The 187071-nt window shown below is 38.2% G+C and carries 160 protein-coding genes, 5 tRNA genes, 4 pseudogenes, 2 riboswitches and 2 other annotated features (1 of these 173 cut by a window edge); of the genes and pseudogenes, 47 read left to right on the forward strand and 122 right to left on the reverse strand.

The annotated features are described in order from the left end of the window. The 7 genes from H131_RS15840 to H131_RS15870 all read right to left on the reverse strand — a co-directional run. On the reverse strand, window positions 1–20 hold the 5' portion of the coding sequence (locus H131_RS15840) for a glutaredoxin family protein (protein WP_010860152.1). 259 nt of this gene lie to the left of the window's left edge; 20 of the gene's 279 nt are visible here — the first part of the coding sequence; it begins with the start codon at window positions 18–20; its stop codon lies beyond the left edge, outside the window. Between the two features lie 14 nt (window positions 21–34). Then, window positions 35–1048 carry an LLM class flavin-dependent oxidoreductase gene (locus tag H131_RS15845; RefSeq protein ID WP_010860153.1) on the reverse strand — a complete coding sequence of 338 codons (1014 nt, stop codon included), beginning with the start codon at window positions 1046–1048 and terminating at the stop codon, window positions 35–37. A 46-nt stretch (window positions 1049–1094) separates the two neighbouring features. Then, window positions 1095–2423, reverse strand: coding sequence for an LLM class flavin-dependent oxidoreductase (locus H131_RS15850; RefSeq protein ID WP_036130611.1), 1329 nt, complete (start codon window positions 2421–2423; stop codon window positions 1095–1097). Between the two features lie 199 nt (window positions 2424–2622). Next, complete coding sequence (locus H131_RS15855) at window positions 2623–3519, reverse strand: LysR family transcriptional regulator (RefSeq protein WP_010860155.1); 897 nt, start codon at window positions 3517–3519, stop codon at window positions 2623–2625. A gap of 489 nt (window positions 3520–4008) precedes the next feature. Then, window positions 4009–4974, reverse strand: a complete 966-nt coding sequence (argF, locus tag H131_RS15860; RefSeq protein WP_010860156.1) for an ornithine carbamoyltransferase — start codon at window positions 4972–4974, stop codon at window positions 4009–4011. Window positions 4975–5271: 297 nt separating this feature from the next. Next, the gene (locus tag H131_RS15865) at window positions 5272–6360 is read right to left on the reverse strand and encodes a M42 family metallopeptidase (protein WP_010860157.1); all 1089 of its coding nucleotides are present in this window, start codon (window positions 6358–6360) and stop codon (window positions 5272–5274) included. Between the two features lie 108 nt (window positions 6361–6468). After that, the gene (locus H131_RS15870; RefSeq protein WP_010860158.1) at window positions 6469–6954 is read right to left on the reverse strand and encodes a dUTP diphosphatase; all 486 of its coding nucleotides are present in this window, start codon (window positions 6952–6954) and stop codon (window positions 6469–6471) included. Window positions 6955–7057: 103 nt separating this feature from the next. On the opposite strand from H131_RS15870, the gene H131_RS15875 reads away from it, so the two are divergent. Further along, the gene (locus tag H131_RS15875) at window positions 7058–7453 is read left to right on the forward strand and encodes a hypothetical protein (protein ID WP_036130616.1); all 396 of its coding nucleotides are present in this window, start codon (window positions 7058–7060) and stop codon (window positions 7451–7453) included. A gap of 183 nt (window positions 7454–7636) precedes the next feature. Here H131_RS15875 and H131_RS15880 read toward each other — a convergent pair whose 3' ends face one another. The 23 genes from H131_RS15880 to citZ form a co-directional block, all read right to left on the reverse strand. Further along, complete coding sequence (locus H131_RS15880; protein ID WP_010860159.1) at window positions 7637–7909, reverse strand: DUF1294 domain-containing protein; 273 nt, start codon at window positions 7907–7909, stop codon at window positions 7637–7639. A 247-nt stretch (window positions 7910–8156) separates the two neighbouring features. Then, window positions 8157–8516, reverse strand: a complete 360-nt coding sequence (rplT, locus tag H131_RS15885; RefSeq protein ID WP_010860160.1) for a 50S ribosomal protein L20 — start codon at window positions 8514–8516, stop codon at window positions 8157–8159. A 58-nt stretch (window positions 8517–8574) separates the two neighbouring features. Beyond that, complete coding sequence (gene rpmI / locus H131_RS15890; RefSeq protein WP_010860161.1) at window positions 8575–8775, reverse strand: 50S ribosomal protein L35; 201 nt, start codon at window positions 8773–8775, stop codon at window positions 8575–8577. A 31-nt stretch (window positions 8776–8806) separates the two neighbouring features. Continuing rightward, complete coding sequence (infC, locus tag H131_RS15895; protein WP_010860162.1) at window positions 8807–9310, reverse strand: translation initiation factor IF-3; 504 nt, start codon at window positions 9308–9310, stop codon at window positions 8807–8809. A gap of 428 nt (window positions 9311–9738) precedes the next feature. After that, window positions 9739–11673: a threonine--tRNA ligase gene (gene thrS, locus H131_RS15900; protein WP_036130622.1), complete on the reverse strand. Its 1935-nt coding sequence runs from the start codon at window positions 11671–11673 to the stop codon at window positions 9739–9741. 398 nt (window positions 11674–12071) lie between these two features. Next, window positions 12072–13001 carry a primosomal protein DnaI gene (gene dnaI / locus H131_RS15905; RefSeq protein ID WP_268891045.1) on the reverse strand — a complete coding sequence of 310 codons (930 nt, stop codon included), beginning with the start codon at window positions 12999–13001 and terminating at the stop codon, window positions 12072–12074. Between the two features lie 24 nt (window positions 13002–13025). Further along, window positions 13026–14393, reverse strand: coding sequence for a replication initiation and membrane attachment family protein (locus H131_RS15910; protein WP_036130626.1), 1368 nt, complete (start codon window positions 14391–14393; stop codon window positions 13026–13028). A gap of 18 nt (window positions 14394–14411) precedes the next feature. Further along, window positions 14412–14882, reverse strand: coding sequence for a transcriptional regulator NrdR (gene nrdR / locus H131_RS15915; protein ID WP_010860166.1), 471 nt, complete (start codon window positions 14880–14882; stop codon window positions 14412–14414). 229 nt (window positions 14883–15111) lie between these two features. Then, window positions 15112–16134 (reverse strand): glyceraldehyde-3-phosphate dehydrogenase, encoded by a 1023-nt coding sequence (locus H131_RS15920; protein ID WP_010860167.1) that lies wholly within the window; start codon window positions 16132–16134, stop codon window positions 15112–15114. 296 nt (window positions 16135–16430) lie between these two features. Continuing rightward, on the reverse strand, window positions 16431–17024 hold the full coding sequence (gene coaE / locus H131_RS15925) for a dephospho-CoA kinase (protein ID WP_010860168.1): 594 nt from the start codon (window positions 17022–17024) through the stop codon (window positions 16431–16433). A gap of 13 nt (window positions 17025–17037) precedes the next feature. Beyond that, window positions 17038–17910: a bifunctional DNA-formamidopyrimidine glycosylase/DNA-(apurinic or apyrimidinic site) lyase gene (mutM, locus tag H131_RS15930; RefSeq protein WP_010860169.1), complete on the reverse strand. Its 873-nt coding sequence runs from the start codon at window positions 17908–17910 to the stop codon at window positions 17038–17040. A gap of 11 nt (window positions 17911–17921) precedes the next feature. Then, complete coding sequence (polA, locus tag H131_RS15935; RefSeq protein ID WP_010860170.1) at window positions 17922–20549, reverse strand: DNA polymerase I; 2628 nt, start codon at window positions 20547–20549, stop codon at window positions 17922–17924. Between the two features lie 212 nt (window positions 20550–20761). Beyond that, window positions 20762–21193: a hypothetical protein gene (locus H131_RS15940; protein ID WP_036130631.1), complete on the reverse strand. Its 432-nt coding sequence runs from the start codon at window positions 21191–21193 to the stop codon at window positions 20762–20764. 163 nt (window positions 21194–21356) lie between these two features. Then, window positions 21357–22367: a protease modulator HflC gene (gene hflC / locus H131_RS15945; protein ID WP_010860171.1), complete on the reverse strand. Its 1011-nt coding sequence runs from the start codon at window positions 22365–22367 to the stop codon at window positions 21357–21359. Next, complete coding sequence (hflK, locus tag H131_RS15950; protein WP_036130632.1) at window positions 22367–23344, reverse strand: FtsH protease activity modulator HflK; 978 nt, start codon at window positions 23342–23344, stop codon at window positions 22367–22369. Before hflK ends, hflC begins: the two co-directional genes overlap by 1 nt. Before the next feature lie 119 nt (window positions 23345–23463). Then, window positions 23464–24177, reverse strand: a complete 714-nt coding sequence (locus H131_RS15955) for an LrgB family protein (RefSeq protein WP_010860173.1) — start codon at window positions 24175–24177, stop codon at window positions 23464–23466. Beyond that, complete coding sequence (locus H131_RS15960) at window positions 24174–24542, reverse strand: CidA/LrgA family holin-like protein (RefSeq protein WP_036130635.1); 369 nt, start codon at window positions 24540–24542, stop codon at window positions 24174–24176. Before H131_RS15960 ends, H131_RS15955 begins: the two co-directional genes overlap by 4 nt. Window positions 24543–24814: 272 nt before the next feature. Beyond that, a complete protein-coding gene (gene pnpS / locus H131_RS15965) occupies window positions 24815–26368 on the reverse strand; it encodes a two-component system histidine kinase PnpS (RefSeq protein WP_010860175.1) in 1554 nt (517 codons plus the stop codon). Next, the gene (locus H131_RS15970) at window positions 26365–27081 is read right to left on the reverse strand and encodes a response regulator transcription factor (RefSeq protein ID WP_010860176.1); all 717 of its coding nucleotides are present in this window, start codon (window positions 27079–27081) and stop codon (window positions 26365–26367) included. Before H131_RS15970 ends, pnpS begins: the two co-directional genes overlap by 4 nt. A 56-nt stretch (window positions 27082–27137) precedes the next feature. Beyond that, on the reverse strand, window positions 27138–27578 hold the full coding sequence (locus H131_RS15975; protein WP_010860177.1) for a MaoC/PaaZ C-terminal domain-containing protein: 441 nt from the start codon (window positions 27576–27578) through the stop codon (window positions 27138–27140). Window positions 27579–27728: 150 nt separating this feature from the next. After that, window positions 27729–28667, reverse strand: coding sequence for a malate dehydrogenase (mdh, locus tag H131_RS15980; protein ID WP_010860178.1), 939 nt, complete (start codon window positions 28665–28667; stop codon window positions 27729–27731). Between the two features lie 192 nt (window positions 28668–28859). Beyond that, a complete protein-coding gene (gene icd, locus H131_RS15985) occupies window positions 28860–30122 on the reverse strand; it encodes an NADP-dependent isocitrate dehydrogenase (protein WP_010860179.1) in 1263 nt (420 codons plus the stop codon). An 80-nt stretch (window positions 30123–30202) separates the two neighbouring features. After that, window positions 30203–31318 carry a citrate synthase gene (gene citZ / locus H131_RS15990; RefSeq protein WP_010860180.1) on the reverse strand — a complete coding sequence of 372 codons (1116 nt, stop codon included), beginning with the start codon at window positions 31316–31318 and terminating at the stop codon, window positions 30203–30205. Window positions 31319–31570: 252 nt separating this feature from the next. Here citZ and H131_RS15995 point away from each other — a divergent pair, with 252 nt between their 5' ends. Then, window positions 31571–32536, forward strand: a complete 966-nt coding sequence (locus tag H131_RS15995) for an AI-2E family transporter (RefSeq protein WP_230491865.1) — start codon at window positions 31571–31573, stop codon at window positions 32534–32536. Here the strand turns inward: H131_RS15995 and H131_RS16000 are convergent. The 8 genes from H131_RS16000 to H131_RS16035 form a co-directional block, all read right to left on the reverse strand. Further along, complete coding sequence (locus tag H131_RS16000; RefSeq protein ID WP_010860181.1) at window positions 32520–32909, reverse strand: FxsA family protein; 390 nt, start codon at window positions 32907–32909, stop codon at window positions 32520–32522. The two genes, H131_RS15995 and H131_RS16000, sit on opposite strands and share 17 nt — an antisense overlap. Before the next feature lie 226 nt (window positions 32910–33135). Next, window positions 33136–34896 (reverse strand): pyruvate kinase, encoded by a 1761-nt coding sequence (gene pyk / locus H131_RS16005; RefSeq protein WP_010860182.1) that lies wholly within the window; start codon window positions 34894–34896, stop codon window positions 33136–33138. 27 nt (window positions 34897–34923) lie between these two features. Continuing rightward, entirely contained in the window at window positions 34924–35883 is a 960-nt protein-coding gene (gene pfkA / locus H131_RS16010) for a 6-phosphofructokinase (protein WP_010860183.1), read from the reverse strand. Window positions 35884–36110: 227 nt separating this feature from the next. Next, entirely contained in the window at window positions 36111–37067 is a 957-nt protein-coding gene (locus tag H131_RS16015; RefSeq protein WP_010860184.1) for an acetyl-CoA carboxylase carboxyltransferase subunit alpha, read from the reverse strand. Beyond that, entirely contained in the window at window positions 37060–37917 is an 858-nt protein-coding gene (accD, locus tag H131_RS16020) for an acetyl-CoA carboxylase, carboxyltransferase subunit beta (RefSeq protein WP_036130640.1), read from the reverse strand. Before accD ends, H131_RS16015 begins: the two co-directional genes overlap by 8 nt. Before the next feature lie 30 nt (window positions 37918–37947). Then, entirely contained in the window at window positions 37948–38580 is a 633-nt protein-coding gene (locus H131_RS16025; RefSeq protein WP_010860186.1) for a FadR/GntR family transcriptional regulator, read from the reverse strand. Between the two features lie 130 nt (window positions 38581–38710). Next, a complete protein-coding gene (gene dnaE / locus H131_RS16030) occupies window positions 38711–41794 on the reverse strand; it encodes a DNA polymerase III subunit alpha (RefSeq protein ID WP_010860187.1) in 3084 nt (1027 codons plus the stop codon). 26 nt (window positions 41795–41820) lie between these two features. Further along, on the reverse strand, window positions 41821–42765 hold the full coding sequence (locus H131_RS16035; protein ID WP_036130641.1) for a DHH family phosphoesterase: 945 nt from the start codon (window positions 42763–42765) through the stop codon (window positions 41821–41823). Between the two features lie 90 nt (window positions 42766–42855). On the opposite strand from H131_RS16035, the gene H131_RS16040 reads away from it, so the two are divergent. After that, window positions 42856–43161 (forward strand): YtpI family protein, encoded by a 306-nt coding sequence (locus H131_RS16040; protein WP_010860189.1) that lies wholly within the window; start codon window positions 42856–42858, stop codon window positions 43159–43161. Window positions 43162–43301: 140 nt separating this feature from the next. On the opposite strand, the gene H131_RS16045 is transcribed toward H131_RS16040, so the two are convergent. Together H131_RS16045 and H131_RS16050 are read right to left on the reverse strand one after the other, a co-directional pair. After that, window positions 43302–44609 (reverse strand): DRTGG domain-containing protein, encoded by a 1308-nt coding sequence (locus tag H131_RS16045; RefSeq protein WP_010860190.1) that lies wholly within the window; start codon window positions 44607–44609, stop codon window positions 43302–43304. Between the two features lie 153 nt (window positions 44610–44762). Further along, entirely contained in the window at window positions 44763–45446 is a 684-nt protein-coding gene (locus H131_RS16050) for a metal-dependent hydrolase (protein ID WP_010860191.1), read from the reverse strand. A gap of 126 nt (window positions 45447–45572) precedes the next feature. Between H131_RS16050 and H131_RS16055 the strand changes: the two genes are divergently transcribed. After that, window positions 45573–46661 carry a M24 family metallopeptidase gene (locus H131_RS16055; protein WP_010860192.1) on the forward strand — a complete coding sequence of 363 codons (1089 nt, stop codon included), beginning with the start codon at window positions 45573–45575 and terminating at the stop codon, window positions 46659–46661. 220 nt (window positions 46662–46881) lie between these two features. Here H131_RS16055 and ald read toward each other — a convergent pair whose 3' ends face one another. Further along, window positions 46882–48003: an alanine dehydrogenase gene (ald, locus tag H131_RS16060; RefSeq protein ID WP_036130650.1), complete on the reverse strand. Its 1122-nt coding sequence runs from the start codon at window positions 48001–48003 to the stop codon at window positions 46882–46884. Window positions 48004–48303: 300 nt separating this feature from the next. Between ald and H131_RS16065 the strand changes: the two genes are divergently transcribed. After that, on the forward strand, window positions 48304–48765 hold the full coding sequence (locus H131_RS16065) for a universal stress protein (RefSeq protein WP_010860194.1): 462 nt from the start codon (window positions 48304–48306) through the stop codon (window positions 48763–48765). Window positions 48766–48835: 70 nt separating this feature from the next. Here H131_RS16065 and H131_RS16070 read toward each other — a convergent pair whose 3' ends face one another. From H131_RS16070 to mbcS, 5 genes are all read right to left on the reverse strand, one after another. Beyond that, window positions 48836–49765: a class I SAM-dependent methyltransferase gene (locus H131_RS16070; RefSeq protein ID WP_010860195.1), complete on the reverse strand. Its 930-nt coding sequence runs from the start codon at window positions 49763–49765 to the stop codon at window positions 48836–48838. 90 nt (window positions 49766–49855) lie between these two features. Then, on the reverse strand, window positions 49856–50359 hold the full coding sequence (gene tpx, locus H131_RS16075) for a thiol peroxidase (RefSeq protein WP_010860196.1): 504 nt from the start codon (window positions 50357–50359) through the stop codon (window positions 49856–49858). A 281-nt stretch (window positions 50360–50640) separates the two neighbouring features. Then, window positions 50641–51252, reverse strand: coding sequence for an RDD family protein (locus tag H131_RS16080; RefSeq protein ID WP_010860197.1), 612 nt, complete (start codon window positions 51250–51252; stop codon window positions 50641–50643). A gap of 12 nt (window positions 51253–51264) precedes the next feature. Next, a complete protein-coding gene (gene sppA / locus H131_RS16085; RefSeq protein ID WP_010860198.1) occupies window positions 51265–52278 on the reverse strand; it encodes a signal peptide peptidase SppA in 1014 nt (337 codons plus the stop codon). A 166-nt stretch (window positions 52279–52444) separates the two neighbouring features. Then, a complete protein-coding gene (mbcS, locus tag H131_RS16090) occupies window positions 52445–54046 on the reverse strand; it encodes an acyl-CoA synthetase MbcS (RefSeq protein ID WP_010860199.1) in 1602 nt (533 codons plus the stop codon). Between the two features lie 190 nt (window positions 54047–54236). Then, window positions 54237–54335: riboswitch (TPP riboswitch) on the forward strand. Between the two features lie 87 nt (window positions 54336–54422). Here mbcS and thiM point away from each other — a divergent pair. The 3 genes from thiM to thiE are packed head-to-tail and all read left to right on the forward strand — an operon-like array spanning window position 54423 to window position 56636. After that, a complete protein-coding gene (gene thiM / locus H131_RS16095) occupies window positions 54423–55178 on the forward strand; it encodes a hydroxyethylthiazole kinase (RefSeq protein ID WP_010860200.1) in 756 nt (251 codons plus the stop codon). Next, window positions 55178–56002: a bifunctional hydroxymethylpyrimidine kinase/phosphomethylpyrimidine kinase gene (gene thiD / locus H131_RS16100; protein WP_010860201.1), complete on the forward strand. Its 825-nt coding sequence runs from the start codon at window positions 55178–55180 to the stop codon at window positions 56000–56002. The genes thiM and thiD overlap by 1 nt, the downstream gene beginning before the upstream one ends. Beyond that, on the forward strand, window positions 55992–56636 hold the full coding sequence (gene thiE, locus H131_RS16105; RefSeq protein WP_010860202.1) for a thiamine phosphate synthase: 645 nt from the start codon (window positions 55992–55994) through the stop codon (window positions 56634–56636). Before thiD ends, thiE begins: the two co-directional genes overlap by 11 nt. A gap of 78 nt (window positions 56637–56714) precedes the next feature. On the opposite strand, the gene H131_RS16110 is transcribed toward thiE, so the two are convergent. From H131_RS16110 to ezrA, 4 genes are all read right to left on the reverse strand, one after another. After that, window positions 56715–56933 carry an alpha/beta-type small acid-soluble spore protein gene (locus tag H131_RS16110; RefSeq protein ID WP_010860203.1) on the reverse strand — a complete coding sequence of 73 codons (219 nt, stop codon included), beginning with the start codon at window positions 56931–56933 and terminating at the stop codon, window positions 56715–56717. A gap of 198 nt (window positions 56934–57131) precedes the next feature. Beyond that, a complete protein-coding gene (gene thiI, locus H131_RS16115; RefSeq protein ID WP_010860204.1) occupies window positions 57132–58340 on the reverse strand; it encodes a tRNA uracil 4-sulfurtransferase ThiI in 1209 nt (402 codons plus the stop codon). Between the two features lie 5 nt (window positions 58341–58345). Beyond that, on the reverse strand, window positions 58346–59497 hold the full coding sequence (locus H131_RS16120; protein WP_010860205.1) for a cysteine desulfurase family protein: 1152 nt from the start codon (window positions 59495–59497) through the stop codon (window positions 58346–58348). Between the two features lie 555 nt (window positions 59498–60052). After that, entirely contained in the window at window positions 60053–61753 is a 1701-nt protein-coding gene (gene ezrA / locus H131_RS16125) for a septation ring formation regulator EzrA (protein WP_010860206.1), read from the reverse strand. A 198-nt stretch (window positions 61754–61951) separates the two neighbouring features. Here ezrA and hisJ point away from each other — a divergent pair, with 198 nt between their 5' ends. Together hisJ and H131_RS16135 are read left to right on the forward strand one after the other, a co-directional pair. Beyond that, a complete protein-coding gene (gene hisJ / locus H131_RS16130; protein ID WP_010860207.1) occupies window positions 61952–62746 on the forward strand; it encodes a histidinol-phosphatase HisJ in 795 nt (264 codons plus the stop codon). A gap of 24 nt (window positions 62747–62770) precedes the next feature. Further along, the gene (locus tag H131_RS16135; protein WP_010860208.1) at window positions 62771–63250 is read left to right on the forward strand and encodes a GAF domain-containing protein; all 480 of its coding nucleotides are present in this window, start codon (window positions 62771–62773) and stop codon (window positions 63248–63250) included. 94 nt (window positions 63251–63344) lie between these two features. Here H131_RS16135 and H131_RS16140 read toward each other — a convergent pair whose 3' ends face one another. Further along, window positions 63345–65228 carry a sensor domain-containing diguanylate cyclase gene (locus tag H131_RS16140; protein ID WP_036130653.1) on the reverse strand — a complete coding sequence of 628 codons (1884 nt, stop codon included), beginning with the start codon at window positions 65226–65228 and terminating at the stop codon, window positions 63345–63347. Window positions 65229–65698: 470 nt separating this feature from the next. Between H131_RS16140 and rpsD the strand changes: the two genes are divergently transcribed. After that, window positions 65699–66301 (forward strand): 30S ribosomal protein S4, encoded by a 603-nt coding sequence (gene rpsD / locus H131_RS16145; RefSeq protein WP_010860210.1) that lies wholly within the window; start codon window positions 65699–65701, stop codon window positions 66299–66301. 95 nt (window positions 66302–66396) lie between these two features. On the opposite strand, the gene H131_RS16150 is transcribed toward rpsD, so the two are convergent. Both H131_RS16150 and H131_RS16155 read right to left on the reverse strand, forming a co-directional pair. Next, entirely contained in the window at window positions 66397–67593 is a 1197-nt protein-coding gene (locus H131_RS16150; RefSeq protein ID WP_010860211.1) for an MFS transporter, read from the reverse strand. A gap of 90 nt (window positions 67594–67683) precedes the next feature. Next, complete coding sequence (locus tag H131_RS16155; protein WP_010860212.1) at window positions 67684–68232, reverse strand: MarR family winged helix-turn-helix transcriptional regulator; 549 nt, start codon at window positions 68230–68232, stop codon at window positions 67684–67686. A gap of 607 nt (window positions 68233–68839) precedes the next feature. Between H131_RS16155 and H131_RS16160 the strand changes: the two genes are divergently transcribed. Continuing rightward, window positions 68840–70045, forward strand: a complete 1206-nt coding sequence (locus H131_RS16160; RefSeq protein ID WP_036130655.1) for an iron-containing alcohol dehydrogenase — start codon at window positions 68840–68842, stop codon at window positions 70043–70045. A gap of 124 nt (window positions 70046–70169) precedes the next feature. Then, the gene (locus tag H131_RS16165) at window positions 70170–70979 is read left to right on the forward strand and encodes a cobalamin-binding protein (protein ID WP_010860214.1); all 810 of its coding nucleotides are present in this window, start codon (window positions 70170–70172) and stop codon (window positions 70977–70979) included. A 58-nt stretch (window positions 70980–71037) separates the two neighbouring features. Here H131_RS16165 and tyrS read toward each other — a convergent pair whose 3' ends face one another. Beyond that, on the reverse strand, window positions 71038–72306 hold the full coding sequence (gene tyrS / locus H131_RS16170; protein ID WP_010860215.1) for a tyrosine--tRNA ligase: 1269 nt from the start codon (window positions 72304–72306) through the stop codon (window positions 71038–71040). A 70-nt stretch (window positions 72307–72376) separates the two neighbouring features. Next, window positions 72377–72580, reverse strand: a binding site (T-box leader). A gap of 102 nt (window positions 72581–72682) precedes the next feature. On the opposite strand from tyrS, the gene H131_RS16175 reads away from it, so the two are divergent. After that, window positions 72683–75688 carry a transglycosylase domain-containing protein gene (locus tag H131_RS16175; protein WP_036130658.1) on the forward strand — a complete coding sequence of 1002 codons (3006 nt, stop codon included), beginning with the start codon at window positions 72683–72685 and terminating at the stop codon, window positions 75686–75688. A 92-nt stretch (window positions 75689–75780) separates the two neighbouring features. Continuing rightward, window positions 75781–76686 (forward strand): NAD-dependent epimerase/dehydratase family protein, encoded by a 906-nt coding sequence (locus H131_RS16180; protein ID WP_010860217.1) that lies wholly within the window; start codon window positions 75781–75783, stop codon window positions 76684–76686. A 173-nt stretch (window positions 76687–76859) separates the two neighbouring features. On the opposite strand, the gene H131_RS16185 is transcribed toward H131_RS16180, so the two are convergent. From H131_RS16185 to acsA, 5 genes are all read right to left on the reverse strand, one after another. Next, complete coding sequence (locus H131_RS16185) at window positions 76860–77990, reverse strand: acetylornithine transaminase (protein ID WP_010860218.1); 1131 nt, start codon at window positions 77988–77990, stop codon at window positions 76860–76862. A gap of 111 nt (window positions 77991–78101) precedes the next feature. Further along, on the reverse strand, window positions 78102–78893 hold the full coding sequence (gene argB / locus H131_RS16190; protein ID WP_036130660.1) for an acetylglutamate kinase: 792 nt from the start codon (window positions 78891–78893) through the stop codon (window positions 78102–78104). Next, on the reverse strand, window positions 78856–80088 hold the full coding sequence (argJ, locus tag H131_RS16195; protein ID WP_036130662.1) for a bifunctional glutamate N-acetyltransferase/amino-acid acetyltransferase ArgJ: 1233 nt from the start codon (window positions 80086–80088) through the stop codon (window positions 78856–78858). The genes argB and argJ overlap by 38 nt, the downstream gene beginning before the upstream one ends. Before the next feature lie 206 nt (window positions 80089–80294). After that, the gene (gene argC, locus H131_RS16200; RefSeq protein ID WP_036130665.1) at window positions 80295–81329 is read right to left on the reverse strand and encodes an N-acetyl-gamma-glutamyl-phosphate reductase; all 1035 of its coding nucleotides are present in this window, start codon (window positions 81327–81329) and stop codon (window positions 80295–80297) included. A gap of 268 nt (window positions 81330–81597) precedes the next feature. Further along, the gene (gene acsA / locus H131_RS16205) at window positions 81598–83319 is read right to left on the reverse strand and encodes an acetate--CoA ligase (RefSeq protein ID WP_036131602.1); all 1722 of its coding nucleotides are present in this window, start codon (window positions 83317–83319) and stop codon (window positions 81598–81600) included. 349 nt (window positions 83320–83668) lie between these two features. On the opposite strand from acsA, the gene H131_RS16210 reads away from it, so the two are divergent. Genes H131_RS16210 through H131_RS16220 form a run of 3 tightly spaced genes read left to right on the forward strand, consistent with a single transcriptional unit; the run spans window position 83669 to window position 86132 of the window. Beyond that, window positions 83669–84301, forward strand: coding sequence for a GNAT family N-acetyltransferase (locus tag H131_RS16210; protein ID WP_036130667.1), 633 nt, complete (start codon window positions 83669–83671; stop codon window positions 84299–84301). 23 nt (window positions 84302–84324) lie between these two features. Then, window positions 84325–84972 carry an acetoin utilization AcuB family protein gene (locus H131_RS16215; RefSeq protein WP_010860224.1) on the forward strand — a complete coding sequence of 216 codons (648 nt, stop codon included), beginning with the start codon at window positions 84325–84327 and terminating at the stop codon, window positions 84970–84972. Further along, window positions 84972–86132, forward strand: coding sequence for an acetoin utilization protein AcuC (locus tag H131_RS16220; RefSeq protein WP_010860225.1), 1161 nt, complete (start codon window positions 84972–84974; stop codon window positions 86130–86132). Before H131_RS16215 ends, H131_RS16220 begins: the two co-directional genes overlap by 1 nt. An 81-nt stretch (window positions 86133–86213) precedes the next feature. On the opposite strand, the gene H131_RS25035 is transcribed toward H131_RS16220, so the two are convergent. The 3 genes from H131_RS25035 to H131_RS16230 form a co-directional block, all read right to left on the reverse strand. Continuing rightward, a complete protein-coding gene (locus H131_RS25035) occupies window positions 86214–86372 on the reverse strand; it encodes a hypothetical protein (RefSeq protein WP_196228897.1) in 159 nt (52 codons plus the stop codon). Window positions 86373–86435: 63 nt separating this feature from the next. Then, on the reverse strand, window positions 86436–87440 hold the full coding sequence (gene ccpA / locus H131_RS16225; protein ID WP_010860226.1) for a catabolite control protein A: 1005 nt from the start codon (window positions 87438–87440) through the stop codon (window positions 86436–86438). 391 nt (window positions 87441–87831) lie between these two features. Beyond that, window positions 87832–88917, reverse strand: a complete 1086-nt coding sequence (locus H131_RS16230; RefSeq protein WP_010860227.1) for a bifunctional 3-deoxy-7-phosphoheptulonate synthase/chorismate mutase — start codon at window positions 88915–88917, stop codon at window positions 87832–87834. A gap of 171 nt (window positions 88918–89088) precedes the next feature. Between H131_RS16230 and H131_RS16235 the strand changes: the two genes are divergently transcribed. Further along, a complete protein-coding gene (locus H131_RS16235) occupies window positions 89089–91245 on the forward strand; it encodes a cell division protein FtsA (protein WP_010860228.1) in 2157 nt (718 codons plus the stop codon). A gap of 59 nt (window positions 91246–91304) precedes the next feature. On the opposite strand, the gene H131_RS16240 is transcribed toward H131_RS16235, so the two are convergent. From H131_RS16240 to H131_RS16280, 9 genes are all read right to left on the reverse strand, one after another. Further along, window positions 91305–91799: a YtxH domain-containing protein gene (locus H131_RS16240; protein WP_036130671.1), complete on the reverse strand. Its 495-nt coding sequence runs from the start codon at window positions 91797–91799 to the stop codon at window positions 91305–91307. Between the two features lie 132 nt (window positions 91800–91931). Further along, window positions 91932–92438, reverse strand: a complete 507-nt coding sequence (locus H131_RS16245) for a DUF948 domain-containing protein (RefSeq protein WP_010860230.1) — start codon at window positions 92436–92438, stop codon at window positions 91932–91934. A 230-nt stretch (window positions 92439–92668) separates the two neighbouring features. Next, a complete protein-coding gene (gene murC / locus H131_RS16250; protein WP_010860231.1) occupies window positions 92669–93967 on the reverse strand; it encodes a UDP-N-acetylmuramate--L-alanine ligase in 1299 nt (432 codons plus the stop codon). A 232-nt stretch (window positions 93968–94199) separates the two neighbouring features. Further along, a complete protein-coding gene (locus tag H131_RS16255) occupies window positions 94200–97508 on the reverse strand; it encodes a DNA translocase FtsK (RefSeq protein WP_036130674.1) in 3309 nt (1102 codons plus the stop codon). A gap of 210 nt (window positions 97509–97718) precedes the next feature. Next, the gene (gene ytpR / locus H131_RS16260) at window positions 97719–98333 is read right to left on the reverse strand and encodes a YtpR family tRNA-binding protein (protein ID WP_010860233.1); all 615 of its coding nucleotides are present in this window, start codon (window positions 98331–98333) and stop codon (window positions 97719–97721) included. Next, window positions 98330–99154: a DUF1444 domain-containing protein gene (locus H131_RS16265; protein ID WP_010860234.1), complete on the reverse strand. Its 825-nt coding sequence runs from the start codon at window positions 99152–99154 to the stop codon at window positions 98330–98332. The genes ytpR and H131_RS16265 overlap by 4 nt, the downstream gene beginning before the upstream one ends. A 352-nt stretch (window positions 99155–99506) precedes the next feature. Continuing rightward, a complete protein-coding gene (locus tag H131_RS16270) occupies window positions 99507–100025 on the reverse strand; it encodes a hypothetical protein (RefSeq protein ID WP_036130678.1) in 519 nt (172 codons plus the stop codon). Between the two features lie 94 nt (window positions 100026–100119). Beyond that, entirely contained in the window at window positions 100120–100641 is a 522-nt protein-coding gene (locus H131_RS16275) for a DUF84 family protein (protein ID WP_010860235.1), read from the reverse strand. 59 nt (window positions 100642–100700) lie between these two features. Further along, on the reverse strand, window positions 100701–101777 hold the full coding sequence (locus H131_RS16280; RefSeq protein WP_010860236.1) for a M42 family metallopeptidase: 1077 nt from the start codon (window positions 101775–101777) through the stop codon (window positions 100701–100703). A gap of 164 nt (window positions 101778–101941) precedes the next feature. Here H131_RS16280 and H131_RS16285 point away from each other — a divergent pair, with 164 nt between their 5' ends. Then, complete coding sequence (locus H131_RS16285) at window positions 101942–102256, forward strand: hypothetical protein (protein ID WP_010860237.1); 315 nt, start codon at window positions 101942–101944, stop codon at window positions 102254–102256. Between the two features lie 773 nt (window positions 102257–103029). On the opposite strand, the gene H131_RS16290 is transcribed toward H131_RS16285, so the two are convergent. The 7 genes from H131_RS16290 to pepV form a co-directional block, all read right to left on the reverse strand. Beyond that, the gene (locus H131_RS16290) at window positions 103030–104256 is read right to left on the reverse strand and encodes a carboxylate--amine ligase (RefSeq protein ID WP_010860238.1); all 1227 of its coding nucleotides are present in this window, start codon (window positions 104254–104256) and stop codon (window positions 103030–103032) included. A gap of 323 nt (window positions 104257–104579) precedes the next feature. Then, a complete protein-coding gene (locus H131_RS16300; protein ID WP_010860239.1) occupies window positions 104580–105443 on the reverse strand; it encodes a YtnP family quorum-quenching lactonase in 864 nt (287 codons plus the stop codon). Between the two features lie 19 nt (window positions 105444–105462). Further along, on the reverse strand, window positions 105463–106110 hold the full coding sequence (trmB, locus tag H131_RS16305) for a tRNA (guanosine(46)-N7)-methyltransferase TrmB (RefSeq protein WP_010860240.1): 648 nt from the start codon (window positions 106108–106110) through the stop codon (window positions 105463–105465). 75 nt (window positions 106111–106185) lie between these two features. Continuing rightward, window positions 106186–107139, reverse strand: a complete 954-nt coding sequence (locus H131_RS16310; protein WP_010860241.1) for a diacylglycerol/lipid kinase family protein — start codon at window positions 107137–107139, stop codon at window positions 106186–106188. Window positions 107140–107142: 3 nt separating this feature from the next. Further along, window positions 107143–108153: a nuclease-related domain-containing protein gene (locus tag H131_RS16315; RefSeq protein WP_036130684.1), complete on the reverse strand. Its 1011-nt coding sequence runs from the start codon at window positions 108151–108153 to the stop codon at window positions 107143–107145. Between the two features lie 162 nt (window positions 108154–108315). Further along, window positions 108316–109170, reverse strand: coding sequence for a D-amino-acid transaminase (gene dat, locus H131_RS16320; protein ID WP_036130688.1), 855 nt, complete (start codon window positions 109168–109170; stop codon window positions 108316–108318). Between the two features lie 26 nt (window positions 109171–109196). After that, window positions 109197–110603, reverse strand: coding sequence for a dipeptidase PepV (gene pepV / locus H131_RS16325; protein ID WP_010860243.1), 1407 nt, complete (start codon window positions 110601–110603; stop codon window positions 109197–109199). A gap of 355 nt (window positions 110604–110958) precedes the next feature. On the opposite strand from pepV, the gene H131_RS16330 reads away from it, so the two are divergent. Both H131_RS16330 and H131_RS16335 read left to right on the forward strand, forming a co-directional pair. Continuing rightward, the gene (locus tag H131_RS16330) at window positions 110959–111180 is read left to right on the forward strand and encodes a DeoR family transcriptional regulator (protein ID WP_010860244.1); all 222 of its coding nucleotides are present in this window, start codon (window positions 110959–110961) and stop codon (window positions 111178–111180) included. 142 nt (window positions 111181–111322) lie between these two features. Continuing rightward, window positions 111323–112498: an MDR family MFS transporter gene (locus H131_RS16335; protein ID WP_010860245.1), complete on the forward strand. Its 1176-nt coding sequence runs from the start codon at window positions 111323–111325 to the stop codon at window positions 112496–112498. 193 nt (window positions 112499–112691) lie between these two features. On the opposite strand, the gene H131_RS16340 is transcribed toward H131_RS16335, so the two are convergent. The 4 genes from H131_RS16340 to asnB form a co-directional block, all read right to left on the reverse strand. Further along, window positions 112692–114197: a GGDEF domain-containing protein gene (locus H131_RS16340; protein ID WP_010860246.1), complete on the reverse strand. Its 1506-nt coding sequence runs from the start codon at window positions 114195–114197 to the stop codon at window positions 112692–112694. Between the two features lie 169 nt (window positions 114198–114366). Beyond that, on the reverse strand, window positions 114367–115080 hold the full coding sequence (locus H131_RS16345; RefSeq protein WP_010860247.1) for a pseudouridine synthase: 714 nt from the start codon (window positions 115078–115080) through the stop codon (window positions 114367–114369). A gap of 8 nt (window positions 115081–115088) precedes the next feature. Continuing rightward, a complete protein-coding gene (locus tag H131_RS16350; protein ID WP_036130691.1) occupies window positions 115089–116702 on the reverse strand; it encodes a putative polysaccharide biosynthesis protein in 1614 nt (537 codons plus the stop codon). A 260-nt stretch (window positions 116703–116962) separates the two neighbouring features. Beyond that, window positions 116963–118810, reverse strand: a complete 1848-nt coding sequence (asnB, locus tag H131_RS16355; RefSeq protein WP_036130695.1) for an asparagine synthase (glutamine-hydrolyzing) — start codon at window positions 118808–118810, stop codon at window positions 116963–116965. Between the two features lie 317 nt (window positions 118811–119127). Between asnB and H131_RS16360 the strand changes: the two genes are divergently transcribed. Both H131_RS16360 and H131_RS25510 read left to right on the forward strand, forming a co-directional pair. Continuing rightward, a complete protein-coding gene (locus H131_RS16360; RefSeq protein WP_036130698.1) occupies window positions 119128–120378 on the forward strand; it encodes a BaiN/RdsA family NAD(P)/FAD-dependent oxidoreductase in 1251 nt (416 codons plus the stop codon). Between the two features lie 377 nt (window positions 120379–120755). After that, window positions 120756–120994, forward strand: a pseudogene (locus tag H131_RS25510) (transposase); the annotation flags it as partial. 113 nt (window positions 120995–121107) lie between these two features. On the opposite strand, the pseudogene H131_RS24595 reads toward H131_RS25510, so the two are convergent. From H131_RS24595 to H131_RS16370, 3 genes and pseudogenes are all read right to left on the reverse strand, one after another. After that, a pseudogene (locus tag H131_RS24595) lies at window positions 121108–121249 on the reverse strand (transposase); the annotation flags it as partial. A 242-nt stretch (window positions 121250–121491) separates the two neighbouring features. Next, window positions 121492–122184: an AIM24 family protein gene (locus H131_RS16365; RefSeq protein WP_010860251.1), complete on the reverse strand. Its 693-nt coding sequence runs from the start codon at window positions 122182–122184 to the stop codon at window positions 121492–121494. Between the two features lie 424 nt (window positions 122185–122608). Further along, window positions 122609–123880, reverse strand: coding sequence for an L-lactate MFS transporter (locus H131_RS16370; protein WP_010860252.1), 1272 nt, complete (start codon window positions 123878–123880; stop codon window positions 122609–122611). A 972-nt stretch (window positions 123881–124852) separates the two neighbouring features. Here H131_RS16370 and H131_RS16375 point away from each other — a divergent pair. The 7 genes from H131_RS16375 to H131_RS25515 all read left to right on the forward strand — a co-directional run bounded on the left by H131_RS16375 (window position 124853) and on the right by H131_RS25515 (window position 132086). Further along, complete coding sequence (locus tag H131_RS16375; RefSeq protein WP_230491866.1) at window positions 124853–126340, forward strand: ATP-binding protein; 1488 nt, start codon at window positions 124853–124855, stop codon at window positions 126338–126340. Beyond that, window positions 126337–127005 (forward strand): response regulator, encoded by a 669-nt coding sequence (locus H131_RS16380; protein WP_010860254.1) that lies wholly within the window; start codon window positions 126337–126339, stop codon window positions 127003–127005. Before H131_RS16375 ends, H131_RS16380 begins: the two co-directional genes overlap by 4 nt. 281 nt (window positions 127006–127286) lie before the next feature. Continuing rightward, complete coding sequence (locus H131_RS16385; RefSeq protein WP_010860255.1) at window positions 127287–128330, forward strand: DctP family TRAP transporter solute-binding subunit; 1044 nt, start codon at window positions 127287–127289, stop codon at window positions 128328–128330. Window positions 128331–128387: 57 nt separating this feature from the next. Beyond that, window positions 128388–129434, forward strand: a complete 1047-nt coding sequence (locus H131_RS16390; RefSeq protein WP_010860256.1) for a DctP family TRAP transporter solute-binding subunit — start codon at window positions 128388–128390, stop codon at window positions 129432–129434. 157 nt (window positions 129435–129591) lie between these two features. Continuing rightward, window positions 129592–130089 (forward strand): TRAP transporter small permease, encoded by a 498-nt coding sequence (locus tag H131_RS16395; protein WP_010860257.1) that lies wholly within the window; start codon window positions 129592–129594, stop codon window positions 130087–130089. Further along, complete coding sequence (locus tag H131_RS16400; RefSeq protein ID WP_010860258.1) at window positions 130070–131338, forward strand: TRAP transporter large permease; 1269 nt, start codon at window positions 130070–130072, stop codon at window positions 131336–131338. Before H131_RS16395 ends, H131_RS16400 begins: the two co-directional genes overlap by 20 nt. 10 nt (window positions 131339–131348) lie before the next feature. Continuing rightward, complete coding sequence (locus H131_RS25515; protein ID WP_230491867.1) at window positions 131349–132086, forward strand: MFS transporter; 738 nt, start codon at window positions 131349–131351, stop codon at window positions 132084–132086. A 920-nt stretch (window positions 132087–133006) separates the two neighbouring features. On the opposite strand, the gene H131_RS16410 is transcribed toward H131_RS25515, so the two are convergent. The 3 genes from H131_RS16410 to leuS all read right to left on the reverse strand — a co-directional run bounded on the left by H131_RS16410 (window position 133007) and on the right by leuS (window position 137454). After that, complete coding sequence (locus H131_RS16410) at window positions 133007–133942, reverse strand: hypothetical protein (protein WP_036130709.1); 936 nt, start codon at window positions 133940–133942, stop codon at window positions 133007–133009. Beyond that, window positions 133929–134450 carry a sigma-70 family RNA polymerase sigma factor gene (locus tag H131_RS16415; RefSeq protein ID WP_051112156.1) on the reverse strand — a complete coding sequence of 174 codons (522 nt, stop codon included), beginning with the start codon at window positions 134448–134450 and terminating at the stop codon, window positions 133929–133931. Before H131_RS16415 ends, H131_RS16410 begins: the two co-directional genes overlap by 14 nt. A 586-nt stretch (window positions 134451–135036) precedes the next feature. Continuing rightward, window positions 135037–137454, reverse strand: coding sequence for a leucine--tRNA ligase (gene leuS, locus H131_RS16420; protein ID WP_010860260.1), 2418 nt, complete (start codon window positions 137452–137454; stop codon window positions 135037–135039). Between the two features lie 92 nt (window positions 137455–137546). Beyond that, window positions 137547–137760 (reverse strand) — a binding site (T-box leader). 248 nt (window positions 137761–138008) lie between these two features. On the opposite strand from leuS, the gene H131_RS23885 reads away from it, so the two are divergent. Beyond that, window positions 138009–138572, forward strand: coding sequence for a transposase (locus H131_RS23885; protein WP_010860261.1), 564 nt, complete (start codon window positions 138009–138011; stop codon window positions 138570–138572). Between the two features lie 67 nt (window positions 138573–138639). On the opposite strand, the gene H131_RS16425 is transcribed toward H131_RS23885, so the two are convergent. From H131_RS16425 to H131_RS16435, 3 genes are all read right to left on the reverse strand, one after another. Then, window positions 138640–140361, reverse strand: a complete 1722-nt coding sequence (locus tag H131_RS16425) for a SulP family inorganic anion transporter (protein WP_010860262.1) — start codon at window positions 140359–140361, stop codon at window positions 138640–138642. Window positions 140362–140468: 107 nt separating this feature from the next. Continuing rightward, window positions 140469–140816, reverse strand: coding sequence for an ArsR/SmtB family transcription factor (locus H131_RS16430; protein ID WP_010860263.1), 348 nt, complete (start codon window positions 140814–140816; stop codon window positions 140469–140471). Between the two features lie 182 nt (window positions 140817–140998). Further along, window positions 140999–142177 carry an MDR family MFS transporter gene (locus H131_RS16435; protein WP_036130712.1) on the reverse strand — a complete coding sequence of 393 codons (1179 nt, stop codon included), beginning with the start codon at window positions 142175–142177 and terminating at the stop codon, window positions 140999–141001. Window positions 142178–142402: 225 nt separating this feature from the next. Here H131_RS16435 and mnmL point away from each other — a divergent pair, with 225 nt between their 5' ends. The 3 genes and pseudogenes from mnmL to H131_RS24600 form a co-directional block, all read left to right on the forward strand. Beyond that, window positions 142403–143359, forward strand: a complete 957-nt coding sequence (gene mnmL / locus H131_RS16440) for a tRNA modification radical SAM protein MnmL/YtqA (protein WP_010860265.1) — start codon at window positions 142403–142405, stop codon at window positions 143357–143359. Beyond that, window positions 143356–143934 (forward strand): tRNA 5-(aminomethyl)-2-thiouridylate-methyltransferase MnmM, encoded by a 579-nt coding sequence (gene mnmM, locus H131_RS16445; protein ID WP_010860266.1) that lies wholly within the window; start codon window positions 143356–143358, stop codon window positions 143932–143934. Before mnmL ends, mnmM begins: the two co-directional genes overlap by 4 nt. A 231-nt stretch (window positions 143935–144165) precedes the next feature. Further along, window positions 144166–144327: pseudogene (locus H131_RS24600) on the forward strand (transposase); the annotation flags it as partial. Window positions 144328–144432: 105 nt separating this feature from the next. Here the strand turns inward: H131_RS24600 and H131_RS16450 are convergent. Both H131_RS16450 and H131_RS16455 read right to left on the reverse strand, forming a co-directional pair. Further along, a complete protein-coding gene (locus H131_RS16450) occupies window positions 144433–145941 on the reverse strand; it encodes an alanine/glycine:cation symporter family protein (protein WP_036130715.1) in 1509 nt (502 codons plus the stop codon). 128 nt (window positions 145942–146069) lie between these two features. Further along, window positions 146070–146876, reverse strand: coding sequence for an alpha/beta hydrolase (locus tag H131_RS16455; protein WP_010860268.1), 807 nt, complete (start codon window positions 146874–146876; stop codon window positions 146070–146072). 134 nt (window positions 146877–147010) lie between these two features. On the opposite strand from H131_RS16455, the gene H131_RS16460 reads away from it, so the two are divergent. Beyond that, on the forward strand, window positions 147011–147523 hold the full coding sequence (locus H131_RS16460) for a gamma carbonic anhydrase (RefSeq protein ID WP_010860269.1): 513 nt from the start codon (window positions 147011–147013) through the stop codon (window positions 147521–147523). A 102-nt stretch (window positions 147524–147625) separates the two neighbouring features. Here H131_RS16460 and metK read toward each other — a convergent pair whose 3' ends face one another. Continuing rightward, window positions 147626–148822: a methionine adenosyltransferase gene (metK, locus tag H131_RS16465; RefSeq protein ID WP_010860270.1), complete on the reverse strand. Its 1197-nt coding sequence runs from the start codon at window positions 148820–148822 to the stop codon at window positions 147626–147628. Between the two features lie 256 nt (window positions 148823–149078). Further along, a riboswitch (SAM riboswitch) is annotated at window positions 149079–149197 on the reverse strand. Window positions 149198–149399: 202 nt separating this feature from the next. Here metK and pckA point away from each other — a divergent pair. Then, on the forward strand, window positions 149400–150986 hold the full coding sequence (pckA, locus tag H131_RS16470; protein ID WP_010860271.1) for a phosphoenolpyruvate carboxykinase (ATP): 1587 nt from the start codon (window positions 149400–149402) through the stop codon (window positions 150984–150986). 431 nt (window positions 150987–151417) lie between these two features. Here pckA and H131_RS16480 read toward each other — a convergent pair whose 3' ends face one another. The 11 genes from H131_RS16480 to H131_RS16530 form a co-directional block, all read right to left on the reverse strand. Continuing rightward, complete coding sequence (locus H131_RS16480; protein ID WP_036130722.1) at window positions 151418–152248, reverse strand: alpha/beta hydrolase; 831 nt, start codon at window positions 152246–152248, stop codon at window positions 151418–151420. 345 nt (window positions 152249–152593) lie between these two features. Beyond that, window positions 152594–153370 (reverse strand): alpha/beta hydrolase family protein, encoded by a 777-nt coding sequence (locus tag H131_RS16485; protein ID WP_010860273.1) that lies wholly within the window; start codon window positions 153368–153370, stop codon window positions 152594–152596. Then, complete coding sequence (locus H131_RS16490) at window positions 153354–153821, reverse strand: NUDIX domain-containing protein (protein ID WP_010860274.1); 468 nt, start codon at window positions 153819–153821, stop codon at window positions 153354–153356. Before H131_RS16490 ends, H131_RS16485 begins: the two co-directional genes overlap by 17 nt. Window positions 153822–154111: 290 nt before the next feature. Continuing rightward, window positions 154112–155035 carry an aminopeptidase gene (locus H131_RS16495; RefSeq protein ID WP_010860275.1) on the reverse strand — a complete coding sequence of 308 codons (924 nt, stop codon included), beginning with the start codon at window positions 155033–155035 and terminating at the stop codon, window positions 154112–154114. Window positions 155036–155046: 11 nt separating this feature from the next. Further along, window positions 155047–155808 carry an IclR family transcriptional regulator gene (locus H131_RS16500; protein WP_036130725.1) on the reverse strand — a complete coding sequence of 254 codons (762 nt, stop codon included), beginning with the start codon at window positions 155806–155808 and terminating at the stop codon, window positions 155047–155049. 50 nt (window positions 155809–155858) lie between these two features. Next, window positions 155859–157127 (reverse strand): M20 family metallopeptidase, encoded by a 1269-nt coding sequence (locus tag H131_RS16505; protein WP_010860277.1) that lies wholly within the window; start codon window positions 157125–157127, stop codon window positions 155859–155861. Then, window positions 157120–158073, reverse strand: a complete 954-nt coding sequence (locus H131_RS16510) for a DUF1177 domain-containing protein (protein ID WP_010860278.1) — start codon at window positions 158071–158073, stop codon at window positions 157120–157122. The genes H131_RS16505 and H131_RS16510 overlap by 8 nt, the downstream gene beginning before the upstream one ends. Before the next feature lie 170 nt (window positions 158074–158243). After that, window positions 158244–159251: an ABC transporter ATP-binding protein gene (locus H131_RS16515; RefSeq protein ID WP_010860279.1), complete on the reverse strand. Its 1008-nt coding sequence runs from the start codon at window positions 159249–159251 to the stop codon at window positions 158244–158246. Beyond that, on the reverse strand, window positions 159238–160257 hold the full coding sequence (locus H131_RS16520; RefSeq protein WP_036131612.1) for an ABC transporter ATP-binding protein: 1020 nt from the start codon (window positions 160255–160257) through the stop codon (window positions 159238–159240). The genes H131_RS16515 and H131_RS16520 overlap by 14 nt, the downstream gene beginning before the upstream one ends. A gap of 19 nt (window positions 160258–160276) precedes the next feature. Then, complete coding sequence (locus tag H131_RS16525; RefSeq protein WP_010860281.1) at window positions 160277–161143, reverse strand: ABC transporter permease; 867 nt, start codon at window positions 161141–161143, stop codon at window positions 160277–160279. Between the two features lie 5 nt (window positions 161144–161148). Then, on the reverse strand, window positions 161149–162108 hold the full coding sequence (locus H131_RS16530; RefSeq protein ID WP_010860282.1) for an ABC transporter permease: 960 nt from the start codon (window positions 162106–162108) through the stop codon (window positions 161149–161151). A gap of 219 nt (window positions 162109–162327) precedes the next feature. Here H131_RS16530 and H131_RS16535 point away from each other — a divergent pair, with 219 nt between their 5' ends. The 4 genes from H131_RS16535 (at window position 162328) to H131_RS16550 (ending at window position 166992) form a co-directional block, all read left to right on the forward strand. Next, window positions 162328–163935, forward strand: a complete 1608-nt coding sequence (locus H131_RS16535) for an ABC transporter substrate-binding protein (RefSeq protein ID WP_010860283.1) — start codon at window positions 162328–162330, stop codon at window positions 163933–163935. Window positions 163936–164114: 179 nt separating this feature from the next. Then, on the forward strand, window positions 164115–165179 hold the full coding sequence (locus H131_RS16540) for an amidohydrolase family protein (RefSeq protein WP_036130728.1): 1065 nt from the start codon (window positions 164115–164117) through the stop codon (window positions 165177–165179). Beyond that, a complete protein-coding gene (locus tag H131_RS16545) occupies window positions 165176–166318 on the forward strand; it encodes an amidohydrolase family protein (RefSeq protein ID WP_010860285.1) in 1143 nt (380 codons plus the stop codon). Before H131_RS16540 ends, H131_RS16545 begins: the two co-directional genes overlap by 4 nt. A gap of 5 nt (window positions 166319–166323) precedes the next feature. Beyond that, window positions 166324–166992: an AroM family protein gene (locus H131_RS16550; protein ID WP_036130731.1), complete on the forward strand. Its 669-nt coding sequence runs from the start codon at window positions 166324–166326 to the stop codon at window positions 166990–166992. Window positions 166993–167122: 130 nt separating this feature from the next. Here H131_RS16550 and H131_RS16555 read toward each other — a convergent pair whose 3' ends face one another. Next, complete coding sequence (locus tag H131_RS16555) at window positions 167123–167440, reverse strand: hypothetical protein (protein WP_036130735.1); 318 nt, start codon at window positions 167438–167440, stop codon at window positions 167123–167125. A gap of 137 nt (window positions 167441–167577) precedes the next feature. Between H131_RS16555 and ytzI the strand changes: the two genes are divergently transcribed. The 4 genes from ytzI to H131_RS16565 all read left to right on the forward strand — a co-directional run bounded on the left by ytzI (window position 167578) and on the right by H131_RS16565 (window position 169323). After that, on the forward strand, window positions 167578–167724 hold the full coding sequence (ytzI, locus tag H131_RS24605; protein WP_155242468.1) for a YtzI protein: 147 nt from the start codon (window positions 167578–167580) through the stop codon (window positions 167722–167724). 70 nt (window positions 167725–167794) lie between these two features. Further along, window positions 167795–167956, forward strand: a complete 162-nt coding sequence (locus H131_RS25040; protein WP_196228898.1) for a hypothetical protein — start codon at window positions 167795–167797, stop codon at window positions 167954–167956. Beyond that, window positions 167953–168186, forward strand: a complete 234-nt coding sequence (yidD, locus tag H131_RS16560) for a membrane protein insertion efficiency factor YidD (protein ID WP_036130737.1) — start codon at window positions 167953–167955, stop codon at window positions 168184–168186. Before H131_RS25040 ends, yidD begins: the two co-directional genes overlap by 4 nt. 108 nt (window positions 168187–168294) lie before the next feature. After that, the gene (locus H131_RS16565) at window positions 168295–169323 is read left to right on the forward strand and encodes a metal ABC transporter solute-binding protein, Zn/Mn family (RefSeq protein ID WP_010860288.1); all 1029 of its coding nucleotides are present in this window, start codon (window positions 168295–168297) and stop codon (window positions 169321–169323) included. On the opposite strand, the gene H131_RS16570 is transcribed toward H131_RS16565, so the two are convergent. From H131_RS16570 to H131_RS16595, 6 genes are all read right to left on the reverse strand, one after another. Beyond that, window positions 169320–170501, reverse strand: coding sequence for a transglutaminase domain-containing protein (locus H131_RS16570; protein ID WP_051112157.1), 1182 nt, complete (start codon window positions 170499–170501; stop codon window positions 169320–169322). The two genes, H131_RS16565 and H131_RS16570, sit on opposite strands and share 4 nt — an antisense overlap. 586 nt (window positions 170502–171087) lie before the next feature. Beyond that, window positions 171088–172542 (reverse strand): o-succinylbenzoate--CoA ligase, encoded by a 1455-nt coding sequence (locus tag H131_RS16575; RefSeq protein WP_036130740.1) that lies wholly within the window; start codon window positions 172540–172542, stop codon window positions 171088–171090. Window positions 172543–172760: 218 nt separating this feature from the next. Further along, a complete protein-coding gene (menB, locus tag H131_RS16580) occupies window positions 172761–173579 on the reverse strand; it encodes a 1,4-dihydroxy-2-naphthoyl-CoA synthase (protein WP_010860291.1) in 819 nt (272 codons plus the stop codon). Window positions 173580–173640: 61 nt separating this feature from the next. Further along, window positions 173641–174450 (reverse strand): 2-succinyl-6-hydroxy-2,4-cyclohexadiene-1-carboxylate synthase, encoded by an 810-nt coding sequence (gene menH, locus H131_RS16585; protein WP_010860292.1) that lies wholly within the window; start codon window positions 174448–174450, stop codon window positions 173641–173643. Beyond that, window positions 174438–176162 carry a 2-succinyl-5-enolpyruvyl-6-hydroxy-3-cyclohexene-1-carboxylic-acid synthase gene (gene menD, locus H131_RS16590; RefSeq protein ID WP_010860293.1) on the reverse strand — a complete coding sequence of 575 codons (1725 nt, stop codon included), beginning with the start codon at window positions 176160–176162 and terminating at the stop codon, window positions 174438–174440. Before menD ends, menH begins: the two co-directional genes overlap by 13 nt. Beyond that, window positions 176155–177540, reverse strand: a complete 1386-nt coding sequence (locus H131_RS16595) for an isochorismate synthase (protein WP_010860294.1) — start codon at window positions 177538–177540, stop codon at window positions 176155–176157. Before H131_RS16595 ends, menD begins: the two co-directional genes overlap by 8 nt. Window positions 177541–177973: 433 nt before the next feature. Between H131_RS16595 and H131_RS16600 the strand changes: the two genes are divergently transcribed. Continuing rightward, window positions 177974–178894, forward strand: coding sequence for a 1,4-dihydroxy-2-naphthoate polyprenyltransferase (locus H131_RS16600; RefSeq protein ID WP_010860295.1), 921 nt, complete (start codon window positions 177974–177976; stop codon window positions 178892–178894). A 38-nt stretch (window positions 178895–178932) separates the two neighbouring features. Here the strand turns inward: H131_RS16600 and H131_RS16605 are convergent, their stop codons facing one another. The 3 genes from H131_RS16605 to H131_RS16615 form a co-directional block, all read right to left on the reverse strand. Beyond that, entirely contained in the window at window positions 178933–179859 is a 927-nt protein-coding gene (locus tag H131_RS16605; RefSeq protein ID WP_010860296.1) for a dipeptidase, read from the reverse strand. A 51-nt stretch (window positions 179860–179910) separates the two neighbouring features. Continuing rightward, a complete protein-coding gene (locus H131_RS16610; protein ID WP_010860297.1) occupies window positions 179911–180360 on the reverse strand; it encodes a TraR/DksA C4-type zinc finger protein in 450 nt (149 codons plus the stop codon). Between the two features lie 73 nt (window positions 180361–180433). Further along, window positions 180434–181195, reverse strand: coding sequence for a MerR family transcriptional regulator (locus tag H131_RS16615; protein ID WP_036130744.1), 762 nt, complete (start codon window positions 181193–181195; stop codon window positions 180434–180436). A 372-nt stretch (window positions 181196–181567) separates the two neighbouring features. Here H131_RS16615 and H131_RS25520 point away from each other — a divergent pair. Continuing rightward, window positions 181568–181889 (forward strand): annotated as a pseudogene (locus H131_RS25520) (transposase); the annotation flags it as partial. Window positions 181890–181973: 84 nt separating this feature from the next. Here H131_RS25520 and H131_RS16625 read toward each other — a convergent pair. The 7 genes from H131_RS16625 to H131_RS16655 all read right to left on the reverse strand — a co-directional run bounded on the left by H131_RS16625 (window position 181974) and on the right by H131_RS16655 (window position 187058). Continuing rightward, window positions 181974–183182 carry a diaminopropionate ammonia-lyase gene (locus H131_RS16625; protein ID WP_010860299.1) on the reverse strand — a complete coding sequence of 403 codons (1209 nt, stop codon included), beginning with the start codon at window positions 183180–183182 and terminating at the stop codon, window positions 181974–181976. 300 nt (window positions 183183–183482) lie between these two features. Next, window positions 183483–186272 carry an S-layer homology domain-containing protein gene (locus tag H131_RS16630; protein ID WP_036130747.1) on the reverse strand — a complete coding sequence of 930 codons (2790 nt, stop codon included), beginning with the start codon at window positions 186270–186272 and terminating at the stop codon, window positions 183483–183485. Window positions 186273–186645: 373 nt separating this feature from the next. Further along, window positions 186646–186717: transfer RNA gene (locus H131_RS16635), tRNA-Glu, on the reverse strand. Window positions 186718–186719: 2 nt separating this feature from the next. Further along, window positions 186720–186810: transfer RNA gene (locus H131_RS16640), tRNA-Ser, on the reverse strand. Window positions 186811–186823: 13 nt separating this feature from the next. After that, window positions 186824–186900 (reverse strand) — tRNA-Asn (locus H131_RS16645). A 4-nt stretch (window positions 186901–186904) separates the two neighbouring features. Further along, a tRNA-Ile gene (locus H131_RS16650) sits at window positions 186905–186981 on the reverse strand. Between the two features lie 3 nt (window positions 186982–186984). After that, window positions 186985–187058 (reverse strand) — tRNA-Gly (locus H131_RS16655). Window positions 187059–187071 lie beyond the last annotated feature (13 nt).

Consider the following 187071-nt stretch of genomic DNA (forward strand, 5'->3'; position numbering starts at 1 on the left):
ACATTTATCTTTTTTACCATGTTCATAGCCCCCTTTAGCTTACTGCTTCCTGTTGTTGTAAATGTAAATTCACTGGACTTAACAGCTCAAATGACCGTTCACGCTCTAATGCCTTCAATACGGGCGTATGCAGAATAAATTCATCAATCTGATATTGCGCATGATAGGCATCTAATTGTTCTTTTATTTCTTCAGGGGTACCGTATAAAATATCTGCATCATACTGTTTGACAGTGAAGGACTCTCCTGATTCTTGCCCAAATTTTTCAGCTAGCTCCACAGAATTCAATGTTAAGCTTCGACCACTGGCTAAATGCACCTTCGTTATTTTTTGCTCGCCTACTAAATCTTTCGCTTCCTCTTTTGTGGGTGCAGCAAGAGCAGCTACGGCGACAGCAAAATGGCCTTTAGGATAATGCATGCGATATGCCTCTGATGCTTCTTTTAACACATCGTGATCACTATTTATAAAACGCGCAAAGACAAAGGCAATGCCTAATTTCCCTGCTAGTGTGGCACTTTGTGGACTCGCACCAAGTAAAAATAGCCCAGGTTTCACCTTTGGAATAGGCGTTGCCTGTATACCATGCAATTCATGTTCTGCTGGTACTGCATCATCAAGTAATTGTTGTAAAAATGATAGGCGTTCCTCAAAATCTTGCCCTGTATTAATCGTGCCATATTGCAGAGCCTTTGTAGAAAGTGGCAAACCACCGGGTGCTTTTCCAATACCTAGATCTACGCGCCCTGGCTCCAACGATGCGAGCACATGAAAATTTTCTGCAACTTTAAATGGGCTATAGTGCTGTAACATGACGCCACCTGAACCAATATTAATGGATTTTGTCTTTGCCAGTAGATAAGATACTAAAACTTCCGGTGATGTCCCAGCTAATGTATTCGTATTATGATGCTCTGACACCCAAAAACGGCTATAGCCTAACTGCTCTGCTTTTTGTGCTAATGCCACTGTGTTTTGTAAAGTTCGTTCGTTTGTTGCGTCCCCAATAATAGGGCTTTGATCTAGTATGCCTAACGAGTAACTCATACATTGCCTCCTTAATTTCTTTTATTCAAATAAATTTACTAGGTTTTTAGACAGACTGTTTGATATAACGGCTTTCTTTAAATGGTAAACCTAAATTACCACGTAATGTATCCGCCTCGTATTCCTCTTTATAAAGCCCACGTTCCTGTAAAATCGGTACAACTTTGTCAACAAAATCATCAAGTGCTCCTGGAACTGTAACACCTATAATAAAGCCATCCGCCGCTTCTTTTTCAAACCATTCTTGCACTAAATTTGCAATATGCTGAGCTGTACCAAAGAAGGCAGTTTTAGGTGTTGCTTCTCGTAAAGCCACTTGGCGTAGTGTTAGCCCCTCTTCCCTTGCATACTTTTTAATATAGTCTGTCGTGCTTCGGAAACTATTTGCGCCAATATCGCCAAGCTCAGGGAACGGCGCATCAACATCATACTGTGTAAAATCATGATGATCGAAATAGCGACCAAGATAAGCCAGTGCACGTTCAATAGAAACAAGCGCAACGATCTCCTGGTACTTTGCCTCTGCCTCCTCAATTGTGTCGCCAATTATCGGTGATATTCCAGGGAAAATCTTTACCTCCTCAGGGTTACGCCCAAATGCTTTAACCTCTGCCTTGACCTTTTTATAAAATTTCTGTGACTCTTCTATCGACGCACCATGCGTGAATATTGCATCTGCATCCTTTGCCGCTAAACGAATACCTGCATCTGATGAACCTGCTTGAAAAATTACAGGCTGACCTTGTCGAGAACGTGCAATATTTAACGGTCCTTGTACAGAGAAATACTGTCCTTTATGGTTCAATGTATGGAGTTTTTCTCTGTCAAAAAATACATCGTTTTCAACATCTGCCACAAAAGCATTGTCATCCCATGAATCCCAAAGCCCTTTTACTACTTCTAAATACTCCTCTGCAATTTGGTAGCGTTCTGCATGGCTTGGATGTTGCTCAATGGTCTTATTGTAATTTAAAGCTGTGCTCTCAAGTGGTGTCGTTACTACATTCCAGCCTGCGCGACCACCACTAATATGGTCGAGCGATGCAAACTGACGCGCCACTGTAAAGGGCTCACTATAAGACGTTGAAACTGTTCCGACTAAGCCAATATTTTTTGTTGCTACGGCCAATGCCGATAATATTGTCAGTGGCTCAAAGCGGTTTAAAAAATGTGGAATCGACTTTTCATTTATAAATACACCATCTGCGATAAAAGCAACATCAAATTTTCCCTGTTCCGCTTTCTGCGCTTGTTGTGTGTAAAATGATAAGCTTACACTTTGATTGCTCGCTACCTTTGGATGACGCCAACCTGAAATATTTCCGCCCACACCATGAATTATTGCACCAAATCGAATTTTATCCTGTCTCACCATCATTTTCTCCTCCACATTTTCTTATTTTTACTAAACAAAGTGGTTAAGTATGTTTTTAGTTAAAAAATAATATTTCACTTATGATGCGCTCTAAACATTCATAAATAAAATAGGATTGAGGATGATATTACAGTTCATTTACCCTTTATGCAATAGGTCGCTTAATAGAAAAAATTTTAATTCTCAATAAAATATTTTATCAATCAGGCCTTTCTTGTTCTTGAAATTGCACAGCCGTTTCTAGCATTGTATCCCAAAATGCTGGTGCAAGTGTTTTCTTATTTCTATATGTCAAAAAAATATGCTGGTTCATATCGAGTAAATGTTTGACATCAATTTCTATAAATTCACCACTTGCAAGCTCATTTCTCACACATAAATGTGGCAAAAAACTCAGGTATTCTTTCGTGTGAATTAATGCTTTGGCTATTTCTAAATGATCTGTACGCACTTCAATATTGGCTGTAACGCCTTCTACCTCAAACATTTTGTGCACATAATTCCAATCAAACGCACCACACTCAAAAAACACCATTTTCTGCTTTGCAAGCTCCTTCGCTTTAACAAGTGAATTTCCGCTACAAGGATGATCTCGATGCATGACCAATTTAACAGCATTACTCAGCAAGAACTCATTATTAATGCCATCCTTATGCACGTATTGAATAAACCCTATATCAATTTGGTGACTTTGTAATTTTTCTAAAATCACACTTGTTGTACCAGTTATTATTTGAAAGCGCATGTGTGGAAAACTTTTTTTCCATTTAGGCAATGCGTACGCTAAAAAATATTGAGCCGTCACAAGATTTGTGCCTATGCATATTTCGTCCGATTGCTGTGTTTCTTTTAAATGCTTCTTTCCTTGCTGAAACGTTTGCACAATCTGTGTCGCAAATGGTAAGAAATCCTTCCCCTTATCCGATAAGATGACGCTTCGTCCATCCCGGTGAAATAACTCAACATTTAAGTCTCGCTCCAATGATTTAATACGCGCCGTCACTGTTGGCTGTGACAAAAACAATGCATGAGCAGCTTTATGAATGCTCTTGTAATGCACAACATATAAAAACGCTTCGATATGGTCAATATTCAACTGTAGCCCTCCTAAAATTACTTATTTATCCTATTATATAGATTCCCACCTTTATTCTCTATAAAAGATTGGAAAACTAGGTATTTAAATTCTTAATTAGCTCGTCTCTTTTGTGATTTTGATGAACTAGCTCTTGCTAACTCTGAACGGTGAATTTGAAAAACACAAGGATGCAATTTAAACCGTTTGTTAAATTAAGACAAAAAAAGTAACCTAGCGTCTCCCAGGTTACTTTCTCTATGTAACGATGAGGCCATCCATCTTGACAACTTACATCGCGTGCGACACACATCCCTCTGTCTGCTTGTCGCTGTTATTTATTCAAATTGCCACCCTCTGTTGCCAACTTGAACTCTAAATATATCAGCACTTCTCAACCCGAGAAGCATATGTCAACCATTCAACCAAAATGATACAAAGACTGCCTTTTTTGAGGCATATAAACCGTTTTACTGTTGAGCACCTATCTGATTCGCCACAGAAGTTTATTTATCCTAAAATTGATGCAAGCACTGCCTTCTGTGCATGTAGTCTATTTTCTGCTTGCTCAAAGATGTAAGAATTAGGGCCATCTATAACTGATGTTGCCACTTCTTCTTCACGGTGCGCTGGTAAGCAGTGGAGGAACATATAATCAGGTTTCGCATGGACAACAAGCTCGTCATTGATTTGGTAAGCAGCAAAATCTTGTAGACGTTTGGTAGCTTCTTCTTCTTGCCCCATAGATGTCCAAACATCTGCGTAAACAGCGTCAGCATCGTTCACCGCTTCTACTGGATCATTCGTAATAGTAATCGTACTGCCATTTGCTGCTGCGATAGCTTGTGCTTGTGCGATAACCTCTGTATCACATTCATAGCCAACTGGCGTTGCAACTGCTACGTGCATTCCTACGTGTGCAGAAGCGACTACTAATGAGTGCGCCACGTTGTTGCCATCTCCAACATATGCAATTTTAAGTCCTTTTAGTTCACCTTTATTTTCTGCAATTGTTTCTAAATCCGCTAATGCCTGGCATGGGTGATAAATATCTGTTAATCCATTTATAACTGGAATGGCAGCATGCTCTGCAAGTTCTTTTACCATGGCATGTGAGTTTGCACGGATCATAATCCCATCTAAGTAACCTGATAGCACATGTGCTGTATCATAAATTGACTCTCCGCGACCAATTTGTAAATCACGTGCATGCATAAACATACCTTTACCACCCAATTGATTCATGCCAACCTCGAATGAAATACGTGTACGTGTTGAATGTTTTTCGAATATCATACCGAGTGTTTTTCCTTCTAATAGCTTCGGACATTTACCTTCTTTTGTAATAATTTTCAGTTGAGTTGATAGTTCAATTAATCCCTGAACTTCTTCACTTGTATAGTCTAACAAAGTCAGTAGGTCTTTTCCTTTTAAGCTAGACACTAACTTTAACTGTACTTCTTCTAATAGTTTCATAGCCTTCGCTCCTTGCTTTTATTGCTGTTGAATTTAGTATACACATGCATAAATATAAAATCAACTGAATTTTTATGTTTATTTTCAAAACTTAGAATTTAATTGTGGATTGTGTCAGGAATTCGTCAATTCGAATATTTATGCATTATTAACTTTTTTTATTGTACAAATAATTGCTGCAAAAAGTGAATTCTAACTTTTCCACTTGAGAAATGGTAAAGGACAGGACCTTGCTTATGTAGTTTAAAAAGTATAGCCAATTAAAAAGAGCCTGCCCAAGGGCAAGCTCGAATCATCTTAGTCAAATGTAATTTTGTTCACTGCATCACGGTCTAATTTTTTAATCACTTCAACCATAAGTTTTACCGCGTTATCGTAGTCATCACGGTGTAAAATACCCGCATGTGAGTGGATATAGCGTGTGGCAATACCAATTGATAGTGCAGGTACACCATTTGCAGTCAAGTGAATAGAGCCAGCATCTGTACCGCCGCCTGCCATCGCCTCAAATTGATATGGAATATTGTTATCGTCTGCCACGTCTAAAACAAATTCACGTAGGCCACGATGTGATACCATCGAGGCATCGTAGACAACGATTTGCGGGCCAGCACCCATTTTACTGTTTGACTCTTTTGGCGTTACTCCTGGTGTATCTCCAGCTACACCAACATCGACAGCAAAGCCGATATCGGGCTGAATTTTATGCGTTGCTGTTTTCGCACCACGAAGGCCAACTTCCTCTTGTACGTTCCCTACAGAATACAGGATATTTGGATGCTTTTCATCCTTTAATGCTTTCATAACATCAATTGCAATGGCACAGCCGATACGGTTATCCCATGCTTTAGCTAATAAATACTTGTCGTTTTTCATGACATTAAATTCGAAATATGGTGTCACCATATCACCAGGACGTACGCCCCATTCCAGTACCTCTTCTTTTGAAGCTGCACCAACATCGATAAACATATCTTTAATGTCTACTACTTTGTTACGTACATCTGCTGGTAAAATATGAGGCGGTTTAGAACCGATTACCCCGATGATTTCTTCACCTTTGCGCGTTGTAATGGTTACACGCTGGGCAAGCATAACTTGGCTCCACCAGCCACCTACAGTTTGGAATTTAATGAAGCCTTTGTCGTCAATTTGAGTCACCATGAAACCTACTTCATCTAAATGACCTGCGACAACAATTTTAGGACCATTTTCATCGCCCACTTTTTTAGCAATCACACTTCCTAAATTATCTGTTTCTACTGAATCTGCGTACGGTGCGATATATTTTTTCATGACCTCACGAGGTGCACGCTCATTACCTGCAATACCATTCGCATCCGTTAAATCTTTGAACATTTGCAAAGTTGAATCTAGTTGTGTCATCCTTTTGCCTCCTACATCTTATATCTCCTCTATTATACTTCGTTTACCGAAATATTCCTAGCAAATCGTCTGAAAATTGACGATTTTTTTACTTCTTAGAAATTGAAATTAATAGCCATTACGTTGGCGATTATAATTTTCTTCATTTTTTTCAATGTAGGCAGACACAACATCTTCAAAAGTAAAGCCTAGATTATACGCAAGCAATCCATAACATTGCCATATCGCTAAATATTTATCCTCGGTTGGCTGACCAATAAACGCTAAAATATAGTCTTGTGTCATTAAGAAGGTCTCTGTCAAATCTCGTTTTTCCTCTATCACTGGCCACTTTTCGATAGTCGTATAGCCTTTTAATAAACCAAGCGACAATATAAAGTGAATCGAATCCACATATTCCTCTAAAATGACGTCACGTGCGGATGGTCCTTTTGTACTCCAAAACTTAAAGCAACGTGTTTCATTAGCAAGTTCTGCCAGTTCGACCATTAATGCTAATCCTTTTTCCTTAAATACATCGTGTTCAACTTTTTGTGTTTTCTCAATAAATTCATCTAGTTCTTTTTGCATTATAAACAATTGTTGTAAATTCATTTTTTTTCTCCTAAATTCCTAAAAATATTTATAAATAGTGAAACTAATTGTCCCCCCTAATCGTATAGGAAGGAATAACCTTTATTCAAGGGGGAAATTAAAAATGTTACCGTTACTTATTCGACTTGCTGTCATTGCGCTTATTATTTATGTATTTTATAAAGCGATACGTTATATAACTGATCCTAAGCGAAAACTTGATGAAGCCTATGAAAAAGGCCAGTACTACTTTTATGATGACGTCAAAAATGTAAGAAAAAATTTCTTTATTTCTTTTAAGGGTGCACTTTTTGAAGGCGAAAAATACTTAGGCACGACCGAAGATGCATTTGAGGTTGTGACGATTTTCGTTGGTGCTCGAGACGCTGCGACACTGCAAGGGTTTACTAAAAGTGACTTCACGTACCTCCAGCAGGAAATCTTAATGAATTATCCAAACGCCAAAATTAACTGGAAGCAACCCATTGAACAGCTTATGCGCGACACATCCTCTTCATGAGGGTGTGTTTTTATGTCTAACGAATGACTTTTTGTGATTTATCGAGTACATTTTTTGATTTATCACCTAACTTTTTTAATTTATCACCCAACTTTTTTGATTTATCACCTAACTATTTAAATTTATCGCCCAACTTTCCAAATTTATCGATGCCATCATCATGACAATAAAAAAGGACGCCCTCTAGAGAGCGCTCCCCCATAATTGCACGACGATAAAAATTTGAATAGCTGCAAGTAGTGGGAAACCGAAAGCAAAGCTATTGTGGCGCGTTTTGTGACGGAATAAATACATTCCTAGTACGCCTCCAACTGCACCACCAGCGATGGCTAATGTAAATAATGTACGCTCTGCAATGCGCCATTCATGCTTTTTCGCTTTTGATTTATCCATGCCCATCATAATAAGCAGTACCACTGAAACTATTGCCATATAGGCAAGTAATGCTTGTGCCATGAGAAACTCCTTTTGGTGGTTTACCTAACATACCCTTTGCAATATGTAGTTTCACCTGTTTTCTATTCTATCTATTTGTTGAAAATTCAATTGCTACAAGTTGAAGCAAAAATGCCTTTTCTCTTTCTATTTTTTTACTAGTGTAACATAAAAAAAGACTGATGGAAAAATCCATCAATCTTTACGATACTTATTTATTCACACCATTCTACGACTGTCGCAGAAGTAATTTTGACTATGTCAAAAATTATTTAGCAACTGCTTGTTTAGCAGCGTCTGCTAATTGAGTGAATGCTGCTGCATCAGTTACAGCTAGATCAGCTAACATTTTACGGTTAACTTCGATACCAGCAACTTTTAATCCGTGCATTAAACGGCTGTATGAAAGACCATTCATGCGAGCAGCTGCGTTGATACGAGTGATCCATAATTTACGGAAATCACGTTTTTTCTGACGACGGTCACGGTATGCATATTGACCTGATTTCATTACTGCTTGGTTAGCAACTTTATATAATGTATGTTTTGAACCATAGTAACCTTTAGCTAATTTCAATACTTTTTTACGACGTTTGCGCGTCACTGTTCCGCCTTTTACGCGTGGCATATGAATTACCTCCTGCTTTTCATTTAAAAATGAATATTAGTTTATTTTGTGTAGTTAATCATTTCATGTAAACAAGTAATGATTTGATGCGTTTGAAGTCACCAGATGATACTACGTTTGCTTTACGTAGGTGACGTTTTTGTTTCGTAGATTTGTTTGCGAATAAGTGGCTTCCATAAGCACGGTCATATTTTAATTTACCTGTACCCGTTTTTTTGAAACGTTTCGCAGCTCCACGGTGAGTTTTCATTTTTGGCATGTCGAATTCCTCCTAAACTGTTCGTCTAATATTATTTCTCGTTCTTTGGTTGAAGAACTAAGAACATGCTTCGGCCTTCCATCTTCGGTTTTTGTTCAACCGTCGATACTTCAGCACAAGCTTCAGCAAAACGATCTAACACACGTTGACCAATATCTTTATGTGTAATCGCACGACCTTTAAAACGTAGGCTACATTTTACTTTATCACCTTTTTCAAGGAATTTAACGGCATTACGTAGCTTCGTTTGAAAATCATGTTCATCGATAGTTGGGCTCAAACGAACTTCTTTCATCACGATGACTTTTTGATTTTTACGAATTTCACGGTCTTTCTTTTGCTGTTCAAACTTAAATTTACCATAGTCCATGATACGAGCGACTGGCGGCTTGGCTTGAGGGGCCACAAGGACAAGATCCAAGTTTACACGAGCGGCGATTTCTAGCGCTTCATTACGTGTCTTTACACCAAGCTGGTCACCATTGTGATCGATTAATCGAAGTTCACGTGCGCGAATGCCTTCGTTTACATACATGTCTTTGCTAATAGTAATCCACCTCCAAGTAATTGTCGCGAATACATGGTTTGGGCAAAGCCTTGCCCGGTTGAACGGTACATCCTCTCGTCATGTCCATAAAAAAAGGACGGACATTTTTGAAGATGTCCGCCCGCTATATGTGCATGCGCAAGTTTACGCAAAACAATTCAACGTGTCATACCTGTTCACAGCCTAAGCGTTGTATCAGGTGAGAAGCGGGCAGCCTCTACTTCAACCACAAACTTTGTATTCATTAACCTTCATTATATTAGCATGTACTTAACAAGCTGTCAAATAATTATTTTCATTTTGCTCATTTACAATTAGTATAACCTATTAATTTATATTCTATACCTAAAAATATTATATTACCTATAAAAACCTCACTCACCGTTCAACGGGAGGGAGGTTTTTATCTGATTTTATTAGAAGCGTGCTACTTCTGCTTTAATGTTCGCTAGGAAATCCTCAAAGCTAATTGTTTCTGAATCTTTTGAGCCGTAGCGACGAACGTTTACGCCTTTTGCTTCTACTTCTTTATCCCCTATCACAAGCATGTATGGGATTTTTTTCATTTGTGCTTCACGGATTTTATAGCCAAGTTTTTCTTCGCGATCATCCATCTCTACACGTAAGCCTGCAGCTGTTAATTGCTCTTCAATTTGTTTTGCATAGTCGAAGTGCGCTTCGTTTGATACAGGAATCACTTCTACTTGCACTGGTGCTAACCAAGTTGGGAATGCACCTTTGTATTCTTCGATTAAGAAAGCAACAAAACGTTCCATTGTTGACACTACACCACGGTGAATAACAACTGGACGATGCGGTTTACCATCTTCACCAACGTAAGTTAAGTCAAAACGTTCAGGTAATAGGAAGTCCAACTGAACAGTTGATAAAGTTTCTTCTTTTCCGATAGCTGTTTTTACTTGTACGTCAAGTTTTGGACCGTAGAATGCAGCTTCACCCTCAGCTTCGAAGTAGTCTAAGCCAAGTTCATCCATTGCTTCTTTTAACATACTTTGTGCTTTTTCCCACATTGCATCATCATCAAAGTATTTCTCTGTATCTGCTGGATCACGATAAGATAAACGGAACGAGTAATCTTTTAAATCGAAGTCTTTATATACTTCAAGGATTAACTGCACTACTTTTTGGAATTCTACTTTAATTTGGTCTGGACGAACAAAGATATGCGCATCATTTAACGTCATGCCTCGTACACGTTGTAGCCCTGAAACTGCACCTGACATTTCATAACGGTGCATTGTACCAAGTTCTGCAATACGTAATGGTAAATTACGGTATGAGTGCATGCTGTTTTTGTATACCATCATATGGTGCGGGCAATTCATTGGACGCATGATTAATGTTTCGTTGTCCATTTCCATTGGTGGGAAAATTGAATCTTGGTAATGGTCCCAGTGGCCTGAAGTTTGATAAAGCTCTTTTGAACCAAGGACTGGTGTGTACACATGTTTGTATCCAAGAGATAATTCTTTATCCACAATATATCGTTCGATAACACGGCGGATTGTTGCACCATTTGGTAACCACAGTGGTAAACCTTGCCCTACTTTTTGAGAAGTTGTAAACAGCTCTAATTCTTTACCGATTTTACGATGGTCACGTTCTTTTGCTTCTTCAAGCATTTGCAAATGATGTTTTAGCTCTTCTTTTTTAAAGAAAGCCGTACCGTAAATACGTTGCAGCATTTTGTTATCAGAGTTTCCTCGCCAGTAAGCACCAGCTAATGAAAGAAGTTTGAATTCACGTAGTTTACCCGTTGATGGTACGTGAATACCGCGACAAAGGTCGAAAAATTCACCTTGGTAGTAAATAGATACTTGCTCGTCAGCTGGGATAGCCTCAAGAAGTTCTAATTTGTATTCATCATCAATTTCAGTGAAGATTGCTTGAGCTTCATCACGAGAAACGTTTTTACGCTCTACTTCAATATTTTCAGCGATAATTTTTTTCATTTCTTTTTCAATTGTTGGTAGGTCTTCAGCAGTAATTGGTGTTGGTGCATCAATATCGTAGTAGAATCCACCTTCAATTACTGGACCGATGCCAAGCTTTACATCTGGGAATAGACGTTTAATTGCTTGTGCAGTTAAGTGAGCTGTTGAGTGACGAAGAATTTCTAATGCTTCCTGGTCATCTTGTGTAATGATGGCAATCGTTGCATCCTCTTCGATTGGTGTTTTCAAGTCAAGTAATTCACCATTTACTTTACCGGCATAAGCTTTTTTACGAAGTCCTGGGCTAATAGATGCTGCTACGTCGTCAGTCGATGTGCCTTTTGCATATTCCTTTACAGCGCCATCTGGAAACGTTAATTTAATCATGTCTGACATATTGTTTGCACTCCTTATTGTTTTTTTGTTTTGATGCATAATGATGTAGGGTGGAGCAACTTTATTCACTAATTGAGCAAATAATAAACCATAAAAAAACAAAAAAGCCCCGTCCCTAATGAAAGGGACGAAGCGTGTGCTCGTGGTTCCACCCTTCTTCCTTCCGACCATAAAGTCAGACGAAGCTCAAGGCTAGCTAACGGGCTAGGGACCGGCGAAAGATATTCCCTCTCGCTGCTCAGTAGGTAGTAAATAACGTGTTCACACTAGGAAGCTTACAGCCAATGACTCCCCTCTCTTTAAGCTGATACACAAAACTCATGTCCTCATCAATGCATTTTGTTATTTTGTATATGTGAAAGTATACGCTCGATTGTCGTAAATTGCAACTATCAATATTAATCGCGGCGATTTTTGCCACCCATTTGCACAGGCTCCGTAATGGCTTTAATACGCTCCATTATTCGAGCTGCCTTGACCACTTCCAAATCACCTTTTTGCGATTGTGCTAAGTGGTGCTCTAATTCATCATAGTTAAAATTAGACGTAATGAAAGTTGGTAATTGCTCTGCCATTCGATAGTGGAAAATGGTACCTAGTATTTCATCTCGCGTCCAAGCTGACATCGTTTCTGCCCCTAAATCATCTAGCATCAAAACAGGTGCCTTTTTGACGTAGTCAATTTTCTCTTGCAGTGAATTATCACCAATTGCATTTTTCATCTCACGCAAAAACTCAGGGACAAAAACCACGACCGATCTCACTTTAATGGTTGCAAGTTCATTGGCTAATGCACCTAACACAAATGATTTCCCAACACCGAATTGCCCATATAAATAAAAGCCCTTTGTTGGCAATACTCCTGTTTCACGTGTGCGTTGCACAAAATCTGCTGCACGATTTGCAATGTCGACACGCGAATAATCATCAATAAATAAATCCTCAATCGTCGCCTGTAAAACATCCTTCGGCATATGCATGCTTGCAATCATATTGGCAATATCACGACGATCATCCTCACGAACCTTTTGTTCACAACGTACATAATCGATTTCTACTGAATTCCGCACTACTCGCAGTTTTGGAATAAACCCTGTTAAATAGTTTGTACAATGTGCAGTATGGTCGCAACCGCAGCATTCAGTAGATTGACTTATAAATTCATGGAGCTTCGGCAAATTACGTTCTACTGCCTCATAGCTTAATTCCTCTGCATGCTCTGCTAAAAATGTCTGGACACGAGGGTTTTCTAAAATTTCTTTACGCATCGCCTCATAACGTTCTTGAAAGGATGGCATTTTAATCACTCGTTGTAGTGGTCCATTAATTGGTTCGATTGTTTTTCACCTACCTTATTCTTGCTGGTTGCTTAACTTTTCTAGTATTTTTAGTCGTTCCTTTTCAAAATCTGTTGCATCTACAGCCGATTCTGACTGTACCTCTACTTGCTTATCATTTCTCTTGTAAAACCAATCTGGTACTTTTTCCTCGCGGCGATTTTTTGCATAGGTATTCTTTTTCGCTGACGTCTGTGGTTTATTCTTCCACGTTGTATATTTATCATGCTCCTGACGCGCAAGTTCCATTGCTTGCTTCGCTGATTGTATATTTTTACGTACCCAATGGTCAGCAATGGTTTCAACATATTTTTTAGGTAGTTTCATATCGGTCGTTAACATGACATATTCCAGAAGCGCATTGACCACTCCTACTGGCATACCGTGCTGAACGATTAAACTTTCAGCGAGTTGGACAGACGTCTGCAGTGGCTCTTTCCCATTATTAATATCTCGTAACACTTGAATCGGTGCAGTCGTTTCTAAATAGTGTTGTAACTCTTGATCTTTTGTTTTTTGCATGGAATCCTCTACCGCTGCTGGCGCCTCATAAACTCTAGCAAGTTTCGGCGGCTCCTTGGACACAGTCAGTTTATAAAAATCAGCTGCCGCTTTGCGCAGTCGCTCTTGTGATATGCCTAAATCATCATCGAGTGCTAAAATGACAACTTTTTGCATGTCCAATGCAGTTAAGTGATATAAGAAAGCTAGTTTCGCTATGGCTTCACGTACATCAAGCGTTAATAGACTCGCTGGCACTAGTTGATCCGATAACCCGGCTTGCAGCAACTCAAAGTCAAACTGTTCGAAATAGAACGGATACACTTTTTGTGGCTTATTACTTTCCGTACCAACTTGTAACTCCGTAGGAATATTTGTACTAACTGGCTTAAACACATCAATAAAGGCACGTGACACATCCTTAAACTCACTGTCTCTTACAGGTCGAATAAACCGTTGACGCAGTTTCCGATACGCTTGTTCTCCAATCTTACTGAACAAGAACATCGACAAAAGGGGATCTTTCATAAAACTATCTGCATCCAATGGACGCATAAGCTCATATAAAAAACTACGTTGTTCGGCTTCTTCTTTTTTCCACGTGCGTAATAAGCCGATTGCTTCTAGCGCAATACGTGCCTCGAAAACCTTGCCAATGGGTAGCCCCAATACATTCATTAAATAATAATGTGACATTTGCTGCCCTGGCATTTGCTCTGCCTCCGCCCATAACGTTAAATACAGACTGATTGGCTCTGCTCCAGTTAAGGGCTGGTAAAACAAAGTTACTAACTGACGTTCTTGTGTAGAAAGCGCATGAGGTAGACGAATGTCAAAAGTATCAGCTGGTTGTAATTCCCTATACAAATGAATCAACGTCATTCACCCTCTCTGTTTGCTTTATGATTTCTTTTCAGTTTGACGTTGAATGATTTCTTTGATTTCCTCAATAAAGACATTGATGTCCCTAAACTGACGGTAAACCGATGCAAAGCGCACGTAGGCGACCTCATCAATTTTCGCCAAGCGGTCCATCACCATTTCTCCGACATCCTCTGATCGTACCTCTGCATTGCCTATACGACGTAAATCTTTTTCGATAGATAAGACAAGTTCCTCTAGTACTTCAAGAGCAACAGGACGTTTTTCACAAGCACGAATTAGACCACGTAATACTTTTTCGCGGCTAAACTCTTCCCGTGAACCTTCTTTTTTCACAACGACTAATGGTGTCTCTTCAATTTTTTCAAACGTTGTAAAGCGAAAGCTACATGACTCACATTCACGACGTCTACGAATTTCTTTATTATCATCTACAGGCCTCGAATCCACTACACGTGTTCCGTTAAATTGGCAAGATGGACATCTCATATATTTACTCTCCTGATTCCACAACAATTTAATATTTCTATTATAACAAATTTCCCGCTTGTAAAAAATCACTTTCGTTTTTTCTGACAAGATGTAGTATATTTGTCCAGCTAAAAAAGCACATCGAAACCACTAGGATTTCAATGTGCTCATTAAAAAGTAAATTTAAAAGGTTGGTATATGCCCTGTTTATAGCCAATATTGAAGAGCAGTTTTAATGGAATAAAAATTATGCGTTAACTGTTTCTAACGCTCTTGCAACTTTTTTCATAAGATCTACAACACGTGCAGAGTAGCCCCACTCGTTGTCATACCAAGCAAGTACTTTCACTTTACGGTTGCCCATTACCATAGTAGAAAGACCATCTACTGTTGAAGAGTAAGTTGTTGTATTGTAATCGATCGATACAAGTGGCTCGATTGAGAAGTTTAAGATACCTTGCATTGGACCCTCAGTTGCGGCTTTCACAAATGCAGCATTTACAGATTCTACTGTTACATCCGTGTTTAAATCTACAACAAGGTCAACTAAAGATACGTTTGGTGTTGGAACACGAAGTGCCATACCGTGAATTTTACCATCCAACTCTGGTAACACTAATCTTAATGCTTTTGCAGCACCTGTTGATGTCGGAATGATTGATTGTGCGCAACCACGTGCACGACGTAAATCTTTATGTGGATTATCTAGGTTCTTTTGGTCATTTGTATAAGCATGAACTGTTGTCATTAAACCGCTTTCGATACCAAATGTGTCATTCAATACTTTTGCCACTGGTGCTAAGCAGTTTGTTGTACAAGAAGCGTTGGAAATAACGTCATGTTTGTCAACATCAAGTTTTTCATCGTTTACACCTAAAACAATTGTGATATCTTCATTTTTACCTGGTGCTGTTAAGATAACTTTTTTCGCTCCCGCTTCTAAGTGCATTGCTGCTTTCTCACGATCATTGAATTTACCAGTTGCTTCAATAACGATATCCACACCCATTTTCGCCCATGGTAATTGTAATGGATCACGTTCGCTAATAATTTGCACGCGTTTACCATTTACAAGTAAAGCATCGCCTGCAGGTTCAATCGTACCTTCGAATGTTCCGTGATTTGTGTCATACTTAATCAAATGTGCTAACGTTTCAGCTGGATAGCTCGCGTTAATCGCAACGATATTTAAATCTTCTTGTACGATCGCTTGGCGGAAAACCATACGTCCGATACGTCCGAAACCATTAATAGCAATTGATACTGTCATTTATAAAATCCTCCTGTGAGTACGAACTCATATTAATTATACTTTATGCTGATTAGTATAACACAATTTTAAAAAAGATGAACATTATATACTCATAATAAAAAAGTTCTTATTTTCTGAAAAATAAATGACCAATAAGTTCCTCTGATACTAACGGATACTCCACCGTAGCAACCGTTTGCTTCAACTAAAAAATCGAAGAAAACTCCCATCGATGAAAGTTTTTACTTTATTTTTATTATGGCGCTTACACGCAAAAAAATGCGTAGCGATATGTTCTCGCTACGCACTTAATATTAAAGAACGCCCCAATGATGAAGGATTTTCTTTAATTGCTCCTCAGTTTGTTGTAAATCTTCATTATTGTAAATTACCGCGTGAGCACCTTTTTCCTTTACGGACAATGGCAACTGGGAATGAATGCGAGCTAGCGCATCCTCCTTCGTTAAATGATTACGCTCCATTAAGCGGCGAAGTTGTACATCTTCTCTGACGGATACAACGATAATACGCTCTACGAAATGCTGTAATTTACTTTCAAACAACAGTGGAATATCCATGACGATATGTGTTTGCCCAACTTCAACAAAAGCATCGCGTTGACGAAGCATTTCTTGCCGAATGGCAGGATGCATAATATCATTTAAGATTTTACGCTTTGCAGGCTCGTGGAAAATGATATCGCCCAGCTTTGCGCGGTCTAAACTACCATCTGCATGCAATATGGCCTCACCAAAATTTTCAGCAATTATTGTTAACGTCTTTGTACCTGGTTCTACGACATCACGTGCCACAATATCTGCATCTACAATCGGCAAACCAAGCGCTGTCATCATTTTCGCTACAGTACTTTTTCCGCTTGCAATACTTCCTGTTAGTCCGATAATCATAGTAAATTCCCCTTTAATGTTGACAATTTGGGCAAAAGACTGATGTGCGCCCACCAATTGTCATTTGACTCGTTTCGGTCTCACACGCTGGGCATATCTTCTTCCCATACATTTTCAGTCGGTTTTGCATGCTTCCCGCCTCACCGTTTATATTGCGATAATCTGAAATTGTTGAACCACCAGCATCAATACTTTGCCGAAGTATCGCTACAATCGCCTCAAATAATTCACGCTTCCGCTTTTCACTAAGACGGTTCATCTTGCAAGCAGGATGGATTTTTTGAGCAAATAATGCCTCAGTGGCATATATATTGCCACAGCCTGAAACAACTTGTCCATCCATTATCACTTCTTTAACAGCCTTGTTCTCGTATTTAGGTAATAACGTTTTGGCAATAAAATAAGTACTCGCGCACTCATCGAACGGCTCAGGTGCCATTTTTGTTAGTGGTGCATGATCTTCTATCTGTGCTAAAAAACGCAACTCACCAAAGCGACGAATATCTGAGTAAATTAAATACCCACCGTCTGACATGTGAAATGTTGCATGAATATGTTTTTTAAATTTAGCCTCTCCAATATCTTCAGGGGAATTAACAACAAACCATGCACCTGTCATTCCTAAATGACTGACTAATATATAAGGCACATCCTCTTTCAATAGATGGAAAAAGATATATTTTGCACGACGTTCAATCCTGTGAATTGTCATTTGAGTTAGCGCCATTTCAAACGCATCTGGCTCTGATTGTTTAACGATACATTGTTTTCCCTCACTAAAAGAAAAGCGAATGATTTCAGATAGCTGTACCTGTTCAATTGTACGTCCTTCAATTTCAGGTTTTAACGCCTGTACAACACCTTCAACTTCTGGTAATTCAGGCACTTTAACACCTCCTACTTTGCTTCGTACCATGTTGCCCCGTAGTTGAAGTCCACTTTTAATGGTACAGTAAGCTCGATGGCATTCTCCATTACTTCTGGTACGATTTTTTCAAGCAGAGCAATCTCTTCTTTTGGTGCTTCAAAGATTAATTCATCATGCACTTGTAAAAGAAGCTTTGCCTGCATATTTTCTTTTTTCAAACGGGCATCCATATCAATCATCGCTTTTTTTATAATGTCAGCAGCACTACCCTGAATTGGCGTGTTCATTGCTGTACGCTCCGCAAAGCTTCTTAGATTGAAGTTAGAGCTAGTAATATCAGGTAAATAGCGACGACGATTTAATATTGTTGTCACAAAGCCATTAAACTTTGCATCCTGTACAATGTCATCCATATAGCGCTTTACACCCGGGAAGCTCGCAAAATACTTGTCAATAAATAGAGCAGCTTCTTTACGCGTGATATCTAAATTTTGCGATAAGCCATAATCACTAATTCCGTAAACGATACCAAAGTTAACTGCTTTAGCAGCTCGACGCATATTACTATCGACCTCTTCCGCAGATACATGGAAGACATCCATCGCAGTACGCGTATGCACATCCATCCCTTCACGGAAAGCTTCTACTAAGTTTGGATCTTCAGACATATGAGCAAGAACGCGCAGTTCGATTTGTGAATAGTCAGCCGAGAATAAAATCCAATCCTCTTGAGATGGTACAAATGCCTGACGAATTTTACGTCCTTCCTCCAAACGAATTGGAATGTTTTGTAGGTTTGGATCTGTCGAGCTCAGGCGTCCTGTCGCTGTTAATGCCTGTTGGAAGCGCGTATGCACCTTGCTATCTTGTTCACGAATTTCTTTTAGCAGACCCTCAATATAAGTTGATTGTAATTTGCCTAATTGACGATACATTAAAATATGTTCAATAATCGCATGCTCTGGCTTTAATTTTTCTAATACATCTGCAGCTGTCGAATAGCCCGTCTTCGTTTTTTTGATTACAGGAAGTCCAAGCTTATCGAAAAGTATAACCCCTAACTGCTTCGGTGAATTAATATTAAATGCTTCGCCTGCTTCAGCATAAATAGCTTGCTCAAGGACTACTAACTTATCAGTCAGCTCCTGTCCCATTTCTTCTAGCGTCGCACGATTCACCGTAATACCTTCACTTTCCATTTCACTTAAGATGGCTGCAAGTGGCAGTTCTAAATTTTTATAAAGCTCAAACTGTTCGTTTTCACGCAGTAACTCCTCCAGCTTCGGTTGCAATGCCCAAACAGCAAAGGCTTTACGGCTCACATGTTCGGCAAGTATAGCTGTATCTGGTACAGCACGTTTTGCTCCTTTTCCGTAAACCGATTCATTAGCTTGTACATCACGATAGCCAAGCTCCTTTGCAAGAGTTGCCACATCATCACCACTAAGTGCAGGATTGTTAATGTAGGATGCAAGCAGTAAATCAAAGTCAACACCGGCTAAACGAATCCCCTCACGCTTTAAGGCTGCCTGGGATGCCTTTGAATCAGCCATATATTTCACTTTTGTTGCATCCTCTAGCCAACGACGAAGTACATCTGATTTTACCGCAACGTCAAACGGCACATATTTTGTAGCTGTACCGTCTGTAAAAGCAATTCCAAGTTGCTGACATGTATGGTAATGCTCGTCCTCAAGCTCCACATGTACGGCCATTACATCCTTGAGGAACTCAGGTTTTACTTCTTGTACAATATCATAAGCAAATGGTGCACGTTCTTCTTCCTCGATCGTAAAATCACTTTTTTCTAGTAGTGATTTAAAGCCAAGTTCCTGCCACACATCGATTAGCGCTGCCTCATCCGGACCGTTATAGGTAAGCTCTGTCAGTGCTACTTCAATCGGTGCCTCTGTGAAAATTGTTGCAAGCTGTTTACTCATAAGTGCCTGTTCTTCGTTTGCGACAAGCTTTTCTTTCATTTTAGAAGTCTTTACGGTATCCATTGCCTCATAAAGGGCCTCTACTGATCCGTGCTCTTTTAACAATTTAACCGCAGTCTTTTCACCTACACCTGGCACACCTGGAATATTGTCCGAAGCATCCCCCATTAGACCCTTCATATCGATAATTTGCAATGGTGTTAAACCGTATTTTTCCTCAATAAAGGCTGGTGTGTTTTTTTCAATTTCCGTAATACCCTTTTTCGTAATATACACGGTTACCTGTTCTGTTGCGAGCTGTGTTAAGTCACGGTCTCCCGATACGATAATAACGTCTATATCCTGAGTCGCCGCTTCCTTTGCCAATGTCCCAATGATATCGTCCGCTTCGTACATTTCAAGTTCATAGCGTTTAATACCATATGCATCGATCAGCTTGCGTATATATGGAAATTGCTCAGATAATTCTGGTGGGGTCTTTTGACGTCCACCCTTATATTCTGTAAACGTATCATGACGGAAAGTTGTTTTTCCCGCATCAAAGGCAACGAGCATCTTCGTCGGCTGTTCTTCCGCCAAAATCCTTTGTAACATTGTCGTAAAACCGTATACTGCATTCGTATGAATACCACTATCATTCGTTAACAATGGCAACGCAAAAAACGCGCGATACGCTAAACTATTGCCGTCCAGTAATAGCAATTTTTCCTTTGTCATTTAAAATTCCTCCTGCGTTGTCGTCGTCTTTCTATTGTAAAACGAAAACGTATGTTTGAAAATGCCTCTTCCCATTACTTTATCGGGAAAACAAACTTTTTACCAATCATAGAGACGAAAATCCGTTAAAATTTCTAAATAGAACAAAACTGGAGCAATTCTAGCCTAGTCACAAAAAAAGCCAATTGCCTAATGCAATCGACTCTATATCACTATTGGCTTACTTCTGTTGTCTTATCTTTGCGATTGAAAATTTCCTCATATATAACCGTTAAAATAAAGGCATTCATAAAAGCAATCACTAAAAATAAAGGCATACCACCAAGCTCAGGTTGTGTGAGCTTTATACTAAATACCATGACTGTACCAATTTGCGCTAGGAAGAAAATGAATCCAATCCCTACCTGCCAAATAGGTCGCTGTACTTTACGTTTCTCGTACCAGAACATTTTTTTAAATGCCTTACGGACATCTTCCGCAATAACTAAACTTATTAAAAATAAAACCACAAAAAATACCGGTATATAATAAACACTTTTCGTCAGCCATTCAAAATCTGTTAGTCGAAAGAAAAGTGTAAACAACGATGCCATACTACAAGCTATTCCTAAATTTTGGAGCCACGTGCTAATTTGTAATTTCACAGCTATTACCCCCATTTATCATTTCTAAACATCATAATTTTATCAGAAAATAGGATTCTATGAAACACTTAATTATGAATTTGCTATAACAAAAAAGTGGAAATTGCATACTTTGCTAGTACGCAATTTCCACTACTATTAAATCCCTGCAAGGATTACTAAATTATTGTATATAGCCTGATAAAAGTTTTGCATATGGTGAAGTGGATGGCAAAATAATGACTGTATCTTCCCCGACAGTTTTCTTATACGATTCGAGCGTACGATACAAGGAATAAAATTCAGGATCTTTTGAGAATGAGCTGTTATAAATTTTGGCAGCCTCTTCTTCTCCCTCCGCTTGAATTAACGATGCTTCTTTATTTGCTGTTGCTAGCATTTCTTGAACTTGACGATCTGTCTGTGCTTCAATACGACGTTTATCTGCATCACCTTCTGATAGATATAATTGTGCAATCGATTGACGTTCAGACACCATTCTAGTGTAAACAGACTGTTCATTTTCAGACGGTAAATCCGTACGACGAATACGAACATCGACCACTTCAATACCATATTTATCATCTGACAATAGTTTATTTACGCGTTTAGTAACACGGTCATTTAAGCTACCGCGAGAGGAATTTTCATCATTAATAATTTCCTCATACTTCAATTGTCCAAGTTCCGTACGAATAACCGAATAAATAAATTCCTCCATACGAGTCTCTGCTTTACTAAGTGTTCCTGCATTTGAAATAAGCGCCTTCGGATCTGTAATTCGCCATACAGCGTAGTTATCAATAATAATACGTTTTTTATCTTTAGTATTAATTTCTTCCTCTGAAATATCATACGTCATTTGATTTTTTGGTAATCTCGTTACGCTTTGAATGAATGGCACCTTTATTTTCAATCCAGGATCACGTTCAAACTTCACCACTTCTCCAAATTGACGAACGACGGCATACTCAGATTCTTTTACAATATAAACATTAGCAAATAGAATAATAGCAAGTGCAAATACAACCGTTAAAGTGACAGCAAGTGAAAGGAATTTCTTTGGATTTAAGGGACTTTTTTTAGACATTTTTACAACGTTATCGCTCTTGTCTCCATCAGCAGGAGCGGTATTTTTCGTTTTACCTGATAAAAAACTTAGAAATTTATCAAGGTCCTTATTTTTTTGGTCCATTAGTTACCGCTCCCCTCTTTTTTCTCTTTTTTCTCTGTAGTCGTTTGCTGTTCTGTAGGTTGCAACGCTTGTAATGGTAAATACTTCATTGTACTGCCATCATCATTCATAATATAAAGTTGTGCTTTCGGTAGGACGTTTTCAAGTGTTTCTAACACTAAACGTTCACGTGTAATTTGTTGATTGCCTTTATATTGTTCATACATTTTATTGAAGACGGCCACATCCCCTTGTGCCTGCTCAGTACGCGCTTTTTTTGCACCTTCAGCCTTTGAAATAATGGCATCTTTTTCACCTTCAGCTTCGCTGATGCGTTGGTTTTTATACTTTTGTGCTTCATTTGTTTTTGTATTTTTCGTTTCACGTGCATCTGTAACTGCTGTAAAGGCTGCACGTACTTCGGAGTTAGGTAGCTCCACATCTTGTAGTTTTACACCTAAAATACCAACACCTATATCATATTTTTCTACTAAAGATACGAGTAAATCACGCGTATTCGCTTCAATTTCTGCCTTACCATCTGTTAGCGCCGCATCAATCGTTGAGCTCCCAATAATTGAACGAATCGCGCTTGATGTGGCGCTATGTAGAATTTCTTCTGGATTTTGTGAACTGAATAAATACTTTCGTGGATCTGTAATTTTCCACTGAACAACGAGATCTGTTAAAACGATGTTTTCATCCCCCGTAATCATTTTCGTTTCAGCATCATAGTCCTCCAACTCGCCTGACTTGTTTTGCTTATAACCAAACTGTAAACTAAATGTTTCTTTCGATAAAACCTCTACCGACTGAACTGGCCAAGGTAATTTAAAGTGTAAACCAGGATTTGTAACCATATCATCAGCACGACCAAATGTAATGACAACGGCTTGCTCCGATTCATCTACTGTGTACCACGATGTAAATACAGCGATCAGTGCCACAATACCGAAAATTCCAAGTCCCACCATCATTAGTGTCTTTTTCACACTCATGTCTGTTCCTCCCTTTTACTTAGTACTATTGTATACGGGAAAACTTACAAAAAGTTTCAAGAAAATAATATTTATTGGGCGTCTTACACTGTTATATAATCAAAATATCCTGTCACCAATTAAGGCAACAGGATATTCATAACAAGTTGTTCAAATACAGGGAAAAATGTTGTTGATAAGATTATACTAATTAAAGCCGCAACAACCATGGCTAAACTTGCAAAAGTACCTTCCAGCTCACCAAACTCAAATGCTTTAGAAGTACCTGTACCATGCGCCCCCATACCAAGCATTAAACCTTTTGTGGACGGTGTACGAAAACGACTTAATCGAATGATTAGTGGTGCAAGTAGGCTTCCAAGAATACCCGTAGTCATAACGAAAACAGCAGTGAGTGTTGGCGAACCGCCAATCATATTTGAAATATCCATTGCGATGGGTGTTGTGACAGAACGTGGTACTAAGCTGTGCACTAGTTCGTCATTTAATCCAAGCATTAATGCCATGAAAAATGAGGATATAATTGCAACAGCCGACCCAACAGCAATACTAAGAAAAATTTCAAAGGCATGTTTTTTTAGAAGCGAGAAATTTTTATATATCGGTACGGCAAAAGCAATTGTCGCCGGCCCAAGTAAGTTCGTTAAAATATTGGCTCCTGCATTATAGGAATCATAGGATGTTCCTGTTAGCAGTAAAACAGTAATGATGACTAATGGTGTGATAAGCATTGGTGTTAGCCATTCTTTTTTAAACTTTTGATAGAATATTTTACACGTGTAAAAAATGGCGATAGTTCCCAGCAAACTTATTACAGCAATCAACATACTCATGCAGTATCACCCTTCTTTCGTTGCTCTAGCCATTGTGCTGTGTAACCCGTCATTAGCATGACGACAATGGCACTCACGACGATTACAAGGACGACTTTCATGCCTTGAACACCGAACAGTGCATCATAATTGATAACACCAATTGCTGATGGAATGAAAAACAATAATAATTCACTCAGTAATAATCCCGCACCTAGCTCAACCCATTCAAGTTTTATGATATGAAACTGTAGTAGTAAAAACAATAATACTAGCCCTATTATGCTCCCTGGAATCGGCAAGTGAAGTATGCGTGCAATACTATTTCCGACAAATAATAGTATGTAAAGATAGCCAATTTGCACGAGACATTTGGCGATTTTCATGGTCAACCTTCTTTCAATCTTTTATGCTACTATACTTTACACCTATTTTAGGTAAGTGTAAAACACAAAAAGAATCCACCTCCAAAAAACTTTGGAAATAGATTCTTTTTGTGGTGTAGCTACAACCATAAAATGAAACTCCAATCAGTGAAGGTTTTCTTCATCTCCCACTGATGAGCATACGAGTGAATCAAGCTACATTTGGTCTTATCAAACTATTTGGGGGGTTTCTACAAATTAGTATAGTCCCTTAATGTGAATCTTACATCATGTTATTGTAAAGAATTCGTTAATTTTTTAGGAATCATGACAATCATTTTTGTACCGGCGCCGACTTCGCTTTCCACCTGAATACGCCCATGATGTGCCTCCACTAGATGTTTGACAATGGCAAGCCCTAAGCCTGTCCCGCCAGAATTCCGACTTCGTGCACGATCCACACGATAAAACCGTTCAAAGACACGAGCAATTTCATGCTTTTCAATACCGATTCCTTCATCCTCGATTTCAAGAATGCCATACGTTTCATCTTCCTTCAAACGAATGGTCACAGTCGTATTTTCGGGTGAATAGGTGATTGCATTGGTAATTAAATTCATGACAATTTGTATGATGCGATTCGCATCACCCATTACCTCTACATCTCTTGGAATATCAACATTAAAGCTCATATTTTTCTCATCTAGCCGAGGACCTGTCAGCTCTGCTCCTCGTATGAGCACATCTTGCAAGTTCATTGGCATAATATTAACGGTAAAACCATGTTGTTCAATTTTCGATAGTTCTAGTAAATCTTGAATGAGCATTTGTAGGCGATTACTTTCTTTATGAATAATTTCTAAAAAAGACAGTAACATTTTCTCATCTTTATAGGCCCCGTCTAGCAATGTTTCTGAAAAACCTTTAATAGACGTAATAGGTGTACGAAGTTCATGTGATACATTCGCGACAAAGTCTTTTCGAATTTGCTCTAAACGTATAAGCTCAGTAATATCATGCATAACAATTACAACACCAAGCCATCGCCCATGATCTCCAATAACCGGTGCACCATATACTTCTTTATTATATAACTCTTGTTGGACTTCCATCTTAATTTGCTGACGGTAGGGCATTTCTGTTAAAAACACATGATCGATAAATTGCTCCAATGATTTTGGCAAGCCAATTGTACGAAAAACCTTTCCTTGCACGTCTTCAAGTTGCATGCCAAAGCGTTCTAAAAATACACGATTGACAATCGATATATTCCCTTCTCGCCCAATCATCATAAGCGAGCTTCCCATATTTTCGATTAACGTTTTAAGCCTTTCCTCTTCAACCTCACGTATCGTTGTAATATCCTGCAAATTACGTGCCAAAATATTGATAGAATGACTAAGCGGCATCGTCCGTTCCTGCTCATTTTCATGGGCACGTGCACGATAATTCCCTTTTGCAAGCTCAAGTGCCGTTTCTGTCACATTATCAATAGGTGCGGTAAAATTCTGAATCATATAGCGACTTACAATTGCCATTAAAATAATACTGATTAAGAATAATATCGCGAGTACTACAAATAGTCGTGCATGTAAATAAGATAGCAGCGAGTCGTTATTGTCAATTGTTTGGACTGCCAATAACGCCTCTTTGTCGTCCGCAGATAGTGTAATCTGTCGTTCCTCTAATACCTTATCTATCGCTTCTTGAATATGCGGGCTCTCCTGTTCATTGTACTGTTTTATATAAACAGGAAAAAGCTGACCTATGACAATAATTAGGACAGCTAGTATTGTTGCGAGCAATAGCATGAATGTCAAGAATAAGCGGTTGCTCATTGATTTCATGACGATTTCGGCTCCTCAAATTTATAGCCAAGGCCACGAATGGTTTTAATAAAAATGGGCTTACGGCTATTTTCTTCGATTTTATCGCGAAGATGACTTATATGCACATCCACAATACGAGTATCGCCTGCAAAATCATATTTCCATACAGCACTTAATAACTGATCACGTGTTAATACACGGTTTTTGTTTTCAAGTAGATAGATTAAGAGTTCAAATTCCTTCGGTGTAAATTCAAGCGCTTCATCTTGTAAAAAAACCTCAAAACGCTCTGGATATACACGCAGTTGACCAAACTCATACATTTTTTCTAATGGTTCATCCTTATCCTCAACTACGACATTTTGTGTAAAGCGTCGTAATACCGCCTTCACACGTGCCAATACCTCACGTGGGCTAAAAGGTTTCGTCATGTAATCATCTGCTCCGAGTTCCAAACCAAGCACCTTATCGAACTCGTCGTCTTTAGCCGTTAGCATAATGATTGGCGTATTCATGCGCTGCTGTCGAATTTGTTTACATACCTCCATACCATCTAGCTTAGGAAGCATTAAATCTAACAGCATTAAATCAGGCTGTAGCGTGATAGCTTTATCTAGACCTTCTTGTCCATCCGCGGCTGTTTCAACTACATAACCAGCCTGCTCTAAATTATATTTTAATAATGTTGCAATGGATAATTCATCTTCTACAACTAAAATTGTTTTTGTCATGTATAATGCCTCCGATAGTGATTTGAAACCCCCATTTCAAATCTACAAGACGTTTACTATAACGCAAGTGGTGGCGTTACCAGTAATGTACCTTTAATCACAAGTTGCTTTTGCTCATTGTATGAGTTTACTGAAACCGTAATTGTATTTTGTACTTTATTGACTACTGTTACCTCTAATAGTGTATCAAATAATTCATAATGATAGAGTGGTCCTAAGTATTTTATATGCTGTTCAATAATTCGTGCACCTGGTCCAGGTATATACTTCGACACAGCTGACGTAATAATGCCATTTAACATGATGGTTGGTACAATTGGCTTTTTAAATGGTGTCATTGCTGCATAATCATGTTGAATATAGAGCGGATTGCTATCATTTGTAAGCCCTAAATAAAGCATTAAATCTTTATCCTCTATTTTTTCAGTAATATGAATTTTCTCGCCAACCGTAATTTCATCTATAGTGAGACCAAGTTTACTGTTCTTTTGAAGCAAAGATACGCCAACCCCTTTTCTATCATACTACCTTCATAGTATCAATTTTATTCTAAAAGTACAATGAAAAGCAGAATAACCATTTTATCCCGCATTACAATAAAAAAAACCGAGTAGGAATGATTCCCACTCGATTTCATAAACTTTTTATTAAGCTAAAACTTCCATAACTGCTTTTACAGCTTCAGCAGAGTTATCTAATGCTGCTTTTTCTGTATCAGTTAATTCAAGTTCGTAGATTTTTTCAATACCGTCTGCACCTAAAAGTGTTGGTACACCTAAGTAAATATCGTTGTAGCCATATTCGCCTTCAAGAAGAGCGATGGATGGCAGAATACGTTTTTGGTCTTTAAGAATCGCTTCAGCCATTTCAATCATTGCAGCAGCCGGCGCATAGTATGCAGAACCGTTACCCAGTAGGTTTACGATTTCAGCACCACCTTTACGAGTACGGTCAACAATTTCTTCTAAACGCTCAGGAGCGATTAAAGACTCTAGTGGAATACCACCAGCGAAAGAGTAGCGAGTAAGTGGTACCATTGTATCACCATGGCCACCTAGTACGAATCCAGTAATGTCTTTAACAGAAATGTTAAGTTCTTCAGCGACGAATGAACGGAAACGAGCTGTATCAAGTACACCAGATTGACCGATAACTCGGTTTTTAGGGAAACCAGTTTCTTTGTATACTGTGTAAGTCATTGCATCAACCGGGTTTGTAAGTACAATTATTGTTGCGTTTGGTGAGTGAGCGGCAATTTCTTTAGAAACTGTTTTCATAACACCTTGGTTGATTTGAACTAGATCGTCACGACTCATCCCAGGTTTACGAGCAACACCCGCAGTGATGATTACTACATCAGAATCCGCAGTATCTGCATAGTCAGAAGTACCTTTAACATAAGAATCGAAACCTTGAATTGGAGCAGCTTCCCACATATCTAAAGCTTTACCTTTTGTTGGGTTTTCAGCTTGAGGAATGTCTACTAATACTACATCACCAAGTTCTTTTTGAGCTGCTAAAAATGCTGCAGTAGCGCCAGTGAATCCGCCACCGATTACTGAGATTTTTTTACGTTTCAAAGACATTTGAATACGCTCCTTTGATTTGGGTTTTATGTTAAAAAAAAAGGGAGGAGAATAACTCTCTCTCCCTTGATTAAACAAGTTGGAAATACTTCATTTAAATAAAGTCGAAAATAATTTGCTGTTAATCAAACATATCTCGACAGATTTTGCATGCATCACAGCTATAATTTTATGCAACTAAAGTTGGGAAAATTATAGGTTTTTGATTAATTCGTCAGCGAACTCAGAACATTTCACTTCTTTAGCACCATCCATTAGACGTGCAAAGTCATAAGTTACAACTTTAGAAGAGATTGTTTTTTCAACTGATGCTGTAATGCTATCAGCTGCTTCTTGCCATCCTAAGTGTTCAAGCATTAATACGCCTGAAAGTAGTACTGAAGATGGGTTTACTTTATCTAAGCCAGCATATTTTGGAGCTGTACCGTGAGTAGCTTCGAAGATTGCGTGACCAGTTACGTAGTTAATGTTCGCACCTGGAGCAATACCGATACCACCAACTTGTGCAGCTAATGCATCAGAAATATAGTCACCATTTAAGTTCATTGTAGCTACTACATCAAACTCAGTTGGACGAGTTAAAATTTGTTGTAAGAAGATGTCAGCGATTGAATCTTTAACTAAGATTTTACCAGCTGCTAAAGCATCAGCTTGTGCTTTGTTTGCTGCTTCTTCACCTTGTTCAGCTTTGATTGCATCATATTGATTCCAAGTGAAAGTTTTATCAGCAAATTCAGTTTCAGCTAATTCATAACCCCATTTTTTGAATCCACCTTCAGTGAATTTCATAATGTTCCCTTTGTGAACTAATGTTACAGATGGGCGGTTATGTTTAATAGCATATTCAATAGCAGAACGCACTAAACGCTCAGTACCTTCTTTAGATACAGGTTTTACACCGATACCAGAAGTTTCTGGGAAGCGGATTTGGTTAACACCAAATTCAGTTTGTAGGAAGTTGATGATTTTTTGAGCTTGTTCAGAGCCTGATTCGAACTCGATACCAGCGTAGATGTCTTCTGTGTTTTCGCGGAAGATAACCATTTCAACGTCTTCTGGGCGTTTAACTGGAGAAGGTACTCCATCAAAGTGACGTACAGGACGTAAGCAAACATATAGATCAAGTTGTTGACGTAATGCTACGTTTAGTGAGCGGATACCACCACCGATTGGCGTAGTAAGAGGACCTTTGATTGCGATTAGGTATTCGTTAATTTTGTCTAAAGTTTCTTGTGGTAACCATTCACCAGTTTGGTTGAACGCTTTTTCACCAGCTAAAACTTCTAACCATTCGATTTTCTTTTCGCCGTTATAAGCTTTTTCAACAGCTGCGTCGATAACGCGAGATGCTGCAGCCCAAATATCTGGACCGATTCCATCACCTTCGATGAACGGGATTACTGGATTGTTTGGTACATTAAGTACGCCATTTTCAACTACAATTTTGTTTGACATTATTGTTGCCTCCTAAATTCATAATCATAGGACTGTGTTAAAGGTAACACAGTCCCAAATATTCTAGCATATTTTCCAAATTAGCGCTCGCTGATTGGAACATATTTTTGCATGCCTGGTCCAACATACTCCGCACGTGGACGGATTAAGCGGTTGTTAGCATATTGTTCAAGAATATGTGCTACCCAACCAGAAGTACGAGAAACTGCGAAAATTGGTGTGAATAGGTCATGATCAATGCCTAAAGAATCATACACTGACGCAGAGAAGAAGTCTACGTTTGCAGGTAATTTCTTTTGTTCAACAATCATGTCATGGATTTTAACTGACATTTCATAAAGCTCTGGTTTACCAGTTAGTTCAGTTAATTTTTGTGACATTACACGTAGGTGTGGTGCACGTGGATCGCCTTTACGGTATACACGGTGACCGAAGCCCATGATTTTTTCTTTGTTATCTAATTTATTTTGAATATAAGATTCAACTTTTTCAAGTGAACCGATTTCGCTTAGCATTTTCATAACTTGTTCGTTTGCACCACCATGAAGTGGTCCTTTTAATGCGCCGATAGCTGCAGTAACACCAGAATAAACGTCTGATAATGTAGCTACACATACGCGTGCAGTGAATGTAGAAGCATTTAATTCATGATCAGCATGTAATACTAATGCTTTATCGAATGCTTCAACTTCGATTGCTGCTGGTTCTTCACCTTTTAACATGTATAAGAAATTCGCTGCATAACCTAATTCTGGTTTTGGTGCAATTGGCTCTAAGCCTTTACGAACACGTGCGAACGCAGTTACAACTGTAGCAATTTTAGCTTGTAGACGGATAGCTTTACGGTAGTTAGCTTCTGGATTCATTACATCCGCTTCTTCATCGAATACACCAAGTAAAGATACTGCAGTACGTAGTGCAGCCATTGGATGTACAGTTGAAAGTGGGTATGCTTTGAATTGGTCTACAATTGCCTGTGGAATAGACATGTTGTCTGCTAATTGTTGTTTTAACTCAGCAAGCTCGTCCGCTTTTGGTAAACGAGTGTGCCATAGTAGATAAATTACCTCTTCAAATGATGCGTTATCTGCTAAATCATCAATGTTGTAACCAACATATGTAAGTGTGTCATCGATAATTGAGCTGATTTTAGATTCCGCCGCTACGATACCTTCTAAACCTTTTGTTGCTGACATAAATTATCGCTCCCTCATACTTTATATTTTTGTTGTAAATGCTATTCAATCGTTATCATTTACGGTTTTTGCTCATATGAACCATTAAGTAAATCGCTTACATTGCTATTATAATCATTTTTGACAGCTTTGTGAATGAAAAACACCCAAATAAAGAAAAAGGCGCCCGAGCGACTATAAACACGTTCCAAAGAGTTTCTTTTGTATTTTTTGACATTATTTTTTTATTTGAAACGAGGTGAATTTGTAAAAATGAGGAATATTAAGTATTTTTCATACGAAAGAACTACAAATATTCTATTATTTATTTTTTATTTATTAATTCTTTGGTTCGTATTACCTGTATCCCTTGCAATATTTTTATCTTTTTCTACGTATCCTATTATAAAATTTCTCAATTCTTATTGTAAAATCGCCTATTGGCTCGCAGCAATTATCGTAGAAATACTGATACTTACTTGTATTTTTCTCCTCATAATTATATCTATTAACAGCATCATACTTATCTTCCCTGAAATAAGAGATACACTTCAAAACTTCCAGTTATTCACTGAATACGAGTCCATGTTTATACAAGTTTTACAGGAAAAATCGTTGACAATTTTTGATTCTATCCTCGTTTATACAGCAAATTTATTGCAACTATTCATGAAGCATGTAATTGAAGTGTTTATTTTCCTTGTCGCTTACTATTTTGCGTTACTGGAAACACGTAAATCCCGTTACTGGTTTTTCCAGTACGTTCCGAAGAAATTTCGCAACGAGTGGCAATCACATTTTTCAAAAATCATGCAACTCTTTCATTACTTTATATTTGTGGAGTTTCAGTTATTCACCATTACACTCCTCATACTTTGTGCAGGCTTTATGATTTTTCAATTTGAACAAGCCATTATTAAAGCATTTATCGTTGCATTCGCAGATGTGCTTCCATTCTTCGGTATTGGGGTCTTTCTCGTACCCATGAGTATTTACTTTTATTTCAATGGCAATACTTTTTTATGTGTTGCGATTTTACTGTTGTATTTGTTTGTTCAATTAACAAGGCAGCTAGCTGATTCCATGCTGTGGTCCAATACACTTCAATTACGTACATTCCACACTTTTTTCATCAGTGCTGCATCTATTTTATTATTCGGATTTTATGGCATTTTACTCAGCCCTATATTTTTATTCTTGGCTGTTAAACTTAAGGAAAAATCTATTTTTGAACGATGATAAACTGCCCTTTTTTCATTTTTTTACGAATCCAATAAAATACGATTGGTTGAAACAGCTTTTTTGAAAAAGGCATGAGTAGTAATAAGCCGATAAGATCCGTTAAAAAACCTGGTAATGCTAACAGCACACCGCCACTAAAATTCAGCAGCGCATTAATTAAAATAGGTCCCGGCGCTTCTCCTCTAGCCATCGTATCTTTTACCTTTTGTACAGAATTCATACCTTTATTTTTTGCTACATAAACACCGATAACACTCGTTACCACAATGAGCAATAAAGTATTCAACACACCTATATTTTGACCAACAACTATTAATAACGCCAATTCGGCTAATGCATACACAATGAAACCAAGAAAAACTTTTCGCATATTTTTCTCCTTCCTATATGAAAAAGCTATACCATTTATACGTTATTATAGACCAATAAGTTTCATATAAAAAACAATGAGCCTAAATTATAAGTAAAAGCTCAAAATATTGTGTACTTTTAAGGAACAGTAGCGATAGCTGTAAATACTATTTAGCCTCTATATATTGCACTATAAACAAAAAGCTCCAGTACGATGTCACGTACTAGAGCTTTTTCGTTATTAATTAAAGAACACTCGCATGCCCCTTATAAATGACACCTGTTTCAGCATCCATTGTTATTTCTTGACCGTGTCGAATTATTGTCGTTGCTTCTTTAACACCAACAATAACTGGAATTCCAAGGCTTAGCCCAACAACCGCTGCATGGCTTGTCAGTCCACCTTCCTCCGTAATAAGACCGATACAATTTTCTAGTGCTGGCATCATATCACGATCCGAGCCAACTGTTACTAAAATACAACCTTCTGTATCATAAGCAAGTGCTTCTGCTGCGTTTTTTGCAACAACTGTTTTGCCGATTACGGAAGCTTTGCCAATACCTTGTCCACGAGCAAGTAAATCTCCAATAATGTGTACTTTCATTAAGTTTGTTGTACCCGCTTCGCCCACTGGTACACCAGCTGTAATAACAACTGCATCACCGTGTGTTACATAACCATGTTTTAAGCTTTCATCAACAGCAAGCTCTAAAATTTCATCTGTCGTTGTTACACGTTGGCATACTACTGGATATACACCCCAAACAAGAGTTAATGTACTCGCTGTATTGACAGAGCCTGTTACCGCGACAATCGGCACACCTGGTCGATATTTTGCAATCATTCGAGCTGTATTACCACTTTCTGTTGGTGCAAGTACGGCTCTTACGCCTAAGTTAATCGAAGTATAGGCAACTGCCTGTGAAATGGCTTCTGTCATATTTGCTTCTTTTTCACGACTTCTTGTGGATACGATAGCCTTATAATCTAATGAATGTTCTGTACGCTCTGCGATTTTATTCATTGTTTGTACAGATTCAACTGGATAAAGGCCCGCTGCTGTTTCACCCGATAGCATAATCGCATCTGTTCCATCAATAATAGCGTTGGCAACGTCACTTGCCTCAGCACGTGTTGGGCGAGGGTTACGTTGCATTGAATCTAACATTTGCGTTGCAGTAATTACGGGTTTACCTACTTGGTTACATTTTAAAATTAATTTCTTTTGTACAAGAGGAACTTCTTCAGCAGGAATTTCTACCCCAAGGTCTCCACGTGCTACCATTAACCCGTCGGATACTAAGATGATTTCGTCGATATTGTCGACACCTTCTTGATTTTCGATTTTCGGGATAATTTGAATATGGCCACCACCGTTTTGTTCAAGCAACTCACGGATTTCTAGCACATCCTTTGCACGACGTACGAATGAAGCTGCAATGAAATCGACGCCTTGCTTAATGCCGAATAAAATATCTTGTGCATCTTTTTCGGTAATTCCAGGAAGTTGCACAGAAACACCTGGTACGTTGACACCTTTTTTATTTTTTAATACACCGGCATTTTCTACAATTGTGTGGATTAGGCCATTTTCTGTATCTGTAGCTAATACACGTAATTGAATTAAACCATCGTCTAATAAAATAATTGAGTTTTGTTCTACGTCTTCAATTAATTGATGATAAGTGACAGAGAAACTTGCCTCTGTTCCTTCTACTTCAGTCATTGAAATATCAATAACTTGACCTGTTGTTAAATGTAGTTCGCCATTTTGCATGTTATGTGTACGAATTTCAGGTCCTTTTGTATCTAGTAAAATTCCCACAGGTTTGCCTAACTTCTCTGCTACTTCGCGTATTAAATTAATGCGCACTTCATGTTCTTCATGTGTGCCATGCGAAAAATTTAAGCGAGCTACGTTCATACCTGCCTCGATAAGTTTTTCTAAAGTTTCTGGTGATTCACTTGCTGGTCCAATTGTACATACGATTTTTGTTTTTCTCATTTTCTGCCCACTCCGTTTTTATCCAAATTATATTGAAAGTTCTTTCATTAAAGAATATAAACCTACATCTGCCTCATGATTTTTTTCAAAAGCTTCTGGCATATCATAGTCGATTACTTTATGATTGCGAATACCAACCGCTCGACCAAATTTACCTTCTATTAGTAATTCTACTGCGTGTGCTCCAAACTGACTTGCAAGTACACGGTCTCGTGCTGTTGGAGAACCTCCACGTTGAATATGACCAAGTACAGAAACACGTGTCTCTTTCCCAGTTTTTTCTTTTAAAAGTTTTGCCAACTCATTCCCAGACATTACACCTTCAGCAACAATGATAATACTATGCTTTTTACCCCGTGCTTCACCACGCTCTAAACGTGTCACGATGTCCGCTAAATTATAATCTTCTTCAGGAATTAATACTGTTTCCGCACCTGCAGCCAAACCTGCCCATAATGCGATATCCCCAGCGTCTCGCCCCATTACTTCAACAATGAATGAATTTTCATGAGAAGTCGCTGTATCACGAATTTTATCAATGGATTCAACAACTGTATTCAGGGCAGTGTCAAAACCAATTGTATACTCAGTGCCTGGAACATCATTATCTATCGTCCCTGGTACACCAACAACTGGAAATCCTTTTTTCACTAAGTCCATTGCACCACGATAGGACCCGTCACCACCGATAACGACAAGACCATCAATACCAGCTTCCCGCATTTTCTCAATGCCCTGCTGTTGTACAGCATCTTCTTTAAATTCAGGGCAACGTGCTGAAAATAAATTCGTGCCACCTCTTTGAATGATGCCACCTACAGAACCTAAATCAAGTGGCTCATAAGTGCCTTTAATTAGACCTTCATAGCCATGCTTAATCCCAACAACATCAACTCCATGATAAGCTGCCTTACGAACGACTGCACGAATGGCTGCGTTCATGCCTGGCGCATCTCCACCACTTGTTAAAACGGCAATTTTTTTCATTGTCGAACAACCTCCTGCAGTTATCTATTATTATTCACATTAACACGAAAAAACAAACTATGTAAGGGTTCTGGAACGACAAAAACATAACTTTTACATAAAAAATGAAAAGAATGCGCTTTCACACACTCCTTCCATCGAAAAAAATCTAAAATCTACCATTTTTCCAATAATACTATGTATTATTGTCCTTATTTCATCTTTCAATACCTAAAATCTAAATCGAGTTATCCTTCAGTATATTGTCCGATTTTTTTAAACTTCTCATACCGGTCTTCGACCAATTGTTCACCGTTTAAAGAATGTAATGCTTTTAATGTGTCACTGATACATTCTTTTAAATAGAGTGCCTGTTTCGCTACATTGCGATGCGCGCCTCCCGTTACTTCTGGAACAATACCATCTATAACACCAAGTTCTTTTAAATCAGGTGCGGTAATCCGCATTGCTTCAGCAGCTTGCTTCGCCAGGCTCCCATCACGCCATAAAATCGATGCAGCTCCCTCAGGAGAAATTACCGAGTATGTTGAATTTTCTAGCATGAAAACACGGTTTGCTACTCCCAATGCAAGTGCACCTCCGCTGCCTCCTTCTCCGATAACAACGCTGATGACTGGTACTGTTAAGCCAGCCATTTCCACTAAATTACGAGCAATCGCTTCACTTTGACCACGTTCTTCAGCCGCCTTACCAGGATACGCACCTTTCGTATCAATAAAACAAATAATTGGGCGGTTGAACTTCTCTGCCTGTTTCATTAAACGTAATGCTTTACGATAACCTTCTGGATGAGGCATACCAAAGTTACGTCGGATATTCTCCTTCGTAGACTTTCCACGTTGATGTCCGATAATAGTTACTGGCTGTCCTTCGAAAATGGCAATCCCTCCAAGAATTGCCGCATCGTCTCCAAATGTTCGATCTCCATGTAGCTCAATGAAGTTTTCACACATTGCCTCGATGTATTGAAGCGTTGTTGGACGCTCAGGATGACGTGCAACTTGCACACGATCCCACGGTTTCATGTTTGCATATATAGATTGCTCTAACTGTGTTAAGCGTGTTTCAAGCTTTTCAATTTCGCCTGTCATATCTACATCTGCTTCAGCAGCAATTGTTTTTAGTTCATCAATTTTTTCTCGTAATTGTACAACTGGTTCCTCAAAAGCTAATGTTTTAGACATGTTGCATGCCGCCTTTCGTATGCATTTTTACAAGCACTGTCACTTGTTTTCGTAAATCCTTACGATGGAAAATTGCATCAAGTTGTCCATGCTCTAATAAAAATTCTGACGTTTGAAAATCGTTTGGAAGCTTTTCTCTCACTGTTTCTTCAATCACTCGACGACCAGCAAAGCCAATGAGTGCTTGTGGTTCAGCAATATTAATATCACCGACAGAGGCAAAGCTTGCAGAAACGCCGCCAGTTGTTGGATGCGTCAAGATGGAAATAAATAACAGACCTTGTTCACTATGGCGCTTTAATGCCACGCTCGTTTTTGCCATCTGCATTAACGATAATACGCCTTCTTGCATACGTGCACCGCCACTTGCCGTAAAAATAATAAAAGGTAAACGTAATTCCGTTGCTTTTTCAACAGCACGTGTAATTTTTTCTCCAACGACAGAGCCCATTGAACCCATACGGAAATGGGCATCCATAATCGCTACAACAATTTCTACTCCATCAAGTGTACCAAGGCCAGTCAATACAGCCTCATTTAATCCTGTTTTTTGTTGATCGGCCGTAATTTTCTCTACATAGGCTGGGAAACCAAGTGGATTACTTGTTTGTAAATGGTCGTCCATTGACACAAATGAACCTTCATCTAAGAAATACGCTACACGTTCCTGTGCAGTCATTTTAAAATGATGCCCACATTTCGTACAGACTTTATGATGCTTTTCTAATTCTTTCGTAAGCTGGATATGACGGCATTCTGGACACTTTGTCATGAGTCCTTCTGGAAATGCCTTTTCCTGTCCATCCTGTTTCTTTTTTCGGTTTCCACTAAATAAATCGCGTATTGCCATGTCTGACTCCCCCTTTGTTGTCTAAATGCTTTATACAGTACCCATCCACTGTTCGTAAGCTTGTAATGCCTCTTTTTCATAACCAAGCTGCATCGATTTCAACATTGTTTGAATGATTATTTTTTCTTCTTCTGTTGAGTTTCGATTTAAACGGTCACCGTCATAAGCTGCTAATTGAAACCAGATTTTTAGTGCAAGGCGATTGCCTGTCGTAATTAATAACTCTCGTAAAATATCCCGACAATTTACCGACCCTTCTATTTCTAGTTTCACAAAGAAACTGTCCCACACTGGTAATGTTCGCAGAATCTCTGTACAACTTATTACGCGGATAGCTTCCTTTTCATGAATTTGTCGCGTGAATTCGACATCTTTTTTTGATTTTTCATCTTCTAATATAAACATCGACAAGACTTCTACGAGCTGATGCTTATGTGTTGAGGCAAGAAAAGTACCTCCACCATGTCTCGTTTCAATGAGTCCAAGCAATTCTAAACTCCGAAGCGCCTCTCTCACAGAGGAGCGGCCGACCCCTAGACGCTCAGAAAGAACTCGTTCAGAAGGTAGCTTCTCTCCAGCTTGAATTTTCTCCAAGTGAATAAGCTGACGCAACTGCTGAACGATTTCTAAAAACACTTTCTTTTGTTCGGTTTGTTTATCCATACGATTAACTCCCCTATCAAAAAAGTGGTCTGACCACTTTTTAACGTTGACTCTAGCTTACAAAATAACTGTATAAATGTAAAGAAAAAACTGCATAGAGTTTATGCAGTTTCTAAAATCTTGTTTAATTTCATATTTTTTTCGTCGTTTGCGCATGTTTTGCTTTCACTTGAGGCTTGCCAAACCGCAGTTCCAGCGATCCTTCAATGTATAACAATTCATCTTCTAATAACATTTCCTCGACTAACTGAAACACCTGAGGAAATAATGTCACAGAAACCATACCGAATTCATCTTGGAGTTGAACAAAAGCCATTTGCTCACCTTTTTTTGTGCGGATTTTCTTCACTTCTTCAACCAGGCCAATCATTTTTACATACGTGCCCTCACGCATACTTTTCAGCTCACGGCACGTAGCATTCACATCACTCCAAAATACTCTTTCCTCAGAGACAGGGTGTGCTGTTATATAAAAGCCTAGACTTTCTTTCTCATGCTGCAGCTTTTCCTTTTGCGACATGACTTGTGCCTCCATATACTTCGGCTTACCGAATTCAAAAGTTGTAGCTGTTTCAAGATCGATATCCTCTGTTGGGCGTAAGAGTTCTGCCTGCTTCAAAGCTGCCTCTAAAGTTGTCAGCAACACCGCACGATCCTTCCCTAAATAATCCAGTGCTCCAGCGAAAATTAAAGACTCCATCACTTTCGGTTTAAAGTGCTGTGCACTTAAAGCAACAGCCATATCAAATAAATTATGAAAGGCATCTTGATTTGTTTTTCTCAAAGCTACTACCTTCTCTAAAAACGGTTGTGGCACACCTTTAACGCCCGATAAACTATAGCGAATACCATCATTTTCGACAGTAAAGAACTTTGTGCTCCGCTGCAAGGAAGGTGGGTAAAATGGAATGCCTTTTTCCTTCGCTTCAGCGACAAGCTGCTGTATTTTTTCGGCATTACCTGTCGCATTCGATAATAAAGCCGCATAAAAACTTTTCGGGAAATGTGCCTTTAAATAGGCCATATGATAAGAGATTATACTATAGGCTACCGCGTGACTTTTCGGAAAACCATAGTCCGCAAAGCGTACAATTAACGCATACACCTCTTCTGCAATGTTTATAGCAAAACCTTGCTTCATCGCTCCACTGACAAATGCAGCACGTTGCTCCTCTAGTACCTCGCGCTTTTTCTTACTAACCGCACGACGTAGTAAATCAGCCTGCCCCATCGTAAAACCAGCCATGACAGAAGCAATGCGCATAATTTGTTCCTGGTAGACAATAACACCAAACGTCTCTTTCAAAATTGGTTCCAGTGTCGGATGTGGCATAATGACAGGCTCTTTCCCCGCTTTTCGTCGTGCATAGATAGGTATAAAATCCATCGGTCCTGGACGATAAAGTGCGTTAACAGCGACAATATCTAAAAAATGCGTTGGGTGAATATCACGTAATGCTTGCTTCATCCCTTCAGACTCTAATTGGAAAATCCCGACTGTATCGCCACTTTGTAGTACTTGGAATGTCTTTTCATCTTGCAACGGGATAAGTTCGAATTCAATCCATGGCCCTCCCGCTTTATAAATTGACCAACGTATTTGCTCTAATATAGTTAAATTGCGTAAGCCTAAAAAGTCCATTTTCACAAGTCCGCTCGCCTCGACGTCTCCCATTGGCCATTGGGTTAAATAAATATCGTCATGCCCCTTTTCAATCGGTACGGTATTTACTAACGGTGTTGGTGATAACACAATTCCAGCCGCATGTGTAGAAGAATTTCTAGGTAAGCCCTCTAGTTTTAACGACACTTCATACCATTGACGATGGTATTCACTTTCAGCTAGCCAGCCTTGGAAATTTTGTGATTCTGTTATTGCTCTTTGTAACGTCATCCCTGGTTTATTAGGAATCATTTTTGAAATTTTTTCTAATGTTTCTGCCTCAAAACCAAAAACACGAGCGACATCTCTGGCAACAGCTTTTGCAGACAAAGTACCAAAGGTAATGATTTGCGCTACATTTGCCTTACCATATTTTTGTGCAACGTATTGAATAACTGTTTGCCTTTTACTATCGACAAAATCAATATCTATATCAGGTAATGTAACTCGTTCAGGGTTTAAAAAACGTTCAAATAATAAACCATATTCAAGAGGATCAACACGGGTAATGGATAAGCTAAAAGCGACAAGTGAACTTGCCGATGACCCACGCCCTGGTCCTGTTAAAATATGATTTTCTTTTGCAAAGCGCATAAAATCAGCAACAATCAAAAAATAATCCGCATAGCCCATCGAACAAATAATATCTAACTCATAATGAAGTCGTTCACGATAGGCTGTCGGTATTTCCGACTGCTGAAAGCGTGCAGCAAGTCCCGAAAAAGCTTCTTTAATGAGTAGACTTTCAGCTGTGTCATCACCTGATACAGGATATTTCGGCATTTGGACATGTGCCTCTGGGATTTTCGCTATACAGCTAGCGAGCATCAATGCACTTGCTTCAAGCCATTGTGGACGATCGACAAACCATGCACGCCACTCTTCCCTCGTTGGTGCAAAATGCCACTGTAAGTGAGCTGTTAGCATTGTGTCACTGAGCTTTTCCCCCTGTTCAATGGCTCTAGCAACCTCAAAGGCAAAGTGATCTTCAGGGCGTAAAAAATAGCTGTCCTGTGCGGCAACGATCCTTACGTTTTCAGCCTCACACCATAACGAAATAGCCGTTTCCCTTTCCGAAACAACACCTGCTGGTCTTGCAATACCTATAAAAAATCGCTCTGCAAAGACAAGATGGAGGGCACTTGCGACCACAGTCCATTCCTCTAGCTCTGTTGAGTGACCTGAAGAAAACATTGCTAAACAGCCCGCCGAATAGCCTTCAAGCCATTTCCATGGTAAGACCTCGTTTTCTTTAATAGAAACGGCACTACTAATCTTTAATAGATGTTGGTAGCCTTCTTGTGTCTGTGCATACAAAACAACTGGAATTACAGTTTCCTGCCACTGCACATTCACCGTTAGCCCTAATACAGCATGAATATTGGCCTGCTGCATTGCTTTACAAAAAGGCAAAAGCCCGTACAATTTCGAATTGACGATTGCACAGGCCTGTGTATTCTGCTCTTGTAAAAAAGGGATCAATTGCTCAAGTCGAATCGTACTTTTCAATAAATCCGCGCTCGTATGCATTTGTGTATACACGTGTGTCAAAAGAATCCCTTCCTCTCATTCCATTTTTATTGATATGCCTGACAGATTTCCTGTAAACGTTTTGTTACACGGTCCGCCTCTTCCCATGAATACGCAGTTGCGCCTGAAGCGAGCGGATGTCCACCACCATTGAATTCCTTGGCCAATGTATTAATAATAGGTCCTTTTGAACGTAAACGTACTCGAATTTGATCGCCTTCTTCAATAAAGACTACCCATGCACAAATTCCTTTTACACTTCCAAGACAACCTACTAAAAGTGATGCTTCTGATGGCACAACATTAATATCAGCAAGCAATTCCTTCGTAAGCTTCACAAAAGCTGCACCATTATCATCCATTTGGAAATGCTGATAAATATAGCCTTGTAAATTTAATAGTTTACGTTCCATTTCATACATACCATCGAAGATTTGATTTCGATCAAAATCATATGTAATGAGCTCACCAGCAATTTTAAAGGTTTTCACGGTCGTGCTTGGGAATTGGAAACGACCAGTATCACCAACAATTCCACCAAATAATAATCTTGCTGCTGCAGCAGATAGCGTCCAGTTAGCTACTTCTTTGCCTTCCTCAAAAAGTTCATAGATCATTTCACTACATGAACTTGCTGTCGTATCAACCCACAGTAAGTCCCCATATGCATCGTCATTTGGATGATGATCAATTTTAATGACCATTTTACCTTTCGTATAGCGTTGGTCATCTACTCGTTCAGTGTTTGCTGTATCCGTAACAATGACTAGTGCATCTGCATATACATCATCTGCAACTTGATCTGGCATTGCTAAAAATGACAGGGATGCATCATGCTCACCAACTGCGTATACTTTCTTTTCTGGGTAATTTGCTAAAAGTAACTCCTTTAAGCCAATTTGTGACCCATAAGCATCGGGATCAGGGCGCACATGTCGATGGATAACGATTGTTTCATATGAAGCAATTGTGTCGATGATTTGTCTTTTCAAAATGGTTTCCCCCAAAATGATAGTAATAACCGTTAGCAATTTTCTTAAATTATCGTTACAATAATGACTAGTTATGCTAGGAGGTTTACTATGCTCAATTTAATTTTTGTATTTGCGATTATCATAGCGTTTGTATTTTATTTTTATTTTAAAACAAGACAATTCCGTTCTACTTTACCGATCGCTAAAAACTGGTATAAAAGTAAAGCAAACGTAGGTCTAGGCGCGTTTATCTTATTGTTCGCCTTAAACCAGGCGTATTTATTCCCTGGTACGTATACCTTTATTATTGTAGCAATTCTTGTCGTTTTAGGCATCTTTGTTGTAATAGAGAATGTTAAAAAGGTCCGTCACTACGGTCAATACGTTAAAGAAGAATTCCGTATTAACCAATAAGTGATAACTTAATCGGACATTAACCGGAGTCTGATTTGTTCTTTGAGTGATGACAACGGAAGTTTCAGTAACCGTTAAACTGCATAAAGCCATAAAGGGATGACCTAGTATTTGCGCTAGACCATCCCTTTTTTGTACACTTAACGCTCTAGTAGCTGGAACATCATCATTGCCTTACCAACAAGTACTTGATGATTAAATACTTCGAAGTCCATTTTAACGAACTTACGACTCATATCTAGAATTCGAGGTTTAACGGTAAGTGTGCTTTCCATTTGCACGGGCTTAATGAAATAAATCGTCATGTTCTCTGCCACTGCATCTCCACGCTTTCGACGCTTCAATGCAAACGAACCAACCTCTGCAAGTAGCGTTGTAAATGCTCCGTAGGAGATCGCCCCATATTGGTTTGTCATTTGTGGTGTCACTTTAAACTCAACGATTAAATTCTCATCGCCAAGTACCTTCATTTCATTCTTAACTAAATCATCAATTGTCTCTCCATGCTGTGGCTGTCTTTGTGCAAGTTGTAATGCCTTCAGCACATCTTGACGACTAATAACTCCTTGTAAGACGTTATCATCGTTAACAATTGGCAGTAGGTCAATGCCCTCCCAAATCATGCGGTGTCCTGCCGAAGCAACACTCATCTTCATGGATCCAGCAATTGGATTTTTCGTCATGACCTTTTCAATTAGCTCATCTTCTTCCCTACCTATAACGTCTTTTACCGTTACCATGCCAATTAGCTTATTATTCATGGTTACGACAGGGAATGCACCATGCGTCGTACGCTCATTCAGCTTATGGAAATGATGAATCGTTTCATCATTGCGAAGTACTGATGTATCTGTCATCGGTACATAAATATCCTCAATAAATAATATATCTTTTTTGATTAATTGGTCATAAATTGCGCGGTTAATCATTGTCGCTACGGTAAAAGTATCATAGCTCGTTGAAATTATCGGTAAATCTAATGAATCTGCCAGCTGTTTGTTAGCCTCCGTTGTATCAAAACCACCTGTGATTAACACAGCAGCACCTGCTCGCAACGCATTTTCATGTGCTCTTATACGGTTACCTACGATTAGTAAGCTCCCTGCATCTGTATAACGCATCATATCTTCTAATTGCATTGCTCCAATAACAAATTTTGTTAATGTTTTATGTAGACCTGTTTTACCACCTAAAACTTGGCCATCTACAATATTAACAATTTCTGCAAAAGTTAATCGCTCAATGTTTTCCTTCTTTTTCTTTTCAATACGAATCGTTCCGACACGTTCAATGGAGCTCACCAAACGGCGATTTTCGGCTTCCTTAATGGCACGGTATGCCGTTCCTTCACTCACTTGCATTTCTTTTGCAATTTGACGTACTGAAATTTTATCGCCCACGGGTAGTGACTCGATATATTGTAAAATCTTCTCATGTTTTGTAGACAAAATATCACCTATTTCTCAAGCAATCAATTCTGCTCTTAGTGTACCATATTTTTTATAAAAATATTGAGTATAAAGTGGTGAAATTGTTGAACTTTGCCCACCGTTTCAACTACGCACGTGGTGTCAATCTATATAGTACAGCGACGTCACAAATTAGAAACAGTTTACTTTTTCACCGGCTTTTAAAATTTGAACCTCTGCATTTTGAACTAAATCTGCAAAAATTTGAGGATCTTGTTCGATTGGAGGAAATGTATTGTAATGCACCGGTACGACAATTTTCGGCTTTAAAAACGACACGGCACAAGCCGCATCCTCTGGCCCCATTGTAAAATTGTCACCTATTGGTAAAAACGCCACATCAATTGGATGTCTTTCGCCAATCAGTTTCATATCGCTAAATAATGCCGTATCACCTGCATGATAGATCGTTATACCTTCGATAAATAGTAAGATTCCAGCTGGCATACCCATATAAATAATTTCATTATTTTCAGTTGTATAGGAGGAGCCATGGAAAGCTTGTGTAAATTTCACTTTACCGAAATCAAATTCTTTCGCACCGCCAATATGCATTGGATGCGCTTTTACGCCTTGCCATGAAATCCAGTTTGCCAGCTCATTTGGTGCAATGACAAGCGCATCTTTTTTTCGTGCAAGCTCTACCGTATCGCCCACATGGTCATTATGTCCATGTGTAAGTAAAATAATATCCGGTGCTTCCTCAGAAACCTGCAAATCAGTTTGTCCATTTCCATTAATGAAAGGATCAATTAATATCGTCTTACCATTTGATTGAATTTTGACAACAGAATGTCCATGATAACTTATTTCCATTTGTCATTCCTCCTTGCATTACATTTTTTGCTTCATCATATTAATTCGCTACCCATGCGCTTTTTCCCTTTTTTTGATATGCTTGTACAGGATAAAACTATAGAGAAATATGAGGAGGAAATGATAATGTCGAAGGTTGAGGAAATTCAAAATTATTTACAACAAAATCAAATTGATGCTGCTTTTGTAACGACACCAGATAATGTTTTTTACGTTTCAGGTTTTAAAAGCAATCCCCATGAAAGATTACTAGGTGTGATGATTTTTAAAGAGTCGGAGCCCTTTTTAATTTGTCCTCAAATGGAGATGCCAGATGCAAAGGATGCCGGTTGGCCATATGAAGTAATTGGTCACCAAGATACGGAAAATGCTATGGAAATACTTGCTCAAGCTATCAAAGCTCGAAATGGAGATCCATCTACATGTGCAATTGAAAAATCGCAGCTCATAGTAGAACGTTTAGAAGCTTTACAGCATTCATTTCCACAGGCAAGTTTTGTTCGCCTTGACGAGCAAATTAATGCAATGCGCGTTATCAAAGATGAAGATGAGTTAGATAAATTAAGAAAAGCTGCTGAACTAGCAGATTATGCTATTGAAGTTGGCTGCAAAGAGATTGCTGAAGGTAAAACAGAAATGGAGATTTTAACTGCCATTGAAAGTGCGATTCAAGAAAAGGGTTGTAAGATGGCCTTTGAAACAATGGTATTAAGTGGCCCTAAAACTGCTTCCCCTCACGGTAAACCAGGTGCCCGCAAAGTAGAAAAAGGCGATATGGTATTATTCGACCTTGGTGTTATTTACGAGGGGTATTGCTCTGATATTACACGTACTGTTTCTTTTGGCCAACCTACGGATGCACAGAAGGAAATATATAATGCAGTACTAGCAGCTAATAACAATGCGATTGCAGCCGTAAAACCAGGTGTTCGCGCAATGGACTTAGATAAAATTGCACGTGATACCATTACTGACGCTGGCTACGGACAATATTTTACGCATCGTCTAGGTCATGGACTTGGCATTTCTGTACACGAATTCCCTTCTGTTACAGGTGCTAACGATATGACGATGGAGCAAGGTATGGTATTCACTATTGAGCCAGGTATTTACAAGTCTGATGTAACAGGTGTTCGCATCGAAGACGATGTCGTTGTCACAAATGATGGCGTAGAAGTGCTAACAAAATTCCCAAAAGAATTAATTGTTCTGTAGCGTATAATTTTAATGGCAATGTCATAAAGAATAATTGATTTATGAAGCGCGACAGGACGTAGGGCTGTTGATGGGGCTTTACCTTCAACTTAAGTTAATGCCGATAAAACAAATAAAGGAAGCATCCATTTGCCAATGGTGCTTCCCTTTTTATGTTATACAAAAAGTCCACATGTTAAGAGCTGGAGACGCTAGTTCCACCGCTTAACTGCCACTTTAATTAGCTTAATGTCATTAAATCATCGACATGGATGTATGGTAATTCTTGTGCGTCTGCAACTGCTTTATACACAATATGCCCGTCAAATGTATTTAAACCTTTTTTCAGTGCTGGATTATCGATACATGCTTGCTTATAACCTTTATTCGCAATTTGCAATGCATATGGAATTGTATTATTTGTTAAAGCAATTGTTGATGTACGTGGTACAGCGCCTGGCATATTTGCTACTGCATAGTGCACAACGCCATGTTTAATATACGTAGGATCGTCATGTGTAGTTACACGATCAGACGATGCAAAAATTCCCCCTTGATCAATGGCAATATCAACCACTACAGAACCTGGTTGCATTGAAAGAATCATCTCCTCCGAAACAAGCTTTGGTGCCTTTGCTCCAGGAATTAGAACAGCTCCAATAACTAAATCCGAATTTTTCACTGATTCCGCAATATTATAAGGGTTTGACATTAATGTTTGAACTTCACGCCCAAATAAATCTTCTATTTGACGTAGACGCTCTGGACTTAAATCAATTACAGTTACATCTGCACCCATTCCAACAGCTATTTTTGCTGCATTTGTTCCAGCGATACCACCACCAATAACTGTAACTTTTCCACGAGGCACGCCCGATACGCCTCCTAGTAAAATCCCTTTACCACCATGATTTCTTTCTAAAAATTGTGCACCGATTTGTGTCGCCATTTTGCCAGCAACTTCACTCATTGGTGTTAGTAAAGGTAAAGAACCATTTGCTAACTGTACTGTTTCATAGGCAATACCTACAACTTTCTTATCTAAAAGTGCCTGCGTCAGCTCACGCTCCGGCGCTAAATGTAAATAAGTAAATAATATTTGGCCTTCATAAAAATAATCGAATTCCGCTGCTACAGGTTCTTTTACTTTTAAAATCATTTCCTGTGCCCATGCTTCTTTTGCAGTTGCAACAATGTGAGCTCCGGCAGCTAGGTAATCTGCATCTGTGAAGCTTGAGCCAAGACCAGCTCCTGCTTCGATGTACACTTCATGGCCTGCATGTGTTAATGTTACAACTCCTGCTGGTGTCATTGCTACACGATTTTCATTGTTTTTAATTTCTTTTGGAATACCAATCTTCATGTTTCCTGTCCCCTTCCGTAACCTTTGAAATAAGCATTGTTTCATCAATTCTGCATTAGCGTAATTGATACACCCCTTATGCACTTCCATCTTACCAAAAAAGTGCAAAAAATGCTTTAATTAATGCGGTTTCAAGTGAAATTTATAAGATTTTCATAATGCTGAATATTAAGATTTTTAAAAGTATATATAAATTTAGCAGTAAACGCCTTTAGTTTTTCACAATTTTTCCTTCGGAAAGTATTTCCTTTAGGAAATCATTTGGTATAATCAGAATATAAATATAGGGAGGTAATACAAATGGCTAATCATTATAAAAGCATTGTAGTTGCTGTAGACGGTTCAAAAGAAGCTGAATACGCTTTCCGTAAATCGATCGACGTTGCAAAACGTAACGAGGGTGCTGTATTAAATCTAGTAAATGTTATTGACACTCGTTCATTCGCTGCAATCGAAGCATATGACCGTTCAATTGCGGAACGCGCACAAGCATTCTCTGAAGATTTACTAAACGGTTACAAAAAGCAAGCTGAAGAAGAAGGCTTAACAAATGTAAACCTTGTAATCGAATACGGTTCTCCAAAAAATATTATCACAAAAGAGCTTTCTAACATCGTGGATGCAGACTTAATCATCTGTGGTGCTACTGGTCTTAACGCTGTAGAACGTTTCCTAATCGGTTCTGTTTCTGAAGCAATTGTACGTTCAGCTAAATGTGATGTACTTGTAATCCGTACACCAGAACGCTCTCCAGAAGCTTAATGAAGTAATACATAAAAAGGTATCCAAAACACTTGGATACCTTTTTTATTTTAGAATTTACTATATATTATTATTTACCTTCTAGCCACATCTTCACTTTCTCAAAGAACATAGCAAGTGCTTGTTTATTTTGCATATTTGGCACCTTCGCAAGTAACACTTCTTTTGGCGCTTTATAATTCATACCTTGTTTTTGTAAAATAACAATGCTTTTTTCAAGTGCTTTATTGGCAAACATGGTATCTGGTAATTGGATAATAGCCTGGATCCATGCATGTTTTTGAATATACTTATGCAACTGCTTTGATTGCTCAGATTCAAAAAGATGAGTTGGCGCTAGGAAAAATAAATAACCGCCGTCCTTCGTATAGTTAACAGACTGTTCAATGAATAAATGGTGTGCATAGCTCATTCCTTCGGTTGCACACAATTCATAATCCAATGCCACATCATCATTTGGATAGTAACCAACTGGTAAATCACAAACAATCGCATCTACGGGATCTACTAATAAATCTTGCAGTGCATCTTGTCGGAATAGGGATACGGGTTGTTCTATTAAATCTGCCGTTGCTGCCGCTAAACGGATCAGTAACTCATCAACCTCTACCCCAGAAGCCTCTATTTTACCATCCAGTAAGTTCATAACAGTCAATAGTAAATTGCCTGTACCAACAGCTGGATCCATTATAGAGAGTTTTCCTTTTTCGAAACGCTCAGCAAAAATTTGCTCAACAAAATGGCCTACTAATAAGCCCAACGTATCTGGCGTCATTTGATGATTTGGCTGGGAGCCTTTCCGCATTCCCTTTAAGATGGCAATTTGAATTGCTTTCCGCACATCTTCTTTCGTTGTATCTTCCTGTGAGAAATCAACTTCCCCATCTAGCCATGCCTCTAAACCATCCAGCATGCCCTCTAATAGTGTTGTATTTTGTTCTTTTTCTAGCTTTTCAGCATGCTCATTCAGCAATGCAAATAATTTCTCGATCTTTTCCATACAAAACTTCCTTTCACGCAGAAAGGAGCCGTGACAACAAACTTGTCACAGCTCCTTTGTCTAGTATTATCTTAGCCTAAAAGAAGCGGATTACGCTAGTGCTTTTACAGCGGCAATCGCTGCTTCATAGTTAGGATGGTCTGTAGCTTCTGGGACATATTCCACATATGTTACTTTACCAGCTGCATCCACTACAAATACTGCACGTGTTAAAAGTCGTAATTCTTGAATGTACACGCCATATGCTTCACCAAATGAAAGATCACGGTGATCAGAAACTGTTTGAACAGCATCGATGCCTGCAGCACCACACCAGCGTTTTTGCGCAAATGGAAGATCCACGGATACAGTGTAAATAACTACATTATCGCCTAAGTTTGCTGCTGCTTCATTAAAACGACGTGTTTGCGCATCGCATACACCTGTATCTAATGATGGGACAACACTAAATAAACGAATTTTCCCTTCTGAATCCTTTAAAGAAACAGGTGATAAGTCGTTTGCTAATACAGTGAAAGCTGGTGCTTGGTCTCCAACCTTTACTTCGTTCCCTACTAGTGTTACTGGACCATTTTTAAATGTTACTTGTGCCATAATAAACGCCTCCTTCATCATATGTACATAATATTACTAAATGTGGGGAATTAAATGCAACTGAGACAGCTTAAACTGAAAAATGATCTTTCTGGAGACCTCATGTTTTTCTAATAGTTTCATTGCTTATTTATTTCGCAGTAGATATTGAAACGTTTTATCAATTCATACTTGGATACTCACCTACACTCTGCGTCTGTCCATGTCCGCTCGGGTACAACATATCATGTTGACTTAACAAATAGAAAGGCTGTCTCATTTTTTGTGAGACAGCCCAACCATCAATCTTCTATTTTTTCTTCTAGCGTTTGCTCCAGCTTTTCAGGCTCAGTGTCTTTCTTGGGAAGAGGTAAAGCTGTAGGCTCTTCTTTTTTTTCTACATAGATTTTTTCATGGACAACAGTGGTTTCCGCAAAAAAATCATGTAAGCCTTGATTGTCTGGCAAAATAGCTACAAAAATATACAGTGGCATAAAGATATTACTAATAAAACGGCCAATCCAATCTCGGAAAAGGACATCTGACCATGTTAACTTATCATGTTTTAATGATACCACACGCAAACCACAAGCCATTTTCCCTAAAGTTTGCCCGAAAAATTTTGTCATCAATACAAAATAGCCATAATAGATAATGGCTGAAATAATAGAAATGGGCGCATACCATACTGTTTCTGACAACGACCAATCCATTAAGTAAAAAATCGGGTTTACAAGTATTCCCCCAACAGCTGTTATAAGCAGTCCATCCAATAAGAATGCCCAAAAACGTACCCAAAAGCCAGCTGTTTTTAATGCATAGTGTCTAGTTTCTAAAACAGTTTCTGTCTTATTAGAGAGAGATCCTGGTTCAAAAGAGGGTTGCCCTAGTATAACGAATTCATTATTTGTCATGGTACACCCTCCTTAGTATTCGCCGTATAAGTACATCATTTTTGGCGCTTTATAGTCAGCCATAATCTTCATCAGCATTTTTTCCTCAGCAGACGGGCCAAACATTGAACCAATCTTCATGCCAACGTAAGACTGCCAGCCACCCATATCGTATGTGTATTCAAACAGTGCTGCATCCTCTAAACCATAATCAGCACGTAAAGCTGCAATCGTTGCTTCCTCATCGCCAATTTCATCGATTAGGCCAGCTTCAAGTGCCTTTGTTCCTCCAAGAATACGACCATCCGCTACCTTTTTAACATCTGCTTCAGACATATTACGACCTTTTTCAACTATATCAACGAATTCTTCGTAGGTTTCATTAATCATATCTTGCATCATAATACGTTCTTCTTCTGTAACATCGCGCATCGGGCTTAACATGTCTTTATGTTCGCCTGATTTAAATGTCTGAAATTTTACGCCTACTTTTTCAGCTAGCTCTTGGTAATTGATTGACTGCATGATGACACCAATAGAGCCAGTTATCGTATCACGATGTGCGAAAATTTTATCTGCAGGTGCGGCAATATAATAACCGCCTGAAGCTGCCATCGAATCCATAGATACATAAATTGGAATTTGACGTTCTTCTTTAATTTTTAATAGCTTTTTATAAATTTCTGCTGATTCTTTGACACCACCACCTGGTGAATTAACGCTTAAAACAACTGCTTTTACTGTGTCATCATATAAAATATTGTCTAATTGCTCTAAGAAAAACTGGTGATCATATGCCACCGGTTGCCATAATGAGCTAGATCCAATATCTTGAATCGCACCATCGACTTTTAAGTACGCAATCCTTTTATTAAAATCTTCTCCTTCAATCACCGTTTCAAATACCTCTAAATTATTGCCAGCCATTAGGCTGTCAAAGTTACCAAAGAAATCTGCTTTAAATATTGCAAATATGGTATTAATACCTAGTGAAACAAATAATAATACACCTGCAATAACTAAGGCTACCCACCTTTTAACATTCATGTCTTTCCGCCTCCTCAACACGTTATACGTCCCAACGTCTAAAATGTTTCACTTTTTTGCAATATTATGCAAAAATTTTATCTTATAAATTTCCCCATAAATAATATCCTTTACACATTAAAAAAATCAAAGTTCATACTATAAAAATGAACCTTGATTTTCGACATTATTTCCTAGGAAATGATTGCTGAGTATACCGATACTTTTCTTGTTGACGTAGTTCGACACGACGAATTTTACCAGAAGCAGTCTTTGGTAACTCCTCTACAAATTCAATCGCACGTGGATACTTGTAGGGCGCTGTTAACGTTTTTACGTGGTCTTGTAGTTCTTCAATAAGTGATTCATGGGCTATTTGCCCATCATGTAATACAACAAATGCCTTTACAATATTCCCTCTTACTTCATCCGGACTCGCTACCACTGCGACCTCTTTCACCTGTTGATGCTTCATCAAAGCATCTTCCACCTCAAATGGCCCAATTGTGTAGCCTGAAGAAATAATTACGTCATCACCGCGTCCTTCAAACCAATAATAACCATCTTTATCTTTATATGCACGGTCTCCAGTGATATACCAATCACCTCGGAATTGTAAGCTTGTTCGTTCTGGATCTTTAAAATACTTTTTAAATAATGCCGGCGTTTCACGATGGACTGCTATATCACCAACGACACCTTCTGCAACTGGGTTGCCAAAATCATCAATAATAGCTACAGTATTTCCTGGCGTTGGTTTACCCATGGAGCCGACACGTGCTTCCATACCTACCATTGTCCCAACAAGTAATGTATTTTCAGTTTGACCATAGCCATCACGTACTTGTAATTTAAAGTTTTGCAAGAATATTTTCATAACCTCACTATTCAACGGTTCTCCTGCAGATACAGCTTGGCGAATTCCACTCAAATTAAAGTCATGTAAATTTTCAAGTGCCGCCATAAACCGATATTCTGTTGGCGTACAGCACAGCACGTTGATTTCAAATTTTTCAAGTAATGATAAATAAGTTGCTGCATTAAATTTCCCCTTGTATACAAAAGCTGTTGCACCACTTCCTAACGTTGCAAGGAATGGACTCCAAATCCATTTTTGCCATCCTGGTGCTGCAGTAGCCCATACAATATCATTTTCCTGAACACCTAACCAATTTGGTGCTGTTGTCCGTAAATGTGCGTACCCCCAGCTATGCGTATGAACAGCAGCCTTTGGATTACCTGTTGTACCACTTGTATAAGCAAGAAATGCAATATCAGTACTCTTCGTTGGCGTAGAGCTTGTATAAGTAGTTGGCTGATTCTCCATTTGTTCTAGCAGTGGTTGCCACGGAGCATGTGCACGACCTATGACAAACTGCTGTACGTCCTCTAAATTTGCTACCTCATCAAATTGCTCAATATACGGTTCATATGCAATAACAGCCTTTGCATCAGCATGTGTGATTCGATAGTCTATATCCTTTGCACGTAACATCTCAGAGCTTGGAATAATCGTCAAACCAGCCTTTAATGCTGCAATATAAACAATGTATGCCTCAACGGACCTCGGCACCATAACTAACAGTACATCTCCTTTTACTAATCCTTGAGATGTTAATACATGTGCTGCCTGATTTGCCTTTTCAAGTAGACTTTTATATGTAATATATTGTATTTCTTCGTTTTCGTTATAAACTATTAAAGCATTTTTAGTTGGATCCTGTGCATACTTTTCAAGTTCTTCTGCAATGTTATACCACTCTGGTGCGAGTAATTCTTGTCTTTTCATGGCATATGCCCCCTTCGCTATGCTCATTATAAAACTCATTTTTCATGATTTTCAATGGAAGGAGCCTTATTTTTAAAAAGTCATGACAACTATCATGCTTCTATATATGGCATCAGTCACTGCTTTTCCTATAATGAAAACTCGCTATTGTACACCGTGAAAAAGTATGGTACATTTTGGTCAACTAAAATCATGATTGCGGGGGGACTCGTCCTGAGTTGAGAAGGTAAAACCTGACCCTTTGAACCTGTTAGTTAATACTGACGTAGGGAGCAATACATCTTGTTATTGATGAAAAGCTCTTTTCACGTGGATTCCTTGCACGAAAAAGAGTTTTTTTGCATGCTTACGTCCATCCAAAAAAGGAGGACTTACAATGATTTTACAAACAATCCGTAAACAAAAGCCACTCATTCACTGTATAACCAATTATGTTGTGGCAAACTTTCAAGCAAATGGCTTATTGGCAATTGGTGCTTCTCCTGTAATGGCCGATGAAGTCGATGAAGTCGATGAAATGGTAAAGATTGCTTCTGCGCTATTATTAAATACTGGTACGATAAATAACCGTACTAGAGAATCTATGTTACGTGCTGGGAAAATGGCTAATACACTTGACATCCCGGTTGTTTTAGATCCCGTTGGTGCTGGGGCAACTACTTTTCGAAAAAAAACAGTCCATCAACTATTAGCCGAAGTTAATTTTGCTGTTATTCGTTGCAATATGGGCGAGCTTGCAGCTATTGCAAATGTGAGTTGGCAGCAAAAAGGCGTGGACAGTGGCAGCGGATCAATTTGCATTGAAGAGGAAGCAAAGCAAATAGCTCAACGCTATGATTGTATTGTTATTGTGACCGGTGAAAAAGATTTTATAACCGATGGGGAACAGATGCAATGGATTGTAGGTGGCCATTATCAAATGACAGAAGTCACAGGGACAGGCTGCCTATTAAGCGCCATCTGTGCCGCAGCTTATGTTGCACATAACGAGCCATTTACACAATTAGTAGGCACTTTATTGGCTTATAAAAAACTAGCTGAACAGGCTGCCTGCTCGACACAAAATATTGGTGATTTTCAAATAGCGGTCTTAAATGAGTTACATCGTCTGTCAAAGGACGGTGAAAAGTAATGCGTATCGTGACTACAATTGCAGGCTCTGATAGCGGCGGTGGTGCAGGAATTCAAGCAGATTTAAAAACATTTCAAGAATTAAAGGTGTTTGGCACTTCAGTTATTACAGCATTAACTGCACAAAATACATTAGGTGTGTCAGGTGTTTTACCAATTGAAACAAGCTTTATTGAGAAACAATTTTATGCACTATTAGAGGATTTTCCGATTAGCGCTATCAAAACAGGAATGCTTTTTTCCGCTGATATTATTCAAGCAATCGCAAACATGATGACTAACTTAGATATCCCACTTATTATAGATCCTGTAATGATTGCCAAAGGTGGCGAAAGCTTATTGCAACGGGAGGCAATGCAGGCAATGCGATGTTATTTATTGCCATTAGCAACTGTTATTACGCCAAACATACCTGAAGCAGAAGTATTAACGGGAAGAAAAATCGATAATTTTACATCCATTAGCCAAGCTGCTCAAACACTTTTACAACTAGGCACACAATGTGTTGTCATTAAAGGTGGACATTTAGCTGACATAAATTTTTCGACTGATTATGTATTTTTTAAAGATGGTCGAACATTTTCCATGCAAACGACACGTATTGCAACGAAAAATACTCACGGCACGGGCTGCACATTCTCTGCTGCATTAACAGCTTTTATTGGATGTAAAGTACCTATAGATACAGCTATAGTTGAAGCAAAAAAATTTATTCAACTCGCCATTACACATGATTTATCTATTGGCAATGGGCATGGTCCGACGAATCATTTCGCCTACCATAAATTTAAAGATTCTTGTGAGGTAACGATTCATGAAATGTAATGATTTACAGCTTTATTTTATTATGGGTTCGACAAACGTTCATAAGCGCCGTCCATTAGAAGTGCTTGAAGAAGCACTACAATCAGGCATTACTATGTTTCAATTTCGCGAAAAGGGTCCAGGTGCATTAACTGGCCAGGCTTATGAAATTTTTGCTCAAAGTTGTCAAAAGCTTTGCAAACAGTGTCATATTCCGTTTATCGTCAATGATGATATCGAGCTTGCTTTAAAACTTGGTGCTGATGGCATCCATGTTGGGCAAGATGACTTTCCTGTTGCGGTTATCCGAGAAAAAATCGGAAAAATGTTGCTTGGTGTGTCTGTTCATACAATAGAAGAAGTGCACACTGCTATACAGTACGAAGCTGATTATGTAGGTATTGGTCCTATTTTTACAACTACTTCAAAAAGTGATGCCAAACCACCATGCGGTACTGAATTTTTACAACAAGTTCGTACTGAACTTCCTGAATTGCCTATAGTAGCAATTGGCGGAATTGATGAGTCCAATGCACAGAAAGTTTTTAAAGCGGGTGCGAATGGTATTGCTGTTATTTCTACTATTTGTGAAAGTGTTAATATACAACATACTGTAGCCACTTTGAAATCGTTTCAATGCAATAGTACGGGATAAAAACAGTAAATTTAAACAAACTAAAACCAGTGCCTTTTACGGTCACTGGTTTTAAGTTTATAAATGCTTATTCTGCATTTATTGGTTGTTGTTTGGCATACCTTTTAATTGAGATTCTGCCATTTGTACAAGACGTTTAGTGATTTCACCACCAACGGAACCGTTGGCACGAGCTGAAGCGTCAGCTCCTAATTGAACACCAAATTCTTGTGCAATTTCGTATTTCATTTGATCTAGTGCTTGTTGTACACCAGGTACTGCAAGCTTGTTTGAACTGCGGTTGTTGTTGTTTGTCATGTTTCTCACCTCCTTGTGAATATAGAATGTGCGTTATTTGTTTTTTAATACAAAAATTTTATAGGTAAAATGTAACTGCAAAGGAAACCAATTAGCAATTAAATAAAAACCGCCTCAAAATAGAATTTTGAGACGGTTTCTTTCCTATATATATAACAAATTTAAGTTCGTTTAAACAGCATAACAATTGAAGTTTTTTTATAAAAGATCTACAAATTTATCAGCAGGTTGTTCTTTTTTCGGGAAAATATAGACCTCACGATTTTTTACAGCGCGATCGATTAGTTCGTCGAAATCAGAAAAGCTTTCGTAATGCTCGACTTTTTCAAGCTTTGGTTTAGTTTTTGGACTAGCGGGCGTGAAAATTGTACAGCAGTCTTCAAAAGGTTGTATTGATGTTTCGTATGTTCCAATTTTTTCAGCAATTTCAATTATCTCTAATTTATCATTCGAAATTAGCGGACGTAAAATCGGTGTATTAGTTACAGCATTTATAGCGGTTAAGCTTTCAAGTGTTTGACTTGCTACTTGCCCAAGACTTTCACCCGTAACAATCGCAAGTGCATCAATTTCTTCACGGACTTTGTCAGCAACCTTTAACATCATACGGCGTGTTGTTGTCATCGACACATTAGATGGCACTTTTTCTTTAATAAGTACTTGGATTTCGGTAAAAGGAATAACATGTAGACGAATATTCGCCCCAAATTTCGTTAATTCATTGGCAAGTACTTTTACTTTTTCCAATGAATTTTGACTTGTATACGGCGGACTAAAGAAATGAATGGCTTCTAAACGGACTCCACGTTTCAACATTAAATATCCTGCAACCGGGCTATCAATACCACCTGAAAGCATTAATAATGATTTACCATTAGAGCCAACTGGCATGCCACCAGCACCCGGAATAACTTGTGCCATCATATAAGTTGCATCATGACGGACCTCAACACGAAGTTCTACATCTGGTTTTTTCACTTTTACTGATAAATTTTGATATTGAGGTAAGACATATCCACCAATTTCACGCTGAATGCCATGTGAATCTAATGGGAATGTTTTATCTGTACGCTTTACTTCAACTTTAAAAGTTAACTGTTCATGTTTAAATGTATCCATAATTGTAATTGCAAGTGATTTCATCGCCTCGATGTCTTTGTCACATGCAGCAACTGGACTGAATGATTGAATCCCAAAAATTTTCGGTAATCCATTTAGTAAAACGTTCATTTGTGCCTCGTCTTGTATAGCGATGAACATACGATCCCGTTCTGTACGTATGTGTAGATGACCTAAATCAGTAAATGCATGGCGAATATTTTCACGCAAGCGACGGATAAAATCCATCTTGTTGCGACCTTTTGTAGATAACTCACCATATCGAATTAATATTTCTTTCCAAATCATAAAGCTTATTCTCCTTTAAGTTCCATTAGTACTTCATGCAGTACTTGTTTAAATTGTGTAATGTCTTCATCCGCTATATATGCACCAAAGCTTACTCGAATTACACCTTTTTTAAAATGCTCATCAATATTTAACGCTTCTACAACATGACTCGTTTTTGTTTGCTTGGAAGAACATGCACTCGATGTTGACACAATAACGCCACGTTTCTGTAGTGCATTGATAATGACTTCACCTTTTAAGTCACGCACACTAAATGATAAGATATGTGACGCGCCATTTGGTGTCGATAAAATATGCACAGCCTCACCATATTCTTTTAACTCCGTACATATTTCATCTTGCCATGTACGATATTTTTTCGCACGTTCACTCATTGTTTCGATTGCAATACGAGCCGCCTTTGATAGTGCTACCGCTTGTGGGACAGCCACTGTGCCACTACGTAAGCCAAATTCTTGTCCTCCACCAAGTGCATACGGCTGCCATTGTATTTTTTTACGAAATGCTAATATGCCTGAACCTTTAAAACCATGAATTTTATGACCTGATATAGTAATACAATCCGGTCCTTCATCGTCATTAAATGTTATTGGTAATTTTCCAAAGCTTTGCACCGCATCCACATGAAAAGCGGCACGACTTGCTTCATGGACAATTTTTGCCGCTTCAAAAATCGGCTGAATGGCACCCATTTCGTTATTCACATGCATCATACTTACTAAAATAGTATCCTTGCGAACTTTTTCTCGCAATTCATCTAACGACACTACACCCGATTTATCGACGTGTAAATATTCTATTTCAAAGCCCTCTTTTTCAAGTTGCTTCACCGATTCTAACACAGATGGGTGTTCAATTTCTGTCGTCAAAATATGGTTACCTTTATGAGTATTGGCATGCGCTAAACCGAAAATAGCTGTATTATTTGATTCAGTACCTCCTGAAGTAAACAATACATTTTTCGCCTCAGTTTGCAAAATGTCTGCTACTTGTTCACGAGCACGCATTAATAATTCATTTGATTCTACACCCATTGCATGAATCGATGCAGGGTTGGCATAATACTGCTCATTCACTACCATAAATGCCTGCATCACTTCTTTATACGGTTTAGTTGTAGCGCTGTTATCTAAATATATTGTATTTACTTTCATCGTTATTCACACACTTTCAAAACGTTAATTTAACGGTATTTATTATAGTTCAAACTTGCTAATAAAACCATTAACTATTATTAGGTTACAAAAAATTTCCTATTAAATTATTTTTTGCTGATATCGCATTATTCCATTTGCTTGAGCTCTATCCTCCTCTTTCCTAATTCATTAGCCAAACTGAGGATAAAGCTCCTATGCCACGACTACGACCTTCATTAGCATGCCATTGCCGTAAATCTAGTTGTCTATTATAGCATAAGGCCTATTGGAATTATGTAACGTAATAATCCACAGTATTCATAATCCCATAATTATAATAAAAATAAGCTTATTAAACCTACTCTCATAAAAATCTGACAAAAAGCTAACCCCTTCTTCTTTGCCATTTATCAAAATCATGACTCTTTGCTAAATTTTACTTCAAGACTGCAATCTATAAAATTTTGGCTATCGTATATCCTAATTCTCATAAGAAAACCACCAACTTCAATCCAGTGTGGTGGTTACTCTTTTCAATATAATCATATTTATACTGTAAATATATATTTGTTATTAACGCGCAACTAAATCCTCTGCGACAATTTCTTGAATACGTTTTAAAGCACCTGGCTCCATTTCTTCAACAGCTGTCCCAGCCTCTTCAAGCGCTTTTGTATAACGGAACTGATGGAATGCTTCTTCTGCTTCTTTTAAACGTGTATTTAATTTTGGGTTTGTTGCTCGATGACGATTGCCATATTGAATAATACGTTCAATCAGCATAACATTCTCAATTAGTTCATGTGCCTTGGAATGAACATCCTCAACACAAAGTGTTGCAGCATTTAAGTTATTATGAACTGTTCCCATGTTGAGTGGTACTTCTTGTAAACTTTGCATCACAACATAAATGTGCTCAGCAGCCTCATCTAAACGTGCATCCATTTCTTCTGGAATACCTGGAATATTCGCTTTGTTTAACAGACGATCTGTATCCTGTAATGTTTTCTTCAGATTTTCTACTTGTGCACAAGCCTTATTTTCATCAATTCGAAGCTTTTTCATCGTATTCGATAAATGATCTTGCTCCTCATGAATACGTTCAAGCTCCTCACTTATTTCAATCAGTTCCTCCTGCAAACTTGAATAGGCAGATTTTTCCTCTGTAACACGCATTGCTAATAAATCGTAACGACGTTGGAGTGCTTCTAATTGTTTTAAAGCAGCTTTTGGGATTTCAGCATCCTTTTCGTTAAGATGATAGCTTTGTTGTACAAAAGTGGCTTCATCATTAACTAAGCGGGTCGAGCTAATAACATTTGTGATGGAACCTAATAATCGCTCACAATTTTGATCTACATAATTTTTTGCAATGACCTCTTTTTCAAGCAAATCATAAAAATGGTCAATTTCTTCATTTATTTCAACAACTCTCGGCTTTACAGAAGATAAATTAAGTTGAGCCAATTCATCTTTTAAATTGGCAAACTCCGTCTCAAGGTTGTCCAGTGCCTCTGCCAACTCTAAATGATGTAAATAATAAGATTTCTCTTCCATTTCACGTTGACCATTACGTAATTCTTGAACAGCACCTGGTAATTTCACTTGTAGTTCAGTCAAAATAGTTGGCACGTCATTAATATATTCAAATGTCTCTTGTGATTCATGATTCAAACCAATAACAATTTCACGTGCCTGCAAATAGTTACCGTCTCGAGTAAGCTCATCAAATTCTTCAAACTTTTGAACAAATACTTCTAGCTTCTGCTCAAGTGCCGGTAATGCAATCCCAAAAGAGTGTTGATGGGCAAGTAAAGTTTTACGTGCTGATCGATAATATTCTTTCAGTTGTTCAATTTCAATACGATTTTTTTCTTCGCTGCCAATTAATTCATTTAATTCTTCTAAAATTTTATCTTTGCTTTGTTCACACTTACGAACATAATCCTCAATTTCACGTTCAATCAACGTTGCTTTTTTAAAACGAAGATGATTGACTTGGTCCTCTGCATCGAATAGGAGTGAATCAATTTTTGTCATATGTACATCGATGACTTCATCCCAGCTATTGCGCCATCGTTCAAACATTTCTTCCGTTTCACCATTCATGTTTAATGATTTAACCTTAGAAATTTCCTCATTTATGGGATTATTTTGTATTTGTAATTTTTCATTTTCAAGTTGTTCAATAATTGCGGTATGTTTTCGTCGCATCATAAATCCTACTATGGCTAAAATTAATAGTAGGATAATTGGAATGATGATATACTCCATCGTAAGCCTCCTATTCTACAATATACGAATTGGCTAGTTGTATTTATTATATACTATGTTTTCCCCTTTTGTACTAAAATTTAAGTGATTTTCAGAAAAGTGTATTCACGCCCAACAGACAAGACGGCAACTCCTGTCCTTGAACGTACGGCGTTACTATCTAGACACAAGTCAAATAGCCAAAGGAGTGTATATTTTATGAAAAGAGACGGGCATATCCATAGCCCCTATTGTCCACATGGTACAACAGATGCATTTACGCTATATATCGAAAAAGCTATTGCTGAAAACTTTACGGATATTACGTTTACAGAACATGCTCCGTTACCGCCCGGCTTTGTCGACCCTACACCCGATAAGGATAGCGGCATGAATCCAGCGTATTTAGTACCCTATTTTGAAGATTTACAGCGATTACAAAATCAGTACGCGCAGGACATCCGGATTCGTATTGGGCTTGAAATTGACTATATTTTAGGCTTCGAGCAGCAAACACGTAGCTTCCTTGATACATATGGTCATTTTTTAGATGATGCTATTTTATCCGTTCATTTTTTAAAGTGGCGGGATAACTTTGTATGTATCGACTATTCAGCAGAGACCTTTAAAGATTTTTCAAAAAAGATTGGCTCCGTAGAACATGTCTATGATCTATATTATGATACTGTCCTTCAATCAATCCAAGCGAATTTAGGACAATACAAACCTAAACGTATTGGACATCCATCTCTCATTCATAAATTTCAATTAGCACACAATGTGAAAATTGATGATACAGCCCGGATTCAAAAGATCTTAGATTTAATGAAAAAAGAAGGGTACGAACTTGACCTGAATAGTGCTGGTTTAAGTAAAGCATATTGTCAAGAACCCTACCCACCATTTTCTTTAATTGACTATAGTAAGTCAATTGGGTTACCTTTTGTTTTTGGATCTGATGCGCATGCCGCAGTTGATTTACATCAACATTATAATGTTATATTTCCTAAATGAATAACTTTTAAACGAGGTGCTAGTATGTTTACACAAATAAATTACGAAGGTCCTATAATGGACCAATATAATGCATTAGCAAAGCAATTAGATGCACTACTCACTGGAGAAACGGATTGCATCGCTAATTTAAGTAACGCTTCCGCATTACTCAATCAATTTCTTACAAATATTAACTGGGTTGGTTTTTATATTTCACAAGGCGAAGAACTTGTATTAGGTCCATTCCAAGGCTTACCTGCTTGCGTTAGAATTCCTGCGGGTCGTGGTGTTTGCGGTACAGCCGTAGTGAAAAAAGAAACGATTGTCGTAAAAGATGTCCACGCATTTCCAGGACATATTGCCTGCGATGCTGCCTCCCAATCCGAAATTGTTATCCCTCTTCTGAAGGAAGGTAAAGTTCTAGGTGTGCTTGATATCGATAGCCCAATTACAAATCGCTTCTCTGTTGATGATCAAGTTGGCTTAGAGCAATTTGTCAAAACATTACTTACCCATCTATAAAGACTGTTGTAAATCGGAATATAAATATTAAAAATTGCCCTGAAATGTTGATTTTTTACATATCATTTCGGGGCAAATCTATAAATTTATTTTTTTATGCATTTGTTTGAAGGTAACGATCATGAATACAAAAACGATTTTTCCCACTGTTTTTGGCTTGGTATAGAGCTGTATCTGCATGTAAGAAAACCGATTGAAATGCTGGTCGATAATTTTGATCCCATGTTATGAGCCCTGCCGATATTGTTACTTGGGGATCTGTTGCGTCCGGAATCATTGCAACAATAGTCGATGCCAGTTCGATTGATTCTTTTTCATCAATATTTGGTACATAGACTGACATTTCCTCTCCACCCCAACGTGCACAAATCCCCTGTGTCCCGATCGTCTCAATTAACTTCATTGCAATTTGTACGAGAATTTTATCGCCAATTTGGTGGCCATAAGTATCGTTAATACGCTTAAAATTATCAATGTCGATAAGTAAAAACATACCCGATTGATCTTTTATAAGGGATTTTTCTACATAGTGATCTAAATAACTTCTGGCATATAGCTTTGTTAAATGATCCCTATCTACCATTTCCTGAAGCTGATTTCGTAAAATAGAGTTTGCAATCGCTAAAGATGAGTGATGGATCAAAGACTGCATTAACTTAAAGCTATCAAATGAAAAGAAATATGGTTCTTTGTGTAGTACGATACTAAAACCATTTATTTTTTCCTCCATCAAAATTGGGATGGCCATAATCGAACGATATTCAATTTGATTGGGCGTTAGTCGGCTAAAGTCGGCTATAAATAATGGGTCATTCGTATGTTCAAAATGTTGTTCAACATGTTTGATATACGTTTTCCCCTCCTCTAATTTAAATAAAGTTGTACTGGCATCCGTCACTTCAAAGGTATCCTTATTTTTAAAAGCGAAACATACTTCCATTGGTTGAAACGATTTCATTAACTGTTTTTGTAGAAAAAGCAACATTTCGTGAATATCAATCCGCATATTTAAACGATGTGATGTTTCATTAATAAGTTGTAAGTCACTTACGAGGCGATGCGATTGATGATATAATTTGGCATTTTCTAGTGCATTCCCGGATGCTTGCGCTAGCATTCGTACAAAGTCCTTTTCAGTCGTTGAGAAAAGATATGTCGGTGGTGCACTTACTTGTAAAATACCGTAAATAGCTTGCCTTCCTTTTATAGGTGCATTTAATAAACGACAATTCAGGTCACTTGCCAATTCAGTTGTCAAATCCCCTGATACAAAAGCCTCAATAGTAGCTGGTCTTTCAGATAAGTAATCAAAAAGCTTAATATCTATGGTCGTATGGCGGTCTTGATCATTCGATAGTATCAGTTCAACATTAAATTCCCGGAAATTATCCCTAATATTTTTCAGCACATTTTCTAAAATTAAATCTATGTCCATTGTTGAATGAAATAAATCAGTCATATTGTACAGTTTTCTATATTGGTCCTCATTTGATCTTACTTCTAAGTTCTCACTGAAAATCTGCAAAACATTCATAAGCATTTCTATACACTCTTCACCGTAATCAGAAGTCATAAAGTCAGTCCAAGCATCTGTTGCTTCCACAAGTAATATACCAATGGGATCTTTGCCCTCCGGTTGGAAAAGCACCATATCTGTCATCCTGTTATATACTTCTTTTTCTTTTAATATATAAGGGAGCTTTACCATTTTTTGTTGATAAAAGCTAGTTTCAATCATCAGCCATGACACAGCATTTAGTTTTGTTTCGATTGTTAACGTAGCTACTTCTTCTATAGGTATTAAACTATTACCTTCATAGCTAAGAAAAGCAGCATTTACAATTTTCAAGTGCTTCTTTAGACACTGCTTTAATGAATAAAAATACTCATTAAAACTGGTGAGTTCTCCATTCGAACTCACCCAAAAGCTCAAAACATCTGATTTTATATATTTTAGCGTTTGTAAATGGTCTGTCATGAAATCACCTTTTCTATATAACGTACAAATCAATTACTATTAACTTATGATATATTATACATAAATTGTGTCATTTTGACTATGTTATTCTGTTTCACTTTTTAAATTATACATATTATTACCTTATCATTAACTATTTTGAAATAGTGTGAAATCTATGAAAGGGAATTTCCTACTATTGTCCCTTTTCAAAAATAGCTATGCTAATAATTGACGTCTATGAAATAAGCAGTTACAATGAAGTTTGTGTAAAATAAACGCAGCAGTGGTATGATCTTAATATTGTATTTTATTCCTCTATTTTAAAGAGTATTACTAAACGGGTACTCTCCTAAGAAAATAGATGGTGTATTGCGTAACCTAACGGCTGCATAGGCGAAAATACATGAAAATAAAATGCGTTTAAGAATGGGTACTACTGGTTTTTGTTTTACAACAAACAAACCAAATTTAAAGGAGGAGACAACAATATGTCTCGTTATACAGGTCCATCTTGGAAATTATCACGTCGTCTTGGTATCTCACTAAGCGGTACTGGTAAAGAAATCGAAAAACGCCCTTACGCACCAGGTCAACACGGCCCGAACCAACGTAAAAAATTATCAGAGTACGGTTTACAATTACAAGAGAAACAAAAACTTCGTCATATGTATGGTATGACTGAACGTCAATTCCGTACTGTATTTGACCGCGCTGGTAAAATGAAAGGTGTTCACGGTGAAAACTTCATGATTCTTCTTGAAACTCGCCTTGACAACTTAGTTTACCGTTTAGGTTTAGCTCGCACTCGTCGTGGAGCTCGTCAATTAGTAAACCACGGTCACGTTATGGTAGACGGTAAACGCGTTGATATTCCATCATACAGCGTTAAAGCAGGTCAAACGATTTCTCTTCGTGAAAAATCTCAAAACCTATCTGTAGTTGGTGAAGCGATCGAAGTAAACAACTTCGTACCTGACTACTTAGCATTTGATGCAGACAAAAAAGAAGGTACATTCACTCGCCTTCCAGAACGTTCTGAACTATCTGCTGAAATCAACGAAGCATTCATCGTAGAGTTCTACTCTCGTTAATCAATTTGCTCTGCAAATAATGACGACAAAAGCCCTGAAATCCCTTGTATATCAAGGTTTCAGGGCTTTTTACATTACTTTCCTACAAGCACCATTCAATTCGAATTTTCTTTTTTCCCACTTTTAATCATTAGTACGGAAACCAATCCGATACTAAGTGTTGTAGCAAGAAGAATGAAAGCTACGGAAAAGCTACCAGATTGTATAAAATAAACAGATATGATAGGTGCAACACTTGTTCCAGCAAATAAAATTACCGTATACATAGAGACCGCAATACCACCCATGTTCCAGCCTAACTGACTAACAAGTGTCACTAATGAAGGAACAGCAAGAGCAATCCCGCTAACAAATAGAATACTAATTATAGTTAAACCAGGTATCGTTGAGATAAAGCTCATCATGGTTAGTGCAATAATCGAAAGAGACAAGGCCATTTTAAGTACAAAGAGTACATTAAAACGCTTTGCTAATTTCCCCGCGAAAGGTGACATGATCATCCCTAAAATTCCAAAAAAGCGAATGTAAATTAGATTCTGACTCTTCATACCAAAGGAAGTACTCGTTAGATATTCACCCAAAATAATGTACATACTGACAAAAGACATTAATAGAACGAACGCAATGATATAACTGAATATCAAATTTCTATTGGTGAAAATAATACTCATTCTCTTCATAGGCGCCCATATATTTTGGGTTTGGTTCTGAATCACTCCCTTTGGTAAGATCCACATGACTAGCAAAGCAGTCATAACATACACTACAGCAAGTACATAAAAGATGACGTGCCAATGACTATGTTCACTTACATACCCACTAAATACCTGACCGACTATACCAGCTACAAGAAATCCCGTGCTGATAAAACCAACTGCCCCAACTTTTCGATCATTCGGAAATACTTCAAGTGTATAAGCAAGTGCCACTGGTGAAAATGTAGCTGCCGCAAGTCCTTGTAATCCTCTTAATAGAAGAATGAAGGAAAAATCATTAACTAATCCTAGTAGCAACGTTATCACACTTAATGAAAAAAGCCCAAAAACAATCACATTTTTTCTCCCATATTTTTCTGATAACGCACCATAGAAAAAACACCCTAGTGCAAATCCTAGTGAAAAAACACTTGATGTAAAGCCTGCTTTGGACAATGAAATATTAAAATAATCACTGAAGAAACTAATAAGAGGTATTGTTAAATATAAACTCGACATCACCACCATACCCGTCCAGGATAAAATAGTCGTCATTAAAGAATAATTTGCGCGATTTCCCGAAATTTCAATGTTCATAAAATAAATCACCCTTTTAATTTGATTAGCTTATAGTTAGATAATCTAATTAAATGACTGAAAATTAAACTGTATCAACATAGCTACAGTTTAACGTTCCACCTTTAGTTTTCTTTGTATAGATGTTAATAATTTACTCACTAACTTCTCAAATACTTTTCGTTCATCAGGCTCCAAGTCAATCAAATTAGAAGCACATGACGACCAATAAGTCGGCAAAACTTCAGCAATAAAAGTACGCCCTTCATCAGTTAAACTCACATAAATTTTCCTCCGATCTTCTTTACTATGATTCCGTACAATAAGATTTCTCTTTTCTAGCCAATCAAGCATTGACGTTGCTGATGCTCTCGTAACCCCTAATCGTTTAGCTAAAGCAGACGGAGTCGCACGTCTCTCTTCATGCAGTGTCAGCAATAGTAATAAGTCTAATTTACTTTCTGTAATTCCGAAAGGAGCTAACTCATTGTCCGTTACATCTAGAACATAGTCACTTAGCCATAACAACATTAATCCCAATTTCGCATCCTCTTGATTTGTTTTACTTGAAGAGGATGTCTGAATCAGCTCAATATATGGCTCTACCCCTAACACTGGTAAATCATCTTCGTTCGTGTACGTTTTCTTAAGTTTTGTCATTGAATCACCTTTTAATTAGATTATCTAACTATAAATCATTCTAACTATAAATTTTCTCTAATGCAAGAACTTTTATTTCCATAAATTTCTCCAAACTAAAGCTACTACTCTTTTGGAGCAGCCGCATTTTGTAAGTAGCTTTACGATGTACGTTGAAGAAACGGTTAGATTTATGTCATTCATGTATTGCCCTCTATGTTTATAACAAACAATAATAACCCTTCTTAAGATTGTAACAATCTTATGTACTTTAAAATAGTAATTGGCATTTTCAAAATAACATAGTCACTACCATTATAATAAAAATAAAATATCAGTTATTTACTATTCAAACACTCCTCAAAACAGAACCATTTTCCAAAAAATATATTTTACTTTCATAGTAAAATATTTTCTAAAACATATTAAATTCAATATTCTTATACAAAACTACTTTATCCACATTCTTTTATCAACTTAACTTTTTTGTAAAATAATAACACAAATAAAATTAACAATTTTAATAAAAATACGAGTTGAACTTTTACAAAAAATAGAATAACATGAATTCCGAAAGGTGGTTCGCCATCATTCAAGCAATAACAATTATTTTAAAGGGGTTGGAAACATGTCAGACGTTCTAAAGCAATTTGTCATGCCAAAAACAAACTTATTTGGACCTGGAGCAATTCAAGAAGTTGGTAAACGGTTAAATGATTTAGAAGTGAAAAAGACATTGATCGTAACAGATGAGGGCTTACACAAATTAGGTTTCTCAGAACAAATTGCTAACATCATTACAGCTGCTGGAATCGATGTTGCAATTTTCCCGAAAGCAGAACCAAATCCAACAGATCAAAACATTGAAGACGGTATCGCAGTGTATCATGCAGAGAACTGTGATTCAATTGTCTCACTTGGAGGCGGTAGTGCACATGATGCAGCAAAAGGTATCGGAATTATTGCTTCGAATGGTGGACGCATTCATGATTATGAAGGTATTGACAAGTCAGAAAACCCATTAGTGCCATTAATCGCGATTAACACAACAGCTGGTACAGCAAGCGAAATGACACGCTTTACGATTATTACAGATACTGCTCGTAAAGTGAAAATGGCGATCGTTGACAAGCATGTAACACCGCTTGTATCGATTAACGATCCAGAGTTAATGATTGGCTTACCGCCAGCTCTAACAGCTGCAACTGGTTTAGATGCGTTAACACACGCAATTGAGGCTTTTGTCTCTACAAATGCAACACCAATTACGGATGCTTGTGGTGAAAAGGTACTTCAGTTAGTTCCTGAATTTTTACCACGTGCCTATGCAAATGGTGCAGATTTAGAAGCACGCGAGCAAATGGTATACGCACAATTTTTAGCAGGTATGGCGTTCAATAACGCATCACTTGGCTATGTGCATGCAATTGCTCACCAATTAGGCGGTTTCTATAATCTTCCGCATGGTGTATGTAACGCGATTTTACTACCTCATGTTTGTCGCTTCAACTTAACAGCACGTACAGAGCGTTTTGCAAGAATCGCTGAATTGCTAGGACAAAATGTAGAGGGCTTAAGCAAACGTGATGCTGCTGAAAAAGCAATCACTGCCATTGAAAGCTTATCGAAAGACTTAAATATTCCTAGTGGTTTCCGTGAATTAGGCGCGAAAGATGAGGATATTGAAACTTTAGCGAAAAATGCAATGCTTGACGTATGCGCTGCAACAAATCCACGTAAAGCAACATTAGAAGACATTAAGCAGATTATTACAAATGCGATGGGACCTGTAGTGAAAACAGCAGAGTCGCTTGAAGCTGTCGCACTTTCATAAAATAAAAATATGGCGTGTCTCATTTTGAGGCACGTCTTTTGCTATTGCCACGAAAAAAAGCCAATCATTGTATACAAGGGCAACACCAGCTATACTTTTCTTAAAAGAATTGGGGGGAATAAATATGCGTTTAATCTCAATCTGTCCTAGTAATACAGAACTCGTCGCCTATTTAGGTTTGACAGATCAGCTTGTCGGTGTTGATGATTTTTCTGATTGGCCTGCAACAGTAAATGAACTGCCGAAGCTAGGACCTGATTTATCGATTAACATAGAGGCGTTAGAAGCATTACAGCCCGATCTCGTACTCGCTTCCCTGAGTGTACCAGGCATGGAGAAAAATATAGAGGCATTACAAGAAAGAAATATTCCTCATCTTGTCTTTAACGCTAACTCTCTTCAGGAAATTGCGCAGGACCTCCTAACACTAGGTGTAGCCTGTGGTGTTGAGGAACGCGCTAAACAAATTGCTAAAGATTACTTGCACTTTATTGAACAACTTCGTATGATTGCACAATCGATTCAGGATAAACCGACACTGTATTGGGAATGGTGGCCGAATCCCATTTTTACACCTGGAAAAATAAATTGGCTCACAGAAATTAGTGCCATTGCAGGGGGATATAATCTATTTCAAGACGTGACGTTAGCAAGCGTGCAAACAGACTGGAATGACGTCGTACGACGCCAGCCAGATTATATTATGATGGCTTGGGTAGGTGTTGCTTTTGAGCGAATTCAGCCAGCCAATTTATTGAAGCGTCCACATGCCAAAGAGCTACATGCTGTCCAGTTGAAACAACTCCATGTTATGGAGGAATGGCTTTACTGCCGGCCTTCACCTCGTTTAGTTGAAGGAGCATTAAAACTTGCGAAACTTCTTCACCCTAAAAGTTACCAGCATCTAACTCTCCCCAGCTTTTTACAATATTAAAATGACAACATCCCCACGAATATAATCGAGGGGATGTTGTTATTTGTGAGACCGATTTTTACACAAATTTAACCATATGGTATTTTTTCTTGCCGCGACGTACAATGCTAAACGCGTCTTCTAAACGATCTTGTGCATCGATAATATAGGCTAACTCAGTAACTTTTTCACCATTTACACTAATTGCACCATTTGTAACATCTTCACGAGCTTGACGTTTTGATGGTGAAATACCAGCTTCAACTAGTAAATCCACGATGTTTTTATCCTCTTTTGCCATTTCAATAGAAGGAACATCTTTAAAGGCATCCTTCATCTCTTCAGCAGAAAGTGTTTTTAGATCGCCTGAGAATAATGCCGCTGTAATACGAATTGCTTGGTCTAATGCAGCTTGACCATGAATTAAGCGAGTCATTTCTTCTGCTAACGCTTTTTGTGCTTTACGCAGATGTGGCTCTTCTTGAACAGAAACAGCTAACGCTTCGATTTCTTCACGTGTTAAGAACGTAAAGATTTTCAAGTATTTTATAACGTCTGCATCGGCTGCGTTAATCCAGAATTGGTAGAATTCGTATGGAGAAGTTTTTGTGCTATCTAACCATACAGCACCACCAGCTGTTTTACCAAATTTCGTGCCGTCTGCCTTCGTTACTAATGGAATTGTGATACCAAAAGCTTTTGTTTCTTCTTCATGTGTTTTACGAATCACTTCTAAACCAGTTGTAATATTCCCCCACTGGTCAGAACCACCGACTTGAATACGACAATTGTAGTGGTTATATAAATGATTATAATCAATACCTTGAATTAACGTGTAAGCAAATTCAGTAAATGAAATCCCCGTATCAAGGCGGGACGCAATTGTATCCTTAGCTAACATGTAGTTGACATTGATTAATTTACCGTAGTCACGTAAAAATTCAATTGTATTAATTTTGCTAATCCAAGTTCGATTGTTGACAAGTTGTGCACCGTTTCCATCTTCAGCAAAATCAAAAATACGTTCTAATTGACCACGAATGCCTTGCACGTTCTTATCAATTTGCTCAACAGTTTGCAGTTGACGCTCTTCAGAACGACCTGATGGATCTCCAATCATCCCCGTTGCTCCACCAACAAGTAAAATTGGACGATGGCCAGCTTTTTGGAAGCGACGCAGTGTCAATAATGGTACGATGTGACCGATATGCATAGAGTCAGCTGTTGGGTCTACACCACAGTACAAAGACACGGATTGATCCTCTAATAGCTTTGCCATACCTTCTGCATCTGTCTGTTGGTAAAGCAGACCGCGCCATTCTAAATCTTGTAATAATTGGTTTGTCATAGTTCTTCCTCCTAATTTGTATTCTTACGTGCAGAGAAACAAAAAAGTCCCTACACGCAAATTAATTGCATGCAGGGACGTTAATAACTAACGCGGTACCACCCAGCTTGAAGACGTCATCCATCTTCCTCTTCATTCAATCGCCTTTATCGCAGGCGCGCACGTCTAAGCTCCAAGCACGTAATTCGTCTCTACACTATGACCAGCTTTCACCAACCGCTGGCTCTCTATACAGGGAATATAGACACTACTGCAAACTCTTCATCACTAGAAAACTATAAGCACTATTCTATACGAATCTTTTTCAATGTCAATAACTATGTTCGAGTCAATTCAATATATGCTATAATAGACAAGATTTTAGGAGGTCGATACCTTGAAAGATTGGATTGAGAAAATCAATGCAAAGATCGATGAATTACTCGAACAAAAATGGATGAAGACATTACGTATTTCAGGCAGTGTTACCTGGAACTTATTTTTGCTATTTTTAGTCTTTGCATTGGTAGGCACTGTATTTGTCGGCTCGGTTGGCGCCGGCTATTTCGCCTCACTTGTAAAAGAAGAGCCACTGCGCTCAAAAGAAGAATTACGCAAGCATATTTTCAACTATGAGGAAACCAGTGAAATTTATTTTGCCAACGATATTTATATTGGGAAATTACGCACGGACTTAGATCGTCGTGAAACGTCACTAAGTGCTGTGGCACCAGATGTTATTAATGCAGTACTAGCAACGGAAGATGAATATTTCCGCGAACATAACGGCATTGTTCCTAAAGCTGTAATCCGTGGTCTACTGCAGGACGTGACAAATTCAGCCACACAAACAGGTGGCTCGACATTAACACAACAACTCATTAAAAACCAAGTGTTAACAAATGAAGTTTCCTATGAACGTAAAGCAAAAGAAATTCTCCTTGCTATGCGTTTAGAGCACTTTATGACAAAGGAAGAAATATTAGAGGCTTATTTAAATATTATTCCATATGGTCGTAATGCATCAGGTCGTAATATTGCTGGGATTGAAACAGCAGCTGATGGTATTTTTGGTGTAAAGGCGAAAGATCTAACCTTGCCACAAGCCGCTTACATAGCTGGTATTCCGCAAGCACCTTATGCCCATACTCCGTTTACGAACACAGGTGTACTAAAAAGCGAAGAGGCTCTTAAGCCAGGTATTGATCGTATGAAAACAGTTCTATACCGCATGAAAGAAGCAGGCTATATTAACGATGCACAGTACGAAGAAGCACTAAACTATGACATTACAGCAGATTTCCGTTCACCAGAACTTGCGTCAGAAGATCGCTATCCTTGGTTAACGTATGAGCTTGAAAACCGTGCGAAAGAAATCATTGCAGAAAAGCTAGCTAAAGATGATGGCGTGGACCCAGAACGCTTGAAATCAGAAAAAAAATTAAATGAAAAGTATATGATTTTAGCAGACCGTGACGTCCGTTCAAAGGGCTATCGTATTTATTCTACCATCAATAAAGACATGTACGATGCCATGCAAAAAGCGGCTGATAATTTTAAATACTATGGCCATACGTATACAGGTAAAGGTAAAGATCCCGTAACAGGAGAAGAAGTTGATATCGAAATGCCTGTACAGGTTGGGAGTATCTTAATCGAAAATAGCACAGGGCGTATTTTAAGCTTCCTAGGTGGTCGTGATTTTAAAACTACTGAGTTAAACCATGCGACGCAAGCTTATCGCCCAAACGGCTCGACGATGAAGCCATTACTTGTCTATGCACCAGCAATTGAATACGGTGTAATTGGAGCAGGTAGCCCGTTAGTGGATGTAAAATTCTCTATTGGCTCTTGGAGTCCAAACAACTACATTGCTAGTGATGAGCGTGGACTTATTCCTGCACGTGAAGCATTAGCAGATTCACAAAACATATCAGCATTACGTTTATATAACGATATTATTAATAGACGCCCTGCTGAATATTTAGCTAAAATGGGCTTCTCAAAGCTACAGCCTGAAGATTATACGAATCTTTCAACAGGTATTGGCGCTTTAGAAGTGGGAACGACTGTTGAAGAAAATACCAATGCATTTGCAACATTTGCGAACGGTGGTCAATTTATTGAATCTTATATGATTGAAAAAATTGAAGACTTAGATGGGAACGTCATCTATCAACATGAAGTTGAACCTGTTCAAGTATTTAGTCCTGAAACATCATATATAGTCACAGATATGATGCGTGATGTTTTAACAAAGGGCACAGGAACAGTTGCAAAAAATACATTAAAATTCTCTTCTGATTTCGCTGCCAAAACTGGTACCTCACAAGAGTACAAAGATGTTTGGTTAGTTGGCTATAATCCGAACGTTTCACTCGGCGTTTGGATGGGCTATGATAAGCAGCGATCATTATATGCCTTTAATAATACGTACTTGCAACCAAGCGTCCGTATTAACAAACTCTGGGGGACTTTAATGAATGCCATGTACGATGCGGATCCAAAATTGATTGATGCTCCAACGAACTTTAAGGCACCAAAAAATGTTGTGACTGCTTCATTCTGTGGTATTTCTGGCTTAGCACCTTCTGCAGCATGTTCGAATGCAGGACTTGTGCGCTCAGATTTATTTAATGCTAAAGTATTTTTACCATCACAGCCAGATGATAGCTTAGCATCTTCAAGTGTTGTCACGATTAATGGAAAAACGTACAATGCACATCCAAATACGCCATCCGAATTTGTAAAATCAGGTGGTGCTGGTATTAATCAAGCCTTTATTAAACGTATGTTAGGCCGATTAGGTGGTAACCCTGGAAGTTTACTTCCTAAAAATTCATCGTTATCGAACTCGTCCGTATCAGCGGTTGATTTCCCAGCAGATGGAAGCTCACCAGCAACTGTAACAGCATCGATTAGTGGTAACACCCTTTCTTGGTCTGGTTCTTCCAATGATGTTGTCGGCTATCGTATTTACAATGTGACAAATGGCGGTAATACCCTAGTCACTTCAGTACTTGAAGCAACACAAAGTATAACAGTCGCAAGTGGACAAGCCTATGTAGTCGTTGCTGTCGACATTACAGGGTTGACATCAGGACAATCGAATGTCGTTTCTACGGGCGGTAGTGAAACCGAACCTGAACCTGAACCGGAAGAAAATCAAGAGCAACCACCTACTCCACCTACAAACGGCAATGAAGGTTCGGGTAATGAAAATGGTTCGAACAATGGAACTGGTTCTGGAAACAATGGCACCGGCTCTGAAAATGGCAATGGCTCCAACGGTTCAAACAACGGCAACAACAATGGTAATAACAATGGTAATAACAACGGCAATGGCTCCAATGGAGAAAATAACGGTGGCACAACACCACCTCCAGAAACGCCAAGTCAATAATAAACAGACTTACTACATTCAAATATGATTGTAGTAAGTCTGTTTTTTTGTCATGATAGAGAAGGCGATTAAATGAAGGGGTGGATGTAGTTATGAAACTATTAATTTTAGGTGGTACACGCTTTTTTGGTAGAAAATTAGTTGAGCTTTGTCTTCAAAACGGCCATGATGTGACGATATTAACACGCGGTCAAAGTGGGAATCCTTTTGGATCTCGAGTAAAGCAACTCATTGTTGATCGAGATGATGAAGACGCGTTAGCCCAAGCACTTACTGATATGTCATGGGATATTGTTTACGATAATATTTGTTATTCTCCAAAAGAGGCTCAAGAAATCGTGCAAATTCTAGAAGGTAAAACGAAAAAGCTTGTATTTACCTCTACGCTTGCTACTTATGAAGCAGATGGTATTGTAAAAACAGAAGCAGATTTTAATCCGTATGACTATGAAATTCGCATGGGAGACCAAAAAGATTTTACTTACGGTGAAGGTAAACGCCAAGCGGAGGCGGTGCTATTTAAAAACGCTTCATTCCCTGTTGTGGCGGTGCGGTTCCCAATCGTTGTTGGCGAACAGGACTATACACGTCGTTTACACTTTCACGTGGAGCGTATAGTAAATGAGCAGCCAATTATATTGACAAATGCTGAGGCAAAAATGAGTTTTATTACCGATGATGAAGCTGCTGCATTTTTATATTTTGCAGGTATTTCTACGATAGAAGGACCTTTCAATGCCACAGCAGGTGGTGCTATTGCATTAAAAGATTTACTTGGACTTATTGAGGAAGCTAGTGGTAAACGAGCGAAAGTTTCACTGTTAGGAGGCGATGCCAATGCACAATCTCCATATGCTATTCCAGCCGATTGGTATATGTCGAATGCCAAAGCACAAACAGTTGGCTTTACGTTTAGTACGTTAAATGATTGGCTACCTAAGCTGATTAACACAATGGTAAAGGAACAACAAAAATCAATTACACCTCAGCGGAATTGATTCCTGATTTAAATTTTGTAGTTAAAATGCTAAACAGTTTGAGGTGATGGGTAGAATACTACACTCGTTAATAAACTATTATTTCTGATAAAAAGGTAATCGGAATGATCACATTCCAAATACCTTTTGTCGTTAATCTCAGGCGTTCACCCTTTAATATTGAACGCCTTTTTTTATAATAATATCGTTGTTAAAATTGCTATTGCTTCATCGATCTCTTCTTTTGAGACCGTAAGTGGCGGAAGTAAGCGGATAACATTCGGCCCAGCCCCCACTAAAAGTAAGCCCTTTTCTTCAGCTTCTGCAATATAAGGTGCTACCTCAGTATCACCGCAGCCAATGCCGAGTAATAAGCCTTGCCCTAGTACCGTATAAGTAGTAGGTAAATTCGCTTTCAACTGTTGTACGAAATACGAGGATACATCTTGCACATTTTGTAAGAATTCCGCTGCGAAAACGTGATCAATCACTGTTTCTGCCACACTCATTGCGAGAGGATTACCGCCAAATGTTGTACCATGTGTTCCCGGTCCAAATGTATCATAGAGTTCAGCTGTTCCAAGTATCCCTCCAATCGGGAAGCCTCCACCTAAGCCTTTTGCTATTGTTAGGATGTTTGGCTTCAACACAGTTTGTTCATAAGCAAAGCGGGTCCCAGTTCGCCCAATACCCGTTTGAACTTCATCAACAATCAGAAGGATGCCTTTCTCCTCACATGCTTTTGTAATTGTCGCTGCAAATTCCGATGTTACGCTATTAACGCCACCTTCTCCTTGAATCATTTCTAGCATAATCGCTGCAACTGAGTCATCAACTGTTGTTTCAAGCGCTTCGACATCATTAAAAGGTAAAATCGTAAACTTATCTACAAGTGGTCCAAAGCCATTATGAACCTTCCCTTGTCCGGTTGCAGACATTGCTCCAAATGTGCGCCCATGAAAGGACTTTTCAAATGTAATGATATGGTGTTTCCCAGTATGCTTACGTGCCAGCTTAATGGCCGCTTCATTTGCTTCAGCACCGCTATTACAGAAAAACGCATAAGAGAAATGCGTATGTGCCACTAATTTTTGTGCAACCGTTTCCTGACCAGGGATATCAAATAAATTGGAGATATGCCATAGCTTCTCACTTTGCACTTGTAATGCCTTTACAAGTGCGGGATGTGCATGCCCAAGACTTACAACAGCGATACCACTTGTAAAATCTAAATATTTTTTTCCAGTAGAATCTTCAACAACAGTTCCTTGCCCTTTGACAATTTGTGCACGGCGTTTGCCGTAGTTTCCAAATAAAGCAGTCATCTAATCAGTCCCTTCTATTCGATTACGCCTCGACGTAATGTGTCCTAGATGTCACTCGATGAACATCTCAAAAAATTAGTGACATCCTCGCTACGAAAATCCAACTCACTACTATAAAGAAGCAATACTTTTACTAGATGAAGTTATAATAGTCGTACCTAGTAAGGCATTCCCGACAATTTGTACAGATGGGATACCGGCATTTAGGCAATCAATGGCCCCTTGTACTTTAGGAATCATTCCACCGTAAATATGTCCTTGCTCAATCCACTGAGCTATTAGGCAAGGCGTTACCTCTGTTTGGTATTCATGTTCAATACGAATACCTGCTACATCTGTGACAAGCAACAAGCTGTCTGCGTTAATTGCAAGTGCGATTTCACTTGCAACGGTATCACCATTAATATTAAGTGCCTGCCCCTCTTCATCAGCCCCAACACAAGCAATTACAGGGACAATGCCAGCTTTTATCAACGTTTCTAACAGTGCTGAATTCACTGACTGCACCTCTCCGACAAAGCCGTACACATCTTTATCTAAAAAATTCGCTACAATTAATTGATCATCAAAACCGTTTAAACCAACTGCCACAATACCCGCTGTTGTTAATTCATGGACAAGTGCTGGATTCACCTTACCGATTAACGTTGACTGTACAATATCAATCGCTGATTCATTCGTTACACGGATGCCATTTAATGCATGAGATGCTACGCCACGTGCCGCAAGCTCGCGATTAATAGCAGGGCCACCTCCGTGTGTGATAATCAGCTCCACCCCGTCATCCTGCAGTTTTTTAAAGTTCTCAAAAAACGATTCATTTAAGCCTTCAAGTGTACTACCACCAAGCTTAATGACCATGCGCTTACGAGCGGTATGATGCATTGATTTGAACGTAGTCATAAGTTAAATCACATCCCCATGCATGCCCCTTGCCTTCACCAATACCAAGTGACACATAAATTTTTACTTCATGCATTTTCAAAATTTGAATTAGCTCATCTTCTGAGAAAGGAATCGGCTCGCCGTTTTCTACCATTGTAGCGCCACCAATTTGAATGGTAATTTTGTCAGGGTCCACTACTGCACCACTGTAGCCAACCGCAGCAATAATACGTCCCCAGTTTGCATCACAACCAAATACTGCCGTTTTTACAAGCGGCGAACCAACAACTGTCTTTGCAATCTTACGCGCTTCCTCATCAGAAATCGCACCCTCCACTTCCACCTCTATTAGTTTCGTGGCTCCCTCTCCATCTTTTGCAATCATCTTTGCTAAGTCTTGTGCAACTGTTTTTAATGTATAGTAGAATTTTTGCCAATCAGGATGGGCAGTTGTTAAAGATTCATTGCCAGCTAAGCCATTGGCCATCACTACGACCGTATCATTTGTAGATGTGTCCCCATCCACTGTGATTGCATTAAACGTAGAATTTGTTATATCTGACAGCGCTGCTTGTAATACATCCGATTCAATATTGGCATCTGTCGTAATAAAACCAAGCATCGTTGCCATATTTGGCTCAATCATCCCTGAACCTTTTGCAACACCAGCAATAATGACTTCCTTGCCATCTACGATTGTGCTATAGCTCGTATTTTTCATGACAGTATCGGTTGTCATAATTGCCTGCGCAAAATCGATTGCACTTTCAAGATTATCTTGCGGCTCTAATTGAGCAATACCGTTCTCGATAGGCTCCATTTTCATAATTTCACCGATAACGCCAGTTGAGCAAACCCCAACTAGATTGGCCTCAATCCCTAACTTCTCAGCTGTTAAAGTTTGCATTGCTAACGCATCCTGCACGCCTTGCTTGCCTGTACAAGCATTGGCATTCCCAGAGTTCACTATCATTGCTTGAATTTTTTTAGTTGTGTAAACTACCTCTTTTGTTACTGTTAATGGGGCAGCCTGTACTGCATTTGTTGTAAATACACCAGCTACACTTGCCGGTACATCACTCACTAACACCGCTAAATCTTTTTTCTTGTGCTTTAGTCCACAATGCATCCCAGCTGCCTTAAAGCCCTTAGGCGATACGATATTTTTACTTGATAATTTTTTCATGATATTTGTTGATGCTGTTAGTGTCATAATGCAATTCCTCCTTAGGTTGAATGAAATAAATTAGGGACTGTCTAAAAAACCGTTCAATCAATAACACCCATCTTCCTGTATGAAAACTCCGCCTCGCTTTCCCTTTCCGTGTCACTACGTTTCACTCATGCTTTCCATTCGCAGGAGTATATGCGCACTTTTACCTTTGTATCAGAAAAATTAGCATAATAGGATATGCTCTATTAAATGAAGAACGGCACAACATCTAGGCCTGTTGTTTGTGGTAAGTCAAACTGAACGTTCATATTTTGAATTGCTTGGCCTGCTGCCCCTTTAACTAAATTGTCAATTATGCCAACTATTGTGGCCCGTTCTGTACGGCTATCAACTTTCACGAAAATATCACAGTAGTTCGAGCCCCTCACACGATTCGTCGAAAGACTATTCACATCCGTGACAATTCGCACAAATGGATGCTTTTCGTATGTAGTTTGTAAACAGGCTATCAATTGTCTTTCTGTTACATCCGCCATCACGGGAGCATACGCTGTTGATAAAATACCACGCGTCATAGGTACTAAATGAGTATTAAAGGAAATCGATGTGTCAACACCTGCAAACATTGAGATAGCCTGTTCAATCTCTGGTATATGTTGGTGCGAATTTGTTTTATAAATGGAGAAGCTTTCATTTACTTCACTAAAGTGGGTCGTTTGCGATGGTTTATTACCAGCACCGGAAATACCACTCTTCGCATCAATGACAAGAAAACTTGGATCAATTAATTTTGCTCTTAATAATGGTAATAGTGATAGCAGGACTGCTGTTGGATAGCACCCTGGATTTGCAATAAGAGATGCATTTTTCACCTTGTCTGCATTCCATTCTGTTAAACCATAAACACTTTGCTGAATGATTTCTAACGGCGCAGCTTTTTTACCGTACCACGCTTCAAAGCTTGTAGGATCTTTTAAACGGTAGTCACCTGACAAATCAATTAACTTCGGACCTTTTCCTACTAATGGCGGCAATAGCTCACTGGTCACCCCCGAAGGTGTACTTGTAAAGACAACATCAAATTTCTCTAGTGTCTCATAATCAATTTTTTGCAATGGCATATCAGCAATATTAACTAAGTGTCCAAACTTTGAAGAAAATACAACACCCTCTTCTGAGGATGTAAATAAATCAATTTGCTCCACTGCCTGATGATTATGTAAAAAGCGAACGAGTTCTAATCCACCATATCCTGTTGCGCCAACTATTCCTATTTTCACTGCACTCACCCCTGAAATAAGTTAAAAACAGTATACGTCTGTATAATTATTAAGTCAACTGAATTTTTATTTATAAATAGTATTTTCATAATAATCAGTTATAGAAGCATTCTATTCCTACTCCTTATCACGTATTCAGAAAAATAAGGCGAGAAATCCTTCGCTAACCGAATGAATTCCCGCCTTATCTTTATGCATTATTTCAATAAAAATCACTTACGTATCAGCGTCAGCAAGTCCACATTGTGACTGGTGTCTCCTCATGATATTAATCTTCCATAGTAGAAAGATCCCCAGTTGGTAAATTTAGTTCCCATGCTTTTAACACACGGCGCATAATTTTACCGCTTCGTGTTTTCGGAAGCTTTTCCTTAAATTCAATTTCACGCGGTGCTGCATGAGCTGACAAACCCTTTTTCACAAAATCACGAATATTCTCGATCAAAGCATCTGATGGCTCAACACCCTCACGTAAAGATACGAACGCCTTAATAATTTCTCCACGCACTGGGTCTGGTTTACCGATAACCCCTGCTTCAATTATGTCTGGATGCTCCAGAAGTTTGCTTTCTACTTCAAACGGCCCAACACGCTCTCCAGCTGTCATAATAACATCATCAACACGTCCCTGGAACCAGAAGTACCCTTCATCATCCTTATAAGCTGAATCTCCAGACACATACCACTCACCTTTTAAGAAGTATGATTCATAACGTTGTGGATTACCCCAGATTTGGCGCATCATGGCTGGCCAACCGCGACGTACTGCTAAATTCCCCATTGTGAATGGAGGTACTTCATCACCTGCATCATCCACAATTGTCGCGTGTACACCAGGTAGTGGTTTTCCCATTGAACCAGGTTTGATATCCATACTTGGATAATTGCAAATCATATGCGCACCTGTTTCAGTCATCCACCATGTATCATGAATACGATGCCCTAATTCCTCGTATCCCCAGCGAATAACCTCTGGATTCAAAGGCTCTCCAACCGATAATACGTGTCGAAGGGAAGTTAAATCATAGCTTTCCAGTACTCCACTACCAGCGCCCATTAACATTCGGAATGCCGTTGGTGCACTATACCAAACTGTTACACTATAATCCTCAATAGCCTGATACCATGCCTGTGGTGAAAATCTTCCACCTACAATCAACATTGTAATGCCATTTAACCATGGTCCGAAAATACCATAAGATGTACCTGTTACCCATCCTGGATCAGCGGTACACCAATAAATATCATCCTCCCGTAAATCAAGCACCCATTGTGTCGATTGGTACTGCTGGAGCATTGCATTATGTACATGCAATACACCTTTTGGCGCACCAGTTGATCCAGATGTATAATGTAATATCATACCATCCTCACGGTCTACCCATTCAATATCAAACTGGGATGACGCCTCTTTCAAGCGTTTATTGAAGTCTAAAATTTGTGCTGTTTCCTCAATATCAGTACCTACTAAAAAAACCTGCTGCAAATTAGGTAACTTGGCTAATGGTACACGTTCAAGCAACTGTGGCGTTGTTACTAATACTTGTGCATCACTATCCGAAAGTCGATCGTATACCGCTCCCTCCATAAACGCTTCGAAAAGCGGCCCAACAATCACACCCATTTTTAACGCGCCTAATAATGTGAAATAGAGTTCAGGTGAACGTGGCATAAAAATAAATAAGCGATCGCCTTTTTCTAAATTTGTCGCTGATTTTAAAACATTAGCAGCCTTGTTCGTAAGCTTTTTCATTTCATTGAAAGAATATGCTTCTTTACGCTTGCCATCATTGTAATAGAGTGCAACTTTGTTTTTGCGATAAGTTTCGGTATGTCGATCAATTGCCTCATAAGCCATATTCACTTGACCTGTTTCATACCAACTAAATGCCTTTTCTGTCTCTGCCCAATCATGTGTTGCTGCTGCATCCTCATAATTAGGCAAATTGTACTGCAGTGGTAATGCTTTTAATATCTCCATTGTTTTCATCCCCATGAAATTACCCCTTCCTTTGTTTTCGCTTTAGTACATTAGTGCGCAAATTCCAAATCGATTTCCCTTCGATATTCCCCCTTAAAATCCGCCACCTTCTCCAAAGAAAAACACGTTATGCAGCAATTGTTATACAACAGTTTGTGTAAATAAAATACAATGAATGCTTATTCAACAACATTCATCTGTTAAATAACAGTTGCAATATAATTCTATTTTACACGAATTTATCAATGTTGTCTCAATATTTTTATTTTTCCAAAAACGTAGTTATAATTTACAAAAATAAGCGTTTTTACGCGAGAAATCAGCTATAATGGAATTATTAAACTCAGGTGGTGTAATTATGGAACATAAAAAAACTTTTTTTTCTGTTACAAAGGAAACAAAGCATGGTACCGTGTATGTGGAAGGACCTGTTCCTCCAGAAAAATTAGCTACATATTCATTCCACGAAGGCTTGGTTGCCTTTAGACCTCCAAAGCAACAACAGCAAGCCATTATTGAAATTGCAGGACTTCCTGAAGGACGAATTATTATTATTCGTAATGAAGACATTATCGTAGGTTATGTAACCTATTTGTACCCCGATCCACTTGAACGTTGGGCTGAAGACCGAATTGATAACATGATTGAGCTTGGGGCTATTGAAGTAATCCCAGCCTATCGTGGAACAGGCACTGGTAAAACGTTGTTAGCCGTGTCTTTCATGGGGGATGAAATGGAGGACTATCTCGTCATTACAACTGAATATTATTGGCATTGGGATTTAAAAGGTACTGGTTTAAATGTATGGGATTATCGCAAAATGATGGAGCGAATGATGAGCTCCGCTGGCTTTGAATATTTTGCTACTGATGATCCTGAAATTACATCACATCCTGCGAACTGCCTCATGGCACGTGAGGGGAAACGTGTGCCACCCCAGACAATGGAAAGATTTGATAGACTTCGTTTTAGAAATCGCTTCATGTATTAAAACCACACAAAGGGGATGAGTATATGATTGTAGAAGAAATTATGAATGAAGAGCCGTACACATTGGCCCCAACAAACACTGTGTTGGAGGCACTGAAATTGATGCGTGAAAAAAAAGTACGGCATTTACCTGTCGTAGATGATGAACGACATGTTCTAGGCGTTATCACAGAGCGGAATATCAAAGAGGCATTACCTTCCTCGTTGCTTGACGAACCAAATTCACCAGTATTCAATGCCGCTATTGAAGAAATCATGGTGAAAAATCCACTTGTTGGTCATCCTCTTGATTTTGTAGAAGAGGTCGCACTCACTTTTTATGAATCCAAGGTAGGCTGTTTACCAATTGTCTCAGGTGGAAAATTAGTTGGCATCGTGACCACTACTGATTTGCTCTATACATATATCGAGCTGACTGGTGCCACTGAGCCAGGTTCTAAAATCGAAATACGAGTATCCGATACACCTGGTATATTGTTTGAAATTACGAAAGTTTTCAATGAGCATCATGCAAATGTCCAAAGCGTCTTAGTTTATCCTGATTCTGAAAATACACTCAATAAAATTTTAAGTGTCCGAGTAAAAACACTCAATCCATTAGCGATGATTGAAGATCTCCGTAAAGAGGGCTTCGATGTACTCTGGCCAAATTTACCAGGTGTTTCTTTATAATGAAAAAGGCCATATTTGTTTATTCGCCAGAGCAACTCGGATATAAATTTTCAGATACACATCCTTTCAATCATAAACGTTTGACGCTTACAATGGATTTACTAAAAAAGATCGATGCGCTCGATGATGTTGATATCGTTCCCGCACGTGTCGCAACAGAAGAGGAACTTTTACTAGCACATGATCCTATATACATTGACATCGTGAAGAGAGCGGGACATGGCAAGCTGACCGAGGCACAGGGTGAAAGCTATGGTATCGGCACCGAGGATACACCGATTTTTAAAAATATGCATGAAGCAAGTGCTCAGTTGGTCGGCGGGACATTAACAGCTGTCGATTATGTTATGGAAGGGAAGTCTGAGCACGCCCTAAACCTCGGCGGAGGGCTACATCATGGCTTCCGTGGCAGGGCTTCAGGTTTTTGTATTTACAATGATAGTACAGTAGCTATTCGCTATTTACAGGAAAAATACAAGGCGCGTGTATTATATGTGGACACCGATGCCCATCATGGAGACGGCGTACAGTGGAGTTTTTATGAGGATCCTGATGTATGTACTTTATCTATTCATGAAACGGGACGCTATTTATTCCCAGGGACAGGGAATATTACCGAACGTGGCAATGGCCAAGGTTATGGTACTTCTTTTAATTTTCCAATTGATGCATTTACTGAAGATGAAAGTTTCCTAGATATATATGACAAAGCTATGCGTGAAGTCTTTGAGTTTTTTAAACCAGATGTTGTCTTAACACAAAATGGCGCGGATGCCCATTACTTTGATCCTCTGACACATTTATACGGTACTATGAATATCTATAAAGAAATTCCAAAACTTGCGCATAAATTAGCACATGAGTATTGTGGAGGAAAATGGATTGCTGTCGGTGGCGGAGGTTACGATATTTGGCGAGTTGTTCCAAGAGCTTGGTCTATGCTATGGTTGGAAATGACAGATCAAGAATTACCAACAGGCGCTCTTCCTCAGGCTTGGTTAGAACGTTGGCAACCAGAAGCACCCGTGCCTTTTATTCCAACATGGGAGGATCCTACCCCTCTCTATGAACCTATTCCACGAAAAACCGAAATCGAAGAAAAGAATGCACAAATGTTAGCCAAAGCGTTACATATAATACGCAATGAAAAACATGTTTAAACGGAAGGCCTCATGCTGATCATGAGGCCTTTTCCATGCTCTCCGTTATCGAGCAAAAGTTTTATCTGTTATTTTAAGGGTTTAATCTGCTACTTTAAGAGTTTTATCCGTCACTTCTATAGTTCTATCCGCCACTTCTATAGTTCTATCCGTCACTTCTATAGTTCTATCCGTCACTTCTATAGTTCTATCCGTCACTTCTAGAGTTTTATCCGTCACTTCTAGAGTTTTATCCGTCAACAACTATCGATCTCATTAAAAAAACACATAAATCACAGCATAGAATTTACGTGTTTTTCATAATTATTTACTTTTTACAGATTGTCGCAGTTCAATGCGATACGGTAAAATAACTTTTTCATTTTCAACAGGCTCTTTGCTCATTAGCTTTGTCAGTAGACGCATAGCAACAGCACCGATATCGTATAGCGGCAATGCTACACTAGTTAGTTGCGGACGCACCATACGTGCTAACTTTGAATTTTCAAAACTGATGACCTCGATATCATCTGGCACACTTTTACCTGCGTCCTGCGCCCCGTGAATCAACCCAATCGCTAGTTCATCGCTACCCGCAAAATAGGCTGTTGGGGGATTTTCAAGTGAAGATAGTGTTTCCCAAGCCTCTAAGCCTGTGTCATAGCTGGATTCCTCTGCAACAATGAGTGATTCGTCTATAGTTAAGCCTGCATCTTGTAGTGCTTTATTATAGGCTTCAAGCTTAAATTTGCTATTAATCGTATAAGTAAGTGGACCTGTTACAAAGCCAATTCTCGTATGGCCATTTTTAATCAGTAATGTAATGGCCTCATTGGCCGCCTGGAAGTAATCAATATTCACAGTGGCAATCGTTTGCGATTCGTCAACTGAACCTGCAAGTACAATCGGCACAGGTGAATGATCCATCGATTGTCGCATTTTTTCAGTTACTTCATCACTCATCATCACAATACCGTCCACCTGTTTACCCAACATAGTATCCAGCAGTTGTAACTCTTTATCTTCATTTTGGTCTGAGTTGGCTAGAATGATATTGTAACGATACATTGTCGCAATATCCTCCACACCACGTGCCAATTCCGCGTAAACATTGTTTGCAATATCCGGGATAATCACGCCAACTGTTGTTGTTTTCTTACTTGCTAAACCTCGCGCTACTGCGTTCGGACGATATTCTAATCGTTCAATTACTTCTAAAACTTTTTTTCGTGTTGCCGGTTTTACATTTTGATTACCGTTGACTACACGAGAAACTGTTGCCATGGAAACATTCGCTTCACGAGCAACATCATAAATTGTAACAGTCATCGTACGTGCCTCCCTTTTTTCCTTATATAGCCTTATCATACGATAATTTTCATACCATTTTCAAGAAGAAGTAAGTGCATGAATTGAAAAACCAAGTACAAATAGCACTATTATAGACATTATTTTGTCACCAAAAAACTCTTTAATACTATTATTCAAGAAACGCATACAATCTTATACAAATTGCTAATCATTCATTATGTAAAACTTCTTTTCGATAAAGTGAAAACTCCAAGCAGTGGGAGTTTTTCATCCCCACTGTTTGTTAGTTGAACCAATCGGATTTTACCGAGCAGTTAATCGTTCTGGGCGTCTTACTGACCGTTATTACAGGATAAAAAAAACCGTCTGTCAAAAATGACAAACGGTTTTAAAATCATGACATTAAAAATTAAGCATGGATCTCATGATTTTTCATGAATTTTTGTAGTGTTTCGTAGAAAGCATCGAATGTCGGAATATCCATTTGTTGTTGTGAATCAGACAGTGCCACAGATGGATCTGGATGCACCTCTGCCATTACACCATCTGCACCGATAGCAATTGCTGCCTTCGCACATGGTAATAATAAATCACGTCGACCAGTTGAATGCGTTACATCTACAAATACCGGTAAATGCGTTTCTTGTTTTAAAATTGGTACAGCTGAGATATCTAATGTATTACGTGTCGCTTTTTCGTACGTACGAATACCACGTTCACAAAGGATGATGTTTTCATTTCCTTTAGACATAATATACTCTGCTGCATGAATGAACTCATCAATTGTTGCCGCTAACCCACGTTTTAAAAGGACAGGCTTGTTCGTTGCACCCGCTGCTTTTAATAATTCGAAGTTTTGCATATTACGTGCACCAATTTGGATAACATCAATATATTCTAGTGCTTCTTCTAAATGACCTGGTGTGACAATTTCAGTAATTACACCTAAACCATATTCTTCAGATACACGTTTTAAAATCTTAAGTCCTTCTAAACCAAGACCTTGGAAGTCATATGGAGAAGTACGCGGTTTATATGCACCACCGCGAATAAGTTTTTCGCCTTTCGCCTTAATAGACTCTGCTACAGCGGCTACTTGTTCGTATGATTCAACAGCACAAGGACCGAATACAAAAGATGGTTTTCCTTTGCCAATTAGTTCACCGTTGATATTTATAATTGTATCTTCTGATTTTTTCTTACGAGATACAAGTAATTCTTTCTTTTTATCTGCCTCTAATTGTTTTAGTGCTGTTTTGAAGATTTGTTTAAAAATATAATCAACCGTCATTTGGTTTAATGGTCCGTTGTTATGTTCTTTAATCAGATCAAGCATGTGTCGTTCACGCAGTGGATCATAACGATTCACACCTTGTTTTTCTTTAATTTTACCGATTTCATCTACTACTGCTGCACGTTCGTTAATTAGACGAAGAATTTCTAAGTTTAATCCGTCAATTTGACTACGTAAGCTTTCTAAATCTTTCTGGCTCATGCTTCTTGCTCCTCTCCCATGACAGACACTTTCAGAACTCTGAAATGTATGTTACATTTTTAGATATTAGCATTATTATAATCAATGTTGTTCAGAATGTCACGCATTTTTAATTTAGCGCTTCAACTCGCTAAATTATTTTGAGATATATCAAGGAAGGAAGCGATTACATTGAGTTCAAAATTATTTGCGCTTGATATCGGTACACGTTCTGTTGTCGGCATTATTTTAGTAGAAAATAACGACCATTATCACGTACAGGATATTTTAGTAAAAGAGCATAAAGAGCGGGCCATGGTGGATGGTCAAATACATAATGTCATGTATGTGGCAGACTTAATCAATGAAATTAAACATGAGCTGGAAGAACAGCATGGTCCTTTAACAAAGGTGAGTGTAGCTGCTGCCGGTCGTTCATTAAAAACTGAACAAGCGAGTGTGACAATTAGTATACGCAATCGGCCTATTTTTACAGAAGAAGATATTAGCCGTTTAGAATTACAAGCCGTTCAACAGGCACAACAGCAACTTTTACAGCAGAAAGAGGATGCAAAAACGAGCCACTATTACTGTGTAGGCTATTCTGTCCTTTATTATCGACTTGATGGTGAGGAAATTGGTAGTCTTCTCGATCAGCAAGGCGACGAGGCACAAATCGAAGTGATTGCAACCTTCCTACCACGCGTAGTGGTGGAATCTCTCATTGCAGCTCTAAAACGCGCCAACTTAGAAATGGAAGCACTCACACTAGAGCCGATTGCTGCCATCAATGTGCTAATCCCGCCAACGATGCGTCGCCTTAATGTTGCGCTCGTCGATATTGGCGCTGGGACATCTGATATTGCGATTACTGATAAAAGTACAGTTGTGGCCTATGGAATGGTGCCAACAGCAGGTGATGAAATTACGGAAGCCCTTAGTGACCATTATTTACTAGACTTCCCAGTAGCAGAAACGGCTAAGCGTCAACTACAGACTGAAGACGAAATATTAATTCAAGATATATTAGGCTTTGATCAATATTTTGCAAAAGCCGAGGTGTTAAAAGCCATTGAACCTGCTGTTAAACAACTTGCAAAAGCCATTGGGGAAGAAATCTTACGTCTCAACAATCGAACTGCCCCAAAAGCAGTCATGCTTGTAGGCGGAGGGAGTTTAACTCCGGATCTTACAACAGAACTTGGTCTTGTGCTCGATTTGCCTACAAATCGTATTGCGGTACGTGGTGTTGACGCAATACAAAACTTAACAAAAGAAGAACATATAAAGCCTTCACCTGAATTAGTCACACCTATTGGTATTGCAATTGCCGCAAAGAAAATGCCCATCCAATATATGAGTTTAACTGTTAATGAGCAAGTTGTACGCCTATTTGAGTTAAAGGAAATGACAGTTGGAGACGCATTTTTAGCTGCCAACATTCGTGCCAAACAATTGTATGGCAAGCCCGGTCATGGTTTATCGGTAAGTGTCAATGGACAGGATATTTTCATCCCAGGTGGCCACGGACAACCAGCACAAATTTTAGTTAATGGTCAACAGGCCTCAACTAAAACCACTATTAAAACGAGCGATGCAATCCAATTGATAGAAGGTCAGGACGGTCAAACTGCACAAGCGACAGTTCGAGATATTGTTGATGATGCAGCGATCAAAACAGTTACCATTCATGATACAAAGTATGTTATTGAACCAAAAATTACTGTCAATGGTGCACCAGCATCACTCGATAGCGTATTAAATGATCGTGACGTTATTGCCTTTGAAATTGCTGAGACAGTCGAAAACGTATTTAAATTTACAAATAATTGGGATTTACTAAAACGATTTGAATCTTATTATATTCATGTTGACGGTAAGCCACTGTATTTACCAGAGTTTTCGCCCTCTTTATTGATAAATGATAAACCATGCAAATTGTCATATGCAGTCCATAATGGCGATGTTATTAAATTCCAGCAACAAGCATTACCGACTGTTCAACGAATCGCTGATCAGATGAATATTTTACTCGAGGATAAAATCATTATTCATTTTCAAAAAGAAATTTTAGAGCTACATAAGACGGCCCATGAAGTGTTTGTCAATCAAGTTATCATACCAGCACTTTCTACAGTGCCAAATGGAGCAACAATTTCGTTTAAAGAGAAAGATCAAAGTCGTTGGATTTATCAAGATGTGTTTCGTTTCTCAAGCTGGCAACTCCCAACTACATTTAAGGGCAACTTTACGATCCTCCGAAATGGTCAGCCCGCAAGTTTTGACACGGAAATCTTCGGTGGTGATAAATTAGAAATATTACTTGAAGAAGCTCACCTATCATTGTAATGAAAAAAGGGATACCATACGTCTTTGTTATGACGTACGGTACCCCTTTTTAGTTAAATTTATGCACGAACTTCCTCAGCTTTATCTTCAACAGCCTGTTCTACAGCGTCTTCTGCTTTGGCATCTGACTTATCGGTGAAGTCTTCAAGTGGCTCTTCACCCTCAAACGAAACAGTACCATCGTCAAAAACAGTTGGCACCTTTGCAGATTTCAATGTTTTTACTTTTTCTACCAATTGTGTAGATTGCTCTTGAATTTGTTTTGATAACTGAACAGTTTTATCTTTAGCTGTTAATGATAAATCCGCACTCTTATCTTTTAAGTTAACAGCTTGTACAGCCACATCACTACGTAAATCTTTGCCTGGTTTCGGAGCTAGTAATAAGCCTGCAGCAGCCCCTACAATACCTCCAACTAATGCGCCAATGACAAAATCTTTCATGTTCACACGCTCCTCTTCATAGATTGATTCTTGTGAATGATAAAGCTGTGGCAATGAACTTTCTAATTGTTGTTCTTTCACTTCATTAAAATTCGGTTTTTGAGTTGTCATGCTACAATTCCTCCCCATTTATCTATTGCGCCTTGGCGTATTTATGCCAGCATTTCTTGTGTCCGACAAATAAACATACGCATGAGGCTTTATTTTTATTCAGATAGCAGGTAAATGCCATCCAAATAATAATTATTTTTTACGACCCCATTTTCTTTTCGGCTTGTCCTCATATATTGTTTCGTAAGAATATGGGTCTTCTTGCACAACTTCTTGAGCTTGATCGATTATTTTACGCTTCTTCCACTTATCTGCAATGCCCATTGCAACATTACTCCATTGAACAACCTGTGCAATTTTTTCTTCATTTTGCTCAATATTTTTTGAGATAGATGATGTAATTTGCTGTACCGAAGTATTTAAACCGTTCACAGAGTCCCCAATTCCTTTGACTGCATGAACAACAGAATTTAACTGTTTAGATTTATCTTGAATATCCTCAGCTAAGCTATTTGTTTTGGATAATAAAGAAGTCGTTTCGCGTGTAATACCTTCCATTTGTCCCTCGATGCCACTTAAAGTACCCGCTAAACTATTAAGAATCGATTTGAGTGAAAATAACGTCATACCGATGCTCACACATAAAACTAAAAAACCGATCGCCGCAATAATTGCAGCAATATACAAAATAACTTCCATACAAAGACCTCCCGCTAGTAAGAATTACATTACTATTACTTTCCCTATCTTCGACAAAAAAAACTGAATTCCTTCTCATTTTTGAGAAAAAACAGCTTATCCCTTGCGGATTAAGCTGTTTCGTTGTTCTATCATTACGGCTAGAAGTAATTTTGTCACTTTTAGAAGCATGGACTGTTACTTGTGCCGATACGTTACACTATCCTATTGCCATATAAAACTGTTGTGAATCATTTTAGCAATTTTTCAAAAGCATCTTGGAATTTATGGACATCCCCAGCACCCATAAATAAAAATACAGCGCCTTCATGCTTCATTAACACATCAATGCCTTCCGTAGTAATCACAGCACTTCCCTCAATCAGTGAAGCTAAATCTTGAATTGAAAGGGCACCTTGTGTCTCTCTTGCCGAACCGAATATATCACATAAATAGGCTGTGTCTGCAAGGCTCAAACTATCAGCAAAGTCTTGTAAAAATGCTTGTGTACGTGTAAATGTGTGCGGTTGGAAAATAGCTACAAGTTCACGTTCAGGAAACTTTTGACGAGCTGATTGGATCGTCGCACGAATTTCTGTTGGATGGTGTGCGTAATCATCTATTAATACATTATTGCCAATATTCGTTTCTGTGAAACGTCTTTTTACACCTTTATATGTGTTCAGACGCTCTTGAATAATCTCTGGTGAGATACCTTCATATTGACAAAGTGTAATGACAGCTAAAGTATTTAATACCGCGTGATCACCAAATAACGGAATAAAGAAAGTGCTATAAAACTCATTACGAACAAAAACATCAAATGTTGTACCCTCTGTTGTTTTTTCGACATTACGTGCTTCAAAATCATTTTCAGCACCAAATCCATAATAAACAACAGGTACTTTCGCTTGAATACGTTGAAGATGTTCATCATCACCACATGCAATGATGGCATTTTTCACTTGTAATGCAAGTGATTGGAAAGCTGAATATACATCTTCTATGTTTGCAAAATAATCTGGATGATCAAAATCAATATTAGTCATTACTGCGTAATCCGGATTATACGCTAAAAAGTGTCGACGGTATTCACATGCTTCCATCACAAAGAAGGCTGCATCCTCATGTCCAGCACCTGTACCATCACCGATTAAATAGGATGTTGGTTTATAGCCACCTACAACATGGGCCATTAAACCCGTAGTAGATGTTTTACCATGTGCACCCGTAATTGCAATTGATGTGTAATTTCCAATATAATCGCCTAAAAACTTGTGATAACGAATAATTTCAACACCGATTTCACGCGCACGCACTAATTCAGGATGTTCGTCAGGAAAGGCATTTCCCGCAATTACCGTCATACCTTGTTTAATATTATCTGCATCAAATGTAAAAATTGGAATATTACGATCACGTAACGGTTGCTCCGTGAAAAAATACTTATCAATGTCTGAGCCCTGTACTTGTTCACCAGCATCGAATAAGATTTGTGCAAGTGAACTCATGCCAGAACCTTTAATGCCTGTGAAATGAAAAACTGTCATTAATTAAACCCCCCGGGAAATACTAAATCCCATCTATCATCTATTAGGTGTAGCATATTTTTTATGCTCCAAATATTAGGTATTAATACCTTTTCAAGCACGAAAAAATACGTACTAATCAAAACATCTTGTCTATTATAGCACTATTTATGCACAAGGATAAATGTGCAACTTTTCTAAAAAAACTAAATTTGACGAAAGTCAGATAATCTAGACGAAAACACTGCGATTATTATTCAAACATAGCAATTAAATCTTGCTCGGTAATATAACTTTCACGCGGTTTACTACCTCTTGCCTCTGACACAAAACCATGAGATTCTAACATATCAATTAACCGTGCAGCACGGTTATAACCGATATGATACTTACGTTGAATTAGGGACGTAGAGGCTCCACCTTGTTCATAAACAAATCGACATACATCTTCAAATAGATCATCTTGCTCTGCGGAAACTTCAATTTTCTTTAAAAGCTCCTCTTGATCGAAAATATAATCCGGTTCACCTTGCTCACGAACATGGTCTATGATTGCTTCTATTTCATCATCTGTCACAAATGTCCCTTGTAAACGTACTGGTGCAGACATTCCATTACCTAAATATAGCATATCGCCTCGTCCAAGTAATCTTTCCGCTCCTTGCCCATCTAATATTGTTCGCGAATCAATTTGTGAAGACACCGCGAAGGCAATACGTGTGGGGATATTTGATTTGATGAGCCCTGTAATAACGTCCACAGACGGTCTTTGTGTTGCAACAATTAAATGAATACCACAAGCACGTGCCTTTTGGGCAATACGACAAATGGCCTCCTCCACATCTGCAGGAGACATCATCATTAAATCGGCTAGCTCATCAATGACAATTAAAATATAAGGTAATTTTAAACTATGCTCATTATTTTTATCGGCTAATGCATTATAGCGTGTGATGTCACGCGCACCTGCATGCGCAAATAACTGATAACGACGCTCCATCTCCTCAACTGCCCATTTTAATGCCGCTGTTGCAGCCTTAACATCTGTAATAACCGGGCTGACCAAGTGAGGAATATGATTAAACGGAGCAAGCTCTACCATTTTGGGATCAATCAGCATAAGTTTTAACTCATGTGGTGCAGCCTTATATAATAAGCTAACTAAAATAGAATTAATACAAACTGACTTCCCTGAGCCTGTAGCTCCGGCAATTAAGCCGTGTGGCATTTTTCGTAAATCAATCGTTACTGGCTTTCCTGTTAAATCCAGCCCTAGTGCTGCTTCAAGCGGTGAATCCGAGTCGAGGAAGGAAGCACTATTTGTCACTTCTGATAATCGAACAGCTCGAGATACGCGGTTTGGAATTTCTATGCCAATTGAACTTTTACCAGGAATCGGTGCTTGAATACGGATGTCTTTTGCTGCTAATGCTAGCTTCAAATCATCAGCTAGGTTACGTATTTTACTTACCTTTGTTCCATGACTTACTGTTATTTCAAATTGCGTAACAGCTGGCCCTTGCATAATAGATTCAATTTGAGCTGATACCTGGAAATAAGAAAGAGCTTCGACTAATGTATCTCCCTGTTGTTCCATCCACTCAGTGTCTTGTGTTTTTTCCTCAGGCGGTTCTAAAAACTCTTCACCTGGTTTATGATACACTCGAACAGGTTTCAAAGGTTTAACGGCTGGCTCTTCCTTTTCAGGTAACACTTCAATCATTTGAGACTGCTCTTGTGGCATATCCTCAACTATTTCAGCATTCCCCAGAACACTTGGGATATCAATCTTTTCTTCTACAAATGCTTGAGCAGTAATTACCTTTGCATCCATTAGTGAAGTCGCTGCAATTTCATCGGCTCCTTCTACTACCTCCATCGCTGTATTTTCTACAGTTGATGGGCGGTCCATTGTTGCTACAGGCGACATTGTAATCTCTGCTACACTTTCTAGTGCTGTATTTACAGATTCCATCTTTGGAAGAGTGAGCTCTGTTTCCTTCATCACAGACGACGAAGCAGACTCTGATACTTCTTCAGTTGACTTAACGTTTTCAGTAATATGAATAGATTCAGTTGTCTTAACGTTTTCATTATTTGGAATAGCAACAGCCGATTTAATGTTTTCATTATTTGGCATCACTACAGCTGTTTCAACGTTTTCATTATTTGGCATTGCCACAGCTGTTTCAACGTTTTCATTATTTGGCATCGCTACAGCCGATTCAACGTTTTCATTATTTGGCATCGCCACAGCTGACTCAACGTTTTCATTATTTGGCATTGCTACCGTCCTATGAATATCATCAGAAATAAATTGTGGTGTATCCTTAAGCTGTTGGCGGTTTTGCCACTTCTCTTTATCCGTTTTTAACATTAAAACATTAAAAGGAATGCGGCTTTTTTCTTGTTTAATTGTTGCTTTATTAGCTTGCTCATCCAAAACCGCTTGCTCTGCTTCCTCATCTGCGGTCGGCTGTACAACTGTCACTTCACCAATGTGGATTGTTGAGTTTTCTATTTGTACTTGTTCCACAATAACTTCTTTCACATGAATATCAGATTCATTTGCAGAGAGTTGATCGAGAGCGAGTTCTTGCTGTACAGCTTCCTTCACTTGCTCTTCAAAACCGACTGCGAACGATGTCGTTGGCGGTACTGCCATATTAGAAAGGTCTTTTGTTTGAAGGTTTTCTTCAGCTTGAACTTCATCAAAAGTAATTGGTTGCTTCTGTGCGTCATAATCTGCATCAAATGTAATCGTTTGTTTTTTTTCAGCCTGATCTTCATTAATTGTTTTCGTTTGTTGTGGTGTAGCTTCCATATCGTTAGGCTCATTAACCCGATCAATTACATCATTTCGTGTCAGGCTAGGCACTTTTTCTACTAGTATATTTTCAATCGCCTCATTTGTTGTCGTTTCTTTTACAGTCGCAGGTGTTGAAGGTCTTTCAGCATCATTTTCTTCCATACGTTTGTTTAATAATTGCTCAATTGGGCTTGGCTTAGCGAAGCCATACACTGGAGAAGGTACATCCGTTGGTACAAAACGTTTACGATTCGGTGGTAAACTACTTTCAACAGTCGGTTCTTTCTTAGGAGGAGCAGCCTCCTTTTGAATAACCGGTTCATATTGTGCATCACGAAAAATCATCCGTGCCTTTGAACGATTCTCTTGCTCTGGCTGACTTCGTGTAATTGTCGTTCGACCTGTACGTTTTGTACGGTTTTCTAAAAGCTCACGAATCCCCGAAACCTCCACATCGTAAACTCGTGAATCTACGATATGATTATGTAAATGCTTCGGTAACGATAAATCTTCAATTTGTCCATAATAAGCATCGTCCATTTGATTGAATGCCTCTTTTGGTTCATTTGATGACTCCGCTTCTTTGTCTTCAATTAATGGAAAACGAAAGGTCTTTTGCTTATTTACAGGGTTTTCTTTCAACGATTGTTGTTGCTCATGTTGTTCCTGATAGTTTTCATATTCATAGTTATCTTCATATTCATAGTCATCTCTATTTAAAATTTTATCTATTTGTTTTTTAAACCAATTCACGTTGTTTCACTCATTTCTCATACACTTCGTTTATAGCGTTGTCTATGATTTCAAAAGAGAGCCTTTTAAAAACAAAGCTACGTCTATATAAAAAAGCATACCATAAAAGTGTTATAGAAACTTGCATTTATAGGCCCAACCTTCACAAAAAAATCGTTACGCTACCAACAACATTGGTAACATAACGATTTTTGCATATATAATATACTTTTAACGAGTTGGCGCTTCAAAAGCACTGCCAATTTCCGCTTCTTCTGGTAATACTAAGATTCCTTTTTCAGACGGTGCATTTGGAATCGCTAATTCACGAGCCGAGCATAACATCCCGAATGAATCGACGCCTCGTAAATTACCTTCTTTAATGAGCATACCTGAAGGCATAACTGCTCCAACTTTGGCTACTACTACTTTCTGACCAGCTTCAACATTCGGTGCTCCACAAACAATTTGTAAGTTCTTGTCACCTACATTTACAGTACAAATACTTAACTTATCAGCATTTGGATGTTTTTCCTTTGTTTCCACATAGCCCACCACGAATTTTGGTGAAAAATCAACATCAAGACTGATTGTAGCGCCATTTTTTGTAATAGCAGCCTCTAGTTGTGCTACAAATTCTGGTGTAACTTCGACATTACCTTGAGCTTCTGTTTGTACATAATTGCTTGCATTAAATAGGTTAAAAGCTTTAATCTCTCCTGTTTGAGCTTCTTTTAAAATGGCAATATCGCCAGCACGTTCAACCACTGTTTTCACAATTGCCTCTGTCGCTAATTGCACTAATAATACGTCTCCTACATACGCTTTGTTGTAAAATACATTCATTGTTCTTCTTGCTCCTTTTTCACTCTGTTTTTCGCTAGAATAAAGATCGGTTCTAAGTCACCGTCTTCATATATAAATGATAACGACGTAATCGGTACTGTTCCGACAGTAAAGAAATGCATCGTCATCTGTGCTAATACATCATAACCTGTTTCATTACGAATATCACCTAGTATTAATACATCTTGATGAGGGACAGATATCGTCATATCCCCCTCTATTTGTCCACGCATGTCTTTTAAAAAGTTTTCATTTAAAATACGACTTGCATCATAGCCATCGTTGACATTAACAAAATAAAAGAAATTTCCAGCCACTTCATCTTTCTTATAGACTGTCGGTAACTGCTTGACCGAAAAACGTGCCATTTCACGAATCTGCTCTATTGTCAATTGCAATGCCTCTAACATTGACTCATCAATAAAGCGATATGTTTTTCCTAAATCAAGTGCATAAAAAATCTGCGTTTCTGCCGTATGTTCCGTAGTAATAAATGCATGCCCCTCTTTTGATGCTTGTGGATAGGATGTTGCACGTATCACTGGGTAAATTTGTGTAGATGTTTGGAACCCTTGTTCCATTTCCTGCTCCATTGCCGTGAAGGTTTGCTCAATTGTATAAACCACTTCATTGATTGCCACCTCTTGCTTTTCACTGTATTTCGCTATAATACCTGGTAAAGAAAGCTCCATCCCTTTGCCTATTTTTTTATGATTTAAGCGCAATTTATCATGCTTTTTATCGAATTCAAAATCAAATATTTGCTCATTTAATTGTTTTTTCAATAGAGATATTAGTTGTTCTGATTTTATTTGTTTCATCTAGTTCACGTCCTTTCTATGTGAATACGCTTCGCCGTAATGCGGCCAAATTTAACTTTGCACTGGTAGGCCTGCACAATGGCAGACAAGATGTCAGTCATTTCAGTAAAACCACGAGACGTGGCGTATAGCCATTGCGCCTGCCGCTAGCTTTCTGGTAGCTAAGTTATTGCTTGCAAGCGGCGCAGATGGGGCTACCATCCATAATAAATTTATTCCCTTTAAAATCCGCGACATCCACCAAAGGCTTAAATCTTAGCCTGTAGGTGTTTGGAAACCCACTGAATACTGAATAAAGTTCAAAATGAAACGGCTCACATGTTTGTGAACCGTCTTGTTCAAAACTATGCAATTATTTAATCTTAACCGAATGAACGATTTTCGTCATCTCATGTAGATTATCTTCAATATTTTGAGACTTTGAAATGGTTGTCATTTTTACGCCGCCGCTACTGACAACTAGCTCAAATTCATCATCTTTCTCAGTTTTAGAAATCGCTGAAAATCCGAAACTATCATCCTTCTCATAAGTATTTTCTTTAATAATTTCTTTGGAACTATCTTCTTTTAGTAAATTATAATAGAGTTTGCTGTCTGAATCTTCACGATCATTGATGAAAAGAATATAAGATTCCTTGCCCTTAGATATTAAAATATTATATTTATCTGAACTGTCCTCGATTTTAAATTTAGTTGGTAGAAACAATTGGATATGCCCAATTTTATCTGTATGTTCTTCTGGCTTCTCTGCAAAAACAGTTTCCGTTATTTTAAGTCCACTTGCAATTTGTTCATCAACAGATTGATTGCAGCCAGAAAGTCCCAAAATCAAAAGCATTAAAGTCAATGCTTGTAGCCACTTACGAGACATTTCTATCTTCCTTTCATTGCTAACTTTTTTTTATTTTAAAAAAATTTCAGTAAAGTTGCAACTACTCTGCTCCATTATCACTAGTCCGAAGACACTATTCAGCTGCTAATGTGAACAAATATTGTCCAACCAACAGCGCGACAATATGCTCAAACATAGACTGGCGGCTTACTATTCCTCGCGTAAAAATACCTACAGCACCCGCACCTTGACGAATATCCAGACGCTTTGTGTATGCTTCCATAACAGGACCAAGCTCCTTCCCAGCTATTATTTCCTGGGCAATTTCCTTTGGTAATATAATTTGTGCACCAGCAGCCGTAAAAATTGTACCATCCGCTAAAGCAAGAGACCCCCAGTTACAGATGTACATTTCACCTTCAATTTCAGTGACACCACCTTCAAGGCCAAAAGATAATGCTGCGCCAGTTGCATGCAATGAATTTTTCGCACGATTAATCGCTCCTTGTCGTGTTTCTTCTGTAGTTATAGGTTGTTCAGACACTTCAGAGGAAGCCTTGACATATGTAAAAACAGCTTTTTCAAAATATTGTTTAACGATAACTTCTACTGCTTTAGTTTTTGCTTTATTTGTTGTACCAATTGCTATGTTCATGAAAATCCCTCTTTCTATATATAGAAAGAGATGCCAATTATGGCATCTCTCATGTTTCTTTACACATTAGCTCGAATCGTCTCCAATGTCGATCGATCTGCTTTTTTCACTAACTCTACAATTAATGCTTTCGCTGCAGCATAATCATCAATATGGATAATAGATGCTGAGGTATGAATATAGCGTGAACAAACCCCAATTACAGCACTAGGAACACCATCATTTGCAGTGTGCACACGGCCAGCATCTGTACCACCTTGTGATACAAAATATTGATATGGAATATGATTAGACTCCGCTGTATCTAAAATAAACTCACGCATTCCACGGTGCGTTACCATTGAGCGATCAAGAATGCGTAGTAACGTACCTTTACCAAGCTGACCGAATTGATTTTTATCACCAGATACATCATTTGCAGGTGAAGCATCTAAAGCAAAGAATAAATCTGGTTTAATCATATTCGCTGATACTTGAGCACCTCGAAGCCCAACCTCTTCCATCACATTTGCGCCGGAATATAAATGACAAGCTAACTTTTCATTCTTTACTTCTTTCATTAACTCAATAGCTAGTCCACAGCCATATCGGTTATCCCAAGCTTTTGCCATTATTTTTTTAGGATTGGCCATCGGTGTAAATGGACATACAGGTATGATGGATTGGCCTGGACGAACACCAATTGCAATAGCATCTTCTTTACTATCAGCTCCAACATCTATTAACATGTTTTTCATATCCATCGGCTTTGCTCGCTCAGCATCTGTTAGTAAATGTGGTGGAATCGATGACACTACACCAGGAATAGGCCCATTTTTTGTAAACAATTCAACACGCTGTGCCAGCATTACTTGATTCCACCAGCCGCCCAATGTTTGAAAACGAATCATACCGTTGTCCGTAATCGATGTGACCATAAATGCCACTTCATCCATATGACCTGCTACTAAAATTTTCGGTGCATCAGCTATTTCACTATGTCTTACGCCAAAAATACCACCTAAATTATCTTGAATAATTTCATCAGAGTATTTCTCTAACTCAGAACGCATGAACGCGCGTACTGCATGTTCATTGCCCGGTGCGCCTGGTAACTCTGTTAATGTTTTAAATAATTGTAATGTTCCCTCATTCATGATGACTCTCTCCCCACGAAGTAGAATTTTCTTCCTTGCTATTGTATCACACTTATTTCCGAAGTCGAAATATTGATATATTTCATAAAAGTCCCCCAGTATGAACGTGCATTCACTCTCTGTGCTATGATAAAATGATGTTATAGGAAAAGGAGGATAAAACCATGAAATTACGTGATTTTTTAATTGGTGTTGCAACGGGCCTAGCCGCCGCAGTCATTATTAAAGAAGCAAGTGAAAAAGTTTCTCCATATGTGCCTGCTGGACAAGTACTTGAAAACATAAAAAAAGAATTTAAAAAGGATGCACCGATCGACGGTTCGTGGATTTATATGAAAACAGATAATTTTACGAATGGTTTCATGACGATTCCTGTTTATCGTGGTGGTATTTCACGCATGTATGAGGGCGAAATGCAAACTTTCGAATTCGCTGCTGACGCACGCTCTGGCGTTGTTGTTGAACTAATTGAATTATAATAGTGACACTTTAATCTTCAATTCATGCGAGATAAGCTACATTAAATATCCAATATGGCGATGCTAATGCTAAAAAATTTAATCTTTTTGCCGCATTTGCGCAGAAAAGGGGTGTCTCAAATGAATGAGACACCCCCTTTCAGCCTGTAGACAAACTCAAAAAATAATTGAGTTTTCTTACAGTTTTTTCAAATAGAAGGATCTATAGGAATCCGTAGATTTCCGCTAGCGGACGCCTTTCGCGGTCATGGCTTCAGTCTCCTCGTTACACTAGGCTCCTGCTGGCCTTCAACTCATGCTATTCTTTGCAGAAGTCGTCGCCTACACTCCAATATACGAGTGTACGTCTATCAGTAAAAATTATGAACTGTCGCTTTCAAGACTCAGCTACATTTCCGCATTTTAAAAGAAATTGCGGCAAGGATTATTGAGTGCTGACCATATCATTATTGATTCGATACATAGTACTACTGTCGTTAATAGGGGCTTTTTGCAACTACTATAAAAGGTATTCGGAATGATCACATTCCGAATACCTTTTGTCGTCAATCTGAAAGGGGTTGTCTCAAAAGTAAAAACAACATGCTCAGAGGTATCCAAGTATGCTATTTTTTGATGCAAAGTAAAAATCCGCGTAGACCTCTGTGGGAAAAGCAAGAGCATGAGACCTAGCAGGGAGCGTTAGCAAGCGATGCGGCTCATGCCTTGCCCGGGGATTTTTACCATATAAAGGCGGATGCTATTGTTTGAAGTACTTTTTAGACTTCTTCTTTTTACTCAGATAGTCCTTTATTATTGAAGTACTTTTTGTATTTTCGGTAATAGTTTAAGTTATTTAACGTTAGCTTCACCCAACGTTTCGTATTCATATCCTCATTAAAGTAAAGTGAGTTTGTATACTTTCCTTCACGAATCAATTTTAGTGCTTCCAGCTTAAGTTTTTCATTCGATGCATATTTGAATAATACTCCCTTAGGAATAATCATCCACAAATGCTTGTCCTCTACATAGGTTACTTGTTGTTCAACATTTAACATATGATCGTCCGCTACATATTTCATTAAATTATGTCCACTTGCCGTTACATAATAACTTGAGCGGCCATTGCGCAAATTAATTTCAAACAACTTATACTGTTTGTCACGTATATCGTATTTCATATCAAAATTTGCAAAACCAGTATAGCCGATATCCTCTAAGAAGAAGCGAACCTGGTCCATTAATTCTTTATCATATGTTGTGACGATTGCTGCATAACTACCAATGCCTTCTGGAGAATGCTCTTCCAAAATAGGATTACCAAGACACATCAACTTCACTTTGCCATCTTTTCCTACATACGCATTTAATACACGCATATAAGAATCATCGCCAGGGATGAACTCTTGAATAATCATTGTATCTTGGTAAGTTGAACTATAGATTGCTTTTAAAATTGCTGTTTTTTCTGCTTCATCATGTGCTATGAAAACTTTTTTCTTTCCTGGAAATGTACAAGCCCAATATTCCACTGAGTTCGAAGCCTTTAAAATAATTGGATACTCAAACGGTGGTGTGAAGGATTGATAGTTTTCTGCTGTTACTGTTGTCGTTCCTGGATACTTAAAATTATACTTCTCACACATTTTATAGAAGTTTTCTTTTAGTAAAATTTCATCCATTAATGATTCGTCGATATATGGTACTGTAAAATGCTCCTGTAATGCTGGTTTGTTTTTGATGATTAGTTTTGCATAATCATCACCACAAGCAAGTAGCAGTAAATTTTTATCAGCATATTTTTTTGCCACTTCTGCCAGTGCAGGTACAAATACGTCCTGTTCATTTAGACGATCGATTTCTTGAAAATTAAGAATATGGCTATCCTGTGTAGCTGTTAAATGTGAACGTCCTAATACAAGTGGTTTAATGCCGTATGCTTCGTAAAACGCGCGTGCCATGCCATATGCATTCATATCTGATCCTAATAGTACTGGTAAAAATGGTTGCTCAGTTGCCATTGTTATTTCAACTCTCTTTTGTGTTTTAGTATAGCTTTTAGTGTATCATATTTTCTAAAATGTTCACGAAAAAAAAGCCCTAAAAGATTTTTCCCAAAGCTTAGGACTTGCTGCCTGTTGGCAAAGCATTGACCATCCTCGTCGCATCGTAACGTTTGGTTTTTGATTGTTCCGCTTCCCTGTAGGAATAGCATGCACTTTACACACTAAATCAAAATAATTTTCTAAAATAGCTACAATATCTAAACATCTATTACGTCCTACTACTAGCTTTTTAAACAAAAAAAACGCATGAACCCAAAAAAGTTCACACGTTCTAGTCATTAGAATGTAATAACAGCTTGTCTACTGCGTTCTAACTTATCTACAATTTCCTTGCCCGTTGTATCCCATTTAATCATGCGGTAATAAGCATCATGATAGAAAATAAATCCGTAGCTATTTTCTAATGCTTCTTTCATCAAACGTTCTTTGGCAAATATACTTGTCATTGGATAATCGTCATATGCTAACACCCATAACGGATTTTGGTGAGCATGTGTTGGCATAATATCCGCCATATGCAGTAGTACTTCTCCATTTTGTGTTAATTTAATTATAGCATGTCCATCACTATGGCCACCTGTATGAATCATTTCGATACCTGGCGTTACTTGTAAAGTGCCCTCATAGGTTTCTACTAAGTGCTGTACTGGCTCCCAGTTTTCTTTCCAATAGGTGTTTTTCGAACGGATATTTGGCTCACACATTTCATCCCATTCAATCTTCGTCACATAGATTTTTGCATTTGGGAATGTAGGTACTAAAACATCATCTTCCCACTGTGTTAAACCACCCGCATGATCGAAATGTAAATGTGTCATTAATACAACATCAATATCTGCAGCTGTTAAACCAAGTTCTTGTAAACTATCAGCCAATGTCGATTCTTCAGTTACACCATAGTTTCGCAATTGTTTTTCATTTAATTTGTTAAAACCAACACCCGCATCAATAATATAGTTTTTACCTTCATATTGAATTAAGATAGGCTCTGTCGGCAATTCCACTTGATTTTTTTCATTTACTGGATATTTACGTGACCAAAGTGGCTTTGGTACAACACCAAACATTGCACCACCATCAAGGCAAGTGACACCCCCGTTTAGCCATGATAATGACATATTGTGAAACTGTAATCGATCCATCCATACTCCCCCTAGAAAACTATTTTGTTATGAATTGTGATTCTAGACGATAAATTGGTTGCCCCTTAGCAGAAAATTTCTGCTCATATTCTGTCATAATATTATCCTCTGGCATCTTCGCATGTAGGTCGAGTGATACATACTTCAATAACATGCCATATTCAGACATACTAACTAACGAATACTCAAACAAGCCACGGTTGTCCGTTTTAAAATGGATTTCCCCATTATCAACTAAAATCGACTCATATAATTTCAAAAAACCCTCATGCGTTAGACGACGCTTTGCATGGCGAAGTTTAGGCCAAGGATCTGAGAAATTCAAATACACTCGTGCTACATCGTTTTTTTGGAAAAATTTATATAAATCCGCGCCATTTACTTTTAATAAACGTAAATTTGCTGGAGATTTAGCCTCTAAAATATTTTCTAGTGCACAAACGATCACACTATCATACAGCTCAATACCAATATAATTGATATGTGGGTTCTGCAAAGCCATCCCTGTCACAAATTGCCCTTTCCCTGTACCAACCTCAATATGCAGTGGGTTGTCATTGCCAAAAACCGCCTGCCAATTTCCTTTAAAGTCTTCAGGATTTGGTATGATCACCTCTGGATGACTTGTAATCATGTCCTCTGCCCAAGGCTTATTTCTTAATCTCAATTTTCTTCCTCATTTCCTTCTAGGTAATTATTAATTTTTTATAGTATAACGTAAAAACAGTCATTTCGCATAAAATTATTGTGAAATGACGTTTCTTCCATTATCAAAAGTTATTATATTCCAAGCATCTTGTTGGACCGCACAATGAATAATTGTACCCTGTTCAATCTCACCTATATAGTTCCCATCTGTATGACTATCAATCTTGTCAGAGTCCAAGATAATCTCAAATTGATTGTTTTGCAAAAAAGTAATTTCTTTAAACTTCGTATGCTTTTCAAAAAAAACAGTGGCAAAAACAAATAGTAATTTCAAACGGGAAATACCATAGACAATCGTCACTTCAATTTTTCCATCATCGGGTTTAGAGCGTGGTGAAATTTTCATGCCGCCGCCAAAATAAGGATGATTACTCATGGCAACAAACCACGCCTGCTTAAAATGCCGTTCTTCATTTTTTGTACGTACTGTCACATTAAAACGCTCAAAACTAAATAATCCCCTCACAACAGCTGCAGCATAGGAGAGTTTGCCAAGTCCTATTTTATTGAGATAATATTTAAGGCGTGACTTATTAATCTGCTTTGTAACATATGCATCGAAACCAATACCTGCATTATTTACAAACAGCTCATTTTGCATTGTTCCAAACTGAATCATGCCAATATCCATCGAAATTCCGACTAATTCAGACCGTAAATAAGTCTCAATTTGTTTAGCATTTCGAAATATTGGAAAATATCGTACGAAATCATTACCTGAGCCCGCCCTTACAACGCCAATAACCATAGAGTCAATATGTACGACACCACTGACAACTTCATGTATCGTGCCATCCCCACCGACAATGACAATGAGCTTTTTTGTTTGTGCCCCTCGTGCCCATTGCCTCGCAATTTCTAGTCCATGCCCTTCATATTCTGTGAAGGCAACTGCATAGTTTATGGTTAATTGTTGTTGAAGACGGTGCCAAACTTTCTTCCCTTTACCATTGCCAGCTGCCTCATTAACAATAAATAATACATTCATATGTTAATCCTCAGCGGATGGTTGCGATGTCTGTTGCCAAATATCACGATTAAAGGACGTTGTTTGCACATTATTTAAAATCGTTTGCGCTGCGCGAATTTGCATATGCTTCATAGGAGAGGATACTTTTTTCAAATGCTGCATCCATTCCCCATAATTGCGATGATCTACAAATTGTATACTAAAGGATGATCCGGGATAGTCAAAATAGCCATTACGTGTTAACACAACTTTTCGAATGGGCATATCTATGTTATCTTGCTGAAATAACTGTGTTAAAACCGATTCCATACGACTTAAATTAATCATAGGATTGAGTATTTTAAAATCCTTTGTTCCTACCTTCTTGACCCAAAATCGTTCGCTACTGCCTACATACACCGCTTGATTTTCTGCTTCAAGCACTGTAATACAAATACATTCGGTTGGTGACATTAAAACAACATCAAGTTCAATCGGGGCTTTTCGCACCTGTAAAATAGGATAATAAAACACTAAATAATTATCCGGCAAATTTTGCAATAAAGTTCGTAATAAAGAGTCACGCATAAATCGAGGATCAACATACGATTTTTCTCGTAGCGTTGAGCTGGCCCACTTCATTTGGAAATGAAAAAACTGATCTATGAACATACGCTTCAATTCGTGAATAGACTGCGGTGCATACACTATTTTCGGCTCAAATGTTAAGGTCGTTTCTTCTTCTGGAATAATATCTTCCTCATTTGCAAATTCATTTGTTACTTCTACCTGCTCACTATCTTCTTTTATATCTTCCTTCTGACGACCAGCAAAGATTTTTTTAATTAACGAGAAGCGTAGTTTCTCCTCAAATGGCTCATTTTCTGTGTCATTGTCGACATGCTGCCACTCACTAATTTCTTCTCCTGACTCCCATTGACGTTTGACACGTTCCCATTGGCTTTTTTTTAACCGTACAAATTGTGTTGGATATCTAGCCAAATCAATTTGATAACGTGAAACATAATCTTGTATTTTCACTAATTGTGCCATTTAAAGGTCACTCCAATCTTACTGCCCATGTAAATCATTATCATTTTTATTTTACATGACGTTTCAGGAGAAAACATCCATATTTTGCTCTATAAAAAAAGAACTACTCTAAAACCTTGGTTGATCATCAAGGTTTGAGTAGCTCTTTTTAACGACTTGTGCTTATTTAGCTTCGATTGAAATTGGTAATTTCGCCTCAAATGCTTTTTGTAATTTACGTGTCCATTCACCAGGAACACCTGCACCAATTTTATGGCCATCTACATCGATAACTGGTGTCACTTCTGAAGATACAGATGACACAATGATTTCATCCATTGTTAATAGGTCGCCTTTTGTCATTGGCTCTTCAATAACTGGTAAACCAATTTCTACTGCACATTTTAAAATAACTTGACGTGTAATACCGTTTAAGATGTAGTTATTTGCTGGGTGCGTGTAAAGTTTACCAGCTTTAATACCATAAACATTGGCAGACGAGCATTCTGTTACCGTTTCACCGCGGTGTAAAATCGCTTCGTAGCAACCTTTTTCAGATGCATCTTGTTTCGCAAGTACAGCGCCAAGTAAATTTAAAGATTTGATGTCACAACGTAACCAGCGAATATCTTCCACTAATGTTGCTTTTACACCCTTTTCAAAATTTTCGATTGAACGCTCTCCAGCTTTCACATTACCTGTTAATACAGCTGGTACACTCGCATCCGGGAAGATATGGTTACGAGAATTTGTACCACGAGTAATTTGAAAATAAACATGACCTGTGTCTAAGTTATTTTTTTCAATTAGATCGTGTAATAATTTGTGTAACACGTCTTTTGTATAAGGAATGACAAGACGAATTTTATCGGCACTGGCATAGAAACGATCAATGTGTTCTTGTGCTGTGAACATATTTCCGTTATATACTTTGATTACTTCATAAATACCGTCACCAAATTGGTAACCACGGTCTTCTGGTGATACTACAATAGATCCTTCTTCAACGATTTGATCATTCAATAATGAGTATGCCATGTTCATTCATCCTTTTCATTTTTGAGTTATTTTTGCCCTGCAAGTTCAACAATTGCTTCTGCATAAATAGCTGCAGCTTTCACTAAGTTTTCAACGATAACGTATTCATCTGCACGATGCGCTACATCCGGCTCGCCAGGGAAGAGCATACCGAATGCCACACCTTTTTTCATTACGCGCGCATAGGTACCACCACCAGTTGATAGTAATGGTGTTTCGTAATCACCTGTATGACGTCGATAAACACCAGCTAGCGCTTGAATTAAAGGTTCATCTTCACTCACATAATGAGGTTTTGAGTCATCTTGAATATCCAGGGAGAATCCTTTTTCTGCAGCTAAGCGTTGCGCTTCTGTCATTTTTTCATCAAATGGATATGATACAGAATAGCGCATACTAATGACCAGGTTGCTACCTTTCGTCACATCATAGGTTACAATACCAGGATTTAATGTCGTTTTACCTGACATTTCGTCCTCAAACTGTAAGGCAAGGGCGTGGCCATAATGGTCATGATGAAATACGTTTGTTATAAAGTCAACAAATTGCTTACTTAGCTCTGTTGTCAGCTCTTGTTGTAAAAACGCTGCAAGATAAACAGCCGCATTGACGCCTTTTTCAGGTTCCATTGCATGAGCTGATTTCCCTTTGATAGTTATTATATAGTGAGAACCATCCATTAATAAAGAGCCTTCTAGCTGATTTTTGCTTAAAAATGTTTGAAAATTCTGTTCCAATTGTGAAGAAACGAATTGAATTGTCGCTTCAGCATAATCTGGTACCATATTTGGGCGCTTCCCAGCATTAAATAGTAATAGTTGCTCTTTTATTGCATCCCCCATTTTATTTTGAGAGAACACAAGCTCTGCAATGCCCTTTTCAGCATTAATGAGCGGGAAATCTGCATCCGGTGCAAAACCGATTGTTGGCATTTCCTCATGTTTAAAGTAGTGGTCGACACAGCGGAAGCCTGTCTCTTCATCCGTACCAATAATCATACGTATACGTTTGTTTAGTTGAATGCCTGCATCATTTACGAGCTTCATTGCCATCCAAGCTGCGATCGTTGGGCCTTTATCGTCAATTGCACCACGGGCAAATAGCTTACCATCTGCAACCGTGCCGCTAAAAGGCGGGTATGTCCAGTTCGCTTCATTACCAACTGGCACAACATCTACATGACATAAGATACCGAGTAAATCCTCACCTTCACCCATCTGTATATGGCCAGCATAATTATCAACATTTTTCGTCTCTAGTCCTTCAGATTGACCTTTTGCTAATAACCATTCAAGAGCCTTTAACGGTCCTTCACCAAAAGGTACTTCTGTAGTTGTTGATGTTTCATCCAGTACACTATTAATTTGCACAAGCTCCTGTAGCTCATGTACTAATTCATCTTGTCTTTCCTTTGCAGCCTGTAACCAATCCATTACATGTACCTCCTCGAAAATATAATAAGATTATTCTACTCTTTACACCAAAAATTACAATCAATTGGCTACTGATCATTTATATATTTATCTAACACTACCACATATAGCATCTATTTCACTAATTCCCACAAAATACAGTATAAATTTTGTGTATGATTCGTAAATTTCAATCGTATTCACTAGAAAAACAGCTAGTTTTTTTATATAATAAAGTTATCAGAATAATCGTTCTGAACATCAAATTAGAAAAGGGGATGTCTAAGGCAGCAACTTAAGAGCCTAAGTGCACTCCGCACATATTGTCGTCCGCTAGTCTTTGCCAAGAGAATTAAGATGAAGGAGTGGTTCATTTATGAAACCAACTACTGATCGAATGCTTAATCGTATTAAAGACGTGTACATGTTTATTTTAGACAAAGGAACCGTGTCTACACAGGATTTAGTCGAAGAGTTTAGCATCACTCCTCGCACCGTTCAAAGAGATTTGAACGTGTTAGCCTTTAACGATTTGGTGATGAGTCCAAGTCGAGGCAAATGGACAACGACGAGTAAAAAAGTAAAAATGACGTCTTAGTTTTTACGCCTAAAGCGTAAAGCATTCTTGTATGAGAAAAGGAATGACCTTTCGTCGGGGTCATTCTTTTTTTTGCCTATTTACAGTCTCTTTACAATCCGTTACACTCGTAACATTCTACATGTTGAGAGGAGGATTTTGTGTGAAACTGTCCAAGTTGTTTCACCCGCTTGTATGGATTATTTTAGGTGGAACTGTTTTTACGCGCATTGCAAGCTTTATGGCGATGCCTTTTTTAGCTATTTATCTACATAATGAAATTGACGCTACACCTTTACAGATTGGACTGACGATCGGAATTGCTCCATTAATTTCCACAGTAGGGGGCTTCTTTGGAGGTTATTTAACAGATCGTTTCGGTAGGAAAAGTGTTATTTTGCTAACAATTCTCGTCTGGAGCATCGTTTTCTTCGGTTTCGCTACTGCTCATACTATTTGGCTCTTTGTCGCATTAAACGCCTTAAATGGTTTATGTCGTTCATTTTTTGAGCCTTCGACACAAGCGCTAATGATTGACTTCACGCCAGCCGACAAACGAAAAAGACTATTTTCATTGCGCTATACAGCTATTAATATAGCAGCAGTTATAGGTCCTGTTATTGGTGTATATATTGCTAAATTATCTAGTCCCAGCATCCCTTTCATACTGACAGGTGCCATGTATATCGTTTATGCCATATTTTTATTTTTCGTGTTGAATCGCTATTCAATGCAGCAACAAAAAGCAGCAACGCCAACAAAGATCTTACAAACCTTCACGATTCTCTTAACAAATCGTGTGCTCCTTAGCTTTATTTCTGGTGCGATATTAATAAATATTGGGTACTCCCAATTTGATTCAACACTTCCTCAATTAATTGAGTTGAAAATTGAAGATGGTGCCAAACTCTATTCCTTACTTATTTCATTGAATGCTGCGGTTGTCTTATTACTGCAGTTACCGATTAGTATCCTATCGGAGCGTTTTTCATCGAGAGCAACACTTCTTGTAGGTATTCTTTTCTTTGCAGTTGGTCTTATATTATTTGGCGTCTCAAATAATTATCCATTTTTTATAGCAGCGATGATAATATTTACAATCGGTGAAATTTTCACCTTCCCTACAATGAATGTCATGATTGATGACATTGCACCAGATACACAAAAGGCAACTTATTTAGGGGCTTCACAATTTAAAAATTTAGGTGGCTTTATAGGTCCAATCATTGGTGGTTGGCTGCTCACTCATTATATTGATGCTATGTTTACTGTTATTGCTATTCTTGTTCTATGTAGTTCTTTGTTTTACAAAGCGAAATCTGGGCGTTCTACCTCATAAAATAGAAATGCAAAAATCCGCTTACTTTCCACGGGCAAATTGTGAGATATTACTTGGCTCACCCCCTGCTGGAACGTAGCGAATTTTTTGTTCATAATTAATATTATAAAAAATAAACTTCACGGTTTGCCGATGCGAACTAACTGACCAAGTAGATACAATACTTCCTATACTTTCTCTTAATATAGGATTCTTATTGCCCTGCAGCAACCTCGTTATATTTTGAGTATCGGTCTTTCCCTGCGTTCTTCGACTGATATAGTGCTTTATCTGCTCTTTCAAATAAGCTCATTTCAGATTCATTCATTTCTTCACAAATTGCTCCTCCCATACTAACTGACAGAACAGACCAACTTTGTATGTTAACATTATCGTTTTTTATTTTACGAATTTTCTCCAAGATAGAATTTGCTAATTGTTCCAATTGATTCTCTTCGGTATCGTATAAGACAATTGCAAACTCATCTCCCCCAAACCTTACAACGAATCCTTTATTTTTCACCTCTTGATTTAAAATTTCTGCTGTTTTAATAAGTATTCTATCACCTTCTGCATGACCAAATTGATCATTTACTTGCTTAAAATTATCTAAATCAATTAGTAATAAACCAGGCTTATTCATTTTTCTTTTTTTCAATATGTTGTCCATCTTGCTAATATAGGTGGCGCGATTGTATACATTCGTCAGTGCGTCATAGGTTGCTAAGTGCATTGTTTTTGAAAGCAAGCGATTGATCACTAACAGCAGGATCAAGGAAGTACTCAATGCAATCATAAGCAGTAGCCAAAACTGTTGCGTATTTTTCGCTAGCGCGATTAACTCCGTTTGATTATCGTATTTCACATAGACAACCCGTCTTGTAGATTCTCCGCGTGCTGTCTCAGCCTCATATGGTAAAAAACGATACGTCTCAATATAACCATTTTTTAATTTTATTCGATATTCTGTTGACTTCATCGTTTGTTTGGCCAGCTTATAATGATCCTGAAACGTTTGCGATTGATCTTTCACCGTAGTCCTGGCAGAATTTGAATTAGCAAAAAAAACGCCTCCAGCACTAATTGTGTGCACTTCCAACAAGTCATGATATTGTTCAATCAAATAGTGTGCTGTTTTTTCAAAATTGAAAGTTTGATAAACAGGGCAATCATTTAATTGGATGCCCAACTCTAGCAAGTATTTTTTGTCGGGTGTTGCTAAGTAGCTAAATTTCCGATATCCTCCTGTTGTCGTGGAAACATCAATACCATCTATGTAAATTTCTCCACTCTCTCTTCGCTCATCCAATAAAGCAGAAAAGCGGTTACAACAAGTCTTGAAACTCAACCCTTTATCTTCTGTAAATGTCGTATAAATAACGGTATTTGTTTGATCCAATATGTATATGTCCATATCATGTTTTTTTTTCATTTGCTGTAAATCCCATGTTGCTATGTTTGGATTTTTTTCATAATATAAGGCTAATGCTCGTAGCTCTTGCTCCATCTTATCAGAAATATTATTGTCAAAATAAAAATGTGCATTATCTACAGTTTGCATATCAGTAAGAATATGATTTTCAATTAATGTTCGATTAATGGCTTGCTGTTTTTCAATATCTGCCACTAGAATTTCCCTGTTGACGTAAGAAATAACGACAACAAGTATTAGGGCAAAGGCAATTAAAGACAGTAATAATTTTAAACGCAGTTTTTTCATTCAGTTATCCTCTAGTCATTTTCCTATCATTTTTTTCTGAATATTGAACATTAATCATACCATAAATTAATTAAAAACCTTTTATTGATATATCATATTATACAGTTATTGGGATAAATATGTATTTAAAAACCCCGACACTATATATTGTATAGTATCGAGGTATTGTTTAATCTGTATTTTGCAAGGAAGCTAACTCCTCAATAGTCAGCTCACGATATGCACCTAACTCTACGCTTTCATCTAATTTTAAGCTTCCCATCGAAAGGCGTTTTAAATAAGTGACATGTTTACCAACCGCTTCAAACATACGTTTCACCTGATGGAATTTGCCTTCTTGAATCGTTAACTCGATTTCCGATTGCTGAGCAGACTTTAAAATAACGAGCTTACCAGGTTTTGTTATATAGCCATCGTCTAACTCAACACCACGCGCAAAAGCCTCACCGTCGGCCTCTGTTACAATACCTTCTATAAGTGCATAATACACCTTTGGTACATGTTTTTTAGGAGACAATAAATTATGAGCTAAAACACCGTCATTTGTCAGCAGTAATAAGCCTTCTGTATCTTTGTCTAAACGACCAACTGGAAATGGTTGAAAATGCTGGTGTAGTGGCTCTAATAAATCAATGACCGTTTCATCCCGTAAATCTTCTGTCGCAGAAATAACCCCTGGCGGCTTATTCATCATATAGTAAACAAACTCTGTATATAGTACACGTTCACCAAAAACAGAGACATCTTGCTTTTCTGGGTCAACATGCATTGCCGCATCCTTAACATACGTGCCATCAACCGACACCGCTTTTTGCTTCAGGAGCTGCTTCACTTCCTTACGGGAGCCGTAACCCATGTTTGCCAGTAACTTATCTAAACGCATAATTCCTCCTATTTAAAACCCAGTTTGCTTGTAATTCGTGTCAATCGTTCACCAAGAAGTTTTTGTGCTAAGCCAATTCGTAACGATAAAAAACCATAAACTGAAATACCCACTGTAGCACAAATAACAGAATAAACTAACGCTGAAAATTTGCCGTCAACTGGTCCCATGATTAGCTCTAAAAGTTTATGAACGATTAATACACTTACTGCCATCGCCACTGTTAAAAGAGAAATTAGGATGACACGACGTATCACCATTTCTGATTTATAGTTAAGCGTTTTCTTAAGTACTAAAACATTTATCATTATAGATGCACTATAACCAATTGCTGTTGCAAGTATAGCACCATCGGCTTCCAACCAACGAATCAGCGGAATGTTAAGTGCGAGCTTTACAAAAATCCCCGAAAGTAAACTGAAGACTATCCACTTTTGGAAGTCGATACCTTGTAAAAGTGCCGCTGTTACTTGGAACAATGCAAATAAAATAGCAACAGGTGCATAATGCGCTAAAATATTTGCACCCATTTCACTTTCTGAATAGAGCATAAAGTAAATTTCATTCGCTAATAATGAAATCCCAACAACCGCCGGCAATGTTATGAAAATTAATAATTGATATGTTTTATCCATCGCATGACGTAACGATAAATACTCACCTTGTGTAAAGTATTTCGTTATGGTTGGCACTAAAGCCATTGAAAAACCAGTTGCTAGCATAACAGGGATTATGACAACTTTATGTGTCGTAAAGTTAATCATTGATAAGTACTTATCTGTCACTTCCGCTAAGCCAATAGAAGCCATCGCGCCGTTAAAAGTTAGCATATCTACTAACTGAAATAATGGGTTAGCTATTCCAACAAACACCATTGGTATCGAATACGTAATGACTTCCTTATAAATATCCGTCATTGGCAATTGCGTAGAAGTTACACTTTGACTACGCAGCATATTAAATTCTGGCTGATATTTTTTCCAGTAATAATACAGAACGATTAAGCCACCGATTGCACCAATAAACGCTGCAAATACTGCAAAAGAAATAGCGGTTTGCGGTTTTCCATTAAAGACAACTACGACTAAGAACGAACCACCTAATAACACTACAATTCGCACAATTTGCTCCACTAATTGCGAAATTGCTGTAGGTTGCATTTTGTCATAACCTTGAAAGAAGCCTCGCCATAAACTCATGAACGGAACAACAATTAGCGCAAAGCTAACCCAGCGAATGACAGAAGCAATCTGCTCGACTGAAAATGCCTGTTCATCACTTTTGATGACAAGCCCCGCAATTGGCGTTGCCAATAAAAAGAGCGCAATAAATGAAGCAAGGCCTGTTATCAACATCACAAGTATACCCGACTTCATGAGCTTACGACCTGACTGATAATCACCCATTGCATTATATTTAGAGACAAACTTGGATACAGCGATAGGAGCACCAGAGATGGCTACTGCCAGCATAATCGAATAGGGAATGTATGCATATTGGTACAGCGCGATATTTTCCTCGCCAACAATCGCATAAAACGGAAAAATATATATTAATCCGAGAACCTTTGATAAAAACATCCCCATTGTTAATATCGCAGTACCTTTCATTAAATTGGACATCTTATCCATCCATTCATTGTAAAATCAAACGTTTTTGTAAAGCGCTAAGCATATTTTTAAAAGACAAAAAAAGTAAACCATCTGTTATCTTAACATATTATTGGAAAACAAACGCATAATACATCGAAATATTTTAGTGAATTACAACTCAGCCAACAACCTTAGGCTCAGTTGATGTCCTTCAGATGCAGGTAGCCTTATCTGCTAAAAAAATAGCGGTTCAAAAAATCATGATGACTTTTTGAACAGCTACTTCTCTATTACATATCCACGAAAAATTGTTTATACCACACTAAAAACACATAGGCTGTCCAAATATAGCGACCACGATTAGCTTTCCCCTCGTAGTGCTCATCTAAATAACCAACTAATTGCTTAGTATCGAAAAACTCATTGGCAAAGTCAGTTGTAAACATGTCTTTCACCATATTGTAGTATTTTTCCTCACGCAACCAGTGGCGGATTGGTACTGGGAATCCAAGCTTTGGACGTTTTGCCCATTCCTCAGGTAATTCCTGGTGCGCTGCTTGTCGAAGAACATATTTCGTATCAATATCATTTACTCGATATCTTGATGGAATGTTTTTCGCCAATTCCATCACTTCTTTATCTAAAAATGGTACACGCAATTCAATCGAATGCGCCATACTCATTTTATCTGCCTTTAACAAAATATCACCAGGCATCCAGAGGTTTAAATCTAAATACTGCATTTTTGTTACATCATCGTCACCTGGTACTTCGTCATAAATACGTTTTGTAATAGTTTGAACAGATGGGCCGTTTTTGTAATCAGGTTTTAGCACATTTAATGCATCATCCTCATCCCAAACGACAGCTTCCCCGATGAAGCGCTCCTCCACCGTTTGCCCACCTTTTACCATAAAATGTGTATACTGGTTTTTGGGTAGCATCTCTGCTACACCACGTAACGCTTTACGAATTCCAAAAGGTACTTTTTCATATTGTTGCATTCTGCCTGAATTCTGGTACCAAGAGTAGCCACCAAAAATTTCATCCGCGCCTTCACCTGAAAGTACAACTGTTACATCCTTCGATGCTAGCTCAGATAGGAAGTAAAGTGGTACAGAAGATGGATTTGACTGTGGCTCATCCATATGCCACTGAATCTTCGGTAATGCCTCAAAACATTCATCTGCAGAAATATATTTGCGTTCGTTTTGAATGTTTAATGTATCTGATAAATCTTTTGCTAAGTTTGTTTCATTGAACATATCTTCATAATCAGAAAATCCAACAGAGAAAGATTTGTCTGGGCGTAGCAATGCTGTAATATAACTAGAGTCAATCCCACCAGATAGGAAAGAACCAACTTTCACATCACTAATTTGATGCGCTTCAACAGATTCTTTCACCGTTGTGCGTATGTCTTCCACATATTTTTCAATCGTCGCTTCTTTTGCATGGAATTTTTTATCCCAATATTGCACAATTTGCTTTTGACCACTTTTAATAAGCATGTAGTGTGCAGGTGGTAACTTGTACACACCTTTAAAGAATGTTTCATCCATTGAAGAATACTGGAATGTTAAATAAGGGCGTAGGGCATTTTTATTTAATTCCTTAATGAATGCTGGGTGTGGTAAAAACGATTTTATCTCTGACCCGAAAATGAATGTGCCATCAGTCGTGTTTTCTGAATAATACAATGGTTTAATACCAAAGCCATCACGAGCGATGAATTGCAAATCATTCTTTTTATCCCATATACAGAATGCGAACATACCACGAAGTTGTTTTACAAAGTCAACGCCATACTCAACATAACCGTAAATAATTACTTCACTATCAGATTGTGTTTTAAACGTGTGACCTTTTGCAATTAGATCTGCACGTAGATCTTGGAAGTTGAAAATTTCTCCATTAAATACGAGTACGATATTGCCATCCGCACTGTATAGTGGCTGATTTGCCACATCCGATAAGTCGATAATGCTTAAACGACGGAAGCCCAACGTTACTTTATCGTCACTATGAATGCCACCGCTATCTGGACCGCGGTGAATAATAGTATTCATCATATTTTCAATTGTTTGGTGATGATCAATCACATTTGTTCCATTAATATATCCTATAAATCCGCACATCTATTTTTTCACCTCATAATTTAGTGCATAACCTCTATCATCATAGCACGAAAAAGCGTTCATTTCATGCTGTCATTGCAGATAAAGTGAAATTTTCATCGACGGGGTTTGCTCCACCGATTATTAATTAAACCTATCAGGTACTTACGTGCGCTTATCTTTCGTACTAATTCTAGAAATCTTAGGGCACGTTAGTACGGAATAGAAAATTATAAAACACTTTCGTTTAATTTTCAATGTAAAGAAGCCACCCTCTATATAGACTTCATGTATAATAGGAAAGATTCCTAAAAAGAAAAGAAAGTGAGTTCACATATATGTATGATGTTATCGTAATTGGTGGCGGGCCTTCTGGTTTAATGGCTGCCATTGCCGCTGGAGAGCGTAAAAAGAAAGTATTACTACTTGAAAAAGGCACAAAGCTTGGCAAAAAATTGGCCATCTCTGGTGGTGGTCGTTGTAATGTCACGAACCGACTGCCTGTAGAAGAAATCGTTAAGCATATTCCAGGAAATGGCCGTTTTTTATATAGTCCATTCACTGTTTATAATAATGAGGATATCATCGCCTTTTTTGAAGAGCTAGGTGTTGCTTTAAAGGAAGAGGATCATGGACGTATGTTCCCTGTTTCTAATCGCGCACAAGACGTGGTGGATGCCCTTATTAGAAGAATGCAACGCCTACACATTGAAGTCCGTCTTCACACACCTGTCAGCAAGCTACTGATGGACGATGAAAAAATTCTAGGTGTACGCCTAGCAGATGGCACCGAAATTCGTAGTGCTGCTGTAGTCGTAGCAGTTGGTGGTAAAGCAGTACCACAAACAGGTTCAACTGGAGATGGCTATCCGTGGGCCGAGCGTGCAGGGCATACGGTGACAACACTATTCCCTACAGAGGTGCCCGTTTTATCGAAAGAAGAATTTATTCAAAATCGTGAACTTCAAGGATTAGCTCTCCGTGATGTAGCCATTTCAGTGCTCAATAAAAAAGGCAAGGTGCTCGTCACCCATCAAATGGACATGCTCTTTACACATTTCGGACTAAGTGGACCTGCAGTATTACGTTGTAGCCAATTTGTCGTCAAGGAACTAATGAAAACAGGTTATGACCCTGTCACATTGCGTATTCAAACACTTGTTGAAGACAATGAGGAAACCTGTCTGCAATATTTAAACAAACTTGTGAAAGAAGAGCCAAAAAAAGCTGTGAAAAATGTTTGGAAAGGGATTGCCCCTGAACGTTGGTTACTTTTTTTATGTGAACGTGCCGGTATAGATGAACAATTAACAGGCATTGAATTATCGCAAGAAAAAATACGCAACTTGGCACGACTACTCGTCAACTTCACCATGACAGTTAGCGGTACACAATCACTAGAAAAAGCATTTGTTACTGGTGGTGGTATATCCGTTAAGGAAATAGAACCGAAAACAATGGCCTCAAAGAAGAAAGCTGGTTTATATTTCTGCGGAGAAATCCTTGACATTCACGGCTATACAGGTGGCTACAATATTACGTCTGCACTTGTTACGGGACGTATAGCAGGCATGAATGCCGCTTTATAATGTCGCGAAAGATACGACCGGAAAAACAACTGAATAACTCTTAACTCACATTTTCAAAATTACGGACATGCTCTAGACAGTAGATAAACTCAAAAAATTGAGTTTGTTTACTGTCTTTTTTCTTTTAAACATAGAAGCCTCTATAGGAACCCGTTGATTTCCGCTACGGCGGGCGCTTTTCGCGGGCATGGCTTCTGGCTCCTCGAAGCTACACTCCTGCGGGGCCTTCAACTGATGCTATTCCCGTAGAAGTCGCCGCCTGCGCTCCAATCAACTCGTGTACGTCTATCAATGAATGTCGAAAAATAGTAATACTGAACGACATCCATTAGAAATGCTGACATCGGAAAAGCATGGTACGTCCTATTTAGGTGTATCATGTGGAAGAAGCCGATTATTTACGTCATCAAAGTGACATGAAACAAATCTATGCACGTCGCATAGAAACGATTGAACGTTTATTTACGTTACGAAGGAAAAGCATGGTATGCGTTGGACAACCTTACGAGGGATTTAAAAATTGGATATGCAGGCTATACTTACTTTTTCTGCCATAAATTTAAAGAAACTAGCTAATTGGACATGGCAAAGTCCAAAAGTGGTAGAAAATAGTTGAGCGTAGCGTACTACCTTCGTTAATAGGGGCTATTTGTAACTACTATTTCTGAAAGGAAATTCTGAAAAATCACGTTCCGAATACCTTTTGTCATTTTTTATGTTCAAAAATCAGCGATACGCCATATTCGTTTCGATTTCTTTGATGGTTTGACGCATTAGAGCAATTACCAAAGACATATTGAATAAACGTCATTTTAAAGACAACGACGGGATCAATACTTGGACGTCTGTAAGATGAATATAGATTTTCAACTTATGGATAGGATAGATATATGTAGACGTTGATTGGAAAGAAGGAAGGTGACTCCTGGAGGAAAAGCGGGGAAGTCGTAATCCTTGACTGTACAAAGCGAGGGAAGCTGCTCGACCCCGCCCTTAGTGGAAATCGACGGCTTTATCTAAATTTATGGTAAAAGAAAAAGACTATAGGTTAACTCTAATAATGTCGAGTTTGTCTATAGTCTGTAGTGTGTCCGGCTTTTCAGACACGCTCTTTTAACTTTCGCTCGTAGTATAGACTTCTTCAAATGGCTGAATAATGACAAAGCCTTCGCCTGTGAATGCCATTTGAATCGATTCGCCACTTCCACGTCCAATAAACGTCCGGAAGCTAATATCTGTTTTAAATTCGGGTGTTAAGTTGCCAGACCATGCAACAGTAGCATGTGGATCAGTATAAACTGTTTCACCTGGCTTCACTAACAAGGTTAACGGTTCGAAATGTGTCGTAATCGCTACTTTCCCTCTTCCTTTTAACGTTACATTAAATAAACCACCTGACATTATTCCTGCCATTTTACGCATCAAATGAATATCCCAATCGATATTCGGCTCAAATGCCAGTAAATCATTACCGTTTACACAAATGCTTTCATCCTGTAAATCAAAGATCGTAACTTTTTTACCTTGATCGGCTAAATACAGACGTCCACGACCTTTTGCTTTCATCAATTGCGTGCCTTCGCCTGTTAAGGCCTTTTTAAACATTTTACTAAGTCCGTGCTCCATAACACGCTCTCGCTCAAATTTAATGTCTCCTATGTAAGAGATCATTGCCCCCATCTTCGACCACACTTCACCATCTAAATTAACTTCTAATACACGTTCTGTTTCTAACTCAAAAAAATCGTTGACGTTGTCATCTTGTTGTGTTTTGTTAATAAAGTCATTTAATGAAAATTTACCCATATAATTTACCCCTCCTATATATACTTTATATACGTTCAACGTTTCGAAAAGATTCAAACTTTACAGCCATAAGTTAGTTGAGATAATCGCTTAAGTCTCCACTTTGCTTCAAGCGTATTTTGATGAATAGCACCTTTTTTAGTAGGCAACCAATAGACTCCTTCTATGTCAACACTTTATGCTTTTCCATTACTTTTCGCAGTATTGCTACGTTCACAATGATATCGTAGCAAAATTTCTCTTTTAGTAACGAAATCACTTTATTTTCCATAATGTTGTTGACATCAAATAGTCACTGTTATATGTTAGACGAAGATTAATCGAGTGTTGTATAACAACTGCTACTAAAAAAAACCGCATCAGTGTCAGGTGCGAAATGACACTAATACGGTCTATACATTCAAGTGCAAATTGAAAGTATTAATTATTGTGTAGCAGAGACTTCTCCAACATTTTGTGATGCTGCTTTTAAAGCTGTACGTTTGCGTACATCTGCACGTAAAGTAAGCGAAATAATAAATGAAATTGCAATTAAACCTGCAAATACATAGAATACTGGAATATAACTTCCATAAGAGTTTTTAATTGTGCTCACTAAAAGTGGACCAAAAATCCCACCTAATGACCAAGTTGTTAATAAGTAACCATGAATAACACCAAGTTGCTTCGTTCCAAATAAATCACTTGCGAATGCTGGTAAATTTGAGAAGCCACCACCATAACAACTAACAACTAAGAAAATAAGAGCTTGGAAAATGATGACATTAGTTGTGTGTGGTAACACGATAAATGCGATTAATTGTGCCGTAAAGAAAATAACGAAAACGTTCGAGCGACCAATATAGTCTGACACGGCAGCCCAAATTAAACGGCCCCCACCATTGAATAACCCCATAACGCCTACCATTGCTGCGGCACCCGCAACTGATAAACCAACGATTTCCTGTGCCATCGGAGATGCTACAGAAATCATCATAATACCTGCAGTTACATTCACTAAATGCATTGACCAAAGCATCCAGAAATGCTTCGTTTTCACTGCTTCTCGCGCTGTCATAACTGCTAAATCTGTTTTTACTACATTTTTGCCTTTTTCTGCTGCTGCTTTCATGTTAGCAGGCATATACCCAGGTTTCGGTGGTGCAATATATAAAGCCCCTAAAATCATTAACGTGAAGTAACTTGCTCCTAAAATAAAGTACGTTGTAGAAATGCCAACTGCTTCCATTAAGTTAGCTGCCACTGGTGCTGTAATAAGTGCACCTGATCCAAATCCTAACACAGCCATCCCAGTTGCTAAACCACGGCGGTCTGGGAACCATTTTACTAATGTCGATACAGGGGCGATATAACCAATACCCATACCTAATCCACTAAGCACACCGTATGTTAACCAGTATAATGGCACTGAATCCATTGAAATAGCAACACCTGCTCCAGCTTGTCCTGCTCCAAATAACACGGCAGCTACCATAGCTGATTTACGTGGACCCATTTTTTCTACTAAACTACCAAATAACGCCGCTGAAAAACCAGCAAGCCCCATCATAATAGTAAAGGCAACCGTTACTTTCGTTTCGCTCCATCCCATTTCTGTAACAATTGGTAGCTTGTATACACTGTATGCATAAGCCCCACCAATCGAAAGGTGAATAGCGATTGCAGATAATGCAATTAACCATCTATTTTTATTCATAAATTCTCATTTCTCCCCTCTTTTGCTACCTGTGAAGATTTTATGAACTTCCATGTAAAACAATTTACCACTTAGAATTATTCAAATGCAAGATGTTTTTCTAAAAAATATTATTTCTCCAAAAAGTTTTTTAGAAATATCTATATATTTTTCATACCTCAATCCTTACGGCGCCTAAGTAAAAAGTCGTTTATAAAACAAATTCCACAACATTTTTTAGCTAATATTATTTTTCTACTCTATTATCTAATCACACACAAACTATTTCAAAATAATTAATTTTGTGCATATTTTCACATTTAAGTGTTATTCTCTACTATTTCCTGTTAATAGTAAATTTTATAAAGCACCTCCTCAAAGAAAGAGAGCAATATCCATTACACAGAAATATCGAGAATGAAAGAGAAATTTAAAACTTTAACAAGCAAAAATTCTTTGCGCAAAAAGATTTAATAGAGCCAAACGATACTCGGATTATTCCTTTTAATGTATTTAATAGTAAAAAAATAAAATACATTCAATGTATATTTCCTTTTTTTAACTAAATAAACTCTTATTTTTTATTATTCAAATATACATTTTTAATGTGTACTAGATATTCATTCATACAACATCACCATATTCTATTAGAATCTTTAAACCTTCGCCAATAATTCCAATAAGAATTGTAAATCTTTATTGTTATAGTACACATGTATAATTCAGACAAAATGACCAATATTGTATTACAACAATCTATTCTTTTATGGTAATTTATAATAGAATACAGGTCCTAGTTTAAACGCCAATAGACAAGGTAGCATAACTACGCAATCCATTTATTTGCATAAAGGAGAAAGAGGTGGTGAATTTAAATAGAAGGAGTTTTGCCATTCCTTTTACATGCCTATGAAAAATATTTCTTTACGTCTAAAAATGTTTATATTTTCGTTCATTATTGTCATCTTTTCTATTGCCACCAGTGGCGCTATTATGATTCATAATCTTGCCGGTGCTTTTGAAAAAGAATTTGGTGCACGTGCCATCGCCATCGCGAGAACTGTCTCACAACTTACAGAGGTTCAAAATAATGTGGGAAAACATCAAGGGTTTGACATCATCCAGCCAATTGCTGAACGTATTCGCTTAACAACTGATGTCGATTATATTGTGATTATCGATATGAACCGAATCCGTTACTCCCACCCGTCTGAGAGTAAGCTCGGCACAGTATTTGAAGGTGGAGACGAAATAGAAGCTTTCTCGCAACACGAATACATATCAAAGGCGCGTGGCGTACTTGGTTACTCCATTCGTGCGTTCGTACCAATTATGAATGAAGAAGGTACAAAACAAGTTGGTGTTATTACAGTAGGCTTACTCGCACCAAAATGGTATAACCTTCTAGATGAATACCAACTGGATATATTAGTATCTCTTTTTTGGGGTTTAGCCATAGGATTAGGAGGTTCTGTTTGGGTTTCCAATCATTTAAAACGTCAAACATTTAACTTAGAACCTTATGAAATCGCCCGACTTGTAGAAGAACGCTCCGGCATTATTCAAGCCATGGATATTGGGATATTAGCAACTGATGAAAGTGGAAATGTCACATTTATAAACAGATTAGCAAGACAATACACACATTTCTTCAGTCAAAAAGTTTCTAGAAAAACACTATTTAAAGATACTTGGCTTGCAGAGGATGTTATTCAGCAGCACGAAGTATATCGCCCTCTGCTGATGTATGAACAAATGTATTTGGTACGCACATTTCCGATTCGTATTTTTGAGCAAAATGCAGGCTATCTCATTATGTTAACAGACCGAAAAGAAGCGAATATGCTAGCCGAAGAATTAACTGGCATTAAAATTCTCGTCGATTCTTTACGAGCTCAGCAACATGAATACATGAACCGACTCCACAGTATTGCAGGATTAATTCAACTCGAACGTAATGATGATGCTTTAAGTCTCATTATTGATGAAATAACAGATGAAGAGAAAATCATTCAAAGCTTACATGATAAAATTCATGACTATTCCATACAGGGGTTATTGCTCGGCAAATATTCTAGAGCAAAAGAACTCGGCGTAGAGCTTACAATTGACGAAGATTGTAACCTTGCTGATTTTATGAGTGGTTTATCAGGTGGAGATATGGTAACAATCATCGGCAATCTATTGGACAATGCGATGGAAGCCTGTCTCGAAAGCCCTCATAAAGATGTTCATTTAACGTTAATCGGGGATAAGCCTCATTTATTTATAGAAGTACAGGATAGTGGGAAAGGCATTGAGGGTATGCCACAACGAATTTTTGATTACGGCTTTAGTACAAAGAAAAAGGACGGGCATGGTATTGGACTTGCACTTGTCAAACAAATTGTGGAATCAAACAAAGGTATTATCCAAGTTGAATCAACTGTCCATATTGGCACAATAATTACTATTATAGTGGGGGTGAATGAAGAGAAATGAGTAATCTTTCAGTATTTATCGTAGAAGATGATCCAATGGTACTTGAAGTAAATAAAGGATTTCTGAATAAAATGAATGGTTTTCAGTTTATAGGTGAATCAGTCAATGGACGTGACGCTTATGAAAAAATTATTGCAAAAAAACCAAATCTTATTTTACTCGATATGTTTTTACCAGATATGACAGGAATGGAATTATTTCTAAAGCTTCGCGCTGAACGTATTCCATCAGATATTATTATGATTACCGCCGCCAGAGACGCGCCAACTGTACAAGAGTCTCTCCGACTTGGTGCAATCGATTACCTCATCAAACCTTTTCGTTTTGAACGCTTTGAAAAGGCTTTGCAACAATATAAAAATTCAACAAAAAAGTTACTAAAAACAAACGCTGTAAACCAAGAGGATATCGATAAATGGCTTGGCATTCAGCAGGCATCTTTTGAATTACCAAAAGGCTTAAACAATATTACTATGCAACAAATTTTAGATTATTTAATGGCACATAGAGTCTCTATTACTTCTGAACAACTTGCTCAAAATGTCGGGATGGCGAGAGTAACAGTTCGTAAATACTTAGACTTTTTAGCCACAAAAGGTACAGTGAATATTGAATTAAAATATGGAACAGTAGGCCGTCCAACAAAATACTATTGTATTAAATAATTTTTAAATAGATTAATAACAAGAATCTGCTCGTTTCTACGGATAAGCTACTAGACTTTTCCCAGGCGTCTCGCAGATTCTTTATTTTTTTGAAGTCAAAGAAGCTTCTATTTTTTGTACTGAGTGATGGCCCCTTTCTGTATTATAACAGTTTTTTAATATAATAAATTGTTATATACCATAAATACCAAAATGTCCATTATTACCATAATATTGTTTATATGACTAGATATACTACAATGGAAAGCGTTCACATCTTAAATAGATTAGGGGTGAATTTTATGTGGAGTAGGCGTATTAAAATACGTTTTGTTAGCGTTTTCATTATAATAATAATGCTGTTAGTTTCATGTCAACAACGTGATTATCCTGCTGATAATGAGCAGTTAAGTCATGAAGAACAAATTGTTATTCGATTTTCACATGTAGTTGGTGAAAATACGCCAAAAGGAATGGCAGCTATCAAGTTTGCCGAGCTTATCAAAGAACGAAGTAATGGTCATGTAGAAATTCAAGTGTTTCCAAATGGGGTTCTCTATAAGGATGGCGAAGAATTAAATGCACTTTTACGTGGAGATATTCAAATGATTGCACCGGCGATATCGAAAATTACAACACTTGTTCCTGAGTGGTCAGTTATGGATTTACCCTATGCATTTAAAAATGCTGACGAAGTTCATACATATGTAGATAGCGCAGTTGGTCAATCTTTAATGAACAAATTAAACGTACATAATCTATTATCTGTAGGGGTTTGGGATAGCGGATTTAAACAATTAAGTAATAGTATCAGGCCCATCGAACATATTAGAGACTTGGAAGATTTACGGATGCGTATTATGCCAAGCGATATTTTAGCAGAGCAATTCTCCAGTATTGGTGCTTATCCAAAGAGAATTGACTTTAATACCGTTTTTAATCAGCTACAAAAAGGCAATGTAGATGGGCAGGAAAATACATTCACTAATATTACGAGCAAAAATTTGCATTCATTACAGGATTACCTAACCGTTAGTAATCACGGCTACTTAGGCTATTTACTACTTATGAACAACGAGTTCTGGAACTCCCTTCCGCAGAATGTACAAACACTGCTCATCGACACGCTTGAAGAAGTACAAGAGTGGGAATGGCAACTTGCAGAAAACCTTAGTTCCGAGCGTCTACAAGAAATGGAAGCATGTGATTGCATTACTATTCACTACTTGTCTGCTCAGGAAATTCAACAATGGGAGTCAGCTTTTGACCCTGTTTATGACTATTATGCTGGAAAATATGATAGCAAATATATTAAAGCCCTACCCAAAAATCAATCACTTCATTAACTTGAGTTTAAAGGTTGTCCTTTTAACTATAATTAAAAATTTTAGGGGGATTATGCAATGAAAAAATGGCTTTTCATGTCACTAATGGCTGTGTTAGTACTAGCGCTTGCTGCTTGTGGTGGCGATAAAAAAGAAACAACTTCTGCACCAGCGGCTGAAGGAGATGGCGGCTATACAAAAGACAAACCGCTTGTCATTAAATTCTCGCACGTAACATCCATTGACAGCGTTAAGGGGCAAGCTGCCGATGCTTTCGCGAAATTAGTAGCAGAGAAAACAGAAGGAAAAGTAAAAGTGGAAGTTTACCCTTCTTCTCAATTATATGGCGATAACGATGAGCTTGATGCATTAGTATCTGGAAACGTACATATGATTGCACCATCAGTTACAAAAATGGTAAAAATCGATCCGCGCTGGCAATACGTGGACATGCCTTATCTTTTTGAAAACGAAGAGCATGCACGTAAATTCTTTGAGTCCGATGTAGCTAAGACAATTCTTGAATCTGACCAACTAGCGAATAACGATATTAAAGGTTTAGTTTTCTGGGAAAATGGTTTCAAACATTTCTCAAATAACAAACATCCACTTGTCAACGTTGAAGACTTTAAAGGTTTAAAATTCCGTGCTCAAGCTGGTAAAGTTCTAGAAGCTCAATTCAAGTCTTTACAAGCTGGTTCTGCGACCATTGCATTCGGTGAAACATATGCTGCGTTACAACAAGGAACTGTAGATGGACAAGAAAATACATTCAACAATTTCGATACACAAAAATATCAAGAAGTACAAAAATACTTCTCAGTATCTGAACACGGACGTCTTGACTATGCAATTTTTGTAAATAAATCATTCTGGGAGAAAATACCTACTAATTTACTAAAAGCTGTTGAAGAATCTTTAACGGAAGCAACAACTTTAGCTTGGGATTTAGCTTCTGAAGAAAATGCAAAATCATATGAGAACATTAAAAACTCTAGTATTGAAGTTATTGAGTTAACACCTGAACAAAAAGGGAAAATCAAAGCGGAACTTGAGCCAGTTTATGAAGAATTCGGTGAAGTGATTACGGAAGAATTAATCAACGGTATTCTTGATTTAAAATAAGTTCATCCAATCTGAGTGTCGATAAGGTATCGACACTCACTCTTTTTCTTAATGGTACATCGCTTACACTTCCCCAATCATAAGAATGATCACTTAGATATTGTAGTAATTTAATAGAATGCTAAAAATCAAATGAAAATTTTAAGGAGGCATTAGAATGAAAGCTTTACATAAAGCATGGGGTTATTTAGAAGAAATCCTGGCTGGTTTCTTTTTTGTAACAGGTATTGTGCTCATTTTTTATGGTGTAATCATGCGCTACTTGTTAAATGAACCTCAAGCCTGGGTAGAAGAACTCGCTCGATACACAATCATTTGGGGCACTTTTCTTGGGTTTGGCTTAGCACTTCGTCACAATCAACATATTCAAGTAGATATTTTATACGATCAATTAAAGCCATCCATGAAGCGTATGTTAGACATCGTAGCAACAGGTTTAAGCATCGTATTCTGTTTAATCTATACGTATTATGGCTTTGTTCTAGTAGAGAATCGTTATACCTCGGGCATGGTATCCCTTGATATCGGCATTCCAATGTGGGTTGTCTACTTAGTACTACCAATTTCAGGTGTGCTATTTTTACTAAGGTTCGTCGAAAGATTAGTCAATATTCTACGTGGAAGGGATGAAGAATATGCTAATCCTCTTACTTAGTTTCTTTATTTTACTTTTCTTACGGGTACCTGTTGCCGTCAGTTTAGCATTATCAACTATTATTGTGTTTTTCCAAATTGATTTTAATATGAATATGATTCCACAGCGTATTTTCACAGCACTGGATTCATTTCCGATGATGGCAATTCCAGGATTCGTTCTTGCAGGGGTCTTGATGGCACGTGGTGGGATTTCTAAATATTTGATTGAAGCTTTACGCGCTTGGATAGGTCACCTCCCTGGGGGACTGGCGGTTGTAACTATCGTAGCCTGTGCAATTTTCGCAGCGATTTCAGGTTCATCACCTGCAACAGCTGCTGCTATCGGGTCTATTATGATTCCTGCCATGATTTCGGCTGGCTATAAAAAGCGTTACTCTATGGGCCTTGTTGCAGCTGGTGGTACGCTAGGAATTTTAATTCCACCGAGTGTGCCATTAATCATCTATGGTATTACATCTGAACAATCCATCGGTGAGTTGTTCATGGCTGGGGTTATTCCAGGTCTTGCATTAACAGGTATTTTAATCATTGCAGCCATTTTCTATGCAAAAAGAAATGGTTTCAAGGGCGATGAGCCTGCAACTTGGGAAGACCGTTGGCGTAAGTCCTTAAAAGCTATTTGGGGTGGCTTCTTACCTTTCTTAATTTTAGGCACAATCTATTCTGGCGTTGTAACACCAACTGAATCTGCAGTTATTGCGGTATTTTATGGTTTGATTGTTTCCCTTTTCATCTATCGTGAAATGAAATTAAAAGACTTCCGAGAAGTTTTAGTTGAATCCATTAACATCACGGCTATGATTTTCTTAATTATCGGTGCCGCTTCCCTATTCGGTTTATATTTAACAAACGCTCAGGTTCCACAGCAAGTTGGTGCTTGGATAGCGGAAAGTGATATGAACAAATGGATTTTCATGATCATTGTAAATATTTTATTCTTTATCATGGGAATGTTCTTAGAAGCCGTATCCATTATTCTAATAACATTACCAATTTTGTTACCAATTCTTGCACATTTTGATATTAACCTTATTCACTTTGCCATTATTATGACGATTAACATGGAACTTGGGATGATTACACCACCGGTTGGTCTGAACCTCTTCGTCGTTAGTGGCATTGCCAAGGAAAATCTTGGAGAAGTGGTAAAAGGGGTTATTCCATTTATCGTCTTAATGATTGTATTCTTAGCCATCGTGGTTCTATTACCACATCTATCACTGTGGTTACCAGAACAAATGAAATAAAGACTTCCTTATGAAAACGGTCAAACAAGGCTATTCGATTAAAGATAGACAATTTTGGATGATCATGATGAGCTTAGGTCTAGCTTCCGTATTCGTCTTTGCTTCGATGTATTCGGTTCAACCTTTGCTCCCCTTCTTTTCTGAACAATTTAATCTATCTGCTTCTTATGCAAGTTGTGCGATGTCGATGACAACATTGTCTGTCACAATAGACTTGCCTGTCTTAGGTTTTTTATCTGATCGACATGGGCGTTTACTGTTCATTAAGGTTGCGCTCATTCTTACAGTAGTCCCTTTTCTTTTTATGTCTTTAAGCGACTCATTTTTGCATATAATTGGTGGGCGTTCTATACAAGGTTTTGCCATCGCTGGTGTGCCTGCGGCGGCGCTAGCCCATATAAGTGAAGAGATTGAAAGTCAATCGATGGGGCTCGCCACCTCACTTTATATTTCAAGTAATGCACTTGGTGGTACAATTGGTCGCTTTGTCATGGGCTCAGTGACGGAACGTTACTCTTGGGAGACAGCGTTTTTATCACTTGCGTTACTTGGTTTCATCATTTTTGTGATCGTCTGTATAGCACTCCCAAAATCTAAGCATTTTGCACAACACGCACGTACTATAAAAAAAGATCTACATGGTTTTTGGAGTCATTTAAATAATCCAAATCTGCTGAAGTTATTTGGATTGGGATTATTTTACAAATATCATTTACAGGAATGTGGACTTTTATTTCGTTTCATTTAATAGAACCACCCTTCTCTCTTTCATTAAAAACGATATCTTTCATTTTTTTAGCCTATAGTCTAGGTATAATCGGTTCACCAATAAGTGCAATTGCAGAGAAAATGGCTATCAACTGCATAAAAACTTTTGGCGTGCTTCTATTAGTAAGCGGAATAACGCTAACGTTAAGCCAATCGCTTGTCATCATTATTTTTTGTTTATGTATTGAGTGTTTAGGCTTCTTCACTGCCCATGCATTAACATTAGCAACGGTTAGTCGTACCGCAATTCATCAAAAGGGGAGCGCTTCCAGCTTATATCTCGTTTCTTATTATATTGGGGTCACTTGTGGGAGTACATTGCTTAGTCCCATATGGGGATTTTATCAATGGCAAGGCATCGTGTTTATCACGATAATTCTGCTATTCTGCCCATTATTTATGTATTTTTTTTACTTCAAATAAGGAAAAAATTAATGCCGATTAATCGAACCCATGCTTCACAAATTTAGTCGAAGAAGTGTCTCAAATCACTTTTGAGACACCGCTGACTGGAGAAAAACTCAGAGACTTTCGAGTTCGCCTACAGTCTCTTTTTCCCAATAAATATAGATGAATACGACTGTTGATTTCTACTGCTGGAGGAAAGCGAAGAAGATTTTCAACATAAGTAGACAGCTTGATTGTTTGAAGGTTTTAGACGGCACCTTCTTCGTACGAACACTCGAATTGTCAAAAATCCTAAGTTCGATAATCACTCAGTTTCATCTTTTATTTTTGGGGCCAGAAACTCCACTTTCCTAGTAATACGATAATGACTTAGCTATGATTCACCAAATTATCTAATATTATTTCCTCTAGGACATACAGCTTTCTATCGGATTGGTTTGTTTCAACCTTTGCATGTACAATGAAAATGAATGTACAACTACCCTTCATTTGCTAAATCATTGCTATAATTACAATTAAAAATAATATACCTATTAACCAGCCTACTATAGATATCAAATGCTCTTTTAATTGATGCCCAAATAGAAGATTAATGGTTAAACTTATCAACACGCTAACGATTATTGTCATTACAATAACAGGCTTAAATAACATCCATCCTTTGGAAATAAATAAGTAGATGACAAAAAACATAAATACGGAGAAAATTACTTCCACTCTTTTATGTGTCATATTTGCATATCGATTTTTTCTTTTTATCCCCAATTTTCTGCACATTATATACTCTACTATAGCAAGCGTTAGCAAGAATATTACAAGTAATGTCAACAGCGTGGATTTACTGCTTGTATCACCCCCTATTAATGTCATCATATTTTCCGCCACATCTCCCTCTACAACATAAAACAAATCTGTCTTCATATCGATAAAGCCAATCCCTGTTTCATAGGTTTTCATTTTTAGCTGTAGTATTTGACCGTGTTCGAATTCTATATAAATATCCTGGAAACTACCTGTAAAACTCATCTCTCCCACACCCAAACTGGCCTGCTCTAACATGTCATGCAGTAACTGTATATCTGCTGGAGCTTTGAAGTTTTCTTGCAGGACATTCCAAGCATATTTCTGTGCTGCAAATGTAAATCGGTCATTATTTTTTATTACCGTAAATTTTTTAATTTGAGACGGCTGTTTCATCACCTCGTCTAAATGTGCAATTGTTTGTAGTTCTTCAGTTCTTGTCCAAGGCCCAACTAGTATAAAGAGGAACAAAATAGTCAACGTAGCAATTAGTACAGCCGGATATTGCCAATTTACACCTTTACTAGAAGGTTTCGTCGTCTGTTGTAATATCTTCTCTTTTAGATTTTGTGAAAATTGTCCTTCTTCTCCTAGTTCACGATTTAGTTTGTCCTTAAAACCTGTCATCAACTAGCACCTCCCAATCGCCTCGTTCGAGTTTCCCTTGTAGCATTTGTCTCGCTCGACGTAACCTTGTTTTTACAGTATTGTCACTACAACCAAGCATATCAGCTATTTCACGCACCTTAAGTTCCTGATAATAATAAAGAATTAACACCTCTCTATAAACCATCGATAGTTCAAACAGGGCCGCTCTCAAAGTTTTCCGCTCATCCGCTTCCATCAAATCCATTTCAGGCGTTCGCTTGCTTGCCCCAATAGGCAACTTCTCAAATAATAAATGTCGTTTATTTTTCCAACTTCGTAAATAATCATGACTTTTATGTACTGTAATTTTCACTAAATATGTTTTTAGCGAAGCTCTTTGCTCAAAGCGATTCTGTTGACGATAATAGGCGATAAATACATCTTGTACGATTTCTTCTGCAATTGCCCAGTCTTTTACATATAAATAAGCTACCCGAAGACAATATTCACCGTGTTCATCCATAATGGTAGCTAAATGCTCACTCAAACAAACACCCCCTTTTTCTTCCATTCACTCTATAGTCGTAAGGAATCTTCACTTGGTTTCAGTATAATGAAAAAAACGCCCAAGTATTGGACATTTTGTACATATCAATGTGTATTGACAATAATCGATTTAACGAATTGGCGAATGGATCATTTTGCTTCAGCATACTTTTCGAGTATATTTCCCTTATTATGCTGTACATTTCTAGTTGTTCATGTTTCTTGATTTGATTCTTTGTCGTGATGTGATGGTTCATCATCTTAACAATTTACTTTAGTACGTGTTAGATAATATTTAGTTGATTGGAACGGAGGGCGATGACTCCTGCCAGAAAAGCGGGACAGACAAGATCCTGGACTGAGCATAGCGAGGGAAGCGGCTTGGCCCCGTCCGCAGAAAGCGTTCGCCCATAGGTGGGCATCAACGGTTTTATCTATATTTATTGGGTCAGATTACTCAGGAATTGTTGAATTACAATGAAAAAAAATATTACATATGTAAGCTTATCTATTAATTACACTGACAAAGAAAAAAAACCGAATAATACGCTTATCATAAGCATATTACTCGGATCTCCATAAATTCTTTATTTTACTACGATGTTCACAAGCTTACCTGGAATAACAATTACTTTTACTAAGTTTTTGCCTGCCATATATTCTTGTACTTTGTCGTCTGCTAGTGCTACTTTTTCAATCTCTTCTTTCGAAGCATCTTTTGATACAATAATTTTCGCACGCACTTTACCTGCTACTTGCACAGCTACTTCTACTTCGTCATCCACTAATTTTGATTCGTCGTATGCTGGCCATTCTTCGTACGAAATTGACCCTTCGTGTCCAAGCAATTGCCATAATTCTTCTGCAACGTGAGGAACGATTGGTGCAAGCAACTTCACAAAGCCTTCAACGTAAGCCATTGGCACTACATCTGCTTTATAGCAATCATTAATGTATACCATCATTTGTGAGATAGCTGTATTAAAGCGCATACCTTCGTAATCCTCTGTCACTTTTTTCACAGTTTGGTGGTATGACTTTTCAAGCGACTTATCATCAGAAACTTGAACCTTTGCGGCTAATGTTCCTTGTTCTTCATTCACAAATAGACGCCAAATGCGGTCTAAGAAACGACGAGCACCATCTAATCCATTCGTCGACCACGCAACAGAAGCCTCTAGAGGACCCATAAACATTTCATAAAGACGTAATGTATCTGCGCCGTGAGAAGCAATGATTTCATCTGGATTCACAACATTGCCTTTTGATTTAGACATTTTTTCGTTACCTTCACCAAGAATCATTCCTTGGTTGAATAACTTTTGGAATGGTTCTTTCGTGTGTACCACACCTAAATCGTATAGAACTTTATGCCAGAAGCGTGCGTATAGTAAATGCAGTACCGCATGTTCCGCTCCACCAACATAAATATCAACTGGTAACCAGCGCTTTAGTAACTCTGGGTCTGCAATTGCTTCTGTATTGTTCGGATCGATATAGCGAAGGAAATACCAACTTGAACCTGCCCATTGTGGCATTGTATTCGTTTCACGACGCCCCTTCTTACCTGTTTCAGGATCTACAACATTGACCCAATCTGAAATATTGGCCAGTGGTGATTCACCTGTACCAGAAGGACGAATATTTTCCGTTTTCGGTAGCACTAATGGTAATTCACATTCTGGTACTGGCGTCGTTGTACCATCTTCCCAATGAATCATTGGAATTGGCTCACCCCAATAACGCTGACGAGAGAATAACCAATCACGCAGACGATAAGAAATTTTCTTCTCACCCACACCTTTTTCCTCTAACCATTCGATTGCTTTGGCAATGGCCTCAACTTTATCAAGACCATCTAGGAAACCAGAGTTAATATGCTTACCGTCGCCAGTGAATGCTTCATTTTCGACGTCTCCACCTTCAAGCACTGCTTTGATGTCTAAACCAAATTCTTTGGCAAATTCATAGTCACGCTCATCATGTGCAGGAACCGCCATAATTGCACCTGTACCGTAAGTAGCAAGTACATAGTCTGCAATCCAAATTGGCATTTTATGACCGTTTACTGGGTTTACTGCATAAGCGCCAGTGAAAACACCTGTTTTTTCTTTCGCTAAATCTGTACGTTCAAGGTCAGATTTTAATTTTACTTTATCTAGATATGCTTCGACCGCTTCTTTTTGGTCAGCAGTTGTAATTTGTGCTACTAATTTATGTTCTGGTGCAAGTACTGCGTAAGTGGCACCGAATAATGTGTCTGGACGAGTTGTGAAGACTGTAAAGTTTTTGTCTGTCCCATCGATGTCAAATGTTACTTCTGCCCCTTCTGAACGACCAATCCAGTTGCGTTGCATATCTTTAATTGATTCTGGCCAGTCTACTTCTTCTAAGTCATCGATTAAGCGGTCTGCATAAGCAGTAATTTTTAGCATCCATTGCTTCATTGGACGACGTTCTACTGGATGACCACCGCGCTCTGATTTCCCATCAATGACTTCTTCGTTTGCAAGTACTGTGCCTAATGCTGGGCACCAGTTTACAGCTACTTCATCTATATACGCTAAACCTTTTTTGTAAAGTTGAATGAAAATCCATTGTGTCCATTTGTAGTATTCAGGATCCGTTGTGTTAATTTCTCGATCCCAGTCATAGCTAAAGCCTAATTCTTGGATTTGACGCTTGAATGTAGCAATATTTTTTGCAGTAAATTCAGCTGGGTCATTTCCTGTATCTAGTGCATATTGTTCTGCTGGCAATCCAAATGCATCCCAGCCCATAGGGTGTAGAACATTATAGCCTTGCATACGCTTGAAACGTGATAGGATATCTGTTGCTGTATAACCTTCTGGATGCCCTACATGAAGACCTGCGCCAGATGGATATGGGAACATGTCTAATGCATAAAATTTCGGTTTAACCGTTTCATTTTCTGTTTTAAATGTTTTGTTGTCAGCCCAATATTGCTGCCATTTTTTTTCGACTTGTTGATGAATAAAAGTCACGTAAATTCCTCCTTATATATGTGCATTGTTTACTTACTGTTAGAATTGACAAAATATTTAAAAAATAAAAAAACTCGCCCCTTCCTTTGTTAGAAAGGGACGAGAGAGTTCTTTATCTCCCGCGGTACCACCCAAATTAGTGATCACACTCGGCTCAAGCTTCCTTAACGCGGAAGGAACGGCGCACGTGGATTTCACGCGAGCAGACTCAGCAGGCGAGTTCAATTTTCTTTCTTGCTAGCTTCCACCAACCGCTAGCTCTCTAAAAAGAAAAACAAATTTACTATTCCTCATCACTGTCTTTACATGTATTGCATTTATTCTAATGGAAAGTTCTGAAAAGCACAAGTGCCTTTTTGGTGCCTGGCACGCACACAATTTACACACAATTAGCAAAAAAATTTTTCCAGGGCATTTTTCATAGGGATTTCACAAATTAACAATGTTTTTCGGTCATCAAAATGAAAATATTACTTATCTAAAGATATCTGCATATTTGACGCGCTTTGTAATCATTTTTATGCTAAAGAAAAATACTTAGAAGGGAAGGTCTTATGGCTAGAAAAAAACGTCAGTGGTCACCACATCATTACAATCATGTAGTGATGCGTGGCAACAATCGCCAAACTATTTTTAACAACGCTGCTGATTACCAAGCGTTTTTTCGTGTACTGCAATATGCCCATCAAAAATATCCATTTAGCATCGTCGCTTATTGCATTATGACTAACCACTATCATTTACTTATTCGTTCACCTGAAGTGCCACTAGGAAAAGTGATGGCTATCATCAATCGTCGATACAGTGATTACTTCAATAAAAAATATCAATATACAGGTCAGCTTTACGAACGGCGATATTTCGCAGAGCTTGTTCCCTCTCCTATAGGCTTGCTCACCGTAAGTCGCTACATCCATCGCAATCCCATCACAACAAAGACACCCATTGTTGAAAAAATGGAGTACTATCCATACAGTTCCTATCACCACTATAAGCACAATAAACCGTCACCCTACTCATTTCTTGATACAACCTTACTAAGAACCTATTTGCCTCAAAGCTCACAGTCCTATTGCCAGTATTGTGAGAAAGAACAAATCGAGCAATTGTTGCACTGAACATAAAAAGCTCCGTACGAGGATTTCCATCATACGGAGCTTTTTGAATTGTAGTAAATTGTCAGAATTATGTGCGTGCCAGGCACTTCTCAGCACATTCACGAAATGCAAAATGCTTGCACCCTATACATTTATTTTCATCCAAATAACATAGGGCTTGGTTAATGGCTACCCCTGTATGTGGATAGAAATTTTCTTCACCAATTTTTTCATACAGGCCATTTCGCTGAAGTGCCACTTTCAATTCCTCTTGCACACCCGTGACTAAAACAGTGCCACCTTGCTTTGTGAAACTTTCCACTATATTGCTAAAATATGATTCACCTGTAGAATCCATAAAGGGCACTTTACTCATACGTAAGATTAAAACTTTTGGCTGACCATGAATGTCATGTGAAATCGTTTGCTCAAAAGTTTGAGCGGCTCCAAAAAATAATGGACCTTCAATTGTATATATACTAATTTGCGGACAATCATGTTGTTCATTAACAACATTTGGTTGCACCTTGCCACTCGATGTCGAATGATCGGGTAAAACCTTTGATACAACAAGCTTCTCGCTCATACGTTTTGCAAATAATACGACTGCCAAAACAAGACCCACTTCAACTGCTAGTGTCAAACTCGTAAAAACAGTTAGTAAGAATGTAATGATTAGGACAAGTGAGTCGCCCGATTTCAGTTTTACAATATGTGCAAAATGTTTTTGTTCACTCATATTCCAAGCAACAACCATTAAAACAGGTGCCATACTTGCCAATGGAATATGCGAGGCATAAGGGGCTAATAACAATAAAGTCACTAATACAAACACACCGTGAATAATACCCGACACTGGTGATGCTGCACCCGTTTTAATATTGGTAGCTGTACGAGCAATTGCGCCAGTTGCAGGAATACCTCCAAACAAAGGCGTCACAATATTAGCAATCCCTTGTCCAACGAGCTCCCGATTGCTATTATGTTTGCTATTTGTCATACCGTCCGCTACTACTGCTGATAATAGTGATTCAATCCCCCCGAGCATGGCAATGACAAATGCTGGGCCTATTAATAATTGAATACGCTCAAATGTAATTTCAGGAATTGAAAAATTCGGTAAGGTATTCGGTATTTGACCATAAGCTGTGGCAATTGTGGCAACTTGACCTGAGAAAAAAAACGTTGCGATAACTGTAGAAACAACAATTCCAGCCAAAGCTCCTGGTACCTTTGGTAAAATCTTTGGTGTTACGAGAATTATCAAGAGACAAATGATGGCTACTAAAATACTATTAAAATTCGTAGTGCCCAGATGTATGACAAGTTCTTTAATGTTAGCTATAAAATATTCGTGCCGTTCAATACCCGTGAGTCCTAAAAAATTTGCAATTTGACCTGTAAAGATAATTACTGCAATGCCAGCAGTGAACCCTATTGTTACAGGACGCGGAATATATTTTATTAGCGAGCCTAACTTAAAAATCCCCATTAAACATAATATGACACCGGCCATCAATCCAGCTATTAATAGATTTTCATAGCCATAGGTCAGAACAATCCCTAAAAGAATAGGGACAAAAGCGCCTGTAGGTCCACCTATTTGATATTTCGAACCACCAAATATCGATATGAGTATCCCTGCAATACATGCCGTATAAATTCCATACTCCGGCTTTACACCAGAGGCAATAGCAAACGACATCGCCAGAGGTATGGCAACAATACCGACAATAATACCTGACAGTAAATCTTTTTTAAAAAGACTAACAGAATATCCTTCAAGTCGCCCTGTAAACAGTGACTTCATAGTAAATCTTCCCTTCGAAATAATAAATTTCATCGAATCAAGTTAGCAAGATATACCTTTACTTTAATTTCAGGATACTTTCTAAGTCGAAAATAGATATACATCTCTTATTTAATGTCATCGTTATTTTCACTGACGGTCATTTCTTCTAATCTTGAAATTGTATTGATTAAATGATTGTTAAAAATTTTCTTTGCAACGTCTAGTAATTCAATAATCATTGGATCACTCAAAGAATAGTAAACTTTTTTGCCCTCTTTCATGCCATATACAATATTCTTCGACCGTAAGACACTCAGCTGCTGGGAAACGGCTGAGCCTTCTTTCTCAAGACAGCTTTGAATCTCATTCACACTTTTCTTACCATCAACCAATAATTCAAGAATTCTTATGCGTAATGGATGTGCTAAAGCTTTAAAGAAATCAGCTTTAAATTGTTGTAAGCCTTCTTCCACGTAGATCCCCCCATTATGACTGTACTTTGCGACTAGGCTTTTTACGTTTACATATTCAAATATTTGAATATGTATGATTGTAATCTTTAACCCAATCAATTTCAACTACAAAATAAAAAAAACGAACAAAAAATCTGCTTCAGCACATTTTTCATTCGTTTTAAATCCATTTTCTGTATTTATTAATCTATTATCAAATTATCTCTTTTTAACGGACGATCATACAAGAGGCATGGAATAATGGCAATTAAAACAATGAAGACTAATATTGATACGAGTGCAATCATGCCGAACTGATCAACCATAATGCCACCGAATAAAGGTCCAATCATACGACCGCCAGTTGCTGCACTATTCATAATTCCCTGATAGAAGCCTTGTCGCCCTTTTGGTGCAAGCTGGTTAGCAATAGTCGGTAAGGCTGGTGTATAGAACATTTCACCGAATGTTAATACAACCATTGCCGCAGCAAACATTTTAAAGTCACTGGCAAATGCAATAATTCCAAAAGAAATTGCGATAAGGATAACCCCAAATACTAGTTGTGTTTTTAACTTATCTTCCCAACGTTTTACCAGTGGCGCGATTAAAGGTTGCCCAATAACAATTAGTAAGCCATTAATTGTCCAAAGTAAACTATATTGCTTTAAACCAAGACCTAGATCCTGTGTATATGAAGAAATCGTCGCACTCCATTGAGAGTAGGCAAGCCAACATAACACGGATGATGAACTAAGTATTAATAATGCGTAGAATGGTGCTTTATTTGTTATTCGCTTACTTTCACTCACTACATTTTTAGGAGCAATGCTTCTCGCATCTAACCCTTTAAAAGTTACTAATGCTATAAAGAAGAACAAAATATACATCCCTAAATTCACCATAAACACATAGTCAAATCTATAATCAGCGACAATACCTGCGAGGGCAGGACCTACTGCCACACCTAAATTTTGTGCTAAGTAGATTGAATTAAACGCCTTACGACCTCCCTCGGGCCAAGCCGCTCCTGCTAATGCGAACATCCCCGGAAATACAATACCACCGCTAAAACCAAGAATCGTTAAGAACCACACATAATGCGGCCATCCATGCCAAATGGTTAGACCAATTAGGGAAATAATCGTCAACACAATGCCTAACATAATTGACTTATAGCCACCTATTCTATCAAATAAGTAACCGCCTAGTAGATTGCCTAACACACCAGCAGCTGAATTCAACATCAAAACAAAGCCAGCCATGGCAAGAGACTTTCCTAAATAATCATGCATATATATGGCATTTAAAGGCCATAAAAAAGAGTTGCCCGTTGTGTTCACAAGCATCCCGATAATTAAAAACCAAACCCTTTTTGGCATATCATGACCTCCATTATTTCGCTACTCTAAATAGTTAGTTTATGCTGAAAAATGAAATTGTACAAGGAAAATAAATTTACCTCGCCTTCATAAAGTGAAACTTCATCATTGGGGGTTTGCTTCATTTTAAAACAGTCTTAGCAACCGTTAGTACGGGATACAATCATTACTTCATGACGGAAACGTGCACACGTGATAAAATATACTGTTAGAGGAGTGAAATACATGACAGAAACAAACTTTCCTTTTCCTTCTGAGGGGAAAAGATACTATACATGGAATCGCTATTTACGTGATCAGTTTGGCCACAAAGTTTTTAAAGTAGCGCTTGATGCAGGTTTTGACTGTCCAAACCGTGACGGCACAGTAGCATTTGGTGGCTGTACATTTTGTAGTGCTGCAGGTTCAGGTGACTTTGCAGGAAACAAAGTGGATCCAATCGATGTACAATTTGCTGAAATTCGAGACAAAATGCATCAAAAATGGAAGGATGGTCAGTACATGGCTTACTTCCAAGCCTACACAAATACCCATGCCCCCCTTCCTGTATTAAAAGAGAAATTTGAAGCTGCATTAGCACAAGAAGGCGTAGTTGGGCTATCGATTGCGACACGCCCAGACTGCCTGCCAGATGATGTGGTTGAATATTTAGCAGAGCTAAACGAACGTACGTATTTATGGATTGAACTTGGCCTTCAAACTGTGCACGAAAAAACAGCAAACCTTATTAACCGCGCCCATGATTATGCCACATATGTAGAGGGTGTAGAAAAGCTTCGTAAATATGGTATTCGTGTTTGCTCCCATATTATTAACGGACTTCCTCTTGAGGACTATGACATGATGATGGAGACCGCTCGTGAAGTGGCAAAGCTCGATGTCCAAGGCATTAAAATTCATTTACTGCATTTATTAAAGGGTACGCCGATGGTGAAACAATATGAAAAAGGAATGCTAGAATTTTTAGATCAGGATGTTTATACGAAGCTAGTAGCAGATCAGTTAGAACTTTTGCCACCAAACATGGTGATACATCGCATAACAGGTGATGGACCGATTGATTTAATGATTGGACCAATGTGGAGTGTTAATAAATGGGAAGTATTAAATGGCATTGATGCAGAGCTAGAGAGACGTGGAAGCTGGCAAGGAAAGTTTTTTAAGGCTGAGGTTACAAAATGAAGCTACAACGTGTTTTACAATATGCCCAGCAGCTATTAACAGAAGCTATTGAAGATGGTGATACTGTTGTGGACGCAACTGCTGGTAACGGACATGATACTTTATTTTTAGCGCAACTCGTAGGTGATGACGGACAAGTATTTGCCTTTGATGTGCAAAAAAGCGCTGTCGATGCAACACTCCATCGGCTTCTAGACAATGCGTTAGAACACCGCGCCCTTGTTTTACACACTGGACATGAACACGTAGCAAAACATGTTCAAAAACCAGTTGCCGCCGCTATTTTTAATCTTGGCTATTTACCTGGCAGTGATCACGACATCATTACAAAACCTAATACAACAATCTTAGCGCTTACAGATTTACTTCAACTACTTAAAATTGGCGGTCTTATCGTCCTTGTCGTTTACCATGGTCATCCTGGTGGCAAGGAAGAACGCAATGCCGTTATGGATTACGTCAGTCATTTACCGCAAAAATATGTACATGTGTTAAAATACGAATTTCTAAACCAACAAAATGATCCACCCTTTATCATTGCAATAGAAAAAATGAAAGAGCTACCTGCCGAATAAAAAACATACTAACATTAGTAGTACAAACCAAGGCCATGGTTTGTGCTACTATTTTTTTATAGTAGAAGTGAAGAAAAGCCGACCAGCCTCTGGGACCATTTATGAGTCCGTATATAAAACCGGCTAACTTCATGCCCTTATATGAATCAGTTTAGTATGTTGGGTCCAAGAGATCGTGTATAAGAAAGTGGAATCGATAAGGTACTGTGAAGGCTTCTATGATTGGTCATGATTTACCGTCATCGCAAAGTTGACGTGGAGCCGGTTTTCGGATTCTTGAAAGCTAATTAAGGTTTCACACGATTTTCTGTCCGTGGAAAATCGAAAGTTGAGAACGAAATCGGCCTTGCATTAATGGCCGTAAATATAAGAAAATATGCGGTACGAGGATAATCCTCCACTACATATTGTCAAAATCAAACGCAAAAATCGAGATTGCTTCATGCAATCTCGATTTTTTACGTGACTGAAACTATTTATGTCCCAGCCTCGTTTTTATTATTTATTTTTACGTTTTTCATTGTAGTCTATCCAGAAATCTGCACCTTTTATACCTAGTTTACGAGGATCGAAGACAGGGTCTTTTCCTTCTTTTTTCTGTTTCTCATAATCTTTTAATGCGACAATAGCAGGTTTCATAATGATTAAAATGGCAATAACGTTAACCCACACCATTAAACCTAAACCAACATCCCCCATAGCCCACGCAAGATCGGATGTACGAACAGTACCATAGAAAGCTGCTACTAAAATCGCAAGTTTAGCTAACCAAATAAAAATCTTTTCAGTTTTCCCCTTGAATAAGTAGGCCACATTTGTTTCTGCAATATAGTAATAAGCCATAATTGTCGTAAATGCAAAGAAGAATAAAGCAATCGCTACGAACGGTGCTCCAAAACCTGGTAGTGAGGATTCAACCGCGTATTGTGTATATGCAGCACCTTCTTTAATACTTTTCGCAAACGTCATTTGTTCTTCTCCAGATAGACCATTTTGATTGAATTCACCAATATGAATATACGGATCAGTACCTTCAGCAGCCTTTTCATCTTGTACATTATACATACCAGTAAATAAAATCATAAATGCAGTAGCCGAACAAATTAGTAATGTATCAATGTACACAGAAGCCGCTTGCACGATACCTTGTTTAGCAGGGTGTGAAACTTCTGCTGCAGCTGCTGGATGCGCTCCAGTCCCCTGACCAGCTTCATTTGAATAAATACCACGTTTAACGCCCCAAGCAATAGCTGAGCCAATAATTCCACCAAAGACTTCCTGAGCACCAAAAGCACTTGAGAAAATTAATGCAAATACAGTAGGCACTTCTGAAATATTCATAACAATAATGATGATGGCCATAATAATATAAGCTAACGCCATAAATGGTACTATTACTTGCGCAGCATTTGCAATCGATTTAACACCACCGATAATAATTGCACCTAATAACACAACGATAATAAGTCCAGTAATCCATGTTTCTATGCCAAATGCGTTTTCAACAGCACCAGCAATCGCATTTGATTGCACACCTGGCATTAATATTAACATTGCGATTAATGCAGCAATCGCAAAAATAATGGCAAACCATTTTTGGCCCATTCCTTTTTCAATATAAAAGGCTGGCCCTCCACGATATTCCGTTTCTTTCTCTTCTTTATAAATCTGAGCCAATGTCGACTCAACATATGCAGTGGCAGCACCGATGAAAGCAATTGCCCACATCCAAAATACTGCTCCAGGTCCCCCCATCCCGATTGCCGTAGCAGTACCGGCAATATTACCTGTACCTACACGACCTGATAATGCAATTGACATTGCCTGGAAAGATGATATCCCTTTATCAGACTTTTCTCCTTTAAACATTAAGACAAACATATCTTTAATGTGACGAACTTGTAGGAACCGCGTAATAATTGAGAAAAATAGTCCGATTAACAAAATACCATAAATAAACCATGGTCCCCATAGAATATCATTGAGTTTTCCAACAATTGCTTCCATTAAATCCCCCCAAATTTTGAATGTCCTTTCATTTAGACATTATAGTATTACACTTTTCAGAAAATTACAACATTATATTCAAGTAACTATAGTCTAAAGAACCATTACTCTTTTTAGAGGGAACTCATCTATTCAATTATATAACCAATTCTACGAAGAGCATTATTAACAAAATCGCGTATATAGACAAATATCTCTTCACGTTCTACCTCGTGAAATAAATTATGATAGCATTTGTCCCATTCTTTAAATTGAAATTCGGTGAATTCCTGCTGATGTAACCAGTTACGCGTCTGTCTCGTTTCAGTAATGCCATCCTTTTCTCCAGTCATTATAAGCATGGGCATATTCGGAAATTCCGCCTTAGACATCATGACCAAATTACGCATCATTTGTTGTAGCTCACGATACCATTTAACCGATACGACTGATTTAAACGGAAAATCATCTTTCATCTCATTTCTACCTTCAACATTACGGGTCAATTTATCAAATGTAATATCGTGTGTCATTTTGACATTTGCCGTTAAAGCACTTAGACTTGTTAAAGCATTTGGCAGTTTTCCAGGCAATAGCTTCAAATTCAGCCATGGTGAAGTTAAAATAATGCCTGCGCATTCGTATTTTCTTTTGTACATTGTATGTAATACTAATGTCGCACCTAATCCATGCCCTATTAAAAATACTGGTAAATTATATGAAAAAGCATTTTCAATTACATTTCTTGTATATTTATTATATTCTTTAAAGTCTTCATCATGGACTCGTGATTGCTTTGATTTTGTTCCATGATTTGGTAAATCCCCCATGACTACGTGGAAGCCTTCCATTCTAAGTTTTTCAATAAGCCATGCATACCAGCGATGATTTTCATAAGCACCATGAAGAATAGCAATCACAGCTTTCGCATGTCCATCAGCTTCCCATTTCCACATTCACATAGTCCTCCTAAAAAATAGTTACACAATGATTATAACTAAGTATTTTGCACATTTTAATTTTATATTTCCAATAAGTTGCGTATTTGATACGATAATATTACATCAAAGAAAGAAAAGAGGCGATTTCTATGATCTATCCATTTAAAGATAAAACACCAATAATCGATCCATCTGTTTTTATTGCCGACTATGCGACCATTACGGGCGACGTTACAATAGGTGCTGAAACGACAATTTGGTTTAATACTGTTATTCGAGGTGATGTATCTCCTACAATTATTGGTAAACGTGTAAGTATTCAAGACCTTTGTTGCTTACATCAAAGTCCAAAATATCCTTTGATTATCGAAGATGAAGTAACAGTTGGGCACCAAGTCACTTTACATAGCTGTACGATTCGAAAAAACGCCTTGATTGGGATGGGCTCAATTATTTTAGATGGAGCAGAAATCGGAGAGGGTGCTTTTATTGGTGCAGGTAGTCTTGTACCTCCAGGTAAAGTCATTCCTCCTAATAGCTTAGCATTAGGACGTCCGGCAAAAGTTGTACGTGAATTAAACGCCGAAGATATAGAAGATATGGAACGCATCGTGCGAGAATACGCAGAAAAAGGACAGTATTACAAATCCTTGCAAAAATGACTTCTAATGAAAAAGAAAGGGTCTAAGAATATTCTTAGTCCCCTTTCATGTAACGAAAGTGTATCTTTATGAAAACATAACTAGGCATTTTTGAAAAGCGACTTATAGACTAGCTTTTTCTTTTAATGCGCCAGCCTTATCTGTGTTTTCCCAAGGCACGTTTAAATCTGTTCGACCAAAGTGACCGTAGGCTGCTGTTTGTTTGTAAATTGGGCGACGTAAGTCAAGCATTTTAATGATACCAGCTGGACGTAAATCAAATAACTCACGTACCCATTTAACGATTTCGCTTTCTTTTACTTTCCCCGTACCGAACGTGTCCACTGCGATGGATACTGGCTGTGCTACACCAATAGCATAGGCAAGCTGTACTTCAACACGCTCTGCTAAGCCGGCTGCAACAATATTTTTTGCAACGTAACGTGCAGCATATGCTGCTGAACGGTCCACTTTTGTAGCGTCTTTACCAGAAAATGCGCCACCTCCATGTCGCGCGTAGCCACCGTATGTATCAACGATGATTTTACGACCAGTAAGACCTGCATCACCTTTTGGTCCACCAATTACGAAGCGTCCTGTTGGGTTGATAAAATATTTTGTATTGGCATCTAGTAATTCACTTGGAACCACTGGCGCAATTACTAATGCTTTTAAATCAGCTTGAATTTGTTCAAGTGTCGCTTCTTCATCATGCTGCGTTGAAATAACAATGGTATCTACACGAACTGGAACATTATTTTCATCATATTCAATCGTCACTTGTGTTTTACCATCAGGACGTAAATATGCTAGTTCACCTGATTTACGAACTTCTGTTAAACGACGAGACAATTTATGCGCTAAACTAATAGGTAATGGCATAAGTTCAGGCGTTTCGTTACATGCGTAACCAAACATTAAGCCTTGGTCACCTGCTCCAATCGCTTCGATGTCTGCATCTGTCATAGAACCTTCACGTGCTTCTAATGCTTGGTCAACACCTAACGCTATATCAGGTGACTGCTCACCAATTGCTACTAGAACAGCTAAGTTTTCAGCATCAAAACCATATTTCCCACGTGTATAGCCGATCTCAGCGACTGTATCGCGGACAATACCTTTAATATCTACATAAGTAGAAGTAGTAATTTCTCCTGCTACTAGTACTAAGCCTGTTGTTACAGTTGTTTCACACGCTACACGTGCATTTGGATCTTCTGCTAAAATGGCATCTAAAATGGCATCCGAAATTTGATCACAAATTTTATCTGGATGTCCTTCTGTTACACTCTCTGATGTAAACAGTCGACGGTTTGTCATTTGGTTTTCCTCCTATTACTCTTACAAATAGTATTTGCGAAATTAATACGGTACTCATTACCCATGTCAAGTTCGCTCCTAAAGGATTGAACTCCAAGCCGTTGCTGCTTTTAACACGAGGATTTCGAAAGATCCGTCATTATAATAAGGAAAGAAGTGCACATACTTACCTTTATATTCATTTTTATCAATAAAAAAATCCTTTTCTCACGTGTACTTTACATGAGGAAAGGAATAATGACTTCGTAACCTTTCACTCTTATCGTTCAAGGGCTGTCCCCTTGCATCAGGTTGGCACCAACGCATGTCGTGAAATCGTTCATGCAGGTTGCCGGGTTTCACAGGGCCTGACCCTCCACCAGCTCGGGATAAGAGTATCCGTTCAATTTCTCATCTTACGTAAAAGGTCAATCGTTGTCAATCGTTTTATGTCGTTTTATTGAAAAGTAATAAAATCGCAAAAATAATTTCTGAATTAGTATAGATTATTTAAGCGAATGTGTTATACTATTTTTGAAATTAAGAAAAACTCCCTCAAACACAAGGGAATACTATAAAAAAGGATGGTATTTAATCGATGAATTCAGTAGAAATTTCAAACGAACTGAAGGAATTATTAAGCGGCGGGAACATTAACGTTCAACTTTCAGTACCACAATTAGTTGAAAAAGCTACATCTCGTGGTGAAGCAATGTTAACAGTAGATGGCGCAGTGCGTGCGGAAACTGGTAAATACACTGGTCGTTCACCTAAAGATAAATATATGGTAGAAGAAGCAGATACACAAGATAAAATTGATTGGGGAAAAGTAAACCAACCCATTTCGTCTGAAGTATTTGACAACTTATATGTAAAAGTAATCAAATATTTAAAAGAACGTGACGAATTATTCGTATTCAAAGGATTTGCTGGTGCTGACAAAGACTCTCAACTAGGCATCCAAGTAATTAATGAATACGCTTGGCACAATCTTTTCGGTCATCAATTATTTATCCGTCCAACAAAAGAAGAATTAGCTTCTCATGTTGCTGACTTCACAGTTATTTCAGCTCCTAACTTCAAAGCAGATCCTGCAGTCGATGGTACAGCTTCTGAAACTTTCATCATAGTCTCTCTAGAAAAGAAAATCATCCTTATCGGTGGTACTGAGTATGCTGGAGAAATGAAAAAATCTATTTTCGGTATTATGAACTACTTATTACCAGAACAAGGTATCCTGTCAATGCACTGTTCAGCAAACGTTGGTGAAGCTGGCGATGTAGCATTATTCTTTGGCTTATCTGGCACTGGTAAAACAACATTATCAGCTGATGCTGACCGCAAATTAATCGGTGACGATGAACATGGTTGGTCTGATAACGGCGTATTCAACATCGAAGGCGGTTGCTATGCAAAAACAATCAACCTTTCTGCTGAAAAAGAGCCAGAAATCTACAATGCAATTCGCTTCGGCTCCGTTTTAGAAAACGTAGCAGTTGATCCTGAGACTCGCGTATGTAATTATGATGACGGTTCTTTAACAGAAAATACTCGTGTTGCTTATCCAATCCAATACATCGAAAATATTGTTGATCCGTCTGTTGCAGGTCATCCAAAAACAATCGTCTTCTTAACAGCTGATGCATTTGGAGTATTACCTCCAATCAGTAAATTAACAAAAGAACAAGCAATGTATCACTTCCTAAGCGGTTTCACTTCAAAACTTGCTGGTACAGAACGTGGTGTAACAGAGCCAGAACCAGTATTCTCTACATGTTTTGGGTCTCCATTCCTACCACTTCCAGCAACTGTTTACGCTGAAATGCTAGGTCAAAAAATCGATGAGCACGGTGCACAAGTATTCTTAGTAAATACTGGTTGGACTGGTGGCGAATACGGTACTGGTAGTCGTATGAAGCTTTCTTACACTCGTACAATGGTACGTGCTGCAATCGATGGAAAATTAAACAACGTAGAAACAATTCAAGACGCTGTATTCGGCTTACACATTCCAACAGCTGTTGAAGGTGTACCAACAGAAGTGCTTAACCCACGTGATGCTTGGGCTGATAAAGCGGCTTATGATAAAAAAGCTACTGAACTTGCTGGTCTATTCAATGACAACTTCAAGAAATTTTCAAACGTATCTGAAGCCATCACAAAACTTGGTGGCCCATTAAAATAAGCTAAACGCCAAAAGGTTTCGGAAATGCTGGTCATTCCTGAAACCTTTTGATATTTTCTGTGATTTTCATTCAAATGGCGTGTACGTTTGTAAAGTCAGTGTCTCTTACGAGCACTGCATACACTGTTGCGTTTCTCGCCATGTCCAAGTAGCGAGTTTCTTCAAAATCATGGCAGCAAAAGATAAGAATGGTCACTTGATCAATCGTAATAATTCCAAATTGATTGGGTTCATTCTGTAAGTTTTTAGACATCATAGCACAACAATCCTTAATTCCGCAAAGAGAGGAAAAAGCTGCGAGACTCCTGCGGAACGGGCCAGCTAGACCCCGCACGAAGCGTAGCGAAGGAGGAGGCTAGCTGGTTCGTCCGCGGAAAACAAGTGACTTTTTCTGGACTTGAATATTCTTACTTCTATTGTAAAAGTTTTCTTTATAACGATCTTACAAATTCATAAATAGCCTGATTCATCTCTGGCTGTTGATCGCCTACCATGGAATAATGATTGCTAGACGTCACAAAAGTTTGTAAGTTTTTTGTATAATTTATTGTATCTCGAAATAGCGGCTCTGCGAACAATGCAGGCAAAGGGCCGATTGCTCCGGTCGCCATCACTAACAGTACAGGACAGGTAACTTTTTCTGCTACTGCTTTTGGATCGTATTCTACAAAGCATTCTATATCTTCATTAATATTTTGGACATGCATTCTACTCTTCCAAATGCCATCTGTCTCGATTACTTCATACATCACCGATTGTTCAATTTCTTCAGACCATGTGATACCTAACATTGTATATAATTGCTGCATTTCTAGTAAGTACTGTTCCTTGGACAAATATGTTTTTTCAAGTCTGCCAAGTGAAGGCTGAAGTACTGCACTCAGAGCCGGGTCGATTTGACATGCCCCGTCTAAGTAAACCGCTCCTTTGACATGCGGATGTTCACTAGCAATAATCGACGTGATAAATGCACCCATGGAATGACCAATAAGTATGGGCTCATCGATTGCTAGATTTTCAAGTAATATTGCTACATCTTTTGCATGTTGCAGTACAGAACTCGTTTCGGATGGGTCACTTTCTCCTCGCCCTGCCAGATCCACAGATACCGTTTTAAAGTCAGCTTTTAACAACTGGACTAAATGATAAAAATTGTGTTGCTGTCCAGTTAAGCCATGTAAAAACACAATGGTATTATCTCCTTGCCCATCAAGTGTAACAGCTAAATTTCTCCCACCTACATCCACAAGTAATTGCTCCATTCCTTCACCCCTTCTAATAATAGAAAATTCTAACAAATTAATGATAGCATGAGAGAAAACTAAATAAAAATCATAAGCTAAAAATCTTTCTTTGCACTCGCTTCACATGTGTCAAATCAATAAAGATATGGACAGCGGCGTAATAATCCTTTACCCAAATAATTTATAGACGTACATTAGTTGATTGGATCGCTGGCGGCGACTTCTGCGGGAAAAGCTTGAGCGAAAAGCATTCTCCGTAGCGGAAATCAACGTGTTCATATAGTACTGTAAACAAACTCAATTTTTTGAGTTTGTCCACAGTCAGACTTGTTACTTTATAATTTAGAGTAACTGTTTTTATTTTTATTGTGCCTTCATCCAATTACAAAGCGTTCGTACTACTAATCGATTCACCTCGGAAGGGAAAAAATGTGTTAGCTTTTCATAGTACCATGTCTCATAAATTTTTTGAGCATCCTTTAAATAAAACTCTAGCTGTCTTGCATGTTCAATATCAACATTTTCATCTCGTAGTCCATGAATAATGAGAACTGGTGCAGTTATATGCTCAATCTCAAATAATGGGGTCCGTGCATCATAAGCTTCAGGTACACGATTCGGGGTTCCTCCGACAACACGCTTCATCATTCGCCGCATATCCGTGCGCTCCCAATAGGTTGCTGTTGCATCGGAAACACCAGCCCATGTCACCACAGAAGTAATATCCTTTCGTAAAATGGCCGTCCACAGTGCCATAATTCCACCTCGTGAAAAGCCAAATACATGAATATTATCATTACAAAATTGTTTTAACACATCCACTCCATATATGGCATCGAAACGGTCCTGACCTGCAAATTCATCTCGACCTTCACCGCCTCTGTTTCCACGATAATAAGGGGCAAATACGATAAATCCTTGTGCGGCAAACTGGGCCACTCGCGCCGGTCTGACCATGCCGATGTTTTGCATGCCACCTCGTAAATATAAAAAGCCATCATATGTACCAGTTGCTTTTGGTTCAGCTAATAACCCCTTTACTCGTAATCCTTGTGACATGTAAGTAATTTCGGTTAAACGAATAGTGGGGTTTGGTGAAGGATATGGTCGTTTTTCTACTATTTCACCATTTGTTGTCATAACGCTTCACTTCCTCTAGCATTTTTTGCATACCCTCATCCTTCATATGAAAGCTTAAGTTTGGATGATTTGCAAACTCTTCATCGGTCAGCCACATCATACCTGATGTTTCTAAATCAAAATCTATTTGTTCCTGACCTGCAAATTGTGCAGTAAAGACAGTCTTACAAAATAATACTTCATCATGAACAGCATATTCTGCAAACCACATAAGATTTTTCACGTGTACACCTGTCTCCTCAAATACTTCACGTATAGCTGCTTGTTCTAATGTTTCACCTGGTTCTAACTTCCCCCCCGGAACTTCAACCCCACGTCGTTTATGAATCGTACATAGCCACTTATTATCATGCTTTAAAAAGACGAGGACATGTTTAGGCTCCACCTTAAACTCACCTCTTGTAAAACTTAAATCTACTTTGTAGCCATTTAAATCAATAAATGAAAACACTATTGTCAACTCCTATACTCTTAATGTAGCGAAAGTATCATTTTATTTAATTGAAATATTATGTCAAACACTGAGTGAAATCTATCACTAACAAGTCGTGACATTCCTCATCTGTGATGTTGTAAAATCTATGTGCTATATCATTTTACAGCCTTACTTAGGGATACATTTATTTTTACTATAGTGTAATGATGTAATAACAATCAACAGATAAGATTTTGACAACCCGTTCGCCAATTCAATTGAAAAAAGCGTGCTTCAAAACCTTTGAAGTCACGCTCAATTTTTATCTAAATTACTTGTTTACCATCAAAATAAACTGTTGGATTTTTTACGACACAATCGATATGGACATTCGCTGCATTTGTACCACCAAATGGGACATTACTGCCAAATGCGATATGAATAGTGCCGTATACTTTTTCATCTTCCAATACATTCCCACATAAAAGAGCACTTTTATTTGCACCTATCCCGAATTCAGCGATGATACGACCATGCCCCTCCCCTAACAGCTCCAGTAATCGTTCACCATCTCGACCAATTGCCTCTTCCAAGCGACCGTTACGGATTTTTAACAATAAAGGCTCAGTTAATACACCAATATTTGCAATAGAACCATCGACTAAAATATCACCATTTGCGGATGTTTCAACAGGTGCAATATAGGATTCTCCAGAAGGGATATTGCCATAATCTCCTGCATTGCACACAATCCCAGTCGAACGGATACCACTACGGTTTGCTACACTAAAAGTTAACTCATGCCCATCTTTTATAATGCGTACCTCTTTTGCAACATCAAGGAGGTTTACAAACTTTTCTACAAGTTCTTCAATTTCATGCGCATCGGCATGGAGTGCACCTTGTTCTAGCATTGTTAATGTAACTCCAGGCATAGTCGCTACTCGACCACCGTTTTCACACGCTTTTTTTCGTGCCATTGTGTGTGTTAAAGAATGCGATGTAATACACAGTGTAACATCTACGTTTGCTATCAACGATGTAATTGTACTAATTGGCTCTTGTCCGGATTTTTGCAAAAGTGGCATAACCACTAACATCGTATTCTCTGTAATTTTTAGTCCAGCTTCATAAAAAATTTGCGCAATGTCTTGTTTATGAGCATCGGTTAAAATAACGAGTGTTTCCGTTGATTGAACTCTTAAGTTGCCTTGTAAAACATTCAGTGCAATGTCATGTAAATGTTGCATTGTAAGTCTCCTTAGCTAAAATTCAAATGATATTTACGAATAATATCTTCTATTTCATGTTTCGCTTCCATTAATGGTTGTAAAACTTCAGCAATGCGTTGTTCCGTAAAACGATAAGTTGGCCCGGATACTGTTACTGATGCTACTACCTGCTCTTCGCTATTAAAAACTGGCATCGCAAGTGCAAGCACATCCGCAGTATACTCGCTATTACTGGTTGCATAACCGCACTCTCGAATCACTTCAAGCTCAGCCCGTATTTTACTAGCATTTGTTAATGTATTATTTGTATAGGCCATTAAAGGTACATCAATCACTTGCGATATTTGCTCTTCATTTAAGTAGGCAAGCATCGAGCGATAGGAAGCACCTACATAAAGTGGTGTTCTACTTCCTTGTGATACGGAAAACTTCACCTTATTTACAGGCTCTGCCTTTAGTAAAGTTAGCGCTTCTAGCCCATTTAATACTGTAAAAACAGCTGTTTCGCCCGTAGTATCTTTTAATTTTTCTAGTATTGGCAAACAAAGTTGGTCAATGTTTAATGAATCATACATATTCATGCCAATTTCCCATAAAGCAATTCCTAGCGAGTATTTTTTGGTGGTAGGATCTTTTGTAATGAATCCATTATTTTCAAATGTTTCAAGAATTCGATATAAATTTGTATGATTAATATTCATTTCCAAAGCCAATTCGCGCCCGCCCCATGTTGGCTTTTCCTTTGTAAACATCTTTAAAACAGCAATAGATAAATTTAAAGTTTTTAGCATTTCTCTCATCCTTCTGATCTATTTATCAAAAGCAAGAGAGTAAAAGTCGCTTACTTTTGATATAGAAAGTCAATTGCAGCAGTTATATATACTTTTGCACAACGTACGATATCCTCCACACGTACTTTTTCGTTATAACCATGGATACTGGGTAAGTAAGCTGGGCCATATTGCAGTACAGGAATAGCATGTTGTCTAAAATGGCGTGCATCACTACTTGCCCATTGCATAACACCGTACGCTTCTTTTCCCGTAACAAATGAAATATTATCGACAATTGATTTGCAAACGGGATCTTCTGCTGTTGTATAATTTGCCACACTTTTAAATCCAAATCGATTAATTGTATAATCAATATGCAAAGCATCCAATTTATTTTCCAAAATATCAGTCACTTTTTCTTGGGTAATACCAAATGGTAAACGGCAATCTATGTGTACTTTACAATAATCTGGAATTACATTGGACTTCGTACCTCCCTCAATTGTACCAATATTTACTGTAATTTTCTCTAGTACTTCTTGATATTTCAAGCGATCTTTTTCAACTTCACGCATGTATTTTTTTGATACTTCAATGAGCGGCTGTACCTCCACAGGAATATCGATGTCAATATCCCATAAAGTACGAATTTCGTTTATAGCACGAATAGCATCGACAATCGCATTTCTACCTGCTAAAGGTGACAAACTACCATGACCAGGTTCTCCTCGTACTTCTAATTCAAACCAGTAAGAACCTTTCTGACCGATTGTCGGATTTAAAGGCGATGAAGGCTCCGCAATCAAACAACCATCACCACTTACTAAACCTCGCTCTAATAACCAAGGCACACCAAATTCGCCCCCTGTTTCTTCATCTGGTACAATGGCTAGTGTTAACTTCCCTGGTAGTGCAATATTTAGTTTTTTTAACATCTTTGTGGCAAAAATAATACCCGCTAAGCCCGCTTTCATATCACTTGCACCCCGACCCAGCATCCAGCCGTCCTTCACTTCACCCGAAAATGGGTTGAATTCCCATTTCGAAAGATCTCCTACTGGTACAACATCCGTATGTCCACAATAAACTAATTCTTTTCCTTTGCCATTACCAATAGAAGCAACTAAGTTAAACATTTTATCGGTAGATTCATATTTTTTATATGGAATATTAACTTCATTTAAATAGTTCTCGATAAATGTCGTTATTTCAGTTGTATCCCCAGGTGGGTTTACACTCGGAATTTGAATTAATTTTGAACAAAATTCAATTAATTCATCCTTGTTATGTTCGACTTCTTCCATTAATTGTAGCTTTAAATTTTTTAACTCATCCATGTGCATTCACCTCTTTCCCTTTTGTTTGTAGATGATTCATGCTACCATATAGTTTTTCGATTAGTGCGAATTGCTCTTCATCATAGAACGAACATTTATTTGCACCATAAATTTTTGCTACTTCTAAGGCGAAACGAACAACATTTTCTACATCAGTTACATGTGTAGCACCAGTGGCACAGCCAGCAACAGTTGCTTCGGTTGTAATTGCGACACCTACCACTGGACTAGTTGTTGCAACAGCTGGTTGTAATATACTATTTATATGGAATAGTCCATTTCCATATGGCGTAATATCTTGTGTTGTAATAGGTAGTATAACTGGTGAAATGCCTGCTGATTGTGTGTAAACGTGTAATAAATCGTCACTAATTTTTAGAATGTAACCTTCTTTTACAGTAGGTGTGATAGCAAATCCTTTATGGTTGCAAACTGCATTACCCTTGGTTGTGTCAATCGATAAAATTGCATCCATCGCTGGGTCTACTTCATGTTCATTCATCACACTCATGTCAACTGGTGAGTTCATGAATGGCACTGGCTCATGTGGTAAAATTGGGGCTGCCGGACAAATATGTGTTGCGAAAATAATGTCCCCTTCTAACTGATCACCCTTTAATGCCATATCTAATGTTTTTGCAGCACTTGCCATACATGCTAGTGCGCCATCACCGTCGGATACAAAGCCCGTCATTTCTGGACGAGCTCCAATTCCCCCTAATCGACCAATAACACCTAAAGTTGGTGCGTTTCCACCAGAAGATTTACCATTCTTCCCTTTAACAACAACCTTTACAAAATCAGTCGAAGCATTTTCAACTGTAATTGTCTTTACCATTACATCCGCTGATGGATTGACATTGTGTAAATATTCTTTGACAACCTCTCCATTAACATACTTACTATCCATTACCTCGTATAATTCAATAACATGTTTTAATGACATAATAATGACGCTCCTTTTCTAATTAAATGCCTCGCGGTAATTGACGTAAGCATTTTGAATTGTCTTTGTCCAATTCAAAATCCATGACAGTCGCCGGAGGCTTAGACCAACATGATGTTGGTCACTTGGCATTGCCACAAGTAAAGATTATTTGCCATGCTTCGCTTACTTTAAGACGAGATAGGTCTCTGCTGAATATTTTTAAATAGATGACATGAAACTTGATGTCTAGCAGAAACCTTATCAAGTTTAGGTTCCATTTGTGCACATTTTTCCGTTGCGAAGCGGCAGCGCTTATGAAATGCACAACCACTCGGAGGGTTTACTGGACTTGGTACGTCTCCTGACAAAATAATACGTTCTTTCGTATCAAAAGGATTTTCTTTTGGAATAGCTGATAATAGAGCTTGTGTATACGGATGTTGGGGATTGTCGTATATGTCTTTATAGGAACCAATTTCTACGATTTTCCCTAAATACATTACCGCAATGCGGTCACACATATAATTCACAACATTTAAATCATGCGAGATAAAAATATAGGTTAAGCCAAATTCCTTCTGTAAGTCCTTCAATAAATTGATAACCTGTGCTTGCACAGACACATCTAGTGCTGAAACAGGTTCATCACAAATAACAATATCTGGATTTAGTGCTAGAGCACGGGCAATATTAATGCGTTGTCTTTGCCCACCTGAAAATTCATGTGGATAACGTTTGGCATGATATGCACTTAAACCAACTGTTTCAAGTAAATCAATAACTCTTTTTTTACGTGATGCTTCATCACCAATAGCATGAATGGCTAATGGTTCTGCAATTAAATATTCGACTGTTTTACGTGGGTCAAGCGATGCATATGGATTTTGAAATACCATTTGAATCGCTTTGCGAGCTGAACGAATCTCTTTCTTGTTCAAACTTGCTAAATCTATTCCATTAAATTCGACCGTGCCTTCAGTTGGTATAATTAATTGATTAATTAAGCGTGCTACTGTAGATTTACCACATCCCGATTCACCTACAATACCTAGGGTTTCTCCCTTATATAGTTTGAAGCTTACACCATCTACTGCTTTTACAAATTGTGTCGTCTTCTTAAAAGGAAGTGAATTTTTAATAGGGAAAAACTTCCTTAAATTACTTACTTCTAGTACTAGCCCTTTACGTTGTTGCATTAAAAATCCCCTCCTTACGCGCTACAATTTGTTCTCTCGATTGCAAATGACAAGCAACAAAATGGTCATCTTGTACTTCCATTAACTCAGGCACTTTACTAAGGCAAATATCCGTCGCCATAGGGCAGCGAGTAGAAAAATGACAGCCGCTAAGTGACATACTTAAATCTGGTGGACTACCTGGAATTGCAGGTAACCGTTCTTGTTCTTGTATCCCCACTGTAATTTGTGATTCGAGTAAGCCCCATGTATATGGGTGCAGTGGATTTTTATATAGATGCCTAGTTGTTGTAGATTCAACTGTGCGCCCCGCGTACATTACATTCACCTTGTCACAAAGTTCCCATACTACTCCTAAATCATGTGTAATCATAATAATTGCGGTGTCATGATTACGTTGTAAGTTTTTCATCAAATCTAAAATCTGTGCCTGGACTGTTACGTCAAGGGCGGTTGTCGGCTCATCGGCAATTAATAACTTCGGATTACATGCCAATGCAATGGCAATCATTACACGTTGACGCATTCCACCAGAAAATTCATGTGGGTACATGTTCAAACGTTTTTCAGGCTCTGGAATACCAACCATTTTTAGCATTTCAACAGCCTTAGCACTTGCCTCTTTCTTCGTCATTTTCTCGTGTGCACGTATAACCTCAATGATTTGATTCCCTACCGTTAATACCGGATTCAAACTTGTAATAGGATCTTGGAAAATCATGGACATTTCATTACCTCGTACATTACGCATTTCTTTTTCGGAGATTGCTACTAAATCTCGACCATTAAAATGAATTTTCCCACCCGTTATTTTACCTGGCGGAGATGGAATTAAACGCATTAAAGCTGTAGCTGTAACACTTTTCCCAGAACCTGATTCTCCAACAATGCCCAGTGTCTCCTTCTTATTTAATTGTAAATTGACTCCATTAACTGCTTTCATCGTAGAGCCGCTACTTTTAAATTCAACCGTCAAATTTTCAACATCAAGTAAACGCTCAACCATCATTTCACCCACTTTCATGTTAAATTTTCATTCTTGGATCAAGAGCATCTCGTAGTCCATCACCTAAAAGATTTATCCCAAGTACCGTTAATAAAATACAAATTCCAGAGAAAGTTGCCATTTGAGGATTTAATACTAAAAAATCCTTACCATCTTTCAAAATGCTTCCCCAAGAAGCAGTCGGTGGTTGAATACCTAAACCAAGAAAACTAAGTGCTGCTTCTGAAATAATGGCGCCTGCTGTACTCATCGTGCCATATACAATTAATGGCGCCATGCAATTCGGTAAAATATGACTAAAAATAATACGCTTATGTGTCGCGCCTAATGAATGTGTCACTTCAATAAATTCTTCCTCTTTTACGCTTAATACTTGTCCACGAACGAGACGTGCAAACCCTGGTATATTGGCAATGCCAATCGCAACAATGACGTTCACTAAACCTTGACCAAGCACAGTCATTAATGTGATAGCTAGTAAAATGAATGGGAATGCAAATAGACCATCCATCGTACGCATAATAATCGAATCTAAGCGACCGCCAAAGTATCCTGCTAATAAACCAAGTAATGTTCCAAATACTGCGCCAAATAGAACTGCCGCAATTCCTACAATCATTGAAATACGTGTACCATATATTAAGCGGCTAAATAAGTCACGACCATAGTTATCGGTACCTAGTAAGTGGCCTTCTGTATTAGCCGGTAAAAACGACTTCCCAATACTCATTTCATTCGGTGGATGCGTAGCAATCAACGGAGCAAATATGGCTATAATTGTCATTATCGTAACAATAAATAAGCCGATTGTTGCTAATTTATTTTTTAATAACTTTCGTAACAACGTATTTTTTTTCTTGTTGTCATTCACTATTGCTTGAACCATCGTTACTATTTCCCCCCATCCGAATCTAAATTTACTTTTGGGTTCACAACTTTATATAAAACATCAACCACTAAATTAATTAATACGAAAATCAAGGCGATGAAAATAACTGTTCCTTGAACTACAACAAAATCACGCTTGTCAATCGCATCTACAATGAGTCGCCCCATACCTGGCCAACTAAATATTGTCTCAGTTAATACCGCACCGCCTAGTAAATTGGAAATTTGCATCCCTAATACAGTTAAAATCGGTGTTAATGCATTTTTAAATGCATGCTTCCCAATAACTAAATATTCTTTGATTCCTTTTGATCTTGCTGTTTTAATATAGTCTTGTGAAATTACTTCTAACATACTTGAACGCGTAATACGTGCAAACGTCGCCATCGGAATTGTGGCTAAAGCAAACGCCGGTAATATTAGATGTTTAAGATATGTCCATACACCATCCTCTAAACTCCCCATTCCTGTAGCTGGCAACCAACCTAAGTTGACACTAAACAAGAGAACTAACATGATTCCTAACCAAAAGATTGGCATGGATACACCAACTAGAGAAACTAACATTACAGCATAATCTATCATTGTATTTTGTTTTCTAGCTGCTAGAATACCAGCTGGGATACCAATTACTACAGCAATTACTAATGCTGCGAGAGCTAAAATTACTGTATTCGGAAATCTTTCTAAAATGAGCCCCGTAACAGATTCACTATAAGAATATGAATGACCCAAATTTAGCTTTGCTAAGTCTGCTACATACGAAATAAATTGTGCAGGTACCGATTCATTTAACCCTAATTCTTCTCTTAAATTTTCTACATCTTCGACACTCGCTTGTGGCCCTAGCATTACTGCCGCCGGATCACCAGGTATTAACCTTGTTATAACAAAAACAATAATGGCCACTACCAAAAGTGTTGGTATTAGATTGATTAACCTTTTTAAAACATAAGAGCCCATTATCAAAAGACCTCCTTTTTTCATTATTAGAAACACTGGTTCATATTGTGAATAACTAAATACTACACTCACTTATCTTTATTTGTAAATATATTTTTCTGAATTTTTTTAATTTTATATTTACTTTCTATTAACACCTATGCTATTTTTAATTTCGAACCTACCATTTTTGAAACAACGGTTCATATTGTGAAACAATAAATAAGGAGGCTTGGATGTATGAAGAAAAATAACTTAAAAAAATCTTTTTTGTTAGTAGTTTTAACATTAGTCATTGGCCTTGTAGCTGCTTGTGGAGGCAATAACTCGAATAAAGGAAGTTCAACTGGAGAAGAGAAAAATGAAGAAGTAGCAACTGGCGGCACATTAAAAGTCGGTCTTTCTGCAAATGCTAAAACCTTTGATCCTATTAAATACACAGGTGTCTATGAATCACAGGTGATGCGCCAAATGGCCGACACTTTAGTTGTTTATAATAAAGATCTTTCTGAGATTATTCCTTCTTTAGCGACAGAATGGAAAGTGTCAGATGATATGTTAGTTTATACTTTCAAATTACGTGAAGGTGTCAAATTCCAACCTGGTCAATACCAAGATGGTCGTGAAATGACGGCTGAAGACGTTAAGTATTCACTGGAACGTTCTGCAAAAGAATCTGCAATGAACCGTTTAAGCGGTGTAACAGAGGTAAAAGTTTTATCTAATTATGAAGTAGAGATTCATTTAGCTACACCAAACGCAGCACTACTGGCTATGCTAACGGATGCAGGTAACATCATTATTCCTAAAGAAGAGGTTGAAGGCTGGGGAGATAATTTTTCTGATCACTTCATAGGCACTGGCCCCTTCCAATTAAAAGAATGGAAAAAAGATCAAGAAGTACAATTGGCGCGTCATGAAAATTATTGGGGTGACACACCCAATATAGATAAATTAACAATGAAATTTATTTCAGATCAAAATATGATGACAAATGCGTTACGATCTGGTGACATTGATATCGCGATGGATGTAAAAGGACAAAATCGTGAAATCATTAAGCAAGATAATAATCTAGAGCTTTTAACAAATGCAGGGCTATCCATCGTTTATCTAGATTTAAACAATAAAGTGGGACCAACAGCTGACGTGCGAGTGCGTGAAGCTATTTATAAAGCAACGAACGTCGAGGAAATTATCTCTGGTGTTAATCAATGGGGTGGCGGTGATGTTTCTTATTTACCTTTACCTCCGGGCTCATGGGGATATGATGAATCTTTAATTGACTTAGTGCCAACGTATGATCCTGCCGATGCGAAAAAACTACTCGCTGAAGCTGGTTATCCAGATGGCTTTAAAACTGAAATCTACGTGTCTGAAGCACGTGTACCTTATGCAACAATTTTCCAAAGTCAATTAAAACAAAACTTAAATATCGATGTAGAAATCAAAGTTTTAGAATGGGGTACTTATAGTGACACAGTAGCTAAAGGAAAAGCACCCATGAATATTGGCGGCTGGACATGGTACCCAGACCCATACTTCTTCTTGTATCAGCTCTACCACACAAAACAAGTAGGCGCCTTAGGTAATGGTAAAGGTTATAGCAATCCAGAGGTTGATGCATTGTTAGAGCGCGCTGTTTCTGAAACAGTTATTCAAGAAGAACGTGCGGCTTTATATCAAGAAGCATTAAAACTCATTTTAGCTGATGTTCCTCGTATTGAATTAGAAGCAACACAAACAGTTGCAGGGGTTAACAAAAAAGTACAAGGCTTTAATGTTTCTGCAGATAATTCGCTTCAAATCGTACACCCGAACGGGACAAACGTGTCAATTTCAAAATAATTATTTAAAACCGATACATTCATGCGACAACGACTTCAGGTGTATTTGTTCAAAACTTAGTGGCAGTATATTGACAATCTTCGATTTCGAACATACACGCTATTGTCTAGAAAATTTTATTACGAGAAAAGAAAAGCGGAGGTAGTTCTCTGCTTTTCTATTGATTGGAGGAAATTTAATTGACGACACGTTATATAAATGGGCTTGTTTTTAATTCTGAAACTCGTAGTTTTGAAAAGAAAAATTTTGATGTGCAAAAACAATATTTTAAACAAAGCAATACGTTTATAGCAACAGAAATAAATTTAGAAGGTTATTATGTAACACCCGGTTTGATCGATTGTTGCTCTCAAATCGGTTTAACTGAAATAGGTATTCGTTGGGAAGGAGATGATAGCTTTGAGCTTGACTCAAATCTGCAATATTCAGTAGTTGATGGCATTTATCCCTTCGATGCAGCATTTAAAAAAGCAATTTCTCATGGCATAACGGCCTCCCATATCGTACCTTCTGCGAAAAGTTTGATTGGGGCAAAAACAGCAGTTATTCATCATGCACATATTACCGTTGATGAGATGGTGATTAAGCAAGATTTTGCTTACTCTTTTTCGATTGGTCAAAATGCTAAAAGTACATTTTTTGCTACTAAGAAAAAACCACTCACTCGTATGGGTATAGCTAAGATACTTCGAGAAACACTTCAAAAAATTAAAGAGCAAGAGCCACTAATTCGTAAAATTATTGTGCGAGCGCATAAGGCAGTCGATATTGAGCTAATTGCTCGTCTACAACAACAGTTCGATTTTGAGTTCCACATTATCCATGGGACTGAAATGCCATTAGTAGCAGATACATCATTTAATACCGTTATTGCAGGCCCAACATTCCGTTATATCGAACATAACGAAATGTTGGCACTTTCACCAAAACTATATAAACAACTTAACAATAGTAATATTCCCTTTGTTTTCTGTACTGATCATCCTGTTAGTAGCACGACACATTTAGCACTTGAAGCCTGTTTAGCCGTCCGTGAAGGTTTAATACGTCAGGATGTACTATACGCATTAACAACTGGTGCGGCAAAATTCCTCGGTATTGAACATCTAACTGGTGCAATCCACGATGGACTACTAGCAGACTTTGTAGTATGGAATAAACATCCTTTAGATTTAGATGCAAAGGTTGTCGCTACTATTATAAAGGGCCAAAAAGTATTTTCAGAGGTGAGGGATGACAAATGATTATTTATCACAATGCACATTTTATATCAGCAAATGATTATAACGATACGTTTGAGCAACTTTGGGTAGAAAATGAGACGATTACTTATGCTGGCCCTGCTAAAGAATTACCCGCACATGCTGAAGTTATTGATTTACAAGGTGGTTTTGTCACGCCTGGTTTAATCGACATCCACGCGCATGTTGGGACTTGGGCAGAAGTAACAGAAGATATTAATGATGCGAATGAATACAGTGAGCCATTTACCCCACTTATGCATGCTTTAGACAGTGTAGATATTCGGCATTTCTCGTTTCAACATGCCATTGAAGGTGGTATTACTACTGTTCAAACGGGTCCTGGAAGTGCCAATGTAATCGGTGGAATATGGAGTATTTTAAAAACAGCAGGTCCCACTCTGGCTTCGCGCATATTAGTGGAACGAAGCGGTTTGAAAGGTGCTTTAGGAGAAAACCCAAAAAATGTTTTTGGTAACCAGTATAAACGAAAACCTATGACACGTATGGCAATTGCCCAAATTTTACGTGATGGCTTTCAACGTGCCACACATCTAACTGAAGATGAAAAGAATGAACAAATCACTCACAACTTTGAGTTACGTCCATTTATTGAAGTGCTCCGTGGTGAAATGCCACTGCGTCTGCATTGTCATCGTGCAGATGATATTATGACAGCCATTCGGATTGCCAAAGAATTTAATATTAAAGTCCATTTAGAACATTGTACAGAGGGACATATGATTGTGGATGCTGTGAAAGCAAGTGGATTTAATGCAACGGTTGGACCCTATATGCTCACACCATCAAAATATGAGACTCGTAATTCAACACCGGCAATCGCTAAAATATTTAAAGAGCATGACATCCCTTTTGCCATAATGACAGACCATCCTTTTGTCCCTATACAGTATTTAAAGTACTGCGCATCAGAGGCCATTCGTTACGGCTTAGATGAAGAAACTGCATTAAAAAGTATTACGCATAATGCTGCCAAGCTTGTGCAACTCGATCATCTTATAGGATCACTGGAACAAGGTAAACATGCTGATTTCGTCGTATGGTCTCATCCTATTTTTACTACCGAAGCAAAAATGCTGCAAACATTTATCAATGGTAAAAAATACTACGAAGTGGAGTGATCCTAATGCATTCTAAAATGGCAATTGTCACAATAGGTCAAGCCCCCCGCCAAGATATGGCTGATGATATTCTACAATTAAAAAAAGATGGCTTACATATCACGGAGTTTGGTGTACTCGATTTACTCTCTTCGTCAGAAATCGCAGCACTTGCACCTAGTGTTCAAGATTTAGATGTTTTAGTCACACTACTGGCAAATGGCGAACAGGTAAAACTAAGTAAAAATAAGCTATTGCCTTTTATTCAAAAGCGTATCGATGATTTGAGAGAATATACATGGATTTTACTTATGTGTACGGGCGATTTTTCAAATACACTAGTTGGCAAAAATCTATTACTCCCCGATCGAATGATGACCCATTTAGTCAAAGGTATTCAAACTGATTTAAAACTTGGATTAATTGGACCTGAACCCGAACAGTTGGACAGTGTCACAGATAAGTGGCGTAAAGCAAAATTTGAGTTCTCGTTTGCTGCAAGTTCACCGTATCATTTTAATGAAAAAGATTTGTTAGCTAAGGCAAAAGCATTACATCTACAAGGCGCTGAGATGCTAATCTTAGATTGCATGGGCTACTCTACTACAATGAAAAATGCGGTAAAAAAAGAACTGACGATTCCTATTATGGTACCTCGTGAAGCAGTCTTTGCTGTTTTGAAGACCCTTAACTAATAAAATTAACAACGCTAGCGTTGTTAATTTTTAGTTCACGTATTGGTACAGCTTTAATGTGTACTGCAATGTTTTGTACTCTAATATAAAATTCATATCGTCCAATGATGTCTCATTAAATTGCCCCGTTTTAGACACGTCTATTGAAATATGGTAGTTGTTCTACGAAAGCTTTTGTATCCGCGTCCCCATATTCATGCACAAGGGCATAGATTTTTTTCAAACGTAAATCGATGGCATCATTTTCCTGATCTAAATGATAGGGTACATAAGGTAATTGTGCACGCCATGCATTCGATATTTCTAGTAGCTGCATTTGCTGAAAGATTTTTTCAAAAACATCTAATGCTTGCCGATCTACATCGAGCTCAAAATTCCATTGGCCTCCATATGGATTGGTATAATACGTTTGATTGGCAAGTGAAAAGTATACGCGTTGACGATCCATAGCACCGAAACACCCCTTTTTCCATAGTATGATGGAAAAAGAGTGATTTTATTCGCTGGAATGTCAAACTTCCTTCACAACTAACTCTAGTACATCTTTTATAATAGTAATGATGAACAATGAACGGAGTGAATGCCATGAATTTAACTACTCTCATTATCGTAGCAGTCATTGTTGTTATTGGAATAACAATTGCTACCATTTTAAGTGTCAATCGTGCTTATGCCTTTAAACATACAGTTGACGAAAAACCTAAGCAGAAAGTACAGCATCATGATGACTAATTCAATTAGTATATTTTCAAAAGCGAATCTCTTATAATGACAATATCAATTAGAATCTGGAGTGAGAACAATGGGTGTGCCATTACCAATTATTATTATGATCGCCATGATGATGCTAATGTTCGGGGTTTCTGTAATCGTTATCATGAAGAAAAAAGGAGACTTTTTCACACAAACCATCGATGCGAAGCCTGAGGAAAGCAATACACAGCATAAGGATGGACAAGTATGAAATATCCCTTTATATGGCTCATTCAGTTATACAGAAAATTCATCTCACCAATGACGCCACCATCGTGCCGCTTTCATCCAACATGCTCATCTTATGGTTTAGAAGCTCTTCAAAAGCACGGTGCAATTAAAGGACTAATCTTAACTGTTATACGTATTTTAAAATGCCAACCATTCCATGCTGGTGGCTTTGATCCTGTACCTGAAAAATGGCCTTCGAGAAAGAAATAATTTTCGAAGGTCATTTTTTTCTTGTACTTTTTTTAGATGTGCGTTATTATAGGAACTGTTCAAAAAACAAATCGTAATCATTACTATTTGATGGAGGTACCCTATTATATGAAAAAAATATTGTTATTTTTCCTAGTTACTGTTCTTGCTGTATTTACAGCTGCCTGTGGTAATAAATCTTCAACGTCTAATCAGTCAGAAGCACAAGATAAATTGGCCATCTACACAACTGTTTATCCTCTAAGCTATTTTACTGAGCGAATTGGTGGTGATTTCGTGGAAGTATCATCAATTTACCCTCCTGGTGCTAATGAGCATACATTCGAGCCTACTCAAAAAGATATGATGCACTTAGCAGATGCAGATTTATTTTTCTATATTGGTCTAGGTCTTGAAGGTTTCGTGGAGAACGCGAAAAAAACACTAGCCAAAGAAGAGGTGACAATGGTTGCTACAGCAGACCAAGTATCCGATGAGAAATTAGCTGTCAGTACTGGTCACTCACATGAAGAAGAAGACAGTGCGTCGCATGAACATGATCATGCTGCTACCGAAGAAGAGCACGATCACGCTGAAGAAGGTCACTCACATGAGGACCATGATCATGGTGATGTCGATCCACATTTATGGCTATCACCTGTGATAAGCCAAGATTTAGCACTTTCCATTAAAAATGCATTAGTTGAAAAAATGCCAGCACAAGAAGCGACTTTCACAGCTAATTACGATGCATTAGTAAAAGAGTTACAAGACTTAGATAGTGAATTTAAAACGATGGGTGAAAAAGCCGGAGAAAAAACATTCTTCGTCTCACATGCAGCATTCGGCTACATTGCTGGTGAATATGGCTTAACACAAGTTCCGATTGCAGGTTTAAATTCACAAAATGAGCCTTCTCAAAAGGAATTAACTGTGATTGTTGATAAAGCAAAAGACATGCACATTCACTATATTTTATTTGAGCAAAACGTATCGTCTAAACTAGCAGAAGTCATTCAAAAAGAAGTTGGTGCGGAATCACTTGTCCTGCATAACTTAAGCGTTTTAACAACGGATGATGTAAAAAATAATGAGACATACTTCACGTTAATGCAAAACAATATGGAAATTTTAAATACTGCGTTAAACGCGCATTAACTTGCACATGAGAAAGGAGGTGCCCCGAAAGCAAGATGGGACACCTCCTTTATTATGACTAATTTCTCTTGCGGCATTCTTTTTTCCGTTCTGTGAATACTTGGTAATAATAGATGTGCAACTTCAACCTCTTCTATTGTTGGCACGATTGATAAGTAAGCATAAGACCTTGTGAAAACCATATGCTTATTCATGTCATATGAAGCTATCTTTAACGGCTCATCGCTCTTTGTATACCTTTTTTCTAAGTGGGTAGCCTGTTCTTGTAACTGCATTGTGTAAAGCTTATTTTGCCCTAATATAGACAGGCCACGGTCATTATTTAAGTTACTATACACAAGCGGTTTCGTCATTACTTCAACCTTACTGTCCTGCTGTAAGGCAGAATAGTCTTCACTTGTTGCTGCCGGGTAACTTGCATAATCCCATGTATGATCTTGCGCTAATTGTCTATCTGACAGTAGAAAATAGTTGTAACGCACTTCACCTTGACGATCAGGTAATGGATCATCCCACGTAACGTCAATATGATACCAATCCTTATCTAACTTCACTAATACCCAGGCGTGGAGTTGATCGCCTACTTCTCCCGTGACATATTGCACCTCAAAACCTAGCATCTCTAACATCCGAAAAAGTACTAATGCATACGCTTGGCAAACCCCTTTGTTTTCTGTTAACAGTGTGTAGGGAGAATATTGACTTCCTTTCGTTTCCTTCGAGTATTCCGAAGTTAGAACAATAAAATCATGTGCAGCCTGTAGTTTCTCCAATTCGCTTAATCCATGCATTGGCGCAATAATATCGGTCAAAGTCCGCTCTACAAAATCCGCCTCTTTTTGAGAAATATGATAGGTAAATTGAAATTCAATGACAATATTATTGGCATAACCATCATACTTCCATTTAAAACTAGAAATATTGGCGTAAAAATAAGGGTCCTTTATTGCATGTTTTATAAGCTCTGTTAGTTCATCTTTCAATGCCGATGTATCACCTGTGTATCGTATATCAAATTCAGTAGTTAACTGCATTACTTCTTTTTGAATCTGATATTGTAGTGTCTCTATTGTAGTAGCTGTTGCGATAGTTTTTTGTTCATAACTTGCGAATACTTGCACATGACTCATTTGTAGAACAAATAATATAATGATGACATTATATATATATTTTCTCATATGAGTCTGTCTCCTTTACTAAATAGTTTATGCCGCTCAATACAAATTATGTTAAATTATTATTAATTTACCCTAAAATAAGTGACGTACCCTGTGAATATACAAAAAAGAAGCCTTCATTTTAATGAAGGCTTCTGACTGTAGAAAGTATGAATAATTTGTTGCGGAAAAAGCCACTCGCTTTCCGCGGACGAACCAACTAGCGTCCTCCCCCTCGCTACACTTTTTGCGCGATCTAGCTGGCTCGTTCTTCCGCAGCAGTCTCGCAGCTTTTTCCTTTCTATAAAGAATCAGAGATGTTGTGCTTTGATGTCAAAAAAACTTACAGAATGACCGTGATCAACCTGAAATAATTACGATTGCTCAAGTGGTACCACAAAATCACTTAGTTCGTAAACTATGTGTTGGACAACCATAAGAGGTCTCAAAAAATTGTCCATGCAGGCGATGCTTACTTTTTCTGCCATAAAATTGAAGAAACTCGCTGTTTGGACATGGCGAGAAACATAAACAGTGTAAGCAGTGGTAAAAGACACTGATTTTACATACGAACACGTCATTAATGAAAATCACTGAAGCCTTGATTTTAATGAAGGCTCCTTTCATGTGGAAGCAATTCCACTAATTTTCTTCTCAATAACTTATTTGCACCATTGCGTGGAAGTTCATCGATAACGATGATTTTTTTGGGTACTTTATATTTAGCCAGCTTTTTTCGACAAAACGTTTGTAATTGCTCCATTGATACTTGTTCCTTTAAAACGACAAAGGCAATTGGTACTTGGCCCCATTGATTATGCTCTATGCCACACACACCCGCTTCCTGTACAGCCGAATGTGCCAACAGTACATTTTCAATTTCGGCAGGGTAAATATTTTCCCCACCAGAAATTATTAAATCGGCACGACGATCTACAACAAATAAAAAGCCAGCTTCATCCATATAACCCACATCGCCTGTATGAAGCCAGCCTTCTATAGTGGCACTTTTTTGAGCAAAACGGCCAATATAACCGGGTGTTACATGTGGTCCACGAATACAAATTTCCCCTTCACCTTGTGCATTTGGCTCGATGATTTTAATTTGGTTGAAAAATAAGGGCTTCCCTGCTGAACCAATTTTATGCATTGCATCTTCGCTTGCGAGTGTAGCAGTTTGCGATGAGGTTTCTGTCATACCGTATGTTTGTGCTACCGCTAGTTTTAAAGCATTGGCACGTTTTAAATAATCCATCGGTACAGGACCACCGCCTGCCAATAACATTTTAAAAAGCGGTGAAGCTAGTGCACTTCTCTGCTCAAGGGCATGTAAAATTCGTTCTAGTGTCACAGCAACTACCGACATATGTGTCACTGTTCCATCGATAATATTGTGAGCAATAGCGTCCACATCAAAATGTTCGTATAACTGCACTTTGTTGCCATACAATAACGACCGTACTAAAATTGAAAAACCACTTATATGAAATAGTGGCACAGCACATAGCCATGTATCATCGGTTTGTAAACCTAAATTAAGTACAGAGGCCGTTGCACTTGCCTGATGATTCCCAACCGTTTGACGAACGCCTTTTGGAAAACCTGTTGTCCCAGACGTGTACATAATTGATGTAGTTTGTGCCAATGACCATTCTTTCGCAATGTCTACGTCTTGCTCTGTACCGTCCTCAACACTAGAAAACAAATAGTATGACAAGGTATTCGTCGGTATCTTCTCAGCATCCTCATCTGCCACTAGTACCGTTACAGCCTCCGAATCCTCTAATTGATAGGCTATTTCTGATTGAGATAATCTACGATTAAGCATCACCATTTCACATTGTAAATGCATACACGCGTACATCATTACAACAAGACTAGATGTGCTTGGTCCCAATAGAGCAATTCGATCTTTTTGTTTGATACCAAGCGCTGTTAACTGACGCGCCCGTTTCATGGAAAGTTCGTTTAATTCTTGAAACGTCCATGTTTGTCCTTCATATGTGAGAGCATTACGTAATGGCGTTAAATACGCACGCTGCAAAATCCAATTTGGATACATTTTTGTTCCCTCCAATCATTCACACTATTAAGCTTACCGCTTCTTGGCGTAATCCGTCTATTGACTGTTTTCTATCCTTATCTGTCACTTCATAGATTCTATCCGCGACTTTTCTCTTTCTATCCGTCACTTCATAGCTTTTATCCGCTTCAACCTTTCAAATACATAAAAAAGCTCGCATCTGTTAAGAGACACGAGCCGATAATCAATCTAAATAATCAAGGGAATCTTGGGAATTGACCGAAGTCTGGTTGGCGTTTTTCTTTGAAAGCGTCACGACCTTCTTTTGCTTCATCTGTAGTGTAGTAAAGAAGTGTTGCGTCACCCGCCATTTGTTGAAGACCTGCTAAGCCATCTGTATCTGCGTTCATCGCCGCTTTTAAGAAGCGTAGCGCAGTTGGAGACATTTGCAGCATTTCCTCACACCATTGAACAGTTTCGTCTTCCAATTGCGCATAAGGAACAACTGTGTTAACTAATCCCATATCAAGTGCTTGCTGTGCATCATATTGACGGCAAAGGAACCAAATTTCACGTGCCTTTTTATGACCAATAATACGTGCAAGATAGCCTGAACCGTAACCAGCATCGAATGAACCAACTTTTGGTCCAGTTTGTCCAAAACGAGCATTGTCAGCTGCGATTGTCAGGTCACATACAACGTGTAATACATGGCCTCCACCGATTGCATAGCCCGCAACCATCGCTACTACTGGTTTTGGAATAACGCGGATTAAACGTTGTAGGTCAAGCACATTTAAACGTGGGATTTCATCGTCCCCTACATAGCCACCATGTCCGCGTACTTTTTGGTCACCACCTGAGCAGAAGGCATGTTCTCCTTCTCCTGTTAAAATGATAACACCTACATTTTTATCATCACGCGCGCGTGAAAATGCATCAATCATTTCCATAACCGTTTTGGGACGGAATGCATTGCGAACTTCTGGACGGTTAATCGTTACTTTAGCGATACCGTTATAAAATTCATACTTAATATCTTCGTAAGTATGTAAAGTAGTCCATTGACGTGTCATTGTATTACCTCCTAATTAATAATTCGTTTCGAAAAAATCGAGACGCTAACGTAATAAAACATCACGTTAAATTCTTCATTACTATTGTAGCAAACTCAGCGGGATTTTCCACATGAATTGCATGTCCCACGTCATTTACTGTCATATGTTGTGCATTTTTTAATAACGCTTTCATGTCAATGGCAATGTGACAAAACTTTTCGTCTAGTGCGCCAGTAATAAGCAGTACAGGCATATCCATTTGTGTTAAAAGCGACCAATTTGACGGTTGCATACCAGTGCCAATCCCTCGTAAGCTACCAACTAGACCACTTTCCCTTTGGGCGAGTCGCTCTAGGCGAATTGCTTGTCGGGCAATTGCAGGTAAACGTTTCTGCGAGGCAAATAACGGGATATTTTCCCATGCATGGACAAAGGATTCCACACCGTTTGCCGCTATTTTTTCAGCAAGTGCATTATCGCGCTCACAACGCGACTTTCGTTCTTCAGATGAACGTAATCCTGGAGAAGCGCTTTCTAATATTAGCTTGTCTACACGTGCTGGGTACGTAATTGCGTATGATAATGCGATACGTCCACCCATCGAATAGCCTAATAGCGTAAATTTTTCTAGCTGTAGTTGATTAAAAACTTCCTCTAAATCACGCAGTTGTTCTAGCATGGTGAAGCGGCTAATTTGCTCAGGTACAGCCGTTTGCCCATGACCAATTAAATCAATTGCGACAATGCGCACTTGAGGCAAGGCATCCGCTAAATTTCGCCACGTCTCCGTACTACCAGTAAAACCATGCAAAGCCACAATCGTTTGTTGTGCTTCCTCATTCCATATTTTTACGTGCGTCTCAATGCCTCGAATCTTTAGCTTTGCCATGCCTTTAAACCTGCATTAATGAGATTCCAAAGCGCACGATGGGCATAGACATTTTCTTCTCTATCCGTAAATATTTCTAGTAAACGTAACGGACGTTTTTTCACTATGTTAAATTTCGATAATAGCTCAGAAATGTCCTCTACCCGAATATATTCCATACCATACATATGTGCAATATCACGGAATTCAAGTGCTGTTGGTGTGCCAAATAAATCTTCATAATGTGCTTCTACTGTTGATTGTGGTAGATAAGAGAATATACCACCGCCATCGTTATTCATGACAATAATAGTAATATTACATTCTTGGTAGCGCGATGCTATAAGTCCATTGACATCATGTAAAAAGGCTAAATCGCCAATGAGTAGATAGGTTTCACGACCATTCACTTGACTAAAGCCCATTGCTGTAGATACAACACCATCGATACCATTCGCACCACGATTTGCAAAAATGCGAAGATCCTTTGTCGTTTTCATTAAAAATGTATCAATATCACGAATTGGCATACTACTGCTAACAAAAATATCACTGCCATTAGGAATCATCTCTAGTAAACGACTCACCATGGCACCCTCATCGATTGCTCCTGCTGTATAGTGTTCAATATACTCCAGTGCAATATCATTAGCATCTTGCCATTCCGCTAAGTACTCCGCTTCTAGCGCAGTTGCAGGAACATCTAACTGTACGAGCCAATCACCAACACTTGCATGAATAAAGTGTGTCGATACACCTGTAGAATCTCGGAACATGGGGTCTTCATCCACAACTATATAAGTATTTGGTCGTGACTTCGCAATAAATTGCATCATAAATTTCGATACAGGCTGTGAACCTAAACGTAGCACTGTTTCTGGCTCAACAAGCGCTTTAAATTCTTCACTTTTCATAATCGCATCATACGTTGAAATAACATATGGCAAACAATCTTCTGGTACAGACGTTCGCATATTTGATAAACTCTCCACAATAACAGGCCATTTCAATTGACGGACAAAGTCCCATAAAATAGTTACATCTGTCCCTAGCGCAAGCTCACCAATAACGACAAAGCCTCGTTTTGTCGTGCGTAAAATTGACGCTAGCTCCTGTTGTATTGCCACAGAAGGCGTTAGCTCAGCAATGCTACTTTGCTTAAATGATGCTTCAGGTAACTCCTCACGAAAATCGATCAGCAATGGCTCACGGAACGGTACATTAATATGCACAGGTCCAGACGGTGCACTCGTCGCTATGGCAACCGCTCGAGCAAGGTGACGCTCAATAAATGGCAATGTTGGTGCAGCGTTATCTGGCAGTGGAAAATCAACACTCCACTTTACATGAGGACCATATAAATTTGGTTGATTGATAGCTTGTGGTGCCCCTACTTCTCGTAATTCATGGGGACGATCTGCTGTCATAACGATTAATGGTACGCGTGCATAACTAGCCTCTACAATCGCAGGGTAGTAATTTGCGGCAGCTGTACCTGATGTACATAATAGGACAACCGGCTGTGCCGTAGCTTTAGCAATACCTAATGCGAAAAATGCGGCAGATCGTTCATCAACTTGGCGATATATTTTAAGCTGCTTTGTTGATGCAAAAGCATAAGCAAGGGGTGTCGAACGTGAACCTGGACTTACTACAACATTTCGTACACCTGCTTGTACGAGTGATGCGACAATTTTATATACATAATCAGTTAATATCTTCTGTTCACTCATGTAATTGTCCTCCTAACGCCCGAAGCATCGGACGGAATTTCACTAACGTTTCGTCATATTCAGACTGTGGTTCTGAATCAGCTACAATACCGCCACCTGCATATAAATAGGCCTTATCTTTAATTAATGCTGCCGAACGAATAGCTACCGCGAATTCTCCGTTTCCCTCTGCATCCATCCAACCAATTGGTGCAGCATAAAGCCCACGATTCATCGGCTCATATTTACGGATAGCTGCCATTGCTTCTTGTCTCGGCACACCGCCTAAAGCTGGCGTCGGATGCAAATACTTTGTCAGTTGCAAAATAGTTGCTCCATTATTTAACTGACCTTCAACCGGTGTATATAAATGTTGAATATCTCTAATTTTTAGTAAGCGTGGACCATCAGGTATTTTCACATTGATACAGTTTTTACGGAAAATATCTGCAATCATATCAACCACATAGTGATGCTCGCCACCATTTTTTGGATCATTTAATAAGCTTTGTCCATAGGTTTCATCTTCATCAGCTGTTTTACCACGTTTAATAGAGCCTGCCACACATGATGAATAGGCATGTCCATTTTTAACTTTCACAAGTCGTTCCGGTGACGCACCAAAAAATAATAATTCGTGACGCTCTAATCCAAACAAATAACTTTCCGGCTGTTCATTTATAATTTGCGATAGTATTTGTGGTGATGCTACCTGCTCTTTAAACTGTAAAGCAAGCGATCGTGCAATAACGACTTTATTGGCCTTCTTCGCCTTAATCAGGGCTGTCACTTGGTCAATCGACGCTAGGTACGGCTCCTTATACGGCTCAAAATAACTTGTTATTTCAGGCTTTGAATACGTTCCCACTTCTTTTACCTGCGCAGCGTGAATGAAATGATCACGCTCTTGACGTAGTGCTTCCATCTGTTCTTCTGGCTGTTTTTCATGTGTAATAAGATGAATGCTCACATATGCTTTGTCATCACGCAATACAAGCTGATATGTTGCCAGTGCAAAATATGCTTCGGGAAAGCCCGTCCACTCCCCATCCACATTATTTTGTGGATCAAATGTAAAACCGCCAAATAAAATGGGCTGTAGCTCAGCTTGGCCCTTAACACAATGTTTCGTTAAGTGCTTCCACTCCGCTTCCACCTCGTCAAAGCGGTCATTTTTTGCGTTATTTTGAATCGTATGGGCATGTCCTAAACCCACTAATGTCATTGTTTTTTCTCTATTTTGCCAATAAAATCGTTCACCTTTATAACGCTCCTCACCCGCTGCATAAAATGCTAGCGCCGATAAGCGACTTACTTCGATCGTTTCCATATAAAAATGAAGGTTTTGGCCCAAAGAGTCCACTTCTATTTCTGTGGCTTGGTACCACTTCTGTTGCATGAATATTACCTCCGTTGTTGCAATGTACATAATCAATCAATTAAGCCTTGGTGTATTTGTATCTGTCAATACGTTCAGATGTTGAATTATCCTTTGTTCAGTAAGTTGGAGTCTTTTCGTTATAGACTTAGTAGTTTGCAATGTAATCAACATTGTACTTATCACTGAAACGTCAAACAATCTGAAACAGCTGCCCGGGCTTTGACGTAACTCAGTGACGCTTGTCTATCCATTGAATCATGTTTAATACGCTAAAATAGCCATCTTTCACTATTTGACGGCTGTATTTTTATATTTCCAGTTCATAAATGCATGTTCTATTGTATCATTTTTTTCAACTGAACAGTATGTAATAAGCTGTGAACCTATCCATTTTCTCTTTCTTCGTATAAAATAAGAAGAGTCTACAATAGTTGAAGGAGAGAAAGACCTTATGACCAAAGTCATTGAAGCTGATAGGGGTTTTAAAGTTTGGTGGCATTTAACACGACCACATACGTTAACCGCTTCATTCGTTCCAGTATTTTTAGGAACTGCAATTGCACTCGCAATTGATAAAGAAACAATTAATTTTGGACTATTTTTTGCTATGCTTATCGCAAGTATGCTCATTCAAGCAGCAACTAATATGTTCAACGAATACTATGATTACAAACTTGGACTTGATAATGAACACTCTGTTGGCATTGGCGGAACGATCGTCCGTCATGGTGTTCAACCAAAAACAATTATGATGATTGCCTTAAGCTTTTATGCAATTGCGATGCTTCTTGGCGTTTATATTTGTGCATCAACCTCTTGGTGGCTCGCTGCCGTAGGAATCGTTTGCATGCTTATTGGTTTTTTATATACTGGAGGGCCGTATCCTATTGCCTATTCACCATTTGGAGAAATTGTTTCTGGTGCTGTTATGGGAATGGGGATTGTCTTAATCGCCTTTTATATTCAAACACTTACAGTAACACTTGATGCGATTTTACTCTCAGTACCAAGTATGATTTTAGTGGGTGGCATCATGCTGTCAAATAATATTCGTGACATCGTTGGTGATACAGAAGGTGGTCGTAAAACACTTGCCATTTTAGTAGGACGTGACCGTGCTATTTCTGTGTTATCTGGCTTTTTCATCGTTTCGTACTTATGGGTAATTGCATTAGTAGCAATTGATGGTATTACCTTTTGGGCACTTATTATTTTCCTAAGTGTACCGAAGCCGCTTCGTGCCATCCAAATTTTCCGCGATAAAAAAGAAGCGAAAGAAGTAATGCCTGCGATGAAATATACAGCGCAAACAAATACAATCTTTGGCTTCCTATTAGCAGTAGGACTGCTGTTAAATTACTTTTTCTATTAATGAAGTACAACCCTAGCTATGGTAAATATGTGGCAGCCTTAACGGGTTGCTGCTTTTTTTATAAATTGACGTAAATTATTACTTGCTATACCACGTACCTCTTCGTCTAAAAAATGAGCACGTAAAGCTTCTAGTAAATTTTGCGCCTCCCCAGCATGTGCTAATCCCTGAACTGTGCAATCAATTCCGTCATAATCAGAACCTAGCCCGAGATGTTCAACTCCTACTAAATTAGCTAGATGCTTTACATGTGTAACTAAATCGTCTATTGTCGCATCTTCACCGATAAATTTAGGGAAGTATACTACATGAATATGACCACCATGCGCTACTAGTGCCTTGGCCTGCTTATCTGTTAAATTACGTGGATGATCACAAAGTGCTCGCGCATTACTATGACTAGCAATAATATGCTTCGCTAATGGCAAGACATCCCAAAAGCCCTGCTCATTTAAATGAGATACATCTATAATAATAGCTCGCTCATTTAGCAAATCCACTACTTCTTTTCCAAATGCTTTTAGGCCAAGACTGGCATCTTGTTCAGCGCCATAAGCTACGGCATTTTCTTCATTCCATGTAAGCCCAACAAGCTTTACGCCTGCATCTAAAATAGCGGACAGCTTTGTTAAATCACTACCGATAGGACTACAGCCCTCTAAACTTAAAATAGCACCAATTTCGTGTGGAGCCAATGTATCTAGTTGTGACCACTCTGTAATATGCACCATGCCTTCGGTTTGTAAAACATGCGTATGGAATACTTCAATTTGACGCATGACCTCTAAAAATTGCAAACTCTGCGGGATATCTGGTTTAATAAAAATAGCAAACACTTGTGCTTTGACTTGCCCTAGTTGCAGCCTTTCTTTGTTTGCATGCAAACGTCTATCATCTGCAAACTTTGCTGTTTCTAGCTGCGTTAATTTCATTAGTACATCGCAATGTAAATCAATAATTTCCATGCCCTTCACCTCTTACAGCTATTATACTGCTCATGGCAAGGATTGCTTAAATTAATTTTTATCAGAAGGTGTATCTGATGAGCCAAACTCTTCAACTTCTTCGAAATCATCCGATTTTGGCGATGCCGATAGTACTTCTTCTTCCACGGGTCTTATTTGCTCCTCTTTTTGTTCCGCATGCTCTACACACGTCGATGCTTTTGGCATAGCTTCTAAGCGTCCAAGTGGGATTTCCTCTCCACAGACAGTACATGTGCCGTATGTGCCATCTTGCATTGCTTGAAGCGCACGTTTAATTTCCTCAGCATCATCACCTCGGTGTCCATCGATAGCCATTTCTGTTAGCTGATCTGTTAAATCACTTGCATTGTCAGCAGGATGATTATCATAATTAGATAGCTCTGTTGCTTGTGGTCGCTCTGCTTCCTCAAGCTGTTGTTCTATTTCCTGCAAGTCCTGTTCTAATTGCTTTTTTAACTTTTCCATCACTTGTTGGTTCAAAAAAATCTCCTCCTCATGCTTTCATTTTTTCCTAAATTAATGTTTCTAAAACATAAAGCATGACAAGGCTTACTTAATTTTGCGCATACACCATTATTGCATCATGTAAAAATTGTGTAGCACCCGTTGTTACACGCTCATCATAATAGGCTGTAAAAAGCTCATCAGCAACATACATTTGCGCTAAACCAACATGTGCTTCCTTGGAATACTGCGGCCATGAAAAGCTTAGCCAACGTTTATGAAGCTCTGCAACCTCCATTGCTACATCATTTTTTGTATCGCCAATTTCCATTGCCTCTTTTAAACGTTCAAATAATTGCTGTTCTAGCTGCTGCATCGCCGTAAATTGCTCCTCCGTCATATTTTTCAACTTAGAATTCGATGCTTCTATTGTGTCATTACCATATTTCGCACGAATTTCTTCACCATATTGCTTTTCATTATCCTCAATTAGCTTCTCTTTAAATCCATTAAACTTCTCTTCGTTTGTCATTGGTCGTTCCTCCTCTAATGATTCAATCGTTTTTTCTACTGTTTGTAATAATTTTTCAAGTTGCTCTTTTCGTTGGAGTAAGGCCATGCGATGCGTTTCAAGTGCAACTATAGGTTGAAAATCAGGCGCCTGAATTATTTCCTGAATTGTTGCCAACTTCATATCTAACGCTCTGTAAAATAGTATTTGTTGCAGTACATCGACCTCATTTTCTCCATAAAATCGATAACCTGCCTCGTTTGTTCTTGCTGGCTTTAGCAAATCAATTTCATCATAATACCGTAACGTTCTTGTACTGACGCCAGACAGATTGGCTAGTTCCTGTATCGAGTATTCCACCACTTTCACCTCCACTACCCATACTCTAAACCTTTACGCAACGTCAAGGTCAAGAGAAAAATCTTATATTTATTTTTTAAAAACTACTCCAGTTATCCGATACTTTGATGACACGTGTTTGTTTATAGTCTTTTTTCTTTGGAAATAGGAGTATCTATATAAACCTGTTACTTTCCGCTAAGGCAGACGCTTTTCACGGGCATGGCTTCAGTTTCCTCGTCGCTACGCTCCTGTGGGGCATTCAGCTCATGCTATTCCCGCAGAAGTCGCCGCCTGCACTCCAATCAACTAGTGCACGTCTGTAAATGATTGAGGTGATGGGTAGGATGACGAACAATAGTAATAATGAACCAGATTAATTAGACATGCTGACATCGGAAAATCATTGAACTCCTTTTTGGGTACAATCATATGGAAGAAGCCGATCATTTACGTTATCAAAGTGACATGAAACAAACGTGCACGTAGAAAAGAAACGATGGAACGTGTATGTACGGATGCGAAAGAAAAGCATGGTATGCGTTGGACAACCTTACGAGTGATTAAAAAATTGTTCATGCAGGGGATGCTTACTTTTGCTGCCATGAATTTGAAGAAGCTAGCTAATGAACATGCTAAAGTCCAAAATTGGAAGAAAATAGTTGATCGTAGAGTACTACTCTCGCTAACAGGAATATTGGTAATTATTTACTAAAATTTCAAAAGGTATTCGGAATGTGATTATTCCGAATACCTTTCGTTTTCAATCTGGGGCATCTCAATGAGATGCCTTTTATTCCTACTTTGCATAGCCTCCGTGCCACATAATGTTGCGGTAGTTTTCTACATCCGTATCGCCCTCTGTATTGAAAAACAACACACGGGAATGCTCGTTTATTTGTAAAGTATCCCTTAGTAAGGCATAATGCTCATTTGTCATTAATTCATAAAAACATCCAAATGGAGCCGCTCCTGATTCCCCTGCAACAATACGGGCATCTGTTCCAATTGCATTGCCTAACACCCTCATACCAGTTGCAGCGACAGTCTCGTGACAGCATATCCCTATCTTCGTATAGGTTTTTAAAATTTCCCAAGCCATTGGATTTGGTTCTCCACAAGCTAAACCTGCCATAATAGTCTGCATTTCTCCTCCAACCGTTACATAATGTGGTGCTCCTTGTTTAAAGCTTTCGTAAAAGCAATTTGCCGCATAAGGCTCTACTAAAATGAACGTAATTTCTTGTGTATAAGATTGCTTTAAATAGGCCACAACGGCACCTGCAAAAGACCCTACACCCGCTTGCAAAAATACATGCGAAGGCGCCTTTTCCAGCTGATCCACCACTTCTTTTACAAGCGTTGTATAGCCTTGCATAATCCATAGCGGTATTTCCTCATAACCTTCCCACATTGTATCCTGTATGATGACCCAGCCATTGTCTTGCGCAAGCTTTGCGGTATAACGAACCGTATCATCATAATTCATAGTCGTCATTTCTGCATAAGCGCCTTCATTCTTAATATTTTGTAGACGCTCCTCGGCACTACCAGCAGGCATATAAATTCGTGCTTTAAAGCCAAGCTCTCGAGCAGCCCAAGCTACCCCACGACCATGATTACCATCTGTCGTTGAAATAAACGTTAAGTCTCCTAACTGTTTTTTTACTTCTGGTGATTTAAGTTGTTCAAATGATAAATCTTCAATATTTCTTCCTAATATATTGGCGACATACTGTCCTATTGCATAAACACCGCCTAATACTTTGAATGCATTTAAGTCAAAGCGATAAGACTCATCTTTTACCATTATATTTTGTACGCCCAGCAATGAGGCAAGAGCTTGTAAATTTCGTAGAGGTGTATTTTTAAACTTTTCATATGTATGATGAAATGCTGTAACACGATTTACTTGCTCTGATGTGAAATGCTGTAAAAAAGGTACGGATTGTTCTATATTTTTCTGTAATAAATATTGTTGATTATTCACCCACACAAGTTTATCCATCCATATTCCTCCTAGTCTTGTTTCTATTACCATCTTAGTCGATTAAGGCGTAAAATTCAAAATAAGGTACCAAAATAAAAAATGAACATAAAGGTCCTCAGTATATTCATAAAGCACCGTTTATCTTACATTAATGGTACGATAAAATGAAAATCTAGGGCTTTCTCTTGTGAATATACATAAAAAAAATGCAGTAGATAAAATTAATATCTACTGCATTTAGTATGTCCCACGTCAGGTAATTTACCTTGTGGAAAAACAAATATCTGTCATAGGAAATCCTTGCTTAATCCATATAATTTATCTTTGCACTGTTATTGTTTGTGAAGTGAAATCTAACTTATTTCCATTATTATCTGTAATAGCATTACGTGGTGAAGCTTGAATCGTAACATTTCTACCGTTTTCAAATAAATATCCACTCTGAGATATTGTAATCAGCACTCTATCATTGCCTTGTGCATAAGTACTTGCTGCTACCGAAGAACCATTCACACTAATATCAAAGTCCATACTATTAACGTTTATTACTGGCTCACTGAAAACAAGTTCTAACGTTTGTGAATTGCTAACATTCACATTCACAACCTTTGGTGCAATATTTTCTTTAAGATTAACTGTAGTTCGCACCTCATCGAATGATTCCATAGAGTTTGCTGCTCTTAAGCCTTTAATCGTGAAATTTCGTATGCCATTAAAATAATTCGAATCTTTTTTCACTGTAAGCTTAATGCGATTTAAATTGGATGCCTCTACAACTGCACTTTCTACTTGAGCGTTATCAATAATATAATTTTGAACGTTTTGAGCAAGTGCTGGATCAACTGGATAATTGAAATTTAAATAAACAATATTATTATCTTTAATAGAATAATCTGTCGCAGATGTTTGAATTGCATTGTACTGCGTTAATGTCAGTTTATTACCATTAACACTTAAATCACCGTTACGTGTAAATTTTACATTTTGCACTTCATTGATAGGCACACCATATAAATTCGTAACATTAAATAAAGTTAGTTTGCCATCGTAAAGAGCTCCCTTTGTATCATAAGGGCCTAGCAGACCTGCAATTTTAACACGTAATTTTGTAGGCTGATCTTTTACGGTATGAATATCGCTTTGAGATCCTCTTGATACCTCATACAAAATGTGGTTATTCATATAGCTTCCCGTAAATGATGCTTTTGCGTAAGCTCCTATCTGTACTGGCTTATCGAACGATAATTGTAAATATTCTACATTATCCTCGTAAACAATTTCAGAATTCATTAGGACAGGCGCTCTGTCATCTTTTATAAAGTTATATACAGTTGAGAATGTTGCCGTTTCACCTGATAAGTCAGTAATGACACGGCTAGAAGCTGTCCCAATCGTTGTAATTCCTTGAAGTATACTTTTTGGATCAACCGTCACATTGATTAAACGACCATTTTTGGGATCTTTCTCTACTTTATTCACGGAAATTGAAGTCTGTCCGTTTTTAATTAAAAGATCATATGCATAAAGTGGTTGAATCTCTTCTGAGAATAATAACTGGAATGTATTTGGGCCAGTTTGTGTGACAGAAGATAGTGTTGGCGGAATACCATCCTTATCTCCTTTTTTCACTGTTACAGTTGCAGGGTTTGGTGAAATTATATTCCCTGACAAATCTGTTGCCGCTACAAATGTAATCTGCATAGCTGTACCTGGTGTTAAATAACTACCATTCACTGTTGCAGCTGATAAATCAAAGGTTGCTTCAGTTGCGTTTTGTTCAATACTCCCTACCACATTCATTACCTTTGTTCCATTTGGTAATGTGAATTGAATGCGTTCATTTGGAAATGCTGCCATTGGCTTAGAAAACTGCACTTTTACGATTGAAGAGTTATTTCCTTGTGTTGTTCCCAAAATAGTAGGTGGTTGTGTATCCCCAGCAATGACAAAATTCGCATCTACTCTTTTAAGCAGTAAGCCCTTTTCAGATTTGATGTTGTTTAACACATAACGATGTGTGCCTTTTAATGGCTCATTTACTGTAAAGATGATTGATTTTCTATCAGCACTGATTTCTGTTTTCACAACTGATAGTGCTCTTAAAGTGTCCACATTAGAGAAAGCCGCAATATTATCCTGTAATTTCCCATCTGTTTTTAAGACAGACAGCGGGTCAATTGCTAGGTTGAAAACAACTTTGATCTGAGAGGCATTGATTCCCTCAATGGATTGCACCTTCAGCTCATTGACTTCATATGTAACAACAGCTGAATAGGATTTATCATTAATTTTAAAATCTACCTTTGTTTCCACATTTTCAGTAAGTGGCGTTGCTAATGTTACCTTATGGCTTGTCCCATCTGTTAATGTAACCTGTAGTGTATTGGCATCTACAACTTTAACTGTTTGGATGAGTAAAGGTACTTCATGTTCTTTGAGCATATCAGTGACATTTGTCATAGTACGATGTAAAAAAGATGCAAAGTGACCACGTGTTAATGTGTTGGTTGGATTAAATGCCTTAACATTTGTAATCTTTGCATACTCTAGTGCAATAATTGCCTCACGATTCTCTGTTGAGGACGTATTTTTTAAATCTGTAATAGAAGATTTATAGTTTTCTTCTTTATACTTCGCAATTAAATCGATATCGTAAACTGTTTCAATAGCACGTACTAAGTAAGAAGCCATTTGTTCACGAGTAATATTCTCGGAAGGAGATAATTTGTTATTAGTACCTTTGGAAATACCTGTATCATATATAAGTGCTGCATATTGTAATAATTCTTTATCTTTTGTAGATGCAGGCTGTAAGTCTGTAAAACGTACTTTTTTATTGTAATCTACTGGTACTTGATAGTGTTCAGATACAAGCCATTTCCCTAAAAATTTTGTGACATTGCCACGCGTAAGGGGAGCATTTGGTCTAAATGTACCGTCAGTATATCCACCTACAATTTTTGCATCTGCTAATGCCAAAATCCCCTCTTTATGGTCACTCTTTGCAATATCTGTAAAGGAGGCTGCACTTGCAGCAGGAACAACAGCTGCCGCAACCAATGCAGCAGATGCTGTACTCACAATCCATTTACTTTGATTTTTTTTCATATTAATAACCTCCTACTAATTCTGTTCATCTCTATTATAAAAGAAAGATAGATTTATTCCAAAGGATATACCAATATTATCGAGTTTTACCATGGAATATTTGTCTAATCAATAGTAAACAATCATCAAATTGAAATAATTCCCAAGTATTTGAAGTAACGAATACTTCGTCGTGATTACTAATCGCAAAACAATTTTGATAAGATCTATGAAGAAGTTAAAAAGCTTTATAGGAGTGTAATACCTGAATAAGAAAATGGCTTGGTTGGAAACAACAAATGCGGCGGCGCATATGAAGCAACTATTGTACTAGATTTAACAAGTATCATCAAAAAAGCACAGTAGATGTAAAAACATCTACTGTGCTTTAGTATGACCCCTACGGGATTCGAACCCGTGTTACCGCCGTGAAAGGGCGGTGTCTTAACCGCTTGACCAAGGGGCCAATGGCGGAGAAGGAGGGATTTGAACCCTCGCGCCGGTTACCCGACCTACACCCTTAGCAGGGGCGCCTCTTCAGCCTCTTGAGTACTTCCCCGTAAATAAAAAAATGGCTCCGAAGGCAGGACTCGAACCTGCGACAACCTGATTAACAGTCAGGTGCTACTACCAACTGAGCTACTTCGGAATAATGGTGGGCCTAAATGGACTCGAACCATCGACCTCACGCTTATCAGGCGTGCGCTCTAACCAGCTGAGCTATAGGCCCATTTGGAGCGGGTGATGAGAATCGAACTCACGACATCAGCTTGGAAGGCTGAGGTTTTACCATTAAACTACACCCGCATTTATGGTGGGT

Source organism: Lysinibacillus sphaericus OT4b.31 (assembly GCF_000392615.1).
GTDB classification, from domain to species: domain Bacteria; phylum Bacillota; class Bacilli; order Bacillales_A; family Planococcaceae; genus Lysinibacillus; species Lysinibacillus sphaericus_B.

What these genes read in the sequence shown, in the direction of transcription:
- H131_RS15845 (WP_010860153.1), bottom strand. Translation starts at nt 1,048, where the DNA reads ATGAGTTACTCGTTAGGCATACTAGATCAAAGCCCTATTATTGGGGAC.
- H131_RS15850 (WP_036130611.1), bottom strand. Translation starts at nt 2,423, where the DNA reads ATGGTGAGACAGGATAAAATTCGATTTGGTGCAATAATTCATGGTGTG.
- argF (WP_010860156.1), bottom strand. Translation starts at nt 4,974, where the DNA reads ATGAAACTATTAGAAGAAGTACAGTTAAAGTTAGTGTCTAGCTTAAAA.
- H131_RS15865 (WP_010860157.1), bottom strand. Translation starts at nt 6,360, where the DNA reads ATGACACAACTAGATTCAACTTTGCAAATGTTCAAAGATTTAACGGAT.
- H131_RS15870 (WP_010860158.1), bottom strand. Translation starts at nt 6,954, where the DNA reads ATGAATTTACAACAATTGTTTATAATGCAAAAAGAACTAGATGAATTT.
- H131_RS15875 (WP_036130616.1), top strand. Translation starts at nt 7,058, where the DNA reads ATGTTACCGTTACTTATTCGACTTGCTGTCATTGCGCTTATTATTTAT.
- H131_RS15880 (WP_010860159.1), bottom strand. Translation starts at nt 7,909, where the DNA reads ATGGCACAAGCATTACTTGCCTATATGGCAATAGTTTCAGTGGTACTG.
- rplT (WP_010860160.1), bottom strand. Translation starts at nt 8,516, where the DNA reads ATGCCACGCGTAAAAGGCGGAACAGTGACGCGCAAACGTCGTAAAAAA.
- rpmI (WP_010860161.1), bottom strand. Translation starts at nt 8,775, where the DNA reads ATGCCAAAAATGAAAACTCACCGTGGAGCTGCGAAACGTTTCAAAAAA.
- infC (WP_010860162.1), bottom strand. Translation starts at nt 9,310, where the DNA reads ATGTATGTAAACGAAGGCATTCGCGCACGTGAACTTCGATTAATCGAT.
- thrS (WP_036130622.1), bottom strand. Translation starts at nt 11,673, where the DNA reads ATGTCAGACATGATTAAATTAACGTTTCCAGATGGCGCTGTAAAGGAA.
- H131_RS15910 (WP_036130626.1), bottom strand. Translation starts at nt 14,393, where the DNA reads ATGACGTTGATTCATTTGTATAGGGAATTACAACCAGCTGATACTTTT.
- nrdR (WP_010860166.1), bottom strand. Translation starts at nt 14,882, where the DNA reads ATGAGATGTCCATCTTGCCAATTTAACGGAACACGTGTAGTGGATTCG.
- H131_RS15920 (WP_010860167.1), bottom strand. Translation starts at nt 16,134, where the DNA reads ATGACAGTATCAATTGCTATTAATGGTTTCGGACGTATCGGACGTATG.
- coaE (WP_010860168.1), bottom strand. Translation starts at nt 17,024, where the DNA reads ATGATTATCGGACTAACAGGAAGTATTGCAAGCGGAAAAAGTACTGTA.
- polA (WP_010860170.1), bottom strand. Translation starts at nt 20,549, where the DNA reads ATGACAAAGGAAAAATTGCTATTACTGGACGGCAATAGTTTAGCGTAT.
- hflC (WP_010860171.1), bottom strand. Translation starts at nt 22,367, where the DNA reads ATGGACCAAAAAAATAAGGACCTTGATAAATTTCTAAGTTTTTTATCA.
- hflK (WP_036130632.1), bottom strand. Translation starts at nt 23,344, where the DNA reads ATGAGTGTGAAAAAGACACTAATGATGGTGGGACTTGGAATTTTCGGT.
- H131_RS15955 (WP_010860173.1), bottom strand. Translation starts at nt 24,177, where the DNA reads ATGAGTATGTTGATTGCTGTAATAAGTTTGCTGGGAACTATCGCCATT.
- H131_RS15960 (WP_036130635.1), bottom strand. Translation starts at nt 24,542, where the DNA reads ATGAAAATCGCCAAATGTCTCGTGCAAATTGGCTATCTTTACATACTA.
- pnpS (WP_010860175.1), bottom strand. Translation starts at nt 26,368, where the DNA reads ATGAAATCAATGAGCAACCGCTTATTCTTGACATTCATGCTATTGCTC.
- H131_RS15970 (WP_010860176.1), bottom strand. Translation starts at nt 27,081, where the DNA reads ATGACAAAAACAATTTTAGTTGTAGAAGATGAATTATCCATTGCAACA.
- mdh (WP_010860178.1), bottom strand. Translation starts at nt 28,667, where the DNA reads ATGTCTTTGAAACGTAAAAAAATCTCAGTAATCGGTGGCGGATTCACT.
- icd (WP_010860179.1), bottom strand. Translation starts at nt 30,122, where the DNA reads ATGTCAAACAAAATTGTAGTTGAAAATGGCGTACTTAATGTACCAAAC.
- citZ (WP_010860180.1), bottom strand. Translation starts at nt 31,318, where the DNA reads ATGTCAGCAACAAAAGGTTTAGAAGGTATCGTAGCGGCGGAATCTAAA.
- H131_RS15995 (WP_230491865.1), top strand. Translation starts at nt 31,571, where the DNA reads ATGAGGAATATTAAGTATTTTTCATACGAAAGAACTACAAATATTCTA.
- H131_RS16000 (WP_010860181.1), bottom strand. Translation starts at nt 32,909, where the DNA reads ATGCGAAAAGTTTTTCTTGGTTTCATTGTGTATGCATTAGCCGAATTG.
- pyk (WP_010860182.1), bottom strand. Translation starts at nt 34,896, where the DNA reads ATGAGAAAAACAAAAATCGTATGTACAATTGGACCAGCAAGTGAATCA.
- pfkA (WP_010860183.1), bottom strand. Translation starts at nt 35,883, where the DNA reads ATGAAAAAAATTGCCGTTTTAACAAGTGGTGGAGATGCGCCAGGCATG.
- H131_RS16015 (WP_010860184.1), bottom strand. Translation starts at nt 37,067, where the DNA reads ATGTCTAAAACATTAGCTTTTGAGGAACCAGTTGTACAATTACGAGAA.
- accD (WP_036130640.1), bottom strand. Translation starts at nt 37,917, where the DNA reads ATGGCAATACGCGATTTATTTAGTGGAAACCGAAAAAAGAAACAGGAT.
- H131_RS16025 (WP_010860186.1), bottom strand. Translation starts at nt 38,580, where the DNA reads ATGGATAAACAAACCGAACAAAAGAAAGTGTTTTTAGAAATCGTTCAG.
- H131_RS16040 (WP_010860189.1), top strand. Translation starts at nt 42,856, where the DNA reads ATGCTCAATTTAATTTTTGTATTTGCGATTATCATAGCGTTTGTATTT.
- H131_RS16050 (WP_010860191.1), bottom strand. Translation starts at nt 45,446, where the DNA reads ATGGAAATAAGTTATCATGGACATTCTGTTGTCAAAATTCAATCAAAT.
- H131_RS16055 (WP_010860192.1), top strand. Translation starts at nt 45,573, where the DNA reads ATGTCGAAGGTTGAGGAAATTCAAAATTATTTACAACAAAATCAAATT.
- ald (WP_036130650.1), bottom strand. Translation starts at nt 48,003, where the DNA reads ATGAAGATTGGTATTCCAAAAGAAATTAAAAACAATGAAAATCGTGTA.
- H131_RS16065 (WP_010860194.1), top strand. Translation starts at nt 48,304, where the DNA reads ATGGCTAATCATTATAAAAGCATTGTAGTTGCTGTAGACGGTTCAAAA.
- H131_RS16070 (WP_010860195.1), bottom strand. Translation starts at nt 49,765, where the DNA reads ATGGAAAAGATCGAGAAATTATTTGCATTGCTGAATGAGCATGCTGAA.
- tpx (WP_010860196.1), bottom strand. Translation starts at nt 50,359, where the DNA reads ATGGCACAAGTAACATTTAAAAATGGTCCAGTAACACTAGTAGGGAAC.
- H131_RS16080 (WP_010860197.1), bottom strand. Translation starts at nt 51,252, where the DNA reads ATGACAAATAATGAATTCGTTATACTAGGGCAACCCTCTTTTGAACCA.
- sppA (WP_010860198.1), bottom strand. Translation starts at nt 52,278, where the DNA reads ATGAATGTTAAAAGGTGGGTAGCCTTAGTTATTGCAGGTGTATTATTA.
- mbcS (WP_010860199.1), bottom strand. Translation starts at nt 54,046, where the DNA reads ATGAAAAGACAAGAATTACTCGCACCAGAGTGGTATAACATTGCAGAA.
- thiM (WP_010860200.1), top strand. Translation starts at nt 54,423, where the DNA reads ATGATTTTACAAACAATCCGTAAACAAAAGCCACTCATTCACTGTATA.
- thiD (WP_010860201.1), top strand. Translation starts at nt 55,178, where the DNA reads ATGCGTATCGTGACTACAATTGCAGGCTCTGATAGCGGCGGTGGTGCA.
- thiE (WP_010860202.1), top strand. Translation starts at nt 55,992, where the DNA reads ATGAAATGTAATGATTTACAGCTTTATTTTATTATGGGTTCGACAAAC.
- H131_RS16110 (WP_010860203.1), bottom strand. Translation starts at nt 56,933, where the DNA reads ATGACAAACAACAACAACCGCAGTTCAAACAAGCTTGCAGTACCTGGT.
- thiI (WP_010860204.1), bottom strand. Translation starts at nt 58,340, where the DNA reads ATGATTTGGAAAGAAATATTAATTCGATATGGTGAGTTATCTACAAAA.
- H131_RS16120 (WP_010860205.1), bottom strand. Translation starts at nt 59,497, where the DNA reads ATGAAAGTAAATACAATATATTTAGATAACAGCGCTACAACTAAACCG.
- ezrA (WP_010860206.1), bottom strand. Translation starts at nt 61,753, where the DNA reads ATGGAGTATATCATCATTCCAATTATCCTACTATTAATTTTAGCCATA.
- hisJ (WP_010860207.1), top strand. Translation starts at nt 61,952, where the DNA reads ATGAAAAGAGACGGGCATATCCATAGCCCCTATTGTCCACATGGTACA.
- H131_RS16135 (WP_010860208.1), top strand. Translation starts at nt 62,771, where the DNA reads ATGTTTACACAAATAAATTACGAAGGTCCTATAATGGACCAATATAAT.
- H131_RS16140 (WP_036130653.1), bottom strand. Translation starts at nt 65,228, where the DNA reads ATGACAGACCATTTACAAACGCTAAAATATATAAAATCAGATGTTTTG.
- rpsD (WP_010860210.1), top strand. Translation starts at nt 65,699, where the DNA reads ATGTCTCGTTATACAGGTCCATCTTGGAAATTATCACGTCGTCTTGGT.
- H131_RS16150 (WP_010860211.1), bottom strand. Translation starts at nt 67,593, where the DNA reads ATGAACATTGAAATTTCGGGAAATCGCGCAAATTATTCTTTAATGACG.
- H131_RS16155 (WP_010860212.1), bottom strand. Translation starts at nt 68,232, where the DNA reads ATGACAAAACTTAAGAAAACGTACACGAACGAAGATGATTTACCAGTG.
- H131_RS16160 (WP_036130655.1), top strand. Translation starts at nt 68,840, where the DNA reads ATGTCAGACGTTCTAAAGCAATTTGTCATGCCAAAAACAAACTTATTT.
- H131_RS16165 (WP_010860214.1), top strand. Translation starts at nt 70,170, where the DNA reads ATGCGTTTAATCTCAATCTGTCCTAGTAATACAGAACTCGTCGCCTAT.
- tyrS (WP_010860215.1), bottom strand. Translation starts at nt 72,306, where the DNA reads ATGACAAACCAATTATTACAAGATTTAGAATGGCGCGGTCTGCTTTAC.
- H131_RS16180 (WP_010860217.1), top strand. Translation starts at nt 75,781, where the DNA reads ATGAAACTATTAATTTTAGGTGGTACACGCTTTTTTGGTAGAAAATTA.
- H131_RS16185 (WP_010860218.1), bottom strand. Translation starts at nt 77,990, where the DNA reads ATGACTGCTTTATTTGGAAACTACGGCAAACGCCGTGCACAAATTGTC.
- argB (WP_036130660.1), bottom strand. Translation starts at nt 78,893, where the DNA reads ATGACTACGTTCAAATCAATGCATCATACCGCTCGTAAGCGCATGGTC.
- argJ (WP_036130662.1), bottom strand. Translation starts at nt 80,088, where the DNA reads ATGACACTAACAGCATCAACAAATATCATGAAAAAATTATCAAGTAAA.
- acsA (WP_036131602.1), bottom strand. Translation starts at nt 83,319, where the DNA reads ATGAAAACAATGGAGATATTAAAAGCATTACCACTGCAGTACAATTTG.
- H131_RS16210 (WP_036130667.1), top strand. Translation starts at nt 83,669, where the DNA reads ATGGAACATAAAAAAACTTTTTTTTCTGTTACAAAGGAAACAAAGCAT.
- H131_RS16215 (WP_010860224.1), top strand. Translation starts at nt 84,325, where the DNA reads ATGATTGTAGAAGAAATTATGAATGAAGAGCCGTACACATTGGCCCCA.
- H131_RS16220 (WP_010860225.1), top strand. Translation starts at nt 84,972, where the DNA reads ATGAAAAAGGCCATATTTGTTTATTCGCCAGAGCAACTCGGATATAAA.
- ccpA (WP_010860226.1), bottom strand. Translation starts at nt 87,440, where the DNA reads ATGACTGTTACAATTTATGATGTTGCTCGTGAAGCGAATGTTTCCATG.
- H131_RS16230 (WP_010860227.1), bottom strand. Translation starts at nt 88,917, where the DNA reads ATGAGCCAGAAAGATTTAGAAAGCTTACGTAGTCAAATTGACGGATTA.
- H131_RS16240 (WP_036130671.1), bottom strand. Translation starts at nt 91,799, where the DNA reads ATGACAACTCAAAAACCGAATTTTAATGAAGTGAAAGAACAACAATTA.
- H131_RS16245 (WP_010860230.1), bottom strand. Translation starts at nt 92,438, where the DNA reads ATGGAAGTTATTTTGTATATTGCTGCAATTATTGCGGCGATCGGTTTT.
- murC (WP_010860231.1), bottom strand. Translation starts at nt 93,967, where the DNA reads ATGACAGTTTTTCATTTCACAGGCATTAAAGGTTCTGGCATGAGTTCA.
- ytpR (WP_010860233.1), bottom strand. Translation starts at nt 98,333, where the DNA reads ATGAATGTATTTTACAACAAAGCGTATGTAGGAGACGTATTATTAGTG.
- H131_RS16265 (WP_010860234.1), bottom strand. Translation starts at nt 99,154, where the DNA reads ATGAAACAAATAAAATCAGAACAACTAATATCTCTATTGAAAAAACAA.
- H131_RS16270 (WP_036130678.1), bottom strand. Translation starts at nt 100,025, where the DNA reads ATGTCTCGTAAGTGGCTACAAGCATTGACTTTAATGCTTTTGATTTTG.
- H131_RS16275 (WP_010860235.1), bottom strand. Translation starts at nt 100,641, where the DNA reads ATGAACATAGCAATTGGTACAACAAATAAAGCAAAAACTAAAGCAGTA.
- H131_RS16280 (WP_010860236.1), bottom strand. Translation starts at nt 101,777, where the DNA reads ATGAATGAGGGAACATTACAATTATTTAAAACATTAACAGAGTTACCA.
- H131_RS16285 (WP_010860237.1), top strand. Translation starts at nt 101,942, where the DNA reads ATGAAATTACGTGATTTTTTAATTGGTGTTGCAACGGGCCTAGCCGCC.
- H131_RS16290 (WP_010860238.1), bottom strand. Translation starts at nt 104,256, where the DNA reads ATGGCAACTGAGCAACCATTTTTACCAGTACTATTAGGATCAGATATG.
- H131_RS16300 (WP_010860239.1), bottom strand. Translation starts at nt 105,443, where the DNA reads ATGGATCGATTACAGTTTCACAATATGTCATTATCATGGCTAAACGGG.
- H131_RS16310 (WP_010860241.1), bottom strand. Translation starts at nt 107,139, where the DNA reads ATGAATGTATTATTTATTGTTAATGAGGCAGCTGGCAATGGTAAAGGG.
- H131_RS16315 (WP_036130684.1), bottom strand. Translation starts at nt 108,153, where the DNA reads ATGGCACAATTAGTGAAAATACAAGATTATGTTTCACGTTATCAAATT.
- dat (WP_036130688.1), bottom strand. Translation starts at nt 109,170, where the DNA reads ATGGCATACTCATTATTGAATGATCAAATCGTTGAAGAAGGATCTATT.
- pepV (WP_010860243.1), bottom strand. Translation starts at nt 110,603, where the DNA reads ATGGATTGGTTACAGGCTGCAAAGGAAAGACAAGATGAATTAGTACAT.
- H131_RS16330 (WP_010860244.1), top strand. Translation starts at nt 110,959, where the DNA reads ATGAAACCAACTACTGATCGAATGCTTAATCGTATTAAAGACGTGTAC.
- H131_RS16340 (WP_010860246.1), bottom strand. Translation starts at nt 114,197, where the DNA reads ATGAAAAAACTGCGTTTAAAATTATTACTGTCTTTAATTGCCTTTGCC.
- H131_RS16345 (WP_010860247.1), bottom strand. Translation starts at nt 115,080, where the DNA reads ATGCGTTTAGATAAGTTACTGGCAAACATGGGTTACGGCTCCCGTAAG.
- H131_RS16350 (WP_036130691.1), bottom strand. Translation starts at nt 116,702, where the DNA reads ATGTCCAATTTAATGAAAGGTACTGCGATATTAACAATGGGGATGTTT.
- asnB (WP_036130695.1), bottom strand. Translation starts at nt 118,810, where the DNA reads ATGTGCGGATTTATAGGATATATTAATGGAACAAATGTGATTGATCAT.
- H131_RS16360 (WP_036130698.1), top strand. Translation starts at nt 119,128, where the DNA reads ATGTATGATGTTATCGTAATTGGTGGCGGGCCTTCTGGTTTAATGGCT.
- H131_RS16365 (WP_010860251.1), bottom strand. Translation starts at nt 122,184, where the DNA reads ATGGGTAAATTTTCATTAAATGACTTTATTAACAAAACACAACAAGAT.
- H131_RS16370 (WP_010860252.1), bottom strand. Translation starts at nt 123,880, where the DNA reads ATGAATAAAAATAGATGGTTAATTGCATTATCTGCAATCGCTATTCAC.
- H131_RS16375 (WP_230491866.1), top strand. Translation starts at nt 124,853, where the DNA reads ATGATTCATAATCTTGCCGGTGCTTTTGAAAAAGAATTTGGTGCACGT.
- H131_RS16380 (WP_010860254.1), top strand. Translation starts at nt 126,337, where the DNA reads ATGAGTAATCTTTCAGTATTTATCGTAGAAGATGATCCAATGGTACTT.
- H131_RS16385 (WP_010860255.1), top strand. Translation starts at nt 127,287, where the DNA reads ATGTGGAGTAGGCGTATTAAAATACGTTTTGTTAGCGTTTTCATTATA.
- H131_RS16390 (WP_010860256.1), top strand. Translation starts at nt 128,388, where the DNA reads ATGAAAAAATGGCTTTTCATGTCACTAATGGCTGTGTTAGTACTAGCG.
- H131_RS16395 (WP_010860257.1), top strand. Translation starts at nt 129,592, where the DNA reads ATGAAAGCTTTACATAAAGCATGGGGTTATTTAGAAGAAATCCTGGCT.
- H131_RS16400 (WP_010860258.1), top strand. Translation starts at nt 130,070, where the DNA reads ATGCTAATCCTCTTACTTAGTTTCTTTATTTTACTTTTCTTACGGGTA.
- H131_RS25515 (WP_230491867.1), top strand. Translation starts at nt 131,349, where the DNA reads ATGAAAACGGTCAAACAAGGCTATTCGATTAAAGATAGACAATTTTGG.
- H131_RS16410 (WP_036130709.1), bottom strand. Translation starts at nt 133,942, where the DNA reads ATGACAGGTTTTAAGGACAAACTAAATCGTGAACTAGGAGAAGAAGGA.
- H131_RS23885 (WP_010860261.1), top strand. Translation starts at nt 138,009, where the DNA reads ATGGCTAGAAAAAAACGTCAGTGGTCACCACATCATTACAATCATGTA.
- H131_RS16425 (WP_010860262.1), bottom strand. Translation starts at nt 140,361, where the DNA reads ATGAAGTCACTGTTTACAGGGCGACTTGAAGGATATTCTGTTAGTCTT.
- H131_RS16435 (WP_036130712.1), bottom strand. Translation starts at nt 142,177, where the DNA reads ATGCCAAAAAGGGTTTGGTTTTTAATTATCGGGATGCTTGTGAACACA.
- mnmL (WP_010860265.1), top strand. Translation starts at nt 142,403, where the DNA reads ATGACAGAAACAAACTTTCCTTTTCCTTCTGAGGGGAAAAGATACTAT.
- mnmM (WP_010860266.1), top strand. Translation starts at nt 143,356, where the DNA reads ATGAAGCTACAACGTGTTTTACAATATGCCCAGCAGCTATTAACAGAA.
- H131_RS16450 (WP_036130715.1), bottom strand. Translation starts at nt 145,941, where the DNA reads ATGGAAGCAATTGTTGGAAAACTCAATGATATTCTATGGGGACCATGG.
- H131_RS16455 (WP_010860268.1), bottom strand. Translation starts at nt 146,876, where the DNA reads ATGTGGAAATGGGAAGCTGATGGACATGCGAAAGCTGTGATTGCTATT.
- H131_RS16460 (WP_010860269.1), top strand. Translation starts at nt 147,011, where the DNA reads ATGATCTATCCATTTAAAGATAAAACACCAATAATCGATCCATCTGTT.
- metK (WP_010860270.1), bottom strand. Translation starts at nt 148,822, where the DNA reads ATGACAAACCGTCGACTGTTTACATCAGAGAGTGTAACAGAAGGACAT.
- pckA (WP_010860271.1), top strand. Translation starts at nt 149,400, where the DNA reads ATGAATTCAGTAGAAATTTCAAACGAACTGAAGGAATTATTAAGCGGC.
- H131_RS16480 (WP_036130722.1), bottom strand. Translation starts at nt 152,248, where the DNA reads ATGGAGCAATTACTTGTGGATGTAGGTGGGAGAAATTTAGCTGTTACA.
- H131_RS16485 (WP_010860273.1), bottom strand. Translation starts at nt 153,370, where the DNA reads ATGACAACAAATGGTGAAATAGTAGAAAAACGACCATATCCTTCACCA.
- H131_RS16495 (WP_010860275.1), bottom strand. Translation starts at nt 155,035, where the DNA reads ATGCAACATTTACATGACATTGCACTGAATGTTTTACAAGGCAACTTA.
- H131_RS16500 (WP_036130725.1), bottom strand. Translation starts at nt 155,808, where the DNA reads ATGCTAAAAACTTTAAATTTATCTATTGCTGTTTTAAAGATGTTTACA.
- H131_RS16505 (WP_010860277.1), bottom strand. Translation starts at nt 157,127, where the DNA reads ATGGATGAGTTAAAAAATTTAAAGCTACAATTAATGGAAGAAGTCGAA.
- H131_RS16510 (WP_010860278.1), bottom strand. Translation starts at nt 158,073, where the DNA reads ATGTCATTAAAACATGTTATTGAATTATACGAGGTAATGGATAGTAAG.
- H131_RS16515 (WP_010860279.1), bottom strand. Translation starts at nt 159,251, where the DNA reads ATGCAACAACGTAAAGGGCTAGTACTAGAAGTAAGTAATTTAAGGAAG.
- H131_RS16520 (WP_036131612.1), bottom strand. Translation starts at nt 160,257, where the DNA reads ATGGTTGAGCGTTTACTTGATGTTGAAAATTTGACGGTTGAATTTAAA.
- H131_RS16525 (WP_010860281.1), bottom strand. Translation starts at nt 161,143, where the DNA reads ATGGTTCAAGCAATAGTGAATGACAACAAGAAAAAAAATACGTTGTTA.
- H131_RS16530 (WP_010860282.1), bottom strand. Translation starts at nt 162,108, where the DNA reads ATGGGCTCTTATGTTTTAAAAAGGTTAATCAATCTAATACCAACACTT.
- H131_RS16535 (WP_010860283.1), top strand. Translation starts at nt 162,328, where the DNA reads ATGAAGAAAAATAACTTAAAAAAATCTTTTTTGTTAGTAGTTTTAACA.
- H131_RS16545 (WP_010860285.1), top strand. Translation starts at nt 165,176, where the DNA reads ATGATTATTTATCACAATGCACATTTTATATCAGCAAATGATTATAAC.
- H131_RS16550 (WP_036130731.1), top strand. Translation starts at nt 166,324, where the DNA reads ATGCATTCTAAAATGGCAATTGTCACAATAGGTCAAGCCCCCCGCCAA.
- H131_RS16555 (WP_036130735.1), bottom strand. Translation starts at nt 167,440, where the DNA reads ATGGATCGTCAACGCGTATACTTTTCACTTGCCAATCAAACGTATTAT.
- ytzI (WP_155242468.1), top strand. Translation starts at nt 167,578, where the DNA reads ATGAATTTAACTACTCTCATTATCGTAGCAGTCATTGTTGTTATTGGA.
- H131_RS25040 (WP_196228898.1), top strand. Translation starts at nt 167,795, where the DNA reads ATGGGTGTGCCATTACCAATTATTATTATGATCGCCATGATGATGCTA.
- yidD (WP_036130737.1), top strand. Translation starts at nt 167,953, where the DNA reads ATGAAATATCCCTTTATATGGCTCATTCAGTTATACAGAAAATTCATC.
- H131_RS16565 (WP_010860288.1), top strand. Translation starts at nt 168,295, where the DNA reads ATGAAAAAAATATTGTTATTTTTCCTAGTTACTGTTCTTGCTGTATTT.
- H131_RS16570 (WP_051112157.1), bottom strand. Translation starts at nt 170,501, where the DNA reads ATGAGAAAATATATATATAATGTCATCATTATATTATTTGTTCTACAA.
- H131_RS16575 (WP_036130740.1), bottom strand. Translation starts at nt 172,542, where the DNA reads ATGTATCCAAATTGGATTTTGCAGCGTGCGTATTTAACGCCATTACGT.
- menB (WP_010860291.1), bottom strand. Translation starts at nt 173,579, where the DNA reads ATGACACGTCAATGGACTACTTTACATACTTACGAAGATATTAAGTAT.
- menH (WP_010860292.1), bottom strand. Translation starts at nt 174,450, where the DNA reads ATGGCAAAGCTAAAGATTCGAGGCATTGAGACGCACGTAAAAATATGG.
- menD (WP_010860293.1), bottom strand. Translation starts at nt 176,162, where the DNA reads ATGAGTGAACAGAAGATATTAACTGATTATGTATATAAAATTGTCGCA.
- H131_RS16595 (WP_010860294.1), bottom strand. Translation starts at nt 177,540, where the DNA reads ATGCAACAGAAGTGGTACCAAGCCACAGAAATAGAAGTGGACTCTTTG.
- H131_RS16600 (WP_010860295.1), top strand. Translation starts at nt 177,974, where the DNA reads ATGACCAAAGTCATTGAAGCTGATAGGGGTTTTAAAGTTTGGTGGCAT.
- H131_RS16605 (WP_010860296.1), bottom strand. Translation starts at nt 179,859, where the DNA reads ATGGAAATTATTGATTTACATTGCGATGTACTAATGAAATTAACGCAG.
- H131_RS16625 (WP_010860299.1), bottom strand. Translation starts at nt 183,182, where the DNA reads ATGGATAAACTTGTGTGGGTGAATAATCAACAATATTTATTACAGAAA.
- H131_RS16630 (WP_036130747.1), bottom strand. Translation starts at nt 186,272, where the DNA reads ATGAAAAAAAATCAAAGTAAATGGATTGTGAGTACAGCATCTGCTGCA.